141 protein-coding genes, 1 tRNA gene, 2 pseudogenes and 1 riboswitch are annotated in these 196,592 nt (G+C 47.9%); of the genes and pseudogenes, 91 read left to right on the plus strand and 53 right to left on the minus strand.

The genetic code is table 11. The features are described 5' to 3' along the window. Positions 1-12 precede the first annotated feature (12 nt). From tig to mutL, 10 genes are all read left to right on the plus strand, one after another. Complete coding sequence (gene tig / locus DXA74_RS00250; protein WP_118524830.1) at positions 13-1,371, plus strand: trigger factor; 1,359 nt, start codon at positions 13-15, stop codon at positions 1,369-1,371. Positions 1,372-1,494: 123 nt separating this feature from the next. Then, the gene (gene clpP / locus DXA74_RS00255) at positions 1,495-2,160 is read left to right on the plus strand and encodes an ATP-dependent Clp endopeptidase proteolytic subunit ClpP (protein WP_118524831.1); all 666 of its coding nucleotides are present in this window, start codon (positions 1,495-1,497) and stop codon (positions 2,158-2,160) included. Beyond that, complete coding sequence (gene clpX, locus DXA74_RS00260) at positions 2,160-3,395, plus strand: ATP-dependent Clp protease ATP-binding subunit ClpX (protein WP_118524832.1); 1,236 nt, start codon at positions 2,160-2,162, stop codon at positions 3,393-3,395. The genes clpP and clpX overlap by 1 nt, the downstream gene beginning before the upstream one ends. Positions 3,396-3,544: 149 nt before the next feature. Beyond that, a complete protein-coding gene (gene recQ / locus DXA74_RS00265; protein ID WP_118524833.1) occupies positions 3,545-5,719 on the plus strand; it encodes a DNA helicase RecQ in 2,175 nt (724 codons plus the stop codon). A gap of 191 nt (positions 5,720-5,910) precedes the next feature. Next, positions 5,911-7,389, plus strand: a complete 1,479-nt coding sequence (gene guaB / locus DXA74_RS00270; protein ID WP_118524834.1) for an IMP dehydrogenase — start codon at positions 5,911-5,913, stop codon at positions 7,387-7,389. Between the two features lie 14 nt (positions 7,390-7,403). After that, positions 7,404-8,831 (plus strand): peptidylprolyl isomerase, encoded by a 1,428-nt coding sequence (locus DXA74_RS00275; protein WP_118524835.1) that lies wholly within the window; start codon positions 7,404-7,406, stop codon positions 8,829-8,831. Between the two features lie 55 nt (positions 8,832-8,886). Further along, complete coding sequence (locus DXA74_RS00280; RefSeq protein WP_118524836.1) at positions 8,887-10,254, plus strand: peptidylprolyl isomerase; 1,368 nt, start codon at positions 8,887-8,889, stop codon at positions 10,252-10,254. A gap of 26 nt (positions 10,255-10,280) precedes the next feature. Next, positions 10,281-11,909 carry an OstA-like protein gene (locus DXA74_RS00285; RefSeq protein WP_233550398.1) on the plus strand — a complete coding sequence of 543 codons (1,629 nt, stop codon included), beginning with the start codon at positions 10,281-10,283 and terminating at the stop codon, positions 11,907-11,909. A gap of 1 nt (position 11,910) precedes the next feature. After that, complete coding sequence (locus tag DXA74_RS00290; protein ID WP_118524838.1) at positions 11,911-12,207, plus strand: hypothetical protein; 297 nt, start codon at positions 11,911-11,913, stop codon at positions 12,205-12,207. 17 nt (positions 12,208-12,224) lie between these two features. Beyond that, complete coding sequence (mutL, locus tag DXA74_RS00295) at positions 12,225-14,093, plus strand: DNA mismatch repair endonuclease MutL (protein WP_118524839.1); 1,869 nt, start codon at positions 12,225-12,227, stop codon at positions 14,091-14,093. 77 nt (positions 14,094-14,170) lie between these two features. On the opposite strand, the gene DXA74_RS00300 is transcribed toward mutL, so the two are convergent. From DXA74_RS00300 to DXA74_RS00310, 3 genes are read right to left on the minus strand one after another with little or no spacing between them, the layout of a single operon-like run. Then, positions 14,171-14,836: an RluA family pseudouridine synthase gene (locus tag DXA74_RS00300; protein ID WP_118524840.1), complete on the minus strand. Its 666-nt coding sequence runs from the start codon at positions 14,834-14,836 to the stop codon at positions 14,171-14,173. A 4-nt stretch (positions 14,837-14,840) separates the two neighbouring features. After that, entirely contained in the window at positions 14,841-15,587 is a 747-nt protein-coding gene (fabG, locus tag DXA74_RS00305) for a 3-oxoacyl-[acyl-carrier-protein] reductase (protein ID WP_118524841.1), read from the minus strand. A gap of 41 nt (positions 15,588-15,628) precedes the next feature. Continuing rightward, complete coding sequence (locus DXA74_RS00310) at positions 15,629-16,213, minus strand: TetR/AcrR family transcriptional regulator (protein ID WP_118524842.1); 585 nt, start codon at positions 16,211-16,213, stop codon at positions 15,629-15,631. Between the two features lie 225 nt (positions 16,214-16,438). On the opposite strand from DXA74_RS00310, the gene DXA74_RS00315 reads away from it, so the two are divergent. Further along, a tRNA-Met gene (locus tag DXA74_RS00315) sits at positions 16,439-16,511 on the plus strand. A 138-nt stretch (positions 16,512-16,649) separates the two neighbouring features. Here the strand turns inward: DXA74_RS00315 and DXA74_RS00320 are convergent. The 3 genes from DXA74_RS00320 to DXA74_RS00330 are packed head-to-tail and all read right to left on the minus strand — an operon-like array spanning position 16,650 to position 20,104. Further along, on the minus strand, positions 16,650-17,285 hold the full coding sequence (locus tag DXA74_RS00320; RefSeq protein WP_118524843.1) for a thiamine diphosphokinase: 636 nt from the start codon (positions 17,283-17,285) through the stop codon (positions 16,650-16,652). After that, complete coding sequence (pnuC, locus tag DXA74_RS00325; protein ID WP_118524844.1) at positions 17,282-17,860, minus strand: nicotinamide riboside transporter PnuC; 579 nt, start codon at positions 17,858-17,860, stop codon at positions 17,282-17,284. Before pnuC ends, DXA74_RS00320 begins: the two co-directional genes overlap by 4 nt. An 18-nt stretch (positions 17,861-17,878) precedes the next feature. Then, the gene (locus DXA74_RS00330) at positions 17,879-20,104 is read right to left on the minus strand and encodes a TonB-dependent receptor (RefSeq protein ID WP_118524845.1); all 2,226 of its coding nucleotides are present in this window, start codon (positions 20,102-20,104) and stop codon (positions 17,879-17,881) included. Between the two features lie 10 nt (positions 20,105-20,114). Next, positions 20,115-20,211, minus strand: a riboswitch (TPP riboswitch). Between the two features lie 182 nt (positions 20,212-20,393). On the opposite strand from DXA74_RS00330, the gene DXA74_RS00335 reads away from it, so the two are divergent. The 3 genes from DXA74_RS00335 to DXA74_RS00345 all read left to right on the plus strand — a co-directional run bounded on the left by DXA74_RS00335 (position 20,394) and on the right by DXA74_RS00345 (position 22,530). Beyond that, positions 20,394-20,990: a porin family protein gene (locus DXA74_RS00335; protein WP_118524846.1), complete on the plus strand. Its 597-nt coding sequence runs from the start codon at positions 20,394-20,396 to the stop codon at positions 20,988-20,990. A gap of 97 nt (positions 20,991-21,087) precedes the next feature. Continuing rightward, positions 21,088-21,870 (plus strand): 4Fe-4S binding protein, encoded by a 783-nt coding sequence (locus tag DXA74_RS00340; protein WP_118524847.1) that lies wholly within the window; start codon positions 21,088-21,090, stop codon positions 21,868-21,870. Between the two features lie 42 nt (positions 21,871-21,912). Further along, a complete protein-coding gene (locus DXA74_RS00345; RefSeq protein WP_118524848.1) occupies positions 21,913-22,530 on the plus strand; it encodes an HD family phosphohydrolase in 618 nt (205 codons plus the stop codon). A 182-nt stretch (positions 22,531-22,712) separates the two neighbouring features. Here DXA74_RS00345 and DXA74_RS00350 read toward each other — a convergent pair whose 3' ends face one another. Beyond that, complete coding sequence (locus DXA74_RS00350; protein WP_118524849.1) at positions 22,713-24,407, minus strand: SulP family inorganic anion transporter; 1,695 nt, start codon at positions 24,405-24,407, stop codon at positions 22,713-22,715. A gap of 314 nt (positions 24,408-24,721) precedes the next feature. On the opposite strand from DXA74_RS00350, the gene DXA74_RS00355 reads away from it, so the two are divergent. Both DXA74_RS00355 and DXA74_RS00360 read left to right on the plus strand, forming a co-directional pair. Continuing rightward, a complete protein-coding gene (locus DXA74_RS00355) occupies positions 24,722-26,254 on the plus strand; it encodes a peptide MFS transporter (protein WP_118524850.1) in 1,533 nt (510 codons plus the stop codon). 125 nt (positions 26,255-26,379) lie between these two features. After that, complete coding sequence (locus DXA74_RS00360) at positions 26,380-27,894, plus strand: Na+/H+ antiporter NhaC family protein (RefSeq protein ID WP_370448468.1); 1,515 nt, start codon at positions 26,380-26,382, stop codon at positions 27,892-27,894. An 82-nt stretch (positions 27,895-27,976) separates the two neighbouring features. Here the strand turns inward: DXA74_RS00360 and DXA74_RS00365 are convergent, their stop codons facing one another. Beyond that, positions 27,977-28,489, minus strand: coding sequence for a nitroreductase family protein (locus DXA74_RS00365; RefSeq protein ID WP_118524851.1), 513 nt, complete (start codon positions 28,487-28,489; stop codon positions 27,977-27,979). Positions 28,490-28,669: 180 nt separating this feature from the next. Between DXA74_RS00365 and DXA74_RS00370 the strand changes: the two genes are divergently transcribed. Both DXA74_RS00370 and DXA74_RS00375 read left to right on the plus strand, forming a co-directional pair. After that, on the plus strand, positions 28,670-29,275 hold the full coding sequence (locus tag DXA74_RS00370) for a superoxide dismutase (protein WP_118524959.1): 606 nt from the start codon (positions 28,670-28,672) through the stop codon (positions 29,273-29,275). A gap of 39 nt (positions 29,276-29,314) precedes the next feature. Beyond that, positions 29,315-30,253: an acyltransferase family protein gene (locus DXA74_RS00375; RefSeq protein ID WP_118524852.1), complete on the plus strand. Its 939-nt coding sequence runs from the start codon at positions 29,315-29,317 to the stop codon at positions 30,251-30,253. Between the two features lie 71 nt (positions 30,254-30,324). On the opposite strand, the gene DXA74_RS00380 is transcribed toward DXA74_RS00375, so the two are convergent. From DXA74_RS00380 to DXA74_RS00390, 3 genes are all read right to left on the minus strand, one after another. Next, on the minus strand, positions 30,325-31,488 hold the full coding sequence (locus tag DXA74_RS00380; RefSeq protein ID WP_158575995.1) for a porin: 1,164 nt from the start codon (positions 31,486-31,488) through the stop codon (positions 30,325-30,327). Between the two features lie 215 nt (positions 31,489-31,703). After that, positions 31,704-34,178 (minus strand): BamA/TamA family outer membrane protein, encoded by a 2,475-nt coding sequence (locus DXA74_RS00385; protein ID WP_118524854.1) that lies wholly within the window; start codon positions 34,176-34,178, stop codon positions 31,704-31,706. Between the two features lie 6 nt (positions 34,179-34,184). Next, positions 34,185-38,786 (minus strand): translocation/assembly module TamB domain-containing protein, encoded by a 4,602-nt coding sequence (locus DXA74_RS00390; RefSeq protein WP_118524855.1) that lies wholly within the window; start codon positions 38,784-38,786, stop codon positions 34,185-34,187. 153 nt (positions 38,787-38,939) lie between these two features. Between DXA74_RS00390 and DXA74_RS00395 the strand changes: the two genes are divergently transcribed. Further along, complete coding sequence (locus tag DXA74_RS00395; protein ID WP_118524856.1) at positions 38,940-39,764, plus strand: peptidylprolyl isomerase; 825 nt, start codon at positions 38,940-38,942, stop codon at positions 39,762-39,764. A 48-nt stretch (positions 39,765-39,812) separates the two neighbouring features. Then, positions 39,813-40,814 carry a LacI family DNA-binding transcriptional regulator gene (locus tag DXA74_RS00400; RefSeq protein ID WP_118524857.1) on the plus strand — a complete coding sequence of 334 codons (1,002 nt, stop codon included), beginning with the start codon at positions 39,813-39,815 and terminating at the stop codon, positions 40,812-40,814. 67 nt (positions 40,815-40,881) lie between these two features. Here the strand turns inward: DXA74_RS00400 and DXA74_RS00405 are convergent, their stop codons facing one another. The 3 genes from DXA74_RS00405 to DXA74_RS00415 all read right to left on the minus strand — a co-directional run bounded on the left by DXA74_RS00405 (position 40,882) and on the right by DXA74_RS00415 (position 46,359). Further along, positions 40,882-42,642 (minus strand): alpha-L-fucosidase, encoded by a 1,761-nt coding sequence (locus tag DXA74_RS00405; RefSeq protein ID WP_118524858.1) that lies wholly within the window; start codon positions 42,640-42,642, stop codon positions 40,882-40,884. Positions 42,643-42,903: 261 nt separating this feature from the next. Continuing rightward, on the minus strand, positions 42,904-45,369 hold the full coding sequence (locus DXA74_RS00410; RefSeq protein WP_118524859.1) for a bifunctional UDP-N-acetylmuramoyl-tripeptide:D-alanyl-D-alanine ligase/alanine racemase: 2,466 nt from the start codon (positions 45,367-45,369) through the stop codon (positions 42,904-42,906). Positions 45,370-45,375: 6 nt separating this feature from the next. Next, on the minus strand, positions 45,376-46,359 hold the full coding sequence (locus DXA74_RS00415; protein ID WP_118524860.1) for a GSCFA domain-containing protein: 984 nt from the start codon (positions 46,357-46,359) through the stop codon (positions 45,376-45,378). 92 nt (positions 46,360-46,451) lie between these two features. On the opposite strand from DXA74_RS00415, the gene dxs reads away from it, so the two are divergent. Together dxs and trkA are read left to right on the plus strand one after the other, a co-directional pair. After that, a complete protein-coding gene (dxs, locus tag DXA74_RS00420) occupies positions 46,452-48,374 on the plus strand; it encodes a 1-deoxy-D-xylulose-5-phosphate synthase (RefSeq protein WP_118524861.1) in 1,923 nt (640 codons plus the stop codon). Positions 48,375-48,377: 3 nt separating this feature from the next. Next, positions 48,378-49,721 (plus strand): Trk system potassium transporter TrkA, encoded by a 1,344-nt coding sequence (trkA, locus tag DXA74_RS00425; RefSeq protein WP_118524862.1) that lies wholly within the window; start codon positions 48,378-48,380, stop codon positions 49,719-49,721. A 175-nt stretch (positions 49,722-49,896) separates the two neighbouring features. Here the strand turns inward: trkA and DXA74_RS00430 are convergent, their stop codons facing one another. Continuing rightward, positions 49,897-50,997, minus strand: a complete 1,101-nt coding sequence (locus DXA74_RS00430; RefSeq protein WP_118524863.1) for a DUF4435 domain-containing protein — start codon at positions 50,995-50,997, stop codon at positions 49,897-49,899. Positions 50,998-51,023: 26 nt separating this feature from the next. Further along, a complete protein-coding gene (locus DXA74_RS00435) occupies positions 51,024-51,848 on the minus strand; it encodes an AAA family ATPase (protein WP_118524864.1) in 825 nt (274 codons plus the stop codon). A gap of 185 nt (positions 51,849-52,033) precedes the next feature. Between DXA74_RS00435 and DXA74_RS00440 the strand changes: the two genes are divergently transcribed. The 4 genes from DXA74_RS00440 (at position 52,034) to bcp (ending at position 57,252) form a co-directional block, all read left to right on the plus strand. Next, positions 52,034-53,575, plus strand: coding sequence for a DUF4886 domain-containing protein (locus DXA74_RS00440; protein ID WP_118524865.1), 1,542 nt, complete (start codon positions 52,034-52,036; stop codon positions 53,573-53,575). Between the two features lie 138 nt (positions 53,576-53,713). After that, the gene (locus DXA74_RS00445) at positions 53,714-54,628 is read left to right on the plus strand and encodes a nucleotidyltransferase (protein WP_118524866.1); all 915 of its coding nucleotides are present in this window, start codon (positions 53,714-53,716) and stop codon (positions 54,626-54,628) included. A 231-nt stretch (positions 54,629-54,859) separates the two neighbouring features. Continuing rightward, on the plus strand, positions 54,860-56,767 hold the full coding sequence (locus tag DXA74_RS00455) for a mechanosensitive ion channel family protein (RefSeq protein ID WP_233550399.1): 1,908 nt from the start codon (positions 54,860-54,862) through the stop codon (positions 56,765-56,767). A gap of 23 nt (positions 56,768-56,790) precedes the next feature. Next, positions 56,791-57,252, plus strand: coding sequence for a thioredoxin-dependent thiol peroxidase (gene bcp / locus DXA74_RS00460; protein ID WP_118524868.1), 462 nt, complete (start codon positions 56,791-56,793; stop codon positions 57,250-57,252). An 82-nt stretch (positions 57,253-57,334) separates the two neighbouring features. On the opposite strand, the gene DXA74_RS00465 is transcribed toward bcp, so the two are convergent. Together DXA74_RS00465 and DXA74_RS00470 are read right to left on the minus strand one after the other, a co-directional pair. Next, the gene (locus DXA74_RS00465) at positions 57,335-59,368 is read right to left on the minus strand and encodes a M13 family metallopeptidase (protein ID WP_370448470.1); all 2,034 of its coding nucleotides are present in this window, start codon (positions 59,366-59,368) and stop codon (positions 57,335-57,337) included. Between the two features lie 14 nt (positions 59,369-59,382). Next, a complete protein-coding gene (locus tag DXA74_RS00470) occupies positions 59,383-61,326 on the minus strand; it encodes an ABC-F family ATP-binding cassette domain-containing protein (protein WP_199666045.1) in 1,944 nt (647 codons plus the stop codon). Between the two features lie 232 nt (positions 61,327-61,558). On the opposite strand from DXA74_RS00470, the gene DXA74_RS00475 reads away from it, so the two are divergent. Next, positions 61,559-62,365 (plus strand): UDP-2,3-diacylglucosamine diphosphatase, encoded by an 807-nt coding sequence (locus tag DXA74_RS00475; protein ID WP_118524869.1) that lies wholly within the window; start codon positions 61,559-61,561, stop codon positions 62,363-62,365. Then, a complete protein-coding gene (locus DXA74_RS00480) occupies positions 62,362-63,477 on the plus strand; it encodes a glycosyltransferase family protein (protein ID WP_118524870.1) in 1,116 nt (371 codons plus the stop codon). Before DXA74_RS00475 ends, DXA74_RS00480 begins: the two co-directional genes overlap by 4 nt. A gap of 424 nt (positions 63,478-63,901) precedes the next feature. Here DXA74_RS00480 and DXA74_RS00485 read toward each other — a convergent pair whose 3' ends face one another. Further along, positions 63,902-65,074, minus strand: a complete 1,173-nt coding sequence (locus DXA74_RS00485; protein ID WP_118524963.1) for an iron-containing alcohol dehydrogenase — start codon at positions 65,072-65,074, stop codon at positions 63,902-63,904. Positions 65,075-65,262: 188 nt separating this feature from the next. On the opposite strand from DXA74_RS00485, the gene metA reads away from it, so the two are divergent. From metA to DXA74_RS00500, 3 genes are read left to right on the plus strand one after another with little or no spacing between them, the layout of a single operon-like run. Beyond that, the gene (metA, locus tag DXA74_RS00490; protein WP_118524871.1) at positions 65,263-66,180 is read left to right on the plus strand and encodes a homoserine O-succinyltransferase; all 918 of its coding nucleotides are present in this window, start codon (positions 65,263-65,265) and stop codon (positions 66,178-66,180) included. Next, positions 66,177-68,057, plus strand: coding sequence for a U32 family peptidase (locus DXA74_RS00495; RefSeq protein ID WP_118524872.1), 1,881 nt, complete (start codon positions 66,177-66,179; stop codon positions 68,055-68,057). The genes metA and DXA74_RS00495 overlap by 4 nt, the downstream gene beginning before the upstream one ends. Next, positions 68,038-69,051: a zinc ribbon domain-containing protein gene (locus DXA74_RS00500; protein WP_147400988.1), complete on the plus strand. Its 1,014-nt coding sequence runs from the start codon at positions 68,038-68,040 to the stop codon at positions 69,049-69,051. The genes DXA74_RS00495 and DXA74_RS00500 overlap by 20 nt, the downstream gene beginning before the upstream one ends. A 16-nt stretch (positions 69,052-69,067) precedes the next feature. Here the strand turns inward: DXA74_RS00500 and DXA74_RS00505 are convergent, their stop codons facing one another. From DXA74_RS00505 to DXA74_RS00515, 3 genes are read right to left on the minus strand one after another with little or no spacing between them, the layout of a single operon-like run. Continuing rightward, positions 69,068-69,691 carry a response regulator transcription factor gene (locus DXA74_RS00505; protein ID WP_118524874.1) on the minus strand — a complete coding sequence of 208 codons (624 nt, stop codon included), beginning with the start codon at positions 69,689-69,691 and terminating at the stop codon, positions 69,068-69,070. Positions 69,692-69,745: 54 nt separating this feature from the next. Continuing rightward, a complete protein-coding gene (locus tag DXA74_RS00510) occupies positions 69,746-70,291 on the minus strand; it encodes a TlpA disulfide reductase family protein (protein ID WP_118524875.1) in 546 nt (181 codons plus the stop codon). Between the two features lie 3 nt (positions 70,292-70,294). Then, positions 70,295-71,395 (minus strand): DUF3810 domain-containing protein, encoded by a 1,101-nt coding sequence (locus tag DXA74_RS00515; protein WP_118524876.1) that lies wholly within the window; start codon positions 71,393-71,395, stop codon positions 70,295-70,297. Between the two features lie 436 nt (positions 71,396-71,831). On the opposite strand from DXA74_RS00515, the gene DXA74_RS00520 reads away from it, so the two are divergent. The 3 genes from DXA74_RS00520 to DXA74_RS00535 all read left to right on the plus strand — a co-directional run bounded on the left by DXA74_RS00520 (position 71,832) and on the right by DXA74_RS00535 (position 77,216). Further along, positions 71,832-73,145: a nucleobase:cation symporter-2 family protein gene (locus DXA74_RS00520; RefSeq protein ID WP_118524877.1), complete on the plus strand. Its 1,314-nt coding sequence runs from the start codon at positions 71,832-71,834 to the stop codon at positions 73,143-73,145. A gap of 914 nt (positions 73,146-74,059) precedes the next feature. Next, positions 74,060-75,484, plus strand: coding sequence for a DNA repair protein RadA (gene radA / locus DXA74_RS00530; protein ID WP_118524879.1), 1,425 nt, complete (start codon positions 74,060-74,062; stop codon positions 75,482-75,484). A gap of 55 nt (positions 75,485-75,539) precedes the next feature. Further along, on the plus strand, positions 75,540-77,216 hold the full coding sequence (locus tag DXA74_RS00535; protein ID WP_118524880.1) for an NAD(P)/FAD-dependent oxidoreductase: 1,677 nt from the start codon (positions 75,540-75,542) through the stop codon (positions 77,214-77,216). Between the two features lie 138 nt (positions 77,217-77,354). Here DXA74_RS00535 and DXA74_RS00540 read toward each other — a convergent pair whose 3' ends face one another. Further along, complete coding sequence (locus tag DXA74_RS00540) at positions 77,355-78,065, minus strand: outer membrane beta-barrel protein (protein ID WP_118524881.1); 711 nt, start codon at positions 78,063-78,065, stop codon at positions 77,355-77,357. Positions 78,066-78,244: 179 nt separating this feature from the next. Between DXA74_RS00540 and thrA the strand changes: the two genes are divergently transcribed. Beyond that, positions 78,245-80,680: a bifunctional aspartate kinase/homoserine dehydrogenase I gene (gene thrA / locus DXA74_RS00545; protein WP_118524882.1), complete on the plus strand. Its 2,436-nt coding sequence runs from the start codon at positions 78,245-78,247 to the stop codon at positions 80,678-80,680. 269 nt (positions 80,681-80,949) lie between these two features. Here thrA and DXA74_RS00550 read toward each other — a convergent pair whose 3' ends face one another. The 4 genes from DXA74_RS00550 to purL form a co-directional block, all read right to left on the minus strand. Continuing rightward, positions 80,950-82,230: a sialidase family protein gene (locus DXA74_RS00550; protein ID WP_147400989.1), complete on the minus strand. Its 1,281-nt coding sequence runs from the start codon at positions 82,228-82,230 to the stop codon at positions 80,950-80,952. 136 nt (positions 82,231-82,366) lie between these two features. Further along, positions 82,367-82,936, minus strand: a complete 570-nt coding sequence (locus DXA74_RS00555) for a chromate transporter (protein ID WP_199666049.1) — start codon at positions 82,934-82,936, stop codon at positions 82,367-82,369. 9 nt (positions 82,937-82,945) lie between these two features. Further along, entirely contained in the window at positions 82,946-83,491 is a 546-nt protein-coding gene (locus DXA74_RS00560) for a chromate transporter (RefSeq protein WP_118524964.1), read from the minus strand. Positions 83,492-83,578: 87 nt separating this feature from the next. Further along, on the minus strand, positions 83,579-87,283 hold the full coding sequence (gene purL / locus DXA74_RS00565) for a phosphoribosylformylglycinamidine synthase (protein WP_118524885.1): 3,705 nt from the start codon (positions 87,281-87,283) through the stop codon (positions 83,579-83,581). 334 nt (positions 87,284-87,617) lie between these two features. Here purL and DXA74_RS00570 point away from each other — a divergent pair, with 334 nt between their 5' ends. After that, positions 87,618-89,435 carry a hypothetical protein gene (locus DXA74_RS00570; RefSeq protein ID WP_147400990.1) on the plus strand — a complete coding sequence of 606 codons (1,818 nt, stop codon included), beginning with the start codon at positions 87,618-87,620 and terminating at the stop codon, positions 89,433-89,435. 33 nt (positions 89,436-89,468) lie between these two features. Continuing rightward, positions 89,469-90,902 carry a DUF5723 family protein gene (locus DXA74_RS00575; RefSeq protein WP_118524887.1) on the plus strand — a complete coding sequence of 478 codons (1,434 nt, stop codon included), beginning with the start codon at positions 89,469-89,471 and terminating at the stop codon, positions 90,900-90,902. Between the two features lie 282 nt (positions 90,903-91,184). Here the strand turns inward: DXA74_RS00575 and DXA74_RS00580 are convergent, their stop codons facing one another. Continuing rightward, the gene (locus DXA74_RS00580; RefSeq protein ID WP_118524888.1) at positions 91,185-92,153 is read right to left on the minus strand and encodes an ROK family protein; all 969 of its coding nucleotides are present in this window, start codon (positions 92,151-92,153) and stop codon (positions 91,185-91,187) included. Positions 92,154-92,313: 160 nt separating this feature from the next. On the opposite strand from DXA74_RS00580, the gene DXA74_RS00585 reads away from it, so the two are divergent. From DXA74_RS00585 to DXA74_RS00640, 13 genes are all read left to right on the plus strand, one after another. Next, complete coding sequence (locus tag DXA74_RS00585; RefSeq protein WP_118524889.1) at positions 92,314-92,973, plus strand: LysE family translocator; 660 nt, start codon at positions 92,314-92,316, stop codon at positions 92,971-92,973. Beyond that, positions 92,974-93,519, plus strand: coding sequence for a DUF4924 family protein (locus DXA74_RS00590; protein WP_118524890.1), 546 nt, complete (start codon positions 92,974-92,976; stop codon positions 93,517-93,519). An 8-nt stretch (positions 93,520-93,527) separates the two neighbouring features. Continuing rightward, positions 93,528-94,388 (plus strand): dTDP-4-dehydrorhamnose reductase, encoded by an 861-nt coding sequence (gene rfbD, locus DXA74_RS00595; protein WP_118524891.1) that lies wholly within the window; start codon positions 93,528-93,530, stop codon positions 94,386-94,388. Between the two features lie 19 nt (positions 94,389-94,407). Continuing rightward, positions 94,408-95,976, plus strand: coding sequence for a peptide chain release factor 3 (locus DXA74_RS00600; RefSeq protein ID WP_118524892.1), 1,569 nt, complete (start codon positions 94,408-94,410; stop codon positions 95,974-95,976). Between the two features lie 15 nt (positions 95,977-95,991). After that, positions 95,992-96,561 carry an L-threonylcarbamoyladenylate synthase gene (locus tag DXA74_RS00605; RefSeq protein ID WP_118524893.1) on the plus strand — a complete coding sequence of 190 codons (570 nt, stop codon included), beginning with the start codon at positions 95,992-95,994 and terminating at the stop codon, positions 96,559-96,561. Between the two features lie 15 nt (positions 96,562-96,576). Next, a complete protein-coding gene (locus tag DXA74_RS00610; RefSeq protein ID WP_118524894.1) occupies positions 96,577-98,376 on the plus strand; it encodes a chloride channel protein in 1,800 nt (599 codons plus the stop codon). A gap of 15 nt (positions 98,377-98,391) precedes the next feature. Then, complete coding sequence (fmt, locus tag DXA74_RS00615; RefSeq protein ID WP_118524895.1) at positions 98,392-99,369, plus strand: methionyl-tRNA formyltransferase; 978 nt, start codon at positions 98,392-98,394, stop codon at positions 99,367-99,369. A 161-nt stretch (positions 99,370-99,530) separates the two neighbouring features. Beyond that, on the plus strand, positions 99,531-100,130 hold the full coding sequence (locus DXA74_RS00620; protein WP_118524896.1) for an RNA polymerase sigma factor: 600 nt from the start codon (positions 99,531-99,533) through the stop codon (positions 100,128-100,130). Positions 100,131-100,225: 95 nt separating this feature from the next. Next, a complete protein-coding gene (locus DXA74_RS16855; protein ID WP_255420784.1) occupies positions 100,226-100,357 on the plus strand; it encodes a hypothetical protein in 132 nt (43 codons plus the stop codon). Positions 100,358-100,435: 78 nt separating this feature from the next. After that, a complete protein-coding gene (gene rpe, locus DXA74_RS00625; RefSeq protein WP_118524897.1) occupies positions 100,436-101,086 on the plus strand; it encodes a ribulose-phosphate 3-epimerase in 651 nt (216 codons plus the stop codon). Positions 101,087-101,089: 3 nt separating this feature from the next. Beyond that, entirely contained in the window at positions 101,090-103,234 is a 2,145-nt protein-coding gene (locus DXA74_RS00630) for a ComEC/Rec2 family competence protein (RefSeq protein WP_118524898.1), read from the plus strand. Between the two features lie 67 nt (positions 103,235-103,301). Next, on the plus strand, positions 103,302-104,333 hold the full coding sequence (locus tag DXA74_RS00635) for a bifunctional oligoribonuclease/PAP phosphatase NrnA (RefSeq protein WP_118524899.1): 1,032 nt from the start codon (positions 103,302-103,304) through the stop codon (positions 104,331-104,333). A 30-nt stretch (positions 104,334-104,363) separates the two neighbouring features. Next, positions 104,364-105,056 (plus strand): DUF4827 domain-containing protein, encoded by a 693-nt coding sequence (locus DXA74_RS00640; RefSeq protein ID WP_118524900.1) that lies wholly within the window; start codon positions 104,364-104,366, stop codon positions 105,054-105,056. Between the two features lie 17 nt (positions 105,057-105,073). Here DXA74_RS00640 and hemW read toward each other — a convergent pair whose 3' ends face one another. Continuing rightward, entirely contained in the window at positions 105,074-106,240 is a 1,167-nt protein-coding gene (gene hemW, locus DXA74_RS00645; protein ID WP_118524965.1) for a radical SAM family heme chaperone HemW, read from the minus strand. A 160-nt stretch (positions 106,241-106,400) separates the two neighbouring features. Between hemW and DXA74_RS00650 the strand changes: the two genes are divergently transcribed. From DXA74_RS00650 to DXA74_RS00660, 3 genes are all read left to right on the plus strand, one after another. After that, complete coding sequence (locus DXA74_RS00650; protein ID WP_118524901.1) at positions 106,401-108,557, plus strand: translation factor GTPase family protein; 2,157 nt, start codon at positions 106,401-106,403, stop codon at positions 108,555-108,557. Positions 108,558-108,806: 249 nt separating this feature from the next. Then, entirely contained in the window at positions 108,807-110,339 is a 1,533-nt protein-coding gene (locus DXA74_RS00655) for a sensor histidine kinase KdpD (RefSeq protein ID WP_118524902.1), read from the plus strand. Positions 110,340-110,343: 4 nt separating this feature from the next. Continuing rightward, positions 110,344-111,045: a response regulator transcription factor gene (locus DXA74_RS00660; protein ID WP_118524903.1), complete on the plus strand. Its 702-nt coding sequence runs from the start codon at positions 110,344-110,346 to the stop codon at positions 111,043-111,045. A 107-nt stretch (positions 111,046-111,152) separates the two neighbouring features. Here the strand turns inward: DXA74_RS00660 and DXA74_RS16405 are convergent, their stop codons facing one another. Both DXA74_RS16405 and DXA74_RS00670 read right to left on the minus strand, forming a co-directional pair. Beyond that, on the minus strand, positions 111,153-111,317 hold the full coding sequence (locus tag DXA74_RS16405; RefSeq protein ID WP_199666046.1) for a hypothetical protein: 165 nt from the start codon (positions 111,315-111,317) through the stop codon (positions 111,153-111,155). 113 nt (positions 111,318-111,430) lie between these two features. Then, positions 111,431-111,874, minus strand: coding sequence for a MarR family winged helix-turn-helix transcriptional regulator (locus DXA74_RS00670; RefSeq protein ID WP_118524904.1), 444 nt, complete (start codon positions 111,872-111,874; stop codon positions 111,431-111,433). A gap of 241 nt (positions 111,875-112,115) precedes the next feature. Here DXA74_RS00670 and rpsF point away from each other — a divergent pair, with 241 nt between their 5' ends. From rpsF to rplI, 3 genes are read left to right on the plus strand one after another with little or no spacing between them, the layout of a single operon-like run. Further along, entirely contained in the window at positions 112,116-112,457 is a 342-nt protein-coding gene (gene rpsF / locus DXA74_RS00675; RefSeq protein WP_118524905.1) for a 30S ribosomal protein S6, read from the plus strand. Next, complete coding sequence (rpsR, locus tag DXA74_RS00680; RefSeq protein ID WP_172604765.1) at positions 112,457-112,726, plus strand: 30S ribosomal protein S18; 270 nt, start codon at positions 112,457-112,459, stop codon at positions 112,724-112,726. The genes rpsF and rpsR overlap by 1 nt, the downstream gene beginning before the upstream one ends. Positions 112,727-112,742: 16 nt before the next feature. Continuing rightward, complete coding sequence (gene rplI / locus DXA74_RS00685) at positions 112,743-113,189, plus strand: 50S ribosomal protein L9 (protein WP_118524906.1); 447 nt, start codon at positions 112,743-112,745, stop codon at positions 113,187-113,189. Positions 113,190-113,613: 424 nt separating this feature from the next. Here rplI and DXA74_RS00690 read toward each other — a convergent pair whose 3' ends face one another. After that, on the minus strand, positions 113,614-113,817 hold the full coding sequence (locus DXA74_RS00690) for a hypothetical protein (RefSeq protein WP_118524907.1): 204 nt from the start codon (positions 113,815-113,817) through the stop codon (positions 113,614-113,616). A 335-nt stretch (positions 113,818-114,152) separates the two neighbouring features. Between DXA74_RS00690 and mtaB the strand changes: the two genes are divergently transcribed. From mtaB to DXA74_RS00710, 4 genes are all read left to right on the plus strand, one after another. Then, the gene (mtaB, locus tag DXA74_RS00695) at positions 114,153-115,499 is read left to right on the plus strand and encodes a tRNA (N(6)-L-threonylcarbamoyladenosine(37)-C(2))-methylthiotransferase MtaB (RefSeq protein WP_118524908.1); all 1,347 of its coding nucleotides are present in this window, start codon (positions 114,153-114,155) and stop codon (positions 115,497-115,499) included. Between the two features lie 5 nt (positions 115,500-115,504). After that, positions 115,505-116,560: a glycosyltransferase family 2 protein gene (locus DXA74_RS00700; protein ID WP_118524966.1), complete on the plus strand. Its 1,056-nt coding sequence runs from the start codon at positions 115,505-115,507 to the stop codon at positions 116,558-116,560. A gap of 150 nt (positions 116,561-116,710) precedes the next feature. Next, positions 116,711-117,700, plus strand: a complete 990-nt coding sequence (locus DXA74_RS00705; protein WP_147400991.1) for a hypothetical protein — start codon at positions 116,711-116,713, stop codon at positions 117,698-117,700. Positions 117,701-117,709: 9 nt separating this feature from the next. Then, positions 117,710-118,417 carry an SAM-dependent methyltransferase gene (locus tag DXA74_RS00710; protein WP_118524910.1) on the plus strand — a complete coding sequence of 236 codons (708 nt, stop codon included), beginning with the start codon at positions 117,710-117,712 and terminating at the stop codon, positions 118,415-118,417. 175 nt (positions 118,418-118,592) lie between these two features. Here DXA74_RS00710 and DXA74_RS00715 read toward each other — a convergent pair whose 3' ends face one another. Beyond that, positions 118,593-121,748, minus strand: a complete 3,156-nt coding sequence (locus tag DXA74_RS00715; protein ID WP_118524911.1) for a glycoside hydrolase family 2 TIM barrel-domain containing protein — start codon at positions 121,746-121,748, stop codon at positions 118,593-118,595. Positions 121,749-121,819: 71 nt separating this feature from the next. Continuing rightward, positions 121,820-122,755 carry a TIGR01212 family radical SAM protein gene (locus DXA74_RS00720; protein ID WP_118524912.1) on the minus strand — a complete coding sequence of 312 codons (936 nt, stop codon included), beginning with the start codon at positions 122,753-122,755 and terminating at the stop codon, positions 121,820-121,822. Positions 122,756-122,931: 176 nt separating this feature from the next. Between DXA74_RS00720 and DXA74_RS00725 the strand changes: the two genes are divergently transcribed. After that, positions 122,932-125,133: a S9 family peptidase gene (locus DXA74_RS00725; RefSeq protein ID WP_118524913.1), complete on the plus strand. Its 2,202-nt coding sequence runs from the start codon at positions 122,932-122,934 to the stop codon at positions 125,131-125,133. A gap of 269 nt (positions 125,134-125,402) precedes the next feature. On the opposite strand, the gene DXA74_RS00730 is transcribed toward DXA74_RS00725, so the two are convergent. Beyond that, on the minus strand, positions 125,403-126,431 hold the full coding sequence (locus DXA74_RS00730) for an N-acetylmuramoyl-L-alanine amidase (RefSeq protein WP_199666048.1): 1,029 nt from the start codon (positions 126,429-126,431) through the stop codon (positions 125,403-125,405). A gap of 240 nt (positions 126,432-126,671) precedes the next feature. On the opposite strand from DXA74_RS00730, the gene DXA74_RS00735 reads away from it, so the two are divergent. Continuing rightward, entirely contained in the window at positions 126,672-127,436 is a 765-nt protein-coding gene (locus DXA74_RS00735; RefSeq protein WP_118524915.1) for an META domain-containing protein, read from the plus strand. Between the two features lie 108 nt (positions 127,437-127,544). Next, positions 127,545-128,588 carry an ABC transporter ATP-binding protein gene (locus tag DXA74_RS00740; protein WP_118524916.1) on the plus strand — a complete coding sequence of 348 codons (1,044 nt, stop codon included), beginning with the start codon at positions 127,545-127,547 and terminating at the stop codon, positions 128,586-128,588. A 7-nt stretch (positions 128,589-128,595) separates the two neighbouring features. Here the strand turns inward: DXA74_RS00740 and DXA74_RS00745 are convergent, their stop codons facing one another. The 9 genes and pseudogenes from DXA74_RS00745 to DXA74_RS00785 form a co-directional block, all read right to left on the minus strand. Continuing rightward, on the minus strand, positions 128,596-129,933 hold the full coding sequence (locus DXA74_RS00745; protein WP_118524917.1) for an ABC transporter substrate-binding protein: 1,338 nt from the start codon (positions 129,931-129,933) through the stop codon (positions 128,596-128,598). Next, positions 129,930-130,721, minus strand: a complete 792-nt coding sequence (locus tag DXA74_RS00750) for an ABC transporter permease (RefSeq protein WP_118524918.1) — start codon at positions 130,719-130,721, stop codon at positions 129,930-129,932. Before DXA74_RS00750 ends, DXA74_RS00745 begins: the two co-directional genes overlap by 4 nt. Continuing rightward, positions 130,715-131,509 carry an ABC transporter permease gene (locus DXA74_RS00755; RefSeq protein ID WP_118524967.1) on the minus strand — a complete coding sequence of 265 codons (795 nt, stop codon included), beginning with the start codon at positions 131,507-131,509 and terminating at the stop codon, positions 130,715-130,717. Before DXA74_RS00755 ends, DXA74_RS00750 begins: the two co-directional genes overlap by 7 nt. 21 nt (positions 131,510-131,530) lie before the next feature. Beyond that, a pseudogene (gene potA / locus DXA74_RS00760) lies at positions 131,531-132,913 on the minus strand (polyamine ABC transporter ATP-binding protein); the annotation flags it as partial. A gap of 156 nt (positions 132,914-133,069) precedes the next feature. Next, on the minus strand, positions 133,070-133,291 hold the full coding sequence (locus tag DXA74_RS00765) for a winged helix-turn-helix domain-containing protein (protein WP_118524968.1): 222 nt from the start codon (positions 133,289-133,291) through the stop codon (positions 133,070-133,072). 122 nt (positions 133,292-133,413) lie between these two features. Beyond that, on the minus strand, positions 133,414-133,992 hold the full coding sequence (locus tag DXA74_RS00770) for an NUDIX hydrolase (RefSeq protein WP_118524920.1): 579 nt from the start codon (positions 133,990-133,992) through the stop codon (positions 133,414-133,416). 6 nt (positions 133,993-133,998) lie between these two features. Continuing rightward, the gene (locus tag DXA74_RS00775; RefSeq protein ID WP_118524921.1) at positions 133,999-135,021 is read right to left on the minus strand and encodes an iron ABC transporter permease; all 1,023 of its coding nucleotides are present in this window, start codon (positions 135,019-135,021) and stop codon (positions 133,999-134,001) included. Then, positions 135,018-136,151, minus strand: a complete 1,134-nt coding sequence (locus DXA74_RS00780) for an ABC transporter substrate-binding protein (protein WP_118524922.1) — start codon at positions 136,149-136,151, stop codon at positions 135,018-135,020. Before DXA74_RS00780 ends, DXA74_RS00775 begins: the two co-directional genes overlap by 4 nt. Positions 136,152-136,287: 136 nt before the next feature. Then, positions 136,288-136,899 carry a porin family protein gene (locus DXA74_RS00785; protein WP_118524923.1) on the minus strand — a complete coding sequence of 204 codons (612 nt, stop codon included), beginning with the start codon at positions 136,897-136,899 and terminating at the stop codon, positions 136,288-136,290. A gap of 166 nt (positions 136,900-137,065) precedes the next feature. Between DXA74_RS00785 and DXA74_RS00790 the strand changes: the two genes are divergently transcribed. Next, complete coding sequence (locus DXA74_RS00790; protein WP_118524924.1) at positions 137,066-137,725, plus strand: HAD family hydrolase; 660 nt, start codon at positions 137,066-137,068, stop codon at positions 137,723-137,725. A gap of 10 nt (positions 137,726-137,735) precedes the next feature. Here the strand turns inward: DXA74_RS00790 and DXA74_RS00795 are convergent, their stop codons facing one another. Further along, a complete protein-coding gene (locus DXA74_RS00795) occupies positions 137,736-138,437 on the minus strand; it encodes an SIMPL domain-containing protein (protein WP_118524925.1) in 702 nt (233 codons plus the stop codon). Between the two features lie 593 nt (positions 138,438-139,030). Next, on the minus strand, positions 139,031-139,720 hold the full coding sequence (locus DXA74_RS00805) for a DUF554 domain-containing protein (protein ID WP_118524927.1): 690 nt from the start codon (positions 139,718-139,720) through the stop codon (positions 139,031-139,033). Between the two features lie 274 nt (positions 139,721-139,994). On the opposite strand from DXA74_RS00805, the gene DXA74_RS00810 reads away from it, so the two are divergent. Next, a complete protein-coding gene (locus DXA74_RS00810; protein WP_118524928.1) occupies positions 139,995-140,168 on the plus strand; it encodes an Arc family DNA-binding protein in 174 nt (57 codons plus the stop codon). Between the two features lie 152 nt (positions 140,169-140,320). Here the strand turns inward: DXA74_RS00810 and cobC are convergent, their stop codons facing one another. Beyond that, complete coding sequence (gene cobC, locus DXA74_RS00815) at positions 140,321-140,848, minus strand: alpha-ribazole phosphatase (RefSeq protein WP_118524929.1); 528 nt, start codon at positions 140,846-140,848, stop codon at positions 140,321-140,323. Between the two features lie 247 nt (positions 140,849-141,095). On the opposite strand from cobC, the gene DXA74_RS00820 reads away from it, so the two are divergent. Further along, complete coding sequence (locus DXA74_RS00820) at positions 141,096-141,845, plus strand: hypothetical protein (protein WP_118524930.1); 750 nt, start codon at positions 141,096-141,098, stop codon at positions 141,843-141,845. 73 nt (positions 141,846-141,918) lie between these two features. Here the strand turns inward: DXA74_RS00820 and DXA74_RS00825 are convergent, their stop codons facing one another. Together DXA74_RS00825 and DXA74_RS00830 are read right to left on the minus strand one after the other, a co-directional pair. After that, positions 141,919-142,356, minus strand: a complete 438-nt coding sequence (locus tag DXA74_RS00825) for an Hsp20/alpha crystallin family protein (protein ID WP_118524931.1) — start codon at positions 142,354-142,356, stop codon at positions 141,919-141,921. 288 nt (positions 142,357-142,644) lie between these two features. Continuing rightward, positions 142,645-144,993 carry a zinc-dependent metalloprotease gene (locus tag DXA74_RS00830; RefSeq protein WP_233550401.1) on the minus strand — a complete coding sequence of 783 codons (2,349 nt, stop codon included), beginning with the start codon at positions 144,991-144,993 and terminating at the stop codon, positions 142,645-142,647. 227 nt (positions 144,994-145,220) lie between these two features. On the opposite strand from DXA74_RS00830, the gene DXA74_RS00835 reads away from it, so the two are divergent. From DXA74_RS00835 to DXA74_RS00950, 24 genes and pseudogenes are all read left to right on the plus strand, one after another. Beyond that, a complete protein-coding gene (locus DXA74_RS00835; RefSeq protein WP_118524933.1) occupies positions 145,221-146,465 on the plus strand; it encodes an efflux RND transporter periplasmic adaptor subunit in 1,245 nt (414 codons plus the stop codon). Between the two features lie 78 nt (positions 146,466-146,543). Then, positions 146,544-147,842 carry an ABC transporter permease gene (locus tag DXA74_RS00840; RefSeq protein WP_118524934.1) on the plus strand — a complete coding sequence of 433 codons (1,299 nt, stop codon included), beginning with the start codon at positions 146,544-146,546 and terminating at the stop codon, positions 147,840-147,842. Between the two features lie 46 nt (positions 147,843-147,888). Then, the gene (locus tag DXA74_RS00845) at positions 147,889-149,154 is read left to right on the plus strand and encodes an ABC transporter permease (protein ID WP_118524935.1); all 1,266 of its coding nucleotides are present in this window, start codon (positions 147,889-147,891) and stop codon (positions 149,152-149,154) included. Between the two features lie 79 nt (positions 149,155-149,233). Continuing rightward, positions 149,234-149,902: an ABC transporter ATP-binding protein gene (locus DXA74_RS00850; protein ID WP_118524969.1), complete on the plus strand. Its 669-nt coding sequence runs from the start codon at positions 149,234-149,236 to the stop codon at positions 149,900-149,902. A gap of 28 nt (positions 149,903-149,930) precedes the next feature. Beyond that, the gene (locus DXA74_RS00855) at positions 149,931-151,214 is read left to right on the plus strand and encodes an ABC transporter permease (protein WP_118524936.1); all 1,284 of its coding nucleotides are present in this window, start codon (positions 149,931-149,933) and stop codon (positions 151,212-151,214) included. Positions 151,215-151,218: 4 nt separating this feature from the next. Then, positions 151,219-152,475 (plus strand): ABC transporter permease, encoded by a 1,257-nt coding sequence (locus tag DXA74_RS00860; RefSeq protein WP_118524937.1) that lies wholly within the window; start codon positions 151,219-151,221, stop codon positions 152,473-152,475. Positions 152,476-152,493: 18 nt separating this feature from the next. Beyond that, positions 152,494-153,765, plus strand: a complete 1,272-nt coding sequence (locus DXA74_RS00865; protein WP_118524938.1) for an ABC transporter permease — start codon at positions 152,494-152,496, stop codon at positions 153,763-153,765. A 3-nt stretch (positions 153,766-153,768) separates the two neighbouring features. Then, complete coding sequence (locus DXA74_RS00870; protein WP_118524939.1) at positions 153,769-155,034, plus strand: ABC transporter permease; 1,266 nt, start codon at positions 153,769-153,771, stop codon at positions 155,032-155,034. 28 nt (positions 155,035-155,062) lie between these two features. Next, the gene (locus DXA74_RS00875; protein ID WP_118524940.1) at positions 155,063-156,343 is read left to right on the plus strand and encodes an ABC transporter permease; all 1,281 of its coding nucleotides are present in this window, start codon (positions 155,063-155,065) and stop codon (positions 156,341-156,343) included. Between the two features lie 4 nt (positions 156,344-156,347). Further along, complete coding sequence (locus tag DXA74_RS00880; protein ID WP_118524941.1) at positions 156,348-157,601, plus strand: ABC transporter permease; 1,254 nt, start codon at positions 156,348-156,350, stop codon at positions 157,599-157,601. Between the two features lie 31 nt (positions 157,602-157,632). Further along, entirely contained in the window at positions 157,633-158,961 is a 1,329-nt protein-coding gene (locus tag DXA74_RS00885) for an ABC transporter permease (protein ID WP_118524942.1), read from the plus strand. A 61-nt stretch (positions 158,962-159,022) separates the two neighbouring features. After that, positions 159,023-160,333, plus strand: coding sequence for an ABC transporter permease (locus DXA74_RS00890; protein ID WP_118524943.1), 1,311 nt, complete (start codon positions 159,023-159,025; stop codon positions 160,331-160,333). A gap of 63 nt (positions 160,334-160,396) precedes the next feature. Continuing rightward, positions 160,397-161,896, plus strand: a complete 1,500-nt coding sequence (locus DXA74_RS00895; RefSeq protein WP_118524970.1) for a TolC family protein — start codon at positions 160,397-160,399, stop codon at positions 161,894-161,896. A 33-nt stretch (positions 161,897-161,929) separates the two neighbouring features. Continuing rightward, positions 161,930-163,318 (plus strand): sigma-54 dependent transcriptional regulator, encoded by a 1,389-nt coding sequence (locus tag DXA74_RS00900; protein WP_118524944.1) that lies wholly within the window; start codon positions 161,930-161,932, stop codon positions 163,316-163,318. Between the two features lie 10 nt (positions 163,319-163,328). Beyond that, the gene (locus tag DXA74_RS00905; protein ID WP_118524971.1) at positions 163,329-164,642 is read left to right on the plus strand and encodes a PAS domain-containing sensor histidine kinase; all 1,314 of its coding nucleotides are present in this window, start codon (positions 163,329-163,331) and stop codon (positions 164,640-164,642) included. A 193-nt stretch (positions 164,643-164,835) separates the two neighbouring features. Further along, complete coding sequence (locus tag DXA74_RS00910) at positions 164,836-167,796, plus strand: outer membrane beta-barrel protein (RefSeq protein ID WP_118524945.1); 2,961 nt, start codon at positions 164,836-164,838, stop codon at positions 167,794-167,796. A gap of 94 nt (positions 167,797-167,890) precedes the next feature. After that, positions 167,891-169,459 (plus strand): ATP-binding protein, encoded by a 1,569-nt coding sequence (locus DXA74_RS00915; protein WP_118524972.1) that lies wholly within the window; start codon positions 167,891-167,893, stop codon positions 169,457-169,459. Between the two features lie 143 nt (positions 169,460-169,602). Further along, complete coding sequence (locus DXA74_RS00920; RefSeq protein WP_118524946.1) at positions 169,603-171,051, plus strand: DASS family sodium-coupled anion symporter; 1,449 nt, start codon at positions 169,603-169,605, stop codon at positions 171,049-171,051. Positions 171,052-171,230: 179 nt separating this feature from the next. Next, positions 171,231-172,379, plus strand: a complete 1,149-nt coding sequence (locus tag DXA74_RS00925; protein ID WP_118524947.1) for a glycosyltransferase — start codon at positions 171,231-171,233, stop codon at positions 172,377-172,379. 44 nt (positions 172,380-172,423) lie between these two features. Then, entirely contained in the window at positions 172,424-173,446 is a 1,023-nt protein-coding gene (locus DXA74_RS00930) for a lysylphosphatidylglycerol synthase transmembrane domain-containing protein (RefSeq protein WP_118524948.1), read from the plus strand. A 539-nt stretch (positions 173,447-173,985) separates the two neighbouring features. Further along, complete coding sequence (locus DXA74_RS00935; protein ID WP_158575996.1) at positions 173,986-178,932, plus strand: GDSL-type esterase/lipase family protein; 4,947 nt, start codon at positions 173,986-173,988, stop codon at positions 178,930-178,932. 147 nt (positions 178,933-179,079) lie between these two features. Next, complete coding sequence (locus DXA74_RS00940; protein WP_255420786.1) at positions 179,080-182,349, plus strand: family 20 glycosylhydrolase; 3,270 nt, start codon at positions 179,080-179,082, stop codon at positions 182,347-182,349. Between the two features lie 72 nt (positions 182,350-182,421). Continuing rightward, entirely contained in the window at positions 182,422-185,007 is a 2,586-nt protein-coding gene (locus DXA74_RS00945) for a glycoside hydrolase family 2 TIM barrel-domain containing protein (RefSeq protein ID WP_118524951.1), read from the plus strand. 168 nt (positions 185,008-185,175) lie between these two features. Next, a pseudogene (locus DXA74_RS00950) lies at positions 185,176-186,389 on the plus strand (ROK family transcriptional regulator). An 89-nt stretch (positions 186,390-186,478) separates the two neighbouring features. Here DXA74_RS00950 and DXA74_RS00955 read toward each other — a convergent pair. Then, on the minus strand, positions 186,479-188,755 hold the full coding sequence (locus DXA74_RS00955; protein WP_118524952.1) for a glycoside hydrolase family 31 protein: 2,277 nt from the start codon (positions 188,753-188,755) through the stop codon (positions 186,479-186,481). Between the two features lie 173 nt (positions 188,756-188,928). Further along, positions 188,929-190,545 (minus strand): DUF6377 domain-containing protein, encoded by a 1,617-nt coding sequence (locus tag DXA74_RS00960; RefSeq protein WP_118524953.1) that lies wholly within the window; start codon positions 190,543-190,545, stop codon positions 188,929-188,931. 221 nt (positions 190,546-190,766) lie between these two features. Between DXA74_RS00960 and DXA74_RS00965 the strand changes: the two genes are divergently transcribed. Beyond that, positions 190,767-193,244, plus strand: coding sequence for a hypothetical protein (locus tag DXA74_RS00965; protein ID WP_118524954.1), 2,478 nt, complete (start codon positions 190,767-190,769; stop codon positions 193,242-193,244). 177 nt (positions 193,245-193,421) lie between these two features. On the opposite strand, the gene DXA74_RS00970 is transcribed toward DXA74_RS00965, so the two are convergent. Together DXA74_RS00970 and DXA74_RS00975 are read right to left on the minus strand one after the other, a co-directional pair. Further along, positions 193,422-194,465, minus strand: coding sequence for an alpha-L-fucosidase (locus DXA74_RS00970; RefSeq protein ID WP_118524955.1), 1,044 nt, complete (start codon positions 194,463-194,465; stop codon positions 193,422-193,424). A 44-nt stretch (positions 194,466-194,509) separates the two neighbouring features. Next, a complete protein-coding gene (locus tag DXA74_RS00975) occupies positions 194,510-196,531 on the minus strand; it encodes a beta-N-acetylhexosaminidase (protein ID WP_118524956.1) in 2,022 nt (673 codons plus the stop codon). Positions 196,532-196,592 lie beyond the last annotated feature (61 nt).

Below are 196,592 nucleotides of genomic sequence, written 5' to 3' on the forward strand. Positions count from 1 at the left end.
GAAAATTCAAAAATGAATATTTCATTAGAAAACGTAGACAAGGTGAGCGCCGTGCTTACCATTAAGATTGACAAAGCTGATTATGCCAGCAAAGTAGACGCTGCTTTGAAAAACTACCGTAAAAAAGCCAGCATGCCGGGTTTCCGTGTAGGACAGGTTCCTATGGGACTGTTGAAGAAGCGTTTCGGTAAGGAAGTTACTGCAGAGGAAGTAAACAAGTTGCTGGGCGAGTCTCTTTACGGATATATCAAAGATAACAATATCAATATGTTGGGTGAGCCTCTTCCAAACGAAGAGCGTCAGAAGCCGGTTGACTTCGACACTATGGAAGAGTTCGAGTTCGCTTTCGATATCGCATTGGCTCCTGAGTTCAAGGCTGAGTTGACTGCTGATGATACTTTGGACTACTACGACATCGAAGTAAGCGACGATATGATCGAAAAGCAGGTTAAGATGTATGCTCAGCGTGGCGGTAGCTACGAGAAGGTAGATTCTTACCAGGAGAAAGATATGGTTAAGGGTCTGTTGGCTGAGTTGGATGAGAATGGCAATACAAAAGAAGGCGGTATTCAGGTAGAAGGCGCCGTTATGTTGCCAGACTATATGAAGAACGATGAGCAGAAGGCTATCTTCAAGGATTGCAAGGTAAACGATGTTCTGGTGTTCAATCCTTTCAAGGCTTATGAAGGTCACGATGTAGAAATCTCTTCTCTGTTGAAGATTTCTAAGGAAGAGGCTGCTGAGATGAAGTCTGACTTCAGCTTCCAGGTTCAGGAAATCACTCGTTTCAAAGAGGCTGAACTGACTCAGGAGTTCTTCAACCAGATTCTGGGCGAAGGTGTTGTGAGCAACGAGGAGGAATTCCGTGCACACATCAAGAAGACTCTGGAAGAGCAGTTGGTATCTGACAGCAACTACAAGCTGATGTTGGATGTACGTAACTTCCTGACTGAGAAGGTTGGCAAGCTGGAGTTCCCGGATGCTATCCTGAAGCGCGTTATGAAGTTGAACAACGCGGACAAGGGTGAGGACTTCGTAGAGAAGAACTACGACCAGAGCATCGAAGAGTTGCAGTGGCACCTGATCAAGGAGCAGCTGGTTAAGAACTTTGGCATCAAGGTTGAGCAGGATGATCTGTTGAACGCTGCCAAGGATATGACTAAGATGCAGTTCGCTCAGTATGGCATGATGAATATTCCGGAAGATATTCTGGAGAACTATGCTAAGGAAATGCTGAAGAAGAAAGAGCAGATCGACGGTCTGGTGAACAGAAGCATCGAGGTTAAGCTGGCTGAGGCTATCAAGGGCTTGGTTAAGCTGAACCACAAGACTGTAAGCGTTGAGGATTTCAACAAAATGTTCTCTGAGTAATTCAGTAATTTATTATTAAAATCTTTCAGTAAAAGATAGGCTTCTGAGCTTATTTTCGTATCTTTGCTAGGCATTACGAAAAGGCTCAGAAGCCTTTTTTTGACTAACGAAAAAAAAGAATATATGAACGATTTTAAAAAGTACGCCGTAAAGCATCTGGGACTGAACAGCATGGTTCTTGATGATGTGATTTCTTCTCAGAATCAATATCTTAATCCTTATATTCTGGAAGAAAGACAGCTTAATGTGACCCAGATGGACGTGTTCTCACGCCTGATGATGGATCGCATTATCTTTTTGGGAACTCAGATCGATGATTATACAGCCAATACCCTTCAGGCCCAGTTGCTTTATCTGGACTCTGTAGATCCGGGGAAGGACATTTCCATTTATATCAATTCACCCGGTGGATCTGTATATGCCGGATTGGGAATCTATGATACGATGCAGTTCGTTTCCAGTGATATTGCCACTATCTGTACCGGTATGGCAGCTTCTATGGCTGCGGTATTGCTGGTTGCCGGACAGGAAGGCAAGCGTTCGGCATTGACTCATAGCCGTGTGATGATTCATCAGCCGATGGGAGGCGCTCAGGGACAGGCTTCGGATATTGAGATTACTGCCCGTGAGATTCAAAAACTCAAGAATGAATTGTATCAGATCATTGCCAACCACTCTCATACTGAATTTGATAAAGTGTGGGCAGATTCAGACCGTGATTATTGGATGACGGCACAGGAAGCCAAAGAGTATGGAATGATTGATCAGGTATTAATGAGAAAGCCATAATGAAAATGAAAAAAGTTTGTTCGTTTTGTGGCCGTGGTGAGCAGGATGTAAGTCTGCTGATTACCGGTCTCAATGGATATATCTGTAATGAGTGCGCTGAACAGGCTTATCAGATAACCAAAGAGGCCTTGAAAGGGGCTGGCAATAAAAAGACCGACTTGGGATTTGAGTTGGAGCAGTTGCCGAAGCCAAAGGAAATCAAGGAATATTTGGATCAGTATGTGATTGGTCAGGATGATGCCAAGCGTTATTTGGCCGTGTCTGTCTACAATCACTACAAGCGTTTGGCACAGCACACTACAGACGATGGAGTGGAGATTGAAAAGTCAAATATCATCATGGTCGGAAGCACCGGTACCGGAAAGACCTTGCTGGCCAGAACCATTGCCAAGCTGCTTCATGTGCCGTTTACCATTGTAGATGCAACGGTATTTACCGAAGCCGGATATGTCGGTGAGGATGTGGAGAGTATTCTTTCCCGTCTGTTGCAGGTGGCCGATTATGATGTGGATGCGGCGCAGCGTGGTATTGTCTTTATTGATGAGATTGATAAGATTGCCCGTAAGAGCGACAATCCGTCCATTACCCGTGATGTCAGCGGTGAGGGTGTTCAGCAGGGACTTTTGAAACTTCTTGAAGGTTCCATGGTGAATGTACCGCCAAAGGGTGGCCGCAAGCATCCGGATCAGGACTATATTCATGTCGATACCCGTAATATTCTGTTCATCTGCGGCGGTGCCTTCGATGGCATCGAAAAGAAAATCGCCCAGCGTCTGAATACTCATGTGGTGGGATATAATTCTGTACAAAATATGCAACATATAGACAAGTCCAATCTGATGAAGTATATTTTGCCTCAGGATTTGAAATCGTTCGGTCTGATTCCGGAGATTATCGGTCGTCTGCCGGTGCTTACTTATTTGAATCCATTGGATCGTACGGCATTGCGGAATATTCTGACTGAGCCGAAGAATTCTATTGTGAAGCAGCAGATCAAGCTGTTTGAGATGGACGGCATTAAGCTGAGCTTTGCGGAAGAAACATTGGAATATATTGTAGATAAGGCCGTTGAATACAACTTGGGAGCCCGAGGATTGCGGTCTATTATGGAAAGTATTATGATGGAGGCTATGTATGAGAAGCCTTCACAAAAGACCAAAAAGTTTGTTGTGACGCTCGATTACGCCAAGCAACAGCTGGAAAAGGCAAATCTGAATCGTTATTCAGAAGCATAAGGGACTTTGTTCCAAAAGTTTTTTGCAATAAAATGAAAAATAGTTGCTCTAATATTTGCAAATATGTAGGTTTTGTATATAACTTTGTTTAGGACATTTATGTGCCGAATCTAACTTGAATTTGATAACATAGAGGAACTATTAGGTTTATGAATACAGATATCAATTTGACCGAGCAGCTGAAACGATATTTTGGCTTTGATACTTTCAAGGGAGATCAGGAGGCAATTATTCGTAGCCTTTTGGAAGGGAATGATACTTTCGTTTTGATGCCAACCGGTGGCGGTAAATCGCTCTGCTACCAGTTGCCTTCTTTAATCATGGAGGGAACTGCTATCGTGATTTCTCCCTTAATCGCCTTGATGAAGAATCAGGTGGATGCGATCCGACAGTTTAGTGCAGAGGATGGAGTGGCTCATTTCATAAATTCTTCGCTGAACAAGGCTGCCGTGGATCAGGTAAAGACTGATATTCTTTCCGGAAAGACCAAGTTGCTCTATGTGGCTCCCGAATCCCTGACGAAAGAGGAGAATATTGAATTCCTGAAGAATGTGAAAATCTCCTTTTATGCTGTGGATGAGGCTCACTGTATTTCCGAATGGGGACATGATTTCCGTCCGGAGTATCGTAGAATCCGTCCGATTATCAATGAAATCGGTACAGCTCCTCTGATTGCCTTGACTGCTACGGCTACCGATAAGGTGCGCGGTGACATCAAGAAAAATCTGGGTATGATTCATGCCAAGGAATTCAAGAGCTCTTTCAACCGGCCGAATCTGTATTATGAAGTACGGAACAAGACGAAGGATATAGACCGGGAGATTATCAAGTTTATCAAGCAGAATAGTGGCAAGAGCGGCATTATTTACTGCCTGAGCAGAAAGAAGGTCGAAGAATTGGCCGAGATTCTGCGAGCCAACGATATCAACGCCCGGGCCTATCATGCGGGCATGGATTCTGCAACGCGGTCACAGACTCAGGATGATTTCCTGATGGAGCGCATTGATGTCATTGTGGCAACTATTGCATTTGGAATGGGTATTGACAAGCCGGATGTTCGTTTTGTGATCCATTACGACATTCCCAAGAGTCTGGAAGGGTATTATCAGGAGACGGGCCGCGCCGGTCGTGATGGCGGTGAGGGCAAGTGCATCACTTTCTATACCCATAAGGACTTGCAGAAACTCGAGAAGTTTATGGAGGGAAAGCCTGTTGCCGAACAGGATATCGGTCGTCAGCTTTTGCAGGAAACAGCTGCTTATGCTGAGACATCTGTATGTCGACGTAAATTTTTATTGCATTACTTTGGAGAGGTTTTTGAGGTAGAAAATTGTGGTAATTGTGATAACTGTTTACATCCAAAGAAAAAAGTGGAAGCTAAGGAAATGTTGAAACTGGCACTTGAGGTAATCAGTGCCGTAAAGGAAAACTTTAAGGTTGATTATATTATAGATGTTTTGGTCGGTAATGAGACCGAAGAGATTCTGGCACACAAGCATGACAAACTGAAATATTTCGGGGCCGGTGAGGATGAAGAAGAAAAGAAATGGAATGCTGTCATCCGTCAGGCAATGATCGCCGGTTATATTGAAAAGGATGTGGAGAATTACGGCTTGTTGAAGATTACGGACGACGGACGTAAATATATGAAGAAGCCTGTGGCATTTAAGGTTACGGAGGATAATGATTTTGATGAAGATGAAGAACCGGTTCCTCAGAAAGGTGGAGGTGCTGCCGATCCGGCCTTGTTCGCCATGTTGAAGGACCTGCGCAAAAAGCTGTCCAAGCAGCTTGATGTGCCTCCTTACGTCATCTTCCAGGATCCGTCGCTTGAGGCAATGGCTACCGTATATCCGATCAATATCGATGAGTTGCAGAATATTCCGGGTGTCGGAGCCGGTAAGGCAAAGCGTTACGGGGCTGAGTTCTGCGATCTGATAAAGAGACACTGTGAAGAGAATGAGATAGACCGTCCGGAAGATTTGCGTGTGCGCACTGTAGCCAACAAGTCAAAACTGAAGGTAAGTATCATTCAGAGCATTGACCGTAAGGTGGCTTTGGACGATATTGCTTCGGCTAAGGGTATTGATTTCTCTGAATTGCTGGATGAGATTGAGGCTATTGTCTATTCAGGCACGAAACTCAATATCGATTATTTCCTGGAAGAAGTGATGGATGAAGATCACATGCTGGACATCTATGATTACTTCAAGGAGTCAGAGACAGACAGTCTGGATGAGGCTATGGATGAGTTGGGAGAAGACTATACCGAAGAAGAAATCCGATTGGTAAGAGTCAAGTTCCTGTCAGAGATGGCCAATTAATCCCATATACGTCCCGCATGTCGGGGTGCGATTTAAAATCGGAAATGAAATGCAGAAGAGAGCTGAAGGATTTGCAGCTCTCTTCTGCGTTTTTTTTATGCTTTTTTTAATGAAATAATCGGTTGTAAAACATCAAAAAATCAGAAAAAATTCATATATTTGCACGCAATAATTTTATATCCTAATATCTTATGTCATCATTTATTGCAGATAAAATCGTTATGGATGGATTAACATACGATGACGTATTGTTAGTTCCCGCTTATTCTGAAGTTTTGCCACGTACTGTGGAGTTGTCAACCAAATTTTCTCGTCACATTGATTTGAAGATTCCATTTGTTACAGCTGCGATGGACACCGTGACCGAATCGACTATGGCTATTGCCATTGCGCGTGAGGGAGGTATTGGTGTTATTCACAAGAATATGTCTATCGAAGAGCAGGCTCGTCAGGTGGCAATCGTAAAGCGTGCCGAAAATGGAATGATTTACGATCCTGTAACCATTCAGCGTGGTTCTACAGTGAAAGACGCTTTGGATTTGATGAGTGAGTATCATATTGGTGGTATCCCGGTTGTGGATGATGATAAGAAACTGGTTGGTATCGTTACAAACCGTGACCTGCGTTTTGAGCAGAATCCTCTTCGTCTGATTGATGAGGTGATGACCAGCGAAAATCTGGTAACCACTCATATCCAGACCGACTTGGCTTCAGCTGCAAAGATTCTTCAGGAGCACAAGATTGAGAAACTGCCGGTAGTAGATATGGATGGCCGTCTGGTAGGTTTGATTACTTATAAGGATATTACAAAGGCTAAAGACAAACCGATGGCATGTAAGGATGCCAAGGGACGTTTGCGCGTGGCTGCCGGTGTTGGTGTTACCGGTGATACTTTTGAGCGTATGAAAGCTTTGGTTGAGGCTGGTGCCGATGCTATTGTGATTGATACAGCACACGGACATTCTAAATATGTAATTGAGAAACTGAAAGAGGCTAAGGAGCATTTCCCGGATGTAGATATCGTTGTAGGAAATGTCGCTACCGGTGAGGCTGCCAAGATGTTGGTAGAAGCTGGTGCTGACGGCGTGAAGGTTGGTATCGGTCCGGGTTCTATCTGTACAACCCGTGTTGTTGCCGGTGTGGGTGTACCACAGCTTTCTGCTATTTATGATGTAGCCAGTGCATTGGAAGGCACAGACGTTCCTTTGATTGCTGATGGTGGTTTGCGTTACTCAGGTGACGTGGTGAAAGCTTTGGCTGCCGGAGGATACAGTGTGATGATCGGATCATTGGTTGCCGGTACTGAGGAGTCTCCGGGTGATACCATCATTTTCAACGGAAGAAAGTTCAAGTCATATCGTGGTATGGGCTCTTTGGAGGCTATGGAGTGTGGTTCAAAAGACCGTTACTTCCAGTCAGGTGTTAACGATGTGAAGAAGTTGGTTCCGGAAGGAATTGCCGGTCGTGTTCCTTATAAGGGTACTGTACAGGAAGTAATTTATCAGTTGATCGGCGGTTTGAGATCAGGTATGGGATATTGTGGTGCCAATACCATCACAGAGTTGCACAATGCTAAATTTGTGCGTATTACCAATGCCGGTGTACAGGAAAGCCATCCGCATGATGTAACCATCACCAGCGAGGCTCCTAACTACAGCCGTCCTCAATAAAAACAAAATATTCAATGAAAAGACTGCTAATCGCATTTTCATTAACAGTAATGGGATTATCCTGCTATGGGCAGGATGATCCCATTGTGATGAAAATCAACGGAAAGGATATAACTCGTTCAGAGTTTGAGTATAATTACAATAAGAATAATTCAGTAGAAGTTGCCGACCGCAAAGGGATTGATGACTATGTGCCTTTGTTTGTAAATTATAAATTGAAGGTTGAGGCAGCTAAAGATGCCCGTTATGATACTTTGAGTTCTTTCAAGAAAGAATTTCTGATGTATCGTAATCAGCAAATTCGCTCTCTTTTGGTCGATACAAAAGTTGAGGAGCAGGAAGCCAGAAAATATTACGACCAGCTGAAGCAGAATATCGGACCGGATGGTTTGGTGCGAGTTGCCCATATTTTTGTACAGGTACCTCAGAAGGCTTCTCAGACCCAGTTGGATGCCGCAAAGAATAAGATTGACTCCATTTATCAGGAGATTCTGAAGGGAAGTAATTTTGCAGAACTTGCCTTGAGAAACTCTGATGACAAGATGTCGGCTATTCAGGGAGGTGATTTGCCCTGGCTTGCCCGCAAGCAAACCATTAAAGAGTTTGAAGATGTAGCTTTCAAGATGAATATCCCGGGTGAGGTTTCTGAGCCTTTCCTGTCTCCGTTAGGATACCATATTGTAAAGATGTTGGGACGAAAGCAGTTGGAGCCTTATGATTCCCTGCGTTCCAATATTCTGAAATACCTTGAGCAGCAGGGATTGCAGGAGCGAATGGTGAATCATGTGCTTGATTCCATGGTTGCTGCCAGCGGCAAGCAACTTACGGTTGATCAGGTTCTCGATCGTGAAACCGAACGTTTGTGTGCTCAAAATTCGGATTTGAAATATTTGATCCAGGAATATCACGATGGTCTTTTGCTCTTTGAATTGTCATCACGCGAAATCTGGCAGAAGGCTGCAAAAGACGAGTCCGGATTGAAGAAGTTCTTCCGCAAAAATAAAAAACGCTATAGTTGGAATGAGCCTCATTTCAACGGAGCGGTGTTCTTCTATCGGGATGAAAAACTCGGAAAGAAGATCAAGAAAGTCTTGAAGAAAGCAGATGAGAACGAATGGGCTAAGGCTGTTCGTGAGAACTTTAATAACGATTCTCTTTCACAGGTGCGTCTGAGTGCCAAAATGTTTGTAAAGGGTGATAATCCATACGTAGATTACCTTGTTTTTGATTCCAACGAGAAGCCCAAAGAACGCAAGACTTATCCATTCTTCAATGTCTATGGACGTAAACTGATGAAAGGTCCGGAAAAGTGGACCGATGCAAAGAATGAAGTGATTGCAGACTACCAGGCTCTTAAAGAGAAAGAATATGTGGAAGAACTGCGAAAGAAGTATACAGTTGAAATATTTGAAGAGGTTTTAAAAACGGTTAATAATCACTGATTTAATCTTCTTTTGATGTAATTTAGCGCATAGAATTTGCAATAATAATTAGTTGATGAAAATTTTCAAATCCATTAGAATAGCATTTGCGCTCCTATTGTTAGGAGCGCAAATGTCGTTGTTTGCCCAAAACAACGTAGTCGATGAGGTAATCTGGGTGGTGGGTGATGAAGCCATCCTGCGTTCTGATGTGGAGGCTGCCCGCTTGACCGGTGGTCCGGTGAAGGGAGATCCCTATTGTGTGATTCCCGAACAGCTGGCCATTCAGAAACTCTTCCTGCATCAGGCTGCCATTGACAGTATCGAAGCTACTCCCGCAGAAATCAACCGGGCTGTGGAGTCGCAGATGAATGAATGGGTCATGCTGGCCGGTTCGAAAGAGAAACTGGAGGAATACAAGAATATGACGATGACTCAGATTCGTGAAGGCTTGTATGATCAGATGAAGGATTATCTGACAGCTCAGAATATGCGTCGCAAACTGGCCGAGGATGTCAAAGTCACTCCGGCAGAAGTGCGTCAGTATTTCAAGAATCTTCCGGCCGACAGTTTGCCGATGATTCCCGAGCAGGTAGAAGTGCAGATTGTGGCCCTCAAACCGATTATCTCCCAGTCGGAGATTGACCGTGTAAAAGAAGAATTGCGTGATTATACGGAGCGTGTTAATTCCGGCTCTTCTTCTTTCTCGACACTGGCCATTCTTTATTCCGAAGATCCGGGTTCTGCCCGTCAGGGAGGTGAGATGGATTATGTTGGAAAATCCATGTTGGATCCGGCCTTTGCCAATGTGGCATTCAGCCTGACTGATCCGAAGAAGGTATCCAAAATTGTAGAAAGCGAATACGGCTATCACATCATACAGTTGGTAGATAAGCGTGGCGACAAGATTAAGGTGCGCCACATTCTGAGAATCCCGAAGCCTTCGCAGGATAATATTGACGCTACGTTGGCTCGTCTGGATTCCATTGCCGAAGAAATCCGTGAAGAGAAGTTCTCTTTCGAAGAGGCGGCTGCCGTGATCTCTGAGGATAAGGACACCCGCAATAACTTCGGTGTGATGATTAATTTGAAGATGAGTCCGGACGGTGAGCGTATGGACCGTACTTCTCGTTTCGAAATGCAGGAATTGCCGGCAGAGGTAGCCAAGGTTGTTGCTAATATGAACACCGGTGAGATTTCAAAGCCTTTCCTGATGATGAAAAACCAGAAGGAAGTTTGTGCCATTGTAAAGCTGAAATCCCGCATCAAGGCGCACAAGGCCAGCATGACAGAGGATTTCCAGGTGCTGAAAGCCATTGTTCTGGCAAAGAAAAGAGAAGAGAAAATTAAACAGTGGATTATAGATAAGCAGAAAACCACTTATGTACGTATAAACGAAGAGTGGAGAAACTGCAACTTCCAGTATCCAGGTTGGATCAAATGAACAAAACGAAATTAAACCCACGAAAAATGAATAACGGGCATAGATTACTAGCATTTTGTATTCTATGCCTGTTTGGGTTATTTGTAATAGCCCAGAATGAGAAGAAGCGCGAGCGGCAGAAAGCCGAGTCGCGCATTTATCTGCTTCATGCCGATGTGCTCCGCTATGATCAGTTCCGTAATCCCGGTGCGCAGATTCTGGTGGGTAACGTTAAGTTCCGGCATGATGATGTCTTTATGTATTGCGACAGTGCCTGCTTTTATGAGCTGGACAATTCGTTCGATGCCTTTGGCCATGTGCGTATGGTACAGGGAGACACGTTGTCACTCGTAGGTGATGTGCTCTACTACGATGGTATGCAGCAGTTGGCCCGGGTGCGTCATAACGTAATTCTGAAACATGTCAATTCTACTCTTTATACCGACAGTCTGGATTATGACCGTTTGTACGATCTGGGCTATTTTTTCGAAGGAGGTAAGTTGGTAGACAAAGACAATGTGTTGACTTCGGATTGGGGAGAATACAGCCCGTCCACCCGTGAGGCCGTGTTTAATTATAATGTGAAACTGGAAAATCCCAAGTTTACCATTATCTCCGATACCCTGCATTACAACACACGCACCAGCATGGCGCATATTGTGGGTCCGTCGAACATAGACAGCGGCGACAATCATATTTATTCCGAATCCGGTTATTATGATACGCAGAAAGATCAGGCTTACCTGCTCGACCGTTCGCTTCTGACTAATAAGGGAAAGAAACTGGTGGGAGACAGTCTGTATTACGACAGTCCTTCCGGTATCGGAAAAGCCTATGGCAATATTCGTTATGAGGATGAGCTGAATAAGAATATGTTTACGGGCAACTATTGCTATTACAATGAGCATACCGGATATTCTGAAGCGGCAGACAGTGCCTTGGCTATTGATTATTCCCAAAAAGACACCTTGTATCTGCATGCCGATACTTTTAAGATCTTTACGTATAACATGGATACCGATTCCATGTATCGTGTCATGCATGCTTATCATAAAGTGCGCTCCTATCGCACAGATATTCAGGCGGTATGCGATTCTTTGATTTATAACACCAAAGATTCCTGCATGAGCATGTATAAGGACCCGATTGTGTGGAATGGAGAGCAACAGGTGTTGGGAGAGCAGATTCATGTCTTCATGAACGATTCCACGATAGATTCTCTGCAGGTTCTGTATCAGGCACTTTCTGTGGAGCGTATAGACAGCGTGCACTATAATCAGGTGGCCGGGCGTGAGATACACGGCTATTTTAAGGATGGCACTTTGGATAATACCTGGGTGGTCGGCAATGTGTTTGTAGATTACTATCCCTTCGACAGCGACAGTCTGATGATTGGCATGAATTACGTGGAGACCAGTGAGTTGAAAATGTATATGAAAGACCGTAAACTGTATCGGATCTGGATGCCGGCAGCCGTGGGTACGATGTATCCGTTGGGTATGATTCCACCCGACAAACTCTATCTGGAGAATTTTGCCTGGTTCGACTATATACGTCCCCGTGATAAGATGGATGTCTTCCGTTGGCGAGGCAAGAAGAAGGGTACCGAGTTGAAGATTTCTTATAAGCACAAGGCTCCAATACAGAAATTGGATCAGATATTAAAGAAAAAGTAATATGGGACTATTCAAGACAAGAAAACCCAGAGGCTTTCAGCATAACTACATGTATGTAGACGAGCGAAAGGACCGGTTAAAGGAAATTGAAGAACGTGCCAAACGGGAGTTGGGTATGCTTCCTCCCAAGGAATTCAATCCCGAGGATATACGCGGCACCTTTGTCAAGGCTACCAAGCATTTGCGGAGAAGAAAGGAAAGCGGTAAAAAACCGATGAAACTGGGAGTGGCGCTGATTATCATTGCTGCCTGTCTGTTTCTGTGGCATTATCTGCTGACTGGTAGCTGGAGATTTTAATTAAAAAAGAAGTTGTTATGGGCGATATAATTCATCTGTTACCTGATTCGGTTGCGAATCAGATTGCAGCGGGCGAGGTGATCCAGCGTCCGGCTTCTGTGATCAAGGAATTGGTTGAGAATGCCGTGGATGCAGAAGCCAAGCGGATTGATGTAGTGGTGGTAGATGCCGGAAAGACTTCCATTCAGGTCATCGACGACGGAAAAGGAATGTCTGAGACAGATGCCCGATTGGCTTTTGAGCGCCATGCCACTTCCAAAATCCGTCAGGCCAGTGATCTTTTTGCCTTGTCCACGATGGGCTTCCGTGGAGAAGCCCTGGCATCTATTGCCGCTGTGGCACAGGTAGAGCTGCGTACCCGTCAGAAAGAGTCTGAAATAGGCACCTGTGTGTCTATTGCTGCTTCTAAGGTAACAGAGCAGGAGCCTGTAGCCTGTGCTCCCGGAAGCAGTTTCCTGATTAAGAATCTGTTCTTCAATATTCCGGCGCGCCGTAAGTTTCTCAAGTCCAATCAGACGGAGTTGAGCAATATACTTCAGGAGTTTGAACGCGTGGCATTGGTACATCCCGATATAGCCTTTTCGCTGACTCATAATGATTCCACGATGCTGTCGCTCACTCCTTCTTCTTTGCGTCAGCGTATTGTGAATATATTCGGACGCAAACTGAATGAGCAGTTGCTTTCTGTAGAGGTAGAGACTACATTGGTCAAGCTTTCGGGCTTCGTGGCCAAACCGGAATATGCCCGAAAGAAAGGAGCACATCAGTATTTCTTTGTCAACGGTCGTTACATGAAGCATCCTTATTTTCATAAGGCGGTAATGGAAGCGTTCGACCAGTTGATTCCAACCGGAGAGCAGGTGTCCTATTTCCTTTATTTCGAGGTTGATCCGGCCAATATAGATGTAAACATTCACCCGACCAAGACCGAAATCAAGTTTGAGAATGAGCTGGCCATCTGGCAGATTATTATCGCAGCGGTTAAGGAAGCGCTAGGTCGCTTTAATGCGGTGCCGACAATTGATTTTGATACGGAAGGCCGTCCGGACCTGCCGCTGTTTGAAGAAAACAATCTGGATGTGGAGCGCCCGGTGACGCAAGTCAATCCGGATTTTAATCCTTTCAAGACCCAGAATTCATCCTCTTCCCCCTCTTATGGCCGGAAAGATACGGATGGGGGGCGTTATGCTCCTTCTCATTGGGAAGATCTGTATCAGGATGCGGCGCCAGCAGAAGCGTCACCTTCTTTTGATCATTTCTCGTCAGTGCCCGATGAAACTCCTGAAACAGGACTCTATGACGGAGCTGCTGATTTTTCGGACAAATCAACCCAGCACTATCAATACAAGGGACGTTATATTATGACTGCAGTCAAGTCCGGTCTGATGATTATAGATCAGCAGCGGGCGCACATTCGGGTTCTGTTTGATCGTTTCCTGGAACAGATCCGTTCGCATCATGGTGCTTCACAAGGTCTTCTCTTCCCGGAAATGATTCAGCTGCCTCCTTCCGAGGCTGTTGTTCTGGAGCATTTGCAGGACGAACTGCACGCCTTGGGATTTGATTTGCAAAGTCTGGGTGGAGGATCTTATAGTCTGAATGCCATTCCGGCAGGAACTGAGGGACTGCATGCCGAGACTTTGATCAGAAACATTATCGACACTGCGATGGAGAAAGGAAACGGTATCGGTGATGAGATCAACAACCGTCTGGCTTTGGCTTTGGCGCGCAATGCAGCCATTGTTCCGGGACAGGTGTTGAGCAATGATGAGATGGAGGCGCTTGTTGACAGCCTTTTTGCCTGTGCAACTCCGAACTATACTCCAGACGGTAAGGTCATTATTACAATACTGGAACAGGATAATATAGAACGTCTGTTCCGATAAGGATAGATAAAAAGTAAAAGATGCACGAATGATCATCATTTTCAGACAGATCAGCTCGTGCATCTTTTATTTTGTTTTTATAGGAAACTCTTCCACAGTGCCGAGTCCGGCACCGGAGCTTCAAATGACATTTTTTCTTTGGATACCGGATGTACGAATTCAATCCGTCGGGCATGCAGGCAAATGCTTCCGTCAGGATTGCTGCGTTGTGCTCCGTACTTCAGGTCTCCTTTAATCGGGCAACCCATTTTGGCCAGCTGGCATCGGATCTGGTGGTGGCGTCCGGTCTGCAGATTAATCTCCAGCAGATAGTAGCGTTCCGAGCGTCCGATGACCTTGTAGTCGAGAATTGCTTTCTTCGAATCCTTTACTTCGCGGTCATAAGCATACGATTTGTTCTGCTTTTCATTACGCACCAGCCAATGCACCAGTTCACCGGCAGGGGCCGGTGGCTGGTTTTTGACTATGGCCCAATAGGTCTTTTTTATTTCTTTGGTTTTGAACATTTCATTCAGGCGGCTCAAAGCCTTGCTGGTACGTGCAAAAAGCACCAGTCCGCTTACCGGACGGTCCAAACGGTGGGTGACTCCAAGAAATACATTGCCGGGTTTATGATATTTCTCCTTGATGTATTGCTTTACGGTTTCCGACAGAGGCGTATCACCGGTCTTGTCACCTTGCACAATTTCCGAGCTGGCCTTGTTTACCAGAATGATATGATTGTCTTCGTAAATGACATTCATTGAATTACATGTTCATACCACCGTCAACCTGGATTACCTGTCCGGATACATAGCTAGACAGGTCAGAAGCCAAGAACAGAGCGATGTTGGCAACATCTTCCGGAGTACCGCCGCGACGCAATGGAATACCCTTGATCCACTCCTTGCGAACCTCCTCAGACAAGGCCTGAGTCATGGCTGTTTCGATGAATCCCGGTGCAATAGCGTTGGCACGGATACCCTTGGCACCCATTTCCTGAGCGATAGACTTAGCCAAAGCAATCATACCGGCCTTAGAAGCTGAGTAGTTGCACTGTCCGGCATTACCGTGTACACCAACGACAGAAGCCATGTTGATGATAGAACCGCCTTTCTGGCGCATCATAATCGGAGTACAAGCGTGAATGAAGTTGAATGCAGACTTCAGGTTTACGCCGATTACAGCATCCCACTGAGCCTCTGTCATACGCAGCATCAGACCGTCTTTGGTGATACCGGCGTTGTTTACCAGAATATCGATAGAACCGAAATCTTCTTTTACCTGATTAACAACCTCAGCAGACTGAGCGAAGTCAGCAGCGTTGGAAGCATATCCTTTAACTTTCACACCCAAAGCAGCAATTTCCTCTTCGGTAGCCTTACCGTTTTCGTCGATTACCAGGTCTGTGAATGCGATGTTGGCACCCTCAGAAGCGAACTTCAGAGCGATAGCCTTACCAATACCACGGGCAGCTCCCGTGATCAATGCTGTTTTTCCAGTTAATAGTCCCATAATATCTTTATTATATTAGAATATTTAAAAAATCACTATGATTATATTTTCTTTAAAGCTCTATTCAGTAAAGTCTGTACCATAGGCTTGCAGGTTTCCTGATTCAGTCCTTCGCCCAAACGGCCGTAAATATAAGGCACCTCAAGTCCTTTGATACAATAGTGTATGATATCTGAAATAAGTGGCAGGTTCTGAATTTCAAAGATTTGCTGCTGTATTCCTTCAGTCAGCACCTTTTGTATGAGATTGATTTCTGCCAGATCGAAGTTCTTTCTTACTTTCTCCACCATCCAGATGTCTCGGAAGAATTCGGCCCTGAGGTTTCCGTTACGGAACACTGCTTCTTTTATCAGGTTCAGATGAGCGAAAACCAGTTCCAGCAATTTTTCTTCGGGCGGGATATTTCTTAAAGCCACTTCCGACATTTTCTGGGTGAGGCGTTCCAGTTCGGTTTCAATGACAGCGTAATATAATTCCTCTTTATTCTTGAAATAAGTATAAAGGGTGCGTCGTCCCTTCTTAGAGGCTACGGCAATGTCGTTCATTGTCGTATTCTCCAAGCCATTTTTTGCAAAAAGGATTCTTGCTACTTCTACTAATTTTAGTCTTGTCTTTGAAACTGCCATAATTAGTGCAAAAGTAAATTCTTTTTTTTAGAATGCCAAAAATTACATTTGAAACTTTTCTATTTATAAGGTAATATGAGGGCAGAAATGACCTGATTTAGGTGGTGAATCTCTTTTTTTTGAAGAAAAAATAAAAAAAGTTTGCCGAAAATTTGGAGGATATATAGAAAAGCCTTACCTTTGCAATCGAAATCAGGAAACAACCTCCTGATGGATGGTTAACATCGCGGAGTGGAGCAGTTGGTAGCTCGCCAGGCTCATAACCTGGAGGTCGTCTGTTCGAGTCGGGCCTCCGCAACTAAAGGAACGCAATTTGCTGATAAAAAGCAGATTGCGTTTTTCTTTTTGTATACGTCGGGACAAAATCGGGACATAAAAAAATCCCAACGACAGCTCAGCACTATCATTGGGATAAAATTATAATACCTCTTTCTTTTTATTTCTTTTCTCCGATATAAACCAGATAAGGACCTTGGCAACGAATCGTAAAGGTGCCTTCGGTGGTTTCATTCAGTGTACCTTCCCACCAGCTTTGAAAATCACGGATCGGATATTTCAAGCCTTCACCGGTCATACCTTGTGTGCCGAAATTGAAGATGGAAACTTGAGTGCCTACCGGGCAAGTGAAGCTACAGTCGTTTTCTGCCGGAATAAAGACACCGTAATCGGTATACATACGTACATCCAGTCCCATTTTCTGATATTCCATCAGCAGACTGATATTGCCCAAGGTATGATCTTCACGCATACCGGTTGCTCCCACAATCGCTATTTTCCGGAATCCTTTTCCTTGCAGGAAGCGTATGGCTTTGGTCTGGTCATTGGTTTCCTGATCCGGGTCGTGATGGATGATGGAAGCATACAGACGCCGGTATTGCGGGTCGATAGAGTCGCTGTCACCTACAATAATATCCGGTACGAGACCGGAGTCCAGATACTGGTTGGCGGCTCCGTCGCAACAGGCCACATAAGGAGCTGATTTGAGCTTGTGTACTGGTGTGGGGCGGAAAGGAAAATCACCGTTGGCTACGACTACTGCTTCCGGAATAAATTCAGTGGTATTTGTTTTCATTGTTCTGCTTTTATGAGACGTTTCCATTTCAAGAAGCCAAAGATAGCAATTACTGTGTAAAAACCGTAAAGAATTGCTGTAAAATATAAATCTTTGTAGAAATAGAGGCCGCAGCATACAATATCTACCAATATCCACGCCAGCCATTGTTCCACATATTTCTTGGCCAGCATCCACAGGGCAATGACACTCAGTGCTGTCGTAAAACTGTCAAACCAGGGCACAGTGCTGTCGGTATAGCAGACTAAAATAAACCCGATGCCGGCAAACAAAACTCCAAACAGAAAGAGCAGGATGGGGAGCGTGCGGAGTGGGAGATACCCGATGCCCGACTCTTGTGCTTCTGTTGTTTCTTGTCCCTTTTTTTGGTATCTCCAGGCAATCCAGCCGTAGACGGATGCCAGCAGATAATAAATATTGATACCGAAGTCGGCATACAGGCCGGCCTGATAATACACCACAATATAGATAGCCGGCATGATGATGCTGGCTATCCACAGATAAATGCTGGCTTTGTATTCGAGCCACAGATAAGCCAGTCCCACAAGGGTACCGGCCAGTTCCAGATAATTCATAGATGTCTGTTTTGAGTGTTAGAAAGAAATGGATACATGTCCCAAGGCATGAATGCCGGCCTGGGCAGCATATCCCGCATAGCTTTGGCGCACCTTGTTCCCATCAACGGTTTCATAATAACTACCGGCATATCCGTTGTTTTCATATTGGGCATTGAACAGATTGTACACGCTGACGCCAAGAACCAGTTCTTTGATTTTACGCGGGTGGAACGTGTAGCTCAGGTCCAGATTGCTGACACAATAGGCATCGAGCATCTGGTCTTTCTGGCCGGCATTGGTCATATACTGGCTGCCTACATATTGAGTGCTGAGTGCGGCTTCCCATTGGCGGTAAGAGAATGTGAAACGATTATTGGCCGTCCAGTCCGGTGAGAAGGCAATCGGTGTGCTGCCGTGGTGGATTACCCAGGGATTCATCTGTTCGTCGTAGAGTGTTTCCGTAAAATCCACGATGCGGTTGCGGCTCCACGTTGCAGTCAGATCCCAGCGGAACCATTCAACAGGCTTCAGGCTTCCGGTCAGTTCCACCCCCAGACGATAGCTTTTCGGTACATTGTCTGTTAATGCTTCGCCGATTTCATTGACTTCACCGGTCAGAATCAGCTGGTCTTTATAATCCATAAAATACAGATTGGCTCCCAAGGCCGCAATCCGGTTCTGGAACTGATATCCCAGTTCATAGTCGAGCAGACGCTCCGGTCGTGGCAGTCTGTTCTGTTTCATTTCGGTGTAATTGTTGCGGGTCGGTTCTTTCTGAGCCACTGCAAAAGAAGCATACAGTCGGTTGCTTTTATTGATCTCCCAGTTAAGTCCGGCTTTCGGGTTGCAGAAATTAAAATGTTCGTTTACATTCAGTTCCTGCATCTTTCCGGTTGCCGGATTGTATTTGTCATTCTCTCCCTCTATCTGATAGCTGATATGCCGGTATTGCACATCGGCATATACGCTGAGTTGCGGTGTTATGTCATAACTGCCCTTCACATAAAGGTTTCCGTCGTTCTTGAATGCTTTGCTGTCATAATACGGGTGCAGCGGGTCCAGATCTCCTTCATATTGTTTTACCCAGATGACTCTTCCGAAATGTTTGCCGTGGTATCTGTTGAAGGCTCCACCGAAAGCAATATCCCAGGGCCCTTTGCGGTAGGCGATTCCCGCCAGTCCGCCAGCAAAGTCATTATCCATCTGTTTCCGGCGGATCAGATCGTCATCCAAGCGGTTTCCCTGCTCGTCCAGACGGCTTTTCAAACCATATTCGGTCAGGTTGCTTTCCGGTTTGTATTCCTCATAATAACCGTCGCCATGAGTGTAATGCAGGGCTGCATTCAGTTTCCAATAAGCGTTGAACGTATGGTTTATCAGCAACTGACTGTGCAACTGGTTGTAAATATCATTCTGGTTTTCATAAAAGCGGATATTTCCTTCACTGTCCGTATACATTCCGCAGGAATTGAACGTACGTCCGTACTGTTCCATCTCTTCTTTGCTGGCATAGTTCCAGGCATGATAGGTCTTTTCTTTTCCTCCGAAGACAAGCAGCTTTACAGATGTGGCATGCGAATAGAAAGCTCCCTGTGTGAAGAAAGACTGCAGATGGGATGAGGCGCGGTCGATATATCCGTCACTCCCGATATTGGATAACCGGGCGTCAAAGGTCCAGTGATCGTTTATCAGACCGGTTGCGGCACGGAACATTTCCTTATGTGTATTAAAAGAACCGTAGGTACCTTGAAAAGATGCCGAAGGCTTGAAGGCAGCATTGTCGGTAAGCATGTTCACGCTGGCACCGAATGCACCTGCACCGTTGGTCGAAGTGCCGGCACCCCGTTGTATCTGCACATCCTTGAGAGAAGAGGCCAGGTCCGGCACATTGACCCAATACAGACAATGGCTTTCTGAATCATTGAGAGGTACTCCGTTAATGGTTACATTGATGCGGGTTGCGTCCGTTCCGCGTACGCGCAGAGTGGTGTAACCGATTCCGGTTCCGGCATCGCTGGTCGTTATGGCCGAAGGAGTCAGACTTAATAAATAAGGAATGTCTTTGCCCAGATTCCTTTTTTGCAGTTCTTCCTTACTGATGTTTGTGTAAGCGGTTCCGCTTTTTCGTGTAGCGCGATTGGCTAAAATGTCCACACGCTCCAAAGAGCGGTTTACTGCAATAGAATCCTGGTCAGTTGCATGATGGGCATACGACTGACTGACCATTCCGGTGAGAATGGAGGTAAGAAGAATAAATCTCATAAATAATGAAGTATAAAATAAATAATTTCTCTTCGCCGGCATTGCCCGGATCAGATGATAAGGGTATGTTCTCAGCCCGTTGTTATGAGGCACCCCGCGACAGATTTGTCATCGCACTGCAAAATTAATGATATTTTCTGTGACAGCCCTTCCTTTTTAAGAAAAGGATAGATATTTTTAAATAATCCTTGCCGGACTAAAGTATTTGAGGGAAGTCAGAATCTTTCTTTAAGGACAATAATAAAAGGAAAGGGCCGTTTATAAGGATAAACGATTAAAAATAAAAGCTATGATGAATTTGAAAAGATTGGCTGCTCTGGTGATTGGTCTGGGACTGGGCAGTACTGCGTTATGGGCACAATGGAGTTTTGGAGTGAAAGGCGGATTGAATGCCAGTAAAATGAAATGGGAAGCTATGGATCCGAAGTTCAAGGTTGGAGCTCAGGTAGGTGGCTTTGCAACTTATCATCTTAATGAGGAGTGGAGTTTGCAGACCGAATTGCTTTATGCTCTGCAAGGTTGCCGCTTTGAAATTTGGGAGTCTTTGGACGAAAAAGATAAAATTACGGCTAAAGATAATCTTCATTATCTGAACATACCGATACTGGCTCGTTTTCAGTTTGCCAGCGGATTATATTTCGAACTGGGTCCACAAGTCGGTTTTCTATTGGGAGAATATCAAAAATACAAGGATGAAAGACATCGCATCGAAGCTACCAAACCGGTAGATGTGGCTTTGGCCGGTGGCGTGGGGTATGCCTTTAATGAGCATTTGGAGTGGAACTTCCGTTATGTGCATGGATTCCTTCCAACGCGCAAATATTTAAATGATGATTTTAAGTCTATGAACCGCAGTATGCAGTTGAGTCTGGGATATCGGTTTTAACAGTGCTTTTTTGAGAATGACGGATTAAGAGTCCGCTCTGTTGCTTTTCAGGCCAGGAAGCTATATCTTTGTATGTCTTTAATACAAAACAGATAGAATGGAAACTTTAACGAAAACGGTTGCTGTAGTGTATTTTTCTCCTACAGATACCTCAAAAAAGGTGGCTTTGGCCTTGGCTGAAGGAACTGGAGCCAAAGAGATAAAGGAATTTGATCTGACCACAGATGAAAGTGTTTCCCCGATAGTATGTGATGCGGACTTGTTGGTGTTGGCCGCTCCTGTTTATGCCGGTCGTGTGGCCTTGCAGGCAATACAGCGTTTCCAAAGAATTCAGGCATCTGGTGTTCCAGCCCTTGTAGCTGTCGTTTACGGAAACCGGGATTATGAAGATGCTTTGATCGAGCTGCGTGATGAGGCTGAAAAATTGCATCTCAAGGTTATAGCTGCCGGTGCTTTCATTGGTGAACACAGCTTCAGTCGTAAGCAGATGCCGGTAGCCGAAGGTCGTCCGGACGCCTCGGACTTGCAAAAAGCCCGTGAACTGGGACAGAAGACTGTTCTGAAACTGGCGCAGGGTATTTCCGAAGAAACTTTATGGGTGAAAGGAAATGTTCCTTATCGTGCGATAAAGGAGCAACCGACGGTAGCACCGGTTTGTCTGGAGGGTTGTACGTTATGCGGAAAATGTATTGCAGTTTGTCCGGTACATGCCATATCCAAGTCTCCCGAAGGAAAAATCGAAACAGATGCGGCAAAGTGTACGCTTTGTTGTGCCTGTGTGAAGAAATGTCCTTTTGGTCAGCGTGTTTTTGATACTCCGTTCACCAAATACCTTTATGAGAATTTCCGGGAAAGACGCGAACCGGAATTCTTCCTTTAATGTCACACTGGAGTTACTACATAAAAAGACAAGACGAAAACTATGAGTGCGAAGGAAGAGTTTATGGAATTGCTCCGTTCTACGGAGCGCGAAGGAGTGGAGGATTTATTGGTGGCTCTGGAAGAGATGGGATTCTTCACCGCTCCGGCATCTTCCAATCATCATCTGAATGTAGAAGGAGGCCTGGTGGTACATTCGCTGAATACCTGCAAGGCTGCCCTGATGGTTTGGGAGGGAATGATCGGTCTGGAACCCGGATTGGCCAAGGAAGTAGAGCGTGAGAGTGTCATTATTGCCAGTTTGCTGCACGATGTATGCAAGAGCGATATTTATTTCCGGACAGTCAAAAAGCACAAGACCGCATTAGGAACCTGGGAGGACTGTGAAGGATATAAGGTGTCTTATAAGAATTTTCCGATGGGACACGGTGAGAAATCGGTCATTCTGCTGCTTTGCAACGGGATAGCCCTGACCGATGATGAGATGCTTGCCATCCGTTGGCATATGGGAGCCTGGGGCATTAATATGAACAGTTATGAAGATCAGAGATGTTTTGATACCTCTCAGAAACTTTATCCTCTGGTAACCATTATTCAGACGGCAGACAAACTGGCTGCCAATATTATGGAACGCAGTGGGAAGGATCTGGATGAATTGTAGGTCTTTGTTTCAGAGTCCTCTGCCGGAAGGACGGAAGTCTTTCGCCCGAAGGACTGTAATCCTCTGCCCGAAGGATTGGAGATTTTTTCATCATAAAAACATAAAAGGTCTGTGTCGTGAGAACACAGACCTTTTGTTGTAAAGTTAACAAGGAGAGAAATCATAGACTATCCGTTCGTTCTTTAAGCTTTGGGGGCTTTATCGCTTTCAAGCAGGACTTCTGCCCGCTTGATGGCTTCATGGATATTTCTACAAATATTTTCTTCTTTCAGTTTTTCGGTGAAGCCGCTTCGCTTCAATGCGTTGTAAACATCCTCGTTCACTCCCGAAAGAATAATCTGAATGTTTTCCTTACGGCTCATCTCGCATAAGCTGGTCAGGTTATGGATTCCGGTAGAATCAATGAACGGCACCTTTCTCATGCGGATAATACGGATTTTCGGACGGTCTTTGGTTTGCAGCATGACTTCCTCAAATTTGTTGGCAATACCAAAGAAGTAAGGGCCGTTGATTTCGTAGGCTTCTACGTCTTTAGGGATGACAAGATGCTCTTCCTTACCGGAAATGGTGACGTCTTCGGTGTGGATGATCTTGTCGCGGATGCTGCTGATCTCGACAACACTCATCACACGCTTGATGAACAGCAGGCAAGCCAGTACCAGTCCGAACTCAATGGCGATGGTCAGGTCGAAGATCACGGTAAGCAGGAAAGTGATGAGCAATACTGATACGTCTGATTTCGGGTTCTTCAGCAATTCGCGGAAGGTACGCCAGCCGCTCATGTTATAACTTACTACTACCAGTACGCCAGCCAGACAAGACATCGGGATATACTGTGCCAAAGGCATCAGGAATACGAAGATGAGCAACAGCATGATGGCGTGGATCACTCCGGCAACGGGAGTCTTACCGCCGTTGTTGATATTGGTCATGGTACGGGCAATGGCTCCGGTAGCCGGAATACCACCAAAGAGTGGAGAAAGTACATTCGCAATTCCCTGACCGATCAGCTCCTGATTGGAATTGTGCTTGCTACCGATAACACCATCGGCTACGGTAGCCGACAACAGGGACTCGATGGCACCGAGCACGGCAATGGTTATGGCCGGTTGCATCAGGGATTTGATGGTTTCCCATTCCAGCGATGGCATGGCCAGTGACGGCAGTTTGCCTTCAATGGTGAAGCGGTCGCCGATGGTTTCAATGCCGGTGATGCCTGCATAGGTCTTGAGCAGATAAACACCCACGGTCATCAGAACGATGGCTACCAGAGAACCCGGAATCACACGGGAAATCTTGGGGAACACGGCAATGATGACAATGCTGAGGATGCCCACCAGAGCCGACCAGTAATTAATCGTATCGAAACTCTGAACGTAAACAATCCATTTTTCGATGAAATCGGCCGGGTTGGAAGACAGAGTCAGCCCGAAGAGGTCTTTTATCTGAGTGGTAAAGATGGTTACGGCAATACCGCTTGTAAAACCGACAATAATAGGATAGGGGATGTATTTGATGATGGTACCCAGACGGAAAATACCCAGAACCAATAAAATGATACCGGCCAGAATGGTCGCAGTGAGCAGTCCTGATTCACCGTATTGCTGGATAATGTTGTAGATAATCACAATGAAAGCACCGGTAGGGCCGCCAATCTGCACGCTGCTGCCGCCGAAGAGAGAGATGGCCAGACCCGCGATGATGGCTGTAATGATTCCCGTTTCCGGACTTACTCCCGAAGCAATACCAAAGGCGATAGCCAGCGGAAGGGCCACAATACCGACAATGACTCCCGCCATCAGGTCGGCTGCAAATTTTTCTTTCGAGTAGTTCTTCAAATCAGAAACGATTTGAGGAGAAAATGTAAAACTCTTCATAATTCTGTAAAGCAATAAATAGTGATATTTCTTAGTGAGCTGCAAAATTATGAAAAATATTTATTATTAAATCATTTTTGACGGAAAAATATCTCATTTTGTTATCTCTGTTTTGCAAAAATAAGAATATAGTATAAAGAAATGTAATTATTTGTTTTCTGAATATAAAGACCAAAAGAGGCCATTTATTTCATTATGCTTGTATTTTCTCCATTTTGCAAGACGAATTAATGCTCTAAATATCTGTTTTCTTTATTTTTGTTTTATCTTTGCGACCGTAAACTGAGTTTTAAACTAATTAATACCATTAATTTATGTTTGAAGGACAACCTAAAGGACTTTATGCGTTGGCCCTGGCCAACACAGGCGAGCGTTTCGGTTACTACACTATGCTTGCTATTTTCGTTTTGTTTTTGAAGGCTAACTTCGGTTGGTCGCATGCTGTGGCAGGAAATATTTATTCTATTTTCCTGGCTTTGGTTTATTTCCTCCCGTTTATCGGAGGTATCTTGGCCGATAAGTTCGGTTATGGAAAAATGGTTACCATTGGTGTCATTGCCATGTTTGCCGGATATGTGCTTCTGGCTCTTCCGATGGGAACCGGAACGATGGGTATGATTGCCATGTTTGCCGCTTTGCTGGTGATCAGCTGCGGTACCGGATTGTTTAAAGGTAATCTGCAGGTTATGGTCGGTAATCTGTATGATAACCCTCAATACGCTGCCAAGCGCGACTCGGCTTTCAGTATCTTCTATATGGCCATCAATATCGGTGCCTTGTTTGCTCCGACAGCAGCTGTTGCTATGATGGACTATGCTCAGAAAGCCTGGGGTGTGAGTGAAAATGATTCTTATCACTATGCCTTTGCTGTGGCTTGTGTTTCTTTGATTGTTTCCATGGCCATTTATTATGGATTCCGCAGCACTTTCAAGCATGTAGAGGGTGGCGCTGCCAAACCTGCTGCTGCCGGAAAGGCTCAGGAGGCTCCTGCTGAGGAATTGTCACCGGCAGAAACAAAGGCACGTATCGTGGCTCTGTGTCTGGTATTCGCTGTGGTTATCTTCTTCTGGATGGCATTCCATCAGAATGGTCTGACCTTGACTTATTTCGCAGATGAGTTTACTGCCAAGAGTTCTACCGGACTGGAAAGCATGATGTTCAGTGTATGGAACCTGGTTGCTGTAATCTTCATCGTTTACGCTTTGTTCTCTTTGTTCCAGTCAAAGACTGCCAAGGCAAAAGGAATCTCTGCGATTGTGATTGTGCTGGCCGCTGCGTTCCTGGGATGGAGATATGTTAATCTGGACGGTGCAGTAGATGTTAATGCTCCGATCTTCCAGCAGTTCAACCCATTCTTCGTGGTAGCTCTGACTCCGGTGTCTATGGCTATTTTCAGCTCATTGGCACGCAAGGGCAAAGAGCCTTCTGCACCTCGTAAGATCGGTTTGGGTATGTTGGTTGCTGCCTGCGGTTATGTGTTGATGATGTTTGCTTCTTTCGGTTTGCTGACTCCGAATGCTCAGGCTGAGGCTGTTCAGGCCGGTACAGCTTCTTTCGTATCACCAAACTGGTTGATCTCTACTTACCTGGTGTTGACTTTCGGTGAGTTGCTGCTTTCTCCGATGGGTATCTCTTTCGTATCTAAGGTAGCTCCTCCGAAGTACAAGGGTATGATGATGGGTGGCTGGTTCGTGGCTACTGCAATCGGTAACTATCTGACTTCTGTTGCCGCTTTCTTGTGGGGCGATTTCGAACTGACAGTCGTATGGGGAGTTTTGATGGGTCTCTGTCTGTTGGCAGCCCTGTTCATCTTCTCAGTCATGAAGAAACTGGAAAAGGTAGCCTGATTCTGATCGGGTAAATGATATAGAAATGCGTTATTGTTCCTTGTCCGAGGGCAATGACGCATTTTTCAAGTATAAGAGGTTTTGTCAGATTTAAAATAGTGTTGTAACAGGAAGAGTCAAGAAAAATGAAGGAAGATTACAAGGTAGACACTGAAGGAATGCTTCAGGATTTGAATCGGAACAGGAAACTGCCTCCCGTGTGGCTGGCCTTTGTCCCACTGGTGTTGTTGGTCGGTCTGCTGGTTTGTGTGATTTCTGCTTTTGGCAGTGATGCGCTTTCGGGTGGAAGCCAGATTGCCTTGCTGACCACCTCGGCATGCTGTGTGATTATCGGCTTGCTGCTGAAAACCATGAAATGGGACGACTTTGAACGTGCTGTCAGTGAAAATATCAGCGGAGTGTCGCAGGCTATTCTGATTTTGCTGCTCATTGGAGCTGTCGGCGGTTCGTGGATGGTGAGTGGAGTGGTGCCAACCATGATCTATTATGGGATGCAGATTATTGATCCCCGTTGGTTTCTGGTGTCTTCCTGTGCCATTTGTGCCTTTATATCCGTTATGACCGGTAGCTCCTGGACCACCATCGCAACCATCGGTATTGCCTTGCTGGGTATTGGCAAGGCGCAGGGATTTGCTGAAGGATGGATTGCGGGAGCCATTATTTCGGGTGCCTATTTCGGAGACAAGATTTCTCCAATGAGCGAAACGACCGTTCTGGCCGCTTCTACGACCCGTACCCCTCTTTTCACCCACATCCGGTATATGGGCTATACGACAGTACCTTCATTCCTGATCACTCTGATTATTTTTACGGTGGCCGGACTGATGCAGCATGATTCAACTACACAAAACGTGGGAGAGTTTACAGAAGGGTTGAAGCATGTTTTCGTGATTTCGCCCTGGCTGATGCTGGTACCGCTGGTTACGGCGCTGATGATTGCCCGTAAATTGCCGGCAGTGGTGATTCTTTTTACGGCCACGGTGATGGCCTGCTTGGCTGCTGTATTGGTACAGACCGATCTGGTAGATCAGATTGCCGGAGATGATTTAGGCAAGTGGATGAACCGTTTCAAGGGAGTGATGATTCTGGTTTATGGCAGTACCAGTCTGGATACCGGAGTGCCGGCCTTGAACGAACTGGTGGCTACCCGGGGAATGTCGGGTATGATGAGTACCGTGTGGCTGATCTTCTGTGCCATGATTTTCGGAGCCTCCATGAGTGCTGCCGGTATGATCGAAAGCATTATGCGCATGTTCATCCGTTTGGCACACAATACCTTCTCTTTGGTTGGTTCTACCGTTGGGGTGGGTTTGTTTATGAATCTGGTTTGCGCCGACCAATATTTGTCCATTATCCTTACGGGCAATATGTTCCGCGACACTTATGAGCGTTTGGGCTTTGAGAGCCGGCTTCTGAGTCGGAGTACTGAGGATGCTGTAACGGTTACTTCGGTGCTGATTCCCTGGAACTCCTGTGGTATGACACAATCTATGGTGTTGGGCGTGTCCACATTGGTTTATTTGCCCTATTGCTTCTTTAATTATCTGAGTCCGCTGATGACCCTTTTGGTGGCTGCTTTGGGATATAAGATATTCCGGCACAAGCCAAAGACAGTATCTGAAGAACCGATTGTATCTTAAAAAAATATTCCCGTCTGAGTGTGATCAGGATGCTCCTGTTGCTCAGACGGGAATATTTGCTTTCTTATCGGGGTTTGTTGCTTTATTTGATGACACAGATTTCATTCAGTGGCTTGCGTACTTTGGGATGTTCGGTCTCCGTTTCATTGCTGTAGCCCAGAGGAATGATGACTGCAGGCTCCAGATTCGCTTCCAGATTCAGCGCTGCACGTACACCATCCGGATCAAAGTTACACACCCAGCAGCTTCCCAGGCCCTGTTCGGCTGCGGCCAGACAGATATGTTCGCTCAGAATGGCGATGTCAATGTTTCCGTGGTTTTTCTGGTCGCAAGGACGTACCCACGAAGCATCGGTCTGGTGACAAACGACCAGATACATGGGAGCCTGCTGAAACCAACTGCGGTTGTAGGCTTCCTGTAATTGCCGGCATACGCCTTCGTCGCGGCATACATAGACAACCCACGGCTGTTTGTTTACGGCTGATGGAGCCAGACGGGCACATTCCAGAATATATTCAACGGCAGAGTCCGGCACCTGAGTGGGCAGATAAGAGCGGACCGAAAAGCGCTTGGTGCAAAGTTCCTTAAAATTCATATCCTTTATTTTTAGGGTTATACGATAGTGATAGTTGTTTTCACAAATTTACAAAAAGATGGCAGATGAAAATGTTTTTTTCCGAAAAAGATTTCCTTTAATTTGATAGGTATAATCATTTATTCTTCTTACATTTGTTTAGTAGGCAAGCGGTTTTGCCTATTTAAAATCATTTTCACCATGGCAACACAAATTCAAATGCCGGAACTCAGATATGGATTGTCTGACCTGGCACCGGTAATCAGTGAGGAAACTTTAAACTATCATTACGGAAAGCATCTGCAGGCTTACGTCAATCAGCTGAATACGCTGATTGAGGCAACAGAGTATGAAGACATGGCTCTGGCAGATATCATTCGGGAGGCTCCGGCCGGTCCGTTGTTTAATAATGCCGGACAGGTATTTAACCACGCCATGTATTTCGAGCAGTTGGCACCTCCGGTTAAGGAAGGAGAGGAAAACCTGCCTGAAGGCGCTTTGGAGGAAGCCATATATGCTTCGTTCGATGACTTTGAGACTTTCCGTCAGCGTATGAGTGAGGCGGCCTTGAAACTGTTTGGTTCCGGATGGGCCTGGCTGGTGCAGACCGAAAACGGATCTCTCAAGATAGAGCAGTATCCGAATGCCGACAACCCGCTGAAGCATGGTCAGACTCCATTGCTTTGCATTGATGTGTGGGAACATGCCTATTATCTGGACTATCAGAACCGGAGAGCGGATTATATTCAGAAAATTTGGAGTATTATTGACTGGAAGGTAGTGGCCGCCCGAATGGATGCGCGTTGAGGTCTTCCGTAAAAACAGCATAGAAAACAACAGGAGAATATGAAAGAACGTTTGGAAGCAGCAGACTTTATCAAGTGTGTCTGTATCGTGTTGATGGTCATTTTTCATTTGGCCTATATCGGAGATAAGTATCCGCTGGTCAAACAGTTTGTCTATACGTTTCACATGCCTGCCTTTCTCGTTCTTTCGGGATATTTTCTGAATGTGCGTAAGCCGGCCAAGGATTTCCTGCGCTCCATGTGGTGGCTCTTTGTGCCTTATGCGGTATTTGAGACCGGTTATGTGGCGGCGGCATCCTTCCTGCCGACTCGCGATGCGGTGGATCAGCTTTCGGGAACTTTGATTCTGCGAAAGCTGTTTCTGGATCCTTTAGGACCCTATTGGTATCTGCATACTTTGATTATTGCTTCCGTGATCGTCTATACCGCGACCCGTTGTCTGAAAAAGATAAAGGATGATTTCTCTCGCAGTTTGTTGGTAACGGTCCTTCTGGCTGCAACGGCTCATTTTACCGGCTTGATGTCGGTGACCAATGTGCTCTATTATGCCTTTGGTTATGCTCTGGCCCGGATGAGTGTTCCCTTGAATCTTTTTATCCGTCCCAGCTGTTGGGCATTGCTGCCGTTGTTGCTGTTGCTGGCTGATCCGGTTCATTTCGACAAGAATACCTTGAGTGGAGTCACCATAGTCTATCTGGTGATGAGTCTGCTTCTGGCGGTTTATTCCCGGCTTCCGGAGCGGGTGCAACGTGGCAGTTCGTTTATCGGGCAGAATACACTCCCGATTCTGGTCTTTTCTCCCATTTTTACGATGGGGGCAAAATTGCTGCTTCCCCTGTTTGCTTTTGATGCTACTGGGCTGCTCTTTCTGGTGGTGGCCACTTCGGTCACTTTGCTTGGATGCCTGTTTCTGACCTGGCTCTTGGACCGCCTGCATCTGTCGCGCTATTTCTGGGGACGTGAGCGCTTTTTGAGATAAATATGATTCTATAAAAATAGTCCGGATAAACTGAAATCATTTATCCGGACTATTTTTATAGGGGTAGGAGGTTAGAACACCGGTATGGTATATACCAGGCCCAATGTGATGCGCTGCATGTCATTATTGGCTGCGCCCAACTGCTTACCCAGTGAGGTATAGTTATATTTTTTATACAGCAGATGTGCATAGAAGCGCAGATTGTCCCGTTCGGGCATCGGAATATACTCGGCACAAAGCTGACCGTTCCAGGTGCGCTTATAAAGTCCCTTGGGGAACAGAACTTCCTGATTGTTCTTCAGTCCATTGCTTTCATAGACTCCGGCTGTTTCAAAGGCTCCCTTGACAAACACATTCCAGTTTTTGTGAACCCGATAGTCGATATTGGCAATTGTGGTAAAATATTCCACATTCTGTGCCGATACCGGTGCCCAAGGCTGTGCATTTCCCTCGGCTGCGGTGGTCAGGTCGCTCAACTGGCTCACCAGACCTTTGGTATCCAGTCCTTCGCGGGAGTACATAAAGTCCAGATAAGCTGTCACCGGTCCTTTCTTCCATACATTTCCTCCGGTAAGCATCAGCTGGTTCTTGTTCTTGGCCATATTGCCGAAAGAAGCGGAATACTGCAGCATGAGTGCCTTGTTGGCAAAGTAACCGATCCACTGCGCACCGGCAATCAGCGGAGCCTTGGATTTCTCTATAGAGGTAGGCACGCTATACGGCAAATATTTATCCAGGGTATTGGGAATGGAATTGGCCAGCTGTAATCCCAACATCTGATCCGGAGTGAAATGGAAATTTGCCGTTACACCTGCGCGGCAAGGATTGAAATAATCGTTGAAATCCGAAAACTCACGCACATCCACGCCGTTCACCCAACACTCATAACCGCTGACATTCAGGAATTGCTTTCCGATCATCAATTCCACCTTTTCCGTGGGTTTCCAGCGTACAAAGGCCATTTCAATGGAATTGTTGATATTTTCCATGCCGCTCAGCTCAAAAGAACCGTTGAGGTTCTGACGGAAGTGAAATGACAAAGTCGGAGCAATATCTCCATAGATTTCCCAACGCATGCGGCGGATCTTGAATTTCGATTCCGTAAATTCAAAATTCTGAAAATCCGTGTGCTCGGTCGTGCAGAAATTGAAATTCATGTGTGAACTAAGCTCCCGTGCGTTCTGACCGGCTATCCGTTCATATAATGAAGGCTCGGTGGAAGTAGAATCCAGCATCGGAGCTTGATTCTGTGCCCAGGAGTCGGTAATCAAACAGAATAAACTTGAGAATACAAAAACTAGAAGCGATACTCGTTTCATGAATAAAAAAATGATTGATAGTTAAAAAATAAAATATTAGGTTGCAAAGATAGACAAAACCTGCAGGTTGCAAAATGAAATGATTTGTATTTTTGCAACCTGCAGGTTTTTATATGGTTCACAAAAAGCGTTTAGAAAGGATAACCTACAGCCAGATGGTAGGCCAGACTCTTCTTGAAACGCGGTAAATTGTAGTAACCGCTTTTTCCGGTATCGTATGGAGCATGCAGTCCGACACCTACATCAAAGCGCAGCACCAGAAACTCCAAGTCATAACGTACACCCAATCCTGTGCCCAGAGCAATCTCACGGCCCAGACGCTTCAGATCGAAGTTTCCGCCGGGACGGTTCGGATCGGCATGCATCAGCCACACATTACCGGCATCAAGGAATGTGGCTCCGTAAAGGCTTCCCACAATCGGGAAGCGGTATTCCAGATTCGCCTCAAACTTAATGTCACCCATCTGGTCTACGTAAGAGTAGCGCGAAAGTCCCGGTACATTGGAGCCCGGTCCCACTCCACGCATGTTGAATGCACGGATACTGTTGGCACCTCCCACATAGAACAGGTCGTTGTAAGGAGCATTGGTAGAGTTACCGTAACTATATATGGCTCCCAAAGAGATGCGTCCCACCAGACTGCTTCTGGAAGTCAGTTTGAACGACTCACGGAAATCTGCTGTCAGACGTATATACTGGGCAAAAGGTACTTTAAACAGCTTCTTGTCCTTTTGGTTAAAAGGCTGTCCAAAGGCAGCAAACACTCCGGAAGTCACGTTTCCACTTTCCTTGACATCTAAGGTAAAAGCTATCGGGTTACGCGCCTTTTTACTGCTGGAATAAGTCATAATATAGCGCATCGAGGGCACAAACTGGTTACGCATACTGATGTAGAGTGCCTCATTGGCATTCATGATCGAATCGAAGCGTGGCGTGGTTTTCAGCAATTCGTCATAATCCAGACGGAAAGGAATGAACTCATGCTTGACACGAAGTTTGCTCTGATAGGTGTAGGCCACACGGGCACTGAGGGACACCATATTGAAGAAATTGGCCCGGTTCAGCCAAGTGGCATCCAACGTAAACGATGTACTGGTAAAAGCCCTGCGCGACAGTTTGCGCCATCCCGGCATGACCAGACGCGGATAATCCAGAGAAAGGGAGGTTCCGTATTCATAGGAATTGATTACGGAATTGTCACCGACCACATTGGAATTGGTCTGCCATTCATAAGAGCCGTGTACCTCGAACTTCAATTTCTCCGCTCCCCGGAAAGCATTTCGCTTGGACATTCCGAAAGAGATACCGGGTCCCACCTGATCATTGCTCTTAGAGGTTACCTTTGCCTCAAACTCACCATCATAAGGTTTGTCCAGCACACCATTGATTTCAATATCCAGCGTATCGCTGGTCATCATCGAATCGCGCGGCACATATTTCATGCTCACCTGACTGAATACTCCCATTCCGCTCAACTGCTCCTGGATGAAGTTCTGCAAATCTTCCCGATACAGATCCCCCTTCTTATAGAACAGATAGCGGCGGATTGCATTCATCTTCAAAGGCGTTTTATGCTTCTTGTCTGAGAAAAACATCTTGAAATCCTTCCGTCCGATAGAATCGGTCAGTTCAAAATCGTTCTGCTGGTAGATATTGATTTTGGTTTTTCCCAGATAATATTTCTTTTGTGCGGCTTTCGGGATATTGGCTGCCGGCATCACCTGCAATTGCACCTTGTAAGGTTTTGCTACCGTATCTGCACGATAAGCAATATACTCCGGTTTGTAATAGAAGAAACCATTGTTCCGGAACAGGCTGTTCAGACGGCTGCGCTCCCCGTCGAGGTTCAACACGCTGAACGCATCTCCCTTTTTCAATAAGGTTTGGGACATGGTATTCCGGATCAGACTGTCGGCTCCGACAGAAAAATGCAAGTATGCAATGGAATCCAGACGGTACAGATGATTCGGCATCACCGTATAGGCAATCTTTGCCTCGCGGGGATTCTTCAGCGGAAGAATCTCGTGCGACACTGTGCCGAAAAAGAAGCCATAGTTCCGCAAGGTGTTCTGAGCCACCAGAGAACGCACTTCCGGATTCACGGTACTGATATAAATAGGAGTTGCCGCAAACTGATTGAATATCCATTTGCCGATCTTATTCTTTGAATTTACGAAGCTGTTGTAAATCCACAGACGTACCGGAAACGGATGTCGTATGGAAGAACTACCCATAAGCGAGGCATTGGGAGCATAGGCCAATGCAGCCTCCACCTCCTCCTGCGCCTTGGTATATGCTTCCTTGATGTGCTCTTCCTCCTGTTTTATGGAGTCTTTCTCTTCTTTGGTCAGTTCCTGATTCTTTAAAACAGAGGCATTTTTCTTGACCAGCACCTCATCTACGGTCTTATAGGCATCCGCAAGCGAGGTAATGACTCCTTTTTCCTTCTCTTTCTTTTTCTTCTTGGTACCTGCCTTATAACCAAAGGCTATTTCTTCTATACCGGCATAGAGTGTCTCATCCTCGGGGATGTTCTTGGTCGTAGAACATCCCGAAACGAGAACCAGACTGCACAAGGCATAAATAATATTCCGTATCTTCATCATGTTTGTTTACTTCTCTGTTTTTACCGAATCCGCCGGCTCTTCTTTTTTGTTCTGCCGTTTCTTGAAAATAAAGAGTTCGCCTAATCGGGTCATTTTCTTTCGGAGCACCAAACCGGCACCCATCTCCGTAATCTCACCTTCGAGCAGTGACTCATAGCTCTTGTCATAGAATACCTTGACATAGCGGGTGGCGGAGTTGTCCAGACGATATTCCACCGACACGTTGTCGATCAGGGTTTCTCCCGTGTTCTCGACATCTTCTCCGGTAGAAACCTTACCGCCGACAATCACGCTGATGCGGTTTCCCCAGAAGCGTTTGGCAAACTGGAAAGAATAATCCGTCTGGTTGCTGCCGCTGGCCGAAGTGGAATTCTCCATACCGATGCTCAGATCAATCGTACTGAGTGCACGTCCGCTGATCTTGGAGATTTCGCTTTGCAAATAAGCATTCAGGGCATTCGATGTAGAGAAACTGCTGGCATTATTGTTCGACAGATACATACCTGTGGCCAACATGGTCACGGCCAGACGACCGCGCTGTTCTACCGACATGGAAGCCAGTTCGTTCTGCACATTCATATCCTCGGGAGCCTCGAGCGTAAACTCCAGTCCCATATTTTCCAGAGTCTGACTGATGGAGATACCGACGTCGAAGCTTACGGTGCGCGGCACTTCATTCTCAGTCACCGTGGTTCGTACCCGTTCTGTTGCAGCCAGACTGAGGCGCGGATTCAGCATATTTCCGGTGAACTCCACATAGCTGCCACTCTTGATGGTAAAGGTCTTGAGCGGGATAATCGGCAGGGAGTAACGCATTTCACCGCTGATCACCTCATAACGGCCGCTCAACTGCAAGTCACCGTCGGGGGTATAAATCATGGTCAGCGCACCGCCGCCTTCCAAATCAATGTAATGCGAACGGTCCGGACTGAGCAGGCAGTGTACCTGAGCGGCCTGGTCAATGTTCAGCACCATTACCATGTCGATGTTCATCGGGCGCGGCCGTACTACCTGAGCATGCTCCGTTGTATCAGAGAAATCCGTAAAGGTTACCAGATCACTCAACCGGTCTTCCACCGTAAGCGGAGAATCTTTAAGGACATAAGTCACATCCGTGCTACCCAGTACATTCAGCTGTCCGCGCATGCTGATGTCGTTCATGTCTCCTTTCAGCGTTGTATTCAGGTCTACCATCACCCTTCCGTAGGCTGTGGCATCCTTGGTCTTTGAAGCATTGATCAGTTCGAAATTCCGGGCCTGCATGCTCAAATCCAGTTTGATGTCGCCCAAGTCCTTCATATTGATACTGCCGTCTACCGTCAGCGGATTCTTGTTTGAACCATAAAGATCAATCTTGTTCAGGTTCAGTATGTTGTTCTGCAACTCAATGGAGTCCTTATTGATGCGTAGGGCCAGGCTGTATTCCTTTGACCGGATATTTACCGAATCGAGCAGTACTTTTCCATTAATCAACGGTTTGGCCGTGCTTCCCGTCAGACTGATATTGCCGTTGGCATAACCGTTCAGTGTCGCCATCTGATCGCTGATGAAACCGTTGGCCATAGACAGCGGGAATCTCAGCAGTTCCAGATTGGCATCAATAGCTTCCGTCTCCGAATTGCCGTTATAGCTTCCCGACAGACTGGCCACTTCCTTATGGTTTTGCAGAATCATGGCGTCTACGGCATGAGTACCGTCATCATCGGGCATATAGATCAGGCTGAGGCCGATGTCTCCCAGCGAAGCCCCTTCATAAGCCATATTGTTGACCTCCAGTTCACTGCTCAGCGACAGTTCCTCCTCAGTACGCATCATGTGCGTATCGCCTTTCAGGAAACCGCTGATACGCGGTGCGTACGGGATGACCGAAGTCAGCTCGTCCAGATTGATGTGACTCAAGGACACGGTCAGATCCTGCAAGACATGCTCTCCAGCGGTACTGTAAATCTGGATACCGGTACTGTCATCGGCCTGCAAATCAATATTGGCCTCTATCTGTTTGTTATTTCCCAGGAAAACAAAATTATCCGGATTCAGCTTGAAACGGCGATAAGCCAGAATCGGCTCGGCCGGATAGAGCGAGACGCGTGCTCCGGAATCCTCAATGTGCGCAATGGCTCCCAGGTCTACACCTTTTTTCCGTTTCTCGTCGTAATATACCAGATTTACTCCGGCTCCGGTGGCATAGATATTGGCATTCAGCAATGCTTCAAATACAATCTGCTTGTTTTTAGGACCGTTTTTAATGCGGCTGTCCAGCTTCACGCCCGTGCTATCCTGATAGATATGAGTCTGTATCGTATCAATCAGAATGCCGCCTGTGTTCAGGGCATAGATATGTCCTCCTCCGTTAAGTCCCACATTCGGATCACTCTCCAAATCAAAGAACAAATCCTTCAGAGAGTATCCACTGGTCGAAAGATAGTTGATGATCGGATTGTCGCGTCCGGAAACGATTTTCAGTTTGAGCATTGGAAGCAATGTCTTCAGCGAATCCTGATCAATATGTTTCCGTTTCACCTGATCATTCAAGGCTTGCAGGAAATCCGTTGCCTTAGTGCTGATATCCATGTAGTTTTCGCGTGCACTGATATTCAGCAGCATGTCGCCGGATTCCAGATAGGCATAAGTCGTGTCCGGATAAGCCAGCGCTTTTAGCTTCAGGTTTTTGGTGTTATAAGTCGAATCGGGGGTGGTAAGCACCAGATGGCTGATCTGTGCGTCCACCTCATGCTTGTCTTTCAGGTTGGATGCTCCGTCCACACTCAGCATCAGATTTGTTTTCAGCGGTTTGGGCGACAGTCCCAGTCCATAAAGATCCACCTCTGCCAGTCCCATCCGCAGTTCCGCTCCGATTTCCTTTTTGCTGAGCAGCGCTTTCAGATAGGTATCAATCTTAAACAACGGAGTTTCTCCGTTCAGTGTGGCAATGGCCTCTCCCTTTTGCAGCGAGGTCTTCAGTTCGATATCACTGATATGATACTTGCCGTAGCCCAAAGAATCCAGCGAAACCTTACCGTTCAGACGGGTATGACGTGAAAGCGGGTCTGTGCCCTGTCCCTGAACGTGAGCTGTTGCCGACAGATGGTATAGTGAATCTTTGGGCAGGAAATGAGTCAGATTCAGGTTGCGCACCTGAACATCGGCGCGGTAGCTCATCTGTTTTTGATTGAATGCTCCTTTCATCTGCACCACGCCTCGGCTTTCTCTCAGCTGAAGATCAGCCTGATAGCGGCTACCGTCAATGCCCACTTTGCCGTTCAGGGTAATAGGAGGCAGAGCGATTCCCTGCATACCGTCAGGACCGGCCAAGGTCTTGACAAAATCAATATTCTGTGTTTGTCCGTTAATCTGAAGATTGCCGCGCAGTTTCTCCATATCCGTCACATTCCAGGCTTCGCCTTTGGTTTTCAGGGTAAAGGCACCCGGAAGCTGCACCTCCAGAGTCTGCAGTTTCAGACGTGACAGGTTTCCGTCGGCAGATACGCGGACGCTCATCGGTCGGTTGGGGTAGGCCCGGGCAAAGCTTTTGGGCAGGGCGCCTCCGAAAAGCAACAGATCCTGTTTGCCGATACTACCCAACAGACGCACCATGAACTTACCCGGATTTTTGGCCGTGGCATCCACAGCCGTCCAGACCATGTCCACCGAAGCCTTGAGATAAGAATCCGGAGTGTTCAATAACAGTTGAGGCGACTGTATGCCCGCACTGTCCAACCGGATTGCTCCGCTGAGGTTGGTCACGGCAAGCCCGCTTTTTTCCTGCAAGGCGAACTTGTTGATTTGAGCCTGAAGCAGCATCGGTTCCAGATTAAAGTCTATCGAATCAATACCGATACCGATATTCTGACAAAGAATATGGTTGTAGTCCAATCCCGAAACAGTTGGGGCTGTTGTAATGTTATATTTCAAGGTATCAGCCTGCAACTGGAACTGGCGCACAGTATACCGGTTCTTCTCCAGATCCACCAGACCGTCTTTTAACAGAGCCTGTCGCAACCGACTGTCTATCTGCATAGTATCTCCCGGCATACTCAGATGCAGGGCCGTGTTGTCTATACCCACCTTTTTCAGACGTATTTTCCACAATACCGGTCCGCTGGTTGTCGTATCTTCCGAGGTCGAATCGTTCAGCAAGATCCGTACATTGGAATCATCCAGTTGTGCGTTATTGACAATCACCTCCGATTTCTTCAGGTCTATGCCGTGTGAGTTGATAAAGAAGCGTCCCACCTCACCTTGCACCGATACTCCCGGGATAATCTTCTGGGTATTGACCATACCCTGATTCAGCGTGATGCCTTCCACATCAACCTGTCCCCGCAACAGATGAGTCAGACGCAGGTCCACAATCAATGACTCTACGCCCACGAGCAATCCATTGCTGCGGTCGTTCATCCGGAATTCCTCCAGTTTCAGGTCAAGAGGGAAGGAAAGACGCAGACTTTCTACCGACACCTTGGTATCGGTATTTTCGGAGATATATTCCGTGACGGTACGCACCGCAAAGCGCTGAACCGGTGGAATATAGAGCAATATAGAAAGAAGAATGAACAGAATGACAGGGCTCAACAGAATCCCGATTGTCCATTTCAAAAGCTTTTTCATAAAAATAAAAGGTATAGTTTTCTAGTTTAATGAAACACAAAGATATGAATTAATTCCAATATCCACTCAAATCCATACTTTATATCTTCGAAAATCCGGGAAAGAGACTTACATTCAAACGAAAAGCTTATCTTTGCAAATAAAAAGAGGATTATGAGAATCGTGCGATCTATTTTACTGCTTTCATTCATCATGATGATTGCAGGATGCAGTAACCAGAAAAAGAATATGGAAAAAGAAACAATTGTGTGCATTGAAACCTCGATGGGAGACATCCGTGTCAAGTTGTATAATGATACGCCCAAACATCGGGACAATTTTATCAAGTTGGTGAAAGAAGGTATTTATGACAACATTCTGTTCCACCGTGTGATCCGTAACTTTATGATCCAAACCGGTGATCCGGGACTGAAACCGGCCGGCATGCCTCTGGCTGTGGACACCAACCAGTATCAGTATACCATCCCGGCCGAGATTGTCTACCCCAAGTATTTCCACAAGAAAGGAGCTTTGGCAGCTGCCCGTATGGGGGATGATGTGAACCCGGAGCGCGCATCCAGCGGTACCCAGTTCTATATCGTGACGGGACATACCTATGACGGTGCCCAACTGATGGAACTGCATCAGGCCATTTATCAGAGCAAGGTAGATGAGTGTTATGACACCCTTTCCCGCAGCCGGATGAAGGAACTCTTCCTGTTGCGCCGTTCCGATCAGGAGAAGTATCAGGCACTGAAGGATTCGCTGATGCAGCAGGCTGAGGCTATGGTGGCCCAGAATCCGCCGGCCTATTTCAACGAAGCCCAGAAAGCGGCCTATGCTTCTGAAGGCGGCGCTCCGCACCTGGATGGCGAATACACCGTGTTCGGTGAAGTCATTGAGGGAATTCAGGTGGCCGAAGCCATTGAGAAAGTGAAAACCCGCAAAGAACGTCCGGTGGAAGAGGTCTTTATAAAGAAAGCCTACGTTGAGGAATAGTTGTGTTTGTTGGGAAGTTTGGGCATAGAGAGATTATAACTGTTGGATATGAAAAAAGATATAACAATCAAAGATATAGCACAAAAATTGGGAATACATCATGCTACAGTTTCTCGTGCCTTGAAGGGGAGTAAGAAGGTAAAAGAAGAAACCCGAAATCGCATTTTAGAAGAAGTACGAAATATGGGTTATACTCCGAATCTTTTAGCCCAAAACTTTAGAAACGGAAGAACTAATATTATATCTTTTATTATTCCTGATCTGAAGCATCATTTCTTTTCTCGACTGATATCCTGTATCACGGAATTGGCGCGTGAAAAAGGAGTGTTGGTCATGATATTCCAGTCCAATGACAATCCGGAAGTGGAGCGGGATATCATTCAATTGTTAATTAGTATGCGAGTGGCAGGAGTGGCTGCTTCTGTAGGTTTACGTACGCAAACGACAACGCATTTCAATCTGTTGGCAGAAGAAAATATTCCGTTGGTTTTCTTTGACCGTGTCCCTCAATCAACCCTTTTACCCACTATAACTTTGGATAATCACAAAGCTATGAAACAAGTGGTTGCTGAGTTGGTTCTTCGTGGGAAAAAGCGTATTGCTTATATTTCCTATCACGGTTATACAACTATTTTCAGTGATCGTTTGAATGCTTATCGGGATGCGATACATGAATCCGGTCTTGATTTTGAAAAAGTGGTCGAGGCTGAGCAGATTTTTATTGCCGATGGATATAAGGCTGCTTCTTGTCTCTTTCAGGACAGAGATACGCCGGATGCGATTATCTGTATTAATGATGAAGTTGCAATCGGGGTTCTCAGATTTTTAAAAGAAAAACGGATTTCTGTGCCTGATGAGGTGTCTGTAGTCGGTTTTGATGACAATCCTATGGGACTTGTCTGTGAACCGGAGTTGGCTACATTTTCCCAGTCCATAGAATTATTGTCGCATACATTATTGGATTTGCTTCTGCATGCTATAGAATATCAGGAAAATGAAAAACAAGACATAGTTTTGCCTTTAACGTTAGAACTTCGAGACAGTTTATAAGAAAGATACCCTCTGTTTTATCACTTCATTTATGTGTGACAAAACAGAGGGTACTTTTTATAGGGTGTTACAGTTGCCATTCACCGTTGAGTTCGACTACGGTAGCCGGTTTCTCTATATGTACGGAATTAATATCCAGAACACATTTTTTATTTGAATGATCCAGGACAATCGGAACATTTTTCTTTTCGTTCAATTTATTTGCTTTTGCTTTTTCTTTTTTGAAAGTACATGGCAATTCAATTTTTCCATTCTCGGGTTTCTCATAAATAATAAGATATAGCTTGTCTTTTCCTTTTCTGGTGACTCTTCCCCAACTGAATTCCTGATCGAATGGATTGGCACGGGTTCCATAAATAGCTTCACCGTTTGTTTTCATCCATTTGCCAATGCTTTGAAACAATCTGATGCTTTCTTCTGGGATAGAACCGTCTGGTTTGGGACCGATATTTAAAAGAAAGTTTCCACCTCGGCTGACAACGTCTACCAATTCATGAATCAATTCATCCGCCGATTTCCATTTTTGATTGTCTGCAGAGTATCCCCAGGTGCCGTTTAAGGTTTGGCAGGCCTCCCAGTCTCCATCTATGCCTGTTGCGGGAATATGATGTTCTGCTGTAGAATAATCACCTTTCCAGGTTGGAGTTACTTTGATACCTCCTTCACTCAAATGGTTGTCAGAGTGATAAAGACGGTTGTTTTGAATGGCTTTGGGATATTTGTCAAACAATGTTTTCATTAATCGTGTAGCTCCCCATGCAGCATCACCTTGAAATTTGGGTTGACTGAAGTCCCACCAGACGAGATCTACTTTATAGTTGTCCAATAATTCATTGAAGATATCAAACAAATATTCTTTGTATTTTTGATGATTGCCAAAGTGGCGTTTTCCCTGTTGGGCGGCAGCATAATTTCCGGCTGGATAGGAAATACCGGAGCCGGTAGGATCATAATCCGGATGATTCCAGTCAAGCAGTGAAAAATAATAGCCGGCTTTCATATCATATTTTTTGCAGGCTGCGGCATACTCCTTGACAATGTCAATACCTTTGGCCTTTTTTACATTGAAATCATATTCAGGAGTTTCAAACATATTGAATCCTTCATGATGTCGGCTGGTTAAGACTGTATAAGCGCATCCGGCTTCTTTTGCCAGTTTGACCCATTGTTCAGCCATACCGCTTTGAGGATTAAAGCGGGGAAGTGCTTCTTTTTTATAGGTTTCAAAATCAGCACCTGATTGCATTTGTATCCATTCAACACATCCTTCATATTTTTTTCCTTGAAATTCTCCCGCCAGTCCTGAGTACAGACCATAATGAATAAACATGCCAAATTTTCCGTCACGCCACCATTTCATACGGGCATCTCTTTGTTTTTTGGTTTCAAATGGAGCTCCTTCACCGTCTTTTCGTTCGTCGTAAACTAATTCCTGAAGTTTGAATGCTTGGGCAAAGTTATCGATTTGTGTGGCAATTTCTTTTGATTGCAAGACTCCGCCCATAGACAAACGTTTTATGGCATCTTTCATTTCAGCCTGTTTTTGCAAGGCTTTTTCGTACTCATCTTTAAATTCTTTTGGGCAAGTCGGATACGTAAGTTGCAAAATTTCTTGTAATGAAGAATTGTTCAAGCCTTTTTCTCGTAGCTTTTTTAAATCCTCATTGGTTTTAGGCCAGTCTGATGATGTTTTCATTTCGCCTAAGATACGAGTGGCCGACATGTATACCTTACATAACTCTTTGAATTTTCCAGTTGTAATCTCTTGTCCATGACAGAGTGCCGAACAGGCAAAAATAAAACTGGCTAATAGAATAGAACTTTTCATGTGTACTGGTTTTTGAGGTTTTGATTAGGGTTATTTTCTTAAAATGCACACGTGTGCATTGCAAAGATATATATAAAAGGATATATAGGCAAAGAATTTTTGAAAAAATGTAGAGATTGGAAAGATTATGGAATTTTAAAATTCAGATAAAGATGAGGGCTTGTGAAAGTAAGAGTCTTTACTATAAAACAAGAAAGGTGTATCAAAATCTGCCATAATATACGTTTTGATACACCTTTCTTTTATATTTATACTAGTGCTTTATCCCTGGAAATAAACACGTTTCACGCGGGTGCTGATACCGGTAAGAATTTCATAAGGGATGGTATCCAGCAAGTCGCTCAGAACCGTTACCGGAAGATTCTTTCCGAAGATTTCTACAGAATCTCCTTCCTTGCAGTCGATGTCCGTAACGTCAATCATGCACACATCCATACAGATGTTGCCCACGTAAGGTGCTTTCTGTCCGTTGACCAGACAGTAGCCGCGTCCGCAACCCAGTTTGCGGTTCAGTCCGTCGGCATAACCGATCGGCAAGGCAGCTATGCGGCTGTCGCGGTGCAGGATGCCTTTGCGGCTGTAGCCCACGGTGTCCTCCTTGGGCACATCGTGAATCTGCAAGATGGTTGTGCGCAGGGTGCTGACGTGGTTGATGGTTTCGTTGTTGCGCGAATTGATACCGTAAAGGCCCAGTCCCAGGCGAACCATGTCGAGATGGCGTTCGGGGAAGTGTTCGATTCCGGCACTGTTACAGATATGGCGCAGAATCTTGTGCGGGAATGCTTTCTGAAGCATGTCACTGCCATGCAGGAAGCGTTCATACTGTAATTTGGAGAATTCGTCGAACCCGTCGGCATCGCTGCCCACAAAGTGAGAGAATACCGAGCGCGGGATAACCGCAGTCTGGTGTTTCAGCTTTTCGATGAGCTGTTCCATATCCTTATATGGGTCAAATCCCAGACGGTGCATACCGGTATCGAGTTTGATGTGGATCGGGAAGTTGGTGATGCCTTCTTTCTCTGCCGCATGAATCAGAGCGTCGAGCAGTCGGAAGCTGTATACTTCGGGTTCCAGTTCATATTCAAACAAAGTCTTGAAAGCGGTCATTTCCGGATTCATAATCATGATGTTCGATTTGATACCGGCTTTTCTCAGATCCGCTCCCTCGTCGGCCACAGCCACAGCCAGATAGTCGGCGTGATGATCCTGAAGCGTCTTGGCAATTTCGACGGCACCGGCACCGTAGGCCGAAGCCTTGACCATGCATACCATCTTGGTTTCCGGTTTCATGAAACTGCGGTAGTAGTTCATGTTTTCTACCACGGCATTCAAGTCAATCTCCAGGATTGTTTCGTGCACCTTGAGTTCCAGCAGTTCGGTCAGTTCGTCGAAACGGAAGGTGCGGGCTCCCTTGATGAGGATCACCTCGTTGCGCAAGGTTTCGAGCAGACCGCTGCCAATCAGTTCGTCGGTCGTAGTGAAGAAATGATGCTCCATCGGGAAATGGTCGGCAAACTGGCTGATGGCTTCGCCCACACCGATTACCTTCTTGATGTGGCGGCTTTCCATTAAGGTGGCCACCTTGCCATACAGTTCTTCTGGCTTTTCTCCGGTTTGGCACAAGTCACTCAGCAACACGGTGCGCTCTTTTCCCTGGCAGTCCGGGCGGCGGTTCATAAAGTCCAGAGCTATGTCCAGGGCATTGAAATCAGAGTTATAACTATCGTTGATCAGCGTACAGCCGTTTTTACCTTCAATCACTTCCAGACGCATGGCGATGGGCTCCAGTTGGGCCATTTTCTGTCGGATGACGTTGCGGTCCACATTCAGGTACAATGCCATGGCCAGACAGTGAGTGGCATCCGTGATGGACGCTTCGTCGATGAACGGGATTTCCACCTGATCGGTAGTGCCCTGATAACGGTAGGTCAGCACGGTGGAGCGTTCCTGATATTCGGGACGCACAAACAGGCGGGCATCCGGGTTATGGAATGACCAACCGAAGGCCTTGCTGCTCATGCCATAGCTCTGTATGCCTTCCTTGATCATTGTATTGTCTTCATTATAAATAAGGAGTTCGGCATCTTTGAAGAGCTTCAGCTTTTCGTGACACTTCTCGTCCATAGACACGAAGTTTTCCTGATGCGCATTGCCCAATGAAGTGAAGATGCCGTATTGCGGCTGGATGATGGTCTGCAGGGCTTCCATTTCGCCACACTGCGAGATACCGGCTTCGAAGATACCCAATTCCGTCTGTGCGTTCAGATTCCAGATAGACAGGGGTACACCGATCTGCGAGTTATAGCTGCGCGGTGAGCGGGCAATGACATAGTTGTCCGACAGAATCTGATAAAGCCACTCCTTGACTACGGTCTTGCCGTTGCTGCCGGTGATGCCGATAATCGGTATGTTGAATGCTTCGCGGTGGCGTTCGGCCAGGCGTTGCAGCGCTTTGAGCGGGTCCAGCACCACCAGGAAGTTGGCGTCGGCATAGCGGCTCATGTCTTGGGGTGGGGCACTGACTACAAAATTGCGCACTCCGCGCTGATAAAGTTCGGGGATATAATGATGTCCGTCATTACGATTGCTTTTCAAGGCGAAGAACAGAGATTCCTCCGGAAAGCATAAAGAACGGCTGTCTGTAAGGATCCAATCAATTTTGGAGTCCTGATTTCCAATGTGCTTGGCTCCGATGAGTGAAGCAATTTGTTCTAATGAATAGGCCATATTCTTTTATTTTAGGCGACTAGATAACCAATCGAATTCATAACTTAATGCTAAGTTCGGATATTTTTTTCGTATGCTTTCTAACTTTAACAAAGTTTTACTCAAAAAATCTTGATAAGCTTTTGACTCCGGGCGGGTGGGGCGATGCTCCAAAGCGCGTCTGATCGACTCCCATTCTTTGACGAATTCCTGGGTTTCGGGGGTGAAGAACGTCTGCTGAAAACATTCCCAGATATAGGCCACGGCCTGTGGGGAGGGGTGGAGCATGTCTTCCTTATAAAAGCGGTAGTCACGCAGTTCGTCCAGCACAATCTCGTAGGCCGGGAAGTAAAAACAAAAGTCCGGATGCGCGCGGCATACCGCATCGGCAGCAAGAAGCAGGGTGGCTTTGCTGAGCTGGCTTCCGTGGAATCCGTATTTGGCATAGCGGTAAGGGCTTACGGTGAACACGATGCGCAAGCCGGGATTTTTCCGACGGCACAGACGGATGACCGTCTCCAGTTCTTCGATACACTCCCAGGTGTTCAGCGTGATTTCCTCAAACAGCCGGCCCGGTTGCTTGTGGCAGTTGCCCACAATCAGGCCCGGTTCCTTCAGCCGATAGGCCCGGTTTGTTCCTAATGTAAGAAACAATGTATGTGCCTTTTGCAGTTGCCGGCGGGTTTCCTCCAGACGGTTCCGCAGACCGTTGAGGCATTCTTCGCGGCTGTTTTCACAGAAACTGCTGTCGTGCAGCCAGGAATGCCATCCGGTTTCCGATTCAAACAGAAAATCTCCGGACAGAAGTTCTCCGGTCAGTTCCTGAAAGCATAGCCGGATGCTGGCCGGATTATAGAGCACTCCAAAAGGATTTACGGCACACGGGAACTTGCGCGACGCCATTTCCGAACCGATATTTTCGGCAAAACACGAGCCCACAAAGAGCGTCTGGTCCAAGGGATTTAGCGGGAGAATGCCGTTCGGCAATTCAATTTGTGTCCTGAATTCCATACGATACAAATAATTCTTCGGGAATAAAATAATTCTGCAAAAATAGGTAACTTCATCGAAATTATGCTAATTTTGCGATAATTTATATCGTCATGAGTAAGGAAAGAAACTTCAACTTATTGTCTAAAATAAATTTACCTGCCGACCTGAGACAGCTTCCCGTGGAGAAGTTGCCAGAGGTTTGTGCCGAGCTGCGTCAGGACATTATCGACGAACTGGCCGACAATCCGGGGCACTTTGCTTCGAGCTTGGGGGTCGTTGAACTGACCGTGGCGCTTCATTATGTTTTCAATACGCCTTACGACCGTATTGTGTGGGACGTGGGGCATCAGGCATACGGGCACAAGATTCTGACCGGCAGACGAGAACGTTTTTCTACCAACCGGAAACTGCATGGCATCTGTCCGTTCCCTTCGCCCGAAGAGAGCGAGTACGACAGCTTTACCTGTGGCCATGCTTCCAATTCCATTTCTGCTGCCTTGGGAATGTCGGTTGCCTTTGAGGAAAAAGGAGAGACCGACCGCAATGTCATTGCCGTAATCGGGGATGGCTCCATGAGCGGTGGTCTGGCTTTTGAGGGACTGAACAACGCTTCGTCCACTCCCAATAATCTGCTGATCATTCTCAACGACAACAACATGAGTATTGACCGCAGTGTGGGAGGCATGAAGCATTATCTGCTCCAGCTGCACACCAGTCCGTGGTACAACCGACTCCGTTTTCAGGTGTCGCAGAAACTGTATCGCTGGGGAGTGCTCAACGATGAGCGGAAGAACAGCATCATCCGGTTCAACAATTCGGTGAAATCGCTCATCAGCAACCAGCAGAATATATTCGAAGGAATGAATATCCGTTACTTCGGGCCCTGTAACGGCCATAATGTGTTGGAGCTGGTGCAAGTGCTTCGTGATATTAAGAATATGAAGGGACCGAAACTGCTGCATCTGCACACGGTGAAGGGAAAAGGCTTCAAGCCGGCCGAACAGGCGGCAACCATCTGGCATGCCCCCGGAAAGTTCGATAAGGACACCGGCCAGCGCATCGTGAGCGACACCAGCGGACAGCCGCCCAGATTTCAGGATGTGTTTGGAAACACCTTGCTGGAACTGGCGCAGCAGAACGACCGCATTGTCGGCGTAACGCCTGCCATGCCGACAGGATGCTCCATGAACATCCTGATGAAAGCCATGCCCGACCGTGCCTTTGATGTGGGCATTGCCGAAGGCCATGCCGTGACCTTCTCGGGAGGAATGGCCAAGGAAGGCATGTTGCCTTTCTGCAATATCTATTCGGCATTTGCACAGAGAGCCTACGACAATATCATTCACGATGTGGCTATACAAAGACTGAACGTGGTGTTGTGTCTGGACCGTGCCGGACTGGTCGGCGAAGACGGACCGACGCATCACGGTGCGTTCGATCTGGCCTATCTGCGCCCGATACCGCATCTCACCATCTCGTCTCCCCGCAACGAGCACGAATTGCGTCATCTGATGTATACGGCCCAGCTGCCGGACAAGGGACCTTTCGTGATCCGTTATCCCCGCGGGCGCGGACATCTGGTGGACTGGAAGTGCGCGATGAAGGAGATACCGGTAGGCAAGGGAGAAAAACTGAAAGACGGCGAAAGTCTGGCCGTCCTGACATTGGGACCGATAGCCTATGAAGCCGGAAAAGCCATCGAGCAGGCCGAGAAGGAGGCTCAGGAGCGCGGAGAGAAACTCACGGTGGCGCATTATGACATGCGCTTCCTGAAACCGATAGACACGGAGATTCTCGAAGAAGTGGCCCAGCGGTTTACCCACGTGATGACCCTTGAGGACGGTGTGATTTCCGGCGGACTGGGCAGCGCTGTGCTGGAATATATGGCCGACAAGGGATATGCCCTGAAGGTGAAGCGCCTGGGACTGCCGGATGAGTTCGTGGAACACGGCAGTGTGGAACAGCTTTATCAGATTGTGGGGCTGGACAGCAACAGCATAGCCCGTGAGATTATACAATTCGTAAAACATTGATCTATGAAAATAGTGATTGCGGGTGCCGGAGGTGTAGGCACTCACTTGGCAGAACTTTTATCCAAGGAAGACCAGGACATCGTATTGATTGACGAGAATCCTGAAAAACTGGCAAATATCGCCAACAGTTTCGACTTGATGACGTTGAATGTGCATCCCACTTCAATCAACGGTCTGAGAGAAGCGGGTACCAATAAAGCCGATCTGTTTATTGCCGTTACTCCCGACGAAACCAAGAATATGACCTGCTGCATGCTGGCCAGTGCCATGGGAGCGCAGAAGACTGTGGCCCGTATTGACAACGACGAGTATCTGTTACCCCAGCACAGCGAGTTCTTCAAGAAGATGGGCATCAACTCCATGATTTATCCGGAGCTGCTGGCTGCCGGCGAAATTACCGAGGCCCTGAAACGAAGCTGGGTGCGCCAGTGGTGGGAAGTGCACGACGGAGCGCTCATCATGCTGGGTATCAAATTGCGTGAAACGGCCGAGATTCTGAACATCCCGTTCAAGGAACTGAACGGTTCGGGCGTGAACTATCATATTGTAGCCATCAAGCGCGGCGAGGAAACTATCATCCCGAACGGTGACGACGAACTGAAATCGGGTGACCTGGCCTACTTCATGTGTACCAAAAAGTATATTCCTTATATCCGCAAGATTGTGGGAAAGGAACATTATGAAGATGTGCGCAATGTGATGATCATGGGCGGCGGTATGATCAGTGTGCATGCGGCGAAATTCGCTCCGAGCTATATGAACGTGAAGATCATCGAGCAGGACACCGCCAAGTGTATGGAACTGAACAACTTGCTGGAAACCGACGATGCTCTGGTGATTCATGGCGACGGACGCGATGCTTCCCTGCTGATGGATGAGGATATCGAGCACACACAGGCTTTTGTGGCTCTGACCGACCAGACGGAGATCAACATTCTGGCTTGTCTGACCGCCAAGCGTATGGGAGTGCGCAAGACTGTGGCTCTCATCGAGAATATGGATTATATCGGTATGGCCGAGAAACTGGATATCGGTACGATTATCAATAAGAAGGAAATTGCGGCCAGCCATATCTATCAGCTGATGCTGGATGCCGATGTGGCCAATGTAAAATGTCTGACGCTGGCCAACGCCGATGTGGCAGAATTTTTGGTAAAGCCAAATGCCAAGGTTACCAAGAAGGAAGTGAAGGATCTGGGACTTCCGCATGGGGTGACCATCGGAGGACTGGTACGTGCCGGAGAAGGTATGCTGGTGAGCGGTAATACACAGATTCAGGCGGGCGACCGCGTGGTGGTGTTCTGCAAGAGCATGCTGATGAAGAAACTGGACAAATATTTCAATTAAGAATGCTCATGCCGGTGTTTCTGAAAAATGATCCTGATGAAATGTGAAAGTCATCACGATGATTTTTCCAATTCATTTCGATGTTTTTGAAAGCTGAAAAGGAGCGCTGGTGTTTTGATACGTCAAAGGGGGCTGTCCGAATGCGGACAGCCCCCTTTGACGTAAATATTTCCCGTTACAGATAATTGTCTTCGTTGTCTTCACTGCTTTCTGCCATGTCGTAATACGACAGAGGCTGTGAAGCAGGAGTGGCTTGCGGATCGTTTTTCGTGTTTTCCTGCTCATCGCTCTCCAAAAAGGCAATCAGGTCGTTGCGCAGACGCTGATAGGGAGGCGCGCTCTTGAAGTTGATGTTTTTACGGAGCATCGACTCCACGGTGCTCTGGCTGTGCTGATAGCACGACAGTTCGTTTTGCATCTGGGTTTCATGCTCGGCCAGATTGCGGATTTCGCGTTCGCGCTCCTTGCGGAGCAGGGTGCACACCGGATTGAGCAGCGGACAGACGATGTTTTCAAACAAAGTGTGCCCCTGCATATACAAATAGGTAGTTTCCGGAGTGACTCCCAGTTTCAGCAACTCTTCCTTCAGCGGTTCATAAGCCCCTTTGGCTTGCGGGAAGTGATTTTGCAGATAACCGATTTTCCGGTTTACCCGTTTCCGGACAACCTCCAGAGTATGTTCGGGATGATAGACGTTGACATCCGAGAACGACACGATGTTGCCGAATTCGGTCATGGTAAAGTCGCGGTAGAAATTATTGCGGTAAGCCCAGATGGACCACACGAACAGCGGCCAGATGATTTTGGAGAACTCGGCCAGAAAACTTTCCAGATCAATGATGCGGTGGTCGTTGAGGGTGGCCATGACGCACACGCTGTGCAGACTTTCCGCATAGCACTGGTAGTTTTCGATGGCATAGACATAAGTGTGGAAGATGTAGGGACTGTGGTTGATGAGGCGTGAAGTGTAGTTGGTGTCCTGCAACAGATAGTCATAGTCCGCATCCACACAGGCAATCATGTCTGTGCCAAGCTGTTTGCCCAACTGGTTCATAAGCACGATCTTCTTTCCTTTGCCGAGATTGGTGCGCGAGGGGAGCATCACCTCGAAGTAGCGCCGGTCGTTTTCGAATTCATCGAGGACCATGCGCCAGAAGAACACATCATCATAGCTTTCCACATAGGCAATGATTTTTTTACGTGCCGTTTTGGAGCGCATCTTGTTGGCAGCTCCCAGATAGAGCGAGTTCAGATGTTCGGATAAGCGTTTGGCCATATCTGCCTCCTTTTGTTAATGCGTTGTTATTCAGTGGTGATGTCCGATACTTCGGTCACGGCATCCAGCCAACCGTTCATAATCACGGCCGGTGAGTGGGTGGTGAGGATGATCTGCACGTTCGGATTGATTTGCCGGATGGTGGTGATCAGCTTCTGTTGCCATTCCACATGCAGGCTCACTTCCGGCTCGTCCATGAACAGCACATAAGGGCATTTGTCCTCGACCAGCACAGTGAGCAGAATCACCAGTATCTGTTTTTCACCCGAAGAGAGCTGGTAGGGCGACAGTACCTCGCCGATCTGACTGAAAAATATCTCGTTGCTCTTCCGCAGGATTTTCTTTCCGGTTTCCTGGAAGAAGTCGTCGATCAGATCCTGAAAGCGCTTTTTGGCTTCAGCCTGCTCGCGGGCCTTGTTCTGTGCCTCCGGGTCGCCGCTCGTGAGCATCTCAATCATTCGGTTGCCCACATTGACCTGATAGTCCAGATAGCGGCGCTGCAACTGGTAAATCTGCCAGTCGAGCTCGGTAGCCACACGGGCATCGGTCAGTTTCTCGATCAGTCCGCCGTGAATGAGCGGCCGGTCCACACTGCGGATCACATCGAAATGAATGCAGGTGGCATCCTCGGGATAGAACGACAGTTTTACCCCGCCCGGCATTTCGCGCCCCAGAGAGCCGGCAGTGGCTGTGAGTTGCTTGATGACCTTGTTCAGAATGGTGCTTTTGCCCACACCGTTCACACCGCTCAGAATGTTGACATCCTTCTGCAAATCCCAAATGATGTGATGGCGCCCGCTCCACAGAGACTCTATCTCTATGCGGCGGATATATTCTCCTATCTTTGCCATAATCTAGAGTTTATGATTCCTACAAAGATAGATTTTCCGGATGAATAAAACTATTTTTTTCCCGAAAATATATGGTCTTTCGGGAGATTCCTTTTTGACTCCATTTCGGTCCGGAATCGGGGGAAGAGTGTGGCTGTTTGGCACTTTTTTTGTAACTTGCGTCGCTTTTTACAAAATGACTTCTAATGAGACGGTTGAATTTAGGAATTTTGTGCCTTTGGGGCATCTTATTGTTGGGATTTTGCGGGCTTGCCGCCTGCGATGATGATAGTTGGAAGGAAGAGATCGCACTCATAAAATCTGAGCTGGAAGAGCAGAAAAAACTGCTGACGGAGTTGCAGAACCGGGCCACGGTGGTGGGCATCAAGGAGCAGGAAGGCTGCCATATCATAGAGTTTTCCGACGGGCAGACCATAACGGTAAAGGACGGATATACGCCCATCCTGTCTATCGGAGAGGATGGCAACTGGTATATCGACGGGGAGAGTACCGGACTTCAGGCGGTGCCCGAGGACGGAGTAACTCCGACCATAGAAGTGGGAGAGAACGGAAACTGGTGGATCAACGGGCAGGATATCGGAGTGAAGGCCCAGGGACAGGACGGGGTAACCCCGACCATTGAGATCGGCGACAATGACCATTGGATCGTCAATGGGGAAGATACGGGCATTCCGGCGTATGGAAAGGATGGGGTGACGCCTACGGTTGAAATCAGTGAGCAGGGCACCTGGGTGATTAATGGCGAAGATACCGGTAAGGCGGTGCAGGGAAGTGACGGAAAGGATGCGCCCGCCATCGTCAATATTGTGGATGCCGGCTATAAGATGGATTTCACGTTTTCGGACGGCACCGTCATTTCGGTAAACAAATCTTTTGAACAACCGCATATCCGTAATGCGGAACTTCCGTTTATGCCCGACAGTCTGAAGATTTTAGGTATCGGAAACAGTTTTACAAATGACGGAATGACTTACCTGCCCCAGATAACCTATCAGAACGGACTGCGCAATGTGGTTTATGCTACGTTGGAATATGGCGGTGCTTCTTTGCAGCAGCATTGGGACTTTTATCAGAATGATGAGGCCAAATATGGCTTTCGGACATCGAATCCGAGCACCGGATACTGGAATAAATGGGAAGAGACTTACAAAACGCTGCGCGAAGCACTGCAATATGAAAATTGGGATGTTATCGTCCTGCAGCAGGCATCCGAATATTCCGGACTGTACCGCACCTATCAGCCTTATTTGAATGACCTGCTGGACGAGTTGGCTCTGATGGCAGGAAATGCCCGGGTTGTTTTTGCCTGGCAGATGACATGGGCCTATGGAAGTGCCTCCGATTATCCGGGTTTTGCCTACTATGATTACGACCAGAAAAAGATGCAGCAGAAAATTGAAGAGTCCGTTCGTATGATGGCGCAGGAGAGTGGAGTGGATCTGATCATTCCTTCGGGAGCGATTATTCAGGACCTTCGTGCCTCTGAATATAACCGGCCTCCTGCCGACCTGACTCGCGACGGCATGCATTTGGATCTCGGTATCGGATGCTATGCGGCTTCGGCTGCCTGGTTCGAAACACTGGTGGCTCCGGTCTTTCGCACAACCGTCGTCGGAAACACTTTTGAAACATATTACGGTATTCCGGTAAACGGGGAAAACCGGGAGTTTGTGCAGCGCAGCGTCAAGAGTCAGTGCCGAAAATGGAGCAATGAAATGGCAAAATGAAAATAACAGAAAAATATTTGTCAGCCGATAAAAAAACATCCGTAAAAAAAAGATGTTTTTCTATCGGCTTTTACAATATATTTTTGTACTTTTGTACTCAGTAACAATCATAACCTAATAGTTTAAAAATAAGCGAAAATGAAACCTACTTTATTTCTTTTGGCTGCTGGTATGGGTAGCCGTTACGGTGGTTTGAAGCAGCTCGACGGGCTGGGTCCAAACGGAGAGACAATCATGGACTACTCTATTTACGATGCCATTCAGGCCGGATTCGGTAAATTGGTATTTGTAATCCGCAAGGATTTCGAGCAGGAATTCCGTGATAAGATCATCAGCAAGTATGAGGGACACATCCCATGCGAACTGGTTTTCCAGGCTTTGGATGCTCTGCCAGAAGGATTTACTTGTCCGGAAGGTCGTGAGAAGCCTTGGGGTACTAACCACGCTGTGATGATGGGTAAGGATGCTATCAAGGAGCCTTTCTGCGTAATCAATTGCGATGACTTCTACAACCGCGATGCTTTCATGGCTATCGGTAAGTTCCTGAGCGAACTTCCAGAAGGTGCTACTAACCAGTATGCAATGGTTGGTTTCCGTATCGGAAACACTTTGTCTGAGAACGGCTCTGTAGCTCGTGGCGTTTGCGCAAAGGATGAGAAGGGTAACCTTTCTGCTATTGTAGAGCGTACTGAAATCATGAAGGTTGACGGCGAAATCTGCTACAAGGACGAGAACGGTAACTGGACTCCGGTTGGTGGTGAAAACACTCCGGTTTCTATGAACATGTGGGGATTCACTCCGGATTACTTCGCATATAGCGAGGAATTCTTCAAGACTTTCTTGAGCAATCCTAAGAACATGGAGAACCTGAAGTCTGAGTTCTTTATTCCTTTGATGGTAGATAAGTTGATTAACGACGGTACAGCTACTGTTAAGATTCTGGATACTACTTCTAAATGGTTTGGTGTAACTTACGCAGCTGACCGCGAAGGTGTTGTTGCTCGCATCAAGGCTTTGGTAGACGAAGGTGTTTATCCGGCTAAGTTGTTCTAATCAGAATAGAACGGAAAAAATTAAATGGGATGCTCTGCCACTTGGCCGGGCATCCTTTTTTTGTCTGTTTTCGTAGGGCCGGCTTGCCATTCCGGCTGTCACCCTTTATTTTTTTGCTCAAGGAACGTATTATCTGCAAAGAATAGCTATCTTTGAAAAAGAACGGAACGCGGGCCGGATTCAAGATACCGGTTTGCGGAAATCATCTGAAAATCTAAACAACCGAACTCAATGAAAGGAAAACTAAACTGGAGACTGTTCCTCGTCTTATGCTTGTGTCTGCACATGGGAACAGCGAGCGGACAGCTCAGAGGAAAAATCAATGAACTGATTGGTAAGGCAGACACGATGATTCGCACCAGGACGACTGATACGTCTGCGGCTGTTGCCGACACGGGCTATGTGCATCGCTTGCAGCAATCCTTGCAGGAAGCCCAGCAGCGCGAGGCCAGTCTGCAAATGGAGCTGAACGAACTCAAAATCGGGGCTTTGACCCGTGATTCGATGAGCCGGGCCCAGCTGATGAGACAAATCGATTCTTTGAGACATATTACGAAAGGGTATCCGGTAGTTGTGGAAGAGGATACTCTGTTTACCTTTTACACGGCGCGTGGCGGCTTGTCTCCCCAGGCCCGTGCCGAGAATGCCCAAAAGAATATTCTGGCAGTGGGCAAGAAACTGACGCTGACTCCTGACTCCGTGCGTGTGGAAAAGACGGATATTGTTTCGGACGTCATGTATGCCAATCAGGTTCTTTTCTCCGTGACAGACCGTGATGCCTTATGGGAGAATATGAGCCGCGATTCGTTGGCGCAATTGCGTTGCCAGCAGGTGGTGCAGCAATTGCAACTGCTGAAGGAAAACTACGGCATGATGCGTCAGGTGAAACGGGTCGGTTACTTTTTGTTGGTCGTGGTGGCACAGGTGCTGCTCTTTATGCTGACCAACTGGCTATTCCGCAAACTTCGGGTCCGGATAGACCGGCTCAAGGAAACCCGTCTGAAGCCGATAATGATCCAGACTTATGAGCTGTTGAATACGGACAAACAGGTGCGTTTGCTGCATGTGGGGGCCAATCTGCTGCGCTATGTCGTGATGCTGATACAGTTGCTGTTCAGTGTGCCGCTGATTTTCATCATCTTCCCACAGACCGAGAAACTGGCATTCACCTTGTTGGGCTATTTGTGGACTCCGATCAAATCCATTCTGAAAGGAATTGTGGATTATGTGCCTAACCTGTTCACCATCGTAGTCATCTGGCTGTGTGTGCACTATCTGATCCGCCTGTTGCGTTATCTGGCTACGGAGATAGAAGAGGGACGGCTTCAGATCAATGGCTTCTACAGCGACTGGGCATTGCCTACTTATCATATTGTGCGCTTTTTGCTCTACGCATTTATGATTGCCATGATTTATCCTTATCTGCCCGGTTCCAACTCGGGAGTCTTTCAGGGAATTTCCGTATTTGTGGGTTTGATTGTTTCTTTGGGATCAACGACAGTAATCGGAAATATCATTGCCGGACTGGTGATCACGTATATGCGTCCATTCAAACTGGGAGATTTTATAAAACTGAACGATACTTCGGGCAATGTGATTGAGAAGACACCTCTTGTAACCCGTATCCGTACGAATAAGAATGAAGTGGTGACCATCCCCAATTCCTTTATGATGTCTTCCCACACCATCAATTACAGTTCATCGGCAAAAGACTATGGACTGATTATCCACTCGGAAGTGACCATCGGTTATGATGCTCCCTGGCGACAGGTACACCAATTGCTGATTGAAGCGGCTCTGGCCACACCCGGTGTAACTGATGAGCCCAGACCATTTGTATTGCAGACTTCTCTGAGCGACTGGTATCCGGTATATCAGGTCAATGCCTATGTGCGGAATGCTCAGGAATTGCCGCGTATCTATTCCATTCTGCATCAGAATATTCAGGACCGTTTCAATGAGGCGGGTGTGGAAATCATGTCGCCGCACTATATGGCTATGCGCGACGGTAATGACACGACGATTCCGAAGAACGATCAGCGCAGCAATCCGGACTATCAGAATGCTTCTGTGAAACTGAAGACACAGGGCGGACAGAAGGAAAACGAAACCGGAAAAACAGAAGAAACAACAGTATAAACCATTAAAAATAAAAACAGTTTATGAATGTAGGAGATAAAGCGCCCGAAGTTTTGGGCTTGAACGAAAAAGGAGAGGAGATTTTGTTGAGCCAGTACCGTGGTAAAAAAGTGGTGTTGTATTTTTATCCGAAAGACAATACTTCCGGTTGTACCGCCGAAGCATGCAGCTTGCGCGATCAGTATGCTGATTTGAAGGAGGCCGGAGTAGAGGTGATCGGAGTGAGTGTAGACAGTGCCGCTTCTCATCAGAAATTCATTGCCAAACACGAATTGCCTTTTACCTTGATTGCGGACACGGAGAAGACTCTGGTCGAAGCCATGGGTGTTTGGGGCGAGAAAAGCATGTACGGACGCAAATATATGGGAACTTTCCGTACCACCTTTATCATTAATGAGGAAGGCGTTATTGAGCATATCTTCCTGCCCAAGCAGATCAAGACCAAGACACATGCCGATCAGATCCGTGATTATCTGAAAGGATAAAACACAAAAGCCATAGCAAAATTCCGAATGGAGTTTGCTATGGCTTTTGTCTGCTTGACCGGTTGTATGGCCGGTTATTGAATTACCAAAGTTTCAGACGCTCATTTTCGGGCAGGAACAAGGAATCCTTGTCGGTGATGCCGAAAGCCTTATACCAGGCATCGATATGAGGCAGGGCACCGTTGACGCGCCATTTGTCCAGTGAGTGCGGATCACTTTTGGTCAATTTGCGGATTTGTTCCTCGCGAACGTTGGTTGCCCACAAGTTGGCGTAAGCCAGGAAGAAACGCTGTTCCGGAGTGAAGTTATCCTTTACCGGCAACGGGTTTTCGCGTGTGGCATTATGGAAAGCCAGCAAAGCCACTTTAAGACCGCCGTGGTCGGCCAGATTCTCTCCCAGAGTCAGTTCGCCGTTAGCTTTCAGTCCCGGAAGCACTTCAATCTGGTTGAAATAGTTTTTCATGACCTCGGCACGCTGAACGAAACGCTCAGCATCGCCCGGAGCCCACCAGTCAGTCAGATTTCCGTGTTTGTCGAATTGTCTTCCCTTGTCGTCGAATCCGTGAGTCATTTCATGTCCGATAACCACGCCGATAGCTCCATAATTAAAGGCATCGTCGTTGTTCATATCGAAGAACGGGTATTGCAGGATACCGGCCGGGAAACAGATTTCGTTTGTCGTAGGGTTGTAGTAAGCATTTACGGTCTGCGGAGTCATGTGCCACTCATCAGGATCAACCGGTTTGTTCAGTTTCTCCTTAATCATGTTCTGCACATCAAATTCAGAGCAGTTCACAATGTTTTCCAACAACGCGTCGCCGATTTTCAGGGCAGAGTAGTCGCGCCATTTGTCCGGATATCCCACCTTGACATGGAACGCATTCAGTTTGTCCAGGGCTGCGGTCTTGGTGCTTTCGCTCATCCAGTCCTGTTCTTTGATGCGTTCGGCCAATGCCGTTTGCAGGTTCTTGATGAGTTTGACCATACGTTCCTTGGCAGCCTGAGGGAAGTAACGCTCCACATACAGGCGTCCCATAGCCTCGCCCAGATTGCTTTCTACCACACCCAGGGCACGTTTCCAGCGTGGACGGTCCTGTTCGCTGCCCGACAGTACTTTGCCGTAGAAAGAGAAATAGATGGCGCGCATCGAATCATCCAGATATGAAGCCGAAGAGTCGATCAGTTTCCACAGCATAAAGGACTGGAGGCTGTTCAGACTCTCCTCTTTCAGCACGGCTTCCACTTCATGGATGGCTTCCGGTTGTGCAACATTGATGTCGGTAATACCGTCCATACCGATGATGTGGAAATAGTTGCTCCAATCGATGCCCGGATAATCCTTTTTCAGGTTGTCGAACGACATTTTATGATAGTTTGCTTCCGGATCTCTCTGTTGGGTAGCGTTATAGGATGCCTTGGCCAGACGGGTTTCTATGTGCATGATGTCGGCAACCATCTGATCAGCCTCTTTTTCGTAGCCGCAATAGGCCAACATCTCTTTCATATATTTCTGGTAGGCCTCCCGGATATTTTTTGTCACCTCGTCCTCGTCCAGATAATATTCGCGTTCTCCCAGACAAGTGCCGCCCTGATAAAGCTGTACCAGATTCATGCTGCTGTTCTTGATGTCAGCACCGATAAAGAAATAGAAGAAGGCCGGCATACCCAGACGCTGCATGCGTGCCACCTGATTCATCAGCTCTTCCTTGTTCTGGCATTTTGTGATGCCTTCCATATAAGGACGTATAGGCTGCCATCCGGCCTTGTTGCGTGCGGTGCTGTCCATGGCGCTCAGATAGAGACGGGCAATCTTATCCTCCAGACTTCCCGCTGCGGCCTTGCTTTTGATCAGTTCCTCAATCAGCTGCTGCTGGCGCTTGTTGTTGTTTTCCATCAGCAGGTCGAACGTACCGAACTGTGCATATTCCGCTGTGAGCGGGTGCGCCTTGAGCCATCCGCCGCAGGCATACTGATAGAAGTCTGTTCCCGGCTTCACGTTCAGGTTCATGTTTTCAACAGAAATGCCCGACAGGTTTTTGCTCTCCGTCTGTGCATTCAGTGCGGTTACTGCTCCGGTGCTGAGAATCAGCGAGAGCAGTTTCATTTTCCAATTCATCATATTCCGACTATTTAGTTGTTTGATTTAGCTTCTTCCAGTTCCAGAGATACCGTTTCCCAGCGTTCAACGGTTTCATCCAGCTGTTTCTTGAGCGCGCCATGCTTTTCATACAGTTGCATGTCGGCCGCCCCTTCGGGAGTTGCCATTTGTGCCTCGAGTTCTGCGATTTGTGCTTCCAGGTTCTCGATTTCCGATTCACAGGCGCTGACCGCTTTCTCCAGTTTGCGCACTTTCTTTTGCAGTTCCTTTTGCTGTTCGTAGGACAGACGGTTGCTGCTGGCTTCCTTTTCTGTCGGCGCGCTGGTCTTGGCTGCCGGACTGCTGCTTAGTTGCAGTTCGTTGAGCGACTCGATATTCTTTTTCTTCAGGAAGTCGTAGATGCCGCCGAGGTGTTCTTTCACCAGACCGCCGCCGAACTCATAAACCTTTTCCACCAGTCCGTCAAGGAATTCGCGGTCGTGGCTCACTACGATCACCGTACCGTCGAAATCGCGGATAGCCTCCTTGAGCACGTCTTTCGAACGCATGTCCAAATGGTTGGTCGGCTCGTCGAGAATCAGCAGGTTCACCGGCTCCAGCAACAGCTTGATCATGGCCAGACGGCTGCGCTCTCCACCGGAAAGCACCTTGACCTTCTTTTCCGATGCCTCGCCGCCAAACATGAAAGAGCCGAGAATATCCTTGATGCGCAGACGGATGTCGCCTTTCGCAACCCGGTCTATCGTGTCGAAAACAGTCAGTTCGCCATCGAGCAGCTGTGCCTGGTTCTGCGCAAAGTAACCGATCTGTACCATGTGGCCCACCTTCAGAGTGCCGTCGAAAGGAATTTCGTTCATGATACATTTCACGAGCGTAGACTTACCTTCACCGTTTTTACCCACGAAAGCCACCTTCTCGCCGCGCTTGATGGTGAGATTTACATCGTGGAACACTACATGGTCGCCATACGCTTTGCGCACGTCCTCGCAGATAATCGGATAATCCCCACTGCGCATGGCCGGCGGGAACTTGAGATGCAGCGAAGAGTTGTCCACCTCGTCCACCTCAATCGGGATGATCTTTTCCAGCTGCTTGATGCGGCTCTGCACCTGCACGGCCTTGGTGGCCTTGTAGCGGAAACGCTCGATGAAGTCCTTGATATCGGCAATTTCCTTCTGCTGGTTCTCATAGGCACGCAGCTGCTGTTCGCGGCGTTCGGCGCGCAGCTTCACATATTCGTCATATTTCACTTTGTAGTCGTAGATGCGTCCGCAGGAGATTTCCAGAGTGCGGTTGGTCACATTGTTGATGAACGCCCGGTCGTGGCTCACCAGCATCACGGCATTGGCCCGGGTAGACAGGAAGTTTTCCAGCCACTGGATACTCTCGATGTCCAGATGGTTGGTCGGCTCGTCGAGCAATAGGATGTCCGGTTTGCGCAGCAACAGTTTGGCCAGCTCGATACGCATGCGCCATCCTCCGCTGAACTCCTTGGTGGGGCGGTCAAAATCCGAGCGCGCGAATCCCAATCCCATGAGCGTGCGTTCGATTTCGGCATGAAAGTTCATGCCTCCCATCATCTGGAAGCGTTCGTTTTCGTGGGTGAACCGTTCCACGAGCTGCATGTAGCTTTCGCTCTCATAGTCGGTGCGCTCCGCCAGTTCGTTGTTCATCTTCTCCAGTCGGAGCTGCATTTCCGTGATATGGTCAAAGGCCTGCATGGCTTCCTCCATGACGGTATGCTCGTCCGACAGCACCATGACCTGAGGCAGATAACCGATGGTGGTATCCTTCGGCACGGCCACGACACCGCCAGTGGGCTGTTGCAGTCCGGCGATGATTTTGAGCATGGTGGATTTTCCCGCACCGTTCTTTCCCACGAGCGCGATGCGGTCCTTGTCATTTATCACATAAGATACGTTCTGGAATAAGGGCTTGGCTCCAAATTCCACTTCGAGGTTTTCTACTGAAATCAAAGTATTTTGTCTTTTTAAAATTCAAGCTGCAAAAATACGGATTTTTCAGCAGAATCGGGGCGCGAGGTTCAAAAAACTTGTTGAGGCTCTTCCGGGGGTGGAAAAACCGAGGTAAGGAGCGTGAAAACAGCGCGTAAAGTGTTAAAAATGAATTGTCAGAGAATTGTCATTTCTTTTACATCATATTGTTATAGTCTTCATTTACTTTTGCCTTGACCAAAAAGAAAAAACCATGCAACTGAGAAAACATTATCGTACCATTGTGCTTTCAGACATCCATCTGGGCACATCGCATTCCAAAGTGGATGAAGTGAACCAATTTCTGAAAAGTGTGAACTGCGACCGTCTGATTCTGAACGGAGACATTATCGACGGATGGCATATCCGCAAGAACGGCAGCCGCAAATGGCAACCGGCACACACCTTGTTCTTCAAGATTCTGATGAAGCTGATGGAGAAATGCAACACCGAGATTATTTATGTGGCTGGAAACCATGATGACTTCCTCGACGCTCTGGTGCCGCTTCAGCTCGGAAACATCACGGTGGTCAAGGATTTTGTGCACGAATCACAGGGAAAACGATATTTTGTGACGCATGGCGATGTGTTCGACCGCGTGACGAGTCAGATGAAGTGGCTGGCCAATCTGGGCGATACCGGCTACACCTTCCTGCTGTGGTTCAACGGATGGTATAACCGTTACCGCCGCGCGATGGGAAAACCCTATTATTCCCTGTCGCAACGCATCAAGCAAAAGGTGAAAACGGCCGTGTCCTATATTTCAGACTTCGAGCAGACGCTGGCCGAGTTTGCCCAAAGCAAAAAGTGCGACGGGGTGATCTGCGGTCATATTCATCATCCCGAAAATACTTATTACGGAAAGATTCACTATCTGAATTCGGGTGATTGGGTGGAAACCATGTCGGCTCTGGCAGAAGATGAAGACGGCAACTGGAGCATCCTGTATTATGGAGAAGCTTTTCAGAATCCGGAGAGTGAGGATATTCAGGAAGTAACGAAAATAAATGCAGCGGTATGAGATTTCTTTTTGTTGTGCAGGGTGAGGGCCGGGGGCACCTGACCCAGGCTCTGGCTATGGAGCGCTTGCTCACGCAGGCCGGTCACGAGGTGGTAGAGATGCTGGTAGGAAAGAGCAACAGCCGGCAGCTGCCCGGCTTCTTCAACCGCAATGTGCGTGCAGCGGTGAGCCGTTTCGACAGTCCCAACTTTCTGCCTTCGGCAACAACCGGCAGAGCCAACCTGACGAAAAGCATTACGTATAATATGACTTGTCTGACTGCCTACTGGCACAGCATCCGTTTTATCCGTGAGAAAATTGAGCACAGTGGGGCGGATGCCGTCATCAACTTTTACGAACTGCTTGTGGGCATGACCTATGCGCTGCATCGCATCCGCATTCCGCAGATCTGCATCGGGCATCAGTATCTTTTTCTGCATCACGATTTCAAGACCCCGTTTCAGCAGCATGTGGACATGCAGCTATTGCGCCTTTTCACCCGAATGACAGCCTGGGGAGCCGCGCGCAAGCTGGCCTTGTCCTTCCATACTCTGCCTGCCGACCGGGAGGAAAAGATTGTGGTAGTGCCGCCGCTGTTGCGCCGCGAGGTACTCTCCCAAAAGGCGGTGCCTGGTGATTATGTGCATGGCTATATGCTCAATCCGGGCTTTGTGGAACAGGTAAAGGCCTGGCACGCCCGTCATCCCGAAGTGTCGCTGCGTTTTTTCTGGGACAAGAGTAATGCGCCGGTTGTAAAGAGAGTGGATGACACTCTCACTCTGTACCAGATAGACGATGTGGAGTTTCTGAAGCAGATGCGCGGCTGCGGGGCTTATGCCACGACGGCCGGTTTTGAATCCATCTGTGAGGCGATGTATTGGGGCAAACCCATCCTGATGGTGCCGGCACACATTGAGCAGGAGTGCAATGCCTGGGATGCGGCGCGTAACGGGGCCGGCATTATCTCCGATGACTTTAATCTGGACCGTTTGCTGGACTTTGCCCGTGACTATCGTCCCGACAAGGCTTTTCAGGCATGGGTGCAGTCGGCCGGCGAAATCATACTGTCCGAAATCGAGGCGGTTGTTCACGAGTCCATGCCCGATGAGGCTTTGGTGTCTGCTGCCTGTTGAGGTGGCTGACAGAGATAGAAAGCATGAGATTTTTTTCTTGGTTGTCCATTCTAATAGGAACAGGAGTTGTGCGGAGTTTCCGTCACGGCTCCTTTCGTTTTTTTCTGTCCGTGTAAAGAAAAAATCACCCACCTTTATCGATACGAAAAAACATTGGGATGACTTTCTGGTTTTATCGTGATGTTTTTCCGGATTTATTAGGATGATTTCTAAAAAAGAACGGGGTCAATGGGAATATAAAACAACCAGATTGAAAATCAATATTTTAAGAAAATGCAGTGGAGATGGAGAGAAGATATTCTTCTGTCCGTTTTTTTTGACTGTTTTTGCTCTGAGAGGAAAAACACTTCAGGGGTAGAAACAGAACAGGAGCTGTGACCGCATCCGGTCGCAGCTCCTGTAGCTTTTATGGGTTCGCCTGAGTTTATCGGTAAGACTCTTTGTAGATGGCGATGATTTCTTCGTCGCTCAGCGGACGCGGGTCGAACTGGAAGAGTCCGCCCATGGTGTCGCGGGCATTGGCGGCAAAGCGTTCGAAATCCTCTTCCTGGATGCCCCATTCGCTCAGTGCCAACTGATCCACACCACATTCTTTCTGCATGCGCTCCAGAGCCTCGATGAAGTCGCTCGGACGGTTGCTCTTGCTTTGTGTCATCACTTCGGCCATCTTCATGTATCTCTTGGTGCAGTCGTTGCGGAATGTATTGAAATAAGCCTGACTGATGGCAATCAGTCCTGCGCCGTGCGGCAGTGCCGGATAGTAGGCGCTCATGGCATGTTCCAGTGAATGTTCCGAAGTGCAGCTTGAAGTAGACTCCACCATTCCGGCCAAAGTACTGGCCCAGGCTACGCGGGCTCGGGCAACGAGGTCGTTTCCGTCGCATACGGCTTTGGGCAGATATTTATACAACAGACGGATGGCTTCCAGAGCATACAGGTCGCTGATGCCGTTGCTGCATCCGGCAATATAGCCTTCGGCAGCATGGAAGAAGGCGTCGAATCCCTGATAAGCCGTGAGTTTCGGCGGGATGGATACCATCAGTTTCGGGTCGATGATGGAGAGCACCGGGAAGGTGTAGCGGTTGCCATAACCGATTTTCTCCTGTTTCTCCTCGTCGGTGATGACGGTCCACGGGTCAGCCTCCGTGCCTGTTCCGGCCGTTGTCGGGATGGCCACCACGGGCAGGGCACCCTGAATGTCGCGTCCCTTGCCGCTTCCTCCGGAGATATAGTCCCAGTAATCCCCCTTGTTGCAGGCCATCACGGCGATGGATTTGGCAGAGTCGATGCTGCTTCCGCCGCCCAGACCGATCACGAAGTCGCAGCCCATTTCCTTGCAGATAGAGGCAGCCTCCATGACATGCGCCTTGGTAGGGTTGGGTTGTATTTTGTCATAAACGATAGCCGATACATTGTTTTCTGTGAGCAGACGGAGCACCAGGTCCAGATAACCGTACTTTTTCATGGAACTGCCCGATGAAATAACCACCATTGCCTTTTTACCGGGAAGTTCTTCCGTAGCTAATTTCTTGATCTCGCCACATCCGAACACGATCTTCGTGGGGATGTGAAAACTGAATGAAGGATTGTTATTCATCATAATCATTACAATTTAAGCGTATACCCAAAAATAGGAAAAACTAAATGAAAAACGAAACTTTGCAGCCGTTTTCTTACGTTTTTAAATTCATTTTATAATTAAAGCCTTATCCTTATGCGGTGTAGTCTTTGTTTGCTTTCTATTTTGCGCTAAATTTGCAGACAGAATACTCAAAAAATACGACTATGTCTTTGATTTTACCGGAACATTTTCCCGCAATAGATATTCTACGGAAAGAACATATTGACGTGACGGAGAACACACGTTCTGTGGCTCTGAAAGTGCGTCCTCTGCGTGTGGCCATCCTGAACCTCATGCCTTTGAAGATAGACACCGAGGTGGATTTGCTGCGCATTCTGGCGCAGTCGCCCTATCATATTGAGGTCACTTGGATGTCTTTAGCCACGCACACGCCGAAGCATGCCTCTCCGGAGCACATGAAAGCCTTTTACCAGCCTTTCCCGGAGCTGAAGGAACAGAAGTTTGACGGCTTTATCGTGACCGGAGCTCCGGTGGAGCATCTGGCTTTTGAGGAAGTGGGCTACTGGCCCGAGCTGTCCGACATCTTCCGTTGGGCGCGCACGAATGTCACTTCCACCCTGTATATCTGCTGGGCGGCGCAGGCCGGTCTGTATTTCCATTACGGCATTCCGAAACATCCGCTGCCACAGAAAATGTTCGGCATCTTCCCGCAACAGGTACTCGATGCGGCCCATCCGCTGATGCGGGGCATGGACGATGTGTTCTTCATGCCGCACAGCCGTCACACCGAGGTGCGCCGTGAGGACATTGACCGGGTGAGCGAACTGAAAATCATTGCCGAGTCGGAATATTCGGGCGTCGGTATGGTGGTGGCCCGTGAGGGACGCGAGGTATTTGTCACCGGCCATTCGGAATATTCGCCTTACACTCTCGACATCGAATACAAGCGCGATTTGGGTAAGGGTCTACCCATTCAGATGCCGATGAACTACTATCGCGACGACAATCCTGAGCTGGGCCCTGTGGTGCGCTGGCGTACTCACGGTGTGCAGTGGTACTTAAACTGGCTTCATTATCTGGTCTATCAGGCCACACCTTATAACTTAAACGATATAAAATAATGCAACAAAGACCTGTAGAATTATTGGCACCGGCCAAAAATGCCGACTGTGGCATTGAAGCCATCCGCCACGGAGCGGATGCAGTGTATATAGGCGCTCCCCGTTTTGGAGCCCGTGCGGCTGCCGGCAATTCCGTAGAGGATATTGCCCGCCTCACTGCTTTTGCCCACCAGTTCCGGGCAAGAGTCTATGTGGCCGTCAATACCATTCTGAAGGATGAGGAGCTGGCCGAAACCGAGGAAATGATATGGGAACTGTACCGTGCCGGTGCGGATGCGCTGATTGTGCAGGACATGGCTTTGTTGCAGTTGAATCTGCCGCCAATCGCGCTGCATGCCAGCACGCAGATGGATAACCGCGATGCCGACAAGGTACGCTTTTTGCAGCAGCAGGGCTTTTCGCAGGTGGTATTGGCCCGTGAGCTCACTTTGCAGCAGATTCGCGACATTCATGAGGCGTGCCCGTCCGTGCCGCTCGAAGTGTTTGTACATGGAGCGCTATGCGTCAGCTACAGCGGTCAGTGTTATGTGTCGCAACATTGTTTCGGCCGCAGTGCCAACCGGGGCAACTGTGCCCAGTTCTGTCGCCTGAAGTTCGATCTGGTGGATGCCGACGGCAAGGTCATCGAGCAGGAAAAACACCTGCTCTCTCTGAAAGACCTGAATCAGAGCGACCAGCTGGAGCAGATTCTGGAAGCGGGTGCCACCTCTCTCAAAATTGAAGGACGCCTGAAGGACATGGATTATGTGAAGAATGTCACTGCTTATTATCGTCAGAAACTCGATGCCATCTTCCGCAAGCATCCGGAATATTGCCGGGCTTCTTCTGGTAAATGTGAATATACCTTCCGTCCGCAGTTGGAGAAGAGTTTCAACCGCGGATTCACCCATTATTTTCTGAATGGGCGGAAAACCGACATTTTCTCTTTCAATACCCCGAAATCGCTGGGTGAGGAAGTGGGTTATGTCAAGGAAATCCGTGGCAAGTGCATCATCGTGGCCGGTGTGAAACCGTTCAGCAACGGCGACGGACTGTGCTTTATGGATGAGAACGGCAAGTTGCAGGGTTTCCGTGTCAATCGGGTGGACGACAGCAATAAGATTTATCCGGTGGAGATGCCGCGTGTGAAACCGCATACCCGCCTTTACCGTAATTTTGACCAGGAGTTTGACCGTTTGCTTTCCAGACCGTCTGCGGAACGCAAGATTACCGTGGACTGGACGGTCGGCGAATATCCCGAAGGATTTGTGCTGAGTCTGAAAGACGAAGACGGAGTTTCGGTCAGCGTTCCGTTTGCTGCTGAAAAAGAGCAAGCCCGCAGCCCGCAGGAAGAGAATGTCCGCAAGCAGCTTTCCAAGTTGGGCAACACCTGTTTCACTGTTGGTCAGGTAAAAGTGGACTGGCAGGATAATTGGTTTGTTCCTTCATCCGTATTGGCTGAATGGCGTCGTGTAGTTATCGAGAAACTGGAGCAGACACGACGGGTGAATTTCCCGGTGCATTACCGTAAGATTCCGACCGACTTCACCCGTCAGTTGCGCGAGAAACAGGGACAGGAGAGTGCTCCGTTGCAAGGAATGCACCTCACTTATCTGGCCAATGTCATGAACAGCCGTGCGGAATCCTTCTACAAGTCGCTCGGAGCCGTACAGGTAGAGCCGGCCTTTGAAAAGAAAGAACCTGCCGGAGCGGTCCTGATGTTCTGCAAGCATTGTCTGCGCTACAGTCTGGGATGGTGTACAAAGCAGGGCGGCCGCCGCTCGCCGTTCCGGGAGCCTTATTTCCTGGTTTCGGGTGACGGGCGCCGTTTCCGTCTGGAATTTGATTGCAGAAACTGTCAAATGAAGGTTTATGCTGATGAAGGAGAGAATCGCTAAAATAAAAAGGCACTTCCGCATTCTGCTTCTGTGCCTGTGTGGTTTGTTGGTAGCCTCGTGCTACCAATCTACTACGAACGATGACCAGTGGAGTGTTTCGGAGAGTTCAGTCTATTCGCTGGACTTTATGAAGCAGCACCACTATGGTCTGAACTATAACTTTAAAGTCTGTGGAGACAGCCTGTGGCTACAGTCCGACCGGCCGATGCACACCGACTTTAAGGGAACTTATTTTTATGATTCTCTTTATTTGCAGCCGGGTGATCTGGTTGTGGTGGCCGATCTGGCCATTATTCCTGAGGATTCTGTCGATTCGGTATGGGTGAAAGTGGCGCGCGACCAGTCCACGATGGGATGGGTGCATGAAAGCAGTTTGTTGGAGCAGGTGGTGCCGGATGATTCCATTTCCGAATTCATCCACGTGTTCAGCAACAAGCATCTGTTGTATTTCCTGTCGGCGTTGGTAGTCTTGTTTGTGTTGTATCTGGTGCGCCGGATGCGTCGTAAACGATTCCGGATGGTGTTTTTTGACGATATCTCCAGCTGCTATCCCACAGGTCTGTGTCTGGTCATTTCCACGGCGGCAGTGCTGTATGCTCTGATTCAGCAGAACAATCCTTCGCTTTGGGTCGATTTTTATTTCCATCCCACCCTGAATCCTTTCGGGCAGCCCTTTATCCTGGGAGCCTTCCTTTCGGCTGTCTGGCTCATGCTGATTCTGTCCATCGCCGTGGTGGACGATGTGTTGCGTCAGCTTTCCGTGGCCGAAGCCATACCTTATTTATTAGGATTGTTGGGTGTGTGCATGTTGTGCTACCTGTTTTTTTCTATTGCCACCCTGTATTATCTGGGAATACCGTGTTTGCTGGGCTTTATTGTCTGGGCCTTGCGCCATTATTACCAGCATGGCTATTCGCGTTATATCTGTGGAAAATGCGGGGCCAAGATCTCCAAGAAAGGAACCTGTCCGCGTTGCGGTGCCTGGAATGAATGATTCCGGGCTTCCGTCTTTATATTCTGTCGGCTTCGATATATCCGTTCATCACCGCATAGATGGTCAGTCCCGAAACTGACTTGATATTCAGTTTTTCCATAATGTTTTTCCGGTGCGAGATGACGGTGGTGATGCTTATATTCAATTCTTCGGCAATTTCCTTGTTGGCCATGCCCCGCACGATACAGACCAGTACCTCGATTTCGCGTGAGGTCAGTCCGTTCGGTTCACTCCAGTTCTGCTGATTCGCTGCGGGCATCATTTTCCGCATTTTGGGAGGCAGGTGCAAACCGCCGGCATGGGCGCTTTGTTGCAGGCGGAGCAGGGCACGGATCATCATTTCCTCATCCAGACAAATATTCAGTGTGTGAAAGTTGGCAATGTGAGGCATGGTGATTCGTCCGTAGGTCAGCACAATGGTTTTGTGCTTGCGTTCCACAAAGAAGGCACTGTGCTCCACGAGAATCTGCGAAGAGATGAAATAATGGAAATACATGTCCGGAGTGTCGCATACGAAACTTTCGAACGAGTTGAATTTGCGCACTACGGCCTCGGGCATCATCTTTTCAATCAGATTCTGAAGACCGATGCTGCTGAGTGTATTGGCGTCGATAATGGCTATCTCCGGAAGAAATTTCATAATGTTCTGTTTTTAGGAGGGCGAAGTTAGTGAATTAACCCGAAAAGACGAAGTTTAGGATTTGTCTTTTTGATTTTCTTCGTTTACTTTTAGAATCCACCCTTTAAGTTCTTCATACGTGGCCATGTTCTGGTCATCGAATACTGCCCGGATGATGTTCCGGCCGTTTACGACATAAAGCATCGGCACTCCGCTGTAGGCAAACCGTTCATAGATCAGGCGGTCGGGCTGGGGAGAGACCGGCATGGTGAACTGATTCTGTTGCCAGTAGCGTCTTACTGTGGCAGTGTCTTCGCTCCGTCCGATGCAGATCAGTTGCCAGAGAGAGTCCTGACGGCAGTCACGATAGACCTGTTCCACGACCGGCAGTTCCTTTTGACAGTCTCCGCATTCGGTATGGAAGAAGAGAATGACCAGCGTCTCCGCGTTCCGGTTGTCCCGGCTTACGGTGTCGCGGTCGAGCGTGACGACGCTGAAGTTCGGAATCGTATCGCCAACAGAAAGTTTGCTGCCGTACTGGCCCTGTTCCATAGGTTCGCTGATGCAGCTGCTCCAGGCCAGCATTATGCCAAAGAGTAGAGAAATAGATAGTTTTTTCATTTCTTATGGGATTTGGGGATTATTCAGACAGAATGCTTTCTGCTCGCGTTCGGAAATGATGAGCGAGAGCACCTGTCCGTAATTCTTTTGGCCGCTGCTGATCTGATTGCCCTTTAGAAAAGCCTCATACAAGGCATCCTGCATCCGGCCAATCCATACAGAATATTTTTCCTGCCAGTAGCGGTTTTCCTCCTCAGCCAGAATCAGCACTTCAGGTCGTATGCTTTGCAGCCAGTTGCGATATTGTGCAGGGGCCAGAGAGCCGTAGGTCTGATTCATGACGTAAGGCAATATGCCCAGATAGCCGCTGAAACGGACATGCGGATTCTTGCTGGCGGTGCATACCTTGTAGGCCCAATAGTTTGCTTCGGCCTCGCTGCTCACCCCAAGCAGATGCGCCAGCTCGTGCGCATACGTAAAGGGATATTGTGTGGGGAGCAGTTCCTCGTTTACTTGCATTTCGCAGAAGAAAGGGCCCATGAATCCCAGCACGCCTACTTTGGAATAAAGCGTGTTGAATGCCAGTCTTTTGGGTGTGAAATGTTCCTGTGGCCGACAAAGGGCGGCTTCAGGCGGTGCCGTATGGTAAATCTGTCTGATTTCCGTTTCCCAGGAAGCCGTAGCGGTGCTGTCGGCAAAGGGAATATAACTGTTGTTCAAAGCCGTGGTATATTCATTCAGAAATTGTTGGAACACCGAGTCCTCATAAGCAACCGGTTGCAGGTCCATGCGTTCGTAGAAAGAATATCTGAAATAGTTGATGCCCCAGCCCCAATAAAACCAGGCTGCAATCCAGAGCAGAATTTCCACACACAGGCCCAGCTGTTTTTTCCAGTTCCTTTTGCGGAGCCCTATCAGACAGCGCAGCAGGAGCAAGACAGAAGCACAGACCACCATCTCTTCGAGTGAGAAACTGGAGAAACGGGCCAGATGCGACAGCATATCAGAAAGATGCGGATAAATCCGTGTGGAATAGAATTCGCCGGCTGCATGGTTGTTGCGGGTGTAGCCTACAAAGCCTAAAAGCAGAAGCAGGAGAGAGTATCGGAGGATTCGGCCCCGATTCTGCATGAGTATATGGCGATGGCAGCAGGATAGTTTCATGGTGCATGATTTTATGGATGGTTCCTATAAAAACAAAGAAAGAGGAAGTATCCGCTGATACGCCCTCAAGCAAACAAACTAATAAATTTCAATTTAAAGAGTGCTTTAACGAACCTTTTTGTCCGTAGCACTCCATCGCGTTTTCATCCATCACTTACCCGAAGTGTTTCAGTCAACGCATTGTTGTCATAATTTTTGAAACCCTTAAACATTAACAATCTATCACCTAATAAACTCTTCACAGAGTCTTTTCACTATGAGTACATTACTCTTCTTTTAATTATGACACTGCAAAGTTATATGTTTTCTATGCTTAAATCAAGAAAATCATGCTTTTATCTCATTTTTTTAAGTTTTTCTTGATATAAATCAATTCAGATGCACTAATTTTGCAGTTTCAAAAATCAATAGTAACATTTTTGTAAATAAAATTTAAATGAAAGAAAACGGAGATTTGATTTATGGACTGGAAGACCGTCCGCCGGTGAAAGATGCCCTTTTTGCGGCATTGCAGCATTTGTTGGCTATTTTTGTGGCCATTATCACCCCGCCGCTCATCATTGCGGGTGCCATGAAGCTGGATTTGGAGACTACGGGATTCCTGGTGTCTATGGCTTTGTTTGCTTCGGGTGTGTCCACCTTTATCCAGTGTCGTCGCGTCGGTCCGATCGGAACCGGACTGCTGTGTATTCAGGGAACAAGTTTCTCATTCATCGGTCCGATTATTGCGGCAGGACTTTCCGGTGGTCTGGCTTCGGTGTTTGGAGCCTGTATGGCAGCTTCCTTTGTGGAGATGGCCATCAGCCGTGTGCTGAAATACACCCGCAAGATCATTACCCCGCTGGTTTCGGGTATTGTGGTAACACTCATCGGTATGAGTCTGATTAAGGTAGGTATTACCGCCTGCGGTGGTGGTGCTATGGCTCAGGCCGACGGCACTTTCGGTTCGCTGCGTTACATCGGACTGGCAGCGTTGGTACTGGTGCTCATTGTGATGTTCAACCGTAGCTCCAACCGCTATCTGCGCATGAGCTCCATTGTGATCGGTCTCATCATCGGTTATGCAGTGGCTTGGTTTATGGGTATGGTGGACTTCTCGGCTGTGCAGAGCTATGGCGGTTTCAACATTCCTGTACCTTTTAAATATGGTCTGTCATTCGACTGGTCGGCTATCATTGCTTTGGGACTTGTTTATCTGATTACAGCCATTGAAGCATACGGTGACATCACTGCCAATTCACTGATTTCCGGGGAGCCGGTTGAGGGAGAAGTCTTTGTGAAGCGTGCTTCGGGCGGTATTCTGGCCGACGGTTTCAACTCATTCCTGGCCGGAGTGTTCAACTCATTCCCGAACTCTATCTTTGCCCAGAACAACGGAATGATTCAGCTTACAGGTGTTGCCAGCCGTTATGTAGGTTATTACATTGCCGGATTCCTGATTCTGTTGGGCCTGTTCCCGGCTGTGGGACTGGTGTTCTCGCTGATGCCCGAACCGGTTTTGGGCGGTGCCACACTGCTGATGTTCGGTACGGTGGCTGCTGCGGGTATCCGTATTATTGCTGCCCAGAAGATTGACCGCAAGGCTACTCTGGTGATGGCTCTGAGCTTCTCTTTCGGTCTGAGCGTAGAGTTGGTACCGGAAATCCTCACTCAGTTGCCTGAGGCAGTACGCAGCATTTTCGCTTCCGGTATCACTACCGGAGGACTGACAGCCATTCTGGCCAATATGCTGATCCGTATCAAGGATTAATTTCTGAAACCTCTATAACATGACAATCGGGGTCGTGCTCAATTTTTGAGTACGGCCCTTTTTCTTTTTCCCTAGAGCTTTCTTGATGAGAAAACGGGACCTCTGTTCAGAGCGCCTGGAACGTGGCAGAAATTCATGCTGATGAATTGGAAAAATCATTTCGATGATTTGAAAATTTGATTTCGATGATTTTTTTCTGGGATGCCGGTGCTGTGCCTGCAAACGGGAGTCAGACCTTCAGTCAGGCTTCCGAACAGGCGGAGAGGGGGATAGAAACGAAAAAAGACATGCTCTAGAGCATGTCTTTTTATGAAGTTGAAATTTGTTTCGTTCTAAAGGTGCCTCAACTTCACAGTATACAGCACCTGTCTGTTTTGTGGGAAGTAAATTTTTTTCATTTTTCTTCCCTGAAGAACTTGCTCACTGTTAGTCATTAAAAATGACTAACAGTGAATTCTTCTTCATGAGTCATAAGTCACTACCTTAATTACCTTAAATTACCCTTAAAACTAAACAATCTTTTACCAATGAATATCTCTCACGAGATCCTAACTAATACCTTAATATGTTACCCTTATTTCCTTATGACACTGCAAAGGTAGTGACTGTTTGCCTACACAGCAAATATTTATTCACTTTTTATGCAAAAAATCGCCTTTTCTTGATTTATATCAATTCTTTGGGGCGGGCAGGCGCATGGAAAGGGGATTCGGGCGCTTTCGCGGGGTGTTTTTTGTCATTCGTTTTTTATGGGGGAAACATGAAAAACGGCAAAAGAGAACTTCCGGAGGCTTTTCTTCTTTGTTTATATTTTTTACGTTCTTCGTTTTCGGGCTCTTTTTTTTGTGTATTTATGGCGCTTCACCCGATAAATATCCGTATTTTTATGCTCGAAAAATAAGAATATAGCTATTATGGCAAAAGAAAAGACGGTGTACGTTTGTGAAAAATGCGGTCAGGAGTCTCCCAAGTGGGTGGGCAAGTGTCCTTCATGCGGTGCCTGGAACACCTTTAAGGAGTTTCGGGTGCGGAAAGAGTCGTCGGCTTCGCTGGCTGCCGGCTCCTATGGAGGACTGTCGGCTCTTCCGGCATCCGGCAGTGTACGTGTGCGCCCGCTGGCGGTCGGTGAGATTGATTCCTGTGCGGAGCCTCGTCTGGATATGGGCGACGGAGAGCTGAACCGGGTGCTGGGCGGTGGTCTGGTTCCGGGATCGCTGGTCCTGTTGGGCGGTGAGCCGGGTATCGGAAAATCCACGCTGGTGCTTCAGACCGTGTTGCGCATGCCCCAGCGCCGGGTGCTTTATGTCAGTGGCGAGGAGAGTGCCCGACAGATCAAGTTGCGTGCCGACCGTCTGGTCAGTACCCAGCCTGCGGGGGGACAGGACTTGTTGGCCTCGTCCTCGTGTATGATTGTCTGCGAAACCTTGTTGGAGCAGATCTTCCTGCACATCAAGAACGAGCAGCCGGGGCTGGTCATCATTGATTCCATCCAGACCATCATGACCGAGGCGGTGGATTCTTCGCCCGGAAGCATCACGCAGGTGCGCGAGTGTGCGGCGGCTCTGCTGAAGTTTGCCAAACAAAGCAATATTCCCGTCATTCTGATCGGCCATATTAATAAGGAAGGAACTCTGGCCGGTCCGAAGGTGTTGGAGCATATCGTGGATGCCGTGCTTCAGTTCGAGGGCGACCAGCATTATATGTACCGCATTTTGCGCAGTATCAAGAACCGATTCGGAAGCACAGCCGAACTGGGTATTTATGAAATGCGGCAGACGGGACTGCGCCCGGTGAGCAATCCGTCGGAACTGCTGCTCACCGAAGACCATGAAGGCATGAGCGGAGTGGCCATCTCTTCGGCCATTGAAGGCATCCGGCCGTTCCTGATCGAAACCCAGGCGCTGGTCAGTACAGCCGCCTACGGAACCCCTCAGCGTTCGTCCACCGGATTCGACCTGCGCCGCCTGAACATGCTGCTGGCCGTGCTGGAAAAGCGTGTCGGTTTCAAACTGGCCCAGAAGGACGTGTTCCTGAATATTGCCGGCGGACTGCGGGTGAACGACCCCGCCATCGACCTATCGGTCATTGCCGCGGTGCTGAGCAGTAATGTAGACACCGGTATCGAGTCAGGTGTATGTATGGCCGGCGAGGTGGGACTGAGTGGAGAAATCCGTCCCGTGAACCGCATTGAGCAACGCATTGCCGAGGCCGAGAAACTGGGATTCAACCGGATGATTGTGCCGCGTTCCAATCTTCAGGGATTCGACTATAAGAAGATGAAGATAGAGCTGGTGCCGGTGCGCAAGGTGGAAGAAGCCCTGCGTGCGCTGTTCGGATAAGAAGCTCCGCTCTATACCTTATTATATAATAGAACAAAAAGAAACAGGAAAAACAATGATACATGAATTTCAATTGCGGGCTTTGCCCGAGCAGGCCTATAACGAGCAGGCTGTGCGCCGCTTTGTGGCCCGCGAGAAAGGACTCGATGAACGGACCATCCAGGGGGTACGCATTCTGAAGAAAAGCATTGACGCCCGTCAGCGCACCATCTACATTAACCTGAAGGTGCGGGTTTACATCAACGAGCAGCCTACGGATGAGGCTTATGTGCCTACGGAATATCAGAATGTGGAAGGCCGTCGCCGTGTGATTGTGGTGGGTGCCGGTCCCGGAGGACTTTTTGCGGCTCTGCGTCTGATAGAGTTGGGCTATTGCCCGATTGTGGTGGAGCGTGGAAAGAATGTGCGCGACCGGAAACTGGATCTGGCCCGCATCTCGCGCGAGCATAAGGTAGATCCCGAGAGCAATTACAGTTTCGGAGAAGGAGGAGCCGGTGCCTATTCCGACGGCAAACTCTACACCCGAAGCAAGAAACGCGGCAGTGTGGATAAGATTCTGAATGTGTTCTGTCAGCATGGAGCCAGTACGGCTATTCTGTCGGACGCCCATCCGCATATCGGAACAGATAAGTTGCCCCGCGTCATCGAGAATATGCGCAACACCATCCTGCAATGCGGAGGTGAGGTGCATTTTGAAACCCGCATGGACCGCCTGATTGTGCACGAAGGCAAGGTGGAAGGTATCGAAACCCACGCCGGACGGATTTTCAAGGGACCGGTCATTCTGGCCACCGGCCATTCGGCCCGTGATGTGTATCGCCATCTGTTCCGTCAGGGCATCCCGGTCGAGGCCAAAGGACTGGCCGTGGGAGTGCGTCTGGAGCATCCTTCCAAGCTGATTGACCAGATACAGTATCACAATAAGAACGGCCGCGGAAAATACCTGCCCGCAGCCGAATACAGTTTTGTGACGCAGGTGGACGGACGCGGTGTGTACAGCTTCTGTATGTGTCCCGGAGGATTCATTGTGCCGGCGGCCAGCGGTCCGCAGCAGATTGTGGTCAACGGTATGTCGCCCAGCAATCGCGGTTCGCAGTGGAGCAACTCCGGTATGGTGGTAGAACTGCATCCCGAGGACTTGCAGGAGGCATCCATGCACCGTTTTATGAAGGAATATGTGCACAGCATCGAGGCTCCTGAGTGCGGCAGTCTGAAAGACATTCTGCATTATTGTGATCCGGAATCGGTGTGGAACGGAGCGCCTGAGGAGCATCCTCTGGCACTGCTTTACTTTCAGGAAGCCATTGAGCGCCAGAACTGGGTGCAGGGACAATACCGTCAGACGGCACCGGCGCAGCGCATGGCCGACTTCGTGAACCGCAAGTTGAGTTACGATCTGCCGCGCAGTTCCTATTCGCCGGGACTGATTTCTTCGCCGTTGCATTTCTGGATGCCGGAATTCATTTCCGGACGGTTGGCGCGCGGATTCCAGAACTTCGGCCGGAGCAGCCGCGGTTTCCTGACCAACGAAGCCGTGATGATAGCGGTAGAGAGCCGTACGTCGGCACCGGTACGTATCGTCCGTAATGCCGAGACCTTGCAGCACATCACCGTGGAAGGACTTTTCCCTTGTGGCGAAGGAGCCGGATATGCCGGAGGTATCGTTTCGGCCGGTATCGACGGCGAACGTTGTGCCGAGGCCGTAGCGGCTTATCTGGGCGGTCAGTCCTGAGGGCAGAAGCCTGTGACTCGACGAATACCAATAATACAATAAATCGGGCATCCCCCTCTTCCCGTAAATCTGTCTGTTGAGATTTTCATGGAAAGAGGGGGATGCCCGATTGTTTTTTCGGAGAGACCCCGTTTGGTTTTAGAAATCCAGTCCGATGCTGGCGGTAAAGCATCCGGTGCGGATACGTCCGTCAAAATCGTCATAGTTATAATCGTGGAAATCCTTGGCGGCAATGTTGTTCATACCGATATCGTAGCAGAAATCCAGATAGAAGTTCTGGAAAGCCATGCCCAGACCGATACGGAATCCGGCGTCGAAGCGCTTCAGATACTGGTCTGAGAAAGGGTTTTCCTTGATGCGCTGCTCATAGAGCTTTACATTGCCTGCGACACCGCAAGCCAGGAAACCGCCGAAATAAGGCTGGACAGTCAGATCATCGAAACCCACATCGGCCTTGTATTTGAATACCAGCGGCAGCTCCAGATACTTCAGATTATAGGTTTTGCGCTCTACATCCGGAGTTGCCTCGAATTTGGCACCTTTTTCAGAATAGAGCAGTCCGGTCTCAAAATACAGCGGTACGGTGCGTCCCACCCGGTTACCAAAGACAATGCCCGCATTGATGAGCGACAGCGGTTTGGTTTCCGGTCCGTTTTCAAAACCGCGATGGTAGAAGCGTGGCACATTCAGGCCCACACGAATGCCAAAATAGCTGCTGCGGTCGTAATTATACCAGCGACGGGCACTGATGCCTTCGGCATGCACTGCACTTCCGTTTGCTCCCCCGAATCCCAGTCCGGCCGGAAGCAGACAGAGCAGAAACAGAAAAGAAAATATTTTTTTTGTCATATCCTTATCTCGTTTATAGCGTTGGTTTGCATGAACAAAAGTACAATTTTTTTTGGGAACATCTTTCTTTTAGAGAAATAATTACTATTTTTGTTCTAATAATAACGTACATTGCGGGCAGAGCCGCTACATCATTTTATGAACACGACAGGCAGCCCGAAAATAATAATTGACAGCAAATGAAAGTACTGAAATTTGGAGGAACCTCAGTCGGTTCCGTGGAAAGTATCTTAAACGTAAAGAAAATTGTCGAGGGACAATCGGAACCGGTGATTGTGGTTGTCTCGGCTCTGGGAGGAGTTACCGACAAGTTGATTCACACTTCACAGTTGGCTGTATCCGGCAATCTGGATTACAAGAAGTCTTTTATGGAACTGACCGACCGTCATTATCAGATGATTGACCAGATTATTCCTGCCGGTCCTCGCAAGGAGATGCTTCTTTCTATTGTCAATGCTTTGTTTGAAGAGCTGCACAGCATTTATCAGGGTGTTTATCTGATAAAGGATTTGTCTGCCAAGACGCAGGATATGATTGTAAGCTATGGAGAGCGTATTTCTTCGAATATCATATCAGTGCTCATCACCGGTTCGGTGTGGTACGATTCCCGTACATTCATCAAGACCGAGGTGCGCGGAGGACGCCGCCTGCTGGCTTCGGAAGAAACCAACCGTCTGATTGGAGAAACCTTCGGTAAGTTGCCGAAGATTGCGCTTGTTCCGGGATTCATCTCCAGCGATGTGGAGTCGGGCGAGACCACCAATCTGGGACGAGGCGGTTCTGACTATACGGCTTCTATTCTGGCTGCCGCGCTTGATGCTTCTGTTCTGGAGATATGGACCGATGTGGATGGCTTCATGACTGCCGATCCGAAAGTCATCTCTACAGCATATACCATTAATGAGTTGAGCTATGTGGAGGCCATGGAGCTTTGTAACTTCGGTGCCAAAGTGGTCTATCCGCCGACCATTTATCCGGTTTGCGTCAAGAATATCCCGATCTGGGTAAAGAATACTTTCAAGCCCGAAGCACCGGGAACCATTATCAAGAAAGAAGTGGAGCGCGACCGTACCGGTAAACCGATTTGCGGTATTTCGAGCATTAACAATACTTCGCTCATCTTTGTTTCCGGTTTGTCAATGGTGGGTGTGATTGGTGTGAACCAGCGCATTTTCTCGGCATTGGCCAATAACGGAATCAGTGTGTTCATGGTGGCGCAGACTTCTTCCGAGAGCAGTACCTCTATCGGTGTGCGTGACGAGGATGTGGAAAAGGCATGCCATGTGCTGGATGAGGAGTTTGCCAAGGAAATCCAGACCGGAGCCATGTTCCCGATGCAGGCCAGCAGCGGACTGGCTACCGTGGCCGTAGTGGGCGAGAGCATGAAGAATGTGTCGGGAGTGGCCGGAAAGCTGTTCGGTACATTAGGACGCAACGGTATTAATGTTATTGCCTGTGCGCAGGGCGTTTCGCAGACCAACATTTCCTTTGTCGTAGAATCGGCTTATTTGAGAAAGACGCTGAATGTGATTCACGACAGCTTCTTCCTGTCCGAATACCGCGTGCTGAACCTCTTCCTGTGTGGAGTGGGTACTGTGGGAGGCAGCCTGATTGAGCAGATTGCCGCTCAGCGCGAAAAACTGATGAAGGAAAAGGGACTCAAGCTCAATGTGGTGGGTATCGCCAGCAGCCGTAATGCGCTGTTCGACCGCAAGGGACTTTCGCTTACCGACTACAAGGAGCGTTTGCGCGCTTCTGCGCCCAGCACCTTGCAGCACCTGCGTGATGAAATCATCAATATGAACATCTTTAACTCCGTGTTCGTGGACTGCACCGCAAGCGCCGAGGTCGCTTCTTTGTATCAGGATTTGCTGGAGCACAACATTTCGGTGGTGGCTGCCAATAAAGTGGCTGCTTCTTCCGATTATGCCAGCTATTCCCGTCTGAAACATACGGCCTTCCAGCGCGGAGTGAAGTATCTGTTTGAAACCAACGTGGGAGCCGGTCTGCCGATTATCCGCACGCTGAACGACTTGCGCAACAGTGGTGATAAGATTCTCCGCATAGAAGCCGTATTGAGCGGTACGTTGAATTTCATCTTCAATAAGATTTCGCGCGAGATTCCTTTCAGTAAGACCGTACAGATGGCCAAGGAGGAAGGTTACAGCGAACCGGATCCACGAATTGACTTGAGCGGAAAGGATGTTATCCGCAAGTTGGTTATCCTGACCCGTGAATCGGGCTATCAGATTGAACAGGAGGATGTAGAGGCTCATCTCTTCATTCCGGACGAACTGTTCCAGGGTTCTGTTGAAGAGTTTTGGGCAAAACTTCCTTCATTGGATGCTGAGTTCGAGGAAAAACGTCAGCAGCTGGAGGCCGAAAACAAGCGCTGGCGTTTTGTGGCGAAGTATGAGAACGGAAAGGGCTCTGTTTCGCTTTGCGCTGTAGACCGCAGTCATCCGTTCTATTCCCTGGAGGGTTCAAATAATGTGGTATTGCTGACTACGGAACGCTACAATGAGTATCCGATGATTATTCAGGGCTATGGAGCCGGAGCGAGTGTTACGGCTGCCGGAGTATTTGCCGATATCATGAGTATTGCCAATATTTAATCAGTTATAGAAAAGGAAACCGCCTTGCCAAAATCCCTTCACAGGATTGGCAAGGCGGTTTCCTTTTTCATTGTGGGGAACTGTTGGATTGGAAAATGCTTTTCCAGAACTCTTTCTTTCGGTTCTATTGCCGAGGACAGACGCTTTCTTTGTTTTTGTCTGGTAACTGTAAACGCAACAGTTTACCTTTGCATCTGGCCGGCAGCGACCGATGGTCCTGAAGTGTTTTCCTTGATCTATGCAGATTCCCGTATTCTTTTTGAGCGGATTTACTTCATGGAATACTTGCCGGAAGTAATATCTTCCACGCTCAGAGTTTTATAAACCATGTTATAATAGCCCGGCTCTTCCTCATAGAAAAATCCGATTTTCTTGTCCTTCTGGATGCAGAACGTAGAGTAGCCCGAACCGGCATGAGTAACCAGATAAGACCCCTCCCAGTTAGAAGCCAAGGCTTTTGGAGTGGCATAATCCGCCTCGCTCTCCAGAGCCTTGTAGTAGATGGTTACTTCGGCACGGTTTTCTGCTGCCGGGAGTGACTGGATGATCAGGTCCACTTCTTTGCCGTCACTGTTGCGTATGGCCTTGAAGATACCCACTTCACCGTTGGTGGCGTTGGCTCCGGTTTTGATTCCTCCCGGACAGTCGTGTGAGGCAACCACTTCGCCCCAGCTTCCGGTGGCTTTCTTCTTATTCTTGTAAGAGAAGATGTTGTAGAACCGTCCGTATCCCTTACGGCTGCTCAGCAAAACATCACCGTTAGGCAACTCCTCGCACTTTGGTTCGTCTCCCTTAGGAGCCGGTGACTGGTTCACGTCGCCAAGCACTTTCCATTCCTTACCGAAGTTGTCGCTATAGATTACATAGTTTCCTCCGTCGGTACACAAGGCGGCATAGATACGTTTGTATTTTCCTTTTTTTATCTGTTTGGACTGGCAAATCTTGCCCGAACCGATAAAGAGTTTTTTGATCGGGCCTTGCTCGCGTTGGTCAAAAAGACTGTAAATATCCTCGGTGATGTCTTCGGGAGCCGACCAAGTCATTCCTTCATCCTTACTATACAAGCGTGCTGCGCGCAGCGGGTTTTCGCGGGTCGAGTTCCAGTAAGTCACGTTTCCGGTGCAGCACATCAGCAGGATATCGCCGCTTTTGCTGTCAGCCAGTGTGGCGGCGTCTCCATATCCGCAGGCCGGATCGTTTTTGACACCATTTCCTTTCACGATATCAAACTGTTCCGACCAGGTTTTTCCGTTGTCATCGCTATATTTACCGACAATATCAATCTGTCCGAAACCGATGTCTGCGCCGCAGTAACGATAGTCCGACATGGCGATGAGGCGCCCTTTGGGAGTAGACAAGATTGCCGGTATACGATAAGGAATACCTTTTGCATCGGGAGTATGGAACAGGCAGATGGAGTGAGTGTCTGTGTGCTGCTCCAGATTTTGAGCCATGACTTTTTCATGACGAGGGTTTTCTGAATTGAATGCTTGCGCTGAGAGCGTGACCGTTCCCAACAGGAAAGCAGAAAGTAAGAGTCTTGATTTCATCAGATGTAACAAATAATAGTGAATGATGAACAAATATACAATAAAAAAACTCCGGTCCGAAATAATGGAACGGAGTTTTTGAATATTTCTTGAACTTCTTTTGTCTGCAAAAGCCGAAACGCAGGAGACTTTTTCTTTAAAAAAGCAGAAAACCTGCCACTCCGGCACTGCAAATCAGCAGGATAGGATTGATCTTGTAAACGTATGTGCCGATAAATGTGGTGACAAAGATAAAGATGCTGATGTAGAATTGCCACGGAGTGTCTGAGGTTCCGAAATTCTCACGGTTCAGCAACAGCAAGGCTGCTGCGGCTATCAGGCCGATTACAGCCGGGCGCAAGCCGAGAAAGATATTTTCCACAATGGGGTGGTTCTTGAATTTCAGCAGGAACTTGCTGATGAGCAGCATGAGGATGAACGAAGGCAGCACCACGGCAAAGGTGGCTGTTGCGCTTCCCACAACTCCCATGGCATGACTGTATCCGGCATTGACCAGACTGGTGTAGCCCACGTATGTAGCCGAGTTGATGCCGATAGGACCGGGAGTCATCTGGCTGATGGCGACGATATCGGTAAACTGTCCCATGGTGAGCCAATTATATCGTGTGACCACTTCGCCCTGAATCATGGAGATCATGGCATATCCTCCGCCAAATCCGAACAAACCTATTTTGAAGAAGGTATAAAACAGTTTTAAAAGAAGTATGATCATAAGTTATTTTTCATTCTGTTCTACAAATTTTCCATATAAGAAACCGAATAGACCGGCCAGGATGATGATGTAGACCGGAGAAACTTCCATCTGCCAGATCAGCAAAGCACTGATTACCGGTATCCAGATATTGGTCCATCCGATTTTGGCACTCTTGGCCATTTTGAAGGTCGGAGCAGCTATCAGCGCCACGACTGCCGGTCGGATACCCAGAAAGATGCTCTGCACGGTTTTGTTTTCCCGGAAAGTCTGGAAGAAAAGAGCAATCAGCAGAATGATGAGAAAAGAGGGAAGTATGGTTCCCAGGGTGCATACGATACTTCCCGGTACTCCTTTCAGTTTATAGCCCAGGAAAATACTGATGTTGACTGCCAGAATGCCCGGACAGCTTTGTGCAATGGCTACCAGGTCGACAAACTCTTCTTTACCGATCCACTGCTTCTTGTCTACGACATCTGCTTCTATCAGCGGGAGCATGGCATATCCGCCGCCGATGGTAAACATTCCGATGCGCGTAAAAGTCTTGAAGCTTTCCCAATAGATATTCATTTTCATTTTTATTTTGTGTTGCAAAGATACAAAAAGTGCGCCATTCTTTCAAAGATGGCGCACTTTTCTGATAGAATCGCTGAGAGCTTATTTCTTGTTCTTTTCAATCCACTTACGTGCGTTGACGAAGGCCTCCATCCACGGAGTGATTTCGTCGTTACGACGGTCTGCCGGATAGTAAGCATTCTGCCATGGGAAGATGGCGCGCTCCAAGTGAGGCATCATGGCCAGATGACGTCCGTCGGCACTGCAGATACCGGCTACGCTGTAGTCTGATCCGTTCGGATTGCCTGGATACTCGTCGTAGCTGTACTTGGCAATTACGTTATACTTATCCTCTTCGTAAGGCAGAGAGAACTTTCCTTCTCCGTGAGCTACCCAGATGCCCAGCTTGTTGCCGCTGAGTGAACCGAACATAACGCTTCGGTTGGTTGGGATAGTCAGACCAACATAAGAAGACTCGAACTTGTGTGAGTCATTATGCAGCATGTGGGCTTTCTTCTTGAACTCTGGATTGATCAGGTTCAATTCCACCATCAGCTGACAACCGTTGCAGATACCCAATGAAAGAGTGTCTTCGCGTGCATAGAAGTTGTCGAGAGCTGCCTTGGCTTTCGGGTTATACAGGAAGGCACCGGCCCAACCCTTGGCAGAACCCAATACATCGGAGTTAGAGAATCCGCCGCAGAATACAATCATGTTGATGTCTTCCAGAGTTTCTCTTCCTGAGATCAGGTCGGTCATCATCACGTCTTTCACATCGAAACCGGCCAGGTACAATGAGTAAGCCATTTCGCGCTCACCGTTGGTACCCTTCTCACGGATGATGGCAGCCTTGATGCCGGAAGGAGTGCGGCGATCTGGATTCAGACCGAACTGTGACAGTTTGCCGGTGAAATCCTTGTTGAAGACCATTTCCAGAGGCTGCTTCTTGTAGTTTTCGAAGCGAGCCTTGGCGCAACCGTTCATGCTCTGCTTGCGGTCGAGCAAATATGAAGTGCTGAACCAGATATCGCGCAGATAGTCGATTCCGAACTGATATTCTGCACCGTCCTTGTAAACCTGGATGAGACGCTCGTCGGTTGGAGTACCCAACTTCACGTAACCTACGCCGGCATCTTCCAGAATCTTCTTGAACTCAGACTTGTGCTTGTTGTCAATCTGTACAACAACACCCGGATTCTCGGCCATGAGGATCTTCACGATATCATCGTTCTTGATGCCGTCGAGGCTGATTTCCATACCGCCTTCTGTATTGGCGAAGCACATTTCGAGCAAGGTAGTGATCAGACCACCGGCAGAGATATCGTGACCGGCCAATACCAATCCCTTGTTGATCAAAGTCTGTACGGCGTTGAATGCGTCGCGGAAGTATTCCGGATTCTGACAGGTAGGAACATCTGAACCCACCTTGTTCAGAGACTGTGCGAAGGCAGAACCACCCAGACGCAACTCGTCGAAGCTGAAGTCGATGTGGTAGAATGTGCTCTTTTCCTTGTTAACCATTACCGGAGAAACCACCTTCTTGATGTCGCTTACTTCGCCACCGGCGCTCACGATTACGGTTCCCGGAGAAATTACCTTCTCGCCGTCAGGATACTTCTGAGTCATAGACAGAGAGTCCTTACCGGTAGGAACATTGATTTCCAGTGCGCAGCAGAAATCAGACAGTGCTTTTACACCTTTATATAAACGGGCATCCTCACCTTCCTGTGAGCGGCATGGCCACATCCAGTTTGCTGAGAGAGACACGCTGTCCAGGCCATCGGCCAGCGGAGCCCATACGATATTGGTCAAAGATTCAGCTACAGACAGCACAGAACCGGCAGCAGGATCAGCCAGACCAGCCTGTGGGGCGTGACCGATAGCAGTAGCGATACCAGCCTTTCCACGGTAATCCAGTGCAACGACACCGCAGTCGCTCAACGGCAACTGGATTTCGCCCTGGCACTGCTGACGGGCAACCTTACCGGTAACCGAACGGTCTACCTTGTTGGTCAACCAGTCTTTACATGCCACTGCTTCCATCTGCAGCACGCGGGTTACATATTCATTCAAGTGAGCCGCATCGTACGTTACATTTTCGTAAGTACGCTCTACGGTGTTGTCCTTCATATAAGTTTTCGGGCTGTGTCCGAACATCTGAGAAACTTCCAGATCGAAAGGACGTACGCCGTCGGCCTGCTGGAAAGCAAAGTGTGCGTCGCCGGTTGTTTCACCAACTACATACATTGGGGCACGCTCGCGCTCGGCAATCTTACGTACATGCTCCAGATGCTCTTCCTGAATGAGCAGACCCATACGCTCCTGAGACTCGTTGGCGATGATTTCCTTTGCAGACAGAGTCTTGTCACCGATAGGAAGCTTGCTCATGTCAATCAATCCACCGCAATCCTCTACCAATTCCGACAGACAGTTTACGTGTCCGGCTGAACCGTGGTCGTGGATAGATACAACAGGATTCACATCTTCTTCGCACAAAGCGCGCACCAGGTTGTTGGCACGTTTCTGCATTTCCGGGTTGGCACGTTGCACGGCGTTCAGCTCGATGCCCGAAGAGTAGCGTCCGGTATCTACGGATGAAACGGAACCACCGCCCAGTCCGATACGATAGTTGTCACCACCGACAACCACCACCTTGTTTCCTTTCTGCGGAGTACCTTTCAGGCAGTCGCGCTTGGTACCGTAACCCACACCACCGGCAAGCATGATTACCTTGTCGTAACCGTAGCGCTCGTTATTCTCCTGATGTTCGAAGGTCAATACAGAACCGGTAATCAGAGGTTGTCCGAATTTATTACCAAAATCAGAGGCTCCGTTAGAAGCTTTGATCAGGATCTGTTCCGGAGTCTGATACAGCCATTTGCGTGCCGGGAGAATGTTTTCCCAATCACGTCCTTCGTCAGTACGCGGATAAGAAGTCATGTAAACCGCAGTTCCGGCGATTGGCCAGCTGCCGACACCACCACCCATACGGTCGCGGATTTCGCCACCGGTACCGGTTGAAGCACCGTTAAACGGCTCTACGGTAGTCGGGAAGTTATGAGTTTCTGCCTTGATGGAGATGACAGATTCGATATCCTTGATTACGAAGTAGTCTGAAGTAGCGTGATCTTTCGGGGCGAACTGTTCTACAACAGGACCCTGTGCGAAAGCCACATTATCCTTATAGGCAGAAATGATTTTATGCGGGTTTTCCTGAGTGGTTTTCTTGATCATCTGGAACAAAGAAGATTCCATTTCCTGTCCGTCGATGATGAAGGTACCGCCGAAGATCTTGTGGCGGCAGTGCTCAGAGTTGATCTGTGCGAATCCGAAAACTTCAGAGTCGGTCAGTTTGCGGCTCAGTTGTTTCTCCACATCATGCAGATATTCAATCTCTTCTGGAGACAGGGCCAGTCCTTCCTGCTCGTTGTATTCCTCCAGATTTTCGATATACATGATTGGAGCGGGTTTCAGGTCAATCTTGAAGATTTCCTGATTCAGGCCTTTGTACATGCGCTGGAGCATGGGGTCATAGTCGGCATTTTCGTCGGCTACCGGGAAGTATTCCTCTATACGAGAAATACCGCTGAGGCTCATATTTTGAGTAATCTCAACGGCATTCGTACTCCAAGGAGTAATCATTTCACGGCGCGGGCCCACGAAGCAACCGGTCAGACTGCTTTCTTCTTCCACTTTGGCCTCACCATAAAGCCAACACAATTTTTCAATTTCTTCAGGATTGAGCGAATGATCACATTCTGTTGCAATTACGCTCTTGCTGGGAGTTCTAAAAAATACAATAGGCATAAATCGAATGTTTATTAAAAGCTTTGTTTGCAAAGTTAGTAAAAATACACAAAAAAGTAATGTCGAAAAGGAAAATAATTATTGTTTACCTTTTTATTAAAAGAAATACAAAGTATTTGATGTTTTTTTTATAATCTTTTTTGTTGTTTGGATTTTTTACTATATCTTTGTCTTGCTTTTAAGGAAGGAGGATTCGCATTTGGTATGCGGGTTTATGGGAAATATTTTTTTGTAGTTCAGCTGAAAATGAGAATTCTCCGTGTAATGACAGATTAGTTTTCGGATAACATGGCGTGTTAAAATAGCTTTTTATTATAGATTTATGAAACAGAGAATGACGAGAAGGGCACTTAATTGTTTACTGCTTTCTGCTTTAGGACTGACAACAGCCTGTGTTGACAATTCCTATGACCTTACAAAAGACATAGATTTGACGATTACCGTAGGAGGTGACTTGACTACTCCGGGAAATTCATCGGAAGAAATCACGTTGGACGACTTGTTCGATGTGGATTATGAAACCTCTGACCTGGATACTTTGGACAACGGTGACTTTGTTCTTTGTGTGAACGGAGATCCGACCAGCTCAAGTGTAAAGGTAAACGATGTGACTGTAGACCGTTCGGAGGCTACCAAGTCTTCAAAAATGCTGACCTTTACCTCGGATATGCTGGTTCAGGGAGAAACTTCGACTATGGCTATTGAGGATTTGAATCCGGAGTGGCAGCTGAAGAACAATGACATTCCCGAAGATGTGATTGATTTGGAATATGCCGACGATATTCAGCATAACGATGTGGTGCAGAGACTGGAGACAGAAGGCAATACGAAAGGCGTGATTCTGAAGAAAGGTCTGAGATTTACTTTCCCGTCTTATTTGCAGGTAGCTTTGACAGACGCTTTCACCAGTCAGTGGTTTGCCTTGAGTCAGGTAAACGGACAGACCGTCATGACTCTGAAAAATGATTATCGTTTGTCTTCTTCCGGTGCAGACTGGAAGGTGAATATCAACAGAATATATTTCAAGTCTACCGGCAATGTGACCGTACCGGCAGGCGAAGGATTCCTTGTGGCTACGGCAAACACAAAAGCCAAGGTGCTTTTCAATGTGGAGATTCCGGTAGACGGTGACGTGGCTGTGAAGGCTCAGGATTTCCCGGCAGGCTCTTCTGAAGTCAATTTCCGTTTGGTGAGCCATGTGGTTTCCAACGAAATGGCTATGGGACGCGTGCGCGCCAAGGTGAATCCGGATATTGATTTTACCGTATCCGAAGTGACTATTGAGGATTTGCCTGACTTCCTGACGGACAACGACGTGAATGCCGATCTGACCAATCCGCAGGTGCTGTTGCGCGTGAACAACCAGTCGGAAGTGGATGTGAACTTGCAGGCTGAACTGCATTCCTATAAAGAAGGCAATAAACTGCAGACCGTGGTTCTCGGTACCGATATAAACACTGTGAACAGCAAGACCATTCGTCTGAAGGCTTCTACCGAGAATCTGCTTTGCATTTCACCGCTTAACGAGAATGTTCCTAACGGTTACACCTGGGTGCAGGTGGAAAATCTGCCGGACCTGATACGCACCATTCCGGACTTGATAAAAGTGGAGAATGTTGAGGCTAAAGTTCTTCAGCAGTTCTATACCGTGGAGCTTGGTGTGAACAAAGAGGTTCATACGGATTATGACCTGAATGCTCCGCTAGAATTCGGAAAAGAATTCAGCATTGTCTACAAGGATACACTGGACGGTTGGAGCGAAGACATTGAAAAGTATGAGATGAAGGAACTGGAGGTATCCTTGAGTGCCATCAACCGCATTCCGTTGAACCTGGATCTTTCGGCTATGGCCATTGATGCCCAGGGCCATGTGATGGACGATGTACTTGTGGAGACCGACGGATTTATTGCTGCCGGAACAAAAACCGAACCAAATACAAAAGTTCTGACATTTACATTGAAGAAAAAAGATGGAACACGCATCAAGAATCTGGACGGACTGATTCTCCGTCTCGACGGCAAGGCTTTCCGTGGAGAGGATCAGAGCCAGTCTGATACTTGGGAATCGCAGACTCTTAATGCCAGCCAGACTTTGAAACTTGATGACTTGAAGTTGAGAATCAAGGGAGGCGTTACTATGGATTTGAATTAATGGGTGTTTTTTGAACTTTAAAGATTTGGACAAATGAAAAGAAATAAAATATTTGGTTTCCTGGCTGGTGCCCTTTTGATGGCTCCTGCGGCCACTTTTGCACAGCAGGCTCTGCGTTCCGGTTATTTTCTCGAGGGATATGAGTATCGTCATGTGATGAATCCGGCATTCGGTCCGGACCGGAAAGGCTTTGTCAGTTTTCCGTTCTTAGGAAATATCAATGTCGGCATGTCGGGTAATATGGGTGTTTCCAACTTCCTGTATAAAACTCCGGATGGCGGTCTGACTACTTTCCTGAACGAATCGGTTACTGCTTCGGACTTTTTGGGAGGCATCAATCAGAACAACCGTTTGGCCATTGATTATAACTGGAGTATTTTCTCTATGGGATTCTCCAAATTCGGTGGTTATAACACCATTGGCATCAATCTGCGTACCAATGTGTCGGCCACTCTGCCTTACGAACTGTTTGAGTTCATGAAGGTGGGCGGTAAGGGAGACAATACCGTTTATCACATGGAAAATATCGGTGTTTCTTCAAAAGCCTACGTGGAGTTGGCTTTGGGTCACTCCCGCGACATCAACGAACAGTGGCGTGTGGGCGGTAAACTGAAATTCCTTTTGGGCGGCTTGAATGCCAGCGCCATGATCGACCGGATGGATGTGGAGATGACCGACGAGCAGTGGAAGGTGCAGGGAAGCGGAAGTCTGGATCTGGCCATGAAGGGACTGAAGGTGCCTACGAACGAAGAGAGCAAGAATCCGGGCGACTATGAGGCCGACAAGGCACAGAATATCAACTACTCCGACATTGAACTGGAGTCTCCGGGACTGGGAGGTTTCGGTATGGCCATTGACCTGGGTGCCACTTATCAGCTGCGTGAGGATTTGCAGCTGTCTGCTTCTTTGCTTGACCTGGGCTTTATTTCCTGGAACAGCAACACACATGGAGTGATGAGCATGGAGCCTTGGGTGTTTGACGGATTCAAGGACGTTCCTTATAACTCGGAGGATGATATGGGAAATGAAAAGCCAAACAGTCTGGAAAACCAGATTGACAATCTGACCGAAGGTCTGGAAGATTATTTCAGTTTCCAGCGCGAGGGAGAAGTTTCCAGCAGAACGGCCGCTTTGGGAGCAACCCTGAATCTCGGTGCCTTGTATACCTTCCCTTATTATGAAGGTCTGAAGTTCGGTTTCCTGTCTTCAACCCGCATTCAGGGCAAGTACTCATGGTCTGAAGGTCGCTTCTCGGCCAATGTGGCTCCAACGAGCTGGTTCGATGCTTCGGTGAACTACGGAATCTCTTCATACGGTTCCTCTTTCGGTTGGCTGATCAATTTCCATCCGAACAAGTTCAACTTCTTTATCGGTTCAGACCATCAGTTCGTCAAGATTACCCCGCAGTTCCTGCCGGTAAACAATGCGAACATGAGTATTTCTATGGGTATCAATTTCAATCTGTAATCTATCCCTTTGGGGTATTTTATATCAACTTGGTTTTGTGGGGTGCCGTGCCGGAGCTTTTTCCGGTGCGGCGCTTTTTTGTTTTTCGGCACCTGCTTTTCGTTGTTTAATTTCATGCTGATGAAATGTTCAAATCATCAAAATGATTTTCAAAAATCTTCGGCATCTTTTTTAGAGGTGCTCGCGCGCAAGCAGAGGTGGGGATACAAAAAAGCGCAACACTTCCGGTTGATGCGGCATCAGAAACCCGGAGGTGTTGCGCTTTTGTATTAAAATGTCAGATTACAGTTCCCAGCCCAATGCACTGGCGCCCAATACGGCAGCGCCGGCATCATCCAGTTCAGAAACAATCATCTGTGCTTTGTTCTTATACAAGAACAGTACGTTCTCGTCGTATGCTTTCTTGATCGGATCCATCAGCAAGTCACCGGCTTTGGTCAGTCCGCCAAAGAAGATGAAAGCTTCCGGACTGCTGAAGGCTGCAAAGTCGGCGCAGGCTTCACCCAGAATCTTACCGGTATATTCAAAGATTTCCTTAGCCACTTCATCACCCTGTCCGGCAGCTATGGCCACATCCTTTGAGGTGATTTCATCCAGCGGGATGTTGCGCAGCAGGGTAGGGCGCTCGCTTGAAGAAACAATCATCTTGGCAGTTCTGGCCACTCCGGTAGCCGAGCAGTAAGTTTCCAGACATCCCTTGCGTCCGCATCCGCAGCTGCGTGCTTCGCTTGATTTGTCCACAATCACGTGACCCAACTCTCCGGCAAATCCGTCAGAGCCGTAAACCACCTGTCCGTTGACAACGATACCGCTGCCCACTCCGGTTCCCAGAGTAATCATGATGAAGTTTTTCATACCTTTGGCCGCACCGTAAGCCATTTCGCCGATGGCGGCTGCGTTGGCGTCGTTGGTCAGTGCCACAGGGATTCCCAGTCGGTCGCTGAACATCTTGACCAATGGAATTTCGCCTTTCCAAGGCAGGTTGGCCGGGTTGTCAATGATTCCGGTATAGTAGTTGGCATCCGGAGCGCCGATACCCATAGCCTGAATCTTTTCGATTCCGCCCACTTCTTCAATAATTTTCTTCAGGGCTGTGCAGCAGTTGTCTACATAAACTTCCACATCATTCTGTTCTTGAGTCTTGACAGAGGTAGTGGCTACGATGGTTCCGCGTCGGTCTACAATGCCGAATACAGAGTTGGTGCCTCCCAGGTCCAGACCGATTACATAAGGTTTCTGTTCTTGTTCCATAGATTGAAATGTTATATTTGTTTGCTTTGTAGCAAAGATAGAAAGAATGCTTTAAAATAGTATTTAAAAATCATTTTTTTTGATTCATTATGTCTCGTTTATAGAAAAAGATCGCCTCTTTTTTCCTATTTTCGCAAAAAAATGCGAATTTTGCACTATTATGTGGTTTGAACAAGTCAGTACATTAGATTTGATATTGAAAGGTCTGATAATCGGCATCGTTTCGTCGGCGCCGATGGGGCCTGTTGGCGTGTTGTGTATTCAGCGTGTCCTGAACAAGGGACGCTGGTATGGGTTTGTGACGGGAGTAGGAGCCGCATTCAGCGATATTATATATGCTCTGGTCACCGGTTTCGGTATGAGTTTTGTGGTTGAGTTCATCGAGGACAAGACCACCATGTTTTATTTGCAGTTGGCCGGAAGCGTGATGCTTTTTTTCTTTGGCTTATACACATTCCGCACCAACCCCGTGAATTCCATGCGCCCGCCGTCAAACCGAAAGGGAACCCTGATTCACAACATGGTTACCGGATTTTTGGTAACCTTCTCCAATCCGTTGATCATCTTCCTTTTCGTGGCCTTGTTTGCCCGCTTTGCCTTTGTCGTGCCCGACCATCTGCTCCAGCAGTCTTTAGGCTATGTGTCGATATTCATCGGGGCTCTGGTCTGGTGGTTTGCGCTGTCATACGGCATTGCCAAGCTCAAATCGCGTTTTGAGGTGAAGGGCATCTGGATGCTGAACAAGGTGATTGGAACCATAGTCATCATAGCAGCCGTATTGGGCTTGTTCATCACTTTAACCGGATTATCATTATATTAAATGTATATAGCTAGACAACTGAAAGAAAAGAATGTGGCAGAATATCTGCTCTACATGTGGCAGGTGGAGGATTTGATCCGCGCCAATCATCTGGATATCGAAGAGCTGAAAACAAACTACATCAGCCGGTTCAATCCCTCTCCCGAACAGGAAAAAGAGATGGTGGAATGGTACACCAACCTGATTGAAATGATGCGTTCCGAGCAAGTGCAGGAGAAAGGGCACTTGCAGATTAACAAGAACATGATCATCCTGCTCACCGACCTGCATCTGCAGTTGCTCAATTCACCCAAGTTTCCGTTCTATTCGGCAGCCTATTACAAGGCGTTGCCTTATATCGTGGAAATCCGTGCGCGCAACAACAACCGCGATCTGCCGGAACTGGAATCCTGCTTTGAGATTCTGTATGGGGTGATGCTGCTGAAGATGCAGAAAAAGGCCGTCAGTGCCGATACCCAGAAAGCGGTGGCCGACATCAGCAAACTGCTGGGCATGCTTTCTGACTATTATATGCAAGACAAACAAGGTAACTTAAAATTTGACTGATTATTCCAATGAAAAATATTCTGGTTACAGGCTGCAACGGTCAGTTGGGCAGCGAACTGCGTGAGCTGACGCAGCAGGATAACGGCGGAATGACTTTTTTCTTTACCGATATCGAACAGCTCGATATTACGGACAAAGAGGCCGTAAACCGCTATGTAAACGAACATGAGATTGACTGCATTGTGAACTGTGCCGCCTTCACCGCTGTGGATCTGGCCGAGAGCAAGGCCGATTTCTGCCGTGTATTGAACGAAGAGGCACCGGCTATTCTGGCACGTGCCGTGGCCGGACGTGGAGGAAGCATGATTCAGATCTCTACGGATTATGTGTTCGACGGAACGGCACATATCCCTTACCGTGAAGAGGATGCCGTCTGCCCCGTATCGGTCTATGGAAAGACCAAACTGGGGGGAGAGCGCGCCGTGGCCGAGGCTTGTCCGGAATCGGTGATTATCCGCACCGCGTGGCTGTATTCTTCCTACGGCAAGAACTTTGTGAAGACCATGCTGCGCCTGGGACAGGAGAAACCCGAACTGGGAGTGGTGGCCGATCAGGTGGGCACGCCGACCTATGCACGCGATCTGGCCCGCACCATATTGGTGATTCTGTCCAAGGGACTGGTGCCGGGAGTATACCACTACAGCAACGAGGGAGCCGCCTCCTGGTATGACTTTACCAAGGCTATCCATCGTTTGGGTGGAGTGACCGGTTGCCACGTGAAGCCGCTGCACACCGAAGAGTATCCCACTCCGGCAGAACGCCCGCATTACTCCATTCTCGACAAGACGAAAATCAAGGAAACCTACGGGGTGGAAATCCCATATTGGGAAGACGCACTGGCCGAGTGTATCCAGATATTAGATAAATAAAAAGCAACTTCCATAAATCATGATGAACGAAATAGAAAGAAGAAGAACTTTTGCAATCATTGCGCATCCGGATGCCGGAAAGACATCGCTTACCGAAAAACTGCTGCTCTTCGGAGGACAGATTCAGGTGGCCGGTGCCGTTAAGTCCAATAAAATCAAGAAAACTGCCACTTCCGACTGGATGGACATCGAAAAGCAACGTGGTATTTCGGTGACCACTTCGGTGATGGAGTTTGATTATAACGACTATAAGATCAACATTCTGGATACTCCGGGTCACCAGGACTTTGCCGAAGACACCTATCGTACGCTTACGGCTGTAGACAGCGTAATCATCGTGGTGGACGGTGCCAAGGGTGTGGAGACACAGACCCGCAAGCTCATGGAGGTGTGCCGCATGCGCAACACCCCGGTGATCATCTTCGTCAACAAGATGGACCGCGAGGGTAAGGACCCGTTTGATTTGCTCGATGAACTGGAAGCTGAGTTGAAAATTCAGGTACGCCCGCTGAGCTGGCCCATCAATCAGGGACAGCGTTTCAAGGGTGTCTATAATATCTATGAGCAGAATCTGAACCTGTTCACTCCCGACAAGCAGAAGGTGACCGAGAAAGTGGAGGTAGACATCAACAGCAGTCAGCTGGAGGAACACGTGGGTACGGCCGATGCCGAGAAATTGCGTATGGATCTGGAGCTGATAGACGGAGTATATCCCGAGTTCGACGTGCAGGAATATCTGGACGGAAAGACCGCTCCGGTGTTCTTCGGTTCGGCACTGAACAACTTCGGTGTGAAGGAGTTGCTGGACTGCTTCGTGCAGATTGCGCCAAGCCCCCGTCCAACCAAGGCCGAGGAGCGCATGGTGATGCCCGAGGAGCCGAAGTTCAGCGGCTTTATCTTCAAGATTACCGCCAATATCGACCCGAACCACCGTTCTTGTATCGCTTTCTGTAAGGTGTGCTCCGGTAAGTTCGTCCGCAATGCTCCTTATCTGCATGTGCGCCAGGGAAAGACCCTGCGTTTCTCGTCGCCCACACAGTTCATGGCGCAGAAGAAGAGCACGATTGAAGAAGCCTATCCGGGCGACATCATCGGTCTGCCGGACAACGGTACCTTCAAAATCGGTGATACACTGACCGAAGGCGAGGTGATGCATTTCAGAGGATTGCCCAGCTTCTCTCCGGAAATGTTCAAATACATTGAGAACGCCGATCCGATGAAGACCAAGCAGCTGAACAAGGGTATTGAGCAGCTGATGGACGAGGGTGTGGCCCAGCTCTTTGTGAACCAGTTCAACGGCCGCAAGATTATCGGTACGGTGGGACAGCTGCAGTTCGAAGTGATCCAGTATCGTCTGGAGAACGAATACAATGCCAAGTGCCGCTGGGAGCCGGTGAGCCTGTATAAGGCCTGCTGGATTGAGAGCGACGACCCGCAGCAGCTGGAGGCTTTCAAGAAAAGAAAATACCAGTATATGGCCAAAGACCGCGAGGGACGCGACGTGTTCCTGGCCGACAGCGGTTATGTGCTTCAGATGGCTCAGGCCGATTTTGAGCACATCAAATTCCATTTTACCAGTGAATTCTAAAAAACAACAAGTGGCATGACACTAGATGAAGATGTAAAGAAAGCCGTGGAAGTGATGCGGCAGGGTGGGGTGATCCTTTATCCCACCGACACGATATGGGGCATCGGTTGCGATGCCACAAACGAAGAGGCGGTGCGCCGGGTGTTCGAAATTAAGAAACGTGCCGACAGCAAGGCACTGATCTGCCTGGTAGACTCGCCCGACCGCGTGCAGCGTTATGTGCGCGAAGTGCCTGCCGTGGCCTGGGATCTCATGGAACTGACAGACACTCCGCTGACCATCATTTTCGACGGAGCCAAGAATCTGGCACCGAATCTGCTGGCCGAGGACGGCAGTGTGGGCATCCGGGTAACCCGCGAAGAGGTGAGCAACCGCCTGTGCTACCGTTTCCAGAAGCCGATCGTATCCACATCGGCCAATGTCAGCGGTGAGCCTTCGGCAGCCTGCTTTGCCGAGATTTCCGAAGAAATCCTCGGGGCGGTGGATTATGTCATGGAGTCACGCCGCAAAGACACCCGCAAGTGCCATTCAAGCAGCATCATCAAGCTGGGTGTCGGTGGAGAAATTCAGATCATACGTAAGTAATCGAAGGAGGGCATTATGAAAGCAGAACAGACAGAACTGACCATCTTCGAGCGTTTGCTCCTGTGGCGAAGAAAACATTTCAGTGAGCGCACCTTTATCTTGATGCTCAGCTTTATGGTAGGTATTCTGACAGCCTGCGCTGCCCTGATCCTGAAAGAACTGATTCATAAAATCCAGTTTTTCCTGACCAATCAGTTTGATGCGACAGGTTCGAACTGGCTGTACTTGGTGTATCCGGTAATCGGAATCTTTCTTACCGGCCTTTTTGTGCGTTATGTGGTGAAGGACGATATCAGTCACGGTGTGACCAAAATCCTTTTTGCCATTGCCCAGAAGCAGAGTAAGATAAAGGGACACAACACCTGGTCGAGCGTGTTGGCCAGTGCCATCACCATTGGTTTCGGAGGATCGGTAGGAGCCGAGGCGCCGATTGTGCTTACCGGTTCGGCCATCGGATCGAATCTGGGAAACATATTCCGCATGAACAGCAAGACACTGATGCTGCTGGTGGGCTGTGGAGCCGCCGGAGCCGTGTCGGGAATCTTTAAGGCACCGATTGCCGGACTGGTGTTTACCCTGGAGGTTCTGATGATCGACCTGACGATGGCTTCGCTGCTGCCTTTGCTGATTTCCTGTGTGACTGCTGCCGGACTGACGTTTGCCGTGTCCGGAACGGGTACGGTTTTTGAATTCCACATGCAGGACGCCTTCCGGGTGGACCGTATTCCGGCATACATTCTTTTGGGTATTTTCTGTGGTCTGGTTTCGCTTTATTTTACCAGAACCATGAACTCTCTGGAAGATATATTCCGCAAATACAGCAATCCATACATGAAACTGCTGATTGGCGGTTCCATCTTGAGCATCCTGATTTATCTGCTTCCTTCGCTTTATGGCGAGGGATATGAACTGATCGCCTTGCTGATGAACGGTAACGGCCCTGAGGACTGGAACAGTGCGATGGAGAATTCTCTGTTTTATGGTCATGGGGATTTGCTCCTGCTTTATCTGGCACTGGTTCTTCTGTTCAAGGTGTTTGCTTCGACAGCGACCAACGGTGGAGGCGGTTGTGGAGGTATCTTTGCGCCAAGCCTTTTCCTGGGATGTATTTCCGGCTTCATCTTTTCACGCGTTTGGAATATCAATTCGCTGATGAGTGTCTATGTGCCCGAGAAGAACTTTGCCATGCTGGGCATGTGCGGTCTGATGAGCGGAGTGATGCATGCACCGCTCACGGGTATCTTCCTGATTGCCGAGCTGACGGGAGGCTATCAGTTGTTCATGCCGTTGATGATTGTGTCGGTTTGTTCTTATCTCACCATCATTGCATTCGAGCCGCACAGTATCTATTCCATGCGACTGGCCAAGAAAGGACAGCTGCTCACCCATCATAAAGACCGTGCCATTCTCACCCTGATGAGTCTGGACACCGTGATCGACAAATATGATGAATATCTGAATCCGCAGATGAATTTGGGAGAACTGGTGCGCATTATCTCTTCCTCAAAAAGAGATGTCTTCCCGGTGGTGGACAAGAGTAATGTGCTCATCGGCATCATCTATCTGGACGATGTGCGTCACATCATGTTCCGGCAGGAACTGTATCACCGTTTTACGGTGGGCGAACTGATGAAGGAATATCCTGCCCGGTTGAGCATCAACGACTCAATGGATGTGGTGGTGGCTACCTTCGACAAGACGAATGCCTGGACCCTTCCGGTGGTGGACGATGATGGCGTGTTTGTCGGATTTATCCGGAAATCAAAGGTGTTTACGAACTACAGACAGTTGCTGGCCGACTTGTCTGATGATTAATAGGAACAAGTAATTATGGAAAAGAAAGACTTGAGAATCGTATATATGGGCACACCGGACTTTGCGGTGGAAAGCCTGAAACGCCTTGTGGAAGGCGGATATAATGTGGTGGGTGTCATTACGATGCCTGACAAGCCTATGGGACGCCATCAGGAAACGCTTCAGCCCAGTGCGGTAAAGAAGTATGCCGTGGAGCAGGGATTGCGTATCCTTCAGCCGGTAAGCTTGAAAGACCCGGAATTCATTGAAGAGCTGCGCTCGCTTCAGGCCGACTTGCAGATTGTCGTGGCATTCCGTATGCTGCCTGAGGTGGTGTGGAACATGCCGCCGATGGGTACCTTCAATCTGCATGCTTCTCTGTTGCCGCAGTATCGCGGTGCCGCTCCGATTAACTGGGCCGTCATCAACGGAGAGAAGGAAACCGGTATCACCACTTTCTTCCTGAAGCATGAAATTGATACCGGCGCCGTAATCCAGCAGGTGCGCATTCCTATTCTGGAAACCGATAATGTGGGCGATGTGCACGATAAACTGATGATGCTCGGCGGACAGCTCGTGACCGATACCGTGGATCGTATCCTGGAAGGTACGGTGAAAGCGATTCCACAGGAAGAGATGGCACCCGGCACGGAACTGAAACCGGCTCCGAAGATATTCAAGGAAACCTGTCGCATCGACTGGGAGCACAAGAATCTGGAGCAGCTTTATAACTTTGTGCGCGGATTGTCACCGTATCCGGCAGCATGGACCGAACTGTTGCGCGCCGAAGGAGAAAAGCCGGTGGTGATGAAAATCTATCAGACAGCCAAGGAACCGGCTGCGCATACATTGAAAACCGGAGCCGTATGTACCGACGGCAAGTCTTATCTGAAGATTGCCGTGGACGGTGGTTTCCTGGTGCTTCAGGAAATTCAGATGGCCGGAAAGAAACGTATGCCGGTGACCGATTTCCTGAGAGGTGCCCGAATCGACGAAAATTATTTTGTGGTTTAATACCCGAATCCTGAAAATGTTAAAATGCAACTTTATCCTCGCATAAAGTTGCATTTTATGTATAAATTCATTTATTTTGCCCCTCGAAGCAAAATAATTATAAACTTTAAAAACTTATTGCCTATAGAGAGAACATTACTTTAATTTTAAATGACATAGTAATGAGACAATTTTCAGGTTCTGCCGACGATGAGTTGGTAAGGGCGTATATTGAAGGCAATAACGAAGCCTTTGATGTCTTGTTGGAGAGATATCAGGGCAAACTCTTTTCCTATATTTATTTTCTGGTACGCGACGAAGAGCAGGCAAACGACATTTTTCAGGAAACGTTTGTCAAGGCTATTGTCATGATGCAGCAGAAACGCTATGTGTTCAGCGGCAAGTTCTCGTCGTGGATTATGCGAATTGCCCATAATTATATTGTGGACTTGTTCCGTCAGGACAAGAAAGAATGTGTTTCGCTGCTGGAACCCACCGAGCAGAACCGTATTTATAACGGCAATCTTGAGGAAGACAACATGGAGACTGCCCTGATTTTTGAGCAGACGCAGGCAGAGGTGCGCCAGATGGTGGAGCGCCTTCCGCAAAACCAGCGCGAAATTGTCTACATGCGTTTCTATCAGGAAATGTCGTTTCGGGAGATTGCTGATATTCTGGATATCAGCATTAACACGGCTTTAGGGCGTATGCGCTATGCTCTGATCAATCTGCGGAAGATGCATGCCGGGAAACGCACGGTTGCCGCTGCCCCTGTTCATTGAAAATATAAAGAAAGCAAAAAACGGCAGGAGCATATAATAATTCATTCGGGTAGCACGTTATTAGGTCAGGAAAATGAATGAAAAACTTGATGCCTATGGATTATTTTACTGAAGATGAAAAGGTGGCTCCCAAAGATTCTACAATTGCTTTTTTGAAGAAGTTTGCACGGAACTACAGGGCTGTGGAGGTGAAAGAGGATGAGTTTCTGGAGTTTTTATTGAGTTAATGAACTCTTTTTGTGCTTTTTCCTGCGCTGAACAGAATGGAATCTCCGGATTTTCACTAACTTTGTAAATAAAAACCTATGAGTACAATCGTTTCCCCTTCATTGCTGTCGGCTAATTTCGGAGATCTGAAATCCGATCTGGCAATGATTAATCAGAGTAAGTGTGAGTGGTTGCATATTGATGTGATGGACGGAGTATTCGTGCCGAATATCTCTTTCGGTTTTCCGGTGCTGAAATATGTAGCCGAGTTGTGTGAAAAGAAATTGGATGTGCATCTGATGATTGTGCAGCCCGAGAAGTTCATTCAGGAGGTCAAGGCGCTGGGAGCGTATACCATGAATGTGCATTTCGAAGCGTGTCCGCATCTGCACCGTGTGGTACAGCAGATCAAGGAAGCAGGAATGAAGGCTGGCGTGACGCTGAATCCTGCTACTCCGGTCAGCATGCTGACTGATATTATCGGCGATCTGGATCTGGTGATGCTGATGTCCGTAAATCCGGGTTTCGGTGGACAGAAGTTCATTCCGCATACTCTGGAGAAAGTGAAGGAACTGCGTGCGCTGATTGAACGTACCGGATCAAAGGCACTGATTGAGGTAGACGGTGGCGTGAACCGTGAGACCGGAAAACAGTTGGTAGAGGCCGGTGTGGATGTGCTAGTTGCCGGAAATGCGGTTTTCAAGGCCGAGCAGCCTCTGGAAGAAATTGAATTCTTGAATAATCTATAAGCATTGCAGCGGGATGGGCGCATCGCACAGGCTTATCCCGGATTGAAGGTTTTGTTGCCTTTGCTCGTCGGGATAGGGTGTTCTGCCTTGGGAACAGGTGGAACCGGTGCTTATGCTGCTTTGTTTTTGATGATATTGTTGGCTTGTATGGTGTTGGGCTTTGGAAAAGCCAAGCACTATACAGGCCATTTTGTTTGGGGCTGGAATCTGGCTTTTGCCGTGTTCTGGGCTTCTTTGGGTACGCTTGTCGGCTTGTATTCCCGGGAGCAGAAGGATTTTCAGTTGCCCGATACCGAGCAGGGCTATCAGGTGATTCTGCTCTCCCAACCTCAGGAAACGGCCAAGACCGTACGTGCCGAAGCATTGGTCCTGCAACGGTTTTCGGAAGATTCTTTATGGCTGTCCGAAGAGAAAATCCGTCTGTCGTTGTGGAAAGATTCGGTCAGCAAACAACTGAAGGTAGGAGATGCCCTGACTTTTCGGGCATCGGTTCATCCTTTGTGTCCTTCGGGGAATCCTTATGAATTTGATTATGCCGCTTATCTGAAACGGGAAGGTTTTGTGGGCGAAGCGATGGTCTTTGCCCGACAATGGCAGCTGTTGCCCCGGGAAACGGAAGGATATACCCGTCTATACAGCCGGATGTCTTTGTGGCAGCGCACAAAACTTTATTTTCTGGACCTTCGTCAGCAATTGGTGGAACAGATGAGAGCCGACGGTTTGCGTGGGGAAGCCTTTGCGGTATATGCGGCACTGGCTATGGGCGAGAAGGCTTTCCTTTCTAAAGAAACGGGGGAACTGTATGCGCAGACGGGTACTTCGCACGTTCTGGCCCTTTCGGGAATGCATTTGGGCATTCTGATGTTTTTCTTTTATTATGTCTTTGCGCATGGTTTGAAGTACACGCGCTGGAGATGGGTCTTTTGTTTTCTGGCGGTCATGCTGGTGTGGGCCTATACGCTTCTGGCCGGTATGCCGGTTTCTTTGGTGCGCGCTTCGGTGATGTACTCTTTTTCTATTTGCGGCATGATGATGCATCGCCGGGGATTTACGCTGAACATTCTTTTCTGGACAGCCTCGCTCATGCTGTTGGCCGATCCGGATACATTGTACGATGTCGGCTTCCAGTTGTCTTTTTCAGCCATGCTGGGTATTCTGCTGCTGCAAAGACGCATTGAAGGACTGTTCCGTTTTTCGGGGATCGTGTGGCAAAGTCTGTGGTCCGGCATTTCGGTTTCTCTGGCTGCTCAGATTGCTACCTTGCCTTTGGTGCTCTATTATTTTCATTATGTGGCCACCACAAGCATCTGGGCCACTATGGTTCTGTCTGTTTTGTCTTTATTCCTGCTTTATGCTTTGCCGGTTTATCTTCTGTTCTTTCGGGTGGAATGGATTTCCGGAATACTCTTGCAGGGAGTGTCTGTGCTGATTGGCTGGCAACACGACGCACTGCGATGGTTCAATTCCTGGCCGGGAGCTACTCTGGGTCCCTTCTATATTTCCTGGTCCGAACTGCTAGCCATTTATCTTTTCGTGGTAGCTGTCATTCTTTTTTTGCTGTTACGTCACAAACTTTTTCCTGCCTTGTTGGCCGTGCTGTCCCTTCCCGGTCTGCTAGTCTGCCGCACGGTGGCGGCACACCGTCTGACAGATACCTTTCCTTTACTGGTCTTTTATAATAACTATCGGGTACCGTCGGTGCAGATCATCTATTCCCCGCAGCGCAGTTATTTGCTGCAGGCCAACGACACGGTGCGTTGGGAGGATTATGCCTATATCAAGGAAAATTTCTGGGACCGTTTCACTGATAAGCTTCCTGTGGTATTGCCGCAGAAAGGATTTTCGGACGATTATCTCTGTCAGACGGGCGGTTTGCTTTTGACGCGCGATTTCCGGCTTGGAATGTTGCATCAGGGAATTCCGGAACATACCTGTTGGGCAGGAGTGGGACAACTGGATTATCTGTTTCTGTGCCGTGGCTTTCGGGGGTGTGTGGAGCAGGTATTGGCGCAGACGGCTCCCAAACTGGTAGTGCTCGACCGGTCGCTGACCGAATACGAACATGAGAAGTATCTGCGTCTGTGCGCCCGAATGAAATGGAAATATCACGACATGCGTCGGGATGGAGCGTTAAAAGTTGCTTTCTGATACGGAAGTAGCCGATAAAAGTACTATCTTTGCGTTGTATTTTTTATAATTATAATGAGTTGATAGTATGATAGAATCATTGGTTTCAGATAAACAGTTGGTGGACTTGAAGCACCTGTTGGATGAGGCACAGAAGATTGTTCTTACTTGTCATGTTTCGCCCGATGGCGATGCGATGGGGGCTTTGACCGCTTTTCTGAGCGTGTTGAAACGACAGAACAAGGATGTCTGCGCTATCACTCCCAATATATTTCCTGACTTCTTGAAGTGGCTTCCCGGAGCCGACGAGGTGCAGGTGTATGAAAAGAACGAAGAACAGCTCGATCCGGTGCTGAAAGCGGCAGACTTGTTTGTCTGTCTGGATTTCAACGGACCGTCGCGTATGTCGATGATGGAGGCGGCCGTACAGGCTAATCCGGCTCCCAAAATTGTGATAGACCATCATCCGAATCCCGAAGACTTTGCATCCTGTCTGATTTCTTTTCCTCAGATGAGTTCCACTTGTGAACTGCTGTACCGTGTGATTGTGGCTCTCTATGGAGAGGACTTTCTGGGTTATGATGAGGCGGTATGCCTGTATACCGGTATGATGACCGACACCGGAGCTTTCACTTATAACTCTTCACGCAGTGACATATACTATATTATCGGAAAACTGCTGGAGAAGGGGATTGACAAGGATAAGATTTACCGCAATGTGTTCTATGAATATTCGGCAGAGCGTTTCCGCCTGATGGGTTATGTGCTCTATGTGAAAATGGAGATGTTGCACGAATATCATTCCGTAATTCTTTCGTTGGACCGGGAAGAGCAGAAGCGTTTCTCTCATAAAAAAGGCGATACGGAAGGTTTTGTGAACATTCCCTTGCAGATAAAGGGAAACAAACTGAGTATCTTCTTGCGGGAGAATACCGAGCAAGACAACATCAGAGTTTCTTTGCGTTCGGTTGATGATTTTCCATGTAATCAGATGGCAGCTGAGTTCTTCAACGGTGGCGGTCATTTAAACGCAGCCGGCGGAACTTTGGAGTGCACGCTGGACGAGGCTATTGAACTGGCCAAGAAGGCAGTCAGAAAATATGCACATTTATTAAAATAATAACGATAAACACCTTTAGAATATAGCAATATGAGAAATAAGATAGCGGCTTTATGTGCCGGATTACTGTTGATGGCCGGATTGGGATCGTGCAATGACGGAGAGACTTATGCCGAGCAGAAAGAGAAGGAGCGCAACGCGATTGCTGCTTTTCTGGGGCGCGATGCCGTGGTGATGGAGAGTGAAACCGATACGTTGATTCATATCGGCAAGATCAATGTGATCTCCGAATCGCAGTTCTATCAGCAGGACAGCACGACCAATGTAGAGAAGAACGAATATGTGCTGTTCAATAGTACCGGTGTGTATATGCAGATTATTTCCAAAGGTCCCGGTGAGAAGCTCAAACCGGGAGAGACCAAAAGAGTATATTGCCGCTTTACGGAATATAATATCATGGCCGACAGTTTGCAGATTACAAACAACAGTTTCTTCTGGGATCCGCGTCCGGACATTATCGAAGCTTCCAATACTTCGGGAACCATTTCCGGAAGTTTTGTAACGGGACCTACAGGATGGGGAGCCATGTATACGGCCTATTCTGACAAATCAGTACCGGCAGGATGGCTTGTTCCCTTCACCTATATCAATATCGGACGTCAGGTAAGTACCGAGCAGCCGATAGCCAAGGTCCGTCTGATTGTGCCTCATTCACAGGGACAGAAGGATGCCAGCAGTCGCGTATATCCTTGTTTCTATGAAATCAGCTATCAGGAAGAATAAGGACATGCTTTGGAGAATTAATCCACCCAAAGCAAATCACTCATAATACCGTCGGAGAGAAACAGTCCCCGATGCGATAATTTAAGGACACCTTGCGGATGACCGTTTTCTTCGGTTATTTGCAAGGTGTTTTCTTTTAGGTGCGGAGCTGCCATTTTCAGGCAATAATTCTTCAGCTCCGTACCGAAGTCCTGTTCCAGTTTTTCGAGATCAAGACCGGTCGCCGTTCTCAGACCGGTAATAATCCGGTCGTTATAATGTTCATAACGGTCCAGGACTTCGCAGTGACACACCTCGTTGTATGGCAGATTCTCTTCGCGGTACCGCGTGATGTCCTTGATATATTGGTCTATGTTGGCTGTGTTATACATTCTTTCCATTCCGATGAAAGAATGTGCCGAGGCTCCGCATCCCAGATAAGGAGTATCATTCCAATACGATGAGTTGTGGCGGGAATGAAATCCCGGTAGGCCGAAGTTGGAAATCTCGTAGTGCTCGAAGCCATTGTTTTTCAGTTCCGTAATCAGATATTCAAACATGCTCAGGCTCAGTTCTTCGTCGGCTTCCTGAACCTTGTTCTGTTCGCGCATGCGCCACAGGGCCGTGTTTTCTTCATAGATCAGGGCATAGGCCGAGAGATGCTGCACGTTCAGGGCGATGGCCTGTGCCACATCTGTCTTCCATTCCTCAAGCGTCTGTTCCGGCAGACCGTAAATCAAATCAATACTGATATTCCGGAATCCGTGTTCCTGACACAGATGCACAGCCTGAATAGCCCGCTCGCTATTATGTCTTCGGCGCAGCAGTTTCAGATGACCGTCGTGAAAGGTCTGCACCCCCATACTGATGCGGTTCACTCCGGTGCGCGACATGGCTTCCAGCCATTCCGGAGAAATATCGTCCGGATTGGCCTCTACGGTAAATTCCAGGTCGGGCATCACCCGGTAATTCCGGTCCATGCAGTCTTTGAGTTGCTTTACAGACGCCGGGTTCAGCAGCGAGGGAGTTCCTCCACCTATATATATAGTATGAACGGGATCGGGCAGCGATTGTTTCCGCAGTTCCAGCTCCGTGCATACCGCCTCTATATAGCGGTTTTCCTTTTCCTGACTGGTTGTGGAATAAAAGTCGCAGTAAATGCACCGTTGTTTGCAGAAAGGGATATGAATATAAATTCCGGCCATAAAAGTTGTATTATCAGTTTGATACAAAGTTAGTGATTTTGTGGCAACTATGAAACATGCTGAATAACATAAATAATAAGTTCTTTTTTTTATGGCGTCTTCGATGTTTTTTTATAAATTGCCCTCGCTAAAAAATAAAACCTTAAAAATATATTACATCATGAGAATATATCAAACAAATGAGATTAAGAACATTGCCTTATTAGGAAATGACGGTTCAGGTAAAACCACTTTGACAGAAGCGTTGCTCTATGAGAGCGGATTGATCAAACGCAGAGGAAGAATCACGGCAAAGAATACAGTAAGCGATTATTTCCCAGTAGAACAAGAATATGGATACTCTGTTTTTTCTTCTGTATTTCATGTAGAATGGAACCAGAAAAAACTTAATATCATCGACTGTCCGGGAGCGGACGACTTTATCGGAAGCGCCATTACCGCACTGAATGTTACAGATACCGCTATCTTATTGTTGAATGGACAGTATGGTCCGGAGGTAGGAACACAGAATCACTTCCGCTATACTGAGAAGCTGGGTAAGCCGGTGATTTTCCTGGTGAACCAGTTGGACGACGAGAAGTGCGACTACGACATGATTCTCGATCAGCTGATTTCCATTTACGGTAACAAGGTGGTACCGGTGCAGTATCCTATTGAGACAGGTCCTTCATTCAACTCATTGATTGATGTGTTGCTGATGAAAAAATATTCCTGGGGTCCGGATGGCGGCGAACCGACCATCGAAGAGATTCCGGAAGACCAGAAAGAGAAAGCCATGATGATGCACAAGGCTTTGGTTGAGGCTGCTGCCGAGAACGACGAAAGCCTGATGGAGAAATTCTTCGAGAGCGAGAGTCTGACCGAAGACGAGATGCGTGAGGGTATCCGCAAGGGACTGGCTGCCCGCAGCATGTTCCCGGTATTCTGCGTTTGCGCCGGTAAGGATATGGGTGTGCGCCGTTTGATGGAATTCCTGGGCAACGTGGTTCCGTTTGTAAACGAGATGCCTAAGGTGCACAATACCCGTGGTGTGGAAGTGGTGCCCGATTCAGAAGGACCGACTTCTCTTTATTTCTTCAAGACCGCAGTAGAGCCGCATATCGGTGAGGTGCAGTACTTCAAGGTAATGAGTGGTAAGGTGCACGAAGGTGATGACCTGACTAATGCCGACCGTGGTTCCAAGGAGCGCATGTCGCAGCTGTTTGTCTGTGCCGGTCCGAACCGTATCAAGGTAGAGGAACTGGTTGCCGGTGATATCGGTTGTACTGTAAAACTGAAAGATGTGAAGACCGGAAACACCTTGAATGCCAAGGATGCCGAGAACCGCTTCAACTTCATCAAATATCCGAATCCGAAGTACACCCGTGCGGTGCGTGCCCAGAACGAGGCTGAAACCGAGAAGATGATGAACGCTCTGTGGCGTATGCACGAAGAGGATCCGACCTGGATGGTAGAGCAGAGCAAGGAGTTGCGTCAGATTCTGCTTCACGGTCAGGGTGAGTTCCACCTGCGCACTTTGAAATGGCGTATGGAGAACATTGACAAGATCAATATCGTGTTCGACGAGCCGCGTATCCCATATCGTGAAACCATCACCAAGGCAGCCCGTGCCGATTACCGTCACAAGAAACAGTCCGGTGGTGCCGGTCAGTTTGGTGAGGTGCACCTCATTGTAGAGCCATATTATGAAGGCATGCCTGATCCGGACGTATACAAGTTCGATGGACAGGAGTACCGCATTAATATAAAAGGTAAGGAAGAAGTATCGCTGGAGTGGGGCGGTAAGCTGGTATTCATCAACTCCGTAGTGGGTGGTGCCATCGATGCACGCTTTATGCCGGCCATTCTGAAGGGCGTGATGCAGCGTATGGAGCAGGGTCCGCTTACCGGTTCTTATGCTCGCGACGTGCGTGTCATTGTTTACGACGGAAAAATGCACCCGGTAGATTCCAATGAATTGTCATTTATGCTGGCCGGTCGCAACGCCTTCAGTCAGGCCTTCAAGAATGCCGCTCCTAAGTTGCTCGAACCGATCTACGATGTAGAAGTATTTGTACCTTCTGACAAGATGGGTGATGTGATGAGCGACTTGCAGGGACGCCGCGGTATGATTCTGGGTATGTCCAGCGAGAACGGATATGAGAAACTGGTAGCCAAGGTTCCTTTGAAGGAAATGTCTAACTACAGTACCTCTTTGAGTTCACTTACCGGTGGCCGCGCTTCATTCATCATGAAGTATGCAAGCTATGAGTTGGTACCGGCCGATGTTCAGGCTCAGCTCATGAAGCAGTTCGAAGCTACCGAAGGTGCCGAATAATGAAAATGCTATCCATGATTGCCTTTGAGCAATACATGTCAAGATGACCAGACAAGAGCCGTATCTGCTTCTTTCCTTTTTTAAGAAAGATTCAGATGCGGCTCTTTTTTCTTTTCGAATATATAAATAATACAGTTAAGTTTGTTATGCGAACATAAAACGGGTGGTTTTTGTTAATTCGGTTAAAATTGCGGTTTTTTTTTGAAGTTTCAATTTATTTTCTATAAACGGTGCTTTATATTTGCGGATATGAAGAAGTCAACTATTTGGATAATCAGTGTAATCATGGGGTGTTCGCTGTTGGCGTTACTCTATTTGCAGACTACCTATATCAGGCAGATGACCAAAATGCGTAAGGAACAGTTTGATGAATCTGTCTTTCGTAGTCTGGATCAGGCGGCCCGTAATCTGGAGCAGAACGAAACTTTCCGGTATCTGGAAAAGATTTCGCTGGAGTCCGAGCTTTATCGCAGTCAGCTCGATTCTCTCGACTATCTGCTCATGTTGCAGAGCGGACCGCTGCTGGATAGTGCTACAAAATTCAATTCTTCTTTTCAGGTGACCAGCAAGATCAAGAAGCCGTCGAAGATGCCGAAGGCTTTGACACTGAAAAGCAAGAATTCCATCAGTGAGGCTTCCAAGGCATTTCAGGCTTTTGTAAAGAACGCCTATGTGTATCAGAAAGGAGTGCTCGATGAGGTGATTTACTCCATCCTCTATCAGGCCAGTAACCGTCCGCTGTCGGAACGAATCAACTTTAAACTGTTCGACCAGGATATCCGTTCGGCCCTGGAGTGCAACGGCATTCACTTGCCCTATCACTTTACGGTGACCACGAGCGACGGACGCGAGGTGTACCGCTGTCCTGACTACGAGAGCAAAGGAGAGGAATACACCTATTCGCAGGTGCTTTTCCGGAACGATTCCTCAAACAAGATGGGCATTGTGCGGATTCACTTCCCCGACATGAACCATTATATTCTGGGTACTGCCCGAATGATGATTCCGTCATTGATCTTTACGGTCATCCTGCTCGTTACGTTTATCTTTACGGTCTACATCATTCTGCGCCAGAAGAAAGTGTCGGAGATGAAGAACGACTTTATCAACAACATGACGCACGAGTTCAAGACCCCGTTGTCTTCCATCTCTCTGGCCGCCCAGATGCTGGCAGACCAGTCCATCAAGAAGACCGATCAGATGTATGAAAGCCTGTCGCGGGTGATTAATGACGAAACCAAGCGTCTGCGTTTCCAGGTAGAGAAAGTGTTGCAGATGTCGCTTTACGACCGCGATAACATTGCCTTCAAGCCGAAGGAGATTGATGCCAACGCCCTGATTTCGGGAGTCATCAAGACCTTTACGCTGAAAGTATCGCAAAACGGCGGTGAAATCACTTCCGACCTTCAGGCCGAAGATGCACAGATCTATGTCGATGAGATGCACTTCACGAATGTGATTTTCAATCTGATGGACAACGCCGTGAAATACAAACGTGACGATGTGCAGCTGCATCTGACGCTACGCACATGGAATGCTCACGGCAAACTCTACATCAGTGTAGAGGACAACGGAATCGGCATTCAGAAAGATGACCTGAAGCGCATCTTTGAGAAATTCTATCGCGTGTACACCGGCAACAAGCACGATGTGAAGGGCTTCGGTCTCGGACTGGCCTACGTGAAGAAGATCATAGATTTGCATAAGGGAAACATTCGCGCCGAGAGCGAATTAGGAGAAGGAACTAAATTTATAATAACAATACCGACATTAAAAAACTAGAATTATGGAAGATAAGTTAAGAATTCTGTTGTGTGAAGATGATGAGAGCCTGGGTATGCTGCTCCGTGAATATTTGCAGGCAAAGGGATATGATGCCGAACTTTATCCGGATGGAGAAGTAGGTTACAAGGCTTTCCTGAAAAACAAGTACGACTTGTGTGTGCTGGATGTGATGATGCCGAAGAAAGACGGTTTCGCTCTGGCTCAGGAAATCCGTCAGATCAATCAGGAAGTACCTATTATTTTCCTTACTGCCAAGAACCTCAAGGAAGATATCTTTGACGGATTCAAGATCGGTGCCGATGACTATATCACCAAGCCATTCTCTATGGAAGAGCTTGTTTTCCGTATGGAGGCCATTTTGCGCCGTGTAAGAGGAAAGAAGGTTAAGGAAACCAGCGTTTACAAGTTGGGTAACTTCACTTTCGACACTCAGCGCCAGATTCTGTCTATCGGCGAGAAGCAGACCAAGCTGACTACCAAGGAGAGCGAGTTGCTGTCTTTGCTGTGTGCCCATGCAAACGACGTGTTGCAGCGTGAGTTGGCTCTGAAGACCATCTGGATTGACGACAACTATTTCAACGCACGCAGTATGGATGTATATATCACCAAGCTGCGTAAGCACCTGAAAGACGATCCGTCTATCGAGATCAACAACGTTCACGGTAAGGGATACCGTCTGATTGTTCCCAGAGAAGAGGAATAATTCTTTATAAGATAGGAAGACAAAAAAACAGGCAACCCCGAAGGATTGCCTGTTTTTTTTGTCTTTTTGGATAGATGCAGACCTTATAGAAACAAAAAGTCGGATGTTTAATCCTGGTATTTCTTGTTCAGGATGATGTGCGCAATCAGTCCGATAATCATCAGCACCAGAGCGCCACCGTTAACCATATTGTTGTCCACCCAGCCAAATGTATAGCTTAGAATCAAAATGATGGCTCCTAAAATAATGAGGAGCAGTCCTAAATACTTCATAGCGTTTATTATTGTTTTAAGTTATTTCTTTCTTGATTTGTTCCACAAATTAAAGCATAATTCTTTAAAAACAGAAACTTTTCGAAATAAAAAAACAATAATGGCCCGATAAATTAGTCTTTTGTATTTGAAAACACTTTTCTTAATACGTCCTGACTAACTCTCAGTTCCTCAATCGTCAGTCCGCGCAGAGCCTCCTTGAGGGTCTTGTTGGCCACATATCTCGACTTGTCTTCCAGGCTCCGGCCATAGGAAGTGAGATAGATCAGGTTTATTCTCTTGTCGGTATCGCAGGCGGTTCTTTTCACCAGATTCTGCTTTTCCATGTTGTTGATGAGGCGTGTCATGCTCGGTTTGTCCTTGAAGGTTACATGGCACAGTTCCTGTTGTGTCACGCCTTCTTTTTCCCAAAGGAAGAGCAGCACAGTCCACTGTTCCGGAGTTATGTCCAGATTATATTCTCTGAAATTCCGATACAGTTTCCGGTTTATGGCGGCAGATACTTTACCGTTGAGAATGGCAAAGATTAATTTGATGTCAAAGCTAAATTGTTCCACGCACTATCTGAATAAAATGTTCATAAACGAACAAATATACAATGTTTTTGTCAACAGAGCGCGTAAAACTTCTCATTATTATATATTTTTGAATATTGTAGGGCTTTTTTCGGGCGCGTTTTATATTAACTTCCATGAAAAAAGCTAAAAATCCGGACGAATGCTTGCAAGATCAATCATTTCCTGCTATCTTTGCACCGCATTTTGAAATTTAACAAATAATCTATTAATTAACGTATTTATGAATCAATACGAAACCGTTTTCATTTTAACTCCCGTTTTGTCTGATGATCAGATGAAGGAAGCGGTCAACAAGTTCAAGGGTATCCTGACCAGCAATGGTGCAGAGATTATCAACGAAGAGAACTGGGGCCTGAAGAAGTTGGCTTATGCTATTGATAAGAAATCAACAGGTTTCTACATCCTGATTGAGTTCAAGGCACAGCCAGAGGTAATTAAGACTTTGGAGGTAAATTACCGTCGTGATGAGAAAGTACTTCGCTACTTGACTGTAAAGATGGAGAAGTACGCAGCAGAATATGCTGAGAAGAGAAGAAATAACAAAGTTAAAAAGGAGGATTAATCATGGCACAGCAATCAGAAATCAGATATTTGACTCCGCCCACAGTTGACGTAAAGAAAAAGAAATACTGTCGTTTCAAGAAAAGCGGTATTAAGTACATCGATTATAAGGATCCTGAATTCTTGAAGAAATTCTTGAACGAGCAGGGTAAGATCCTTCCACGTCGTATCACCGGTACTTCTTTGAAGTATCAGCGTCGTGTGGCTCAGGCTGTTAAGAGAGCTCGTCACTTGGCTCTTCTTCCATTTGTAACTGATATGATGAAATAATTAAGGAGGAGTAAGCATGGAAATTATATTGAAAGAAGACGTTATTGGCTTGGGTTACAAGAATGATATTGTAAATGTAAAGCCTGGTTACGGACGTAACTATCTTATTCCTACTGGTAAGGGTGTTATCGCTTCTGAGTCTGCAAAGAAGGTTCTGGCAGAGGATTTGAAGCAGAAGGCACACAAGTTGGAGAAAATCAAGAACGATGCATTGGCTTTGGCTGCTAAGTTGGGTGAGGTTTCATTGACTATCCCTACTAAGGTAAGCGCTACCGGTGTTATCTACGGTTCAGTAAACAGCTTGCAGATTGCAGAAGAGTTGCAGAAGAAGGGCTTCAGCATCGATCGTAAGATCATCATCGTTAAGGATGTTAAGGCTGTAGGTTCTTACGTAGCAACTGTTAAGCTTCACAAGGAAGTTTCTGTTGAGATTCCTTTCGAAGTTGTTGCAGAAGAGGCTTAATCATTACAGAATATGAAAAGCAGGAACTTGTTTCCTGCTTTTTTTTTGTTTCCAGGCGTTCCCATAAGGAGCGCTTCTTTTGTTTTGGGGTTCTCCGGATGAAGTGAAAAAAACATCATAATGATTTTATAAAATGATCCTGATGGTTTTCTGAAATCATCAGGATCATTTTTTCTTTTCTATAGTGTGTTTGGGGTGAAAGAGTTTGCCGATAGGGTGTGTGCATGGAAATGCGTCCTGATAAGAGTTCTTTAGGAAGTATTTTTCTAGTCTTTTTCTTTTAGGTGATTGTCGGATTGTTGTGTCTTGCTGTCGGGTAGGTGAAATGTCAGGGGATGAGATGTTGCCTTTTGCGAAAAGGCAATAAAAAAAGGTTTGTCCTTCACAGGGCAAACCTCTAAGTTTTTTGCTTTCGTAATCTGAATTATTCAGCTACAGGAGCTGCAGTAGTGTCAGCAGCTACAGAGTCAGTAGCAACAGAGTCAGTAGCAACAGAGTCGATAGTCTCAACAGCTACAGTAGTGTCAGCTGCGATGCTGTCAGTTGCAGCAGCCTGCTCAGTTTTGTTACCACAAGATGCGAAAGACATAGCCAAACCAGCTACGAAAACAAATGCTAATTTTTTCATTTTTCTGCTTTTTTAAATCTGTAAAACAATCAATTGCTTATTAAAACATTGCAAAGGTAAGGAGTTTTTTGATACGTTGTACTACTTTGGGCAACTTTTTTTCTTACTTTTTTCCATTTTTCTTATAACTATCTGAATTTCAATATTTTGTGAAATGTTAAAAATGAGGGGCTATTCGAATTTTTTTCCTTAGAAGCGTCTTTTTATGTTATGAACCCCTTTTTCTGTGATTTTTACCCCCTTGGGTTTCTTATTAAAATCTAATTAATGAAGAGAATACAGAGGTATATGGTCATTTTTTTTTATTTTTGTATTTCGTATCTATATAATAAAGTATGACCGAAGCATCTATATTTCAAAATAAGAAGGCGGCTTACTACACTTTGGGTTGTAAGCTGAATTTTGCCGAGACCTCTTCTGTGGGAAAACTTCTGAAGCAGATGGGCGTGGAGACTGTGCGCGAGGGCGAGAAGGCGGATATCTGTATCATCAACACTTGTTCGGTGACTGAGGTGGCCGATCATAAGTGCCGTCAGGCCATTCATAAGATGGTGAAACAGCATCCCGGCGCATTTGTGGTAGTAACCGGTTGCTATGCCCAGCTCAAACCCGGAGTGGTTTCAGCCATCGAGGGCGTGGACCTGGTTTTGGGTGCCGAGCAGAAAGGCGATATCCTGAAGTATCTGGAAGAGCGCCTGCCGCTGTTGCCTCAGGAAAGAAAACCGGCCGACGCTGCGCATGAGTCGCATACGGTGGCCGTGAAGGACATCCGCACCTTTGCACCTTCTTGCTCCTGCGGCGACCGTACCCGCTATTTTCTGAAAGTGCAGGATGGCTGCGATTATTACTGTACCTACTGTACCATTCCGTTTGCCCGCGGACGAAGCCGCAACGGTTCCATCGCCTCGCTGGTAGAGCAGGCCGAAGGAGTGGCGCGCGAGGGCGGAAAGGAAATTGTGCTGACCGGTGTGAACATCGGCGATTTCGGACGCACCACCAAGGAGAGTTTTCTGGATTTGATTAAGGCGCTCGATCAGGTGGAGGGCATTGAACGCTATCGCATCTCTTCGATTGAGCCGAATCTGCTGACGGACGAAATCCTGCAATATTGCGCCACATCGCGTGCTTTCATGCCTCACTTCCACATTCCGCTGCAGAGCGGAAGCGATGAGGTGCTGCGCCTGATGCGCCGCAAGTACGACACGGCCCTGTTCCGTTCCAAGGTGGAGCGTATTTGCGAACTGATGCCCGACGCCTTTATCGGAGTGGATGTCATCGTGGGTACCCGTGGTGAAACGGAAGCCTATTTCGAGGATGCCTGCCGTTTTATCGAGTCGCTCGACATTTCCCAGCTGCATGTGTTCAGCTATTCTGAGCGTCCGGGCACCAAGGCACTGGAAATCGACCATCAGGTAAGCGCCGAGGAAAAGCATCGTCGCAGCCAGATCCTGTTGGAGCTGTCCGACCGCAAACTGAATGCTTTCTACCGCCGTTATCTGGGACAGGAGCGCAGCGTGCTGCTGGAACGCTCCAAGAATCCGCTGGTGATGCACGGATTTACCGATAATTATATCAAGGTAGAGCTGCATCCGGATGCTCCGCTGGAGGATAACCGTATCGTGAAGGTACGTCTGATGGATTTGAACGAAGAAAACGGCATGGTGAATGCCCAATTAATATGATTTCTATGAAAGAGAACGAAGAAAGGGATCGGGTGGCTGTGGTCATCCTGAACTGGAACGGAAAGAAAATGCTCGAGAAGTTCCTGGCCGGAGTGGTTGCGAATACCGAACCGTTGGGAACGGTCTATGTGGCCGACAACGCTTCGACCGATGATTCCATTGAATATCTTAAAAAGGAATTTCCTCAGGTTCCGCTCATCATCCTCGACCGGAATTATGGTTTCGCCGAGGGCTACAACCGTGCGTTGCAGCAGATTGACGCAACCTATTATCTGTTGCTCAATTCCGATGTGGAGGTGACTCCCGGATGGCTCGAACCGCTGGTGCGCTATATGGATGCGCATCCCGAGGTGGCAGCCTGTCAGCCCAAACTGCTGAGTTATTTCCAGAAAGACAGCTTTGAGTATGCCGGTGCTGCAGGCGGTTATCTCGATTATCTGGGTTATCCTTTCTGCCGGGGCCGTGTGCTCGATACGGTAGAGGTGGACCGCGGCCAGTACGACACGGTGACCGAAATATTCTGGGCCACTGGCGCAGCCCTGATGATTCGCCGCGAAGACTATTGGAATGCCGGCGGACTCGACGGAGATTTCTTTGCCCACATGGAGGAGATTGATCTGTGCTGGCGGTTGAACACCATGGGACGGAAACTGGTGTGCATTCCCGATTCGGTGGCTTATCACTGGGGAGGGGGTACACTGCCTAAGGAAAATCCGCATAAGACCTATCTGAACTTCCGGAACAATTTGCTGATGCTTTATAAGAATTTGCCCGACAGTCAGTTGCAGAAGATTCTGTTGGCCCGCATGGTACTCGACGGTGTGGCGGCTGTGCAGTTCCTGCTGAAAGGAAAGTGGGGAGATTTCAAGGCGGTGATTCGGGCGCATAATGCCTACCGTGCCTTTAAGCCACAGTACAAAATCAAGCGCAGCGAGGTGCAGCAGAAGGCTGTTTGTCAGACCCACCGCTGTATCTTCCCCAAGAGCATGGTCTTTCTTTATATGCTGCGTAAGCAGAAAAACTTTTCACAACTTTCCTCCCGCAATCACTTCATGTGTTGAGAGCGGTGAGGGCAGTTCTTGTTTAGGGCACATCCTGCCGGAAAAAGGAAAAAGCGACTTTTAAAAACTTTTTCTGTTTTTTTGAATAAAAATTGTTTTTTAAGGGATTCTTTGCTATTTTTGCATTTACTAAAATAAGTGTAGAAAACCTTGAAAGCAATTAAATATATATTCTTGCTCCTGTGCATGATGCTGGCATCCTGCACGGGCAATTGGCAGAGATGGGTGGATGCCTCGGACGACGAAGTGAAAATCATTCGTTACGATGAGGTGATGGACGATTTTGTGTCTTTGAACAGCTATTCGGCATTGCAGCGGCTCAACACGGAGTTTTCTCTGCAAACCAGCATGCTCATTGAGAATGTACTTGCCATAGGCGATGTGCAGGATCCCGGTATTGACCGTAAACTGCGTGCCTTTTATCAGGATTCCATCGTGCAAAGCTTGTATGCCGAGGTGCGTCGCCAATATGGTGATCTGGAGCCCGAAGAGGAACAGCTGACCGAAGTGTTTGCTGCCTTGAAGAAAGCCGATACCAGTTTTGTGGTTCCGTGTATCTATGCTCAGGTGTGTGCCCTGAACGAGAGTATCGTTATCAGTGATTCCGTTATCGGAGTGGGACTGGATAAATATTTGGGCGCCGACTTTCCTTTGTATAAGGATTATTACTACAGCTATCAGCGCAGAAGCATGGAGCGCGACCAGATTGTTCCCGACATTCTGTTCTACTATCTCGGCGACTTATATGGAGCACATACCAGTCGCACACTTTTGCAGCGGATGGTCACTGCCGGAAAGATTCATTGGATTATCTCGCATTTGCTGAAGAAACCTTTATACGAAGAAATGAATTTCACGGGCGAACGCCGTGCCTGGTGCATCAGCCACGAAAAGCAGGTCTGGAACTGGCTGAAGGAAAATGACATGTTGCAGACAACAGACTGGGCACGCATCAGAGAGTTTATGGACCCCCGTGAGTATACGGTCTTTTTCGGAACCGGATCATCCGACCAGTTGGGACTGTGGCTGGGAGGTCAGATTGTGGACAGTTATATGAAACATCATAAAAAGGCACAATGGCAAGAGCTGCTGCATCTTCATCCAGATACTATTTATCAAAATTCAGGATATAATCCGTAAACGTAAAAAATGGAAGCGGCACTTTATTTATTACCGGTAACTTTGGGCGATACTGCCATCAGTGCAGTGTTGCCGGCATATAACAAGGAAATCATTTTGGGACTGAAGCATTTCATTGTAGAGGATGTCCGTTCGGCCCGTAGATTTCTAAAGAAGGTGGACAGTTCGATTGTGATTGACGAGCTGACCTTCTATCCGATGGGCAAGCACGCGTCGCATGATGTGTTTGCTTCTTATCTCAAACCTTTGGAACAGGGCATCCCGATGGGAATGCTTTCAGAGGCCGGCTGTCCGGCGGTGGCCGATCCGGGTTCGGATGTGGTTGCCATTGCGCAGCGTAAGGGGTTGAGGGTGATACCGCTCGTGGGCCCTTCGTCCATGATTCTGGCAGTAATGGCCTCCGGATTCAATGGACAGAGCTTTGCCTTCAACGGTTATCTGCCGATCAATCCGGGCGAGCGCATTCAGAAAATCAAATCTCTGGAACAAAAGGTTTATCAGGAACACCAGACTCAACTCTTCATTGAAACTCCTTATCGCAATGCAAAAATGATTGAGGAGCTGTTGCGTACCTGCAAGCCATCAACCCGTCTTTGTATCGCGGCCGGAATTACCTGTGCCGAAGAATATATCCATACAAAGACCATAAAGGAATGGAAAGCGACTACTTTGCCTGACTTGAGTAAGATTCCGGCAATCTTCTTGATTTACAAATAACGTTGTAGCCTATGACATGTGGAGCAGATTGCTCTCATCTATCATACAAAAAGCTCTGTCAGTTCCCGAAGACCGTGGAATCTGACAGAGCTTTTTTGTTATCTTTCTTTTAAGGGGAAATAAAATAAGGGATGTTCCGCCAAAATACGGAACATCCCTTTTAGGTTATAGAAACTTATTTCTTCTCCGGAGTAATCACGAAGTTGAACTGATAATCCTGGTAAGGTACCAGATATTCGCCTCGTGGCCATGAGCCCCAGCTGTCGACGCAACCCAGACCCATCTGCTTGGAAGCCAGTTTCACTACAGTGAAGTTTCTTGGAGTGAGGTCGCCGGAGTGACTCTGGTGCAGGTACTTGTCCGGTCCGTCGTCCAAATCTTCAGCCAGATAGTTCAGGGAGCTGCATTCCAGAGGTGCTGTTCCGTAGAACTTCAGACCGTTATTTGCTGAGTTAACCACATTCCAATAGCGCACTTCTGTCTTGTTTCCGCTTTCCTGTGGACGGATATAGCCCCAGTACTGATCGGCTACTTTCTGAGTATAAACACCCAGGCGGTCACCATTGTTGCGGTCTACGTAGTTCTCTCCCGGTCCCTTTCCGTAGAAGTTGATGGTGTTGTACTCCTGCGGCATTACCAGCTGCATACCGAAACGCATCAAAGCCGGCTTGTTCTTGGCCTGTTCGTTGACATCCAGTTTCTGGTCAACCATCAAAGCTCCCTGAGGAGTGAGTGTATAAACCATAGTGAGTGTTGCTTCTACGCCCGGCATGTCGTAAACTGCTTCAACAGACTTGTTCTGTCCGTTATCGGTACACTTGAATGATTTGAGGTTGTACTGCGGATTCTTCCATGCGGCAAAGCGGTTCTGCAGTCCGGCACCGTAGTCATTGTCTGTTGGAGCGCGCCAGAAGTCCGGTTTCAGAGAATAGCCCTTTTCGAGCATCGGTTTGCCGTTCACATCCAGATAGTCCACCCATCCGGTAGCTTTATTGAAGGTTACAGACGTACCGTTTGCTTCGAGAGTCAGGGCTGCCTTCATCTCATCCTTCTTGACAGTCTGCTGTGCCTCGGCTTTCTGATTCAGAACATCTTCTGCTGTCGGGAACTTGTATCCGTTCAGAACAAACTGCTGGCGTGCGATGTCGTAGCCTTTTTCCAATAACGGTTCGTCCTTAACGAGCTTCACATCTACATTCAGAACCAGTTCCTTGTTTTGAGCCTTAGCCTCTTCAATTGCCTTGGTCCAGTCAGCAGTCTGGTTGGTAGATGGCAAGGTTACAGTCTTTTTCTGCTGTGCATCTACATCCAAAGAGCAGCTGCCTTTCAGGATTGATTCTCCCTGAGCCTCCAGAGACCAGTGGATTTCTGCATAATCCTTCAGACCGATAAAGAAGTTTTCATTATAAACCTCAAATTCGCCGCTTTCTGCTTTTACCGGAGTGAGCCAGATATTCTGATAATAGTAGCGCACCTCGTTGGCATGTGGGTTCGGCTTGCGGTCCGGATTGATGATACCGTTGTTGTTGAAGTTGTGGTCGGTAGCCGGATAACGTCCGTAGTCACCACCATAAGTATAGATCATCTTGCCGTCCTTGTTGTAGTCGCGCAGAGCCTGGTCTACGAAGTCCCAGATAAATCCACCCTGATATTTCGGATATTTGCGTACCAGATCCCAGTATTCCTTGAATCCACCCATTGAGTTACCCATGGCATGCGCATACTCACACTGGATCAGCGGACGTGGATTGTCGTTTTTGGCATATCCTTCGCAGCCGCCGTAACCGTAATACATCGGGCAGAAGATATCGGTCTTACCGTTATCTCCGGCGCGCTCATACTGTACCGGTCTGCTTGGATCATAAGCTTTGACTACATCATATGCCTTTTCGAAGTTCGGACCATATCCGGCTTCGTTACCCAAACTCCAGAAGATGATGCTCGGATGATTCTTGAATGTTTTTACGTTCAGTTCATTACGCTCAACGTGTGCCTTCTCGTAGGCCGGATTCTTGGCCAGGGTTGTTTCGCCATATCCCATACCGTGGCTTTCGATATTCGTTTCGGCCACCAGATACAGACCATACTGGTCACACAAGTCATACCATCTCGGATCGTCTGGATAGTGGCAGGTACGAACGGCATTGATGTTCAGCTCCTTCATGATCTTGATATCCTCAATCATGCGTTCTACCGATACGACGTATCCTCCGTCCGGATCAATCTCATGTCGGTTGGCACCCTTGAACAATACCGGTTTTCCGTTGACGAGCACCTGAGCGTTCTTGATTTCCACTTTGCGGAAACCTACATTCTGCGGAATGGTCTCCAGCACCTTGTCACCGTCTTTTACGGTGATATACAGCTTGTAGAGGTTAGGAGTTTCTGCGGTCCACTTCTTCGGGTTCTTTACTTCCCATTGACAAGCCAGAGCTCCGTTTTTATCCACCTTGGTCGTTTCGCTCTTCACGACTTTACCCTGATCGTCTTTCAGTGTCAGTTCTACATCATTGCCTTTGGCATTCTCCAGATTCAACTTGATGTTCAGAGTACCGTCAGTATAATTGTTTACCAGATCCGGAGTGATGAATACATCTTCCAGATGAGTTTCCGGACGGGCATAGAGATATACCTCGCGTGCGATACCGGTAAAGCGCCAGAAGTCCTGATCTTCCAGATAAGAACCGTCGCACCAACGCATCACCTGCATGGCGATGAGGTTCTGTTTTCCCGGTTTCAGGTATTTGGTCAGATCAAATTCGGCAGCTACCTTGCTGTCTTCGCTGTAGCCCACGAATTTACCGTTCACCCACACCTTCAGGTTTGAGGTGGCTGAACCCACATGCAGGAAAATGTCCTCACCTTTCCAGTCGGCAGGCACGAGGATTTCCTTGCGGTATGATCCGGTATAGTTATTCTTTTCTTCTACGTAAGGAGGATTGTTATCGAACTGTGTATTCCAGGCATAACCCACATTCTTGTAGATGCGGTCGCCGTAGCCGTTGATTTCGAAGAGGCCCGGCACCGGGAAGTTGACCCATTTGGAGTCATCAAAATCAGTGGCTTCAAAACCTTTTGGTGCTTCGTTATGGTTGGTTACAAAGTTAAAGCGCCAGTCGCCTTCCAGAGACATAAAGCGTTTTGAATCTTTTTTGATGCCTTTCTGAGCCAGGTCTGTGTTTTCATAGGCAAAGAAAGCAGCGCGAGGTGCTTCGCAGTTCACGCGGTTTACTTCAGGATCGAGCCAGTACGGAGCAGACTTGTCTCCTTTCTGTGCCTGAAGGGCCAAGCTGGAAAGCAAAGCACAAGAAAATAAAAATTGTCTTACCATAGATAAAAATTGTTTAGGATTTATGTCGAAACAAAGATAATATCTTTCAATAAAATATAAAACACGGAGGGCTATAAATTCGTGTTTACCGCATTCTTTCCCTGCCACGTGTCTGATTCTATCATATATTTATATACTTTTTGAGTGAATTCATGGTTCTTCAGTCCCCAGTCCGGTGCAATAAGCAGACTCTTGGGCGACTGGGACACAAAGCGCTCCAGAACGATGTCGCGGCGCAGCCGTCCGACAAAGGCTACGACCAGCCGGATATATTCATCGACATCATAGATATGGAACCACTCCGGATGCTCGGCATACTGATGCGCCATTTTGGTGCCCCGAATCAGTTGGAGCTGATGCAGCTTCAGGGTGGTGAGGGGGAGGGCAGAGAGCAAATCCGCTTCGTGCAGGATGTCCTCTTCCGATTCGCCCGGCAATCCGAGAATCAGATGTCCGCCCACCATGATGCCTCTTTCGGCCGTGCGGATCACCGCCTGCCGGGTCTGTTCAAACGTATGTCCCCGGTTGATGCGTTCCAGCGTGCGGTCGTAAGTGCTTTCAATGCCATATTCCACGAGCAGGAAGGTGCGGCGGTTCAGCTCCGTGAGATAGTCCAGCAGTTCGTCGGGCATGCAGTCGGGGCGTGTGCCGATGACCAGCCCCACGACTCCCGGTGTGGCCAATGCTTCTTCGTATTTGCGAATAAGCTCCTCCAGCTCGCCATACGTGTTGGTATAAGCCTGAAAGTAAGCCAGATATTTCATGTCGGGATATTTTTGGGCAAAGAAAGCCTTTCCCTCCTCCAGTTGCTGCGTGATGCTTTTCTCGGTGCGGCAATAGTCCGGATTGAAGGTCTGGTTGTTGCAGAAGGTACAGCCTCCCAGTCCTTTGCTGCCGTCGCGGTTGGGACAGGTAAAGCCGGCGTTGAGCGATATTTTCTGCACCTTGAAAGGGAAGTGCCGTTTCAGAAACGAGCCGAAATCATTATATAAGAACGGTTTGTCCATTGCTTTTTGCGGTTTATTCTTGATTCTTGTTTTCACAAAGATACAACAAAAGGAGAAAAATCACCGGCTAAAAATGGGGGAATGTTCTGTAAAAACAAGGGTTATCTTCTGTTAAGAGAGAAAAAAGAACTATCTTTGTAGCTCTTAACTTACAGATTATTATTAAAATCAATGATATGAAGAAGATTGCACGCTTGCTTTTGCTGTGTCTGGCGGTTGTGGGCCCCGTGCATGCAGCAAAGAAACTGAATTTGAAAGATTTGTGTAACGGAGTTTATTCCGCCCAGCGCATTTATGGAGTAAACCCCATGAACGATGGCGAGAGCTATTCGCAGTTGAGTAAAGACAACAAGCAGATTCTGAAGTATTCTTTCCGTACGGGAGAGAAAACCGGAGTGCTGTTTGATGTGGCTACTGCCGAGGATGTGAAGTTGGATTACATTGACGGATACATCATGTCGCCCGATGAGAAGAACATTCTGGTACGCACCCAGACCCGTCCTATCTACCGTCACTCCAACACAGCGGTATATTATATTTATAATGTAGAGAACCGCACTCTGGATCCTTTGTCAGAAGGCGGACCGCAGCAGGTGCCGATGTTCTCACGCGACGGAAACATGATTGCCTTCGTACGCGAGAACAACCTCTTCCTGGTGAAGCTGCTCTACAACAACAGCGAGAGCCAGATTACCAAAGACGGTAAATTCAACGAAGTGATCAACGGTATTCCCGACTGGGTGAACGAGGAAGAGTTCTCCAACGACTGCTCTTTCGATTTCAATGCCGACAATACGATGATTGCGTGGGTGAAGTACGACGAGAGCAAAGTGCCTCTTTATTCTTTCCCGCTGTTCAAGGGAGCCGCTCCGGCCATGGACGCTTATGCCAACTATCCCGGTGCGTATGAATACAAATACCCGATAGCCGGCGAGACCAACTCCACGGTGAGTGTCTATTCTTTTGAGATCAAAACCCGCGTGGTGCGCCAGATGAAGTTGCCGCTCCCTGCCGACGGCTATATCCCTCGTATCAAGTTTACCAATGATCCGAACAAGCTGGCCATTTATACGCTCAACCGTCATCAGGACAATCTGGAGATTTACATGGCCAATCCGCGCTCTACCGAGTGCAAGATGATTCTGCGCGACAAGGCTCCTAAATACATCACCGAGAAGGCATACAGCGATGTGCAGTTCTATGGCAACTACTTTGTATTGCAGAGTGAGCGCGACGGTTTCAACCACCTGTATCTGTATAACACCAACGGTTCGCTCGTGAAGCAGGTGACCAAAGGTAAATTCGACGTGACTTCCTTCTATGGTTACGATGAGGCTACCGGTGCGTTCTACTACGCTTCTAACCAGGACAGCCCGATGCGTACCGCCGTGTACTGCACCGCTTCCAACGGTAAGACCACGAAGCTGACTCCGCAGTTGGGACAGAACAGTGCCATCTTCAGCAAGAGCTTCAAGTATTTCATGAACGTATATTCAAACATCAACACTCCGTTCATCACTTCGCTTTACAATAATAAGGGCAAGCAGCTCAAGGTGCTCCTCGACAACAAGGAGCTGAACGAAAAGCTGGCCGGTCTGGATTTGGGTAAGCGTGAGTTCTTCAGTTTCAAGACCTCTGAGGGTGTGGAACTGAACGGATATATGGTGAAGCCGGCCAATTTCGATGCTTCGAAGAAGTATCCGGTAATTCTCTTCCAGTATAGCGGACCGGGCTCACAGCAGGTCGTTGACTCTTGGAACGCCGGAAACATGGGCGGAACCCTTTATGAACAGTATATGGCCGGCGAGGGCTTCATCATGGTTTGTGTGGACGGACGTGGAACCGGTGGCCGTGGTCGCGACTTTGAGCAGTGCACTTATCTGAATCTGGGTAACCTGGAATCAAAAGACCAGGTAGAAACAGCCATCTATCTCGGTTCGTTGCCTTATGTGGACAAAGACAATATCGGTATCTGGGGCTGGAGCTTCGGCGGATTCAACACCCTGATGAGTATGAGCGAAGGCCGTCCGGTATTTGCTGCCGGAGTGGCTGTGGCTCCTCCAACCAGCTGGCGTTTCTATGACACCGTATATACCGAGCGTTTCATGCGCACTCCGAAGGAGAATCCTACCGGTTACGATTGCAACCCGATTTCAAGAGCCGGCAATCTGCACGGTGCGCTGCTGATCTGTCACGGTATGGCCGACGATAATGTGCATTTCCGCAATGTGGCTGAGTATGCCGAGGCTTTGGTTCAGGCCGACAAACCGTTCATGATGTTGCCTTACACCAACCGTAATCATGGTATCTATGGTGGAAACACCCGCAACCATCTGTTTACCAGCATCTCGAACTTCTTTATCCGTGAGCTGAAGTAATTCAGCCTTTCGGAAAAGAGTTGCAGCAGAATTTCTCAGACTGTCGGTCCGCAGGGCAACTGTTTCCTGCGGGAGACGACAGCAAGAGCTATAAAAGCAAAGGAGTTGTTTCGCATCGGGCGAAGCAACTCCTTTATTTGTTTTTAGGTCTGTCCGGATGAGGCTTCTCACCGGATTGTGACGCATGAAAAAAATCATCCTGATGATTTTTCAAAAACATCGGGATGATTTTCTGGTTTTATCGAAATGATTTTCAGAAGACTTTTCGGCTATCGGTTTTTATAGTCACGCACGATGCCTTTGCAGATCCAGTCCGCCAGAGCCTGCCGGTTGCTTGGAATGATCAGTCGCTGCTGGTCTTTCTTGTTTTGGATGTTTCCCAATTCCAGAAAAACCGATGCCGGAGTGGCTTTGCGCAGCACATAAAGCTCGCGGGCGCTGACCGTACCGGAAAATCCCCGGTTTGGCTGATGCTTGTCGTATTTCTGTTCGAATGTTTTCCGGATGTTTTCCGCCAGACGCTTTCCCGTTTTGCTTCCCAAAGCATGATAGAAGAACACATCCACCTGATTGGAGCGTCCCCGGCTGTCCACATGAACGAATACCGCCCGCTTGTAGCTGCTGCGGTCTTTGCGATACAGCTGATTGATTTTGTCACACCGCTGTTGCAGGCGCGCCACCTGGTTCAGAGGGATGCGGCTGCCCATGCAGGTTTCCCGTTCGCTGTTGTTCAGATAGTGGTCGTTCCGGATACCGTCCTTTGCATCCTGAATGATGATATGTACTTTGGCACCCCGTTGCCGCAGGTTGCGGGCCAGGCGCAGGATGATGTCATAGGCATATTCGTCTTCGTGCAGTTCGTGCTTTCCGATATAGCCAATGGCTCCCGGATCGGGACCTCCATGTCCGCTCACCAGATAGAAGCAGGCTCCTTCCAGCTCGTCCGATACTCGGTTAATTTTTTCATACCGTTTGCCGAAGAGCGGTTCCCGGTTACTCATCCTTTCGCTTTTTCGGGTTTTGCGACTTTCCTGTTCCTCGTCTTCTTCGCGGTTGGAACTGCCGGTTTGGGGCAGTTTATAGGAACGCCCCAGAATCAGGCCACCGTCGGCCGTGAACTTACCTTTGTTGATTCGTTTGAACTCTCTGACATTAGCCGGCGTATTGAGCCGGTAGCGTTGCAGTAAAGTCGTGATTCCGTCTCCAGATACGGGTTTTACGGTTGTTTGTGCTTGCATCATCAGGGGACACAGTAAAAGCATTCCCAGAATCGTAGTTTTGAATATAGATTTTTTCATGCGGCAAAAATAAACAAAAAATATTTGTTCGAGAAATATTCTGTTACTCAAAACTGGGTATTTCCCGGCTTCCCGGTGCTGGGGCACCTTTTGTTTTTATGCTCAAAAACAATAAAAAGTTTTAATAAAGCGTGCCAGAATGGGAAAGTTGGCAAAAAAAATTGTAACTTTAAAATTGCAATCGAGAGGCGGAGCCTTATATCCCCTCCATAAGAAGAAACTAACAGATTAAAAACCAACATGAAAGGATCTTTAAAACTGATGACAGCCTGCTCTTTGACGTTGGCTGTTGCATCGTGTAAATCATTGCCGGCAGATATGCTGGAAGGTGAATGGAATGCAGTGAACATTTCGGGTCAGAGCATCACTCCTTCGGACCAGACTCCGTATTTGGGCTTTGACATGACAGAAGGCCGCTTGTATGGCTTTAATGGCTGTAACCTCTTGATGGGAAGTATCGATACCAAGGCTTTCCTGAAGGGTAAGGTGGATTTCTCCAAGATGGGCTCAACCATGATGGCTTGCCCCGACAATAAATATGAGCAGCTCTTTACTCAGGCTGCTGCCGCTGCCCGTAAGCTGGAATTGCAGGACGACGGCTCTCTGGTGCTGAAAGACGAAAACAAGGAAACGGTAATGCAGTTGGCCAAGCGTGTGTTTGCTCCTGAGGCGCTGGACGGTGAGTGGAACGTGATTCAGATCCGTGGCGAGATGATCAGCCCGGCCGAGGACACTCCGTTTATCGGATTCAAGGTAGCCGACAATCAGCTGTATGGCTTTACCGGATGCAACCGTATGACCGGAACTGCCGACTTTGCAAAGATCGTGGCCGGTGAGCCTGATTTCGGTAAGATCGGTACTACACGGATGGCCTGCGCCGACGACAAGTATGAAACCAAATTCCTTCAGGCGCTCAATGCAGCGAAGAAGGTGAAGATGGGATACAACACATTCAGCTTGCTCGACGAGAAGGGAAGCACGCTGTTGATGTTCCAGAAAAGATAGTAAGTAAAAAAGAATTGATGATAGTAGATGCGATGGGTTTTAGAAAAGAGTTTTTCTAAAGTCCATCGTTTTCTTTATTCCGCATAAACAAAACGAAGTATATTGCCGATGAACGCCCAGATGCCCACACTCATCATAAACGGACTGACCACCGGTTACCGTTCCAAAAACAAGACCCACATCGTGGGGGCAGACCTCACCGCTTCCCTTTATTCCGGTGAGCTGACCTGCCTGATCGGTACCAACGGTTGCGGCAAGTCCACATTGCTGCGCACGCTGACCGCTTTTCTGTCTCCGTTGTCGGGGCAGATTGTGATGGGCGGGAAAAATCTGGCGGACTATTCACGCGAGGAGCTGTCGCGCCTCGTGGGGGTGGTGCTTACCGACAAGGTCGATGTGCGCGACCTGCGGGTGCGTGAACTCGTGGCTATGGGACGCATGCCCTATACCGGATTCTGGGGCCGCCTGTCGAAGGAAGATCATCTGTTGGTGGATGAGGCTATCGAGCGGGTGGGAATCCGTGCGCTGGAACACCGTCCGGTGCATTCACTGAGCGACGGTGAGATGCAGAAGGCGCTTATCGCCAAAACTTTGGCACAGGAAACCCCTTTTATCTTTCTCGATGAGCCGACCGCCTTTCTGGACTATCCCAGCAAGGTGGAACTCTTTCTGCTTCTGAGACGTCTGGCCCGTGAGAAGCAGAAAACCATCTTCCTTTCTACACATGATCTGGACCTGGTGTTGCAGATGGCCGACCGCCTGTGGCTGCTTTCCCGCGAACAGGGATTGCAGACGGGAATTCCCGAGGATCTGGTGGCAGACGGGGTGCTCGACGGTTTCTTTCCCCATCCTCACCTCTGTTTCTCTCCCGGACAGATGGCCTATCAGGTGCAGATGCCGCTTCCGGAAACGCAGACCGGAAGTGTCGCGATAGAAGGAGAAGAAGGGCTGGTCCGCGATTTGCTGTGCCGTGCCCTGCGCCGTGCCGGAATCGCCAGAGCCACATCCCTTGCAGAAACTTCGTTTGTGGTGCATATTGCTGCGGATGCGCCCCGCTATCGACTGACAAAAAAAGCGGATACACTCCTGAAGACCGATCTGATTGAAGAACTGCTTCAGGGCATATCCGCCTGTATTTCTGTTTCGGAATAAGAGCCGTTTATCTTACGGCTTTTCTTCTTTTGCGTTTTCGGGTGCGTTTGTTGTGATTATACCGTTTGATTCTTTTCGAAACGGCATAGACCACAAAGGCACCTACGGTGGCCAGAATGATGATGACCACACCCCCGCCAAGATTGTCTCCCTTTACGTGCGACCACATCTCGAGAACGGCTTCCGTATGCTCTCCCGAGTCGTGAATCATGGCGCAGCGTGCCACCACACTGCTGTCGGGATACTGGATGGGATTGATGTGTACCCGCCGTGCTTCCGGTCCGAAGAAGTAAGCCAGATTATAAGTTTCCTTGATTTCCGGATCGGTCTGTGCCTCCAGAACTTCTGGAGTGGCCACAGCGCTGACATATCCTGTAGCCTCCATATTGGCAATGGCTACCTCCGGCTGGCACAGATAATTGATGAAATAACGCGCAGCCTCGGGGTTCTTGGCATACTTCGGAATCACCCATCCGTCATACCACACGTTACTGCCTTCCCGGGGCACCTCGTAACCCAGATCCACTCCAACGGCCTGAGCCTCGTCGATGGCCCATACGGCGTCACCGCTCCAGGTCATGTTCAGATAAGCCTTTCCCTTGGTCATCATTTCCTTACCGAAATCCGCTTCCCAACCGGCGATGTTCGGTTTCATGCTTTTCAGGTTGTCTTCCACCTGCCGGATAGCCTCTGGCGAGTAGTTGTTCATCAGGTCCTTTACCTTTAATTCCCCTTGGAGCAGCTGTTTGCGGTTGGCATAAATCAGTGCGGTGCCATAGGCGTCGCGGTAACTGTCTTTCATCAGCAGTTTGCCTTTGAATTTGCTGTTCCACAACGATTCCCAGGTTGAGGCTTCTTCGGGCGTCACATATTTCTTGTTGTAGAGAATGCCGGCCGTGCCCCACATATATCCCACGGCATAGCGGCTGGCCCGTTTGTTTCCGGAGCTCAGTTCGTCCAGTTGCTGCCGGATGTATGGCGACTGGTTGTTCAGATAGTTTTCTCCGGCAAAGTTCGTATCAATGGGTTGCAGCAGATCTTTCTTCAGCATGCGTTCGATGATATATTCCGAAGGGCACACCACATCAAAGTCTTCATGGCCGCGTTCGATTTTCGTCAGCATGATCTCATTTATGTCGAAAGTCTGGTAAATGATCCGGATTTTCTTTCCGGTCTGCTGTTCATACCATTTCGGAAAGTCCATCAGCACCTGTTCGTCTATGTAGTCGGCCCAGTTGTAAACCTTGAGGATTTCCTCGCGGGATTCCTTGTTGTAGCAGGCAGTGAACAAAGGCAGACAAACGGCCAGCAAGAGTGCTTTTATATAAGAAAAGTATTTTTTCATTGATTCTTTTTCTTGTCTGAACGACGGTTAATGAAAATGAGTAATACCAGCACCAGCACAAAAATCAGGCTGGAGAGCGGGCGCAGTTCCGGAGTGAGTCCGCCTTTTCGCGCATCGGCATAGATGTAGGTCGAGAGCGTTTCCAGTCCTTCATTGCCGATGGTGAAAATCGTCACGGCAAAGTCGTCGATAGAAATGGTAATGGCCAGCATGAAACCGGAGATCATTCCCGGCAGAATCTCCGGGATAATCACTTTGCGGAGTGCCTGCATCGGTGTTGCTCCCAAGTCGAGCGCCGCTTCATACAGATTCGGGTTCATCTGCTTGAGGCGCGGCATCACGCTCAGAATCACATAGGGCGTGCAGAAGGTGATATGCGCCAGCACCACTGTGGTGTAGCCTTGCGGAATGCCCAGCGATACGAACAGCAGGAACAGCGATATACCCATAATGATGTCGCCGTTGAGAATCGGTATCTGGTTCACAAATTCAATCAGGCGGCGTGAACGGGCCCGCAGATTGAAGATGCCTATGGCGGTGATTGTACCCAAAAGGGTAGAAACCACACCCGTAATCAGAGCGATGGACAGAGTGTTCCACAAGGCATTGATGAGCGAATGGTGCGCACCGTCGACAAACAGCTTGCGGTAGAGTCCGAACGAGAAGCCGGTCCAGTTGCCCAGCACCTTTGATTCGGTAAAGGAGTACACCACGATGATGATGATCGGTGAGTACAGCAGCAGGAGCAGCAGCCAGAGATAACCCTGGCAGAGAATCTTCTTTACCATAAGCCGCCTCCTTCCTCATTTTCTTTCTTTTCATCCGTGAGCAGTGTCGTTGCTCCGATGAGGAACAGCATGATCAGCGACAGGGCCGCACCGTAATTCCACATGCTGTTGTTGATATTCTCCTGAATGGTTGTACCGAACAGCTTGATGTTGTTCATGGTCAGCAGTTCGGCAATGGCAAAGGTGGAGATGGTGGGCATGAACACCATGACAATGCCACTGGCTATTCCCGGCAGAGAGAGCGGGAAGATGGTTTTCCAGAACACCTGGAAAGAGTTGGCACCCAGATCCTGCGCCGCTTCGATATAGCTTTGGTCCATCTTCTGCAAGGTGTTGTAGATCGGATAGATCATAAACGGCAGGAAGTTGTAGGTCATACCAAAGATCAGTGCGCCTTCGCCCAGCGGCAGACTGAAAAAGTCGAACAGAGCCACGGTAGCCAGGGTACGGATCAGGATGTTCATCCACATGGGCAGGATGAACAGCATCACGATGGTCTGGGCATAGCCCGATTTGAGACGGCTCAGGATAAAAGCTGCCGGATATCCCAGCAGGATGCACAGAACCGTGTTGATAATGGCTATTCCGATGGAATAGATAAATGTGTTGATGGCTTCGGGATGCGCCATGAATTTTCTGAAATTAACCAAAGACAACTGGCCGCTCTCATCGGTGAAGGCAAAATATACGATCAGAAACAGAGGCAGAACCACAAAGAAAAAGGCAAAAATCAGATAGGGGAGTGTCCAGCTTTTGCGGGAACTCAGAAACCGATATAAATTCCTTATGCTCACGATTTGTTCTGTTTTTTAGGATTTCGGAATAATGGTGATGGATTCGCGTGGAATGGTAATACCCACGTGGTCGCTGTTGTCCCACACATCGTGGGTGTCAACGAAAATGTCTTCCTGCCAGTCGGAGGCTACAGTCAGATGGTAGTGGTCGCCTTTATAGAGAATGAAACGCACGTCGCCTGTGAGAGTTCCGTCGTTTTCATCATCTTGCAGGATGATTCCGTCAAAAGGCACCTGTACGGTTACCGGGCTTCCGGCAGGAATCTCATGCTGTGGGCGGCATTCGAAACTGCATCCCAGAAATTCCACATGAGTGGCATCAATCAGGGTTCCTTCGAAGGTGTTGCAGGTGCGCTCCTTCTTCATGATGTGAATGTCATCCGGCTTGACTAACAGGCCTACCTGGCTTCCCGGATCAAACTTGTGGTAATCGTGAACGATAAATTCATATCCGTTGGCCATCACAATCATTTCATAATGCACCCCTTTGAAGATGCACGAAGTCACTTCACCGGTAATCTGTGCCGAGTCGGACACCGGGAAGATGTAAATATCCTCCGGACGGAGTACCACGTCGACAGGAGCATTACAGCCGAATCCCTTATCCACGCAAGGCACCTGTATGCCGGCAAAGCTCACGATCTGGTCTTGAATCATCGTTCCGTTCAGAATGTTGCTCTCACCGATAAAGTCGGCTACAAAAGAGTTGACCGGTTCGTTATAGATGTCTGTTGGAGAACCGATCTGCTGGATCTTGCCTTCGCTCATTACGACGATGGTGTCGCTCAGTGTCAAGGCTTCCTCCTGGTCGTGGGTGACATACACAAAGGTGATGCCCAACCGTTTGTGCATCTCCTTCAGTTCCATCTGCATGTCCTTACGCATCTTCAGGTCGAGCGCGGCGAGCGGCTCGTCCAGAAGCAGTACTTCCGGCTCGTTGACAATGGCACGGGCTATGGCTACACGCTGCTGCTGACCGCCCGAAAGCGAGTTCACGTCGCGGTATTCATAATCGCTCATGGAAACCATTTTCAGGGCAGCCTTCACCTTTTTCTTGATGACTTCCTTGTCCATCCCTTTCAGCTTCAGGCCGAATGCGATATTGTCGTACACGTTCAGGTGCGGAAACAAGGCATATTTCTGGAAAACGGTATTTACGGGACGCTTATGAGGCGGGGTCTGGGTAATCTCCTCACCGGAAATATAGATATTTCCCTCCGAGGTAGTCTGGAAGCCGGCAAGCAGACGCAGCAGAGTTGTCTTTCCACAGCCCGAGGGGCCGAGGATAGTAACAAACTCCCCTTTTTTGATATTCAGGTTGATGTGGTCCAAAGCAACTTTTTCTCCGAAGAATTTGGATACATCCTTTATCTTGATGATATATTGATCGGTCATATTCGGTTTCTGTTTTTGTTTCTGTCTGCAAAGTTACATTATTTTCGTCAGTAAACCGTGTTTTGCTTTCAACTAATATACAGGCATGGATATAAAAAAAGGAGACGAACTTCTCAGTACATCTCCCATAGCTAAATGATTCGTGTCATTGTGGTCTTTTCAATAATAAAAGTTCAGGGCCAGGAAAAGATATTCTTTTCCGTCTTTGCAGCCAGACTCAAATTGAATTTTGTTCTCACGAGCAAGCCATCCGATAGCTGCGTTCAAATCTCTGTCTGACAAGCCTGATTCCTTTTTCAGATCGCAGTATTCCCAGCGTTTGTTATTGTTCAGCAGGTTCCAAATGATGCCTGCATGAGCACCGATTGTGTTTTGGTTCATAATGATAGATTTTAAAAATGAAACAATATGTACAATGCAAATATAACCAAAACTAGCAACCTTCAATGATTTTTTTCAACTTATTTTGCGAAAAAAATATTGAAGTGTTGCTTTTATATGCTTTATGGCATAAAAGAAAAAGTATTCAGATGGTCCTTTATTACAAAATATTTCCAAAGGGGAGCTACCATCAGCGATTGCCTCAACTGATCGTTTTGCAACAAATCCCAGACTTCCTGTTCACTGAGCAAATGCACGGAAAGGTCCTCCGAGGCATCGAGATGCTGGTTGCCTACCTTTTCTACATCCAGGGCAAGAAAACAGTGTGTCAGATTATTGGTGGTGCTGGTATTTCCCGAAATATTCATCAGGGGAAGCCATCTTCCGTGCCCGTAGCCTGTTTCTTCGAGCAGTTCCCTTTGGGCAGCCTGAAGCGGTGTTTCGTTGGGTTCGCACACTCCGGCGCAGAGTTCGTAGCGCGTTTCTCCGAGGCCGTGCCGGTACTGGCGCACCAGGACGAACTCGCCCGAGCGGGTTATGGCGATGGTATTTACCCAGTCGGGATATTCCAGTACATAATAATCTTTGATTTCCTGTCCGTTGGGCAGCCGCACATGATCACGGCGCGCTGTAAACCAGGGTTCCCGGTACAAGTATTCCCGGTGCAGGACTTCCCATTTCCTGTCTTCGTTTTTTTCCATAAGCTTTTATAAATTACTGTTTCGCTGTTTCAGGATGATATAGATTACGGTGGGTGCTCCGATAATCGGAGTCACCACGTTGAGCGGCAGACTCCCTGAGGTGCCCGGCAGATTGCACAGCAGATTACACAACAGGCTCAGTGCACCGCCCAGCAGAATGGTGGCCGGCATGAGATACTGATGCTGTGCCGTGCGCAGCAGGATGCGTGCCAGATGCGGAACGGCCAGACCGATGAAAGAGATGGGACCGCAGAATGCCGTGGTGGTAGCTGTGAGCAGACCGGTAACCCACAGCAGCATGTTTCGGGTTCGTTTGATGGGGATACCCAGATTTTCGGCATAACGTTCCCCCAGCAGCAGGGCGTTGAGCGGCTTGATCAGCAGCAGCGCACCTGCCAGTCCGGCGAGCAGCAGCGCACTGAATGCCGGCAGTTGTCCGAGCGACACATTGCCGAAGCTGCCCAGTCCCCAGACCATATACGTGAAGACCCCGTCGGCCGATGCCTGATAATTGAGCAGGGCGATGGATGACGAAGTCAGATAACTGATCATAATACCCGTGATGAGCAGCATCATGTTGTTGCGCAATATGCTGGAGAGAAACAGCAGCAGAGCGATGATGAGCATGGCGCCGGCCAGCGCGGCGGCCACTGTCAGCAGAAAACCGTTGAGCGAAATCAGGTCGGTGGTGAGCGAGCCGCCCATAAAAAGGATGACCAGTGCCACTCCCAGACTGGCACCGCTGTTGATACCCAGAATGGACGGGTCGGCCAGCGGATTCTTGAAGCAGGTTTGCAGAATCAGGCCCGAAGCCGAAAGGGCGCATCCGCAGAGCAAGGCCGTGCAGGCTTGTGGCAGACGGTTGTCCAGCACAATGTATGCCCAGCTCGCTTTTTCGGTTTCGGCTCCCCAAAGGATGTGCCACACCTCGGATGCCGGGATGTGTACGGCCCCCCAGAACAGATTGGCCAGAAAGAGAAGCACTGCGGCCAGAACGCACAAGATACTGTATTGAGTTTCCTTTTTCATGGTATCGGGGTGAAATAACGGCTTTTTTCTCCCGGCAGCAAATCGGGATGAAGCAGGCAGATCAGATCCTTCAGCAGCAGCTGGGGTTGAAATGGAGTTTCCTCATAGAAAGGCACATACCGCGTGTTGCATCCGTAAATATGTTTGTCTTTCCAGGCCTTGAAGCGGGTGTACGGTTCATAGTCCTGCTTCAGCTGACGGTAGCTTAACGGTTCCTTTTGGTTGTATTTGATGAGCCATACCTCGGCATCTTCGGCCTGCTCGAGTACCGCTTCGAAGGGAAGAGGCAAGGCTCCGCTGTTTTCCAGATGAGCGAAGACATACCGGGCCCCGGCATCCTGATACAATTGTCCGGATGTGCTGTTTCCGCCCGGCACAAACCAGTTGGCTCCTGTTTTCATTTCGCAGAGCAGTGAGGGCTTATGCCGGCTTCCGGCCGCCAGCTTCTTCAATCGGTTATATTCCGTTTCGATGCTTTGGAACAAACTGTCGGCCTGATGCTCTTTGCCGAAGAGCATGCCGTAGAAACGCATCCATTCAGCCCGTCCCAGTGCGGAGCCCTCCATATAGTCGGCGCACTCTACGATGGGAATTCCCAAACTTCCGAGTTTTCCGTAGCTGCCGCTTTGTTCGAAAGGTGAAGGCATGAGAATCTCGGGATGCTGTTCCATGATCTGCTCTATGTTGGGGCTCATGCTGTTGCCATAGTTACGGACCGAGCCGTTTTGAAGCTTCTTCTGGAGCTCCGGATTCAGCATGTATTCGGCATCGCATACTCCGTCCACACAGTCGGTGGCCTGCAATAATTCCAGCAGACTGTAATGCACTGAGGAATAGACTACTGCACGCTCTACCGGAGTGCGGATGACCGTACCTTCGGGCAGCTGTTCCGGCAACGGCTGATTTTTATCAACCAATACATAACGGTGCAGGATTTTCTCTGGCTTCCAGGGATTCTGCATTACGACCAGGTTGAAGCTGTCCTGTTCGATCAGAGTGATCAGGCGGGCATATTTCAGAGGAATGGTATCTCCGTGCGTTTGTGTAGGGGAAGTGCTGCCGCTGTGGCAGGAAGCCAGTAGCAGCAGGAATCCGGCCACTGCCGGTAAGAGAGTTGCAAGTCTTTTCATTGTGTCTGTTGGATTATAATTTGGATTCAAAGATACGGATTTTAATCCAAACGGAAAAAAAACTGCCCCACGCTGTGTAGCGCAGGGCAGAATGCAATAAGGATTTATAATCAGGTTCTGATTTTCGTCTTTTCTTTTAGAAAGCGTATCCCAATCGGATCAGGAAGTTGCTGGCTCCGCCTTCTGTATGATCGTAGAGCTTGGCAAAACCTCTCTGGTAAGCGAAGTCCAGATTGATGTTCTGATACCACAAACCTACACCGATAATCAGACCACCGTCGCAACGTTTGTAACCTTCGATGTCACCAATTTTGGTTTCTGTAGAACCACCGAAACCCAGAATGTTTCCTTCTGTTTTTTCTTTACCAGCGATATCAGCGCTGAAGAATCCACCGATACGTCCGTCCAAGGCAATTCCGCCTCCCAGATCATATTTATAACCGATGGTCAATGGAATCTGAAGGTTGTGGGCACGCAGTTTGTAGCTGGCTGATGCATTCTTGTCGCCTTCTGAATACTTGTATCCGCGGCTTCCGAAGAGCAAACCGCTGTTCCAATACAAACCGTTCTTAATGTAGTTGTTGAACTCGATACCGACATTGTAGCCCGGATTCATTTCACTGTGTTCATAACTGTCGCCTACGAATTGGTTGGTTGCGAATCCGCCACGCAGGATAATGTCAGTCTGTGCATTTGCTGTAGCTCCCCACATCAGGGCGCCTGCCAGCATCATCATTAGTTTCTTCATACTTTTTTCTTGTTTAGTTTAGTTATCGTTATTTTCAATTTTAAAAGCTTTTTCTGTGCTTTTCTATTCACGAATGTACTAAATAAAAATATATTCCAATAATTTTATCGCATAAAAACACACTTTTTATACCTTTGTCACGGTATTTATTATATTTTTATAAGGTATGAAGATTTCTACGATTGTTTTTGATTTGGATGGCACTCTGATGGATACCTTGCAGGATCTGGCCGAGAGCACGAACTACGCTTTGCGTGCGTACGGTTTTCCGCAGCATGGTATAGAAGCAATCCGTTCGTTTGTAGGCAACGGAGTGCGCAAACTGATAGAGCGTGCAGTGCCGCAAGGCACAGAAAATCCTTTGTTTGAGGAGGTGTTTCGTACTTTCAAGGAGCACTATGTGGCTCACTGTCGGGATCACAGCGGTTTGTATGCCGGTATCTCCGAGATGCTTCAGGCACTGGCAGATTCGGGTTATCGCCTGGCAGTTGTTTCGAACAAATTGCAAGCCGGAGTTACCGAATTGCAGCAATACTATTTTTCATCCTGGATTCAGGTAGCGGTGGGAGAGCGTCCTGAAGTTCGGCGTAAACCGGCACCGGATATGGTTCTTCAGGCGGTGAATGAATTGGGAGCAGACCTTCGGGAAACGGTCTACGTGGGAGATTCGGATGTGGATATTGAAACGGCCCGCCAGTGCGGCATCCCCTGCATCTCGGTGCTTTGGGGATTTCGTGACCGTGACTTTCTGGAATCCTGCGGAGCCACTCATTTTGCAGCCACTCCGCAGGATATTGTCACCTTTGTTCAAAAAGGATTGGAATGATCATTTCCGGTCAGTCCTCCAGAGCATAGTCGATAGTGGTTACTACGCGTACCTTCTTTATATGCGGAGTATTCACGTCGCGGTCTGAAATAGAGAATTGTCCCTGATTGGCTTTCTTGATTTTGCCCAGCTTGCTATCCGAATCTTTTGCAAATTTTTCGGCGGCAGTCCGGGCATTTTTTGTAGCCGTTTCAATCATTTGCGGTTTGATGTCGTTCAGTCCGGTATATTCATACAGCACGCTGTAACGGTAAGGATCTCCGGTGATGGCGATGCCCTGCTTGAGCAGCTCGCTCTGTTCGTTGATGAGCTGGCGCACCAGTTTTACCTGATTGGAGGTAACGGTGATGACTGAGGTAACATTGTATCGGTGCGGTTGTTTGTTGCTGTTATATCGGTCGGCCTCATTATCGATGATATTGGGGGCGCTGATGCTGATCTCTTCGCTCTTGATGCCTTTCTTCTTCAGAAAGTCTATAATCTGTTTGTTGGTTTCCTGTATCTGCTGATAGATGGAAGGAAGATCGTTACCTAGCAGATTATAAGCCAGAGGCCAGGTCACTTTGTTGGCTTCCACTTCCATTTCGGCCAGTCCTTTCACATTCACAGTGCGGTCCTTTTCTGTGAAAGAAGTCAGTCCGGACTGAATAAAATAACCACTTACAGCCACTCCTACGGCCAGGATAGCTGTTTCGACGATGAATTTTGCCATAATTTTTTCTTTTAAGGGTCAGTTTGATAATAAGGTTATGATAAAAATGTTTTTGCAATCTTTCCCTGCAAAAATAGAGAAATATTTTTTGCTCTCTCTCTTTTTCCTTCCTTTTTTGATTTTTTGGCTAATGAGCCTTTCGGCTTTCACTTTGTTAGCTTTTTGTATGTTCTGCTGACAAAGCTTCTTGTGGAAAGTTTCTTTCCGGATGGATTGCTGCATAAATATTCTTTAGAGAGGCCATTCTTTTCTGCATATATACACTTTTTATTCGTTTTTTGGGGAGGAAAACAGTATCCGAGCAATACTTTGTGAGCCTGAAAAGATTACGATGTTTTGTGCAAAGCATGGTAATGAAGGTTTCATTTCATCAAAATCATTCTTTTTTCTCGGCTTCCCTTGTTCCAGAGAGAAGATAAGACGGTTCTTTGATTCTATTCTGGAAACTGTTGAATCGGCCTAATGCTCTGTACCTAGGAAGGTTATGCATTATTTCAGTACTGTGTGTCGCGTTTTTCTGCAACAATGATTAGCTGTGCCGAAAAAACGGAATCTCAGCATGTCTGTTTGACAATTTGTCATTTTGTCAAAACTTACAGAAAGCACTCCACCACCTTTTTCAGTACGAAAAATAGCGGAGGAACCAATAAAGAGGGGAGCAGATCCAGTGTCTTTATTTCTTTAATCTTCAAGATGCTGATGCCGGAGCAGAAAATCAGAATACCACCGACAATGGAGATTTCTGTAACCAAAGCATCCGAGATAACCGGGCCGGCCAGACAAGTAAGCAGATAGATGCTTCCTTGCCACAGGAATAATACCGGTGCAGCCAAAGCCATACCAATTCCATAAGTTCCGGCCAGCACCGTGGAAGTGACCAGGTCGAGTGTTGCATTGGTATAGAGATAGGTGTGGTCGCCATACAGGGCGCTCATGACAGGTCCCACGATGGACAGCGTACCGATACAGTAGAGAAGCAGTCCGGTGGTGAGTCCCTGTGCCAGATTGGATTTGGAATAACGGTTGATGAGGCCTTGAAAGCGGCGTTCCAGATTCAGTTTGGTACCGAGAAGTGAGCCTAATGCCAGGCTTCCGATAAACAGCACGGGATATTGACTTTTGGGCATGTGTGTGGCTACGGCATTGATACCCAGTGCCACGGCAGCCAGTCCCATAGCATTATAAAGCGCATTCTGATAGCGCGGTTTGATACCTTTCTTTAAAAAGCTGCCGGTAATGCTTCCGACAAGAATAGCGATTGTGTTTGCAATTGTTCCGATCATAGCGGTAAAGTTAATGAAAAAGCACAGAAACCGTATGGTTATCCCGATAATTTCTGAGGTAGACCCTCAAGAATAATTGTTTTGTAGTTAAAATGATATTATTATAAAATCATTATCCTTATTTTATTTGCAAATAATTCTATTATTATATATATTTGCAAGCGAAAATGATATGAAATAAAATTATAACAGAGATTTATCAGTCAATATTGTATTTCTATTATTGGAATAATGATATTATTTTGATATGAATAAGTAATAAGAAACAGAGTGTATGCCGGAGAAAAAATCAGATATGAGAAGCTTTGTGCTTCGGATAGATTCCAAGACAATGGATCAGATAGAAGTCTGGGCTGCCGAGGAGTTCCGTTCGGTGAACGGCCAGTTGCAGTGGATTATCGCTGATTCGTTGAAAAAGTATGGCCGGCTGCCTGATAAGAAAGAATAATTTACTCTCGAATCATATACGCTTGAATCTTTTGAGCAATAATATGGTCTGTATATAATATATTAGCTTTTGGATTCTGTAATCATTCAATAAACGGTCTAATTGCACAAAAAAACCTTGTCGTGAGACAAGGCTTTTTTGTATCTGTCTGTTCAGACTTCTATTTTGATGACACCTCCATAAGGTGTCAGATTATCGTATCCCTCTTCCATTTTCACCTGGCCGGCGAAAACCTGGGCGCAAATCAGCACCCCACCGTGTGCAAAAATGGCCACTCGTTGATAGGGTTTCTGTTTCAGTTCTTCCAGAAAAGCGCTTACTCTGTGATACAGGTCCATGAACGACTCTCCGTTTTTGGTCGGAGTATTCAGATAATCTTCAAACCATTTCCGGATTTCCGGATCATTGATCTGATCATAACGCATCATTTCCCAGTCGCCCATGTTCAGCTCCTTGAGTCGTTCGTCGCGGATAGCTTCCGGATATCCGCAGAAATCCGCCAGTTTGGTAGCCCGGCTCAGCGGACTGCTGTATACACAGTCGAAAGAGAGTCCCTCCAGTTGTTTTTTGGTTTCGGCAGCTTCTTCCGGAAAGGAGGCCTTCAGGGGCACATCCGTAAATCCGTAGCATACTCCTTTGGGTACATCTACAGATGTATGTCTGATTAAATATACTTCCATAATTCAGTTTGAATTAGTTTTATGTTGATCTCTGCAAATGTAATGATTTCCTTCTTTTTGCCCAATAAATGATGGATTTTCAAATTGAAAATCCTCTTCAATAAATGTTTTTTATTGGTCGTGTCAGGTCGAAAATAGTAGAAAAAACTTTGAAAATCCTTTGGGAAGAAAGATTTTTATCTTACCTTTGTTTTTTTATAATTCGCTGATAATTAATATATTAAATAATAAATTTAAAATATAAATTATGAAATTGGAAGATAAAATTAAATCCTTTGATCTGCGTACGGAACTTGAAAATAAAAAAGAGGGAAAGAATAGAGATGAGAAACTGGTGTTGGTGTTTAAGGATTTGGCCCGACTGATTCTTCAGGGTTATTTTTTAGTTAAGAAGAATAACTGTGATTCTTTTGTAAAAGTGCAACCAACTTGTGTGGAAATTTATTGCCATGAAGAAGGTGAGGGGGATGATAAAATCAAGGATTATATTGTCTATCATCGGAATAAGGACAACGGAGAGGATTTGAAATCCCTTTTTCCGTTGGGGGTATTGCATAATCATGTTTCCGGGATAGATATTACTTTTGAACACGGTAAGGATGCCGCACAAGCTGTTCGTTTGTCTGCTTTGATTCGTGAGTTCTCTGTAGACGAATCTCATAAAAATGAAGAGCAACTGTCTGAATTGGATAAAGTGAAAATCATAGATAAACCTACCTATTTATATGATGCTCTATATTCTCAATATTCCGTATTTGAAGGTGGATTTAGTATCCAATGGGTTGATGGTTCGGAAGAGAAAGACTTTGAGATTTCAGAAGAACAGAGATGTAATGTGGCTGAATATGAATTAAAGGAAAAAATGGATAAAAATAAATCTTATGAGTCTCCGGAGAAAAAAACGATGGAAGAACATCCTGATGCCCAACCGACTGCCAACAAGAAATATGTGCAGGATATGCGAATGTGGAGATTCAAAAGGAGTTCTAAGAAATAAAACGAACCCATAAAAAAATCCCGCCCGTGGAATTTCTTCCACAGGCGGGATTCAATTGCTGAACTATTAAGAATTAGTGAATCTCAATAACACGGCTTACTTTGGCTTTTTCTTCCGGAGTGCGTTTTGGCAATTCGATGCTCAGCACACCGTCGTGAACCTGAGCGCTGATCTTTTCTTTCTCTACATCGTCCGGCAAAATCAGGCTTTGCTGGAATTTGGTGTAAGAGAATTCGCGACGCAGATATTTCTTGTTTTCCTTGTCCTCTTCCTTGTTTTCGGATTTCTTCTCCATGGAGATGGACAACTCGTTGTTTTCACCCAAATGGATGTTGAAGTCGTCTTTTGTCATGCCCGGAGCAGCCACCTCAACGGTATAGCTTTTGTCGCTTTCTATTACGTTGATTGATGGAGCTGTTGCATTAGCCTTAACCATCCAATCGGTATCGAAAAAGTCATTGAAGATACTCGGTAACCAGTTCTGACCATAAGTTTTTCTCATCGGCATCATAATCTTAATCTCCTATTCTTTAGTTGTTTATTTCAATTTGTTTCTCTCTCGCATCCCCTTTCGGTTCTGCGATTCGCTAAGAATAGTACAAATGCTGTGCCGGATGTAATTTTGTCAGATGCCAGAGTGCTTAGATTAAACTTGTAAAAACTCTTTTAAACCATCTGGCGGGATTTTATACTCCCGAAAACTTTGTTTACTTTTTAGACAGAACAGAGTGTAGACAAAATGGCACAACCCGGATAAGGATTGTGCCATTCTGTACCTTTCTTGTTTTTGTATTCACCGTTATTTGATGGTCAGTGCCCGCGTGATGGCATCATTCAGGTTGGCAAAGTGCGCCTGAGTGCTCTTGTTGCCACTGCGTGCATACTGTGCCGTACGGGTTTTCAGGCTCTGAAGGGTCTGCAACACATAAGGGCGTGCTTTGGCGCTGATGCCTGCACGGTTCAGATAAGACACCAGACTTTCTACAAACGTGTTCTGCAAGGCCTTTTCATAGGCACTTGGATTGGCGGTGTTGCGGAAGGTCAGGCGGGTCAGATCGGCCAGATACTCGTCGGCGGTATATTCCGGATTCAGTCCGTCAATCAGGCTGAGCAGGCGGCTCACCATGCCTGTACCGATGCTGGTGGTGTAGTTTTCCGGTTTTGAAGTGAAGCGGTTCATATACTCCGGCAACAGCCAGGTCGGTTCTGTAAATATATTGCGCTCAAAGTAAGCCAACGCATTCTTCTGGCGTGCTTTTTCCACCGGAGTGTAGATGGCTCCGCTTTCATTCACCGTCTTGAAATTGCTGTAATAACCGCCGATGTTGCGCAGCACATGATTGTTGTAGCGGTAGAACTGATTGCGGATCTGGTCGTACATGCCTTTCAGATTCTCATTATAGATATCCTTGTTGTCGTAGGTCCATTTCGGAAGAGCCGCAATTTCCCGTTTCAGATTCAGAATACCATATTCGCTGGCCTTTACGGCATCATCACCCAAATCCTCGGTCTGGCAGCGAGGATCGTTTACCCGATTGGTTTCTCCGTCGCCGAACCACAGACGCGGATTGCCCGGCAGATTCTTCTGTACCAGTTCTTCGAGCATGGCATGGTCGCTGTCCTCGTCGGTAGCTCCGATCATCGGACGATAACCCCATTCGATGGCCCACTTGTCATAATCATTGATGCGTGGGAAGATACCGGCACGCGAAATGCCGTCCTCCGGCTGTGCCACATAATTGAAGCGGGCATAGTCCATGATACTGGGGGTATGACCGTATTTCTCCACCCATTCCTTGTTGCGCAGACTGTCTACCGGCACCGTGCTGCTGGCACCGAAGTTATGGCGCAAGCCCAAGGTGTGGCCCACCTCGTGTGAAGAAACAAAGCGGATCAGTTCGCCCATCAGTTCCTCGTCGAAGTTCATCTTCTGTGCGGCCTCATCAATGCTTCCGGCCTGTACCATATACCAGTCGTGCAGCAGATTCATCACATTGTGATACCAGCAGATGTGGCTTTCCAGAATTTCACCGGAGCGTGGGTCGTGTACGTTCGGTCCGTAGGCATTCTCTATCGGAGAGGCCAGATAGCGGATTACCGAGTAACGTGCGTCTTCCATGCTCATGGTCGAGTCGTTTTCGGGCCATTCCTTACCGATGATGGCATTCTTGAAGCCGGCTTTTTCGAAAGCTTTCTGCCAGTCGTTGATACCGGCGATGAGGTATTTTCGCCACTGTTTCGGAGTGGCCGGGTCAATGTAATACACAATCGGTTTGACGGGTTCCACCAGTTCGCCGCGTTTCATCTTTTCCACGTCCTCGGGGCGTGGCTCCAGACGCCAGCGGGTAATGAAGCGTTTTCCTTTGACGCGCTGCTGGTCGTCGGAGAACTCATTGAATCCGTCGGCAAAATAACCTACACGCGGATCGAAATAGCGGCGCATCATCGGTTCTTCGGGCAACAGGATGAACGAGATGTTCAGTCCGAAGGTGGCGCGTCCGGTTGAGGAGGTGGCGGGCAGATTGCCAGTAGCCGAGTTCCAGGTCTTCACAAGGCGCACCTCTGTGTTCATCGGGAAGGTCTTGATGCTTTCGATAAACGACAGGTCGCCCACCTGATTGCTCAGGTTATATTGCTTTTTCATATAGGCCGGCATACCTAAAGCCGGATTGTCCTCATTAAAGAAAGAGGTCACCTTGATGCGGCTGGCCTTACCGACATTCTTTTCAATCTTGAAGGCACCGATAATCGGATTGTTGTTGCTTATGGTAATTGCTTTATAAATATTTTCGGTAGAGTCGGCAGTGTTGATCAGCAGTTCGGCACGCAGCAAAAGGCGTCCGTCGTTGCTTTTTTCCCAATACACCACCTGTTCGTTCATCTGTTCACCTCCGAATTTGCCGCAGTTGGCCGGAGTACTGGTGAATCGGGTAGTGGTGAGGAAACGGCGTCCGATCAGCGAATCCGGAATCTGGAAGAACCAGTCCGTGCCCGATTTGACTACCTGAAACAGTCCCTCTCTGATATCCTCTTTGGGAGCTGCGTTTTCTACTTTCTCTTTGTCTTTCTTTTTTTTCCGCTTGGCATCTGCGGGAGCGGCTACCAGACCGGCGCAGAGCAGGAGCAGAATCATCCTTGATTTTATCATGTCCGTATTAAATTAGGTGATACATTTTATTCTGAAAACAAAGATACTTTTTTATCCCGACACCGCCTTGTTTTGAACTCTGTTTTTCGATTTTGTGTCCGAAAATGGACACACTGTCCATTTCCGGACACTTGCGATTTTGCTTATCTATTGGAATATCAATACTTTACGTTTTTGGCACGATTCTTGTTATTATGAAAAGTAAAAATGATAAAATAAACGTAAATATGGATCGTCCTATATCTCCTGTTGAAATCAGAAAACGGCGCATCAAGATTGCGCTTTCCGTAGTTTTGGGTGTTGCTGTATTGGTCGGTGCGGTTCTTTGGATCAGCGGCCAGCTTCAAACCGGTGTCAAGCAAACGTCTTTGGTCTTTTATACAGTAGATTCCGGCACTATCGAAACCGGCGTCAGCGCTTATGGTAAGGTAGTGCCGGCTTTCGAAGAACGTATCACTTCGCCGGTAGGCTCGCGCATTATGGAAGTGTATGCCCGTGTCGGGGACACGGTAGAGGTGGGCACTCCGTTGCTGCGACTCGATTTGCAAAGCATCGAAAACGATTATAAGAAACTGCTGGACGAGGAAAAGATGAAATGTTATCAGCTGGAGCAACAGTTGGGTAATGACAAGATTTATCTGAACGACCTGGATATGCAGATCCGGATTGCCGAAATGAAACTGGATCGCATGAAGGTGGACTGGAGCAATGAGCGCTATCTGGACAGTCTGGGATCGGGTACTGCCGATCAGGTGCGCCAGGCCGAGCTTTCTTATACGACCAGCCGCATGGAGCTGGAGCAGTTGCGTCAGAAAGTGGAGAACGAGCGTCAGGCACGCCGCACCGAACTGAAGATAAAGCAGCTGGATCTGGAGATTTTCCGTCGGTCCATGGAAGAGAAGCGGCGTACGCTGGAGGATGCCCGCATCCGTTCTCCGCGCCAGGCAGTGCTTACTTTTGTAAATACACAGATAGGAGCCCAGGTGGCACAAGGCGAAGAAGTGGCCGTAGTGTCCGATCTGAGTCATTTCCGGATTGAGGGCAGTCTGTCCGATACCTATGCCGATTTAATAAGAGTTGGAGCCAAAGTGTTGGTTAAGGTTAATGATCAGGTATTTCCCGGCATGGTATCCGGTGTAACTCCGTTGAGCGACAATGGGATGATTTCTTTTTCCGTACAGTTGGACGATAAAGTATCATCCCGTTTGCGCCCGGGAGTGAAGGCCGACCTGTATGTGGTGCATGCCGTGCGTGAGAACGCCATACGTATGGCCAATGCCTCGTTCTATACGGGCCCCGGAGAATATCAGCTGTTTGTGCAGGATGGTGATGAACTGGTGCGTCGCAGAGTACGGTTGGGAGAATGTGACTTTGACCATGTGGAAGTGCTCGACGGACTGAAGGAGGGCGAACGTGTGGTGGTGAGCGACCTGAGTTCTTATAAGGATAAGATGGTTCTGAAAATACGCTGAGGCTGCTGTCTGAAGGCAGACCGGTTTTTCTGTGAGTATTTTCCGGTAAAGTAATATAATGGAATAGAAAAAAAGAACATGATAAAAAGTTATTGGAAACAAACATGGGCCTTGCTGTGGCAGAACAAGCTTTTCGGAGGGCTTTATCTGATCGGGACGGCACTGCCGGTCACGATGACGATGATTGTAGTGATGTATTTTCATCTGCTGACGGCTCCCGTTTACCCGGAGTTGAATCGCGACCGGCTTTATGAGGTGCGCGCAGTAAAGACTTATAATGCCGACGGGGTGCTGACCAGTGGCGGTTACTGTTCGGAAGCTATGGTTCGCCAGTGGTTTTATCCGTTACGTTCGGCCGGAAAGGTTACGGCCATTTATACGTATAACCGTAATCTGAATGACTGGCTTCAACTTGCAGACGGAAAGAGTGAGCTGAAGGTACATACGAAATATACGGATCCGAATTTTTTTCAGGTATTCGATTTTGATTTTGTAGCCGGTGCTCCGTTCTCCTGGTCCGATTTGGAGAGCGCCCGTCCCTGTGGAGTGTTGTCCGCTTCCATGGCCCGTCGTCTGTTCGGTACGGAGCAGGCTGTAGGCAAGCGCTTTACCATGAATTATATAGACTATACGGTTACGGGGGTGGTACGCGATGCCAGTAGTCTTACTCCGACAAGTTTTGCCCAGATCTGGCTGCCTTATACCCATGTTCCGGGTTATGGAAACTATCAGGAAGTCGGTTCCGGCGGGTTCACCACAGTCTTTCGGGTGCAAGACGAGAAGCAGGCACGGCAGTTGCAGGCCGATGTCCGTGATCTGGTGCGCCGGTATAATGTGCTGCATGCCGATGAGAAACGGTTGGAAGTTGATTTGCCGATGCCTGTATGGAAACGGAATCTGGTTCCGGGAAACATGGAAGTCGATTTGCCGGCGATGATCCGTTTTTGGGGCGGACTGCTTCTGGCCTTTCTGATTGTTCCGGCCGTGAATCTGGGAGGTATGATTTCGGGACGCATGGACACCCGTTTGCCGGAATTGGGTATCAGCCGTGCTTTCGGAGCCGGAAGGGGATATCTGTTGCGTCGGGTAGTGCGTGAGAATCTGCTCATGACTTTAGCCGGAGGATTGTTGGGTCTGGTGCTTTCCTGGATGCTGTTGGGATGGGGGCACGACTGGATTATCGGTCTGTTCGACACCTACGGCCTCATGCAGGTAGAGAATGAAGAGATGCTGGTTACTCCGGCCATGCTGTTCTCGCCGGTACTTTTCCTGGCTGCCTTTCTGTTCTGCCTGCTGCTTAATCTGGCTTCGGCGCTCATTCCGGCCTGGCGGGCTTTGCGTGTGCCGATTGTGCAGGCGCTTTATGAAAAGAAATGATTCGGAAATCTATCAGAAACATGAAAACATTAAAACGATATAGCTTATGTTACGCATGATATTTAAAATGCTGTGGGCCCGAAAAAGACGCTACGGATGGCTGCTTACCGAACTGGTATTGGTCACGATGATTGTCTGGGTGCTGCTTGACCCCTTGGTCGTACTGTTGTCCATAGAGTCCATGCCCAATGGTTTTGATGAACGGAACCTTTATCGGGTGGTTCTTGCGGATTACAACGGTCGCTCTTCCCGTTTTCGCTCCGAAGAGATGCATCCGGTGAAGGCCCGCGAAAACCGATGGAGCCAGCTCCGCAGGATTCGTGCTTACCCGGGAGTGGAGTCGGCCACGTTCTTTGGCAATACCGGTCCGTTCTGGGTAAGTTCCTATTATCTGCGCTTTCAGAAAGATACTCTGGTGACCGATGCCTGGGTTATGGAGGTCGTACCCGGTTCGGATTATTTTCAGACACTGCGCTTCACCGAGGTGGGAGGACAGACCAATGAACAGCTGGACCGTCTGTTGCAGGGCGAACCTTTTGAGCAGCCCGACCGGGTGGTGTTGAGTGATGCCGCCTTTCCCGGGCAATCGGCACGCGGCCTGAATGATACGGTGAACCAGCATCAGGTGGTCGGCACAACGGCGCTGGTGCGCATGCGTGTAGGAGGAGTTCCGATGCCGGTCACTTCGCGCCTGACTTATCCGAGCGGTCAGAGTATTCTGTTCCGGGTACGTGACGGAATAGACGAAGACAAGTTTCTGCCCGCCTTTACCGAATGGGCCCGGAACAATCTGCAAGTCGGCAATTCTTATGTACGCAGTGTGCAATCGTTCCGTGATTTCATGCACGAGGATGGCGATGAGGTAAGGCAAAACCTTCGGGTGCGTACCATATTGGCGGGCTTCTTCCTGTTCTTCCTTTTTATGGGAGTAACCGGTACTTTCTGGATGCAGACCCGCAGTCGGCGCGAGGAGATAGGTATTCTGAAAAGCTTTGGTGCCACACGGGGCATAATTGTCCGCTCCCTGTTGGCCGAAGGTGTTATTCTGGCAACTCTGGCCGTGATTATCGGCTGTCTCCTTTATTTGCAGTATGCCATGAAAGAAGGACTTTACAACCCATTGGGAAATAATGGAAACAATATCTATACGCTTTATTCGGGGCGTTTCTGGTTTGAGTATTTCAAGACCCATTTTACGGTTATCTCTCTGATCACCTGGGTACTGTTACAGCTGGTTGTTTGTCTGGGCATTTGGATACCGGCACGGAACCTCAGCCGTATACCTCCGACCGAAGCCTTGCATGAAGACTAAAGCGTTTCCTGAAGATTCATCAAAAAAGAAATGATCATATTAGAACAAACAAACTTTAAAAAATAAGATTATGAGCAACATGATTCAATTGACCGGTATCAACAAGATTTACCGTACGAACGAGATCGAAACACAGGCATTGGAAAACGTAAACCTGAGTGTGGAAAAAGGAGAGTTTCTGAGTGTGATGGGACCATCCGGTTGCGGCAAATCCACTTTGCTGAACATTATCGGTTTGCTGGATAACCCTACCAGCGGTACTCTGGAACTGGGAGGCACGCTGATTACACCGAAGATGAGTGATCGCGAACAGGCTGCTTTCCGTAACCGTACTCTGGGCTTTGTATTCCAGTCTTTCCACCTGATCAATACACTTAATGTGCTCGACAATGTAGAGCTTCCGTTGCTATTCCGTAAGATGTCCGGCAGCGAGCGTACCCGTCGTGCTAAAGAAGTACTGGAGCGCGTGGGATTGAGCCACCGTATGCGTCACATGCCTTCGCAGCTTTCCGGCGGACAGTGTCAGCGTGTGGCCATCGCCCGTGCCATTATCGGTAATCCCGAAATCATTCTGGCCGATGAGCCGACGGGTAATCTGGATTCCAAGATGGGAGCCGAGGTTATGGACATCCTTTGCCGTTTGAACAAGGAAGACGGACGTACCATCGTCATGGTAACGCACAATGAGGAGCAGGCTCGTCTTTCTTCACGCACCATCCATTTCTTCGACGGTCGTCAGATAGACTGACTTTACCTTAACTAAATATATAGTGACCATGATAAAACGATATATCAAACAGACGTGGGCCATGCTGCGGCAGCATAAGCTGTTCGGCGCGCTCTACATCATCGGTACGGCTATCCCGATAGCATTGACGATGATCGTCATCACCTTCCAGTATATCCGGGTGGGATCCATCTATCCGGAGGAGCACCGTGATGAGGTATGGATTACCAATCGGGCTTATACCCAGAGTGGAATGCGTTGGATTAATTTATGGGTGGTGAAAGAATGGTTTTACCCCATGAAGGGCATACAGGCTGCAACAGCTTTTCGGAACGATACTGAAGCTCAGGTCTTGTTGCCCGACAGTAAGGCGAGTATGCAGGTTCTGAGTAAATTGACCGATCCGGGATTTTTCAAAGTGTTTGATTTTGATTTTCTGGCCGGCAAGTCTTTTACGGAAGCCGATCTGGCGAATGGTAACTTTCGTGCCGTGATTACCGCTTCTCTTTCACGTCGTCTGTTTGGTACAGAACAGGCTGTAGGGAAAACATTTGCGATGAATCAGATCCGTTTTACTGTGGCGGGAGTCGTGCGCGATGTAAGTGCGCTGACACCGCTTACCTGTGCCCAGGTGTATGTGCCCTATAGTTGTTTTCCGGAGGATGGAAATGCCATGCGCCGGGATAATGTGATGGGGGATTATACGGTTTGTATGCGGATCCCTTCGGGAAATGGAGCTGCGGTACAGGCTAATGTAGAAGAACGGAACCGTCTGTTCCAGCAGATGCATCAGATAAAGGCACCCAATTACAGTTATGTGCAGCCGCCTTGTCCGTTGTGGAAATACAATGTGAACAATCAATCCATGGATCAAGATGATAACGTCAGCAAGGCACTTCGCCTTTTTGGAGGATTGGTGCTTGTATTTCTGTTGGTTCCGGCTCTGAATCTGAGCGGTATGATTTCCAGCCGTATGGAAGGACGTTTGCCAGAGATGGGAATTTACAAGGCTTTTGGAGCTACCCGTCGTTATCTGTTGGGACAGGTGTTGGGCGAGAATCTCGTATTGACTCTTTTGGGTGGACTGGTAGGGCTGTTGCTTGCCTGGAGTGTTTTGGTTTGGGGCCGTAGCTGGATTTACAGTTTTATCTTTCCCGATGTCTATCTGCTGAATGGTCCGGATGTGCTGGTTACGGTGGAGATGTTGTTCTCGCCCTGGGTATTCCTGTCCGCATTCCTGATTTGTGTGGTGTTGAATGTGGCTTCAGCCCTGATTCCGGCATGGAATTCTTTGCGCTCGGAAATAGTCTATTCGTTGAACCAGAAAAAGTAAGTTTATGATACGTTTGGCATTGAAAAATATATGGGCCCGTAAAAAAAGAAGTGGTTGGCTGCTGGCCGAGCTGGTTGCCGTCGCTATCATATTGTGTCATCTGATGGACCCTCTGATTGTACAGACTTATGTGAACAGTTTGCCGGATGGTTATGATTCGGAAAACCTTTACCGTGTGGCCATCAAGGAATATGAGCCAGTTTCGATACGTTTCGATATGGATGCGGCGGGAGATGAGGTGCGGGAGAATAACATGTGGCACATCCGTGATCGGGTGGCCCGTTATCCCGGTGTCGAATCCGCTACATTTCAGATAGGTAATGAAACTCCGGGGAGCACCACTATGAATATATCAGCTATTTGGTGGACCGATTCTTTGAAAGTGTCTGTGTTTTGTATCGGCTTTGTTCCCCAAAGTGATTATTTTACCACTTTCCGTTATCAGACTGTAGGAGGGCCTTCGCCGCAGCAGCTTGACCGGATGGAACTTAAAGGTCGTGAACATATTCTTACGGAGACTTACATGCCCGATGGACCGATTTTTGGGCGGACGCTTAAAGACTTATTGGGAATATCTGACGAACCTGTGATCGCCACCCTGCTTCCGGTTAAGATCAATATGAATATTCCGCCTCAGCAGGTTCAGTTTGAGAAAAGGAATGCACGTAATGCAAAGGCTATCGTTTTCCGTCTGCGTGATGATGTTGATCCGGATGAGTTTCTGGCAGATTTCCGTGAGTGGGCCGATAAGAATTTGCAAGTGGGAAATTACTATGTGAGTCGCGTAGATTCCTATCAGAACTTCATCAAGTACAGTACTACGTATGTTGAGAAAGATTATTTGCAGAAGATGATTCTGGCCTGCTTCTTCCTGTTCTGTATCTTCTTTGGCGTTTCGGGAACCTTCTGGATGCAGACCCGTAGCCGGTGCGAGGAAATCGGTATTCTGAAAAGTTTCGGTGCCACTTCCGGACGTATCCTGCGTCTTTTTCTGTTCGAGGGACTCGGTCTGGTTACGGTGGCGGTTCTGTTGGGTTGTGTGATTTATCTGCAGTATGCCATGCATTCAGGGCTTTACATGCCTGAAAATATGTGTTGCAGTCCTTACGTGCACTATTGGTTTGAGTCTTTCAAGGAGCATTTCCTGATTGTTTCGGGCGTGGTCTGGTTGCTGATGGTTCTGATTGTCAGTTTCGGCATTTATGTTCCGATGTGGGGTATCAGTCGGATAGCACCGACAGAGGCGTTGCACGAAGAGTAATATATAAAGATAACGAATATGATAAAACGATATATCAAACAGACGTGGGCCATGCTGAAGCAGCACAAGCTGTTCGGTTCGCTCTACATCATCGGTACGGCTATTCCGGTAGCGCTGACGATGATTGTCATCACCTTTCAGTATATCCGGGTGGGATCCATCTATCCGGAGGAGCACCGCGATGAGCTGTGGATAACCAATTGGGCCGGTTATGGAGAGCAAAGGAATGAAATCAGTCTGAATATTGTGAAAGAATGGTTTTATCCGTTGCATGATGTAAAGAGTGTAACAGCCATGCGGAAAAAAGGAGAACCGATACTTCTGCCGGATGGCAAGACCTGTATACAGGTCCAGAGCATGATGACCGATCCCGGATTCTTCCGGGTGTTCGATTTTGATTTTCTGTCCGGAAAGTCTTTCACACAAACAGATCTGAATAACGGTAATTATTGTGCGGTCATTTCTGCTTCCCTATCCAGAAGTTTGTTTGGTACGGAGCAGTCGGTGGGTAAAACGTTTGTGATGAATTATGTACGCTTTACGGTGTCCGGTGTCGTGCGTGATGCGAGTGCTCTTACTCCCTTGACCTATGCTCAAGTTTATATTCCTTACAGCTGTTTCCCGGATTCGAGAGATAATCAGAGTTCGGATCAGCTGTTGGGGTCTTATAAAGTCTGTATGCGTATCCCTTCGGGGAAGTCTGCTTCGGTACATGCGCAAATAGAGCAGCACAACCGCCAGTACCAGTTGATGTATCGGCACGACGGTTTTGTGTCTCCTCCCTGTCCGATATGGCGGTATAATGTGAATAGCCAGCTGATGGAATATGAGGAGGATGCCAGTGATAAGGCACTCCGCCTTTTTGGTGGACTGATTCTTGTTTTCCTGCTGGTGCCGGCCTTAAATCTCAGCGGTATGATTTCCGGCCGTATGGAAGGTCGTTTGCCTGAAATGGGCATCTATAAGGCTTTTGGAGCAACGCGCCGTTATCTGTTGGGACGGGTTTTGAGTGAGAATCTGGTGCTTACCATTTGGGGCGGTCTGGTTGGATTGCTGTTTGCCTGGAGTGTTCTGGTTTGGGGGCGTAACTGGATATTCGGATTTATCTTTCCCGACATTTATCTGTATCATACTCCGGACATACTGGTTACCGCGCAAATGCTGTTTTCACCTTGGGTATTCCTGTCGGCGTTTCTGGTCTGTGTGGTCCTGAATGTGGCCTCGGCTTTGATTCCGGTATGGAACTCCCTGCGTTCGGAAATTGTTTATTCATTAAATCAGAAAAAGTAGGTTATGATACGTTTGGCATTAAAAAATATATGGGCCCGCAAAAAAAGAAGCGGATGGTTGCTGGCAGAACTGGTTGCTGTCAGTATCATTCTGTGGCATCTGCTGGATCCGTTGATGGTGCAGACTTATGTGAACAGCCTGCCGGATGGCTTTGAATCGGAGAATCTTTATCGGATTGAGTTGAATGAATATCCTTCCGTTTCTTCCTTTTATCGTGCGGATGCCGGTGAGCGGGAACAACGTATCGAAAACATGTGGCATATTCGTGAACGGGTGAGTCGTTATTCCGGAGTGGAATCGGCTACATTCCAAATCGAGGCGTTGGCTCCAGGTAGCACGGCTTGCCTATTGGGGCGAAATGCAATTTCAGATACCTTGATGAGTGTGTTTACGGTTCATTTTGTTCCTAAGAGTGATTATTTTACGACATTCAGGTATAGAACCTTTGAAGGCCTTTCTCCGAAACAGTTGGACCAGATGGATTATCATAGCTCAGAGTTTGTTTGTACGGACCCCCATTTTCCCGGCAAATCTGTCTTAGGATGGAATGGCGACGGAGGTAATAAAGTCCGTGTGGTAGCTTCTTTGTATCCTGTTAAGATGCGTATGACTCTTCCACCTCAACAAGTGGAGTTTCTCCAGAGGGAGACTCCAGAGAATGCTTGGGCCATTGTATTCCGTTTGCGGGATGGCATTGATCCGGATGATTTTCTGCCTGCTTTCCGTGATTGGGCCAAAAATGAATTACAATTGGGAAATTTCTACGTGGGCAATATAGAATCTTATCAGGATTTTATCAAGCAGAGCACTTCTTCTGCAGATTATGATTATTTGATGAAGGTGATTCTGGCCTGCTTCTTCTTGTTCTGTGTCTTTTTCGGCGTTTCGGGAACCTTCTGGATGCAGACCCGTAGCCGGTGCGAGGAAATCGGTATTCTGAAAAGTTTCGGTGCCACTTCCGGACGTATCCTGCGTCTTTTTCTGTTCGAGGGACTCGGTTTGGTTACAGTAGCGGTTCTGTTGGGCTGTGTAATTTATCTGCAGTATGCCATGCATTCCGGACTTTATTTTCCACAAGATGTGTATTTTTCCCAAGAGACGTGTTGCAGTCCCTATGTGCATTATTGGTATGAGTCTTTCAAAGAGCATTTCCTGATCGTTTCGGGCGTGGTCTGGTTGCTGATGGTTCTGATTGTCAGTTTCGGCATTTATGTCCCGATGCGGGGGATCAGTCGGATAGCTCCGACAGAGGCGTTGCACGAAGAATAATGTATCAGTCAATTAAATATAGAAGAATATGATAAAACGATATATCAAACAGACATGGGCCATGCTGAAGCAGCACAAACTGTTCGGCTCGCTCTACATCATCGGTACGGCTATTCCGGTAGCGCTGACGATGATTGTCATCACCTTTCAGTATATCCGGGTGGGATCTATCTATCCGGAGGAGCACCGCGATGAGCTGTGGTGTTCCGAAACTATCTATAATGGTAAGGGTGCCGTGGGGTCTTTATCCCTAACGGCGGTCAACAAATGGTTTTATCCGCTTCAGAGCGCAAAGGCTGTGACTGCTATACACAGTGCTTATCCGGTTCTGGTGCAGCTCCCTGACGGAAAAAGCGTACTTCAGGTAAAGACAATAGCCACGGATGCCGCTTTCTTCCGGGTATTTGATTTTAGGTTCCGTTCCGGCAAACCGTTTTCTGAATCTGATTTCCGCAACGGCAAACAGTGTGCCGTGATTTCGGAATCACTGGCCCGGCGGTTGTTTGGGGATGTGCAGGCTGTGGGACGGACCGTGCAGTTCAACTATGCCGATTATGTAGTGTCCGGTGTGGTGCGTGATGTCAGCAGTCTGACTCCGCGTACTTTTGCGCAGATTTATATTCCTTACACCTGTCTGGATGAAAACCAGGATCCTTCAGCTTTGTGCGGATCGTATACTGTTGCTATTCGGGTTGACCGGAACAAAGGGCAGCAGATGAGGGCTGAATTTGATGAGAAATTCCGTAAGTATCAGGTGGCAACGGGCGATACGTCGGTTGTGATTGAGAAACCCCTCCCGGCTTGGAAATATTCGGCAAAGGATTCGGGTGCGGGCGTGCTTCTTGTTGATGGCGATGATATGGTGCGCAAATCCCTGTACCTTTTCGGGGGACTGGTTCTGGTCTTTTTATTGGTTCCGGCTTTGAACCTGAGTGGCATGATTGCCGGTCGTATGGAAGACCGCTTGATGGAAATGGGAGTTTACAAAGCCTTTGGAGCCACCCGTGGCTATCTGTTGCGGCAAGTTCTGAATGAGAATCTGATTCTGACTTTGATGGGCGGATTGGTCGGATTGTTCTTGTCCTGGGCTTTGTTGGCGTGGGGAAAGGACTGGGTGTTCCGATTCTTTTCCATTGACTATTATCTGGACAATTCGGATATCCTGGTTACTGTGGAGATGCTTTTCTCACCCTGGATTTTCCTGTCCGCATTCCTGATCTGTGTCGTATTGAATCTTGCCTCTGCCTTGTTTCCCGTATGGCACGCCCTTCGTGCGGAGATTGTTTATTCGTTGAACCAGAAAAAATGAGCTTATGATACGTTTGGCATTAAAGAATTTATGGGCCCGAAAGAGGCGTAACGGCTGGCTGATGGCCGAACTGATTGTGGTCAGTGTCATTCTGTGGCATTTTGCCGATCCCGTGACGGTGCAGACTTATGTGAATATGCTGCCGGATGGTTTTGACTCGGAGAATCTGTACCGTATTTCCATTCAGGAGTATGATCCGTCTTCTTACCGTTACCGTGAAGAGGCGGCAGAGAGTGAGACACGACAGGAAAATATGTGGCGTATTCGGGATCGTGTCCGGAATTATCCCGGAGTGGAATCGGCTACATTTCAGATTGGAGGAGGCGGTCCGGGTGGTAGGTCGTACACTGCGACATCAATTCAGGTTACTGAAGATATTTCAGTGTCTCATATACAAGTTGATTTCGTTCCCAAAAGTGATTATTTTACCACTTTCCGCTATCAGACGGCCGGAGGACCTTCAACAGAGCAGATGGACCGGATGACTTTGGAGAATGGGGAATTGATTATGACCGAGAACATTCTTCCGGATGCTCCTTCGTTCGGGTACAGGTATAAGAATGCTCTTGGAGATGAATTTAAGATTGTAGCTTCCGTTCGTCCTGTTAAAATACATTTGAACAAACCTCCCCAGCAAGTCCGGTTTGTGAAGTCTGGTGTTCAGGATGCGGATGCTATTATTTTCCGTTTGCGTGATGATGTGGACCCGGATGCCTTCCTGACGGATTTTCGGGAGTGGGCCTTGCGGGAGCTGCAATTGGGTAACTATTTTGTGGTGCAGATTGAATCGTACGATCACTATATCAGTCAGGGATACTTTTCCAATACCTATGATTATGGGGTACAGCTTCTGTTAGGCTCGTTCTTCCTGTTCTGCATCTTCTTCGGAGTTTCCGGAAGTTTCTGGATGCAGACGCGTGCCCGGCGTGAAGAGATCGGTATTCTGAAAAGCTTTGGAGCCACTTCCGGGAAGATGGCGCGTCTGTTCCTGCTTGAGGGACTGATACTGACCACCGTGTCTGTCTTCTTGGGGGCAGTTATTTATTTGCAATATGCTTTGCATACCGGATTGTACCAGCCGGAAAACACTTGCTTCAGTCCCTTTGTGCATTATTGGTATGAGTCTTTCAAACTGCACTATCTGATAGTTTCGGCTGTGGTCTGGCTGCTGATGGTACTGATTGTCAGTTTCGGCATTTATGTGCCTGTGCGCGGCATCAGCCGGATTGCACCGACGGAGGCGCTGCACGAAGAATAACTTACACGAATAAAACAAACACTTATTGATTATGAACCGTTTTCGGAAATATGTTTATCGTAGTTGGGCTCTGCTCCGTCAGAATCCGCTGTTTTCGAGCATCTACATTTTGGGCACTGCACTTTCGGTGGCCCTGCTGATGGTGCTGTTTATTATCTTTTACGTGAAATTCGCTCCCATCTATCCCGAAGGAAACCGGAACCGTACGCTGGTGCTGCAATACGTACAGGCCAATGATCTCAGCAATCCCAGTTCATATAGTGGTGGTGCTCTGTCACCGCGCGTTCCGTATGAACTTTTGAAGGGATTGCCGCATCTTGACGCGACAGCTGCGGTGTATCGCACTTCTGCTGCAAAGGATGACAGAGTTGCACTGACGACGCGTTCGGCTGCGGTACCCGTATCATCCAAGTATGTCGATGGCGGTTTCTGGCGGGTGTTCACCTTCCGTTTCTTGTCTGGAAAGTCTTTTTCCGATGCCGATGTGACCGCCGCGATGCCGGTGGCCGTTCTTTCGGCCCGGCTGGCCAACCGTATATTCGGAACAATGGAGGCTGTCGGACGACAGTTTCTGTTCAATGGTAACGAGCTGAAAGTGGCGGGTGTGGTGCAGGACGTGTCGTGGGTCACTCCGGCTACGGCTGCCGATGTGTGGCTGCCGTTGTCGCTCAATCCGAATGCGCTCTGGGAAACGGGCGATGAACGTCTGCGGGGTAATCTGGAGGTGTATCTGACGGCTCCGAAGCCTTCCGACAAGGACGCGTTACGAAAGGAAGTACGTGAGGCGTTTCGTCGTTACAATACTACGTGCCGGCTTTATGAGAATGACATCCTCGACCAACCGGACGATTATTGGAAAAGCTGTTTCCGGTCCTCCTATACCGGTGATGCCAGTAGCAGCTTGAAGCCATATCTCGAAGCCACTTTGCGTCCGTTCTTCTATTTCCTGCTGGCCCTGATCTTCATTCCGGCCCTGAATCTTGGGGGCATCATCGCTTCACGCATGGACAGCCGTATCGGAGAGTTGGGTATCCGCAAAGCGTATGGAGCTTCCAACCTCTGGCTGTTGCGTCAGATTATGAATGAGAACCTGCTGTTCACTTCGTTAGGAAGTCTTTTAGGCCTGTTGCTTAGCTATCTCTGTCTGTGGCTTTCGTCCGACTGGATTCTGACGATTCTTGATAAGTATACCGATCCGACCATGCCTGCGCCCGAATTTACGGCCGGCATGCTGTTGCAGCCTGCGGTGTTTGTAGTAGTCGTATGCTTCTGCCTGTTGCTGAATTTCCTGTCGGCACTGGTTCCGGCCCTGTTGTCGCTGCGGAAAAGCATTGTGGAACAATTGCAGCAGAAGCGATGAGGGGTAAGTGATGAGTGATTGAAGAATGATTGATAAAAACAGATTAGCGAGATAAAAAATCATGAACAGAATTATATTACATCAGTTTTGGAACCGGCGTCGCCGGAACATTTGGATTTTTCTGGAACTTTTGTTGGCTGGTTATTTCCTTTGGATGGTACTTGACCCGATTTGTGTGCTTACCGCCGACCGGATGATTTCCCGGGGCTACAATCCAGAGGGTATCTATCGGTTGAATCTGGGTATTTATGACGAAACGTCGGGCCTGTACTATCAGGCTGCGGACGACAACGATGAAGTCCGCGACCGTAAGTTTCAGCTGATCATGAAGGAGTTAGCTTCCTGTCCGGAGGTAGCCAGTGTGGCTTTCGGAATTTCCAGCTGCTTCCCCAACAGCAACAGCTGGGACGGCAACCGTTTGTTGGCACCTGACTCCAGCGAGATCCAGATTCAGGTCTATACGTATTATCAGGTGGACGGCAACGATCCGGCCGGCGTTCTGGGTCTGGAGGATGCCCTGACGGGCGATTCGTTGCGTCTGCCACCCACGTTTTTCCGTTCCGACGGGCAGATTGCCATTTCTGAACAACTGGCCCGGAAACTTTTCGGTACACCGAAAGCTGTCGGCCGGAAAGTCCGCTATAACGGATATGCGGTGGAAGTAGCCGCTGTGTTCCGCGACATCAAGCATTTTGATGCCCAACAACCCGTTCCATTGGCTCTGATGAGCCAGCCTTTGTCGCGCGTCCGCAAAAGCATCGTCTGGCAGTCCATTCTGTTCCGCTTGAAACCGGGGGTAGATGCCGGTGTTTTCCGCAACCGTTTCGAGCGCGAGGTAGTGCCTCGGATCAATCAGGGTAACTTCTACTATGCCGGTCTGAAATCCTTTGCTGACTATAGCCGCGAAGCCACCTTCGAAGCCGGCATCACCGGCAAGCTCCGACTGAGCTACGGGCTGGCCGTATTCGCTCTGCTCTGCATCTTCATGGGAATATTCGGCACATTTTGGATGCACGCCGTTGACCGCCGTCCGGAACTAGGTGTGTTGCGCAGTCTGGGCGCTTCGCGCGGCGCGGTGGCTGGCCGTTTCTATTTCGAGGTGTGGCTGCTCGTTACGTCGGCTTTCGTACTCGTGCTGCTGGCCGTGTTCCACTATGTGCGTAGCGAGGGATTGGCTCCTGTGGTACAGACGTTCCAGAACGACTTGTTTACTCCCGATCCCGCTTACTGGCAGAACCGCCTGTGGAGCCGCTTTGCCGTGGTTTCGGTTGTAACCTATGTGCTGATGCTTGTTCTCTCTTTTTTAGCCGTGTGGTTTCCTGTACGTCGGGCTGTTGCTTTGCCGCCCGCTGATGCGTTGCACGAAGAGTAACCTTTTTAATCTTCATATATGAAATCTTTACTGAAATATTCCGCCATTCATTCCGGAGCAGCTATGTCTGTCAATCCGTGTTGGCTGTTCCGCCTGTTTCTGGCCGTTCTGTTCCTGTTGCCGGTTTCTCTGCTTCCGGCTCAGGAACTGACGCCCCGTACACTGACCTTGTCCGAAGCTATTATGCTGGCCCGCAAGCAAAGTGTGGATGCCGCCTCTGCATTGGGACAGTTGAAATCTGCCTATTGGAGTTACCGCAGTTTCCGGGCAGAGCTGCTTCCGGAGGTGAATTTCTCGGCTACATTGCCCAGCTATCGCAAAAACTATAACGCCTATCAGCAGAGCGACGGTTCGCACACCTATGTGCGCAATGACTATATGAGTCTGAATGGAGCCATTTCTGTGGATCAGAGCATCTGGTTTACGGGAGGAACCCTTTCGCTCACCACGTCGCTCGATTATATGACCCAGTTCGGTACCGGCAGCCGCAACCATCAGTTTATGTCCGTACCGGTGGCCCTCACTCTGAACCAGCCTCTTTTCGGTGTGAATTCGGTGAAGTGGGACCGCCGCATCGAACCGCTCCGCTATGCCGAGGCACAGGCCAATTTCCTTTCGGCTACCGAGCGCGTGACGATGACCGTCATTCAGTATTACTTCAACCTGCTGCTGGCCCGTGAGAATGTCAGCATTGCCCGTCAGAATCTTCAGAACGCCGAAAAACTCTGTGAGGTGGCCGAGAGCAAGCGGCGCATGGGAAAAATCAGCGAGAACGATCTGTTGCAGCTGAGACTGAATGTGCTCAATGCCCGTTCCACGCTTACGGCCAATGAGAGCAGTCTGAAATCGAACATGTTCACACTGCGCTCGTTTCTGGCGTTGGGCGAAACGGAAGAACTGATTCCGGTGCTGCCCGACAGCGTGCCGCCGATTTCATTGGAGTATCACGAGGTGCTGAAGAAAGCTTTGGAGCATAACTCCATTTCCTATAATCTCCGTCGCCGTCAGCTGGAAGCCGACTATCAGGTGGCACAGGCCAAAGGCAATCGCAGACAGGTTTCGCTCTATGCCCAGGTGGGCTTTACGGGCAGCGACTCCGATTTCGGACGCACCTATACTGAGATGAAGGACAATCAGGTGATTCAGGTTGGTGTGCAGGTGCCCATACTCGACTGGGGCAAACGCCGCGGACAGGTCAAGGTGGCCGAGAGCAACCGTGAGGTGGTGCGCCAGCAGCTGCGTAAGGAAGAGGCCGATTTCAGTCAGAGTCTTTTCGTGCTCACCGAGCAGTTCAACAATCAGGTGAACCAGTTGCAGATTGCTCTGGAGGCCGATGCCATTGCCCGCCGTCGTTATCAGAGCAATGTGGAAACCTTCCTGATCGGCAAGATCAGCACACTCGATCTGAACGACGCGCAGACCAGCAAGGATGAGGCGCGCCGCAAATACATCAACGAATTGTTCTCCTACTGGTACTATTATTATCAGATTCGAAGCATCACCCTGTGGGATTTTGCCGCCCAGACCAATATTGATGCCGATTTTGAGGAAATAGTCCGGTAATAATCCAATAAAAAGAAGTAACTTTGTCTTATTATGATACTGATAATAGATGACGATAGTGCGATACGCTCTTCGCTGACCCTGATGCTGAAAAGGGCCGGTAAAGACGTGATGGCCGTACCCGGTCCTGTCGAAGCGATGGACGTGGTACGTGCTTCAGCCCCGCGGCTGATACTTATGGATATGAATTTCGGGCTTTCTACCAGCGGTGATGACGGACTCACCCTGCTGCGGCAGATCAAGCTGTTCCGCCCCGAGGTGCCGGTCATTCTGATGACCGCCTGGGGCAGCATCCAGCTGGCTGTAAAAGGCATGCAGGCCGGAGCCTTCGACTTTATCACCAAGCCCTGGAACAATGTGGCGCTGATGCAGCGCATAGAAACGGCTCTGGAACTGACGGCCGATCTGGCTTCCGCTCCGGCGGAGGATGTGTTCGACCGTAGCCTGATTGTGGGCGAGAGCAAGCCGCTGAAAGAAGTAATCGATGTGTTGCGGCGCATTGCCCGCACCAATGCCCCGGTGCTGATCAGCGGTGAGAACGGCACCGGCAAGGAACTGGTGGCCGAAACCATTCATCGCAACAGTATGCGTGCGTCCAATGCCTTTGTGAAGGTCAATCTGGGCGGTATTTCGCAGAGCCTGTTCGAGAGCGAGATGTTCGGACACAAGAAAGGAGCCTTTACCGATGCGGTGGCCGACCGTGTGGGACGCTTCGAGCTGGCCGAAAAGGGAACCATCTTTCTGGATGAAATCGGCGAACTGGATCTGGCCTGTCAGGTCAAGTTGTTGCGGGTGCTTCAGGACCAGACCTATGAGGTGCTGGGCGACAGCTGTCAGCGCAAGGCCGATGTGCGGGTAATCAGTGCCACCAATGCCGATCTGCCCCGCATGATCCGTGAGCATACCTTCCGTGAGGACCTTTTTTACCGTATCAATCTCATCACGGTGCGGTTGCCGGCTTTGCGGGAGCGCCGTGAGGATATTCCCTTGCTGGCTACCCATTTTCTGGATTTGCAATGCCGTCAGTACGGTCTTCAGCCGGCGGAACTGGAACCCGATGCCCGTCGTTACCTCATGTCCTTGCCTTATCCCGGAAATATCCGCGAACTGAAGAACCTGGTGGAGCGCACGTTGCTCGTCAGTTGCAAATCCCGTTTGACTGCCAATGATTTCCGGGCGCACTATGTGCCGCCGGCCAATGAAAAAACTTCGGAAGAAGAGCATGGCGGAATGACTTCCCTGCAGGGGCTTACGCTGGAGGAAGTGGAGCGTCAGGCCATACTCAACACTTTGCGCCAGTTTGACGGCAACCTGAGTCAGGCGGCTCTGGTGCTGGGCATCAGCCGGGGTGCCCTTTATCGTAGAATGGTAAAATATCAGATACAGACCGATGATACGAAAACGGATACCGATACCGAATAGTCTGCGCACGCTGCGCATCGGGTGGCTTTTCTGGCTCTGGGCTTTTCTGCTCGTGCTGGTGGGCCTGTTGCTCTATGTCCTGCTGCCGGTCACCGAGAGCGCCTTTTACTGGGCCGAGGGTATGGTGGTGTTCAGTCTGCTGTTCCTTTATTATTTCTACCGCAAGGCGGTGAAACCTCTTCAAACCATCGGCAATGCCATGGATCTGTTGAACGAACAGGATTTCAGCAGCCGTCTGGCACCGGTAGGACAGCGCGAGGCCGACCGCATCGTGCAATTGTTCAACCGCCTGATGGACCAGCTCAAGAATGAGCGTCTGCATGTGCGTGAGCAGAATCACTTTCTGGACCTGCTCATCAGCGCTTCGCCTATGGGAGTGATTCTTTTTGACTTTAATCTGAGGGTGACCGGCCTGAATGCGGCGGCCCTGCGCTTTTTAGGCGGACTGGCCGAGGCTGATGTCGTGGGGCATACCATGGCCGAGGTGCCTTCTCCTTTGGCGGCCAAGCTGGCCCAGATTCCGCGCGGAAGCATCGAAACGGTGCGTCTGAACGATGCTATGATCTACCGTTGTTCTTCGCTGTCGTTTATCGACCGTGGTCTTTCCCATCCTTTTTTGCTGTTGGAGAGCCTTACTTCGGAGATTGTGAAGGCCGAGAAGAAAACCTATGAGAAGGTTATCCGCATGATTGCCCACGAGGTGAACAATAGTGTGGCGGGCGTTACTTCCACCCTCGATTCCCTTTCTGATATTCTGGAACCCTATGATGAGGGCGGCGATTTGCGTGCCGCCATGCAGGTCTGCTCGGAGCGTTGTTACGGAATGAACCATTTCATCGCCCGTCTGGCGGAGGTGGTCAAGATTCCCGATCCCAATTTGCAGACCGTTTCCTTGAACCGTCAGGTTGAGGCTTGCCGCCTGCTGATGGAGCATGTCTGCCGGCAGCATCAGATTCGTCTGTCTGCCGATCTGGACGCCGCCAATCCGCAGGTGCGGCTCGACACGGTGCTGTTTGAACAGGTGCTGGTCAATATTGTCAAGAACGCTGCCGAAAGTATCGGCACTGAGGGCGAGATCCGTATCCGTACCACAGCCCGTCCTCTTCAACTGGAGATTGCCGACAACGGAGCCGGTATCTCTCCCGAAGATGAAGACAAACTGTTTACTCCTTTCTTTTCGACCAAGCCGACCGGTCAGGGCATTGGTCTGATTTTTATCCGAGAGATTCTGACCAAACACGACTGCGTCTTTTCTTTGAAAACCGATTCCGACGGTTGGACCCGTTTCCGCATTTGCTTTCCGGAACCCGTGGTAGAGAAATAAAATTACTTCCCCGTCAGTAATTCATTACTTTCTTGTTGGTAATGGATTACCGACGGGGAAGTAATTTCGGGTAAATATCATTTAATTACCGTCTGGACGTGAAACCTAAGAAAAAATGATTAAATTTGGACGCCCATACTGTTGTAACCGTTCCGAAGGCAGTAGGGAAGAGTAACCTTTAAATGAGCAAACCATGAGTATCAGGCATTTCATCGTTGGGTTGCAACTTTTCGTTGTATCAGTCTTGGCAAATGCCCAGACCCAGCATCCAGATTCTCTTACTTTAGATGTCTTTCTGGAGGATTTTGTGAGTCTGAAACCGGTAGAAGAGGCAAAAGTGACTTTGTTTCACGGAAAAGATACCACCTTTTTGGGAACAGGGCAGTATCGCTATATATATAAGGAGCCGGCTTGGTCTTATTTCTTCACGGCACGACTGCCGCTGCTCTCGTCCTGCTTTGTCAAGGTGGAGGCTGAAGGCTATGAGAGCGCTTTTGAGAAAGTGGATATTCCGAAAGACAAATATAAATTTGCGCCCACCCGTTACTGGCAAACCAAGATTCGTCTGTTCCCGATCCGAGAAGAGGTGCTGGGTAATGTGGAGGTTACGGCTTCCAAAATCCTGATGGTCAATAAAGGGGATACTCTGGAGTATAATGCCGAAGCGCTCCAGCTTTCGGACGGGGATATGCTGGAAACGCTGATTCGGAATCTGCCCGGAGTGCGGATTGATGAGCACGGTCGCATCACGGTAAACGGAGAGTTTGTCAGCAGCCTGCTGATCAACGGAAAGGATTTCTTTAGTGGAGATCCGAGTGTGGCGCTCAAGGCACTGCCCGCCTATACCGTGCAGAAGGTAAAGGTGTATCGCAAGACTCCGTTGGGAGAGTTTGAGGATGTGTCCCGTGAACAGAAAGATCTGGTGATGGATGTGGGGTTGAAACGGAAGTATATGGGCAGCTGGCTGCTGGAAGCAACCCTTTCGGGGGGAGCGGAAACTTCCGCACCGGCCACCGGACTCTATGCCGGAAGCTTGTCCCTGATGCGATATACCGACCGCTCGAACATCGCTTTGTTTGGTAATGTGAACAATATCAACGATCTGTGGGCTACCACACAAATGGGAACTATCTGGGCCATCAATCCGGATATGGAATGGAATAAGGTTCAGATTGGCGGTTTGGGATTCAGTTTTGACGAGAGCAGGAAATTCCGGATGGCGACGGACTTGCTGGCTGTCTGCACGCAAGGCGACCTCCGCACGGAAACCGGTTCGGAAAGTTATGTGGAACATGGAAACATTTACAGAAAGTCAGCATTGAACCGGCATAACGACAAGACAGATCTGAAATGGAAAGGCTGGATGGAATATAAGGATGAAGACTTTATTTTCTATCTGAAAGAACTGTCCCTGAATTACAGGCGCACGGATCATCACGCACAAAGCCGTTCGGTGTCCTTGGGAGCAGATGAAAAAGGCGAATATCCGGATGGTGAGTTGAACGACTTCTTTGCCCCTATGGGCAGTGAGGCCTACCTGCAAAGCCTGATTAACCGGCGGCAGCAGATGACCTTGGGCATTCAGGAGGAACTGGGAGGCAAACTTACCGGAAACATTTCCCTGCGCGATCCGTGGTGGGGTAAGAAATATACCCTGCGTTGGGGAGGCAACTACAAGAATACGCGCGACAAAAGTTATCAGGACGACCGTACGGAATACGGTGCGGCCGGTGTTACTGCCGGTACGGACGGCTTCCGGCAGAATCGTTATGAAACGGCTCCGGTTACCCAATACGGTTATTATGCTTCTCTGGCCTTTCAGCCGGTAAACCGGAGTGTCCGGACCGACCGGAACCGGGAGTGGGGACTGACTCTGGATTTCTCGTACAAAGGCTCCTTTGAATATAAATCCGGCGAACGGTCGCTCTATCGTCTGGAAAATGTGGACGGATGGCTGGCGCCCGACTGGGACTGCACGGACTGGAGTGATTTTGAAAACAGTTTGCGGGGAACCGGCGACAACTGGCAGGATGCGGTGGACTTGAACAACACCTGGCATACCGTGGAACGGAATTTCTGGCAGGATTTGCAGATCCGTTTCGGCAGTCGCGAAAAGCAGAACGGAAAATTCAGCTTCAGTGTGTCACCGAACTTCCGCTTCCTGCATGCGGAAATCGAGGACTTGCGCGGAAATCAGGCACGCACCATAAGTCGCCGTTATGTCTTGCCGGAACCAAGTGTGCGGATGGCGTATGGCGGATTCAGCCTGAACTACCGCTATCGGGAAACAGCGCCCACACTGCTTTATCTGCTCGATGTGCGCGATGACAGCGACCCGCTGCATGTGTCTTTGGGAAATCCCGATCTAAGAAAGATGAAAAGCAATCAGGTGGGAGCCCGCTTCGAAAAGAGGACCACTGTGCGGCAGCGCATCTATTCCGTCAATACCGGATATGAATGGAACCGGGATGTCACGGTGATGGCCCGCACGTATGACCGCAACACCGGGCAGACGGTGACCCAACCGTTGAACACCGATGGCGACTGGCTGGCTACCGTAGGGGCCAACTACGGGCAGCGTCTGGACGAGGACGGCAAGCTGACGATGGATGCATCCAGTGCTTTTCGGCTGGGACATAGTGCGGATTATGTATCCGACACTCCGGAAATGGGCACCGGAAGGCAGAATGTGCAGAACATTTCCTGGACCAATGACCTCAAACTGACCTACAGCTTTACCCGGCGCACCCGTCTGAAAGCTTTGGCCAACGCCAAATGGAGCCATGTGGACGGCGACCGTGCCGACTTTGTGAAGATTAAGGCTACAGACTTTTCTTATGGACTGGATTTCACGACCCAGTTGCCGGGCAAGCTGGATTTCGATACGAAAATCACGATGTATAGCCGTAGGGGATATGTCGATCCTTCCATGAACGACGATTGTCTGGTGTGGAATGTCGGTCTGGCGCGTACTTTCGGAAAGAACAAGAACTGGATTGTCAAGGCTTCGGCCAACGACCTGTTGCGTCAGATCTCCAACGTGCGCAACACCATCAATGCCTACGGACGTACGGAGGTCCGTTATCATACTCTGTCGTCTTATGCCTTGCTGAAGGTGACCTATCGCCTGAATGTGGAGCCGAAGAAAGACTGATGAAAATCATACGTCTCGGAATCTTTGAATTTTTTAGACAACATTCTCTATTTTAATATTATCTTTGCGTAAAGATCAAAAAGAGAAGACCATGATGAAATATCCGATAGGCATTCAGAGCTTCGACCAGCTCATTGAAGATGGTTATATGTATGTAGACAAAACGGATTTGATTTACAAGCTGACTCATGAGGGAAAAATCTATTTTCTGAGTCGTCCACGTCGTTTTGGAAAGAGTCTGCTGGTTTCCACCTTAGAGAATTATTATCAGGGGCGGAAAGAGCTGTTCCGTGGTCTGGCCATGGAACGCCTGGAAACGGAGTGGGCGGTGTATCCGGTATTTCATGTGGATTTCAATGGTATGAACTTTACCAAAAGCGGTGTTTTGGAAGCGATGCTTCTGGATTATGTCCGGAAATGGGAACGTGCATATTCTGTAGAAGCCAACGAAACTCTGGATGTTGGCCTTCGTTTCATCAATGTGCTGGAGGCTGCCCATCAACAGACCGGACGCCGTGCCGTGGTGCTTATCGATGAGTATGACAAGCCGATTCTGGATGTTCTGGATGTGGATACCGATCTGGAGAATCAGCATCGCAATATTCTGAAAGCATTTTATTCGGTCTTCAAGGGAGCGGACAGCCATTTGCAGTTTGTGCTGCTGACGGGAGTGACCAAGTTTTCTCAAGTCAGTGTGTTCAGTGGGTTCAACCAGCCTAAGGACATCAGTATGGATGCCCGTTACGAGGCTTTGTGTGGCATTACGCAGGAAGAGATTGACCATAATTTTGCGGAACCGATAGCTGCTATGGCTGCCGAATACGAATGTACTCCGGAAGAAATGCGCCGGAAATTGAAAGCACACTACGACGGTTATCACTTCAGCGACCGTATGACGGATATTTATAATCCGTTCAGTCTGCTCAATGCATTGGACAGTCTTCGTATTCGTGACTATTGGTTCAGTACGGGCACACCGACCTATCTGATTCGCTTACTCTCTCACTTCAAGGAGAATATGAACGAACTGACAGGTAAGTATTACCCTCCGGAGGAGTTTATCGACTACAAGGCCGATGTGGAACGTCCCCTGCCGATGATTTACCAGAGTGGTTATCTGACGGTGAAGGCTTATGACCGGGACTTTAATACCTTCCTGCTCGATTTTCCGAACAATGAGGTGAAGAACGGATTTCTTACGATGCTTTCGGCTGCTTATCTGAAGCCGGCGGAAAATACGGGTGGCTGGATTCGCAGTCTGGTGGTGGCTTTGCGTCAGGGCGATGTGGAGCGGGTGCATACTCTGTTTACCTCGTTCCTTTCGAGCATTCCCTATACGATGCGACGCAAGGAAGATGAGGCGGAGCGGGAGCGTTACTTCCAGTATACATTCTATCTGATCCTGCGTCTGGTGAGCGTGTACACGGTGTATGTGGAGAAGGTGCAGAGTCAAGGTCGTGTGGACTGTGTGCTGGAAACGGCTGACTATGTTTATATCTTTGAGTTCAAACTGGACGGCACGGCTGAAGAAGCCTTACAACAGATTGAGGAGAAAGGCTACGCCCGTGAATATGTTGCCGACAACCGGAAACTGTATTGCATCGGTGCCAGCTTCTCTTCGGAAACGGGCACAATCAGTGACTGGGGCGTGCGCCCAAAATGACAAAAGGATTCGATACTTCATTCTGAATTCAGATAAATTTCCTTTTGGGAATTTGCAAGTCTCATCATTTTTTACGAATATTGCAAACAGGTGGTCCATACGTGGGCTGCCTGTTTTGTTTTACTATTAAAAAATAAAATACCATGACAACACCCTGCTTTGAATCTTTGAAGCTGAACCGAAAGCAGATGATCATGCTGCCGGTAATTGTACTTGTGACTGCCTTTTTGTGGCTGGTGCCGACTTCCTTTTACGGTATAGACGGACTGACGATTGTGGAACAGCGCACCATCGCGCTTTTTGCCTTTGCCGCCCTGATGTGGATGTTCGAGGTGATTCCTACCTGGACCACTTCCGTGATTCTGATTGTAACCATGCTGCTGACCATCTCCGACAGCAGTCTGCGTTTCCTGCGCGAAGGCCCTCCGGTAGAGGAACTCGGTTCTCTGGTCAGCTACAAGGCCATCCTGTCTACTTTTGCCGATCCGGTGATTATGCTCTTTCTGGGTGGTTTCATTCTGGCTATTGCCGCAACCAAAGTGGGGCTTGATGTGCAGCTGGCCAAATGGCTGCTCTGGCCTTTCGGTAACAAACCGCAGAATGTGTTGCTCGGTTTTTTGCTGATTATCGGACTGTTTTCCATGTTTATGAGTAATACGGCCACGGCTGCCATGATGCTTACCTTCCTGGCTCCCGTGCTGAAAACCCTGCCGGCTGACGGAAAAGGACGTATCGGACTGGCTATGGCCATCCCCGTAGCGGCCAACCTGGGAGGTATCGGTACGCCAATCGGTACTCCGCCTAATGCCATTGCCCTGAGTTATCTGAACGAGCACCTGCACATGAACGTGGGTTTCAGTGACTGGACGCTGGTGATGTTTCCTTATGTGGTGGTGATGCTGCTCATCTCCTGGCGTGTACTGCTTTGGCTCTATCCGTTCAAAGCCAAGACGGTGGAGCTGCATATTGAGAGTAAAGGCGTGAAAGGAGTGCGTACCTACATTGTATGGGGTACTTTTGCGGTGACTATCCTGCTGTGGATGTTTGATAAACTGACCGGCGTGAACTCTAATGTGGTAGCCATGATTCCGGTAGGTGTGTTCTGTGCTACGGGTATCATCACAAAAGAAGATCTGAAGGAAATCAACTGGAGTGTGCTGTGGATGGTGGCCGGAGGTATCGCTCTGGGTGTGGCCATGAACAAGACCGGTCTGGCCGAGCATCTGGTTGAGTCCATTCCGTTTGATACCTGGATTCCGCTGGTGGTACTGATCGTATCCGGACTGTTGGGTTATTTCATTTCCAACTTTATTTCCAACACGGCGGCAGCCAATCTGATTGTTCCGATTCTGAGTGCTGTGGCTGTAGGTATGGGTGAGTCGCTGAATGCCGTGGGAGGCGTGAAAACCTTGTTGGTCGGTGTGGCTCTGTCCACTTCCTTGGCTATGCTCTTCCCGATTTCTACACCGCCGAATGCGCTGACCCATTCAACGGGACTGACTACTACGCGCGATATGACGCAGGTGGGACTGATCATCGGTTTTATCGGTTTCATATTGGGATATGCGCTGCTTATCTTTGTGGGAATATAAAAAGCTTTTGATTTTTATTTGAAATATGAAAGGCCGGAGTCAGCAATCAGACTCCGGCCTTTTTGCGATAAACGGAACATAAGAAAAGAAAAAAAGACTATAAGCAGAGAAAAATTGTATATTTGCAGTGTGATGATGATTGATAATAACAGACGTAAAAACTAAGGTGTATAAATTAAATGTTCGGAATATTTAATGATTGCTTTCCTCCGGTGATGGATGGCGTTTCTGTGGCAACACGCAATTATGCTTACTGGCTGCATCAGAAAGGAGAACAGGTTTGTGTGGTTACTCCTTCGGCTGATGAGTATGAAGACCGGGAACCGTTTCCGGTGTTGCGTTATTGTTCCATCCCTTTGATCTTCCGGAATCCTTATCGTATGGGCCTTCCGCAGTTTGACCGCCACATCCGGAAATCTCTGAATGAACTGCCCTTTTCTCTAGTACACGCGCATTGTCCTTTTTCTTCCGGAAAACTGGCTTTGCAACAGGCCCGTATGCGGCATATCCCTATGGTGGCTACCTTTCATTCCAAATATCGTGCCGATTTTGAGCGCTTTATGCCCATCAAGGCTGTCGTGGATTATCTGATACGCGATGTGGTGGACTTTTATAATCAGGCCGACGAAGTGTGGATTCCCCAGGCTTCGGTCGAAGAAACGCTTCGTGAGTATGGCTATCGTGGAAAGATTGAAGTGGTGGACAATGGAAATGATTTTGCCGGTACCTTTTCGGAGGAGGAGCGCAAACAGGTACGTCTTCAGTTGGGCCTGAAGGCAGACGAACCCCTGTTGCTCTTTGTGGGACAGCATATCTATGAAAAGAATCTGGATTTTCTGCTTCGTTCGGTGGCATTGCTGAAAGACATGCCTTTCCGGATGTTCTTTATCGGCACCGGATATGCAGCTTCGGCCTTGCAGGAGCTGGCCCGGCATCTGGGACTGGAGAATCGGGTAAGTTTTCTGGGGCGCATTATCGAACGCGAACAGTTGCGCCGTTATTATCTGGCGGCCGATCTGTTCCTGTTTCCGTCGCGTTATGACAATGCTCCGTTGGTGGTGCGCGAGGCCGCTGCTCTGCATACCCCTTCGCTGATGCTGGAAGGATCGACCGCTTCGGCAGTGATCCGAAACGGAGAGAACGGGTTCCTGACCACTGAGAATACCGAAGAGTATGCCGGACGGATTCGCTCTATCTTACAGGATCCTGATTTGCTGGCACGGGTGGCACAGGGAGCATCCGACTCATTGGCCCGTTCGTGGGAAGATATTGCCGGCGAGGTGGCCGACCGTTACCGTAATCTGATGAACCGTTTTTCCAGAAAATAAGGTGAACGGAAAATGCAAGTGTTCTATTTCAATCCATTCCTTTTATGAAGAATGAAGTTTTATTCAATCCGTTTTATATTGCCATTCCGATTGTCTTGGGACTGTCGGTAATCGGCTATCTGTTTTGGAAGGAGTTTGACCCTTCGCTTTTCGAAACGCTGCGCCCCACGGCCCGCATGTGGACGGGGATTTTGCTGGCTGTATTCTTTATGCTTTGCCAGAATTTTGCCCTGACACAACGCTTCAAGGTGTTGGTGGGACGGAAACTTTCCTGGAAGCAGGCCTTCCGGGTGAACATGCTCTGTGAGTTTACTTCGGCGGCTACGCCTTCGGCAGTGGGAGGCAGCAGTCTGATAGCCGTTTACCTGCATCAGGAAGGGCTGTCGGGTGGAGAGGGAACCTCAATCATGATTGCCAATCTGTTTTTGGACGAACTGTTTTTGTCTTTGGCCAGTATTGTGGTGCTCCTTCTGGTGCCTACCGGCATTTTGTTTCCGGCTTCCATGCCTTTGGATGCCGGCTTCCAGTTTGTCTTTATTGCCGTAGTAACCGTGGTGAGTCTGTGGACACTGATCCTCTATGTTGCTTTGTTCCATAAGGCCGTGTGGATCAGTAATATGCTCAAGGGGTTGTTCTCTTTACCTCTGTTGCGAAGATGGAAACCGGCTGTAGAGAAGCTCGGACAGGACTTGATTACCAGCTCGGAGGAAATCAGCAAACGGTCGCGCACTTTCTGGTTCAAATGCTTTCTGATTACGGCCTGGGCTTGGTGTTCCCGTTATTGGGTGGTCAATGCCTTGCTTTACGGCTTTACAACCGGTGGAGACCATATTCTGGCTTTTGTCCGTCAGTTGGTCATCTGGATGGTGCTGGTAGTAACGCCCACTCCCGGAGGAAGCGGTTTTGGAGAATATATGTTCCAGTCTTATTACAGTGATTTCTTTTCTATGGCCGGAACGGCTCTGGTAGTGGCCTGTCTGTGGCGCATCATTACCTATTATTCTTATCTGATAGGTGGTGTCTGCATTTTGCCGGGTTGGCTGAGAATGATTAACAAGCAGAAATAAGTCGGGTAGCATGGTTCTATGAATCCTTATCCGGATGCTTTGGAATTTTGTGCCGATCGTTTTGATTTTTCATGCTGATCATTTTGAAAAATCATGCTGATCATTTTAAATTATCTTCAGGAAGATAATTTATTACTCTGCTCGGAGTAATTGGTAAACATGTGGCAAAGGACGACAAAAGAAATAGTTTAAGAGAGAAAATACCCCGGAGGCTATGCTGATTCAAGTACAGTCTCCGGGGTATTTTTGCAGATGAGAAGTCTTTTCCATATCTTTTTTCTTTTATAGGCAAACTGAGTGTAAAAGAATGTTTGTTTAATTAAAAATGATATAATTTTCTTTTTTAGTTTTCTTTTATGTAGAATATGGATTATATTTGCCTTATTAAATAAAATATTTTATTAAGTAGGGCAAAAAATAAATCTTTTTGCTACTATGTGAGGCTTTAAAAATTTAAATCATATAATCTGAGTTTTTATCTTTTATTATGAACCAGCATTCTGTATCAGAAAATGTACAGAGCAAAAAGTGTTTTTAACATGAAAAACAAATGGACAACGGTTTTGGCCTGTTTCCTTTTGGGAGGATTGACTGCTCAAGCAGACCAGGCCTTCAGAAACCATCGTTACGACGGTTTTAAAGTCTTGTCTACTAACGGTGAGCAGATTGTGTTTATCGGGAATAGCATCACGAATATGCATGAGTGGTGCGAGGCCTTTGATAATCATAATGTAATCAATCGCGGAACCTCAGGAGCAGTCAGTGATGAGGTGGTGAACAATCTGGAGTCTATGATTGCCGGAAATCCCAAGAAGGCATTCATTATGATCGGTACCAATGATTTGGGTACTTCCGGTATCAATAATGCGGCTCATGTGGCAGGTAATGCCCGCCTGATTATTGATTATATTCAAAAGACATCTCCAGAAACAGAGATTTATGTACAGAGTATTTTGCCAAGTCGGCAGAGAAATCTGCAGCTTCAACAAGAAACCAATGATTCGTTGAAGAATATCTGCCGTGATTTTGAGGTAACTTACATAGATTTATGGGACAAACTGTTGAGTGTAAGCCAAAACAATACACATACATTGGATGGCTTGCATCTGAGTGCTACGGGCTACAGAATATGGTGTAATACCATTGCCGGTTATGTAGGTTCTTCATGTGTCTATCCTGAAGATGCGCAGAATCAGACCGGAGGATTGGGTGGTTCGTATGGCATGCGACTCAGTGCTTTTGGCATGCAGAAGGTGGATTCTGAAGATATTCTGTTGATTGGCGATGAAGTGATTCATGGGGGAGAATGGCATGAACTGTTCAGAAGTGGTAAGATAAAGAACAGAGGTACCGGTTGGGGATGGCCCGGACTGGGAATCGCAGACGTAACGCGGGAAATTCCTGTAATTCTGAAAGGACGCAGTGATAATGAAGAACCTCAGAAAATATTTCTTTCTGTAGGTGCTGCTGATATTAATGGGAATACCGCTTTGGAAACACTCAGGGATTCATACGATAAGATGGTACAGGCGGTGCGTGAATTGGCGCCCAATACTGAAATTTATATTCAGTCAGTTTTGCCGTTTGCTGCATCGGCTACCAATACGAGCCGTACAGAGCCCTTTAATGAGATGTTGAAGGAAATAGCCGGAAAATATGAAAAGGTAACTTATGTGGATACGTATACGGAAATGGCAGATAACCATACGGCACGGAGCGCTTATTTTACCGGTAATTATCTGTATGGAAAGGGTTATGTCAAATTGGCCCAAATACTGGCCCGGTATATGGGGGATGATGTGAATCCTGTTTCTGAACAGGAAGCGGAAAAAATATATGCCTTGATTTCTGCCCGTCAGAATCTGGCAGACGTAGTTATTGAATCCAAGAAACTCCGTTTCGGAAAAGAGGTGGGAGAGATTGATCCGGAGAAAGGGCAGAAACTGAAAGAGGCCGTGTCTCTGGCCGAGAAGATGTTGAGTCAGGATCAGAATGTCGTAGAAGAGTTGAATGAAAAGGCTGCTCAACTGTTACAGTTGAAAGAAGAAGCGATGCAGGGCATCAACCAGCCAAAAGTCAGCACAGCCGGAGAGGAATACTGGTATAAGATCTATACTCCTAACCGTGACTTCCGCTACCTTACTTCTAATGGAGCAGGAAATGCGCTCGTAGGAGATGTGGATCGGAACTATGCACGGGCCATGTGGAAGTTTGAGAAGAGAGAAAAGGACGGAGAGTATAATATCGTGAACCGTGCGGATCACTCTTATCTCAATCCGAATGCGGCTTACAATGCTGCCGTGTCTACTCAAAAAGATGAACCGGCGAAAGGATGGACCTTGAGTTATTCCAATGCGCCGGGTACCTATATCATTACGAGCGGAACCGTGGAATTGAATCAGACCAGAGAGAACCAGAATTATGCAATTTATAACTGGAGTGGAAACCAGACTGGAACAGACCGTACAGATTCCGGATGCCAGTTTGCCTTGAGCGAAGCCGGTGAGCCAACAGAAGAACCGGCTGTAGATGAAAAACCGATGTTAACCTATACAAATATAGAAATGGACGGTACTGCACCGTTCCGAATTCCAGATGCCGATGCCGAACAGGTGATGAAGGCAAGAACGTTGAGTGTTGTGATTGACTTTACTTCCGAATCCTTACCGGTAGATACGGCTTTTCTGGTAGCAAGCAGTAATGAGAATAAGGAAAACTATTTTGGAGTAGTGCTTCAGGAACGCACAAGATATGGAGTGAAATATATTGGCGACAATAATCTGAAAGGATGGTACACTCAGAGTGGCATTGACTTCTCAAAACGCAAGCAAATGGTGATTACCATGGACGGAGAGACTGAGACATACGCTTATTATACCGACGGAAAACTGGATCGTACCGTTTCGGGTATGGGAGCTTATGGCTACCGTGTGTTTGGAAATGTACCTGGAGTAACCGGCCTCTTCCTGGGAGGTATCGTTACGGAGGAGCGCAGCAAGTTTACATTTAAAGGCACGATTCACTCTGTACGTTTTTATAACAGAGTACTTTCCGCATCGGAAATAGCAGATCTGGAATATGATGATCAGGAGAGACCGGAACAGGGAGATTCGATTACGGTAAGTATGGCTCAGGGTAAGTTTGTATCCGGAAAGGGAGACTGGAACAAGACCTGGCAGAGCACAAGCGATTCACCACGGCTTACCTTTGATTCCGGTTATAATAACATGACTTCCAGTGGAGATAATCTGGTGGGATATGTGGGAATGTACAGCCCTCAGAACTATACCTTGTCGGTCCCTGCCGGATATATCATTGAGGGATATACCTTTGATTTCTGTATTCATAACAATGGCACGCCGATTACGCTGACTGTTAATGGAAAAACCTATACTTCAAAAACGGAAGATCAGTCGGTGGCAGTGAGTGGCTTGGATAAGTCTGTGGCCACCTTTACCTTGAGTGGTGCGAACAAGGGTATTATATTTAAGAACTTCCGGATACATGTCATCAAGGATAACCGTCCGCAGGAGCCACGTGTAGAGATCTTTACAACAGCTGCCGGTGCTGCAATTCCTTATCGCATTCCTGCCATAACCAGAATGCATAACGGAGATGTGATTGCAGTGGCCGATTATCGTCATAGCGGACAGGATATCGGTGTAGTCAAGAATGGCAGAATTGATTTGCATGCCCGTATTTCAAAAGACAACGGAAAGACCTGGGATGAGCTGTTTCCTGTTGTAGAAGGTTTGGGAGCCAATTATGCGGAAGCAGGTAAAAGCGATTTCTGGGTGGCATTCGGTGATCCTTGTATTACTGCCGACAGGGAGAGCGACCGTGTGTTGCTGATGAGCTGTGCCGGAAATGTAAGTTTCCCGGCTGGAACAAGAGATCATCATCAGGGTATTGCGGTGTTCCATAGTGAAGATAACGGAGCGACTTGGGCAGAACCGAAAGATATTGCCGAGAGTATATATGCTCAGTTTGACAAGAGTAAACGCGGACCGGTGCGGGCCATGTTTATCGGTTCCGGTAAGATTCATCAGAGTAGATGGACCAAGGTGAAGGATTATTATCGTTTGTATGCGGCTGTTCTGGTGAAAGATGTCAATGGAGTCAACTGCAACTACGTGATTTATTCTGATGACTTTGGTGATACATGGAAAGTTTTGGGTGATCCGAATGTGCCGGCCATTCCAAGTGGCGGTGACGAGCCTAAGGCGGAAGAACTTCCGGATGGAAGCGTATTGATCAGTTCACGTTGTAGCGGAGGAAGATACTATAATATATTCTCTTTCTCTGACAGTGAAAAGGCATTGGGCTGCTGGGGTACCATGGCATTCTCCGGAGAATCCAATCAGGGAGTCACAGCACAGTCAAACAGCTGTAACGGAGAAATCATGATTGTTCCGGCGCGTCGTAAATCCGATCAGAAAAAAGTGTTTGTGGCCTTGCAGTCTGTACCTTTCGGACCAGGACGTTCTAATGTCGGCATCTATTATAAAGAACTGGAAAGCCTTGAAGATTTTTCCGATCCGGAGCATTTTGCAAAAGAATGGGACGGAAAGCATCAGGCCAGTGTGATGAATTCCGGCTATTCGACAATGACTTTGCAGGCAGACCACACAATAGGCTTCCTGTTCGAAGAATCTACCTATGGCCGTGACTATAGCATTATCTATAAGAACTATAGTCTGGAAACCATTACTGACAGTTTGTATGTGTATGATGAGGACGTGACTGCGGATGATATTGTTCGGGATGGTTTTGAGGAGAAACTGGATGATATCCGGGAATATATCGGAAAGAATGTCGGAAATATCAAGGAAACCAGTGCACCGGCAATTGAAAAGGCAGGAATGCAATATCTGGAAAAGCCGTCAAAAGTGGCTTATGAGGCATTCAATCAGGCGGTACAGGCAGCCGAACTGGTGGAAATTGAGTCTGGAAAGTATTATCGTTTGCGAAATGCGGAACGTCAGGAAGGAACGCTGTATTTGGTACTCGATCCGGAGGGCATGAGTGCGTCTCTCTTAGAGCGGGAAGATCCGCGTCAGCTTTTTCTGTTTCAGAAAGATGAGTCCTCAGAAGGATATCGTGTAATCTGTAAGGATAATGAATTTTATATTGGAACAACTCCGGATTTATATGCCGAAATACCAGTAACAGAATCTGTCACCGGGGCCGGAGTTTTTTCTGTCAGTTCAACCTTGAAAGGGTTAAGCACAGTGACCTGTAACAATGGAGTGAATGCATCCTATGCTTCCATACATTTGGATGCTTCGGGTAAACTGGTGCCTTGGACAATGTCCTCGGAGGCTTCACAATGGTTTGTTGAGCCTACAGAGGTGGTCACAGATGTGGACCTACTTTCTCCGGATGCACAGAAAAAATATCCTGTATATGATTTGACCGGGAGGCAGGTACTTCCTCTCCAAAAGGGAATTTATATTCAGGGAGGACATAAATTTATCATAAAATAGATTTTTACTGATCAGTCAGGAAAGACAGTCTTGTAAAATAGGACTGTCTTTTCTGATTCTTAAATCAGAAGTTTTTAAATAAGATATGGAATTATGAAAATAAAGTTATCTACGTCTTTTTTGTTTGCTTTACTTTTTCCTGTTTATATGGAAGGTAAGGTAAAAGATTTGTTGCCTCGCCCCCAGCAAATCGAAATGTCTGCAGAAAATGAATCATTTCTTCTGCATCGGTCTGTTGCATTGGAAGATCCAACGGACTGTGGCCTGTTGAAACTGTTTCTGCAACAGCATCAGTGTCCTTTAGATGATGGAGCAGAGGCACGTATCCAGGTGGAACTTTGTACAGAAATTCCAGGAAGTTATGATTATCTGCTTCCGGGTTTTGAGAGCGAAGTTTATCAGATTAAGATAGAAAAGAACCTTGTTTCTATAAAGGCTCAGTCAGAAGTGGGAGTGATTCGTGCCGTGCAGACCCTGCAACAGATGGCAGAAGGCTATGATTCTGCTACTCCTGCTTTGGAGTCGCTTACTATAACTGACTGGCCGGCTTTCAAACTTCGTGGACTGATGCACGATGTAGGCCGTTCATTTGTCAGTATAGAAGAACTGAAAAAGGAGATTGATTTACTTTCCCGTTTTAAAATTAATGTCTTTCATTGGCATTTGACAGAAAAGCTGGCCTGGCGGTTTGAAGTAAAGGCCTATCCGCAACTCACGGCTTCCGAGAATATGGTCCGTTATCCGGGATGTTATTATACTCAGGAAGAATGTCGCGAATTGCAGGACTATGCGGCAGAACGTGGGGTAACAGTTATTCCGGAAATAGATATGCCGGGGCATAGCGATGCTTTCCGTAAGGCTATGGGGTTTGATATGCAGAGTGATGAAGGGATAGCTGCTTTGAAAAATATTCTTGATGAGGTAGTCCTTACCTTTTCTAAGGCACCCTATATTCATATTGGAGGTGATGAAGTAAGAATCACTTATCCGAATTTCTTGGAAACAATGGCAGCCTATGTCAGAGGACAGGGACGGAAGGTTGTTGTCTGGAATCGTCTGGTTTCCGGTCCTCCGACTACGGCAGTGGCGGATATGACGCAAATGTGGGCCAGCTCCGGTCAGAAGGTTTCCGGTATTCCGAATATTGACTGCCGTTATAATTACATCAATCATTTTGATGTATATGCCGATGTTGTCGGTATTTATAAAAGCAATATTTATTATGAAGAGAAAGGAAATGAGGATATCGCCGGTACAATTACAGCTATATGGAATGATACCAAGACAGAAACTCAGGAAGATATCGTGCGCCAAAACAATTTGTATGCCAACGCACTGGCTACGGCGGAAAGAGCTTGGATTGGTGGCGGAAAACAGTATATCGAGACTGGAGGAACTTCTTTACCTTCGTCTGGTGAAGAATATGAAGAGTTTGCAGATTGGGAGCGGCGTTTTCTCTTCCATAAGAATCATTCCTTGAAAGACGAACCGATTCCTTATGTGCGCCAGTGTAACGTGAAGTGGAGGATTACGGATCCATTTCCGAATGGCGGAGACCCTCAAAAGGTTTTGCCGCCTGAAACGGATGGCAGTGATTTGTTGCCTATTTCCTTTGATTATGATGGTAAGAAGTATTTTTCATCTGTGGCTACCGGTGCCGGTATTTATCTGAAGCATATCTGGCATCCGCGTGTACCTTCTTTCTATTCATCACCCGATAACGGATTGACGGCTTATGCTTGGACTTATGTTTATTCTCCCGTAGCACAGAAAGTGGGGGCTCAGGTGGAGTTCTATACTTATAGCCGCTCAGGCAATGAGAAAGCTCCGGAAAAGGGATGTTGGGACCGCAGAGGATCGCGTCTTTGGGTGAATGATCAGGAGATTGCCGCTCCGGAATGGAAACAGCCTGGAAAGAATATTTTGCAGGATCATGCTACCGAAGGATTGACCAATGAGAATTTTACGGCACGTCCGGTTGTTCCTTTGACTTTGAAGCAGGGATGGAATAAGATCTTTATGAAGTTGCCGCATGCCAGCAGTGGGGGAACAGGAAGAGACAAATGGCAATTCACGTTTGTAATTACTGATCCGGAAGGTAAGGATGCGGTAGATGGATTGATTTATTCGCCTTCCAAATCTATGGACGACAGTTCGCAGGAACTCTCTGTCTATGTGGATTCTTTGTTTCGATATGTCGCTGAGAATTTCAGAGCAGAAGAGGTCGGTTATTATGATGAGGCTCTGGCACAACCTTTGAAAATAAAATTGGAAGAGGTCTATGCTTCCTTGGGCGAATCTATGTCCGAAGCCGAGCGCAGGAAACAGAAAGAGGATTTACAGAATCTGCTGGGTTCTCTGAAGAATCAGATGCAGCAAGCTGAAATCAATCAGCCGGTAGTTTCTACCGATGCAGAAGAGGTGTGGTATGTCCTGAGTACTCCTTTGCGAGGAAACCGTTATCCTTCTTCACCAGGTTCCGGAAAGGAACTGGTGGGGATAACGGAGGCGGGTAAATCTGCCACCTGGAAATTTGAACTTCGGAGAGATGGTACTTATAATATTGTCAATGCAGCCGATGGTGGATTCGTATCTCCTGATGCTTCGGAAAACTCACCCTTAAGAATGTCTTTGGCTGAGCCTGATCGGGGATGGACTGTTTCTGCTTCGGATGAGAAAGGATTGGTTATCCTGACTTCCGGTTCCGTTCAATGGAATCAGACCAATAATGCTCAGCAAGGATATAAAATATTCAATTGGGGAGGAGGAAAAAATACAACGGACACGGGATGCAAATATAAGATAGAACGTACCAGTTTGCCGGCTTATCCGAAAACAAGTTCAGATAAGGTGTTCTATTGGTATAAGATTTCTACTCCGCTTCGGGATAATCTGTTTGTTACGTCAAAAGGAGATAATAATTCCTTGATCGGAGCGCAGAATCAGGACTCTGATGCGGTTCTCTGGAAACTTGTAGAACGTGAAGATGGGGACTTGAATCTGATAAGTCGCTTGGATCAGACTTTTATTTCGCCCGAAGCTCCTCATAATGCTCCGCTGCAAACCGTTACTGAAGAACCGGACAGAGGATGGCAGCTGCAGTCTGCCGACACAGAAGGGCATTATATCATTGTCAGCGGTAGTAGTCAGATGAATCAGACTAATGGGGGACTCGGTTATCAGATTTATAATTGGGGAGAAGGTAAGAATATCACAGATACCGGATGCCTGTTTGCCTTTACCTTTTGGGGACAGGAAGAGGAAGATGCAACCCGTGTCCATACTCCGCAACATTCTTTTTCCGATATTGAAAAATGGTTTACGGTAGACGGACGTGAACTTTTTGAACGCCCCACTCAAAAAGGAATTTATTTATTCCAGTCCGGTTCAGAAATACGTAAAATGATGATAAAATAAAAGCTGTTTTTTTGTAAATCCAAAAGAAGTACCTATATTGATAGGTAAATTATTAAAATTAGGATCTATATCATGAAATCATTTGTAATTAGCATATTCCTTCTTCTATTTTGGAATAATGTTCTTTTCTTACAGGGGAAAAATACACCTAGAGAAACTTTGCTGATTAATTCTGGTTGGAAATTTTTTCAAGGGGATGATAGTTTAGCTACAAGAAGTGATTTTGACGATTCCTCCTGGGAGAACGTCGGATTGCCTCATTCGTTCAGTATTCCCTATTTTATGTCCAAAGACTTTTATGTAGGTTATGGCTGGTATCGAAAATGTCTTAATCTGGATTTGGATGATTTAAAAAAGAAGCTTTTTCTGGAATTTGATGGAGTGTTTCAAGAGGCAGAGGTCTTTGTGAATGGTAAACTGGCTGGAACTCATGTGGGGGGATATACGGGCTTTTCTGTTGATATTTCATCTTACATTAAATTGGGAGAAAATCAGATCGCAGTCAGGGTGAATAATTTATGGAAGCCGGATGTTGCACCAAGAGCTGGTGAGCATGTGTTCAGTGGGGGTATCTATAGAAATGTTCGGTTGGTGAAAAAGGAACATTGCTATGTCACTTGGTGCGGAACTTTTGTTACAACACCTGAATTGGAAAAGAATCATGGTAGAAGTTCTGTTGTAATGATTGAAACAGAAATATCTAATGAAAGTGGAAAAATTGGGAAAATCCGATTGCAGACGCATGTTTTAGATAAAAACGGGGAGCTTGTGACAGAAGTACAGACTACCGAAAAGATTGCAGCAGGTGAGAGTAAAAAAATAGTGCAGTCTACTCCTCCTGTTTTACAGCCTCATTTATGGGCTCCAGAGACTCCTTATCTATATAAATTAATCACGTATGTCTATCATGATGATGAGTTGGTGGATTGTGTAGAAACTCCTTTTGGTTTCCGTTGGTTTGAATGGACTGCGGAGAACGGCTTTTTTTTAAATGGAAAACCTTTGCAGATAAAGGGAGTTAATGTACATCAGGATCAGGCTGGCTGGGGAGATGCTGTGACGGATATGGCTTTGCGCAGAGACGTAAATATGATGAAGGAAGCAGGATTTAATTTAATCCGTGGCTCTCATTATCCACATGCACCCGCATTTTCTCAGGCATGTGACGAAGCTGGTATCTTACTATGGTCCGAAGCTCCTTTTTGGGGGATTGGAGGATTTAAAGAGGATGGTTATTGGGACAGCAGTGCTTATCCTACAAACGAGAAGCATCAGGAAGCCTTTAAGAGAAGTATATTCAGACAATTGGAGGAAATGATACGCATTCATCGGAATCATCCTTCTATCGTTGTGTGGAGTATGGGAAATGAGGTCTTTTTTTCAGCCCCGGAAGTAATGCCTGATGTTCGTACTTTGTTACGGCAAATGGTGGATTTGAGTCATCGTTTGGATTCGACAAGACCTGCGGCAATAGGAGGGGCTCAACGGCCTTTGGGAGACGAACGGATTGATAAAATCGGAGATATTGCCGGTTATAATGGAGATGGTGCGACTCAACCTGATTTTCAAAATCCGGGAATTCCAAACCTTGTGTCTGAATATGGAAGCGTAACAGCAGACCGTCCGGGGGAATATTCACCCGGTTGGGGAGATTTGCAGCGTAATGAAGGCTGGAAGGGAGTTCCTTGGCGTTGTGGACAAGCTATTTGGTGTGGATTTGATCATGGAAGTATTGCCGGTAGTGCGTTGGGCAAAATGGGAATTGTAGACTATTTCCGTATTCCAAAGCGTTCTTGGTACTGGTATCGGAATAATTATGCGGGAATTGCTCCACCAAAGTGGCCGGTTGCCGGTGAACCGATATGTTTGAATTTAAAAGCAAGTAAGACTAAAAAAGTTAAAACTGATGGAACGGATGATGTTTTATTGTGGATTTCTGTTTGTGATACGACCGGAAATATCATTTCTTGTGCACCGACTGTTGAGTTGAAAGTTATATCCGGACCAGGAGAATTTCCTACAGGACGTACGATTCGATTTGAGAAAGACAGTGACATTCGTATCATGGATGGTCAGGCCGCTATTTCTTTCCGTTCTTATTTTTCGGGAAAAACCATTATTGAGGCAAGTTCTGAGGGGTTAAAGAAAGCATGTATAGAAATTGAATTTGAAGGTGAGAATCCGTTTCATGAAATTGGAGACTCTTATTATAAAGAGCGTCCCTATAAGCGTTTTGTCCGTTCTATGAATGAGAATATAATTCAGATTTTTGGTCGGAATAATCCTGTTTTTGCCAGTAGCAGTGAAGCAGAGCATGTACCGGGTATGGCTGCTGATGGTAATGTTCGTACTTATTGGAAGGCTACGGATGAAGATCAAGCTCCTTATTGGATGCTAGATACGGAGAAACTTTTGATGTTGAAGGAAATTCAGATAAGATTTCCATCAAAAGAAGATAGAGCCTTTATAATCGAATGTTCGGAGAATCAGAGGGACTGGACAGAAATTAATACATCACAGGGAAATAATGTTGATGCTGTTACAGACTGTGTTGTTTTTTCTGATTTGCAGGATACAGGACGTTTTATTCGTGTTCGCTTTTTCCATAATAAAAATGCTGCCTTATCAGAGGTTGTCGTAAAAGGAGTTGTCAAGTGAATTTCCTATGATCATAAAGACTTGGAGGGTTTTAGAATCAATTTAAGGAACAATAATCATGTTGGTTACTAAAAATGTATTAACTTTGTTTACTTAGATTCGACTTTTTAACTGAAATGTAAAAAGTTGGGTTCTCCAAATGAGATCGCTATTATTATAAAAAAACAGATGTTACTTGATTTATTAAAAGAACAGGAAAGCGGAAATAAGAATATCTTGATTAAAAGAAGGATAATCTCTTATTATGCCCATCATAAGACATCAACAATTCCTAATCTGGCACGTGAACTGAAACTGAGTGTTCCTACGGTAACCAAGGCACTTTCGAACATGTGTACGGAAGGGTATATTCTGAACTATGGAAAAGTAGAGACTACTGAAGGACGTCCGCCTACGCTTTACGGACTGAATCCGGATATAGCCTATTTTATCGGGGTTGATGTTCATCTTTTTGAACTGAATATCGGAATTATGGATCTTTCCGGAGAACTGAAACAGCTCTCCATGAATTTGCCTTATCATCTTGAAAATAGTGATATGGCTCGGGATCAGGTCTGCCAGTATATTGCACATTTTATTCAGAATTCTCATTTATGCGAAGAAAAGATTCTGAATGTAGGTATCAATATTCCAGGGCGGGTAAATCCGATAAGCGGTTACAGTTACAGCTGGTTCAACCAGACGGATATTCCTTTGACCAGATGGTTTTCCGATCAGTTGAAAGTTCCGGTGACAATTGATAATGACACCCGTGCCATGATTTATGGAGAACAGTTGAACGGCTGTGCCAGAGGGTATGAGAATGTCATTTTTATCAATTTGAGTTGGGGCCTTGGCGCCGGTTTTATTTTGAATGGTGAAGTATATACCGGCAGATCAGGCTTTTCCGGAGAATTGGGGCATTGTAATGTTTTTGATAATGAGATTTTGTGTCATTGCGGTAAGAAAGGCTGTTTGGAAACGGAAGTTTCCGGTATGGCTTTGCATCGTATGGTTCTGGAAAGTCTTAAAAATGGAAAAGCTTCTATTTTGCAGCAAAAATTTGAATCGGGCCAAGAACTACACTGGCAGATATTATAGAAGCTATCTGCGCAGAAGATCCTTTGTGTCTGGAGCTTTTGGAAGAAATAGCTGTTAAGTTAGGGCGTTACTTATCTGCTCTGTTGAATCTGTTGAACCCGGAACTGGTGGTAATCGGCGGAACATTGGCTGCTGCCGGTGAGTTTTTGCTGGCTCCGTTGCGAAATTCAGCTCGGAAGAATACATTGAGCTTGATCTATCATGATTCAGAAATTGTATTGTCGGATTTGAAAGAGCAGTCTGGTGTTATTGGAGCCTGTACATTGGCTCGAAGAAAGATTTTTGACCGCTTTATGGACTGATAAGATAGATTCCGCAGTGAAAATTGGAAAACTTTTATGATAACAGACTCGCCCGAAGGCTTCGGCTTTCGGGCGAGTCGTTTTTGCTGTTATTCTGTTTTCTTTTCTTGGATACGGATACGTATTTCTTTCCGGATATCCGTTTTCTTGATCGGAATGATGATTCCCTGAATATCTTCCGAGTATCGGGCGCGGACTTTTTTACCGTTTACAGATATTTTTGAGGAAACTTTCACTCCCGGGAGTTCTATTCTGTAAGCTCTCTGTTTTTCTTGTCCGTCATACTTTCCTTGTGTTGAGGCTATCTGAACTGAGGTTTCGGTATCCTTTTTCTGATAGGTAAGCGCTGTGGTGGCGTATTGACCTTTCTGATAGTCTAAAGTAATGCCGTCGTCTTCATAAAGTGTATAAGTATTCCGGTCGCCGTTCTGTCCCGGATAGCAGCGGATCACCAAGGTGTCGAGTGGGGCAGAAGCCATCCGTTCGCGTACGGGTTGCAGGGGCAGAGGCCATCCTCCTTTGACAAAGACAGGAGATTCTTCGAGGGGACTGGATACGGTTGCGGTTTTTCCGCCCTCGTATGCTTTTCCGGTAAACAGACTGTACCAGTTGCATCCGGCAGGGAACCACACTTCCTGCTCTACAGTCTTGTCCGGTCCTGTACCTGCTTGCGTCACCGGAGCCCCGAGAATCAGGTCGCCGAAATAAAATTCTTCCGGATGTTTGTAAGACTCCTCGGCTTCCGGTTGTTCGATGTAAAGACCTCGGTTCAGCGGAAGCATATCCGTGTGGCACTGGCGCACGCTGGAATAGACATACGGCATCAACTGCGAGCGGAGCTGATAAATATGGCGCATGGCCTTTTCTTCCCGTTCGCCCCAGAGCCAGGGACGGCGGTCGTTGTCCTTTCCGGCTACGGAGTGGATGCGTAGCGAAGAGTTCAGCAGTCCGAACTGAGTCCATCGGGTGTACAATTCCGGGTCCATTCCATCATAGAAGCCACCGATATCGTGCGCCCAGAAGAAACATCCGGAGTTGCCGCTTGTTGTAGTCAGATCCACCTCAAAGCGCAGCATTTCCCAGTTACCTACGGCATCTCCCGAAAATTGGATGGGATGACGATGGTCGCCCCAGCCTCCCCAGCGGCTGAAGCCCGCGCCACGTAAGGTCTTTTCCGGCATACCTTCCGAATAAGCCGGACGCATGGAGTAGTTGTAATAGATTTCATTGAGCCACGGCAGATGCTTGGTGCTGGTGCCTCGCACTAAAGGATAGGCATAGTCCTGCTGCCAGTCCAGCCACCAGAAAGCCACGCCCATAGAGTCGCTCTCCTGATGCGCGTATTTCATGAACCGGCTCATATAATGCGGATCGCCGGCATCAAATACAGGAGTTCCGTTTTGTGTGTGTTCTGTTCCCAGGTCACGGGCAAAGGCCTTGTAGGCATCCTCTTCCGGACGCAGACCGTCGTGCGGGTGTTCGTTGAGCACCACATGAACGTTCTTTTTCTTGAATTCGGCAATCAGACCGGCCGGATCGGGAATCAGTTCCCGATTCCAGCTGTATCCGGTCCATCCTCGGGTATAGGCATGTCCGGTACCGGTGGAGAATTTCTTCTTGTGCCAGTCCATATCGAATACCATAATGTCGAGCGGGAATCCGTGTTCGTGGTATCCGTTTACCAGATCCCGATAGTCCTGAGCCGTATATTGCCACCAGCGGCAATACCAGGCTCCATGCACATATTTGCGGGTCATCGGCACCGGACCGCTGATGGCGGCCAGAGATTTCAAGGCAGCCTTATAGTCTGTGCCATAAATAAAGAGGTAGAGGTCCTGCACATGGTTCCGGTCACGCAGGGTCAGAGTACCGTTCTTATAGACATCCTTTCCGGTATCGTTGATCAGATACCATCCGTTGCGGCTCAGCAGTCCTTCTTCGCGTTCCACAGGACCGCCTACGCCGTCCAGTGTGCAGAGGGCTCCTTTCAGATTTCCACTTTGTCCGTCGGTGAGACACCAGCCTTGTTTCTTGCCTTTCAGCATGAACTCGGCACGCAGATTGTTCTGTCCGAAGGGAAAGCCGTCCTGATCAAACTCCAGACGCATGGCACTGGTGGTGAAGATGTGCTTTCTGCCTTCCTGTTGATGATTCACGGCAACGTCATAGTCCTTACGGATCACAGCGAACAGGGTAGAGTCGTTTAGAAACTTCTGTCGGTTGGCATATTCCAAACGAACCAGATTTTCTGTAATGAAGGTAATGCGGCTGTTACCTAAGATAAAGGTCCGGGCGGAAAGGCCGGAGGCTGCCATACCGAATGCCAATACAGCCGCCATTCTGAGATTATTCCATGTCTTTTTCATGATGTTTGTTTTTGCTGTTTTTCATTCGCAAAAATATTTCAAGTCTCCCTTTCCGTCAATAGACCATAAACCGCATCATAAATTCTGTAAATGGATAAGTTGTTGCTATTTAGTAGGTTATATTCTGAAATATAGAGCCGATCATAAAAATGACATGATACGCAACAAGGCGTTTAGAGCGAAATCTGCAATACCTGTTCTTCGAAAGCGTCCCGATTCACAGCCTTATTCTTCAGTCTGTTCCGGTAGAAATAGACTGTATTGACCGAGATATCCAGAATCGTGGCAATGCGGCTGCTGTCTGATATGCCCAGCTTTAACAGGGCCAGCAGGCGCAGCTCGTTGTTGAGCAGTTCGTTGTCGGGTGTTTCGATTTTACAGTCTTCCTTGAGCAACGCATTTACCTGTTTCTGAAAATCCGGATACAGTCGGGTGAAGGCAATGTCGAAGCGGCGCAACAGATTCTTTTGGTTCCGGGCCAAGTTGGTATCTCCCTTGAACAAGGCCGCCAGCTGGTCTATTTCCTTAGAGCGTATTTTGTTCAATACCGTGTGGCGCATGGCTCCCAGTTCATAGATGGAATCAATGCTGATGGACAGGAAGTGCATCAGTCCTTCCGACAAGGATTTCATGGATTCCTCCTGCTGGTTTCCTTTTATTACTGCGGTTTGGTGCATTTGTTTTTCCTGTTCCAACGCCTTTTGCAGCAGCTGCTTCTGTTTTTTGTTTTTCTTCATGCCTATCCAGAAGCCGCCAGCGAGCACGGCCAGTACTCCGATGAGCGAAGTGAAAATCGTAAAGTTCCTTTTTCTGACGCTTTTCTCATGAGCCAGACATTTTTCCAGAATGGGTGACAGCTCGTAATTCTGTGACCGTGCCCGGTAGAACACCGCTCTTTTGCTGGCTTCCTGGGCATAGCGCGTGGCCCGTTCCCAATCTCCCTGCTCCATCATCAATGTGGCCAGACGCACCAGAGCCGAGCTGATCATTTTATGGGCTTCCACATCATAGATAGCCGCTATGGCCCAGTATTTGTTTCTTTCTTTCAGCTCATTCTGTTGTTGGCATTTTCCGGCGATAATCATGGCATACGCCGCCTTTTCGGTATTGTTGTTGGATTGGGAAAGAGTCGTTTTCAGTCGGTCAATCATTTCCTGTTCACTATTGTTCCGGTATTTCAGACGAAGCAGTCGGCTGTGAGGTTCCGGATCGTATTTGCTCACCGAATCCTCCAGAGTTTCCATCCGCATGTAGTTTCGGGTGACCAGATTGTTGGGCAGGTCCTGATTCTGAAACTGTTCCAGAATATCTATTTCGGCCTTAAACACTTCATTCTTGGAGCTGCGGTCCAATGGAGTTTGCAGCAGGGAATCCAGCAGGGCTTCCCCTTCCCACGGCAGACCGCTGAGTGCATAGGCAATAGCTTTGCGGCAAATCATCTGATTTTCCGTACTCTTGTCGTTTTGTTGCCGGGCCAGTCGGATTGCCTGATCCACGTAGTGCAGGCATGAGTCAGACTGATAAAAAAGAAAATGTTCCACCAGAACCCGGGTTTGCAAGATTCTTTCCTGAGGGGTCTGGGCATTTGTCTGCAAGATTTTGGTCTTTTGAATCTCGCCAAGATGCTTCTTTTCATACAGGTCTGTTTGGGCCAGGCGCTGATCTAATTCGTTGAGTAATTTCTCGAAAGAATCATTCAGGCCGACCGGTTGCTGACCGTATAAGGAAAGGCTGCATAAAATACAGCAAAGGGCTGCATATACTTTTATATACTGTTTCGGATAGCACATAGGTAGTAAAGGGAGTATTTGTCATTTATATTTTAAGCACTCATGCAAAAGTACTGAAAAATGATAGATTAGCCTTGCAATACTTCTGTTTTTCGGTTATTGTGAGGTTCTTAAAATTATTTTATGGATTATTGGTCCGGATGGGATATTAATATTTGTTTTTCAAGAGTAAAGTTTTTAAATTTAACCGCATTTATTATGTTGACGATAAATTTAATGATATGAAAAATCACTTTTGGGCAGCCTTGTCCTTATTGGCTTGTGCTGGTTGTACCACGGTACGTTTGTCTGAGAAAATAGATTCCGTTTCGGGAATCTACCCCAGTTTGGCTTATTATAATAACGAAGGAGAGTGCGGAACCGGCGCAGTGGTCCCCTGGGCGAACCGTTTGTGGATTGTGACCTACGGTCCTCATCTGCCTATGGGTTCATCCGACAAATTATATGAGATAACTCCGGACCTGAAGCAGATTGTCCGTTCCGAGAGTATCGGAGGTACTCCGGCCAACCGCATGATTCATCGGGAAAGCGGTCAGTTGTTTATCGGGCCTCATGCGATTGATTCTACCGGTCGCGTGCGTACGATTCCTTATAAGACCATGCCCGGCCGCCACACCGGCAATGCCCGTCATTTAACCGATCCTGCACATAAGATTTATTATGGAACGATGGAGGAGGGCATTTATGAAGTGGACGTGCACACGTTGGCCGTGAAAGAACTATATCATGATGCCAATTTTCAGAAAAAAACGGATGGAACAAAGGGATATGGTCCCATCGGGGCCATGTTGCCGGGGGTACATGGAAAAGGACTGTATTCCGGACAGGGTGTATTGCTCTTTACCAATAATGGTGAGGGCTCGCAGGAGGCACTGACTCAGTTTGATATCGAGGCCGGCGTTTTGGCCGAATGGAACGGTAAGGACTGGAAGGTGGTGCGTCGCAATCAGTTTGTAGAAGTTACCGGTCCCGGAGGGATTTGTGGAAATTCCCATCCGGAAACGGACCCGATATGGGCCACCGGATGGGATTATAAATCCGTAATTCTAGGAGTGCGTGACCCTAAGTTGGGATGGAGTTTCTACCGTTTGCCCAAAGCCAGCCATTCTTATGATGGCGCGCATGGGTGGAATACGGAGTGGCCTCGTATCCGTAATGTCGGAACGGAAGCAGAACCTGATTATCTGATGACCATGCACGGCATGTTCTGGAAATTTCCCTCCCACTTTACAGCCCGTTCCAGTGCCGGTATCCGTCCCCGGTCGGCATATCTGAAAGTCATCGGAGATTTTGCCCGCTGGAATGATCGGCTGGTGTTTGGTTGTGATGATACGGCCCAGAAAGAGTTCCTGAACAAACGGAAGGCAAAAGGTAGTCTGCCGGGTCCCGGACAATCCAATTCCAATGTCTGGTTTACGTCTTTGGATAAACCGGATGAACTGGGACCGACTACAGCAACGGGGTCTGTCTGGATGGATGAGTCGGTCAAGGCCGGTGAATATTCCGAACCGTTTTTGTTTGCCGGTTGGCCTTACCGCTCGGTCTGGCTGAAGAATGACGGAGCAGTTCAGGCAACATTTACTTTTGAGGTAGATTTGTCGGGCAATGGGCAGTGGTCTGTGCTGAAGCAGATAACGCTGGCTCCCGGAGCGGCGGAGCATATCGCATTTGATTCCTCAGATACCGGAGAATGGATTCGTGTTCAGTCAGATAGTCCGACTAAGGCTACTGCCTGCTTTACCTATTCCGGAGAAGAAAATCGGAAGCGGAAAGCGGCTTCGCTGTTTACGGGATTGGCAAAGGTTTCGGATACTCAGGAGCATTTGGGTGGTTTGCTGTACTCATTGGGGAATAACAGAAGGACTCTGGGACTTCTTTCTTATCGTTACGTTGGCGGGAAACCTACTGCTGTCGGGTATTATGAAATGAACGATACGTTGCAGCTGGTTCGAAAGGAGGATGAAAAGACCCGCAAGTTTATCGAAGAAAAATGTGTCGTGCCTTCAAAAGTGGTTTCTATAGAGGCTTCTTCGGTATTGATTACGGATGATAAGGGACGCCGGTGGAGACTGCCTTTGGGAGAGCAGCAGTTCGCTTCGCTTACAGATAAGGCGCAGTTGCGTATCTGTCGCGAGGTAGCCACAGAGCGCGACTTGTTCAGTTGTATGGGAACATTTTATGAACTTCCGGCAGAGAACGCTGATGGCTTTGCCAAGATTCGTCCGATATCCACACACGATTATCAGATACACGATTATGCATCTTATCGGGGAATGATTCTACTCACGGGAGTAAAACCGGAGAAAGGAAAAAGGAATCCGCACATTATTGTTTCTCAAGACGGACAGGCTGCTGTGTGGGCAGGCGTTATTGACGACTTGTGGCAGTTGGGAAAACCGAGAGGTCAGGGAGGTCCCTGGTGGAATCAGCAAGTACAGGCCGGAGTTTATTCTGATCCATATCTGATTTCCTGTTATGACCGTAAGAAGCTGACTTTATCTCATCTGTCTTCTGAGGAGGTAACTTTTACAGTAGAAGTAGACCCTACCGGTGACGGTAATTGGATGGCTTACGCTACTTATGCTGTAAAACCAGGAGAACACTTTACACATCAGTTCCCGGATTCTTTTCAGGCACGTTGGATTCGCTTCAAAACGGATAAGAGTGCGTTGGTAACCACTTGGTTGGATTATGATTGATCCAAGTATTTTATTATAAAAAGAGAGCTCAACTCACAGCATTTCGAGTTGAGCTCTTTTTATTAAATCACATATACAGTTTTCTGGTTCTTATTTCTGATAGGAAGGGGGGCGTATGCTCTTTTCATATCAGGATAAGGGAAAATCTGATTGAATAAATTGTCGCCGTATAGAATCTTATAGATCCAGACGTTTCTTCAAGGCCTGCAGAATTTCGATATCCTTGTCGCGGAGTTTGCCTTCACGCGTTGGCGGACAGTTCAGAATCAGAATATTCTGGTTCTTGGTGCATTGTCTGTACAGCTTCTCCAGTTCGTCCACCGATTTGAAGTTCTTGTCTGTGGAATTATAGAACCAGCATTTGCTGATGCACACGGTAGACTCCCACGGCATATAGTACTGGTTACCGCTGAACGTGAATGTTTTAGGATCTTCATCCTGCGGAAGGAATGGATCGCCCAGACGGAAGTCGCTGGGGAAATAACGGATTGGGAAACCGGCTTTCTGCTTGTCCGGGGTAATCATGTGGGCATCTGCATTCTCCGGAGAGCCGATACTCCAGTTAATACCGACCTGACAGTTCGGCATCTCTTTCTTGATGGTCTGATACAGATCCATAACCGGCCAACGGAAATTCTCTTTGGTCCATCCTCCGTCGAACCAGAACTCTACGATTGGAGTATGTTTGCGGGCTATTTTGATGAGTTCCTTGATCTGGTTGATCATATACTGGTTGTAAGCTGCATCCAGTTCCTGTTTTTCCACTTGTCGATTCTCTTTTCTGTCCCACAGCGAATAGTAAAGTCCCAATCCGATATCATATTTCTTGCAGGCCTTGGCCACAGCCTCGACCACATTGGTCGGATTGCCGGAACTGGCCACATCATATTCCGTATATTTACTGTCCCACAGGCAAAAACCATCGTGATGCTTGGTGATGAGAATCACATACTTCATACCGGCATCTTTAGCACTTTTGATCCATTGCTCCGCGTCAATCGTCGGAGGATTATAAGATGAGGCCGGTTTGGAACCGTCTGTCCACTCTTCATCATGGAAGGTATTGATTCCAAAGTGGATGAACATGCCATATTTGCGCTCGATCTGTTGCATTTGCGCTTTGCTCGGCTCTGTTGACGGTTTCGGTAAAATGATTTTCTGTGCCATGCTTTCTCCCCACAGGAAGCAGGAGAGACAGGCAATCCATAGTTGTTTTTTCATGATGTTGTTTCTATTAGAAAAAGTTAATAATTAGGTGTTTCCTTTTATTTGTCTGCTTCCACGGCCGAAAAATCCTGATAAGGCGCCAGTGAGAAGATGACATTTCCATACGAGTCTGTACCTGCATATCCGGAGACTTCCGCACGCAAGGTATATCGGGCCTGAGGCTTATAATCTTTCACATCCAGAAAGTACAGATAGTTTTTAGGCTTTGAGGTGGCACGAGTCTCGTCGGCAAATCCACGGTGTGTGTCTTCGGCAATCACCTTACCGTTTTCCAGCAGCTGCATCTTTTTGATGTTCAGTTTGTTCTTTCCTTGGGTATAGAACAGACCGGCCATGACTCTTCCGTTGGCATATACCTTCGGGGTTACCTCCCATTCCCAAACCACATAATCATTCGTCTTTACGTCTTTGGGCTCCCAAGTAGCGATGATATGTCCGCCCGGACGGTAGTAGTCAATCTTCAGGGCATCCAGACGATTATACTGCGGTGCCAGTCTCTTTTCAAAATCCTGGTAATCCTTTTTGTTGTCGGCCCAGGCGATTTCGGCAAGTGCCAAAAGGCGTGGGAAATTCTGCACATTGATGTCCTTAACTTCCTGCGGTACGGCCGGCCACATATTGGCCTGTACGCCCAACAGACATTTCTGTTCCTGCTCCGTCAATCCGCTTGCCGGATCATATTCGTACACTTTCTGCAGCGAGATGGCATACGGATAAGCTAAATCAGCCAACAGACCGTCATCGGGACTTCCCTGACGGATGTCGAAATACAGATGGCTGCTTGGGGTCGCAATGGTTGGGAAACCATATTGTGCGGCATTCTTTACGGCTGAACTGCCTATCCACGACATGATGTTCGTGCCTTTAGGCAGATTCTTGGCATCGCTCAGAATATCGTTCCAGCCGATAGGCTGCTTTCCTTTGCTGCGGATGATTTTGGAAACACGGCTAACGAAGTAACTTTGCAGTTCCTCTACCCGTTTCATACCTTTGTCGGCCATGAACTGTTTGATACGCGGTTCGTTTTGCCATACGGAATGTACTACCTCGTCTCCACCGAAGTGAATGTATTCCGAAGGGAAAATTTCGACCAGTTCGGTGAATACGTCATCCAGAAACTGATATACTTTCTCGCTGGTCGGGTCGAGAGTATTCGGAGTAAACTGATGTCCCCAAACATGATAAGTGGCACAGAAAGGCATCACGTAGTCCGGATACAGATTGGAACTTACCGCCAGTTCCGGATAATTGATCAGAACCGGCCAGCAGTGTCCCGGAACGTCTATTTCCGGAACAATCCGGATGTGTCTTGCCGCGGCATAAGCCACCAAATCCTTCATCTCCTCCTGCGTATAGAATCCGCTGCGTTTCTCCGGTTGGTTGTATTCATCGGGGAATCGAGTTGCCTTTTCCGAGGTCAGGCGTGGATATTTCTTGATTTCAATACGCCAACCCTGGTCATCGGTCAGATGCAGATGCAGGGTGTTGAGTTTGTAGAGCGCCATGACATCTATATACTTCTTCAGAACATCCACCGAATAGAAGGTGCGGCTCACATCCTGCATATAGCCGCGCCACTTGAAACGGGGACTATCCTGAACCGTGAGTGAAGGCAGGGATATTTCCTGGATATTTCCTTTTCCTTCCAGCACTTCAGCCGGTAGCAGTTGGTTTACGGTCTGGGCACCATAGAACAGTCCGGCTGCTCCCTGACTTTCTATCAGTACTCTTTTTGTCGTGATATTCAGGCTGTAGCTTTCCGTATCGGTCGTTTTCTCCGGCAGCACAAAGCAGATACCCTGCTTGTTGGCGGCACGGGAGGTTACTTTTACCAGCAGCTCCAGACCGGTACCTTTGCGCAATGTAGCAGCCCACAGTTCGGCAGTAGCCGAAGCTTGAGGAGTGGCATAAATTACGGTCTTTGCATTTATCTGAAACCCTTTTTCGTTCTGTACGGATATATGAGCGGGTTTAGGAAGTACACAAGCCACCTCCTCGGCCTGTATCCAGAAAGGAAACAGACTGAAGAGCAGCATGATGAGAATCTTGTTTTTATTCATAATGATTTTTCTTTGTTATTTATAAACCTGTTGGCGGAATTAAAAAACCGCCTGAAAATTA

Origin of the sequence: Bacteroides sp. OF04-15BH, from assembly GCF_003477995.1 — a bacterium.
Lineage (GTDB): Bacteria > Bacteroidota > Bacteroidia > Bacteroidales > Bacteroidaceae > Paraprevotella.

Coding starts and splice junctions, on each gene's coding strand:
- bcp (WP_118524868.1), top strand. CDS start 56,791: ATGAATGTAGGAGATAAAGCGCCCGAAGTTTTGGGCTTGAACGAAAAA.
- DXA74_RS00835 (WP_118524933.1), top strand. CDS start 145,221: ATGGATCGTCCTATATCTCCTGTTGAAATCAGAAAACGGCGCATCAAG.
- DXA74_RS00975 (WP_118524956.1), bottom strand. CDS start 196,531: ATGAATAAAAACAAGATTCTCATCATGCTGCTCTTCAGTCTGTTTCCT.
- DXA74_RS00320 (WP_118524843.1), bottom strand. CDS start 17,285: ATGAAAACAAATACCACTGAATTTATTCCGGAAGCAGTAGTCGTAGCC.
- mtaB (WP_118524908.1), top strand. CDS start 114,153: ATGACCGAAGCATCTATATTTCAAAATAAGAAGGCGGCTTACTACACT.
- DXA74_RS00710 (WP_118524910.1), top strand. CDS start 117,710: ATGGAAGCGGCACTTTATTTATTACCGGTAACTTTGGGCGATACTGCC.
- DXA74_RS00825 (WP_118524931.1), bottom strand. CDS start 142,356: ATGATGCCGATGAGAAAAACTTATGGTCAGAACTGGTTACCGAGTATC.
- DXA74_RS00790 (WP_118524924.1), top strand. CDS start 137,066: ATGAAGATTTCTACGATTGTTTTTGATTTGGATGGCACTCTGATGGAT.
- DXA74_RS00945 (WP_118524951.1), top strand. CDS start 182,422: ATGAAATCATTTGTAATTAGCATATTCCTTCTTCTATTTTGGAATAAT.
- clpP (WP_118524831.1), top strand. CDS start 1,495: ATGAACGATTTTAAAAAGTACGCCGTAAAGCATCTGGGACTGAACAGC.
- DXA74_RS00715 (WP_118524911.1), bottom strand. CDS start 121,748: ATGGTAAGACAATTTTTATTTTCTTGTGCTTTGCTTTCCAGCTTGGCC.
- DXA74_RS00435 (WP_118524864.1), bottom strand. CDS start 51,848: ATGGCAAAGATAGGAGAATATATCCGCCGCATAGAGATAGAGTCTCTG.
- DXA74_RS00920 (WP_118524946.1), top strand. CDS start 169,603: ATGACAACACCCTGCTTTGAATCTTTGAAGCTGAACCGAAAGCAGATG.
- DXA74_RS00850 (WP_118524969.1), top strand. CDS start 149,234: ATGATTCAATTGACCGGTATCAACAAGATTTACCGTACGAACGAGATC.
- DXA74_RS00960 (WP_118524953.1), bottom strand. CDS start 190,545: ATGTGCTATCCGAAACAGTATATAAAAGTATATGCAGCCCTTTGCTGT.
- clpX (WP_118524832.1), top strand. CDS start 2,160: ATGAAAATGAAAAAAGTTTGTTCGTTTTGTGGCCGTGGTGAGCAGGAT.
- DXA74_RS00810 (WP_118524928.1), top strand. CDS start 139,995: ATGCCGGAGAAAAAATCAGATATGAGAAGCTTTGTGCTTCGGATAGAT.
- DXA74_RS00910 (WP_118524945.1), top strand. CDS start 164,836: ATGAGTATCAGGCATTTCATCGTTGGGTTGCAACTTTTCGTTGTATCA.
- DXA74_RS00510 (WP_118524875.1), bottom strand. CDS start 70,291: ATGAAAAAACTATCTATTTCTCTACTCTTTGGCATAATGCTGGCCTGG.
- DXA74_RS00370 (WP_118524959.1), top strand. CDS start 28,670: ATGGCAACACAAATTCAAATGCCGGAACTCAGATATGGATTGTCTGAC.
- DXA74_RS00880 (WP_118524941.1), top strand. CDS start 156,348: ATGATACGTTTGGCATTAAAGAATTTATGGGCCCGAAAGAGGCGTAAC.
- DXA74_RS00860 (WP_118524937.1), top strand. CDS start 151,219: ATGATACGTTTGGCATTGAAAAATATATGGGCCCGTAAAAAAAGAAGT.
- fmt (WP_118524895.1), top strand. CDS start 98,392: ATGGAAAAGAAAGACTTGAGAATCGTATATATGGGCACACCGGACTTT.
- DXA74_RS00385 (WP_118524854.1), bottom strand. CDS start 34,178: ATGATGAAGATACGGAATATTATTTATGCCTTGTGCAGTCTGGTTCTC.
- DXA74_RS00580 (WP_118524888.1), bottom strand. CDS start 92,153: ATGGAACAAGAACAGAAACCTTATGTAATCGGTCTGGACCTGGGAGGC.
- DXA74_RS00900 (WP_118524944.1), top strand. CDS start 161,930: ATGATACTGATAATAGATGACGATAGTGCGATACGCTCTTCGCTGACC.
- DXA74_RS00870 (WP_118524939.1), top strand. CDS start 153,769: ATGATACGTTTGGCATTAAAAAATATATGGGCCCGCAAAAAAAGAAGC.
- DXA74_RS00480 (WP_118524870.1), top strand. CDS start 62,362: ATGAGATTTCTTTTTGTTGTGCAGGGTGAGGGCCGGGGGCACCTGACC.
- rpe (WP_118524897.1), top strand. CDS start 100,436: ATGAGTACAATCGTTTCCCCTTCATTGCTGTCGGCTAATTTCGGAGAT.
- DXA74_RS00650 (WP_118524901.1), top strand. CDS start 106,401: ATGAGAATATATCAAACAAATGAGATTAAGAACATTGCCTTATTAGGA.
- DXA74_RS00340 (WP_118524847.1), top strand. CDS start 21,088: ATGGAAACTTTAACGAAAACGGTTGCTGTAGTGTATTTTTCTCCTACA.
- DXA74_RS00390 (WP_118524855.1), bottom strand. CDS start 38,786: ATGAAAAAGCTTTTGAAATGGACAATCGGGATTCTGTTGAGCCCTGTC.
- DXA74_RS00865 (WP_118524938.1), top strand. CDS start 152,494: ATGATAAAACGATATATCAAACAGACGTGGGCCATGCTGAAGCAGCAC.
- DXA74_RS00275 (WP_118524835.1), top strand. CDS start 7,404: ATGAAAAGACTGCTAATCGCATTTTCATTAACAGTAATGGGATTATCC.
- DXA74_RS00330 (WP_118524845.1), bottom strand. CDS start 20,104: ATGAGATTTATTCTTCTTACCTCCATTCTCACCGGAATGGTCAGTCAG.
- DXA74_RS00585 (WP_118524889.1), top strand. CDS start 92,314: ATGTGGTTTGAACAAGTCAGTACATTAGATTTGATATTGAAAGGTCTG.
- DXA74_RS00965 (WP_118524954.1), top strand. CDS start 190,767: ATGAAAAATCACTTTTGGGCAGCCTTGTCCTTATTGGCTTGTGCTGGT.
- DXA74_RS00540 (WP_118524881.1), bottom strand. CDS start 78,065: ATGACAAAAAAAATATTTTCTTTTCTGTTTCTGCTCTGTCTGCTTCCG.
- DXA74_RS00300 (WP_118524840.1), bottom strand. CDS start 14,836: ATGAATGTCATTTACGAAGACAATCATATCATTCTGGTAAACAAGGCC.
- DXA74_RS00795 (WP_118524925.1), bottom strand. CDS start 138,437: ATGGCAAAATTCATCGTCGAAACAGCTATCCTGGCCGTAGGAGTGGCT.
- DXA74_RS00820 (WP_118524930.1), top strand. CDS start 141,096: ATGAAATTGGAAGATAAAATTAAATCCTTTGATCTGCGTACGGAACTT.
- DXA74_RS00845 (WP_118524935.1), top strand. CDS start 147,889: ATGTTACGCATGATATTTAAAATGCTGTGGGCCCGAAAAAGACGCTAC.
- DXA74_RS00855 (WP_118524936.1), top strand. CDS start 149,931: ATGATAAAACGATATATCAAACAGACGTGGGCCATGCTGCGGCAGCAT.
- DXA74_RS00930 (WP_118524948.1), top strand. CDS start 172,424: ATGAAGAATGAAGTTTTATTCAATCCGTTTTATATTGCCATTCCGATT.
- DXA74_RS00410 (WP_118524859.1), bottom strand. CDS start 45,369: ATGGCCTATTCATTAGAACAAATTGCTTCACTCATCGGAGCCAAGCAC.
- DXA74_RS00550 (WP_147400989.1), bottom strand. CDS start 82,230: ATGAAATCAAGACTCTTACTTTCTGCTTTCCTGTTGGGAACGGTCACG.
- DXA74_RS00570 (WP_147400990.1), top strand. CDS start 87,618: ATGACGAGAAGGGCACTTAATTGTTTACTGCTTTCTGCTTTAGGACTG.
- DXA74_RS00690 (WP_118524907.1), bottom strand. CDS start 113,817: ATGAAAAAATTAGCATTTGTTTTCGTAGCTGGTTTGGCTATGTCTTTC.
- DXA74_RS00955 (WP_118524952.1), bottom strand. CDS start 188,755: ATGAAAAAGACATGGAATAATCTCAGAATGGCGGCTGTATTGGCATTC.
- DXA74_RS00925 (WP_118524947.1), top strand. CDS start 171,231: ATGTTCGGAATATTTAATGATTGCTTTCCTCCGGTGATGGATGGCGTT.
- DXA74_RS00355 (WP_118524850.1), top strand. CDS start 24,722: ATGTTTGAAGGACAACCTAAAGGACTTTATGCGTTGGCCCTGGCCAAC.
- DXA74_RS00290 (WP_118524838.1), top strand. CDS start 11,911: ATGGGACTATTCAAGACAAGAAAACCCAGAGGCTTTCAGCATAACTAC.
- radA (WP_118524879.1), top strand. CDS start 74,060: ATGGCAAAAGAAAAGACGGTGTACGTTTGTGAAAAATGCGGTCAGGAG.
- DXA74_RS00405 (WP_118524858.1), bottom strand. CDS start 42,642: ATGAAAAGTTCTATTCTATTAGCCAGTTTTATTTTTGCCTGTTCGGCA.
- DXA74_RS00895 (WP_118524970.1), top strand. CDS start 160,397: ATGTCTGTCAATCCGTGTTGGCTGTTCCGCCTGTTTCTGGCCGTTCTG.
- hemW (WP_118524965.1), bottom strand. CDS start 106,240: ATGGCCGGAATTTATATTCATATCCCTTTCTGCAAACAACGGTGCATT.
- DXA74_RS00485 (WP_118524963.1), bottom strand. CDS start 65,074: ATGAATAACAATCCTTCATTCAGTTTTCACATCCCCACGAAGATCGTG.
- DXA74_RS00430 (WP_118524863.1), bottom strand. CDS start 50,997: ATGGCCAAACGCTTATCCGAACATCTGAACTCGCTCTATCTGGGAGCT.
- DXA74_RS00635 (WP_118524899.1), top strand. CDS start 103,302: ATGATAGAATCATTGGTTTCAGATAAACAGTTGGTGGACTTGAAGCAC.
- guaB (WP_118524834.1), top strand. CDS start 5,911: ATGTCATCATTTATTGCAGATAAAATCGTTATGGATGGATTAACATAC.
- DXA74_RS00505 (WP_118524874.1), bottom strand. CDS start 69,691: ATGAAATTTCTTCCGGAGATAGCCATTATCGACGCCAATACACTCAGC.
- DXA74_RS00770 (WP_118524920.1), bottom strand. CDS start 133,992: ATGGAAAAAAACGAAGACAGGAAATGGGAAGTCCTGCACCGGGAATAC.
- metA (WP_118524871.1), top strand. CDS start 65,263: ATGTCTTTGATTTTACCGGAACATTTTCCCGCAATAGATATTCTACGG.
- cobC (WP_118524929.1), bottom strand. CDS start 140,848: ATGGAAGTATATTTAATCAGACATACATCTGTAGATGTACCCAAAGGA.
- DXA74_RS00725 (WP_118524913.1), top strand. CDS start 122,932: ATGAAGAAGATTGCACGCTTGCTTTTGCTGTGTCTGGCGGTTGTGGGC.
- DXA74_RS00940 (WP_255420786.1), top strand. CDS start 179,080: ATGGAAGGTAAGGTAAAAGATTTGTTGCCTCGCCCCCAGCAAATCGAA.
- thrA (WP_118524882.1), top strand. CDS start 78,245: ATGAAAGTACTGAAATTTGGAGGAACCTCAGTCGGTTCCGTGGAAAGT.
- DXA74_RS00765 (WP_118524968.1), bottom strand. CDS start 133,291: ATGAACCAAAACACAATCGGTGCTCATGCAGGCATCATTTGGAACCTG.
- DXA74_RS00840 (WP_118524934.1), top strand. CDS start 146,544: ATGATAAAAAGTTATTGGAAACAAACATGGGCCTTGCTGTGGCAGAAC.
- DXA74_RS00590 (WP_118524890.1), top strand. CDS start 92,974: ATGTATATAGCTAGACAACTGAAAGAAAAGAATGTGGCAGAATATCTG.
- DXA74_RS00610 (WP_118524894.1), top strand. CDS start 96,577: ATGAAAGCAGAACAGACAGAACTGACCATCTTCGAGCGTTTGCTCCTG.
- DXA74_RS00830 (WP_233550401.1), bottom strand. CDS start 144,993: ATGATAAAATCAAGGATGATTCTGCTCCTGCTCTGCGCCGGTCTGGTA.
- DXA74_RS00515 (WP_118524876.1), bottom strand. CDS start 71,395: ATGAAACTATCCTGCTGCCATCGCCATATACTCATGCAGAATCGGGGC.
- DXA74_RS00655 (WP_118524902.1), top strand. CDS start 108,807: ATGAAGAAGTCAACTATTTGGATAATCAGTGTAATCATGGGGTGTTCG.
- DXA74_RS00740 (WP_118524916.1), top strand. CDS start 127,545: ATGAACGCCCAGATGCCCACACTCATCATAAACGGACTGACCACCGGT.
- DXA74_RS00285 (WP_233550398.1), top strand. CDS start 10,281: ATGAATAACGGGCATAGATTACTAGCATTTTGTATTCTATGCCTGTTT.
- DXA74_RS00465 (WP_370448470.1), bottom strand. CDS start 59,368: ATGAATTGGAAAATGAAACTGCTCTCGCTGATTCTCAGCACCGGAGCA.
- DXA74_RS00875 (WP_118524940.1), top strand. CDS start 155,063: ATGATAAAACGATATATCAAACAGACATGGGCCATGCTGAAGCAGCAC.
- pnuC (WP_118524844.1), bottom strand. CDS start 17,860: ATGAATTATCTGGAACTGGCCGGTACCCTTGTGGGACTGGCTTATCTG.
- DXA74_RS00415 (WP_118524860.1), bottom strand. CDS start 46,359: ATGGAATTCAGGACACAAATTGAATTGCCGAACGGCATTCTCCCGCTA.
- DXA74_RS00620 (WP_118524896.1), top strand. CDS start 99,531: ATGAGACAATTTTCAGGTTCTGCCGACGATGAGTTGGTAAGGGCGTAT.
- rpsF (WP_118524905.1), top strand. CDS start 112,116: ATGAATCAATACGAAACCGTTTTCATTTTAACTCCCGTTTTGTCTGAT.
- DXA74_RS00455 (WP_233550399.1), top strand. CDS start 54,860: ATGAAAGGAAAACTAAACTGGAGACTGTTCCTCGTCTTATGCTTGTGT.
- DXA74_RS00365 (WP_118524851.1), bottom strand. CDS start 28,489: ATGAATTTTAAGGAACTTTGCACCAAGCGCTTTTCGGTCCGCTCTTAT.
- tig (WP_118524830.1), top strand. CDS start 13: ATGAATATTTCATTAGAAAACGTAGACAAGGTGAGCGCCGTGCTTACC.
- DXA74_RS00475 (WP_118524869.1), top strand. CDS start 61,559: ATGCAACTGAGAAAACATTATCGTACCATTGTGCTTTCAGACATCCAT.
- DXA74_RS00360 (WP_370448468.1), top strand. CDS start 26,380: ATGAAGGAAGATTACAAGGTAGACACTGAAGGAATGCTTCAGGATTTG.
- DXA74_RS00445 (WP_118524866.1), top strand. CDS start 53,714: ATGAAACCTACTTTATTTCTTTTGGCTGCTGGTATGGGTAGCCGTTAC.
- trkA (WP_118524862.1), top strand. CDS start 48,378: ATGAAAATAGTGATTGCGGGTGCCGGAGGTGTAGGCACTCACTTGGCA.
- DXA74_RS00440 (WP_118524865.1), top strand. CDS start 52,034: ATGAGACGGTTGAATTTAGGAATTTTGTGCCTTTGGGGCATCTTATTG.
- DXA74_RS00775 (WP_118524921.1), bottom strand. CDS start 135,021: ATGAAAAAGGAAACTCAATACAGTATCTTGTGCGTTCTGGCCGCAGTG.
- DXA74_RS00280 (WP_118524836.1), top strand. CDS start 8,887: ATGAAAATTTTCAAATCCATTAGAATAGCATTTGCGCTCCTATTGTTA.
- rfbD (WP_118524891.1), top strand. CDS start 93,528: ATGAAAAATATTCTGGTTACAGGCTGCAACGGTCAGTTGGGCAGCGAA.
- DXA74_RS00785 (WP_118524923.1), bottom strand. CDS start 136,899: ATGAAGAAACTAATGATGATGCTGGCAGGCGCCCTGATGTGGGGAGCT.
- DXA74_RS00345 (WP_118524848.1), top strand. CDS start 21,913: ATGAGTGCGAAGGAAGAGTTTATGGAATTGCTCCGTTCTACGGAGCGC.
- DXA74_RS00750 (WP_118524918.1), bottom strand. CDS start 130,721: ATGGTAAAGAAGATTCTCTGCCAGGGTTATCTCTGGCTGCTGCTCCTG.
- DXA74_RS00805 (WP_118524927.1), bottom strand. CDS start 139,720: ATGATCGGAACAATTGCAAACACAATCGCTATTCTTGTCGGAAGCATT.
- recQ (WP_118524833.1), top strand. CDS start 3,545: ATGAATACAGATATCAATTTGACCGAGCAGCTGAAACGATATTTTGGC.
- DXA74_RS00700 (WP_118524966.1), top strand. CDS start 115,505: ATGAAAGAGAACGAAGAAAGGGATCGGGTGGCTGTGGTCATCCTGAAC.
- mutL (WP_118524839.1), top strand. CDS start 12,225: ATGGGCGATATAATTCATCTGTTACCTGATTCGGTTGCGAATCAGATT.
- DXA74_RS00380 (WP_158575995.1), bottom strand. CDS start 31,488: ATGCTGGATTCTACTTCCACCGAGCCTTCATTATATGAACGGATAGCC.
- DXA74_RS00885 (WP_118524942.1), top strand. CDS start 157,633: ATGAACCGTTTTCGGAAATATGTTTATCGTAGTTGGGCTCTGCTCCGT.
- DXA74_RS00600 (WP_118524892.1), top strand. CDS start 94,408: ATGATGAACGAAATAGAAAGAAGAAGAACTTTTGCAATCATTGCGCAT.
- DXA74_RS00310 (WP_118524842.1), bottom strand. CDS start 16,213: ATGGCAGTTTCAAAGACAAGACTAAAATTAGTAGAAGTAGCAAGAATC.
- DXA74_RS16405 (WP_199666046.1), bottom strand. CDS start 111,317: ATGAAGTATTTAGGACTGCTCCTCATTATTTTAGGAGCCATCATTTTG.
- DXA74_RS00395 (WP_118524856.1), top strand. CDS start 38,940: ATGAGAATCGTGCGATCTATTTTACTGCTTTCATTCATCATGATGATT.
- DXA74_RS16855 (WP_255420784.1), top strand. CDS start 100,226: ATGGATTATTTTACTGAAGATGAAAAGGTGGCTCCCAAAGATTCTACA.
- DXA74_RS00935 (WP_158575996.1), top strand. CDS start 173,986: ATGAAAAACAAATGGACAACGGTTTTGGCCTGTTTCCTTTTGGGAGGA.
- DXA74_RS00915 (WP_118524972.1), top strand. CDS start 167,891: ATGAAATATCCGATAGGCATTCAGAGCTTCGACCAGCTCATTGAAGAT.
- fabG (WP_118524841.1), bottom strand. CDS start 15,587: ATGGGACTATTAACTGGAAAAACAGCATTGATCACGGGAGCTGCCCGT.
- DXA74_RS00640 (WP_118524900.1), top strand. CDS start 104,364: ATGAGAAATAAGATAGCGGCTTTATGTGCCGGATTACTGTTGATGGCC.
- DXA74_RS00780 (WP_118524922.1), bottom strand. CDS start 136,151: ATGAAAAGACTTGCAACTCTCTTACCGGCAGTGGCCGGATTCCTGCTG.
- DXA74_RS00500 (WP_147400988.1), top strand. CDS start 68,038: ATGAAGGAGAGAATCGCTAAAATAAAAAGGCACTTCCGCATTCTGCTT.
- DXA74_RS00720 (WP_118524912.1), bottom strand. CDS start 122,755: ATGGACAAACCGTTCTTATATAATGATTTCGGCTCGTTTCTGAAACGG.
- DXA74_RS00660 (WP_118524903.1), top strand. CDS start 110,344: ATGGAAGATAAGTTAAGAATTCTGTTGTGTGAAGATGATGAGAGCCTG.
- DXA74_RS00890 (WP_118524943.1), top strand. CDS start 159,023: ATGAACAGAATTATATTACATCAGTTTTGGAACCGGCGTCGCCGGAAC.
- DXA74_RS00745 (WP_118524917.1), bottom strand. CDS start 129,933: ATGAAAAAATACTTTTCTTATATAAAAGCACTCTTGCTGGCCGTTTGT.
- purL (WP_118524885.1), bottom strand. CDS start 87,283: ATGCCTATTGTATTTTTTAGAACTCCCAGCAAGAGCGTAATTGCAACA.
- DXA74_RS00970 (WP_118524955.1), bottom strand. CDS start 194,465: ATGAAAAAACAACTATGGATTGCCTGTCTCTCCTGCTTCCTGTGGGGA.
- DXA74_RS00535 (WP_118524880.1), top strand. CDS start 75,540: ATGATACATGAATTTCAATTGCGGGCTTTGCCCGAGCAGGCCTATAAC.
- DXA74_RS00575 (WP_118524887.1), top strand. CDS start 89,469: ATGAAAAGAAATAAAATATTTGGTTTCCTGGCTGGTGCCCTTTTGATG.
- DXA74_RS00605 (WP_118524893.1), top strand. CDS start 95,992: ATGACACTAGATGAAGATGTAAAGAAAGCCGTGGAAGTGATGCGGCAG.
- DXA74_RS00335 (WP_118524846.1), top strand. CDS start 20,394: ATGATGAATTTGAAAAGATTGGCTGCTCTGGTGATTGGTCTGGGACTG.
- DXA74_RS00400 (WP_118524857.1), top strand. CDS start 39,813: ATGAAAAAAGATATAACAATCAAAGATATAGCACAAAAATTGGGAATA.
- dxs (WP_118524861.1), top strand. CDS start 46,452: ATGAGTAAGGAAAGAAACTTCAACTTATTGTCTAAAATAAATTTACCT.
- rplI (WP_118524906.1), top strand. CDS start 112,743: ATGGAAATTATATTGAAAGAAGACGTTATTGGCTTGGGTTACAAGAAT.
- DXA74_RS00735 (WP_118524915.1), top strand. CDS start 126,672: ATGAAAGGATCTTTAAAACTGATGACAGCCTGCTCTTTGACGTTGGCT.
- DXA74_RS00375 (WP_118524852.1), top strand. CDS start 29,315: ATGAAAGAACGTTTGGAAGCAGCAGACTTTATCAAGTGTGTCTGTATC.
- DXA74_RS00350 (WP_118524849.1), bottom strand. CDS start 24,407: ATGAAGAGTTTTACATTTTCTCCTCAAATCGTTTCTGATTTGAAGAAC.
- DXA74_RS00520 (WP_118524877.1), top strand. CDS start 71,832: ATGAAAGAAAACGGAGATTTGATTTATGGACTGGAAGACCGTCCGCCG.
- DXA74_RS00560 (WP_118524964.1), bottom strand. CDS start 83,491: ATGAATATCTATTGGGAAAGCTTCAAGACTTTTACGCGCATCGGAATG.
- DXA74_RS00730 (WP_199666048.1), bottom strand. CDS start 126,431: ATGAAAAAATCTATATTCAAAACTACGATTCTGGGAATGCTTTTACTG.